Annotated in this window: 208 protein-coding genes, 1 tRNA gene and 1 riboswitch (1 of these 210 only partly in view); of the genes, 92 read left to right on the top strand and 117 right to left on the bottom strand. The window is 68.5% G+C overall.

All coding sequences use genetic code 11. The features are described 5' to 3' along the window. From ACT535_RS18885 to ACT535_RS18875, 3 genes are all read right to left on the bottom strand, one after another. Positions 1-423, bottom strand: the 5' portion of a protein-coding gene (locus tag ACT535_RS18885; RefSeq protein WP_476365607.1) for an ABC transporter ATP-binding protein. The gene continues 372 nt to the left of window position 1, outside the view; 423 of the gene's 795 nt are visible here — the first part of the coding sequence; it begins with the start codon at positions 421-423; the stop codon falls past the left edge of the window. Positions 424-455: 32 nt separating this feature from the next. After that, positions 456-1,349 (bottom strand): nitrate ABC transporter permease, encoded by an 894-nt coding sequence (gene ntrB, locus ACT535_RS18880; RefSeq protein WP_476365606.1) that lies wholly within the window; start codon positions 1,347-1,349, stop codon positions 456-458. Positions 1,350-1,414: 65 nt separating this feature from the next. After that, on the bottom strand, positions 1,415-2,791 hold the full coding sequence (locus tag ACT535_RS18875) for a CmpA/NrtA family ABC transporter substrate-binding protein (RefSeq protein ID WP_476365605.1): 1,377 nt from the start codon (positions 2,789-2,791) through the stop codon (positions 1,415-1,417). A gap of 495 nt (positions 2,792-3,286) precedes the next feature. On the opposite strand from ACT535_RS18875, the gene polA reads away from it, so the two are divergent. The 3 genes from polA (at position 3,287) to cysG (ending at position 8,583) form a co-directional block, all read left to right on the top strand. After that, positions 3,287-6,274: a DNA polymerase I gene (gene polA, locus ACT535_RS18870; RefSeq protein ID WP_476365604.1), complete on the top strand. Its 2,988-nt coding sequence runs from the start codon at positions 3,287-3,289 to the stop codon at positions 6,272-6,274. A gap of 271 nt (positions 6,275-6,545) precedes the next feature. Beyond that, positions 6,546-6,890, top strand: coding sequence for a RidA family protein (locus tag ACT535_RS18865; protein WP_476365603.1), 345 nt, complete (start codon positions 6,546-6,548; stop codon positions 6,888-6,890). Positions 6,891-7,089: 199 nt separating this feature from the next. Next, a complete protein-coding gene (gene cysG / locus ACT535_RS18860) occupies positions 7,090-8,583 on the top strand; it encodes a siroheme synthase CysG (protein ID WP_476365602.1) in 1,494 nt (497 codons plus the stop codon). An 18-nt stretch (positions 8,584-8,601) separates the two neighbouring features. Here the strand turns inward: cysG and ACT535_RS18855 are convergent, their stop codons facing one another. Then, a complete protein-coding gene (locus ACT535_RS18855) occupies positions 8,602-9,918 on the bottom strand; it encodes a sensor histidine kinase (protein ID WP_476365755.1) in 1,317 nt (438 codons plus the stop codon). 25 nt (positions 9,919-9,943) lie between these two features. After that, positions 9,944-10,609 carry a response regulator transcription factor gene (locus ACT535_RS18850; RefSeq protein ID WP_168457495.1) on the bottom strand — a complete coding sequence of 222 codons (666 nt, stop codon included), beginning with the start codon at positions 10,607-10,609 and terminating at the stop codon, positions 9,944-9,946. 124 nt (positions 10,610-10,733) lie between these two features. Between ACT535_RS18850 and ACT535_RS18845 the strand changes: the two genes are divergently transcribed. Genes ACT535_RS18845 through ACT535_RS18835 form a run of 3 tightly spaced genes read left to right on the top strand, consistent with a single transcriptional unit; the run spans position 10,734 to position 13,451 of the window. Next, entirely contained in the window at positions 10,734-11,510 is a 777-nt protein-coding gene (locus tag ACT535_RS18845) for an ABC transporter ATP-binding protein (RefSeq protein ID WP_168457496.1), read from the top strand. Between the two features lie 10 nt (positions 11,511-11,520). Continuing rightward, positions 11,521-12,387 carry an ABC transporter permease gene (locus tag ACT535_RS18840; RefSeq protein WP_168457497.1) on the top strand — a complete coding sequence of 289 codons (867 nt, stop codon included), beginning with the start codon at positions 11,521-11,523 and terminating at the stop codon, positions 12,385-12,387. 50 nt (positions 12,388-12,437) lie between these two features. Next, a complete protein-coding gene (locus tag ACT535_RS18835) occupies positions 12,438-13,451 on the top strand; it encodes an ABC transporter substrate-binding protein (protein ID WP_476365601.1) in 1,014 nt (337 codons plus the stop codon). A gap of 71 nt (positions 13,452-13,522) precedes the next feature. Here ACT535_RS18835 and ACT535_RS18830 read toward each other — a convergent pair whose 3' ends face one another. The 8 genes from ACT535_RS18830 to ACT535_RS18795 form a co-directional block, all read right to left on the bottom strand. Beyond that, entirely contained in the window at positions 13,523-14,878 is a 1,356-nt protein-coding gene (locus tag ACT535_RS18830) for a dicarboxylate/amino acid:cation symporter (protein ID WP_476365600.1), read from the bottom strand. A 72-nt stretch (positions 14,879-14,950) separates the two neighbouring features. Next, positions 14,951-15,328: a cupin domain-containing protein gene (locus ACT535_RS18825; RefSeq protein WP_476365599.1), complete on the bottom strand. Its 378-nt coding sequence runs from the start codon at positions 15,326-15,328 to the stop codon at positions 14,951-14,953. 3 nt (positions 15,329-15,331) lie between these two features. Further along, the gene (locus ACT535_RS18820) at positions 15,332-16,372 is read right to left on the bottom strand and encodes a quinone oxidoreductase family protein (RefSeq protein ID WP_476365598.1); all 1,041 of its coding nucleotides are present in this window, start codon (positions 16,370-16,372) and stop codon (positions 15,332-15,334) included. Between the two features lie 11 nt (positions 16,373-16,383). Beyond that, positions 16,384-17,304 (bottom strand): beta-keto acid cleavage family enzyme, encoded by a 921-nt coding sequence (locus tag ACT535_RS18815; RefSeq protein ID WP_476365597.1) that lies wholly within the window; start codon positions 17,302-17,304, stop codon positions 16,384-16,386. 11 nt (positions 17,305-17,315) lie between these two features. After that, the gene (locus ACT535_RS18810) at positions 17,316-18,143 is read right to left on the bottom strand and encodes an SDR family NAD(P)-dependent oxidoreductase (RefSeq protein WP_476365596.1); all 828 of its coding nucleotides are present in this window, start codon (positions 18,141-18,143) and stop codon (positions 17,316-17,318) included. A gap of 47 nt (positions 18,144-18,190) precedes the next feature. Further along, on the bottom strand, positions 18,191-19,111 hold the full coding sequence (locus ACT535_RS18805; protein ID WP_476330116.1) for a dioxygenase family protein: 921 nt from the start codon (positions 19,109-19,111) through the stop codon (positions 18,191-18,193). A 138-nt stretch (positions 19,112-19,249) separates the two neighbouring features. Beyond that, complete coding sequence (locus ACT535_RS18800) at positions 19,250-20,353, bottom strand: LacI family DNA-binding transcriptional regulator (protein WP_476365595.1); 1,104 nt, start codon at positions 20,351-20,353, stop codon at positions 19,250-19,252. A 93-nt stretch (positions 20,354-20,446) separates the two neighbouring features. Continuing rightward, a complete protein-coding gene (locus ACT535_RS18795) occupies positions 20,447-21,049 on the bottom strand; it encodes a TetR/AcrR family transcriptional regulator (protein ID WP_476365594.1) in 603 nt (200 codons plus the stop codon). A gap of 127 nt (positions 21,050-21,176) precedes the next feature. On the opposite strand from ACT535_RS18795, the gene ACT535_RS18790 reads away from it, so the two are divergent. Next, positions 21,177-21,596 (top strand): 4-oxalocrotonate tautomerase, encoded by a 420-nt coding sequence (locus ACT535_RS18790; RefSeq protein WP_476365593.1) that lies wholly within the window; start codon positions 21,177-21,179, stop codon positions 21,594-21,596. Positions 21,597-21,614: 18 nt separating this feature from the next. On the opposite strand, the gene ACT535_RS18785 is transcribed toward ACT535_RS18790, so the two are convergent. The 4 genes from ACT535_RS18785 to ACT535_RS18770 all read right to left on the bottom strand — a co-directional run bounded on the left by ACT535_RS18785 (position 21,615) and on the right by ACT535_RS18770 (position 29,621). Then, complete coding sequence (locus tag ACT535_RS18785) at positions 21,615-22,922, bottom strand: HlyD family type I secretion periplasmic adaptor subunit (protein ID WP_476365592.1); 1,308 nt, start codon at positions 22,920-22,922, stop codon at positions 21,615-21,617. Positions 22,923-22,926: 4 nt separating this feature from the next. After that, entirely contained in the window at positions 22,927-24,720 is a 1,794-nt protein-coding gene (locus ACT535_RS18780; protein ID WP_476365591.1) for a type I secretion system permease/ATPase, read from the bottom strand. A gap of 112 nt (positions 24,721-24,832) precedes the next feature. Then, positions 24,833-27,691 carry a VCBS domain-containing protein gene (locus tag ACT535_RS18775; protein WP_476365590.1) on the bottom strand — a complete coding sequence of 953 codons (2,859 nt, stop codon included), beginning with the start codon at positions 27,689-27,691 and terminating at the stop codon, positions 24,833-24,835. Between the two features lie 256 nt (positions 27,692-27,947). Next, positions 27,948-29,621 (bottom strand): electron transfer flavoprotein-ubiquinone oxidoreductase, encoded by a 1,674-nt coding sequence (locus ACT535_RS18770; protein WP_476365589.1) that lies wholly within the window; start codon positions 29,619-29,621, stop codon positions 27,948-27,950. 235 nt (positions 29,622-29,856) lie between these two features. Here ACT535_RS18770 and ACT535_RS18765 point away from each other — a divergent pair, with 235 nt between their 5' ends. From ACT535_RS18765 to ACT535_RS18745, 5 genes are all read left to right on the top strand, one after another. Then, on the top strand, positions 29,857-30,252 hold the full coding sequence (locus tag ACT535_RS18765; RefSeq protein WP_476365588.1) for an ester cyclase: 396 nt from the start codon (positions 29,857-29,859) through the stop codon (positions 30,250-30,252). 40 nt (positions 30,253-30,292) lie between these two features. Then, the gene (locus ACT535_RS18760) at positions 30,293-31,192 is read left to right on the top strand and encodes a uracil-DNA glycosylase (RefSeq protein WP_476365587.1); all 900 of its coding nucleotides are present in this window, start codon (positions 30,293-30,295) and stop codon (positions 31,190-31,192) included. Positions 31,193-31,433: 241 nt separating this feature from the next. After that, entirely contained in the window at positions 31,434-32,147 is a 714-nt protein-coding gene (locus tag ACT535_RS18755; protein ID WP_476365586.1) for an outer membrane protein, read from the top strand. A gap of 250 nt (positions 32,148-32,397) precedes the next feature. After that, positions 32,398-33,315: a rhomboid family intramembrane serine protease gene (locus tag ACT535_RS18750; protein ID WP_476365585.1), complete on the top strand. Its 918-nt coding sequence runs from the start codon at positions 32,398-32,400 to the stop codon at positions 33,313-33,315. A 155-nt stretch (positions 33,316-33,470) separates the two neighbouring features. Further along, positions 33,471-33,902: a CBS domain-containing protein gene (locus ACT535_RS18745; RefSeq protein ID WP_168457513.1), complete on the top strand. Its 432-nt coding sequence runs from the start codon at positions 33,471-33,473 to the stop codon at positions 33,900-33,902. Between the two features lie 75 nt (positions 33,903-33,977). Here ACT535_RS18745 and ACT535_RS18740 read toward each other — a convergent pair whose 3' ends face one another. The 5 genes from ACT535_RS18740 to gcl all read right to left on the bottom strand — a co-directional run bounded on the left by ACT535_RS18740 (position 33,978) and on the right by gcl (position 40,095). Continuing rightward, entirely contained in the window at positions 33,978-34,442 is a 465-nt protein-coding gene (locus ACT535_RS18740; RefSeq protein ID WP_476365584.1) for a CYTH domain-containing protein, read from the bottom strand. A 225-nt stretch (positions 34,443-34,667) separates the two neighbouring features. Next, complete coding sequence (gene pyk, locus ACT535_RS18735; protein WP_476329591.1) at positions 34,668-36,185, bottom strand: pyruvate kinase; 1,518 nt, start codon at positions 36,183-36,185, stop codon at positions 34,668-34,670. 317 nt (positions 36,186-36,502) lie between these two features. Further along, positions 36,503-37,390, bottom strand: coding sequence for a 2-hydroxy-3-oxopropionate reductase (gene glxR / locus ACT535_RS18730; RefSeq protein WP_476365583.1), 888 nt, complete (start codon positions 37,388-37,390; stop codon positions 36,503-36,505). A gap of 47 nt (positions 37,391-37,437) precedes the next feature. Further along, on the bottom strand, positions 37,438-38,217 hold the full coding sequence (gene hyi, locus ACT535_RS18725) for a hydroxypyruvate isomerase (protein ID WP_476365582.1): 780 nt from the start codon (positions 38,215-38,217) through the stop codon (positions 37,438-37,440). Between the two features lie 102 nt (positions 38,218-38,319). Further along, entirely contained in the window at positions 38,320-40,095 is a 1,776-nt protein-coding gene (gene gcl, locus ACT535_RS18720) for a glyoxylate carboligase (protein ID WP_476365581.1), read from the bottom strand. A 230-nt stretch (positions 40,096-40,325) separates the two neighbouring features. Here gcl and ACT535_RS18715 point away from each other — a divergent pair, with 230 nt between their 5' ends. Next, complete coding sequence (locus ACT535_RS18715) at positions 40,326-40,613, top strand: YARHG domain-containing protein (protein ID WP_476365580.1); 288 nt, start codon at positions 40,326-40,328, stop codon at positions 40,611-40,613. Positions 40,614-40,658: 45 nt separating this feature from the next. Here ACT535_RS18715 and ACT535_RS18710 read toward each other — a convergent pair whose 3' ends face one another. Continuing rightward, positions 40,659-41,117 (bottom strand): DUF1801 domain-containing protein, encoded by a 459-nt coding sequence (locus ACT535_RS18710; protein WP_476365579.1) that lies wholly within the window; start codon positions 41,115-41,117, stop codon positions 40,659-40,661. 106 nt (positions 41,118-41,223) lie between these two features. On the opposite strand from ACT535_RS18710, the gene pncB reads away from it, so the two are divergent. After that, positions 41,224-42,516 carry a nicotinate phosphoribosyltransferase gene (gene pncB / locus ACT535_RS18705; RefSeq protein WP_476365578.1) on the top strand — a complete coding sequence of 431 codons (1,293 nt, stop codon included), beginning with the start codon at positions 41,224-41,226 and terminating at the stop codon, positions 42,514-42,516. Positions 42,517-42,562: 46 nt separating this feature from the next. On the opposite strand, the gene ACT535_RS18700 is transcribed toward pncB, so the two are convergent. Continuing rightward, complete coding sequence (locus tag ACT535_RS18700; protein WP_476365577.1) at positions 42,563-43,669, bottom strand: choloylglycine hydrolase family protein; 1,107 nt, start codon at positions 43,667-43,669, stop codon at positions 42,563-42,565. Between the two features lie 217 nt (positions 43,670-43,886). On the opposite strand from ACT535_RS18700, the gene ACT535_RS18695 reads away from it, so the two are divergent. Continuing rightward, positions 43,887-44,525: a peroxiredoxin gene (locus ACT535_RS18695; protein ID WP_168457523.1), complete on the top strand. Its 639-nt coding sequence runs from the start codon at positions 43,887-43,889 to the stop codon at positions 44,523-44,525. 97 nt (positions 44,526-44,622) lie between these two features. Here the strand turns inward: ACT535_RS18695 and glmM are convergent, their stop codons facing one another. After that, positions 44,623-45,966, bottom strand: coding sequence for a phosphoglucosamine mutase (gene glmM / locus ACT535_RS18690; protein WP_168457524.1), 1,344 nt, complete (start codon positions 45,964-45,966; stop codon positions 44,623-44,625). 333 nt (positions 45,967-46,299) lie between these two features. Here glmM and ACT535_RS18685 point away from each other — a divergent pair, with 333 nt between their 5' ends. Together ACT535_RS18685 and ACT535_RS18680 are read left to right on the top strand one after the other, a co-directional pair. Further along, on the top strand, positions 46,300-47,301 hold the full coding sequence (locus ACT535_RS18685; protein WP_476365576.1) for an adenosine kinase: 1,002 nt from the start codon (positions 46,300-46,302) through the stop codon (positions 47,299-47,301). A gap of 13 nt (positions 47,302-47,314) precedes the next feature. Then, entirely contained in the window at positions 47,315-48,613 is a 1,299-nt protein-coding gene (locus tag ACT535_RS18680) for an ATP-dependent DNA helicase (protein ID WP_476365575.1), read from the top strand. Positions 48,614-48,650: 37 nt separating this feature from the next. Here ACT535_RS18680 and ACT535_RS18675 read toward each other — a convergent pair whose 3' ends face one another. Both ACT535_RS18675 and ACT535_RS18670 read right to left on the bottom strand, forming a co-directional pair. Next, positions 48,651-49,289, bottom strand: a complete 639-nt coding sequence (locus ACT535_RS18675) for a DUF2971 domain-containing protein (RefSeq protein WP_476365574.1) — start codon at positions 49,287-49,289, stop codon at positions 48,651-48,653. Positions 49,290-49,501: 212 nt separating this feature from the next. Next, positions 49,502-50,383, bottom strand: a complete 882-nt coding sequence (locus tag ACT535_RS18670) for a LysR substrate-binding domain-containing protein (RefSeq protein ID WP_476365573.1) — start codon at positions 50,381-50,383, stop codon at positions 49,502-49,504. Between the two features lie 129 nt (positions 50,384-50,512). On the opposite strand from ACT535_RS18670, the gene ACT535_RS18665 reads away from it, so the two are divergent. After that, the gene (locus tag ACT535_RS18665; RefSeq protein WP_168457527.1) at positions 50,513-50,944 is read left to right on the top strand and encodes a DoxX family protein; all 432 of its coding nucleotides are present in this window, start codon (positions 50,513-50,515) and stop codon (positions 50,942-50,944) included. 60 nt (positions 50,945-51,004) lie between these two features. Here the strand turns inward: ACT535_RS18665 and ACT535_RS18660 are convergent, their stop codons facing one another. Beyond that, positions 51,005-51,379: a VHL beta domain-containing protein gene (locus ACT535_RS18660; protein ID WP_168457528.1), complete on the bottom strand. Its 375-nt coding sequence runs from the start codon at positions 51,377-51,379 to the stop codon at positions 51,005-51,007. 41 nt (positions 51,380-51,420) lie between these two features. Then, positions 51,421-52,227: a VHL beta domain-containing protein gene (locus ACT535_RS18655; RefSeq protein ID WP_476365572.1), complete on the bottom strand. Its 807-nt coding sequence runs from the start codon at positions 52,225-52,227 to the stop codon at positions 51,421-51,423. Positions 52,228-52,372: 145 nt separating this feature from the next. On the opposite strand from ACT535_RS18655, the gene ACT535_RS18650 reads away from it, so the two are divergent. Next, positions 52,373-52,732 carry a tRNA-binding protein gene (locus ACT535_RS18650; protein ID WP_476365571.1) on the top strand — a complete coding sequence of 120 codons (360 nt, stop codon included), beginning with the start codon at positions 52,373-52,375 and terminating at the stop codon, positions 52,730-52,732. Between the two features lie 3 nt (positions 52,733-52,735). Here ACT535_RS18650 and ACT535_RS18645 read toward each other — a convergent pair whose 3' ends face one another. From ACT535_RS18645 to ACT535_RS18630, 4 genes are all read right to left on the bottom strand, one after another. Continuing rightward, a complete protein-coding gene (locus ACT535_RS18645) occupies positions 52,736-53,596 on the bottom strand; it encodes a tRNA nucleotidyltransferase (RefSeq protein WP_476365570.1) in 861 nt (286 codons plus the stop codon). 67 nt (positions 53,597-53,663) lie between these two features. Further along, positions 53,664-55,010: an ATP-binding protein gene (locus tag ACT535_RS18640; protein ID WP_476330113.1), complete on the bottom strand. Its 1,347-nt coding sequence runs from the start codon at positions 55,008-55,010 to the stop codon at positions 53,664-53,666. Positions 55,011-55,054: 44 nt separating this feature from the next. Then, positions 55,055-55,768 (bottom strand): response regulator, encoded by a 714-nt coding sequence (locus ACT535_RS18635; RefSeq protein ID WP_476365569.1) that lies wholly within the window; start codon positions 55,766-55,768, stop codon positions 55,055-55,057. Between the two features lie 90 nt (positions 55,769-55,858). Beyond that, complete coding sequence (locus ACT535_RS18630; protein ID WP_168457533.1) at positions 55,859-56,419, bottom strand: MarR family transcriptional regulator; 561 nt, start codon at positions 56,417-56,419, stop codon at positions 55,859-55,861. Between the two features lie 208 nt (positions 56,420-56,627). On the opposite strand from ACT535_RS18630, the gene ACT535_RS18625 reads away from it, so the two are divergent. Both ACT535_RS18625 and ACT535_RS18620 read left to right on the top strand, forming a co-directional pair. After that, positions 56,628-57,521, top strand: a complete 894-nt coding sequence (locus ACT535_RS18625; protein ID WP_168457534.1) for a branched-chain amino acid aminotransferase — start codon at positions 56,628-56,630, stop codon at positions 57,519-57,521. A gap of 108 nt (positions 57,522-57,629) precedes the next feature. Continuing rightward, positions 57,630-58,421: a phosphatase PAP2 family protein gene (locus ACT535_RS18620; RefSeq protein ID WP_476365568.1), complete on the top strand. Its 792-nt coding sequence runs from the start codon at positions 57,630-57,632 to the stop codon at positions 58,419-58,421. A gap of 54 nt (positions 58,422-58,475) precedes the next feature. Here ACT535_RS18620 and ACT535_RS18615 read toward each other — a convergent pair whose 3' ends face one another. From ACT535_RS18615 to lgt, 7 genes are all read right to left on the bottom strand, one after another. Beyond that, positions 58,476-58,691, bottom strand: coding sequence for a DUF4287 domain-containing protein (locus tag ACT535_RS18615; RefSeq protein WP_476365567.1), 216 nt, complete (start codon positions 58,689-58,691; stop codon positions 58,476-58,478). A 96-nt stretch (positions 58,692-58,787) separates the two neighbouring features. Continuing rightward, entirely contained in the window at positions 58,788-59,741 is a 954-nt protein-coding gene (locus ACT535_RS18610) for a ribose-phosphate pyrophosphokinase (protein WP_168457536.1), read from the bottom strand. Between the two features lie 165 nt (positions 59,742-59,906). Then, positions 59,907-60,575: a hypothetical protein gene (locus ACT535_RS18605; RefSeq protein WP_168457537.1), complete on the bottom strand. Its 669-nt coding sequence runs from the start codon at positions 60,573-60,575 to the stop codon at positions 59,907-59,909. Between the two features lie 182 nt (positions 60,576-60,757). After that, a complete protein-coding gene (locus ACT535_RS18600) occupies positions 60,758-61,309 on the bottom strand; it encodes an RBBP9/YdeN family alpha/beta hydrolase (RefSeq protein WP_476365566.1) in 552 nt (183 codons plus the stop codon). A 15-nt stretch (positions 61,310-61,324) separates the two neighbouring features. After that, complete coding sequence (gene pgeF / locus ACT535_RS18595; RefSeq protein ID WP_476365565.1) at positions 61,325-62,092, bottom strand: peptidoglycan editing factor PgeF; 768 nt, start codon at positions 62,090-62,092, stop codon at positions 61,325-61,327. Further along, entirely contained in the window at positions 62,089-63,141 is a 1,053-nt protein-coding gene (locus ACT535_RS18590) for a class I SAM-dependent methyltransferase (protein ID WP_476365754.1), read from the bottom strand. Before ACT535_RS18590 ends, pgeF begins: the two co-directional genes overlap by 4 nt. Positions 63,142-63,191: 50 nt before the next feature. Continuing rightward, positions 63,192-64,010, bottom strand: coding sequence for a prolipoprotein diacylglyceryl transferase (gene lgt / locus ACT535_RS18585; RefSeq protein WP_168457540.1), 819 nt, complete (start codon positions 64,008-64,010; stop codon positions 63,192-63,194). Positions 64,011-64,165: 155 nt separating this feature from the next. Between lgt and ACT535_RS18580 the strand changes: the two genes are divergently transcribed. The 6 genes from ACT535_RS18580 (at position 64,166) to ACT535_RS18555 (ending at position 68,199) form a co-directional block, all read left to right on the top strand. Further along, positions 64,166-64,645 (top strand): DUF1579 domain-containing protein, encoded by a 480-nt coding sequence (locus ACT535_RS18580; protein WP_476365564.1) that lies wholly within the window; start codon positions 64,166-64,168, stop codon positions 64,643-64,645. A 143-nt stretch (positions 64,646-64,788) separates the two neighbouring features. Continuing rightward, on the top strand, positions 64,789-65,103 hold the full coding sequence (locus ACT535_RS18575; RefSeq protein WP_168457542.1) for an accessory factor UbiK family protein: 315 nt from the start codon (positions 64,789-64,791) through the stop codon (positions 65,101-65,103). 342 nt (positions 65,104-65,445) lie between these two features. After that, positions 65,446-65,946: a YbjN domain-containing protein gene (locus tag ACT535_RS18570; RefSeq protein ID WP_168457543.1), complete on the top strand. Its 501-nt coding sequence runs from the start codon at positions 65,446-65,448 to the stop codon at positions 65,944-65,946. A 164-nt stretch (positions 65,947-66,110) separates the two neighbouring features. Next, the gene (proC, locus tag ACT535_RS18565) at positions 66,111-66,947 is read left to right on the top strand and encodes a pyrroline-5-carboxylate reductase (RefSeq protein ID WP_476365563.1); all 837 of its coding nucleotides are present in this window, start codon (positions 66,111-66,113) and stop codon (positions 66,945-66,947) included. Between the two features lie 31 nt (positions 66,948-66,978). Then, positions 66,979-67,644: a TetR/AcrR family transcriptional regulator gene (locus tag ACT535_RS18560; protein ID WP_476365562.1), complete on the top strand. Its 666-nt coding sequence runs from the start codon at positions 66,979-66,981 to the stop codon at positions 67,642-67,644. Positions 67,645-67,695: 51 nt separating this feature from the next. Then, positions 67,696-68,199, top strand: coding sequence for a YaiI/YqxD family protein (locus ACT535_RS18555; protein WP_476365561.1), 504 nt, complete (start codon positions 67,696-67,698; stop codon positions 68,197-68,199). A 3-nt stretch (positions 68,200-68,202) separates the two neighbouring features. Here ACT535_RS18555 and cowN read toward each other — a convergent pair whose 3' ends face one another. Both cowN and ACT535_RS18545 read right to left on the bottom strand, forming a co-directional pair. Then, positions 68,203-68,532: a N(2)-fixation sustaining protein CowN gene (cowN, locus tag ACT535_RS18550; protein ID WP_476365560.1), complete on the bottom strand. Its 330-nt coding sequence runs from the start codon at positions 68,530-68,532 to the stop codon at positions 68,203-68,205. A gap of 142 nt (positions 68,533-68,674) precedes the next feature. Next, positions 68,675-69,475 (bottom strand): LytTR family DNA-binding domain-containing protein, encoded by an 801-nt coding sequence (locus tag ACT535_RS18545; RefSeq protein ID WP_476365559.1) that lies wholly within the window; start codon positions 69,473-69,475, stop codon positions 68,675-68,677. Positions 69,476-69,690: 215 nt separating this feature from the next. Here ACT535_RS18545 and ACT535_RS18540 point away from each other — a divergent pair, with 215 nt between their 5' ends. From ACT535_RS18540 to der, 3 genes are read left to right on the top strand one after another with little or no spacing between them, the layout of a single operon-like run. Then, on the top strand, positions 69,691-70,380 hold the full coding sequence (locus ACT535_RS18540) for a tetratricopeptide repeat protein (protein ID WP_476365558.1): 690 nt from the start codon (positions 69,691-69,693) through the stop codon (positions 70,378-70,380). Positions 70,381-70,430: 50 nt separating this feature from the next. Continuing rightward, positions 70,431-70,691 carry a hypothetical protein gene (locus tag ACT535_RS18535; protein ID WP_168457549.1) on the top strand — a complete coding sequence of 87 codons (261 nt, stop codon included), beginning with the start codon at positions 70,431-70,433 and terminating at the stop codon, positions 70,689-70,691. A gap of 42 nt (positions 70,692-70,733) precedes the next feature. Further along, entirely contained in the window at positions 70,734-72,122 is a 1,389-nt protein-coding gene (der, locus tag ACT535_RS18530) for a ribosome biogenesis GTPase Der (RefSeq protein WP_476365557.1), read from the top strand. Between the two features lie 2 nt (positions 72,123-72,124). Here the strand turns inward: der and ACT535_RS18525 are convergent, their stop codons facing one another. After that, entirely contained in the window at positions 72,125-73,252 is a 1,128-nt protein-coding gene (locus ACT535_RS18525) for a CmpA/NrtA family ABC transporter substrate-binding protein (protein WP_168457551.1), read from the bottom strand. Next, complete coding sequence (locus ACT535_RS18520; protein ID WP_024277102.1) at positions 73,249-73,839, bottom strand: ANTAR domain-containing response regulator; 591 nt, start codon at positions 73,837-73,839, stop codon at positions 73,249-73,251. Before ACT535_RS18520 ends, ACT535_RS18525 begins: the two co-directional genes overlap by 4 nt. Positions 73,840-74,086: 247 nt before the next feature. Here ACT535_RS18520 and ACT535_RS18515 point away from each other — a divergent pair, with 247 nt between their 5' ends. Continuing rightward, positions 74,087-75,001, top strand: a complete 915-nt coding sequence (locus tag ACT535_RS18515; RefSeq protein ID WP_476365556.1) for a hypothetical protein — start codon at positions 74,087-74,089, stop codon at positions 74,999-75,001. A gap of 56 nt (positions 75,002-75,057) precedes the next feature. Here ACT535_RS18515 and rplS read toward each other — a convergent pair whose 3' ends face one another. The 3 genes from rplS to rimM all read right to left on the bottom strand — a co-directional run bounded on the left by rplS (position 75,058) and on the right by rimM (position 76,898). Further along, entirely contained in the window at positions 75,058-75,477 is a 420-nt protein-coding gene (rplS, locus tag ACT535_RS18510) for a 50S ribosomal protein L19 (RefSeq protein WP_168457553.1), read from the bottom strand. Positions 75,478-75,581: 104 nt separating this feature from the next. Then, positions 75,582-76,295 (bottom strand): tRNA (guanosine(37)-N1)-methyltransferase TrmD, encoded by a 714-nt coding sequence (gene trmD, locus ACT535_RS18505; protein WP_476365555.1) that lies wholly within the window; start codon positions 76,293-76,295, stop codon positions 75,582-75,584. A gap of 48 nt (positions 76,296-76,343) precedes the next feature. Next, entirely contained in the window at positions 76,344-76,898 is a 555-nt protein-coding gene (rimM, locus tag ACT535_RS18500) for a ribosome maturation factor RimM (RefSeq protein WP_476365554.1), read from the bottom strand. Between the two features lie 171 nt (positions 76,899-77,069). Here rimM and ACT535_RS18495 point away from each other — a divergent pair, with 171 nt between their 5' ends. Further along, positions 77,070-78,518, top strand: a complete 1,449-nt coding sequence (locus tag ACT535_RS18495) for an FAD-binding oxidoreductase (RefSeq protein ID WP_168457556.1) — start codon at positions 77,070-77,072, stop codon at positions 78,516-78,518. A 71-nt stretch (positions 78,519-78,589) separates the two neighbouring features. On the opposite strand, the gene ACT535_RS18490 is transcribed toward ACT535_RS18495, so the two are convergent. The 4 genes from ACT535_RS18490 to ACT535_RS18475 all read right to left on the bottom strand — a co-directional run bounded on the left by ACT535_RS18490 (position 78,590) and on the right by ACT535_RS18475 (position 83,718). After that, positions 78,590-79,798 carry an MFS transporter gene (locus tag ACT535_RS18490; protein ID WP_476329478.1) on the bottom strand — a complete coding sequence of 403 codons (1,209 nt, stop codon included), beginning with the start codon at positions 79,796-79,798 and terminating at the stop codon, positions 78,590-78,592. Between the two features lie 299 nt (positions 79,799-80,097). Then, the gene (locus ACT535_RS18485; protein WP_168457558.1) at positions 80,098-82,149 is read right to left on the bottom strand and encodes a SpoIIE family protein phosphatase; all 2,052 of its coding nucleotides are present in this window, start codon (positions 82,147-82,149) and stop codon (positions 80,098-80,100) included. Continuing rightward, on the bottom strand, positions 82,149-82,982 hold the full coding sequence (locus ACT535_RS18480) for a hypothetical protein (protein WP_168457559.1): 834 nt from the start codon (positions 82,980-82,982) through the stop codon (positions 82,149-82,151). The genes ACT535_RS18485 and ACT535_RS18480 overlap by 1 nt, the downstream gene beginning before the upstream one ends. Then, positions 82,972-83,718: a hypothetical protein gene (locus tag ACT535_RS18475; protein WP_168457560.1), complete on the bottom strand. Its 747-nt coding sequence runs from the start codon at positions 83,716-83,718 to the stop codon at positions 82,972-82,974. Before ACT535_RS18475 ends, ACT535_RS18480 begins: the two co-directional genes overlap by 11 nt. Positions 83,719-83,938: 220 nt before the next feature. Between ACT535_RS18475 and ACT535_RS18470 the strand changes: the two genes are divergently transcribed. The 8 genes from ACT535_RS18470 (at position 83,939) to ACT535_RS18435 (ending at position 91,336) form a co-directional block, all read left to right on the top strand. Next, entirely contained in the window at positions 83,939-84,607 is a 669-nt protein-coding gene (locus tag ACT535_RS18470) for a hypothetical protein (RefSeq protein WP_168457561.1), read from the top strand. Next, on the top strand, positions 84,604-86,589 hold the full coding sequence (locus ACT535_RS18465; RefSeq protein WP_476365553.1) for an MFS transporter: 1,986 nt from the start codon (positions 84,604-84,606) through the stop codon (positions 86,587-86,589). Before ACT535_RS18470 ends, ACT535_RS18465 begins: the two co-directional genes overlap by 4 nt. After that, positions 86,589-87,662, top strand: a complete 1,074-nt coding sequence (locus ACT535_RS18460) for an ABC transporter substrate-binding protein (protein ID WP_168457563.1) — start codon at positions 86,589-86,591, stop codon at positions 87,660-87,662. Before ACT535_RS18465 ends, ACT535_RS18460 begins: the two co-directional genes overlap by 1 nt. Continuing rightward, the gene (locus tag ACT535_RS18455) at positions 87,662-88,336 is read left to right on the top strand and encodes a hypothetical protein (protein ID WP_476329468.1); all 675 of its coding nucleotides are present in this window, start codon (positions 87,662-87,664) and stop codon (positions 88,334-88,336) included. Before ACT535_RS18460 ends, ACT535_RS18455 begins: the two co-directional genes overlap by 1 nt. A gap of 116 nt (positions 88,337-88,452) precedes the next feature. Next, positions 88,453-88,803 (top strand): STAS domain-containing protein, encoded by a 351-nt coding sequence (locus tag ACT535_RS18450; RefSeq protein ID WP_168457565.1) that lies wholly within the window; start codon positions 88,453-88,455, stop codon positions 88,801-88,803. Positions 88,804-88,814: 11 nt separating this feature from the next. Further along, positions 88,815-89,258, top strand: coding sequence for an ATP-binding protein (locus ACT535_RS18445; RefSeq protein ID WP_476365552.1), 444 nt, complete (start codon positions 88,815-88,817; stop codon positions 89,256-89,258). Between the two features lie 142 nt (positions 89,259-89,400). Next, positions 89,401-91,050 carry a Na/Pi cotransporter family protein gene (locus tag ACT535_RS18440; protein ID WP_476365551.1) on the top strand — a complete coding sequence of 550 codons (1,650 nt, stop codon included), beginning with the start codon at positions 89,401-89,403 and terminating at the stop codon, positions 91,048-91,050. After that, entirely contained in the window at positions 91,034-91,336 is a 303-nt protein-coding gene (locus tag ACT535_RS18435) for an STAS domain-containing protein (RefSeq protein WP_168457568.1), read from the top strand. The genes ACT535_RS18440 and ACT535_RS18435 overlap by 17 nt, the downstream gene beginning before the upstream one ends. 72 nt (positions 91,337-91,408) lie before the next feature. Here the strand turns inward: ACT535_RS18435 and epmA are convergent, their stop codons facing one another. Beyond that, positions 91,409-92,482 (bottom strand): EF-P lysine aminoacylase EpmA, encoded by a 1,074-nt coding sequence (gene epmA / locus ACT535_RS18430; RefSeq protein ID WP_476365550.1) that lies wholly within the window; start codon positions 92,480-92,482, stop codon positions 91,409-91,411. A 191-nt stretch (positions 92,483-92,673) separates the two neighbouring features. Here epmA and efp point away from each other — a divergent pair, with 191 nt between their 5' ends. Both efp and ACT535_RS18420 read left to right on the top strand, forming a co-directional pair. Then, positions 92,674-93,243 (top strand): elongation factor P, encoded by a 570-nt coding sequence (efp, locus tag ACT535_RS18425; RefSeq protein WP_168457569.1) that lies wholly within the window; start codon positions 92,674-92,676, stop codon positions 93,241-93,243. A gap of 126 nt (positions 93,244-93,369) precedes the next feature. After that, positions 93,370-93,816 carry a response regulator gene (locus ACT535_RS18420; RefSeq protein WP_476365753.1) on the top strand — a complete coding sequence of 149 codons (447 nt, stop codon included), beginning with the start codon at positions 93,370-93,372 and terminating at the stop codon, positions 93,814-93,816. A 17-nt stretch (positions 93,817-93,833) separates the two neighbouring features. Here ACT535_RS18420 and grpE read toward each other — a convergent pair whose 3' ends face one another. Further along, positions 93,834-94,481, bottom strand: a complete 648-nt coding sequence (grpE, locus tag ACT535_RS18415) for a nucleotide exchange factor GrpE (RefSeq protein ID WP_476365549.1) — start codon at positions 94,479-94,481, stop codon at positions 93,834-93,836. A gap of 119 nt (positions 94,482-94,600) precedes the next feature. Next, a complete protein-coding gene (gene hrcA / locus ACT535_RS18410; RefSeq protein ID WP_168457571.1) occupies positions 94,601-95,701 on the bottom strand; it encodes a heat-inducible transcriptional repressor HrcA in 1,101 nt (366 codons plus the stop codon). A 157-nt stretch (positions 95,702-95,858) separates the two neighbouring features. Between hrcA and rph the strand changes: the two genes are divergently transcribed. From rph to ACT535_RS18380, 6 genes are all read left to right on the top strand, one after another. Next, positions 95,859-96,572, top strand: a complete 714-nt coding sequence (rph, locus tag ACT535_RS18405; protein WP_168457723.1) for a ribonuclease PH — start codon at positions 95,859-95,861, stop codon at positions 96,570-96,572. Further along, positions 96,572-97,204, top strand: a complete 633-nt coding sequence (rdgB, locus tag ACT535_RS18400; protein ID WP_476365548.1) for an RdgB/HAM1 family non-canonical purine NTP pyrophosphatase — start codon at positions 96,572-96,574, stop codon at positions 97,202-97,204. Before rph ends, rdgB begins: the two co-directional genes overlap by 1 nt. An 86-nt stretch (positions 97,205-97,290) precedes the next feature. Further along, positions 97,291-98,406, top strand: coding sequence for a radical SAM family heme chaperone HemW (hemW, locus tag ACT535_RS18395; RefSeq protein WP_476365547.1), 1,116 nt, complete (start codon positions 97,291-97,293; stop codon positions 98,404-98,406). Positions 98,407-98,492: 86 nt separating this feature from the next. Then, positions 98,493-99,458: a signal peptide peptidase SppA gene (gene sppA / locus ACT535_RS18390; protein ID WP_476365546.1), complete on the top strand. Its 966-nt coding sequence runs from the start codon at positions 98,493-98,495 to the stop codon at positions 99,456-99,458. 149 nt (positions 99,459-99,607) lie between these two features. After that, complete coding sequence (ihfB, locus tag ACT535_RS18385) at positions 99,608-99,892, top strand: integration host factor subunit beta (protein WP_024277130.1); 285 nt, start codon at positions 99,608-99,610, stop codon at positions 99,890-99,892. A gap of 5 nt (positions 99,893-99,897) precedes the next feature. Then, complete coding sequence (locus ACT535_RS18380) at positions 99,898-100,218, top strand: lipopolysaccharide assembly protein LapA domain-containing protein (protein ID WP_476365545.1); 321 nt, start codon at positions 99,898-99,900, stop codon at positions 100,216-100,218. A 75-nt stretch (positions 100,219-100,293) separates the two neighbouring features. Here ACT535_RS18380 and ACT535_RS18375 read toward each other — a convergent pair whose 3' ends face one another. Next, on the bottom strand, positions 100,294-100,521 hold the full coding sequence (locus ACT535_RS18375; RefSeq protein ID WP_168457575.1) for a hypothetical protein: 228 nt from the start codon (positions 100,519-100,521) through the stop codon (positions 100,294-100,296). Between the two features lie 120 nt (positions 100,522-100,641). Here ACT535_RS18375 and ACT535_RS18370 point away from each other — a divergent pair, with 120 nt between their 5' ends. Then, positions 100,642-101,241 carry a TetR/AcrR family transcriptional regulator gene (locus ACT535_RS18370; protein ID WP_476365544.1) on the top strand — a complete coding sequence of 200 codons (600 nt, stop codon included), beginning with the start codon at positions 100,642-100,644 and terminating at the stop codon, positions 101,239-101,241. A 25-nt stretch (positions 101,242-101,266) separates the two neighbouring features. Here ACT535_RS18370 and ACT535_RS18365 read toward each other — a convergent pair whose 3' ends face one another. Further along, positions 101,267-102,235 carry a transporter substrate-binding domain-containing protein gene (locus ACT535_RS18365; RefSeq protein WP_476365543.1) on the bottom strand — a complete coding sequence of 323 codons (969 nt, stop codon included), beginning with the start codon at positions 102,233-102,235 and terminating at the stop codon, positions 101,267-101,269. A gap of 39 nt (positions 102,236-102,274) precedes the next feature. Here ACT535_RS18365 and ACT535_RS18360 point away from each other — a divergent pair, with 39 nt between their 5' ends. Next, positions 102,275-104,287: a glycosyltransferase gene (locus ACT535_RS18360; RefSeq protein WP_476365542.1), complete on the top strand. Its 2,013-nt coding sequence runs from the start codon at positions 102,275-102,277 to the stop codon at positions 104,285-104,287. Here the strand turns inward: ACT535_RS18360 and ACT535_RS18355 are convergent. The 8 genes from ACT535_RS18355 to gcvT all read right to left on the bottom strand — a co-directional run bounded on the left by ACT535_RS18355 (position 104,232) and on the right by gcvT (position 110,656). Continuing rightward, positions 104,232-104,825 (bottom strand): SCO family protein, encoded by a 594-nt coding sequence (locus ACT535_RS18355; RefSeq protein WP_168457578.1) that lies wholly within the window; start codon positions 104,823-104,825, stop codon positions 104,232-104,234. The genes ACT535_RS18360 and ACT535_RS18355 overlap by 56 nt on opposite strands. 31 nt (positions 104,826-104,856) lie before the next feature. Further along, a complete protein-coding gene (locus ACT535_RS18350) occupies positions 104,857-105,075 on the bottom strand; it encodes a hypothetical protein (protein ID WP_476365541.1) in 219 nt (72 codons plus the stop codon). Positions 105,076-105,170: 95 nt separating this feature from the next. Further along, positions 105,171-105,611 (bottom strand): NUDIX domain-containing protein, encoded by a 441-nt coding sequence (locus tag ACT535_RS18345; protein ID WP_168457579.1) that lies wholly within the window; start codon positions 105,609-105,611, stop codon positions 105,171-105,173. Positions 105,612-105,684: 73 nt separating this feature from the next. After that, complete coding sequence (gene gcvPB, locus ACT535_RS18340) at positions 105,685-107,259, bottom strand: aminomethyl-transferring glycine dehydrogenase subunit GcvPB (protein WP_476365540.1); 1,575 nt, start codon at positions 107,257-107,259, stop codon at positions 105,685-105,687. Then, the gene (gene gcvPA, locus ACT535_RS18335) at positions 107,259-108,599 is read right to left on the bottom strand and encodes an aminomethyl-transferring glycine dehydrogenase subunit GcvPA (RefSeq protein WP_476365539.1); all 1,341 of its coding nucleotides are present in this window, start codon (positions 108,597-108,599) and stop codon (positions 107,259-107,261) included. Before gcvPA ends, gcvPB begins: the two co-directional genes overlap by 1 nt. Before the next feature lie 18 nt (positions 108,600-108,617). Beyond that, positions 108,618-109,094, bottom strand: a complete 477-nt coding sequence (locus ACT535_RS18330; RefSeq protein WP_476365538.1) for an OsmC family protein — start codon at positions 109,092-109,094, stop codon at positions 108,618-108,620. Between the two features lie 21 nt (positions 109,095-109,115). Continuing rightward, on the bottom strand, positions 109,116-109,487 hold the full coding sequence (gene gcvH, locus ACT535_RS18325) for a glycine cleavage system protein GcvH (RefSeq protein WP_476365537.1): 372 nt from the start codon (positions 109,485-109,487) through the stop codon (positions 109,116-109,118). Between the two features lie 2 nt (positions 109,488-109,489). Next, the gene (gcvT, locus tag ACT535_RS18320) at positions 109,490-110,656 is read right to left on the bottom strand and encodes a glycine cleavage system aminomethyltransferase GcvT (RefSeq protein ID WP_476365536.1); all 1,167 of its coding nucleotides are present in this window, start codon (positions 110,654-110,656) and stop codon (positions 109,490-109,492) included. 197 nt (positions 110,657-110,853) lie between these two features. Then, positions 110,854-110,956: riboswitch (glycine riboswitch) on the bottom strand. Between the two features lie 172 nt (positions 110,957-111,128). On the opposite strand from gcvT, the gene ACT535_RS18315 reads away from it, so the two are divergent. Beyond that, positions 111,129-112,805 (top strand): lysine--tRNA ligase, encoded by a 1,677-nt coding sequence (locus ACT535_RS18315; RefSeq protein ID WP_476365535.1) that lies wholly within the window; start codon positions 111,129-111,131, stop codon positions 112,803-112,805. Between the two features lie 390 nt (positions 112,806-113,195). Here ACT535_RS18315 and ACT535_RS18310 read toward each other — a convergent pair whose 3' ends face one another. From ACT535_RS18310 to radA, 5 genes are all read right to left on the bottom strand, one after another. Next, positions 113,196-113,939, bottom strand: coding sequence for an SDR family NAD(P)-dependent oxidoreductase (locus tag ACT535_RS18310; RefSeq protein ID WP_476329422.1), 744 nt, complete (start codon positions 113,937-113,939; stop codon positions 113,196-113,198). A 37-nt stretch (positions 113,940-113,976) separates the two neighbouring features. Further along, entirely contained in the window at positions 113,977-114,393 is a 417-nt protein-coding gene (locus ACT535_RS18305; protein WP_168457587.1) for a VOC family protein, read from the bottom strand. Positions 114,394-114,465: 72 nt separating this feature from the next. Further along, positions 114,466-116,007: an amidophosphoribosyltransferase gene (gene purF, locus ACT535_RS18300; RefSeq protein ID WP_476365752.1), complete on the bottom strand. Its 1,542-nt coding sequence runs from the start codon at positions 116,005-116,007 to the stop codon at positions 114,466-114,468. Positions 116,008-116,156: 149 nt separating this feature from the next. After that, positions 116,157-116,732, bottom strand: coding sequence for a CvpA family protein (locus ACT535_RS18295; protein ID WP_476365534.1), 576 nt, complete (start codon positions 116,730-116,732; stop codon positions 116,157-116,159). Between the two features lie 108 nt (positions 116,733-116,840). Then, on the bottom strand, positions 116,841-118,331 hold the full coding sequence (gene radA, locus ACT535_RS18290; RefSeq protein ID WP_476365533.1) for a DNA repair protein RadA: 1,491 nt from the start codon (positions 118,329-118,331) through the stop codon (positions 116,841-116,843). Between the two features lie 225 nt (positions 118,332-118,556). Here radA and ACT535_RS18285 point away from each other — a divergent pair, with 225 nt between their 5' ends. Then, positions 118,557-119,768: an aromatic ring-hydroxylating oxygenase subunit alpha gene (locus ACT535_RS18285; protein WP_476365532.1), complete on the top strand. Its 1,212-nt coding sequence runs from the start codon at positions 118,557-118,559 to the stop codon at positions 119,766-119,768. On the opposite strand, the gene alr is transcribed toward ACT535_RS18285, so the two are convergent. Both alr and ACT535_RS18275 read right to left on the bottom strand, forming a co-directional pair. Then, positions 119,753-120,925: an alanine racemase gene (gene alr / locus ACT535_RS18280; protein WP_476365531.1), complete on the bottom strand. Its 1,173-nt coding sequence runs from the start codon at positions 120,923-120,925 to the stop codon at positions 119,753-119,755. The two genes, ACT535_RS18285 and alr, sit on opposite strands and share 16 nt — an antisense overlap. After that, entirely contained in the window at positions 120,922-122,403 is a 1,482-nt protein-coding gene (locus tag ACT535_RS18275) for a replicative DNA helicase (protein WP_476329408.1), read from the bottom strand. Before ACT535_RS18275 ends, alr begins: the two co-directional genes overlap by 4 nt. A gap of 295 nt (positions 122,404-122,698) precedes the next feature. On the opposite strand from ACT535_RS18275, the gene ACT535_RS18270 reads away from it, so the two are divergent. The 3 genes from ACT535_RS18270 to ACT535_RS18260 all read left to right on the top strand — a co-directional run bounded on the left by ACT535_RS18270 (position 122,699) and on the right by ACT535_RS18260 (position 124,915). Then, positions 122,699-123,175, top strand: coding sequence for a hypothetical protein (locus tag ACT535_RS18270; protein ID WP_476365530.1), 477 nt, complete (start codon positions 122,699-122,701; stop codon positions 123,173-123,175). A 31-nt stretch (positions 123,176-123,206) separates the two neighbouring features. After that, the gene (locus ACT535_RS18265) at positions 123,207-124,031 is read left to right on the top strand and encodes an alkaline phosphatase family protein (protein ID WP_476365529.1); all 825 of its coding nucleotides are present in this window, start codon (positions 123,207-123,209) and stop codon (positions 124,029-124,031) included. Positions 124,032-124,138: 107 nt separating this feature from the next. Beyond that, positions 124,139-124,915 carry a hypothetical protein gene (locus ACT535_RS18260; RefSeq protein WP_476365528.1) on the top strand — a complete coding sequence of 259 codons (777 nt, stop codon included), beginning with the start codon at positions 124,139-124,141 and terminating at the stop codon, positions 124,913-124,915. Between the two features lie 39 nt (positions 124,916-124,954). Here the strand turns inward: ACT535_RS18260 and ACT535_RS18255 are convergent, their stop codons facing one another. Further along, positions 124,955-125,881: a diacylglycerol/lipid kinase family protein gene (locus ACT535_RS18255; protein WP_476365527.1), complete on the bottom strand. Its 927-nt coding sequence runs from the start codon at positions 125,879-125,881 to the stop codon at positions 124,955-124,957. Positions 125,882-125,985: 104 nt separating this feature from the next. On the opposite strand from ACT535_RS18255, the gene ACT535_RS18250 reads away from it, so the two are divergent. The 5 genes from ACT535_RS18250 (at position 125,986) to ACT535_RS18230 (ending at position 130,010) form a co-directional block, all read left to right on the top strand. Beyond that, positions 125,986-126,387 (top strand): hypothetical protein, encoded by a 402-nt coding sequence (locus ACT535_RS18250; RefSeq protein WP_476365526.1) that lies wholly within the window; start codon positions 125,986-125,988, stop codon positions 126,385-126,387. 177 nt (positions 126,388-126,564) lie between these two features. Further along, positions 126,565-127,971: a GGDEF domain-containing protein gene (locus tag ACT535_RS18245; RefSeq protein ID WP_476365525.1), complete on the top strand. Its 1,407-nt coding sequence runs from the start codon at positions 126,565-126,567 to the stop codon at positions 127,969-127,971. Positions 127,972-128,242: 271 nt separating this feature from the next. Then, the gene (locus tag ACT535_RS18240; RefSeq protein ID WP_168457598.1) at positions 128,243-128,758 is read left to right on the top strand and encodes a hypothetical protein; all 516 of its coding nucleotides are present in this window, start codon (positions 128,243-128,245) and stop codon (positions 128,756-128,758) included. Beyond that, positions 128,743-129,345 (top strand): hypothetical protein, encoded by a 603-nt coding sequence (locus tag ACT535_RS18235; protein ID WP_168457599.1) that lies wholly within the window; start codon positions 128,743-128,745, stop codon positions 129,343-129,345. The genes ACT535_RS18240 and ACT535_RS18235 overlap by 16 nt, the downstream gene beginning before the upstream one ends. 71 nt (positions 129,346-129,416) lie before the next feature. Beyond that, a complete protein-coding gene (locus ACT535_RS18230) occupies positions 129,417-130,010 on the top strand; it encodes a YcgN family cysteine cluster protein (RefSeq protein WP_476365524.1) in 594 nt (197 codons plus the stop codon). A gap of 6 nt (positions 130,011-130,016) precedes the next feature. Here ACT535_RS18230 and ACT535_RS18225 read toward each other — a convergent pair whose 3' ends face one another. Together ACT535_RS18225 and ACT535_RS18220 are read right to left on the bottom strand one after the other, a co-directional pair. Next, the gene (locus ACT535_RS18225) at positions 130,017-132,893 is read right to left on the bottom strand and encodes an EAL domain-containing protein (RefSeq protein ID WP_476365751.1); all 2,877 of its coding nucleotides are present in this window, start codon (positions 132,891-132,893) and stop codon (positions 130,017-130,019) included. A gap of 414 nt (positions 132,894-133,307) precedes the next feature. Then, entirely contained in the window at positions 133,308-133,874 is a 567-nt protein-coding gene (locus tag ACT535_RS18220) for a hypothetical protein (RefSeq protein WP_168457602.1), read from the bottom strand. Positions 133,875-134,149: 275 nt separating this feature from the next. Between ACT535_RS18220 and ACT535_RS18215 the strand changes: the two genes are divergently transcribed. Beyond that, positions 134,150-135,454 carry an NAD(P)/FAD-dependent oxidoreductase gene (locus tag ACT535_RS18215; RefSeq protein WP_476365523.1) on the top strand — a complete coding sequence of 435 codons (1,305 nt, stop codon included), beginning with the start codon at positions 134,150-134,152 and terminating at the stop codon, positions 135,452-135,454. A gap of 191 nt (positions 135,455-135,645) precedes the next feature. Here ACT535_RS18215 and ACT535_RS18210 read toward each other — a convergent pair whose 3' ends face one another. The 8 genes from ACT535_RS18210 to ACT535_RS18175 form a co-directional block, all read right to left on the bottom strand. Beyond that, the gene (locus ACT535_RS18210) at positions 135,646-137,268 is read right to left on the bottom strand and encodes an ABC-F family ATP-binding cassette domain-containing protein (RefSeq protein ID WP_168457604.1); all 1,623 of its coding nucleotides are present in this window, start codon (positions 137,266-137,268) and stop codon (positions 135,646-135,648) included. Between the two features lie 374 nt (positions 137,269-137,642). Continuing rightward, the gene (gene cysN, locus ACT535_RS18205; RefSeq protein ID WP_476365522.1) at positions 137,643-139,553 is read right to left on the bottom strand and encodes a sulfate adenylyltransferase subunit CysN; all 1,911 of its coding nucleotides are present in this window, start codon (positions 139,551-139,553) and stop codon (positions 137,643-137,645) included. Then, complete coding sequence (gene cysD, locus ACT535_RS18200) at positions 139,553-140,518, bottom strand: sulfate adenylyltransferase subunit CysD (RefSeq protein ID WP_476365521.1); 966 nt, start codon at positions 140,516-140,518, stop codon at positions 139,553-139,555. The genes cysN and cysD overlap by 1 nt, the downstream gene beginning before the upstream one ends. 70 nt (positions 140,519-140,588) lie before the next feature. Further along, positions 140,589-141,509 (bottom strand): hypothetical protein, encoded by a 921-nt coding sequence (locus ACT535_RS18195; RefSeq protein ID WP_476365520.1) that lies wholly within the window; start codon positions 141,507-141,509, stop codon positions 140,589-140,591. Positions 141,510-141,828: 319 nt separating this feature from the next. Beyond that, positions 141,829-142,494, bottom strand: coding sequence for a DUF3313 domain-containing protein (locus ACT535_RS18190; RefSeq protein ID WP_476365519.1), 666 nt, complete (start codon positions 142,492-142,494; stop codon positions 141,829-141,831). Positions 142,495-143,048: 554 nt separating this feature from the next. Beyond that, positions 143,049-143,663: a TetR/AcrR family transcriptional regulator gene (locus ACT535_RS18185; protein WP_476365518.1), complete on the bottom strand. Its 615-nt coding sequence runs from the start codon at positions 143,661-143,663 to the stop codon at positions 143,049-143,051. Between the two features lie 168 nt (positions 143,664-143,831). Then, positions 143,832-144,941, bottom strand: coding sequence for a polyphosphate kinase 2 (gene ppk2 / locus ACT535_RS18180; RefSeq protein ID WP_476365517.1), 1,110 nt, complete (start codon positions 144,939-144,941; stop codon positions 143,832-143,834). Between the two features lie 356 nt (positions 144,942-145,297). Continuing rightward, a complete protein-coding gene (locus ACT535_RS18175) occupies positions 145,298-146,518 on the bottom strand; it encodes a serine hydrolase domain-containing protein (protein WP_476365516.1) in 1,221 nt (406 codons plus the stop codon). A 226-nt stretch (positions 146,519-146,744) separates the two neighbouring features. On the opposite strand from ACT535_RS18175, the gene ACT535_RS18170 reads away from it, so the two are divergent. Further along, positions 146,745-147,659, top strand: a complete 915-nt coding sequence (locus ACT535_RS18170; protein ID WP_476365515.1) for an SMP-30/gluconolactonase/LRE family protein — start codon at positions 146,745-146,747, stop codon at positions 147,657-147,659. A gap of 24 nt (positions 147,660-147,683) precedes the next feature. On the opposite strand, the gene serA is transcribed toward ACT535_RS18170, so the two are convergent. The 3 genes from serA to ACT535_RS18155 form a co-directional block, all read right to left on the bottom strand. Continuing rightward, a complete protein-coding gene (gene serA / locus ACT535_RS18165) occupies positions 147,684-148,943 on the bottom strand; it encodes a phosphoglycerate dehydrogenase (RefSeq protein ID WP_476365514.1) in 1,260 nt (419 codons plus the stop codon). A 283-nt stretch (positions 148,944-149,226) separates the two neighbouring features. After that, a complete protein-coding gene (locus tag ACT535_RS18160; RefSeq protein ID WP_476365513.1) occupies positions 149,227-150,240 on the bottom strand; it encodes an LLM class flavin-dependent oxidoreductase in 1,014 nt (337 codons plus the stop codon). A 140-nt stretch (positions 150,241-150,380) separates the two neighbouring features. Next, positions 150,381-152,552 (bottom strand): histidine kinase dimerization/phosphoacceptor domain -containing protein, encoded by a 2,172-nt coding sequence (locus ACT535_RS18155; RefSeq protein ID WP_476365512.1) that lies wholly within the window; start codon positions 152,550-152,552, stop codon positions 150,381-150,383. Positions 152,553-152,865: 313 nt separating this feature from the next. Here ACT535_RS18155 and ACT535_RS18150 point away from each other — a divergent pair, with 313 nt between their 5' ends. Continuing rightward, a complete protein-coding gene (locus tag ACT535_RS18150; RefSeq protein WP_476365511.1) occupies positions 152,866-153,555 on the top strand; it encodes a gamma-glutamylcyclotransferase in 690 nt (229 codons plus the stop codon). A 43-nt stretch (positions 153,556-153,598) separates the two neighbouring features. On the opposite strand, the gene ACT535_RS18145 is transcribed toward ACT535_RS18150, so the two are convergent. Beyond that, the gene (locus ACT535_RS18145) at positions 153,599-154,378 is read right to left on the bottom strand and encodes a helix-turn-helix transcriptional regulator (RefSeq protein ID WP_476365510.1); all 780 of its coding nucleotides are present in this window, start codon (positions 154,376-154,378) and stop codon (positions 153,599-153,601) included. Between the two features lie 596 nt (positions 154,379-154,974). Here ACT535_RS18145 and ACT535_RS18140 point away from each other — a divergent pair. The 3 genes from ACT535_RS18140 (at position 154,975) to ACT535_RS18130 (ending at position 164,653) form a co-directional block, all read left to right on the top strand. After that, a complete protein-coding gene (locus ACT535_RS18140) occupies positions 154,975-162,111 on the top strand; it encodes a hypothetical protein (protein ID WP_476365509.1) in 7,137 nt (2,378 codons plus the stop codon). A 261-nt stretch (positions 162,112-162,372) separates the two neighbouring features. Beyond that, positions 162,373-163,023 carry an invasion associated locus B family protein gene (locus tag ACT535_RS18135; RefSeq protein ID WP_476365508.1) on the top strand — a complete coding sequence of 217 codons (651 nt, stop codon included), beginning with the start codon at positions 162,373-162,375 and terminating at the stop codon, positions 163,021-163,023. 82 nt (positions 163,024-163,105) lie between these two features. Then, a complete protein-coding gene (locus tag ACT535_RS18130; protein ID WP_476365507.1) occupies positions 163,106-164,653 on the top strand; it encodes an adenosine deaminase family protein in 1,548 nt (515 codons plus the stop codon). Between the two features lie 9 nt (positions 164,654-164,662). On the opposite strand, the gene bchE is transcribed toward ACT535_RS18130, so the two are convergent. Beyond that, positions 164,663-166,201: a magnesium-protoporphyrin IX monomethyl ester anaerobic oxidative cyclase gene (gene bchE, locus ACT535_RS18125; RefSeq protein ID WP_476365506.1), complete on the bottom strand. Its 1,539-nt coding sequence runs from the start codon at positions 166,199-166,201 to the stop codon at positions 164,663-164,665. A 92-nt stretch (positions 166,202-166,293) separates the two neighbouring features. On the opposite strand from bchE, the gene ACT535_RS18120 reads away from it, so the two are divergent. Beyond that, a complete protein-coding gene (locus ACT535_RS18120) occupies positions 166,294-167,370 on the top strand; it encodes a class I SAM-dependent methyltransferase (RefSeq protein ID WP_476365505.1) in 1,077 nt (358 codons plus the stop codon). A gap of 3 nt (positions 167,371-167,373) precedes the next feature. On the opposite strand, the gene ACT535_RS18115 is transcribed toward ACT535_RS18120, so the two are convergent. From ACT535_RS18115 to ACT535_RS18095, 5 genes are all read right to left on the bottom strand, one after another. Then, positions 167,374-170,076: a bifunctional diguanylate cyclase/phosphodiesterase gene (locus tag ACT535_RS18115; protein WP_476365504.1), complete on the bottom strand. Its 2,703-nt coding sequence runs from the start codon at positions 170,074-170,076 to the stop codon at positions 167,374-167,376. A gap of 85 nt (positions 170,077-170,161) precedes the next feature. Further along, the gene (locus ACT535_RS18110) at positions 170,162-171,313 is read right to left on the bottom strand and encodes a TRAP transporter substrate-binding protein (RefSeq protein WP_476365503.1); all 1,152 of its coding nucleotides are present in this window, start codon (positions 171,311-171,313) and stop codon (positions 170,162-170,164) included. Positions 171,314-171,463: 150 nt separating this feature from the next. After that, positions 171,464-171,970 carry a peptide deformylase gene (locus ACT535_RS18105; protein ID WP_476365502.1) on the bottom strand — a complete coding sequence of 169 codons (507 nt, stop codon included), beginning with the start codon at positions 171,968-171,970 and terminating at the stop codon, positions 171,464-171,466. 31 nt (positions 171,971-172,001) lie between these two features. Then, complete coding sequence (gene clcA / locus ACT535_RS18100) at positions 172,002-173,366, bottom strand: H(+)/Cl(-) exchange transporter ClcA (protein WP_168457624.1); 1,365 nt, start codon at positions 173,364-173,366, stop codon at positions 172,002-172,004. A 118-nt stretch (positions 173,367-173,484) separates the two neighbouring features. Continuing rightward, positions 173,485-175,227 (bottom strand): ABC transporter ATP-binding protein/permease, encoded by a 1,743-nt coding sequence (locus ACT535_RS18095; RefSeq protein ID WP_476365501.1) that lies wholly within the window; start codon positions 175,225-175,227, stop codon positions 173,485-173,487. A 195-nt stretch (positions 175,228-175,422) separates the two neighbouring features. Here ACT535_RS18095 and ACT535_RS18090 point away from each other — a divergent pair, with 195 nt between their 5' ends. Continuing rightward, positions 175,423-176,424, top strand: a complete 1,002-nt coding sequence (locus ACT535_RS18090; RefSeq protein WP_476365500.1) for a GSU2403 family nucleotidyltransferase fold protein — start codon at positions 175,423-175,425, stop codon at positions 176,422-176,424. Between the two features lie 27 nt (positions 176,425-176,451). Here ACT535_RS18090 and ACT535_RS18085 read toward each other — a convergent pair whose 3' ends face one another. Both ACT535_RS18085 and ACT535_RS18080 read right to left on the bottom strand, forming a co-directional pair. Next, positions 176,452-176,673 (bottom strand): alkylphosphonate utilization protein, encoded by a 222-nt coding sequence (locus ACT535_RS18085; protein ID WP_168457626.1) that lies wholly within the window; start codon positions 176,671-176,673, stop codon positions 176,452-176,454. A gap of 6 nt (positions 176,674-176,679) precedes the next feature. Continuing rightward, entirely contained in the window at positions 176,680-178,305 is a 1,626-nt protein-coding gene (locus ACT535_RS18080; protein WP_476365499.1) for an acyl-CoA synthetase, read from the bottom strand. 238 nt (positions 178,306-178,543) lie between these two features. On the opposite strand from ACT535_RS18080, the gene ACT535_RS18075 reads away from it, so the two are divergent. After that, positions 178,544-180,460: a propionyl-CoA synthetase gene (locus ACT535_RS18075; protein ID WP_476365498.1), complete on the top strand. Its 1,917-nt coding sequence runs from the start codon at positions 178,544-178,546 to the stop codon at positions 180,458-180,460. Between the two features lie 72 nt (positions 180,461-180,532). Here ACT535_RS18075 and ACT535_RS18070 read toward each other — a convergent pair whose 3' ends face one another. Further along, positions 180,533-180,853, bottom strand: a complete 321-nt coding sequence (locus ACT535_RS18070) for a hypothetical protein (protein ID WP_476365497.1) — start codon at positions 180,851-180,853, stop codon at positions 180,533-180,535. A gap of 41 nt (positions 180,854-180,894) precedes the next feature. Continuing rightward, a complete protein-coding gene (locus ACT535_RS18065) occupies positions 180,895-181,212 on the bottom strand; it encodes a hypothetical protein (RefSeq protein WP_476365496.1) in 318 nt (105 codons plus the stop codon). Between the two features lie 332 nt (positions 181,213-181,544). On the opposite strand from ACT535_RS18065, the gene ACT535_RS18060 reads away from it, so the two are divergent. The 3 genes from ACT535_RS18060 (at position 181,545) to ACT535_RS18050 (ending at position 184,132) form a co-directional block, all read left to right on the top strand. Beyond that, entirely contained in the window at positions 181,545-182,249 is a 705-nt protein-coding gene (locus tag ACT535_RS18060) for an outer membrane protein (RefSeq protein WP_168457629.1), read from the top strand. Between the two features lie 224 nt (positions 182,250-182,473). After that, on the top strand, positions 182,474-183,388 hold the full coding sequence (locus ACT535_RS18055; RefSeq protein ID WP_476365495.1) for an MBL fold metallo-hydrolase: 915 nt from the start codon (positions 182,474-182,476) through the stop codon (positions 183,386-183,388). Positions 183,389-183,409: 21 nt separating this feature from the next. After that, positions 183,410-184,132 carry an SOS response-associated peptidase gene (locus ACT535_RS18050; protein WP_476365494.1) on the top strand — a complete coding sequence of 241 codons (723 nt, stop codon included), beginning with the start codon at positions 183,410-183,412 and terminating at the stop codon, positions 184,130-184,132. A gap of 3 nt (positions 184,133-184,135) precedes the next feature. On the opposite strand, the gene ACT535_RS18045 is transcribed toward ACT535_RS18050, so the two are convergent. Together ACT535_RS18045 and ACT535_RS18040 are read right to left on the bottom strand one after the other, a co-directional pair. Further along, entirely contained in the window at positions 184,136-184,915 is a 780-nt protein-coding gene (locus ACT535_RS18045; protein ID WP_168457632.1) for a DUF1499 domain-containing protein, read from the bottom strand. A gap of 41 nt (positions 184,916-184,956) precedes the next feature. Then, entirely contained in the window at positions 184,957-185,712 is a 756-nt protein-coding gene (locus tag ACT535_RS18040; RefSeq protein WP_476365493.1) for an HAD family hydrolase, read from the bottom strand. 194 nt (positions 185,713-185,906) lie between these two features. Here ACT535_RS18040 and ACT535_RS18035 point away from each other — a divergent pair, with 194 nt between their 5' ends. After that, the gene (locus tag ACT535_RS18035) at positions 185,907-187,211 is read left to right on the top strand and encodes an extensin-like domain-containing protein (protein ID WP_476365492.1); all 1,305 of its coding nucleotides are present in this window, start codon (positions 185,907-185,909) and stop codon (positions 187,209-187,211) included. A gap of 127 nt (positions 187,212-187,338) precedes the next feature. Here ACT535_RS18035 and ACT535_RS18030 read toward each other — a convergent pair whose 3' ends face one another. Then, the gene (locus tag ACT535_RS18030) at positions 187,339-187,941 is read right to left on the bottom strand and encodes a L,D-transpeptidase (RefSeq protein WP_210254336.1); all 603 of its coding nucleotides are present in this window, start codon (positions 187,939-187,941) and stop codon (positions 187,339-187,341) included. A 314-nt stretch (positions 187,942-188,255) separates the two neighbouring features. Here ACT535_RS18030 and ACT535_RS18025 point away from each other — a divergent pair, with 314 nt between their 5' ends. Both ACT535_RS18025 and ACT535_RS18020 read left to right on the top strand, forming a co-directional pair. Further along, positions 188,256-188,462: a hypothetical protein gene (locus ACT535_RS18025; protein ID WP_476365491.1), complete on the top strand. Its 207-nt coding sequence runs from the start codon at positions 188,256-188,258 to the stop codon at positions 188,460-188,462. 294 nt (positions 188,463-188,756) lie between these two features. Further along, positions 188,757-189,731 (top strand): magnesium transporter CorA family protein, encoded by a 975-nt coding sequence (locus tag ACT535_RS18020; RefSeq protein ID WP_476365490.1) that lies wholly within the window; start codon positions 188,757-188,759, stop codon positions 189,729-189,731. A gap of 22 nt (positions 189,732-189,753) precedes the next feature. Here ACT535_RS18020 and ACT535_RS18015 read toward each other — a convergent pair whose 3' ends face one another. Both ACT535_RS18015 and pdxH read right to left on the bottom strand, forming a co-directional pair. Beyond that, positions 189,754-190,470 carry an SDR family oxidoreductase gene (locus ACT535_RS18015; protein WP_168457732.1) on the bottom strand — a complete coding sequence of 239 codons (717 nt, stop codon included), beginning with the start codon at positions 190,468-190,470 and terminating at the stop codon, positions 189,754-189,756. Between the two features lie 112 nt (positions 190,471-190,582). Then, on the bottom strand, positions 190,583-191,224 hold the full coding sequence (gene pdxH, locus ACT535_RS18010; RefSeq protein WP_168457638.1) for a pyridoxamine 5'-phosphate oxidase: 642 nt from the start codon (positions 191,222-191,224) through the stop codon (positions 190,583-190,585). Positions 191,225-191,236: 12 nt separating this feature from the next. On the opposite strand from pdxH, the gene ACT535_RS18005 reads away from it, so the two are divergent. From ACT535_RS18005 to pap, 4 genes are all read left to right on the top strand, one after another. Then, positions 191,237-191,728 (top strand): RT0821/Lpp0805 family surface protein, encoded by a 492-nt coding sequence (locus tag ACT535_RS18005; RefSeq protein ID WP_476365489.1) that lies wholly within the window; start codon positions 191,237-191,239, stop codon positions 191,726-191,728. A 145-nt stretch (positions 191,729-191,873) separates the two neighbouring features. Beyond that, positions 191,874-192,824 carry a J domain-containing protein gene (locus ACT535_RS18000; protein WP_168457640.1) on the top strand — a complete coding sequence of 317 codons (951 nt, stop codon included), beginning with the start codon at positions 191,874-191,876 and terminating at the stop codon, positions 192,822-192,824. A gap of 121 nt (positions 192,825-192,945) precedes the next feature. After that, complete coding sequence (locus ACT535_RS17995; protein WP_029555753.1) at positions 192,946-193,398, top strand: MaoC family dehydratase; 453 nt, start codon at positions 192,946-192,948, stop codon at positions 193,396-193,398. Positions 193,399-193,441: 43 nt separating this feature from the next. Then, positions 193,442-194,929 (top strand): polyphosphate:AMP phosphotransferase, encoded by a 1,488-nt coding sequence (gene pap / locus ACT535_RS17990; RefSeq protein WP_476365488.1) that lies wholly within the window; start codon positions 193,442-193,444, stop codon positions 194,927-194,929. Positions 194,930-195,039: 110 nt separating this feature from the next. Here pap and ACT535_RS17985 read toward each other — a convergent pair whose 3' ends face one another. Both ACT535_RS17985 and ACT535_RS17980 read right to left on the bottom strand, forming a co-directional pair. Then, complete coding sequence (locus ACT535_RS17985) at positions 195,040-196,044, bottom strand: MBL fold metallo-hydrolase (protein WP_476365487.1); 1,005 nt, start codon at positions 196,042-196,044, stop codon at positions 195,040-195,042. A 36-nt stretch (positions 196,045-196,080) separates the two neighbouring features. Continuing rightward, positions 196,081-196,455, bottom strand: a complete 375-nt coding sequence (locus tag ACT535_RS17980; protein ID WP_476365486.1) for a winged helix-turn-helix transcriptional regulator — start codon at positions 196,453-196,455, stop codon at positions 196,081-196,083. A 178-nt stretch (positions 196,456-196,633) separates the two neighbouring features. Between ACT535_RS17980 and ACT535_RS17975 the strand changes: the two genes are divergently transcribed. The 5 genes from ACT535_RS17975 (at position 196,634) to ACT535_RS17955 (ending at position 204,541) form a co-directional block, all read left to right on the top strand. Continuing rightward, a complete protein-coding gene (locus ACT535_RS17975) occupies positions 196,634-197,650 on the top strand; it encodes a zinc-binding alcohol dehydrogenase family protein (RefSeq protein WP_476365485.1) in 1,017 nt (338 codons plus the stop codon). A 183-nt stretch (positions 197,651-197,833) separates the two neighbouring features. Further along, the gene (locus ACT535_RS17970) at positions 197,834-199,276 is read left to right on the top strand and encodes a tyrosine-type recombinase/integrase (protein WP_476365484.1); all 1,443 of its coding nucleotides are present in this window, start codon (positions 197,834-197,836) and stop codon (positions 199,274-199,276) included. A gap of 279 nt (positions 199,277-199,555) precedes the next feature. Beyond that, positions 199,556-202,198, top strand: a complete 2,643-nt coding sequence (locus tag ACT535_RS17965) for an AAA family ATPase (protein ID WP_476365483.1) — start codon at positions 199,556-199,558, stop codon at positions 202,196-202,198. 408 nt (positions 202,199-202,606) lie between these two features. Then, entirely contained in the window at positions 202,607-203,185 is a 579-nt protein-coding gene (locus tag ACT535_RS17960) for a recombinase family protein (protein WP_476365482.1), read from the top strand. A gap of 219 nt (positions 203,186-203,404) precedes the next feature. Next, a complete protein-coding gene (locus ACT535_RS17955; protein WP_476365481.1) occupies positions 203,405-204,541 on the top strand; it encodes an AAA family ATPase in 1,137 nt (378 codons plus the stop codon). A gap of 351 nt (positions 204,542-204,892) precedes the next feature. On the opposite strand, the gene ACT535_RS17950 is transcribed toward ACT535_RS17955, so the two are convergent. Then, a tRNA-Gln gene (locus tag ACT535_RS17950) sits at positions 204,893-204,967 on the bottom strand. A gap of 263 nt (positions 204,968-205,230) precedes the next feature. Between ACT535_RS17950 and ACT535_RS17945 the strand changes: the two genes are divergently transcribed. Beyond that, a complete protein-coding gene (locus ACT535_RS17945; protein ID WP_476365480.1) occupies positions 205,231-205,632 on the top strand; it encodes a hypothetical protein in 402 nt (133 codons plus the stop codon). A 108-nt stretch (positions 205,633-205,740) separates the two neighbouring features. Here the strand turns inward: ACT535_RS17945 and ACT535_RS17940 are convergent, their stop codons facing one another. The 5 genes from ACT535_RS17940 to meaB form a co-directional block, all read right to left on the bottom strand. After that, on the bottom strand, positions 205,741-206,523 hold the full coding sequence (locus ACT535_RS17940) for an enoyl-CoA hydratase-related protein (RefSeq protein ID WP_476365479.1): 783 nt from the start codon (positions 206,521-206,523) through the stop codon (positions 205,741-205,743). 462 nt (positions 206,524-206,985) lie between these two features. Then, complete coding sequence (locus tag ACT535_RS17935) at positions 206,986-207,801, bottom strand: TIGR02186 family protein (protein ID WP_476365478.1); 816 nt, start codon at positions 207,799-207,801, stop codon at positions 206,986-206,988. Further along, complete coding sequence (locus ACT535_RS17930) at positions 207,798-208,724, bottom strand: sulfite exporter TauE/SafE family protein (RefSeq protein WP_476365477.1); 927 nt, start codon at positions 208,722-208,724, stop codon at positions 207,798-207,800. Before ACT535_RS17930 ends, ACT535_RS17935 begins: the two co-directional genes overlap by 4 nt. Before the next feature lie 68 nt (positions 208,725-208,792). After that, positions 208,793-209,437: a pyroglutamyl-peptidase I gene (locus ACT535_RS17925; RefSeq protein ID WP_476365476.1), complete on the bottom strand. Its 645-nt coding sequence runs from the start codon at positions 209,435-209,437 to the stop codon at positions 208,793-208,795. A gap of 3 nt (positions 209,438-209,440) precedes the next feature. Further along, positions 209,441-210,427, bottom strand: a complete 987-nt coding sequence (meaB, locus tag ACT535_RS17920; RefSeq protein ID WP_168457650.1) for a methylmalonyl Co-A mutase-associated GTPase MeaB — start codon at positions 210,425-210,427, stop codon at positions 209,441-209,443. A 92-nt stretch (positions 210,428-210,519) separates the two neighbouring features. Between meaB and ACT535_RS17915 the strand changes: the two genes are divergently transcribed. Continuing rightward, a complete protein-coding gene (locus ACT535_RS17915; protein WP_168457651.1) occupies positions 210,520-210,726 on the top strand; it encodes a CsbD family protein in 207 nt (68 codons plus the stop codon). Positions 210,727-210,790: 64 nt separating this feature from the next. Here the strand turns inward: ACT535_RS17915 and folK are convergent, their stop codons facing one another. From folK to ACT535_RS17895, 4 genes are all read right to left on the bottom strand, one after another. Further along, positions 210,791-211,288 carry a 2-amino-4-hydroxy-6-hydroxymethyldihydropteridine diphosphokinase gene (gene folK / locus ACT535_RS17910; RefSeq protein WP_476365475.1) on the bottom strand — a complete coding sequence of 166 codons (498 nt, stop codon included), beginning with the start codon at positions 211,286-211,288 and terminating at the stop codon, positions 210,791-210,793. After that, positions 211,285-212,121 (bottom strand): dihydropteroate synthase, encoded by an 837-nt coding sequence (folP, locus tag ACT535_RS17905; protein ID WP_476365474.1) that lies wholly within the window; start codon positions 212,119-212,121, stop codon positions 211,285-211,287. The genes folK and folP overlap by 4 nt, the downstream gene beginning before the upstream one ends. A 151-nt stretch (positions 212,122-212,272) precedes the next feature. Next, the gene (gene msrA, locus ACT535_RS17900; protein ID WP_476365473.1) at positions 212,273-212,929 is read right to left on the bottom strand and encodes a peptide-methionine (S)-S-oxide reductase MsrA; all 657 of its coding nucleotides are present in this window, start codon (positions 212,927-212,929) and stop codon (positions 212,273-212,275) included. 139 nt (positions 212,930-213,068) lie between these two features. Next, complete coding sequence (locus ACT535_RS17895; protein WP_476365472.1) at positions 213,069-213,383, bottom strand: hypothetical protein; 315 nt, start codon at positions 213,381-213,383, stop codon at positions 213,069-213,071. A 252-nt stretch (positions 213,384-213,635) separates the two neighbouring features. Here ACT535_RS17895 and ssuD (ACT535_RS17890) point away from each other — a divergent pair, with 252 nt between their 5' ends. Genes ssuD (ACT535_RS17890) through ACT535_RS17875 form a run of 4 tightly spaced genes read left to right on the top strand, consistent with a single transcriptional unit; the run spans position 213,636 to position 217,500 of the window. Further along, the gene (ssuD, locus tag ACT535_RS17890) at positions 213,636-214,808 is read left to right on the top strand and encodes an FMNH2-dependent alkanesulfonate monooxygenase (protein ID WP_476365471.1); all 1,173 of its coding nucleotides are present in this window, start codon (positions 213,636-213,638) and stop codon (positions 214,806-214,808) included. A 20-nt stretch (positions 214,809-214,828) separates the two neighbouring features. Further along, complete coding sequence (locus ACT535_RS17885; RefSeq protein ID WP_476365470.1) at positions 214,829-215,842, top strand: ABC transporter substrate-binding protein; 1,014 nt, start codon at positions 214,829-214,831, stop codon at positions 215,840-215,842. A 10-nt stretch (positions 215,843-215,852) separates the two neighbouring features. Then, positions 215,853-216,674, top strand: coding sequence for an ABC transporter ATP-binding protein (locus ACT535_RS17880; RefSeq protein WP_476365469.1), 822 nt, complete (start codon positions 215,853-215,855; stop codon positions 216,672-216,674). Continuing rightward, positions 216,667-217,500: an ABC transporter permease gene (locus ACT535_RS17875; protein ID WP_476365468.1), complete on the top strand. Its 834-nt coding sequence runs from the start codon at positions 216,667-216,669 to the stop codon at positions 217,498-217,500. Before ACT535_RS17880 ends, ACT535_RS17875 begins: the two co-directional genes overlap by 8 nt. A gap of 64 nt (positions 217,501-217,564) precedes the next feature. Here ACT535_RS17875 and ACT535_RS17870 read toward each other — a convergent pair whose 3' ends face one another. From ACT535_RS17870 to ACT535_RS17855, 4 genes are read right to left on the bottom strand one after another with little or no spacing between them, the layout of a single operon-like run. Further along, positions 217,565-218,380, bottom strand: coding sequence for an ATP-binding cassette domain-containing protein (locus tag ACT535_RS17870; RefSeq protein ID WP_476365467.1), 816 nt, complete (start codon positions 218,378-218,380; stop codon positions 217,565-217,567). Beyond that, complete coding sequence (gene ssuC / locus ACT535_RS17865) at positions 218,380-219,261, bottom strand: aliphatic sulfonate ABC transporter permease SsuC (RefSeq protein ID WP_476365466.1); 882 nt, start codon at positions 219,259-219,261, stop codon at positions 218,380-218,382. Before ssuC ends, ACT535_RS17870 begins: the two co-directional genes overlap by 1 nt. A 21-nt stretch (positions 219,262-219,282) precedes the next feature. Beyond that, positions 219,283-220,242, bottom strand: a complete 960-nt coding sequence (locus ACT535_RS17860) for a sulfonate ABC transporter substrate-binding protein (RefSeq protein WP_476365465.1) — start codon at positions 220,240-220,242, stop codon at positions 219,283-219,285. Positions 220,243-220,268: 26 nt separating this feature from the next. Further along, positions 220,269-220,829, bottom strand: coding sequence for a flavin reductase family protein (locus tag ACT535_RS17855; protein ID WP_476365464.1), 561 nt, complete (start codon positions 220,827-220,829; stop codon positions 220,269-220,271). A gap of 220 nt (positions 220,830-221,049) precedes the next feature. Here ACT535_RS17855 and ssuD (ACT535_RS17850) point away from each other — a divergent pair, with 220 nt between their 5' ends. Together ssuD (ACT535_RS17850) and ACT535_RS17845 are read left to right on the top strand one after the other, a co-directional pair. Further along, on the top strand, positions 221,050-222,273 hold the full coding sequence (gene ssuD / locus ACT535_RS17850; RefSeq protein WP_476365463.1) for an FMNH2-dependent alkanesulfonate monooxygenase: 1,224 nt from the start codon (positions 221,050-221,052) through the stop codon (positions 222,271-222,273). Between the two features lie 27 nt (positions 222,274-222,300). Next, positions 222,301-223,785, top strand: a complete 1,485-nt coding sequence (locus ACT535_RS17845; protein ID WP_476365462.1) for an FAD/NAD(P)-binding protein — start codon at positions 222,301-222,303, stop codon at positions 223,783-223,785. The last annotated feature ends 450 nt before the right edge of the window (positions 223,786-224,235 follow it).

Genomic DNA, 224,235 nt, shown 5'->3' with positions numbered 1-224,235 from the left:
GCCGGAGATCTCGGACGGGCGCTTGTCCTTGGCGTGGCCCATCTGCACGAGGTCGAGATTGTGCAGGGTCCAGTCGTGCCGCTCGGCGCGCGAGCGGGTGCCGGCGAACACCTTGTCCACCGCGAGGCGCACGTTGTCGTAGACGGTGAGCCACGGCAGCAGGGAGTGGTTCTGGAACACGACGGCGCGGTCGGGGCCGGGGGCGTTCACCTCCCGCCCGTCAAGGATCACGCCGCCGGTGGTGGCGCGGGTCAGCCCCGCCACGATGTTGAGCAGGGTGGACTTGCCGCAGCCGGAATGGCCGATGATGGAGATGTATTCCCCCTTGGCGATGTCGAGGGAGACATCGCGCAGCACCTCGGTGGTGGCGGCGCCGCGGGAGAAGGTCTTGCCGATCTGGCTGAGCTCGAGATAGGCGGGCATCGAAGCCTCCTTGAAGATGGGGTGGGACGGGCTCAGGAAGCCTGCGTGCCGCGGGTGACGAAGGCGCCGATGCCGGCCACGAGGCGGTCGAGCACGAAGCCGACGACGCCGATGTAGACGAGGGCCACGATGATGTCGGGCAGGCGGGAGGAGTTCCACGCATCCCAGATGAAGAAGCCGATGCCGACACCGCCGGTGAGCATCTCCGCCGCCACGATGGCGAGCCAGGAGAGGCCGATGCCGATGCGCAGGCCGGTGAAGATGTAGGGCGCCGCGGAGGGCAGCATGATCTTCCAGAAGAATTCGAGCGGGTTCAGCCGCAGAACCTGCGCCACGTTCCGGTAATCCTGCGGGATGTTCCGGATGCCCACGGCCGTGTTGATGATGATCGGCCAGATGGCGGTGATGAAGATCACGAAGATGGCGGAGGGGTTCGAGTCCCGGAACGCGGCGAGCGCGATGGGCAGCCACGCCAGCGGCGGCACCGTGCGCAGCACCTGGAAGATGGGATCGAGTCCGCGCATGGCCCAGACCGACTGGCCCACCACCGCGCCGAGCGCGATGCCGACCACCGCCGCGAGGCCGAAGCCCACCGCCACACGCTGGAGCGAGATCATGACGCGCCAGCCGAGGCCGATATCCTGCGGGCCGGCGACGAAGAACGGGTCGAGGATGAGGTCCTTGGAATCCGCCCAGATGCGGCTCGGCGGCGGCAGGGTGGCGCCCGCGCCGGAGCACAGGATCTCCCACAGGAGGCCGAGCAGCACCACCATCACCAGCGGCGGGATGACGGTGGCGGCGACGGACTTGGCATAGCCCGGCCAGCGGGAGGGGCGGCGGGCGGCGGCGGGTTTCATCTTGACGACTTCTGCTGTCCCGGAGCGTCGGACCTCGCGGGGCGGCTCCTTCAAGGCGGTGACGGACATGGGCACAAGCTCCGGGTCTGGATATCGGGAAGAGGCCCCCTCCGCGCGGGAGGGGGCGTTGGGGCTCAGGCGTCGACGCGCTTGATGCCGAGGCTCTTGAGGTAGGCCTGCGGATCGGCGGGATCGAAGACCTTGCCGTCGAAGAAGGTTTCCTTGCCGCGCGAGGACGTGGCGGGAATGTCGCTCGCGGCGACGCCCAGTTCCTTCGCCGCTTCGCGCCAGATCTCCTCGCGGTTCACCTTGGCGACGAGGGCGTTGATGTCCGTCGTGGGCTCGAACTTGCCCCAGCGGATGTCCTCGGTGATGAACCAGGCATCATGGCTGCGGAAGGGATAGGAGGCGTGGTCCATCCAGAACTTCATGTACTGGTCGGAATTCTTCACCACGCGGCCGTTGCCGTAATTGATGTCGCCGATGGCGCGGCCGTAGATGTCGGAGACCGGCACGTTGAACCACTGCCGCTTTCCGACGATCTCGGACATCTCCTTCTTGTTTTCCATCTTGTCGCACCATTGCTGGGCTTCCATGACGGCTTTCAGGATGGCGCGGGTGGCGTTGGGGTTCTTGTCCACATAGTCGGCACGCATGCCGAGCGCCTTCTCGGGGTGCTGCTTCCAGATCTCGCCCGTGGTGCAGGCGGTGAAGCCGATGCCCTGGTTGACCAGCTGCTCGTTCCACGGCTCGCCCACGCAGAAGGCGTCCATGTTGCCGACCTTCATGTTGGCGACCATCTGCGGCGGGGGCACCACGATGGTGGAGACGTCCTTGTCCGGGTCGATGCCGGCCGAGGCCAGCCAGTAGCGGATCCACAAATCGTGGGTGCCGCCCGGAAAGGTCATGGCGATCTTTACTTCCTTGCCCTCGGCCTTCTTCTTGGCGAAAGCCTCTTTCAGGGCGCTGGCGTCGGCCGTGACCTTGAGGTCCTTGTATTCGTTGGAGACCGAGATGGCCTGCGCGTCGAGGTTGAGGCGCGCGAGGATGTACATGGGGGTCGGCACGTTGTTCTGCGTCACCTTGCCCGTGGAGATGAGGTAGGGCATGGGCGTGAGGATGTGCGCGCCGTCGATGCCGTTCTTCTCGCCGCCGAGCACGAGGTTGTCGCGGGTGGCGCCCCAGGAGGCCTGCTTCACCACCTCCACGTCGGGCACGCCGTGCTTGGCGAAGAAGCCCTTCTCCTTGGCGATGACGAGGGGCGAGGCATCCATGAGCGCGATGTAGCCGAGCGTCGCCTTGGTGGTCTCCGGCGCCGCCGCGTAGGCCGCAGGCACGCCGCCGGGGAACGCCATGCGGATGCTCTCGAACAGCGCGGCGGTGCCGAGGGCCGCGGCCGTGCCCTTCAGCAGCGAGCGGCGCGAGACGCCGGGGGCGGACGCGGCCGGCGTGGTGTTCGATGCGGCGGCGGATTCGGCGGCGTCGGTGTCGGTCTTGGAAGCGTCGCTCATGTTCTTTTCCCCTGGAACGGCAAAGGCGGACGAGGAGACCCGAAACGAAAAAAGCCGCGGACATGCTCACGACCTTCCGGTCATGGCTGTCAGCGGCTCTGCTGCGGGTCCCATCGTTGGGACGAATATGGGGCGCGGTCATCATCGACTGCGCCGCAATGATAAAAGCAAGTGATGGGCCAACTGCGTCCGGATGCTTAGGTCTTTGATTCTGAGATTGAATTTCGACTGATGAAAAATTGGGCGCGCCCAATGTCTGCACGTCCGTTGTTCATCTGGTGATGCAGATGCCTGCGAAGTGTGCGCTGCGGCACGGCTTGGCCATTGGGCTCGCGGGCGTCCCCGCGCCCGTGACGCGCGCGTTCGGCGAGTGCCGCGGCACTTGTTCCTCGCCGCCCCCTCGGGCATCGTGCGCGCCTCGATCGACCCCCGATCTTGCGACCCCCGATCCCAACCCCTGATCGCCGCTGCCGCCGGACCTTTGAAGGACGCGCCATGTCCCCCTCTCCCCGCCCCCTCAAGCCCGGCGACCATGTGTTCCTGGTGGATGGCTCGTCCTTCGTGTTCCGCGCCTATTTCCAGTCCATCAATCAGGACCGGAAGTACAATTTCCGCTCGGACCGGCTGCCCACGGGCGCGGTGCGCCTCTTCTGCACCAAGCTGTTCCAGTTCGTGCGCGACGGGGCCGTGGGCATCCGCCCTACCCATCTCGCCATCGTGTTCGACAAGTCGGAGGATTCGTTCCGCAAGGAGCTTTATCCCGACTACAAGGCCAACCGCTCCGAGCCGCCAGACGAGCTGATTCCCCAATTCCCGCTCATGCGCGAGGCGGTGCGCGCCTTCGGCCTCATCCCGGTGGAGCAGGCGCGCTACGAGGCGGACGACATCATCGCCACCTATGCCGAGCAGGCGGTGAAGGCGGGCGCGGACGTGCTCATCGTCTCCGCCGACAAGGATTTGATGCAGCTCATCGGCCCCAAGGTCGCCATGTATGACCCCGCCTCGGGCGAGAGCGGCGGGCGCGGGGCGCGCCCCGAGCGGCGCATCGGCCTCGGCGAGGTTCAGGAATATTTCGGCGTGCCGCCGGAGAAGGTCACGGACGTGCAGGCGCTGGCCGGTGATTCCACCGACAACGTGCCCGGCGTGCCCGGCATCGGCATCAAGACCGCCGCCCAGCTCATCGCCGAATATGGCGATCTCGAAACGCTGCTCGCCCGCGCCGGCGAGATCAAGCAGCCCAAGCGCCGCGAGTCCCTCCTGAACAATCAGGAGGCCGCGCGCATCTCCAAGCAGCTCGTCACGCTGGTGCGCGACGTGGCGGTGGAAGTGCCGCTGGAGGACTTGGTCCTCGAAGACCCGGACGCGAAGCGCCTCATCTCCTTCCTCAAGGCCATGGAATTCACCACCATCACCCGCCGCGTGGCCGAGGCCTATGGCGTGGAAGCCGGCGAGGTGGAGCCGGACCCGAAGCTGGCGCCCAGCGGCGGCGATCTCTTCGCCCCCGCCGCATCGCCCGCCGCCGAAGGCGAGAAGCCGGCCGCCACCCAGCCGGGCGCTGTCCCGGCCGCCCCCAGCGGCACGCCCACCCCCTCCGATCTCGCCCACCAGCGCGCGCAGGCCGCGCGGGCGACGCCCGTAGACCGCAAGGCCTATCGCACCATCCTCGATCTTTCCGAGCTGAAGGCGTGGTGCGCGAAGGCCATGGACCTCGGCGTCGTCGCCTTCGACACCGAAACCAATTCGCTGGACCCCATGCAGGCGGACCTCGTGGGTGTCTCGCTGGCGCTCTCGCCCAACGAGGCCTGCTACATCCCCCTCCTGCATCAGGGCGCGGGCGACGGCCTGTTCTCCGAGGGCCTGCTGCCGGGGCAGATCTCGCTCGCCGATGCGGTCGCGGCGCTCAAGCCGGTTCTTGAGGACAAGGGCACGCTCAAGGTCGGGCACAATGTGAAGTATGACGAGCTGGTGCTGGCCCGCCACGGCATCCAGGTGGCGCCCATCGACTGCACCATGTGCATGTCCTACGCGCTCGACGCCGGCCGGAACGGCCATGGCATGGACGAGCTCTCCGTCCTCCATCTCGGGCACCAGCCCATCGCCTATTCGGAGGTGACGGGGAAGGGCAAGGCGCAGATCACCTTCGACAAGGTGGCGCTGGAGCCCGCCACCGCCTACGCCGCCGAGGACGCGGACGTGACGCTCCGCCTCTGGCAGGTGCTCAAGCCCCGCCTCGCCGCCGAGGGCCGCACCACCGTCTACGAGACGCTGGAGCGCCCGCTCATTCCCGTGCTGGCGCGCATGGAATCCCGCGGCATCGCCATCGACAAGGCCATGCTGGCCCGCCTCTCCTCCGAATTCGCGCAGGGCGCCGCGCGGGTGGAGGACGAGATCGCGGAACTGGCCGGCGAGCGGCTGAACGTGGGCAGCCCCAAGCAGATGGGCGACATCCTCTTCGGCCGCATGGGCCTGCCCGGCGGCACCAAGACCGCCACCGGCATGTGGTCCACCAAGGCCACCGCGCTGGAGGAGCTGGCCGAGCAGGGCCACAAGCTGCCGCAAAAGATCCTGGAATGGCGCCAGCTCTCGAAGCTCCGCTCGACCTATACGGACGCGCTGCCGAACTTCGTGCACCCTGAGACGAAGCGCGTCCACACCTCCTATGCGCTGGCGGCCACCACCACCGGGCGGCTCTCCTCCTCCGATCCCAACCTGCAGAACATCCCCGTGCGCACCGAGGAAGGCCGGCGCATCCGCCGCGCCTTCGTGGCGGAGGAGGGCAACCTCCTCGTCTCGGCCGACTATTCGCAGATCGAGTTGCGGCTCTTGGCCGAGATCGCCGAGATCCCGGCGCTGCGGCAGGCATTCACGGAGGGGCTGGACATCCACGCGATGACGGCCTCCGAAATGTTCGGCGTGCCCGTGAAGGACATGCCGGGAGAAATCCGGCGGCGGGCGAAGGCGATCAATTTCGGCATCATCTACGGCATCTCCGCCTTCGGCCTCGCCAACCAGCTCTCCATTCCGCGCGAGGAGGCGGGGCAGTACATCAAGCGCTATTTCGAGCGCTTCCCCGGCATCCGCGACTATATGGAGGAGACCAAGACCTTCTGCCGCGAGCACGGCTATGTGGAGACGCTGTTCGGCCGGCGCTGCCACTATCCCGACATCGCGGCGAAGAACCCCTCCATCCGCGCCTTCAACGAGCGCGCCGCCATCAACGCCCGCCTCCAGGGCACGGCGGCAGACATTATCCGCCGCGCCATGATCCGCATGGAGCCGGCGCTGGTCGAAGCGGGGCTCTCCGCCCGCATGCTGTTGCAGGTGCACGACGAACTGGTGTTCGAGGTGCCCGAGGCCGAGGCGGACGCCACCATCCCCGTGGTGCGCCACGCCATGGAGACGGCGGCCGCCCCCGCCGTGCAGCTTGCCGTGCCGCTGAAGGTGGACGCACGGGCGGCGAAGAATTGGGAAGAGGCGCACTGAAGGGCGGAAAGCGATATCGCGTCCCGGCCGACTGCAACGCAGCGTAGCGGAGTGGAAGGAGAGCCGGGACCCAGCGCAACAACTCCGCGCAGCGGGCCATGCCTGCGAGCCCAGGATATGGCAGCGCCTTCGGCGGTCTTTTTGCGCTGGGCCCCGGCTCGCATTGCGCTGGCGCTCCATGCGTCCGGGGCGCGAGGGCTGTGTCAGATGGTTGACGCCTGTGCCCCCGAAGCTGCTAAACACCCGCCATTCCCCAACACGAGGACACATCATGAGCATCGAACGGCTCGACAAGGGCGCCCGCATGAGCGAGGCGGTGATCCACGGCAACACCGTCTATCTCGCCGGCCAGGTGGCCGAAGGGCCGGACGTGGAGAGCCAGACCAAGGCCGTGCTCGCCTCCATCGACAGCCTGCTGGCCCGCACCGGCACCGACAAGTCGCGCATCCTCACCGCCACCATCTGGCTGTCGGACATCAAGAATTTCGCCGGCATGAACAGCGTGTGGGACACCTGGGTGGACAAGGCCAATCCCCCCGCCCGCGCCACCAGCGAAGGCAAGCTCGCCGCGCCGCAGTTCCTGGTCGAGATCATCGTCGTCGCCGCCCGCGGCTGAGGATGTTTTCCCTCCCCCCTTGCGGGAGAGGGTGGATCGCGGCGCAGCCGCGAGACGGGTGAGGGGGTGGCGCCGCGATCACCATTCCCGGCGGCGTTTACCCCTCACCCCCGGCCCCTCTCCCGCAAGGGGAGAGGGGTGGCGCCCGGTGGACTTGAAGCTTACTTTCTTCGCCTGACGATACTCCGGAGCTTTTCCCATGGCCGCCCCCGGCGCCGAGCCCAACGCCCCCCGTGCCCCGCGTGAGACGCGGCAGGCGCGCATGGAGGCGCTTGCGCGCCTGCCGGTGTTCTTCGGGCTCGAAGGCCGGCGCGTGCTGGTGGCGGGCGGTGGCGAGCCGGCGGCCTGGAAGGTGGAGCTTCTCTCCGCCGCCGGGGCGCGGGTGGAGGTGATCGCGCCTTCCGTCTGCGAGGACATCTGGCGCCTTGCCGGCGCACCCGATCACGGCGCCATCGCCGTTCATGTGCGCGATTGGCACGCCGACGACATCGCGGGCGCGGCCCTCGCCATCGGCGATTTCGAGGATGCGGACGCCGCTGCGCGCTTTTCCGCCGCTGCCCGCGCGGCCGGCGTGCCGGTGAACGTCATCGACCGGCCGGCCTTGTGCGACTTCACCTTCGGCGCCATCGTGAACCGCTCGCCCCTCGTGGTGGGCATCTCCACGGACGGCGCCGCGCCCGTGTTCGGCCAGGCGGTGCGGGCCAAGATCGAGGCGCTCTTGCCCTCCGGCTTCCGCGCCTGGGCGCAGGCGGCGAAGGCCTGGCGCGCGTCCGTCACGGAACGCGGCCTCTCCTTCCACGCCCGCCGCGCCTTCTGGGAGCGGTTCGCGGCGAAAGCCCTCGCCGAGCCCCATCGTGCGCCGGAGGAAGCCGACCGCGCCGCTCTGTTCGCCGCGCTCGAGACGCAGGGTTCGACCCCGCACGGTGGATCGGTGGTGCTGGTGGGCGCCGGGCCGGGCGATCCCGAGCTTCTGACGCTGAAAGCGGTGCGCGCGCTGCAATCGGCGGACGTGGTGCTCTATGACGATCTCGTCTCCGGCGCGATCCTCGATTTCGCCCGGCGCGAGGCGAAGAAGATGCTGGTGGGCAAGACCGGCTACGGCCCCTCCTGCAAGCAGGACGACATCAACGCGCTGATGGTGGACCTCGCCCGCGAGGGTCGCCGCGTGGTGCGCCTGAAGGGCGGCGAGCCCATGATCTTCGGTCGTGCCGGCGAGGAAATCGCCCATTGCCGCGCGGCCGGCGTGCCGGTGGAGGTGGTGCCGGGCATCTCCTCCCCGCAGGGCGCGGCGAGCCGGCTCGTCACCTCCCTTACCCATCGCGACCATGCGCGGCGGCTGCAGTTCGTCACCGCCCATGCGCGCGACGGCAAGCTGCCCGCCGATCTCGATTTCAAGGCGCTCTCCGACAAGGCGGCCACCACTGTCGTCTACATGCCGCGCCGGACCCTGCCGGACCTCGTGCGCCATCTCCTCGCCGCCGGCATCGAGCCGGCGACGCCGGCCGTCGCCATCTTCTCGGTCACGCGGCCGGAGGAAAAGGTGGTGCTCGCCACCGTCGCCAGCCTCGTGGAGGCGGTGACGCGCGCGGTGGATGCGGGGGCGGACGGTCCCTGCCTCGTGCTCTACGGCCATGCGCTCTCGGAAGTCGCCACGCAGGACCTGCCGCAGGCGGCCGAGGCGGCGCGGGGCTGACCCACCGGGTCCGCCACCTTACCTCAGCTCGAGGATCACGCTGAAATCCCCGTCGCCACCCGCGAAGCGCAGCGCGCCGCCGTGGGCGCGGGCGACTTCCCCGGCGATGGCGAGGCCGAGGCCGGAGCCGGACGAGGCCGCGCCCTTCTGGAACGGCAGGGCGACGCGCGCCTGATCCGAGGCGGCGATGCCGGGGCCGTCGTCCCACACCCGCAGCGCGATGCCATCGGCCGTGCGTTCCACGGACACCGACAGCCGCTTGCGGGCGCCGTGCATCAGGCCGTTGTGGATCAGGTTGGCCAGCGCTTCGCCGACGCTGATGGCGTCCACGTCGAGCCGCGGCGCCCCGTCCAGCGGCACGAAGCTGATGGAGATCTCCCGGTCGAGGGTGAGCGGGACGGCCCGCGCCAGCACCGCCTTCGCCAGCGCGTTGAGATCGGTGGGCGCAAGGCTCGGCGACCGGGCGCGGTGGAGCACCATGGCGTGGTCCAGCAACTGGCTGGTGAGCCGGCCGAGTTCGGCGATGCGCGACCTCAGCCCCTCCAGCTGCGCGGCCTGTGCGGGATCGTCCGTCTCCAGCAGCTCCACCTGCGCATCGATGGCGGCGAGCGGCGTGCGGATCTGGTGGGCGGCATCGGCGATGAAGCGCTGCATGAGGGAGACGCGCTCCCGAAGCCGCAGCATGAAGCCGTCGATGGCCTCAACCAGCGCCCGCGCCTCGGGCGGCGGCGTGAGGGCGATGGGGCTCAGGTCGTCCGGCTGGCGGCCGGCGATCTCCCGCTCGATGCGGGTCAGCGGCGAGAAGACGAGGCGCAGGCTGAGCGCCGCCGTGGCGAGGGCGAGAAGGCTCATGGCCGCGATCATGGCGAGGGCCTTGAAGGCGAGGTCGGACGTGAGGGCGGCGCGCGCGCCGAGCGTCTGAGCGACGATGATGCGGGTCCAGCCGTCGCCGGGCGCGCCCTCCACCTTGCGCACGAGCCCGGCGATGCGCACCGGCTGCCCCTGATACTGGCCATCCTCCAGCACCACGCCCTTTCGCAGGCGCTCCGGCGAGGCGGAAAGGGCGAGGTCGCCATAGCCCGCCACCACGATGCCGCGCGGGTCGGTGACGCTGTAGAACACGAGATCATAGGCCGAGAGCGTGGCGATGGCGGCGACCGGCGGATCGAGCGTCACCACGCCGCCCTGGAGATAGATGTTCTCCGCGATCTGCACCGCCCCGCCCACCAGCAGCTTGTCATAGGCATCGCGGGCGGCCAGCGCTGCATATTGCCAGGCGGCGAGGCTCAGCGCGGCGGCGCCGAGCAGCAGGATCGCCGCCAGTGCGGCCAGCATGCGGGCGCGGAGGGAGGCCCTAAGGTCACGAAGCGACAAGCTGGTAGCCCAGGCCGCGCTCGGTGCGGATTTCCACGGAGGTGGCGGCGAGTTTGCGGCGCAGCCGGGTGATGAACTGCTCCACCGCATTGGTGCTTGGATCGCGGTCGAAGCCGAACAATTGCTCCAGCAATTCCTCCTTGCCGACGAAGGCGCCGGGGCGCGAGGCAAGGATTTCCAGCACGGTCAGCTCGCGCCGGGTGAGGTCGAGCGGCGCGCCTGAGATCATGGCCGTGCGCCCGGCGCGGTCGATCACCAGCGGCCCCGCCTTGATGGTGTTGTCCGCCATGCCCGCTGCCCGGCGCAGCAGGGCCCGCGCCCGCGCCTCCAGCTCGCGATAGTCGAACGGCTTCACCAGATAGTCGTCGGCGCCGAGGTCGAGGGCGCTGATGCGGTCGTCCACCGCCGAGCGGGCGGTGAGGACCAGCACGGGCGTGCGCAGGCCGCGGCGGCGCAGGTGCTTGAGCACGGTGAAGCCGTCCATGTTGGGGAGCATCACGTCGAGCACCACGAGGTCGTAGGCCTGCACCTCGATCAGCTCGCTCGCGGTGCGCCCGTCCGTCTCCCAGTCCACGGCATAGCCGATGCGCTCGAAGCGCTTCTGCACCGCGAGGCCGATTTCCGGCGTGTCCTCCACCAGCAGAATGCGCACCGCATCCTCCCGCGATCATGGCAGCCCCGCGTCAGGTTCGGGTCAGGATCGCCGGCTATGATCCTAAGCAAGGCCGCCAAAGTGCGCCAAGAACAATTTGCGCCCGAGGGCGCGGGGAGGGACGATGACTTTGCATCCAGACCAGACTGGATTCGCGCCGCTGCTCAGCGTCGAGGGCGTAACGCTTCAATACAAGACTCCGGACAGTCTCGTCACGGCAACCTACCGCGTGGACTTCAAGGTCTACGATTCCGACCGCTTCGTTCTTCTCGGTCCCTCGGGTTGCGGCAAGTCCACGCTGCTGAAGGCCATCGGCGGATACATCACGCCCACCGAGGGCACCATCCGCCTCAAGGACCATGCGGTGAAGGAGCCCGGCCCGGACCGCATGATGGTGTTTCAGGAGTTCGACCAGCTCCTGCCGTGGAAGACCGTGGGCGAGAACGTGATCTTCGCGCTCACCTCCTCCGGCCGCCTCGGCGCCGCAGAGGCGCGGGAGCGGGCGCGCTCCTACATCGACAAGGTGGGCCTCACCAAGTTCATCGACAGCTATCCCCACATGCTGTCCGGCGGCATGAAGCAGCGCGTCGCCATCGCCCGCGGCATGGCCATGGAGCCGGACGTGCTGCTGATGGACGAGCCGTTCGCCGCGCTGGATGCCCTCACCCGCCGCAAGATGCAGGACGAGCTGCTGCAATTGTGGGACGACACGCGCTTCACCGTCCTGTTCGTCACCCACTCCATCGAGGAGGCGATCAAGATCGGCACGCGCATCCTGCTGCTCTCGCCCCATCCGGGTCGCGTGCGGGCGGAGCTGAACAGCGTTCCGGCCGAACAGATGGGCACCTCGGCGCAGGTCGAGCTGGAAGCCCGCATCAACGACATGCTCTTCGGACACTGAGGACACGCCCGTGAACCAGACCCTCGCCTTGCGTCCGGAGATCGTCAATCCGGAAACGCCCCTCGGCAACGTCACCGTCGAGGCCACCCTTTCGCCCTTCGAGCGCATCTACCGCATCGGCGCGGTGCGCAAGGCCGTCATCCTCGTGGCGCTGGCGGCGCTGTGGCAGGCCTATGGCCTGTGGCTCGCCAATCCGCTGCTGTTTCCCACCTTCACCGACACGCTCTCGGCCTTCTTCGAGAACATCGCCAACGGGGTGATCCCGGCGCGCACCCTCTCCTCGCTGGAAACGCTGCTCATCGGCTATGCCATCGGCATCGTGCTCGCCGCCGTGCTCACCACCATCGCCATCGGCTCGCGGCTCGGGGCGGACCTTTTGGAGGCGCTCACCTCCATGTTCAATCCGCTGCCGGCCATCGCCCTGCTGCCGCTGGCGCTCATCTGGTTCGGGCTCGGCAAGGGCAGCGTCATCTTCGTGCTGGTGCATTCGGTGCTGTGGGCCATCGCGCTCAACACCCATTCCGGCTTCCGCGCGGTCTCCAAGACGCTGCGGATGGTGGGCATGAATTACGGTCTGCGCGGGCTGAAGCTGGTGCGGCTCATCCTCATCCCCGCCGCCTTCCCGGCCATCCTCACCGGCCTCAAGGTGGGCTGGGCCTTCGCCTGGCGCACGCTCATCGCCGCCGAGCTGGTGTTCGGCGTCTCCTCCGGTTCCGGCGGCCTCGGCTGGTTCATCTTCGAGAACCGCAACCAGCTGGAGACGGCCAACGTCTTCGCCGGCCTGTTCACCGTCATCCTCATCGGCCTCGCCGTGGAAAACCTGATCTTCGCCACCATCGAGCGCAAGACCGTGCATCGCTGGGGCATGCAGCACTGATCCGGGTTCGCCAGACCCGTCATTCAACGAAAACACAAAGGGAGAGAAACATGGGCTGGATGAAGAGCCTCACGATTGCCGCCGCCGCGGTGGCGACCACCCTCGCCGCTGGCGCCGCGCAGGCGGACGTGAAGGAGGTCCGCATCTCGAAGGGGTACGGCATCCTCTATCTGCCGCTCATCGTGATGGAGGACCAGAAGCTGCTGGAGAAGCAGGCGGAGAAGGCCGGCCTTGGCCCGCTCAAGGTCAACTGGCTGATGCTGGACGGCGGCAACGTCATCAACGACGCCATGATGGCCGGTTCCCTCGACATCGCCGGCACCGGCGCGCCCGGCTTCATCACGCTGTGGTCCAAGGCCAAGGGCATCCCGAACGTGGAAGTGGTGGGCGTCAGCGGCCTGTCCTCCACCGCTTTGTGGATGAACACCAACAACCCGGCGGTGAATTCGCTGAAGGACTTCAAGTCCTCCGACAAGATCGCTTTGCCCGGCATCAAGACCTCGCTTTCGGCCGTCATCCTGCAGATGATGGCGGCGCAGGAATTCGGCCGCGAGAACTACGCGAAGCTCGATCCCATGACGGTGGGCCTGCCCCATCCCGAGGCGCTCGCCGCCCTCACCGCGGGCCGGACCGAGATCACCGCGCACTTCACCTCGCCGCCCTTCTCCTATCTGGAGGTGAAGAACCCCAACGTGCGCCGGGTGGCGAACTCGGTGGACATCCTCGGGCGCCTGACCATGGACGTGACGTTTGCGCCCAAGCGCTTCGTCGATGCCAACCCGAAGGTGGTGCAGGCCTTCCTCGACGCGCTCGACGAGGCGGACGCGTTCATCGCCAAGGACAAGGCGGCCGCCGCCGAGATCTATGTGCGGACCTCCAAGGTGAAGACCACCAAGGAAGAGGTCATGGAGATGCTGGAGGACAAGGACACCTGGTTCTCCACCACGCCCGAGGGCATCATGAAGATCGCCGATTTCATGCACCTCGCGGGCTCCATCAAGGTGAAGCCGGCGAACTGGGGCGACCTCTTCGTGCCGCAGTTGCGCACCCGCAACGGCAGCTGAGGCGCCGTCCTCCCGAATGCCGACGCCGGCGCTGATCGCTCAGCGCCGGCGTCTTTCGTTGCGGCGGGTCGTCAGGCCTGCTGCTCGTTCCGGAGCACGGGGACGGCCAGCGCCTCGGCGGGCTCGGGCATAGCGACGGGCGGGCTCGGCTCGCCGGCCAGAGCGGCGGTGAAGCGGGCGTGGTCCAGCTCGCCTTCCCAGCGCGCCACCACCACCGCGGCGACGCCATTGCCGATCATGTTGATGACCGCCCGCGCCTCGCTCATGAAGCGGTCGATGCCGAGGATCAGCGCCATGCCGGCCACCGGGATGGTCGGCACCACCGAGAGCGTGCCCACGAGGGCGATGAAGGACGCGCCCGTCACCCCCGATGCGCCCTTGGAGGTGAGCATCGCCACCGCGAAGATGGCCATCTGCTGGGTGAAGGAGAGGTCGGTGTTGGTGGCCTGCGCCACGAACAGGGCGGCGAGCGTCATGTAGATGGACGTGCCGTCCGTGTTGAACACGTAGCCGGTGGGCACCACGAGGCCGACCACGGGCTTGGGCACGCCGGCGCGCTCCAGCTTCTCCATCAGGCTCGGCAGCGCCGAATCCGAGGAGGAGGTGCCGAGCACGATGAGGATCTCCTCCTTGATGTAGGCGAGGAACTTCAGCACGCTGAAGCCCGCCCACCAGCACACCGCGCCGAGCACGCCCACGATGAAGATGGCGCCGGTGAGGTAGAAGGTGCCGATCAGCATCATCAGCGGGCCGAGCGAGGCGACGCCGTATTTGCCGATGGTGAAGGCCATGGCGCCGAACGCGCCGATGGGGGCGAGGCGCATGATGACGTTCAGCGCCCCGAACACCAGGTGCGCGCCGGCCTCGATGGTGTCGCGCACCGGCTTGCCGCGATCGCCGAGATGCGAGAGCACGTAGCCGAACAGCACCGAGATGAGCACCACCGGCAGGATGTCGCCGCGGGCGAAGGCATCCACCACGGTGTTGGGCACGATGTTGATGAGGAAGTCCGAGATGGACTGGTCCGCCGCCTTGCCGGCGTAGGCCTTCACCGCCGCGCTGTCGAGGGTGGCGGGATTGGCGTTGAAGCCGGCGCCGGGGCGCACCACGTTGGCGACGATGACGCCGATGGCGAGGGCGATGGTGGACATCACCTCGAAGTAAAGCAGCGCCTTGCCGCCCACGCGGCCCACCTTCTTCAGGTCGCTCATGCCGGCGATGCCGGTGACCACCGTGCAGAAGATGACGAGGGCGACGATCATCTTGATGAGCTTGATGAAGACATCGCCGAGCGGCTTCATGTCCACCGCCACCGCCGGCCACAGATAGCCGACGACGATGGCGAGGGCGATGCCGATGAGCACCTGGATGTAGAGCACCTGATACCAGGGTTTGCGTCGGCGGACGGCGTGGGCTGTGTGGGCCATGGGGGCTTCCTCCGGTGGGGCGTGCGGGGCTGCGCCGCCCTCGTGTTGGTCTTGCGTTGGGGCGGTTGGAGTTCAGGGCGCTCCGGCGGCGGCCGGGGCCAAAGACGCGGGGGCGGGGGCGAGCGGCATCACCAGCAGCACCACGGCGGGCGCGGTGCCGTCGTTGCGCAGCTGGCGGCCCTCGCCGGGGGCGATGCGGCAGGAATCGAGGGCGCCGAGGCGCACCTCCTCCAGCCCGTTGGAGAGGAGGAGTTCGCCCTCCAGCACCAGGTAGATTTTCTCGACGTTCGAGGCGTCGAGGGTGGTGCCGCCGCCCGGCGCGAGGGTGGAGAGGCCGAGCCACACGGTGTCCGCCGGCCCGGCCTCCCGCCCCTGCAGGCGCCGCATCTCCATCAGATGGTGGCCGGGGGCCTCATAGGCGGGCGCGGCGTCGATGCGCACGACGTGCATGGGTCAGGCCTCCGGCAACAGCAGGATGCGGTCCTGCGTGGAGCCCATCACCGCCGCATAGGCGGCGCGGGCCTCGGTGAGGGGGAAGAGCGCACGGTCGTGGATGGGGAAGGGCTTCAGCGCCCCCGCCGCGAAGCCCGGCGCCAGCGCCGCGAGGATGCGACCGGTCTCCACCGAATTCAGGGCGATGGTGTCGATGCCCACATAGGTGTGGCGGCCCTTGTAGAAGGCGAGGATATCGAAGGTGACGAAGCGTTCGATGGCGGCGATGAACACCGCGCGCCCGCCCACCGCCATCGCCTTCTGGCCGATGTCGTAGAAGGGGTCGCCCACCGTGTTGAACACGATGTCGGCGCCCTTGCCCTCGGTGAGGGCGCGCACGCGGGCGGGCACGTCCTCCACGCTGGCGTTGAGCACGAGGGGCGGCACGAGGGCATCGCCGATGAAGGGCTCGTCCCGCCGCACCACGCCGATCACGCGGGCGCCGCGCCAGGCGGCGATCTGCGCCACCGCCTGCCCGACCTTGCCGTTGAGGCCGAGCACCAGCACCGTCTCGCCCGGCTGCGGCAGGCCGGCGCGGCGAAGGCCCTCCCAGGCAGTTACGAAGGGCACGCCGATGCCCGCCGCCTCGCGCAGGGAGACGCCAGCGGGCACCTCCACCACGGCGTCGGCCTCGACGATCATGTGGCTCGCCTGCGCGCCATCCTGCCGGATGCCGAGATCGCCGGAGGAGCCGAACACGTTGCGTCCCAGCAGCGTCTCGGGACCGGCCACCACCGTGCCGGCATAGTCGCGGCCGGGGGTGCGGGGGAAGACGGCGTAGGGCATGAGCCCGGTCGCCGCCTTGGCGTCGGAGGGGTTCACCGCGGCGGCGGCGATCTTCACCACCGCTTCGTCGGGGCGGAGCGCGCGCAGGGGCGCCTCCTCCAGCACGAGGTCGATGGCGGCGTAGCTGTCGGCCTTCGCATTCAGCCTCAGGCCCCGGCGGACGATGGGGGCGATCTGCGGACGTTCGGCAAGGAGGGTCATGGCAGGCAAGGTCATGGGATGATCCGTCATTCGGCGGCGGCCGGAGCGCGCTCCGGGCGGGCGGGGGCGAGGCCGAGCAAAGCGCGGGCCTCGGAGGGGGTGGCGATGCTGCCGCCCAGGGCCTCCACGATGCCGCGCGCCTTGGTCACCAAAGCGGCGTTGGAGGGGGCGAGCACGCCGCGATCGAGATAGACGCTGTCCTCCAGCCCCACCCGTACATGGCCACCGGAGAGATAGGACATGGCCACCATGGGGAACGCCGCGCGGCCGATGCCGATGGCGGTGAAGGCGGTGCCCGCCGGTAGAAGGTTGCGGGCGTAGAGCACGGTTTCCGGCGAGGGCTGGAAGCCGTATCGCACGCCCATGACGAAGGAGGCGAGCACCGGACCCGTGAGCGTGCCGTCGGCCAGCAGATCGTGCAGCAGGGCGATGTCGCCGGAATCGAACAGCTCGATCTCCGGCTTCACACCGGCGTCCGCGATCACCTTGGCCATCCGTCGTACATTGGCCGGCGTGTTGATGACCACCGCGCTGCCCGAATACATGGTGTTGAGGTCGAGGGTGCAGATGTCCGGCCTCAGCGCCGCGATATGGGCGACGCGCTCTTCCGGCGGCAGCAAGGTGGTGCCCGGCGCGGCGACCTTCGGATTGTCGGGGGACGGCACGAAGCGCCCGCCCGGCCCGGTGGTGATGTTGAGGATCACCTCGGAATTCTGCGCGCGGATGAGGCGGATGGTCTCCTCATAGAGCGCCAGCTCCATGGAGGGCGCGCCGGTGGCGGGATCGCGCACATGGATGTGGACCACCGCTGCGCCGGCCTCGGCGGCCTCCAGCGCGGAGGTGGCGATCTGGGCCGGCGTGATCGGCAGATGGGGCGTCTGGTCCGGCCGCGTGAGGTTTCCGGTGATGGCGCAGGTGATGAACACCCGGGGCAGGGGCGCGCGCATGATGGCTGTCCTTAGAGCGCGCGGCCGCCATCGACCTGGATGGTGTGTCCGGTCGAAAAGCCGAGCAGGGTGGCGCAGGCGGTGATGGCGGCGGCGATGTCCTGCGCATTGCCGATGCGCTTGAGCGGGGTGGAGGCGCTGACCTTGTCGTTGAAGTCGGCGCCGCGTCCGGACACGAACTCGGTATCCACCACGCCGGGCGAGACGGCGAGCACCCGCACCTCCGGCGCCAGCGCCCGGCCGAGGGCCTTGGTCATCACGTCGATGCCGGCCTTCGCCGCGCAATAGGCGATGGAGGAGCCCACGGCGGTGAAGGCGGCGATGGAGGAGATGTTCACCACCAGCCCGTCACCGGAGGCCTTCAGCAGCGGCGCGAAGGTGCGGATGGTGGCGAACTGGCCGCGCCAATTCACCTGCAGCATCCGGTCGATCAGCTCGTCGGTGAGGGCATCGAGATCGGCGTGGGGCACCGGCTTGGTGAAGCCGGCGGCATTCACCAGAATGTCGAGCCGGCCATAGCGCGCCGCGATGGCAACCCGCAGGGCGACGAGGGAGGGGGTATCCACCACGTCGGCGACGAAGGCCGCATGGCCTTCGCCCAGCTCGGCGATGAGGGCGGCGGCAGCGGCCGTGTCCTTCTCGGCGGCGAGATGGCTGATGACCACCTTCGCGCCCGCCGCCTTCAGCATGCGGCTGGTCTCGGCGCCGATGGCGCCCGCACCGCCCACCACGAGGGCAACCTTGCCCTCCAGCGAGCGGGGATAGGTGGCGCTCCGGCCGACAGCGGCGGCGGGGGGAGCGGGGGAATGGTCGCGCGGCGACACTGCGTCGGTTCTCACCGGCGTCTCCTTCAAGGTTCGCGAAAAGGGGATGAGGTGCCGCCGCCTCAGCGGATCGGCGGCACCGGCAGCTTGGCTTCGCCCGGCTCCATGACGAATTCGTAGTCGAGCCGGTACCACGGCGCGCCGGCATCGGCGGCGGGGGGCGCGCCGCGGCCTTCGGCGAAGTCGCCCACCAGCGCGCGGGTGACGCCGAACACCACGTCGCTGTCGAGATGGCCGTCGTCATCGACGAAGACCTGCGTGATGAGCGTCTTGTAGCCCGGCCGGTAGGCGAGGAAATGCAGGTGCGCCGGGCGGAAGGGGTGGCGCTTCTGCGCCCTGAGCACATCGCCCGACGGGCCGTGGGTGGGCACGGGATAGCCCGCCGGCTTCACCGAGCGGAACCAGAAGCGCCCTTCGTCATCCGTGCGGAATTTGCCGCGCAAATTCATGTCGGCCTGGTCGGGGTCCTGGTTCTCGTAGAGGCCCACGGGGGAGGCCTGCCACACGTCCACTTCCACGCCGGCGAGCGGACGGCCGTCCGGATCGGTGACGCGGCAATGGGCGAACAGGGCCGGGCCGGGCGTCGGCGAGCGCAGGATGGAGCCGCCGTTGTCCGTCTGCGGCGAGTGCATCCGCCAGAACGGGCCGAGCAAAGCCGCCGCCGTCTCGGTGGCGCCGTTCTGGCCGTTGTTCAGCAGGCACACCAGCGTCGAGAAGCCGATGATGTCGGAGAACAGCACCGCTTCGTTGTGGCAGTCGTTGGTGGCCTGTCCGATGCGGTTGAGAAAGTCGAGGCCGAGTTCGAACTCGGCCTCGGTGAGGCGCACCTCCCGGGCGAAATCGTGCATGTGGCGCACGAAGGAAGCCATGACCTGCCTGAGGCGCAGGTCGGGGGCCTTGGACATGGCGTCGAGCACGACGTCGGTGAGCGTGGACGCATCCTCGATGATGTGGGAGCGCGGCTTCAGCTGCGCCTCCAGCATGTCCAGTCCGGCAACCATTGGCGTTCCTCCGCGCGTTGGGCGTGCGCTTGTTGTGCGATCGATTGCACGATAATGCGCGAACGATTGCACAAGTCAAGCGGCGAATCGCGGCGGGCGGTGCGCGTCGTTGGATCGGGATCAGGCGGGGCGGGGGGAGCGGGGCTTGCGCGGCGCCTTGGCCTTCGCGTCCTCGGCCCCGGCGCGGGGCACGGTGGTGGAGGCGCGCGCGACGAGGCTGGCGGGAACCAAGGCGAGGGTGGGCGGCGTCTCCGGCTGCGCGATCTGGTCGAGCAGGATGGCGGCGGCGCGCGCGCCCATGGCCTCGTGCCCGATACGCACTGTGGTGAGCGGCGGGGCCACCATGTCCACCAGCGGCATGTCGTTGTGGCCGACGATGGAGATGTCTTCGGGAATCCTTAGTCCGCGCCGCCCGGCCTCCTGATAGGCGCCGAGCGCGATGAGGTCGTTGCTGGCGGCGATGGCGGTGATGTCCGGCCAGCGGTCCAGCAATTCGGCGGCGGCGATGCGCCCCGCCTCGCGATTGTAGGCCGAGGCGGTGGCGACCGCATCCGCGGGTAGGCCCGCCGCCGCCATGGCGCTCTCGAAGCCGCGCCGGCGCAGCACGCCGGTGGAGAGCCGCTCCGGCCCCGCCAGATGCCCGATGCGGCGATGGCCGAGCCCGGCGAGATGCGCGACCGCGACCGCGATGCCCCCGGTGTCGTCGCTGACCACCGTGGAGGCGCGCAGGCCATCCTCGCCGCGATTGACCAGCACGGTCGGCACGCCGGCCTTCAGGCAGAGCGAGACGGTGGCGTCGTCCCGCTTGGCGGTGGCGAGCACGAGCCCATCCACCCGCCGGGCAATGAGCTTTTCCACGATGTCCGCCTGCCCGGTCTCGTCCTCGCCGCTGTCGGCGACCATCATGGAATAGCCGCGCGCGGCGAGCGTCGCGCCGATGCCGCCGAGGATGGGCGCGAAGACGGGATTGGCGAGGTCCGGCACCACCACGCCAATGAGGCGGGAGCGGCCGGTGCGCAGGGAGGAGGCGATGGCATCCGGCCGATAGCCCTGCCGCCGCGCCTCCGCCTGCACCTTCTCCACCACATCCGCCGAGATGCGCCGGCTCTGCTCCGGATCGAGCGCCCGCGCGACGGTGGAGCGATGCACGCCCACGGCGTCCGCGACGGACTGGAGCGTCGCGCCCCGGGCGGCGGCAGGTGGCTTGCTGTCTTTCCTGGGCATGACCTTGATACGTGATCCGGCGATTCGCTCTGGCGGCTCACAGGATACAAGCTTCCCCGCCGCGCGCACGCGGCGCGCGCCGCCGCGGCAAGATCACGCGTCTACGCTTGCGGCCCCTCGGCAGGGGCCGGCCGCGACGATGGTCGCCGCCTTGGCGCTCGCCGCGACGGCATCGGCGGCGGCGCGGCTCTTCATGCCCCGGCAGAGGGTGAGGGCGCCGATCAGGAGCGAAAGCGCGGCCCAGGCGCGCGACCGGCGCTCGTCGAGGCTGTCGCCGTCGAGGCCGTCGGCGAAGCGATCCGCGATGGTCGCCATCTTCTTTTCGTACAGCGCGTGGACCGGGGCACCGAAACGCACCACTTCCGGCGAGAGGGTGGTCATCGCACAGCCGCAGGCGAGGTCGGCGCGATGGGGGCGGCCGAGATAGTAATCGGCGAAGGCCGCGACCCAGGTGGCACCGTGCGCCTCCTGGAATTTGGGCAGGTTGGCGATGACTTCGTCGAGGCCCAGTTCCAGTGCGATGACGAACGCCTGGTCCTTCGATCCGAGATGGGCATAGAAGGCGCCCGACGTGACGCCCGCGTCCCGGGCGATGGCATCCACGCCGACCCCCGCAAAGCCGCGGCTGCGGAAGCCCCGGCTGGCCGCCTCGACGATCCGCTGCCGGGTTGTCTGCTTGCGGTCCGCGCTGTCCATTCCATCCCCTCCCGCACGCCGCCTGTATACGTCATCTTGACGATATAACGATCGTTATGTACGCTTCAAATAACGATCGTTATATCACGATCGTGATTGAGGCGGACTGTCCGCCCCGGAGCTAGCCATGCCGATCACGCTGACGCTCACCGAAGGCGTCCTGCCGCAGACCAGGGTGAAGGAGGCGGTCGCCCTCATCACCGCGTCCTTCCTTCGCCACCACGGCCTTTCGGGCCACGGCCTCATGACGCCCAACGTCACGACCCATGTGAACATTCTGCCCCAGGGCGCAACCTTCGCCGGGGGTGAGGAAGTGGAGGGCGCCTGGGTGGAGACCAAGACGCCGTCCTTCGCGCTGGCGGACCGCGCCGTTCAGGCCGCCTTCTTCGGCGAGGCGACGCAGATCCTGCACGATCTGTCCGGCGGCCGGCTGCCGAAGGAGAGGGTGTGGTCCAACGGCGTCCACGCCGTCGATGGCACCTGGAACTTGGGCGGCAAGGCGATGACCAACGCCGAGATCGGCGCCGCGCTCTCCGGCGCCGGCTGAGGCGCCGGGCGCACCCGCTCAATCGTGCCGGAAGGCCCGCATCAGCTGGTCTTCCACCGGCTTCACCAGATAGGCGAGGGCGGTGCGGCTGCCGGTGCGGATGAAGGCCTCCACCGGCATGCCCGGCACCAAAACCTTGCCGAGCTTCGCCCGCTCGCCCGGCTTGAGGGCGATCCGCACCAGATAATAGGGCTGGCCGCCCTGGGGCACGTGGGAGAGATCAGGCGACACGCGCACCACCACGCCGTCCACCTGCGGGGTGGTGGCGCTGTCGAAGGCGGAGAAGCGCAGGGCCACGTCCTGCCCCGCCTTGAGGCGGTCGATCATCTGCGGCTCGACGCGCGCCTCCACCACGAAGGCGTCGTGCTCCGGCACGATCAGCATGATCTGCTCGCCGGCGGCGATCACGCCCCCCACCGTATGCGCCGTGCTCTCGTGAACGATGCCGGCGGCGGGGGCGCGCACGTCCAGCCGCTGGAGCTGGTCGAGGGCGGCGATGCGCCGCTCCACGAGATCGGCGATCTTCGCCTCGGTGTCCCGAAGGTCGGTCGCCACTTCGCGTCGCTGGTCCTGGCCGAGCTGGAGGATCTGCAGTTCCGTCTCCGCGATGCGGCCGCGGGCGCGGGCGACCTCGGCGGTGAACTGGCCCGCCTCGCCCGAAAGCCGCGCCGCCTCGCGCTCCAGGCCCGTCAGGCGCGAGAGCGCGACGAGATTGGCCTGATAGAGCGTGCGGACACCTTCCAGCTCCAGCCGGATGATGCGGCTCTGCTCCTGCTTGGAGGCGATCTGCGCCTCGAGGCCGTCGATTTCCTGCCGGGTCTGGGCGATGCGCTCGCGCAACTGGGAGGTCTGGCCCTCCATGGCGGCGCGGCGGGAGCGGAACAGGGCGGTCTCGCCGGCGAGGTCCGCGGCGATCTCGGCCGCCACCGCCGGATCGTCGGGATGGGCCAGCGCGGCCGGCGGATCGAGCGTGTCGCGGCCGTCGCGCTCGGCCTCGAGCCGCGCCTTGCGGGCGCGCAGCTGGCTGAGCTGGTTGTCCACCATGGCGAGGCTGGCGCGGGCGGTGGTCTCGTCCAGCCGCAGCAGGACGTCGCCCGCCTTCACCGCATCCCCGTCCGTGACGCGGATTTCGGCGACGATGCCGCCGGTGGGGTGCTGGACGCGCCGGACGCTGCTTTCGACGACCACCTGTCCGGGCGCGATGACGGCACCGGACAGCGGCACGGTGGTGGCCCAGACGCCGGCCGTGCCGAGCAGCAGGCCGAGGGTACACAGGCCGGCAAGGCCGGCCTTCCGGATGTCGCGGTGCGGGTCGATGCGCGTCATGGCCTCACCCCCGCTCGGCGACGATGCGCGGCTTGGGCGCGCCGTCGTCGCCACCGGGCGCGCGCGCCGTCAGCGCCTTCTTCAGCACCTCGTCGCGGGGGCCGAACGCCTGCATCCGGCCTTCGGCGAGGACGAGCACCAGATCCACGGTGGCGAGCGCCGCGGGCCGGTGGGCGATGACCACGCAGATGCCGCCGCGCGCCTTCACCCCGCGGATCGCCTCCGCCAGCGCCGCCTCGCCTTCCGTATCCAGGCTGGCATTGGGCTCGTCGAGCACCACGAGGAACGGGTCGCCATACAGCGCGCGGGCGAGGGCGAGGCGCTGGCGCTGCCCGCCGGAGAGGATGCTGCCGCTCTCCCCGATGCGGGTGGCGAAGCCCTGCGGCAGGCGCAGGATCATGTCATAGGCGCCAGCCGCGCGGGCGGCGGCGCGCACCGCCTCCTCGGTGGCGGCCGGATCGAAGCGGGAGATCGTCTCGGCCACGGTGCCGTCGAACAGCTCCACGTCCTGCGGCAGATAGCCGAGCATGGCGCCGCGCGCCTCCTCCGGCCACTGGTCGAGGGTGGCGCCATCCAGCCGCAGCTCGCCCCGTGCCGCCGGCCAAACGCCCACCATCACCCGCGCCAGCGACGACTTGCCGGAGGCGGACGGCCCCACCACGCCGAGCACCTGCCCGGCCTCCAGGGAAAAGCTCACCTGGGACAGGATGGCGGTGGTCGCGCCGGGCGCGGCCACGGTGATCTGGTCCAGCCTCAGGCGCTGGCGCGCGGTGTCGGGCGTGACGGCGAGCGCGGCCGGGTGCGGCGTGCCGAGGGCTGCCCGCAGCCGCTGCCAGGCCTGCCGCGCGGCGAGGAACGGGCGCCAGGAGGAAATGGCCAGCTCCACCGGCGCGAGCGCCCGGCTGGCAATGACGGAGGAGGCGATCATGACGCCGGAGGAGGCCTGCCCCTCGATGACCAGCCATGCGCCCGCTCCAAGCATCCCGGACTGGAGCATGAAGCGCAGCACCTTGGAGATGGCGCCGAGGCCGCCGGAGACATCCGCCGCCCGCTGCTGGGCCGTCACGGCGGCATCGCCGTGCCCGTCGAGGCGGGCGATGAGCCGGCTGGTCAGGCCGAGGGCGGCCACCACCTCGCCGTTGCGCCGCGCCTGTTCCAGCAAGGCGCCGCGGGCGGCGCCGGCGCGCCCCGCCTCGTCCACCCGGCGCCGCGTGCCGGCCTCGGTGAGGAGCGTGAGGCCCACCAGCAGCGAGGCGCCGGCCACGAGGATGACGCCCAGCACGGGGTGCAGCAGGAAGCACGCGCCCACGTAAAGCGGGATCCAGGGCAGGTCGAACAGGGCCATCGGTCCGACGCCGGAGAGGAAGGTGCGCACCGCATCGAGGTCGCGCGCCAGCCGCATGGTGCCCTCGCCGCCGCCGCGCGCGGCCTGGCGCAGGATGACCCGGGCCACCTCGCCCGACAGGGACTGGTCCAGCGCCACCCCGATGCGCCCGAGGATGCGCTGGCGCAGGGCATCGAACAGCCCCTGCACCGCATAGACGATGGCGACGGCAAGGGTCAGCGCCACCAGCGTCGGGATGCTGCGCGACGGCAGCACCCGGTCGTAGACCTGCAGCATGTAGAAGGAGCCGGCGAGCATCAGCACGTTGACCGCCGCCGAGAACAGCGCCACCGCGAGGAAGGCCCTGCGGCAGGAGGCGAGCGCGCGCGACGGCAGGTCCGCCTCGGCGGCGGAGGCCGTGGGCCGCGCGCTGTGCCGGCCGGATGCGCTGCTGGCGGGGCTGGTCGGTTGCAAGATGGCGCCCTGATCGCGCTCCGCCCCCTGACGGGCGGAGCCTGCCTCTTCCTTTAGGCCGCAAGCCCGGCGAAGGCTATTCGCCCGCCGGGGCGGCCGGAGCGGTCACCCCTCAGACGAGGGAATGGCCGCCGTCGTGCGGGGTGTGGAGCGCATCCCACAGATGGGCGGCGATGGCCTGCGCCCCGTCCGTCAACGGGTGCGCGGCCGCCGTGCTGGTCGCGTGGCTGGAAACCTCGCTCCACAGGGTGTGGAGGAGATCAACGACGGCGGGCTCCAGATGGGTCGCGAGCAGCGCCGCATCCCCGCCGCCCGCGTGAGGAGACGTGCCGCCGGCGCTTCCCGTGGACCCGTGCGCGGCCTCCAGCGCCGCGATGCGCTGTTCCAGCACGTCGAACAGCCCGGGCAGCACCTCGCCCGCCCCGGCAAGGCTGGCTGCCACCGTGGCCCACAAGCCGGTGTCCGACGAGGGGGCGGACGCGGTGTCCGGCGCGAGGGCGAAGCTCGCGACCATGGGGGCGACGCCGCCGTCGCCCGTGCCGGTGAGGGTGACGGTGACGTTCTGGGTGACGGTGCCGCCGTGATGGTCGTCCAGCGTCAGCGCGAAGGTCTCCACCTTCGTCTCGCCAGCCGCCAGCGGCTCCACCTTGGTCTCGTCCACCACATAGGACCACACCACGGCGCCGGTGCCGTTCATGTCGCTCACCACCTTGGCGGACAGCGTGCCCAGCGCCCCATCCGGCGCGGCGACGCTCACCGCATGGGTGTCCTTCGCATCCGCATCGGCGAAATAGAAGGTGCCGGCCGCATTCAGCGTCCTGCGCGCCGCGTCCTCGGTGAGGGTGGCGCTGGTGACGGAGGTGGCGGGGATCGACGCCATGAAGACGTCGGAGGAATTGTTCGTGTCGTTGGCGACGAGATTGGTCGCGTCGGAGGTGAAGATGACGTGTGCGCCATCGGGGGTGAAGACGGGGTCGCTGCTGGCGCCATTGGCGTCGGGCGCAATCCGGGTGATCGTCCCCGTCTGAAGGTCGGCCACGAAGATGTTCGACACGCCCCCGGTGTTGCCCGGCAATGTCGATTCAGAAGACGAGAAGACGATCTTGGTGCCATCGGGTGAGAATGAAAAGCTGTCGCCCACGGAACCATCATTCGGGAGAACCCCGCCGGGTGAACTCACGCAGGTGATTTCGCCGGTCTGAACATCCTTCAGATAGAGGTGGGTGCCCCAGTTCTCGCCCCCCGGTACGACGGAGCTTTCATTGGACACGAACGCGATCTTGGTGCCGTCCGGTGAGAAGACGGGGAGCACCTGATGGGCGCTCGCCGCGGTAACGTACGTCACGTCGCCGCTGTTGAGGTCCTTGATATATATGCACTGGCTTCCGCCACCGAACTTTGGGCCGGATTGATCGCCCCAGGCAACGAAAACGAGTTTGGTGCCGTCCGGTGAAAAGTCGGCATTGAAGCCGCGTGTCGCGTTCGAGGGGTTCGCCTCGTTGATTGATATCTGCGTCACGATGCCTGTTGTGAGATCTTTCACATAAAGGCCGCTGCCATCGGTGTCTCCGGGTAGATTTTGGACACCAGAAACGAATACCATCTTGGTGCCGTCGGGTGAAAAGACGGGGTCTCCGCTGCTTCCGGAAATCTGCTTTCCCGTTGAACCTGTCGAGACGCGTGTTACTGCGCCGGTATTAAAGTCTTTGATGAAGACATCGCTTCCCCCGTTCGTGTCGCCGGTCACGACGTTTGATGCGGTCGACACGAACGCAATTTTTTGCCCATCAGGCGCGAATGCGATGTCTGTCGCCCCGGGGATACTCGCATTGGAAGTAAGGTCCGAGGCAAGGATGGTGACTTGGCCGGTCACGAGGTCGGCCAGCGCGATACGTGTGCCGCCCATATCTCCCGTCGACTCAAAAGCCACTTTGGTGCCGTCGGGAGAAACCCCGACGCTCGAAATGTCGTAGCCAAAAGAGCCGCTGGCAATCTGCGAGATGGGGCTCGTCGGGCTGGCTGAGACAATGGTCGGCGCGCGGTCTTCGAATGCGAGCGTAAGATGCGCCGTAGTCGAATTTTTTTCTGTATCAGTGACGGTAATCGCCACATCCCTGGTTTGGGGTTCGGGGCTGAGCGACCGATTGCTGTAGGAAATCTGATCTATAAGACCACTCATTTGAGCGTCAGAGATGGCGACATTGCTCTTGAAGGTCAAGGAAAGGTCATGTCCCACGACCCCTTCGGCCGATACCGTTCCGACAACTTTTCCGTCGAGATACAGTTTTGTTCCAACGATGCTGAAGGCACCTTGAGAAAGATAAATCAAATCATCCGTATTTCCGTCGCTTAAATGTACGGTTAGCTTTCCGCCCTTGAATCCCGTTCCGTCCGGATTGTAAACGTGCGCGTCTCCGTCGATGACAACGCCTTGGGAGGCTGTCGACAGGATGTGCGACGAAACCGGCCCCAGGTTGGAGAACGCCGGCGCATCGTTCTCCGCTTTCACCTTCAGCTGCATGGTCGCGGAGATCGAGCTGTGCTCGGCGTCGACGGCGGTGAAGGTCACCGCGTGGGCGGCGGCGGAGGGGGTGTTGCTGGGGTTGGAATAGGCGATGGCGCGGGCGAGGGCCGTGGCGGCGTCATCGCCCACCGGCTGGTCGAAGCTGACCGTGATGGTGGAGCCGGAGACGGTCTCCGTGCCGATCCGGGCGCCGTTGTAGATGACGGAGGTGGTGCTGGCATCCGTCTTCAGCGTGATGCCGCCCACCTCGGCGATGGAGAGATGGTCATCCACCCCCGCATTCGCCAGCTTCACGGTGAGGCTGCCGCCCTGGAACCCTGTGCCGTCCGGATTCTTGAGCGTGACGTTGGAATCCAGCACCACCGGGCCGGCGTTCACGGTGTTTTCGGCAAGCGTCTTCGACCGGTCGAGCCCGCCAAAAGCGGGCGCCTTCGTCTTCGTGGCCATTTTGTGCAACTTCCCTGACAGTCACACAAGCAGGAGTAGCCCTGGTGGCCGCCGGGGTCTACCTCCCACCGCAGGAGGCCGGGGCAATTATTGTATTGCGCCGCCGAAAGTTCTGCGCGTGACCTTGCGTAATATGACGCAGGGGAATGTTGTGAGCCTGAAGGACTTCCGAGGCTGCTGCGGCGCAGAAGCGGCCGTCCGCCTTCATGCCCGGGGCGCGCGCCCCAGGGCATGATCCAGCGAACGGCCGGTCGCCTCACATGTTGGGATAATTCGGCCCGCCGCCGCCTTCCGGCGCCGTCCAGGTGATGTTCTGGTTCGGGTCCTTGATGTCGCACGTCTTGCAGTGGACGCAGTTCTGCGCGTTGATCTGGAAGCGCGGCGCGTCCGCCCCCTCCTCGATCCACTCATAGACGCCGGCGGGGCAATAGCGGTTGGAGGGGCCGGCATAGACGTCGTGCTCCGACGCCTTCTGCAGGGCCATGTCCTTCACCACCAGATGGACCTGCTGGTTCTCCTCGTGGTTGGTGTTCGAGAGGAACACCGAGGAGAGCTTGTCGAAGGTCAGCACGCCGTCGGGGCGCGGATAGGTGATCTTCTTGCAGTCCTTCGCCGGCTTCAGCGAGGCGGCGTCGGTCTTGCCGTGCTTCAGCGTGCCGAACAGCGAGAAGCCGAAGGTGTTGGTCCACATGTCCAGCGCGCCCAGCGGGATGCCGAGGAAGGTGCCGAACTTCGACCACAGCGGCTTCATGTTGCGCACCTTCTTCAGGTCCGCGCCAATGGCCGAAGACCGCCAGGTCGCCTCGTAGCTCACAAGCTCGTCGTGGCTGCGATCGGCGGCGAGCGCGTCGAGCAGGTGGTCGGCGGCGAGCATGCCGGAGAGCACCGCATTGTGGCTGCCCTTGATGCGCGGCACGTTCACGAAGCCGGCCGCGCAGCCCACCAGCACGCCGCCGGGGAAGGAGAGCTTGGGCACGCTCTGGTAGCCGCCCTCGGTGATGGCGCGCGCGCCGTAGGAGATGCGCTTGGCGCCCTCGAACGTGTCGCGGAACATGGGGTGGGTCTTGAAGCGCTGGAACTCGTCGAAGGGCGAGAGCCAGGGGTTCTGGTAGTTGAGGTGGACCACGAAGCCCACCACCACCTGCTCGTCGTCGATGTGATAGAGGAAGGCGCCGCCGCCGGTCTTGCTGTCGAGCGGCCAGCCGAACGCATGCTGCACGAGGCCGGGCTTGTGCTTCTCCGGCTTCACCTTCCACAGTTCCTTCAGGCCGATGCCGAACTTCGGCACGTCGCGGCCGGCGCCGAGGTCGTACTTGGCGATGATCTGCTTGGTGAGGTGCCCGCGCGCGCCTTCCGCGAACACGGTGTAGCGGCCGCGCAATTCCATGCCGCGGGTGAATTCGGCCTTCTGAGCGCCGGTCTTGTCCACGCCCATGTCGCCGGTGGCGATGCCGATGACGGCGCCCTTGTCGTCATAGAGGATCTCGTCGGCGGCAAAGCCCGGATAGATCTCCACGCCCAGCGCCTCGGCCTTCTGGGCGAGGAAGCGGCAGACGTTGCCCAGCGAGCCGACATAGTTGCCGTGGTTGTTCATCAGCGGCGGCATGGCGAAATTGGGCAGCTTCACGCCGCCCGCCGGGCCGAGCAGGTAGAAATGGTCGTCGGTGACCTGCACCGTGAGGGGCGCATCCGCCTCCTCCCGCCAGCCGGGGATGAGGGCATCGAGGCCCACCGGATCGACGACGGCGCCGGACAGGATGTGGGCGCCGACCTCGGAGCCTTTCTCCACCACCACGACGGACACGTCGGACCCGCGCTCGGCCGCCTGCTGCTTCAGGCGGATGGCGGTGGCAAGCCCCGCAGGACCGGCGCCGACCACCACCACGTCATAATCCATGCCCTCGCGCTCAGGCAGTTCCGCCGCGCTCATCCTTCGGCTCCCGTCTGTCAATCCCGTTGATTGGACTTTTTCCACGACACGTCGGCAAAGACAACCGCACACTCTCGTCTAGGGCAACATCTTTCCCTATGCGGGAATTTAATTCCGCGGGACTGAAAATGGTGAACCCATCCGTCCGGCGCCGGAGCGCGGGATTGCGCATGCACCCTTACCGGCGCGTCCATTCGGGCCTAACCTCCGGCCGCACCCTTCGAGGAGGCCGCCCGTGAGCCTTGCCGACATGAGCCCTGACGATGTCCGCGCCTTCGCCAACCGCCTCATGGACGAGGTGTGGCGGCCGTTCGACCACACGGCGCTGGAGCGCTTCTACCATCCGGATGTGGTGGGCCATCACCGTTCGCAGACGCTGTCGCTGTCCGACATCTCCAATCGCCTGCAGTGGGATGTGCAGAACTTCGACAATCCGATCTACGACATCCGCGACATCGTTGCGGCGGCCGACCGCTTCGCGATCCGCTTCCTCTATTCCTGCACCCTGGTCGCGACCGGTGAGGCGTTCAGGACCGAGGTGATCTATTTCTACCATCTGCGCGGGGGGCGGATTGCGGAGTTCTGGCTGCTCTCCGACGCCGAATTCGACTACAAGCAGCGGCCGGACTGAGCGCGTGTCGCCCAGGCGCCCGCGAGCCTAGAGTGAACGGATGGACGTGACCGCCGACAGGGACTTCGACGACTGGGCCGACATTCTCGCCTTCCATTGGGAGGCGGGCGTGGACGTGGCCATCGGCGAGATGCCGGTGGACCGCTTCGCGGAGAGCGCCGCCGAGGCGAGCCGCCCCCGGCCGCCCGCCGCGCCGGGGCGCGAGGCCGTCGCATCCGCGCCGTCGGCAGGCTTTGCCCCGAACCGCCCGGCGCCCTCCCGCAACCAGCCGGCGCGGCCCACGCCATCCCCGGTGACCGGCACGCCGGCCCTTGTCACCCAGCCGCCGGACGAGGCAGTGATGGGCGCGCGCGAGGCCGCCCGCGGCGCCGCCAGCCTCGACGAACTGAAGGCCATCCTCGACGGCTTCGAGGGCTGCGCCCTGAAGCGCACCGCCAGCCGGCTCGTGTTCGCCGATGGCAATCCCGCCGCCAAGGTCATGTTCGTGGGCGAGGCGCCGGGCCGCGACGAGGACCAGCAGGGCCTGCCCTTCGTCGGCCGCTCCGGCAAGCTCTTGGACCTGATGCTGGCCTCCATCGGCCTCGACCGCACCAGCGCGTACATCGCCAATGTCATTCCCTGGCGCCCGCCGGGCAACCGCACGCCCACGCCGCAGGAGACGGCGGTGTGTCTGCCCTTCATCGCCCGGCAGATCGAGCTGGCCGACCCGGACATTCTCGTGTGCCTCGGCGGGCCTTCGGCGCAGGCGCTGCTTGGCACCACCGAGGGCATCACCAAGCTGCGCGGCCGCTTCATGGATTACGACACCGGCACGCGCACCATCCGCGCCATCGCCACCTTCCACCCGGCCTATCTGCTGCGCACGCCGCTGGGCAAGCGCTTCGCCTGGCGCGACATGCTGGCGGTGGAGGCGCTGCTGGCCGGGCGCGGGGCGTCCTGAACCGATGGCGGCGGGACGCGGAGAAATCCTTTGCCGCGTCAGAGTGCGATCCGATGAAGTTGAATCAACTTGATCGGTGAACCGTCCTCTTAACGCCAAGAAAGAAAACGCGTTATGCGTTCTGATCGCGAGGCAATCAGAACGGCGCCTGCTCTGGAGCTTAACCCTTCATCAGGGTTAATCCGGCCTTAAGCCTCCCCGTGGCACACATCCCTCCAGAGCTTTTCTCGGGCGGGACGTCATGATGGGTGTGTTTGGTCGGGCCGGGCGTCTTCTTCTGGCCTCTCTCGCGCTGGCGGCGCTGGCGACCGCGGCGCACGCGGCCGACAAGGCGGATGCGGAGATGGAGGCCATGATGGCCGCCCTCGGCAAGCCGGGCGACTTTTCCCTCGCCGCGCCCGTGGTGAGCGAGGATGCCGCCTCCGGCTGGTACTTCCGCGCGGACGTGGGCTATCTCCCCGCCAGCAGCGCCAGCCTGTCCTATCTCGGGCTTCCCACCGGGCTCGATGTGTCAGGGGCCGGCTGGTCGCTGGGCGGCGGCATCGGCTATCGCTTCCTGCCCTTCCTGCGCGGCGAGGTGAGCCTCGACTATCTCTCCCTCGGCTCGGCCAGCCTTTCGCCGTTCGGGCCGAGCGTCGGCGCCAGCGCCACGGTGGGGCTCGCCAGCGTCTATTGGGACATCATCACGCTGGCCGGCTTCACGCCGTATCTCAGCGCCGGCGTGGGCTTCGCCATCAATTCGCTCAGTGCCCCGGCGGCGTTGCAGCCGGCCGGCAACAGCTGGGATTTCGCCTGGTCGGCGGGCGCGGGCGTCTCCTTCGCGGTGAGCAGCAGCTTCAGCCTCGATCTCGGTTACCGCTATCTCGACCTCGGCAGCCCCGCCTATGCCGGCGGCCTGTCCCTCGGCAATTCCACCGCCCAGGAAGTGCGCTTCGGCCTGCGCTACGCGCTGTAGGGGGCGAGCGGCGCGCCTGGGTGCGGCTCTCGCGCCCCGGACGCATGCAGCGAAAGCGGAATGCGAGCCGGGGCCCAGCGCAACAATCCGCCGTAGGCGCTTCCTGTTTCACCTGCCCCAAGATTTTGCCTCGCTGCGCGATGTTTTCCCCTGGCCCCCGGATCGGCGCTCCGGCTGCGCCGTCGCTTGTCCGGGGAACAAGACTTTCCGCCCCAAACCGCCGTCCTCCTCCGACGTGATCGGAGGACCCATGTCGCCATTCGCTCCGGTCATCGGACGCTGGTGCGGGCGGCAGGGTGGGCCCTCCGGTCAGGCCGGAGGGCGACGGCTGTGCAAGGAACCGCCGTCTCTTGTCCGGGAAGCCCCCGGCTCCGCCACGTTTTCCCTTGCCGGGCCGGGCGGCGGCACCTATGTGCAGGGCGTGCTCGACCGCCCCACCACTCCCGGCACATCGCATCGGGAACCCGTTTTCAACGTGCCCGGCGCGGTGGCGGTGATGGCGCTTGGGCTGGTGGCGATCCATGCCATCCGCACGCTCCTCCTCTCCGAGGACGCGGATATCGAGCTGCTCACCTATTTCGCCTTCATTCCGGCGCGCTACACGCTGCCGGACACCATGTTCTATCTGCCGGGCGGCATCGGCCCGAAGCTGTGGACCGTGGTGAGCTATGCGCTGCTCCACGCCAACTGGATGCACCTCATCGTCAACCTCGTCTGGCTGCTCGCCTTCGGCACGCCGGTGGCGCGGCGGTTCGGCTCGGGGCGATTCTGGCTGTTCTGCGCGGTGACGGCGGCGGCCGGCGCGGGGGCGCATTATCTCGCCAATCGCGATGCCATCGCGCCGCTCATCGGCGCCTCGGCCGCCATTTCCGGCACCATGGCGGCGGCGGTGCGCTTCGCCTTCGCGCCGGGCGGCGCGCTCTCGGGCTATCGCTCCATCTTCGCCGACCACCAGCCGGCCGGCACGCTGAAGGAGAATTTCTCCGACGGGCGGGTGCTGATCTTCGTCGGCGCTTGGTTCGCCTTCAACCTGTTGTTCGCGCTGGGTGTTTCCCTGCCCGGCACGGAGGGGGCCGAAGTGGCGTGGCAGGCCCATATCGGCGGCTTCGTCGCCGGCCTGCTGCTGTTCCCGCTGTTCGATCCGGTGCCCCGCCGGCGCGTGGCCTGAGCCGGCCCTCATACTGCCAAGGTCGAGGTGGAGCGCGTGCGCTGCGCGCTTGCGTCGCACGGCGATGCGAGGGATCATCCCTGTCCGGATCGTTTCCAGAGAAGGCCCGCCGGCGGAGCGGGCCCCTGGAGCCACCAGTTAGGGAGAAAGCGCCAATGTCCGTGACCGTCATCCTGAGCCGCAAGGGCAACGACATCGTCACCTTGTCCCCCGACGCCAGCCTCGGCGATGCCGTGGCGAGCCTCGCGCGCAACCGCATCGGTGCCATCGTGGTCACCAATGCGGATCAGGGCGTGGAGGGCATCATCTCCGAGCGCGACGTGGTGCGCCTCATCGGCGAGCGTGGCGTGGACGTGCTCGCCGAGCCGATCACCGGGCTGATGACCAAGGCCGTCGTCACCTGCGCGCCCGACGAAACCGTGCCCCAGATCATGGAGCGCATGACCCGCGGCCGCTTCCGCCACGTGCCCGTGGTGTCGAACGGCAAGCTCGTGGGCATCATCTCCATCGGCGACGTGGTGAAGTATCGCGTGGAGGAAATGGAGCGCGAAAGCGCCCAGCTGCGCGACTACATCATGTCGGCCTGAGGGGCCGGTGCGGCGCGCGGCAGGCGCGCCAAATCCGGCGCGCGAGGTCCGGCGCGGAGGCGACTCCGCGCCCGCCTACTTGCCGTAGCCGAGCGGGGCGTTCACCAGCGAGGAATTGCGGTAGCGGGGATCGGCGGTGACTTCCTCGCCCACCCAGTCCGGCAGCTCGACCTGCTGGTCGATGCCGTCGAGCTCCACCTCGGCCATGACCAGCCCGTCGTTCTCGCCCTCGAACACATCCACCGTCCACAGTCGGCCCGCGTGCTCCACGGCATAGCGGGTCTTTTCGATCAGCGGCCGGGCGCAGAGCGTCTCCAGCATGACCCGGGCGTCCTCGACGGGGATGGGATATTCGAATTCTGCGCGGGACAGGCCCTGCGTCTTGCCCTTCACGGTGATGAAGGCATCGCCATCGGCGATGCGGATGCGCACGGTCGCGCCCTCCTGCGACAGGTAGCCCTGCCGGATGGGGGTGGCGCGCGCGCCCACTCTCCATGCGTTGGAGGTCACGAGGAACTTGCGCTCGATCTCGACGGGCATAATTCGGCCGGCTGGGCTGTGAATGGCCACACCATAGACCGAAGGGGGCGCCCCTCGTCCAGCCCACAGTCGCGCCCACAGCCCTCGGGCACCGTCGAAAACGATTTCATGGTGCCGCATGCGTCAACAGGCAGCACATTGCGGCGCACCGCTTAAGGTCAGGCTCAAGTTTCGCCGCGGCAGGATGCGCGCGTCAGGCGCGCATCCCCATCAGGCATGCACGTTTCAGGCGTGCACCTTGCCCTTGGCCCCTTTCGCCGCCCCGGTGTCGAGGTCGTCGCGGGAGGGCGGGTTGGTGGCGCCGATGGTGGTGATGCGCATGATGTTGGTGGTGCCGGGCTTGGCGAAGGGCACGCCGGCGGTGATGGCGAGGCGGTCGCCCGGCTTGCCGAGGGTGTGCTCCACGGCGGTGCGCACGGCGGTGTCCACCATCTCGCCGAAGGAGTGGATGTCCTCCTTCATGTGGACGGCGTGCACGGCGTAGGAGAGCGCAAGGCGCCGGGCGGTCTCGACCTTCGGCGTGAGGCCGAGGATCGGGATGGCGGGCCGCTCGCGCGCGGCGCGCAGGCCGGTGGTGCCCGACAGGGTGAAGGCCACGAAGGCGGAGGCATCCACCGCCATGGCCGCCTGGTAGGTGGCCTTGGTCACGGCGTCGCCGATGGTCTTGCCCCATTCCGACTGGGTGGCGTCGAGCACCTGCCGGTAGCCGGGATCGCACTCCACATGGCGGATGATGTCATCCATGAAGGTCACGGCCTCCACCGGGAACTGGCCGGCGGCGGTCTCGGCGGAGAGCATCACGCAGTCCGCGCCCTCATAGACGGCGGTGGCCACGTCCGACACCTCGGCGCGGGTGGGCACGGGGGCGGTGATCATGGATTCCAGCATCTGCGTCGCCACGATCACCGGGCGGCCGTATTTGCGGGATTCCGCGATCATGCGCTTCTGCAGCGCCGGCACCTCGGCCAGCGACATTTCCACGCCGAGATCGCCGCGCGCCACCATGATGGCGTCGGAGAGCTCCACCAGCTCGGTGAGATGCTCCACCGCGGCGGGCTTCTCCATCTTCAGCATGATGGCGGCGCGGTCCTTGATGAGGCCGCGCGCCTCGTGGATGTCCTCCGGCCGCTGCACGAAGGAGAGGGCGATCCACTCCACCCCCGCCTCGCAGGCGAATTCGAGGTCGTGGCGGTCCTTCTCCGTGAGCGGGGAGAGCGGCAGCACCACGTCCGGGATGTTGAAGCCCTTGTTGTTGGAGAGCTTGGTGCCCGCCACCACCTGGGCCTCCAGGAAGCCGGCGCCCTTCTTCACCACCTTCAGGCGCACCTTGCCGTCGTCGCACAGCACGGTGGAGCCGACGGTGAGGGCTTCGAGGATGTCCGGATGGGGGATCGGCACGCGCGTCTCGTCGCCGGGGCGGTCCACGTCGGCGTCGAAGTGGAGCACGTCGCCCGCCTTGAGCGCGATGGAGCCGTCCTTGAAGCGGCCGATGCGGAGCTTGGGGCCCTGCATGTCGGCGATGACGCCGATGGGCCGGTTCATCTCCTTCTCCAGCCGCCGGATGCGGGCCAGCACCTCGCCGTGATCGGCCTGGGTGCCGTGGGAGAAGTTGAGCCGGAACACGTCCACGCCGGCGAGGAACAGCGCCTTCAGCTTCTCCTCGCTGTTGGAGGCCGGGCCGACCGTGGCGACGATCTTGGTGGCGCGTTGGCGCTTGAGGATGGGGTGGCGCTTGTTGGGCATGAGTCGTCCTCCGGCTGGCGCGTTCGCGCTCGGTTCAATGCGTTTTAGGCGGCATCATGCGCGCCTTTGATGTACGCATAAAGTCGCATAAACGGCAGCAAAGCTGACCGTTGCAGGCAGGTCTGGCTGCGCGTCGCCCCCCGTTCGGCGCCGGAGGTGGGGGGCGCAAGGTGAAGTGGCGGAGGCGCGCCGGGAACGCTGTCGGCGCGCCTCTTCCGAAGGGGCCGCGCGGACCCGTCCGGGGTGCCGGCGACGCAGGGCAGGGAACGTGCCGCGCGTCGCCAAGGCTGTCGTGGCTCTGTGTGTTGTGGACGCCCTCAGGCGTCCGGGGCCACGGTGTGGTTGGCCATCAGCTCGAGGGCCTTCACCATGGCGGAGTGGTCCCACTTGGAGCCGCCATGGGCGGCGCAGGCGTTGAACAGCTCCTGGCAGGTGGCGGTGTTGGGCAGGCTCACGCCCAGCATCTTCGCGCTCTGCAGCGCGAGGTTCAGGTCCTTCTGGTGCAGCTCGATGCGGAAGCCCGGATCGAAGGTGCGCTTCACCATGCGGTCGCCGTGGATCTCGAGGATCTTGGACGACGCGAAGCCGCCCATCAGCGCCTCGCGCACCTTGGCGGGGTTGGCGCCCGCCTTGGAGGCGAACAGCAGGGCCTCGCCCACCGCCTCGATGGTCAGCGCGACGATGATCTGGTTGGCCACCTTGGTGGTCTGGCCGTCACCGTTGCCGCCGACGAGGGTGATGTTCTTGCCCATCTTCTCGAACAGCGGCTTCACCTTGTCGAACGCGCCGTCCGGCCCGCCCACCATGATGGTGAGGGAGGCGGCCTTGGCGCCCACCTCGCCGCCGGAGACCGGGGCATCGAGATAGTCGCAGCCGAGCGCGTTGATCTTCTGCGCGAAGCCCTTGGTGGCGACGGGCGAGATGGAGCTCATGTCCACCACGATCTTGCCGGCCGACAGGCCTTCGGCGACGCCGCCCTTGCCGAATAGCGCCTCTTCCACGTGCGGGGTATCCGGCACCATGGTGATGATGATGTCGGCGTTCTTCGCCACCTCGGCGGAGGAGGCGCAGGCGGTCGCGCCCTTGGCGGTCAGCGCCTCGGGCACCTTCACCACGTCATAGACGAACAGCGTGTGCCCGGCGTCGATGAGGTGGCCGGCCATGGGGCCGCCCATGATGCCGAGGCCGATGAATCCCACGTTCATGTGCGTTTCTCCTGAAGAGTGCTTGTTGTCCTGAAGCGGGCGGAAGCTCAGCCCTTGTAGGGGGCGAACCAGCCGATGCCTTCGTCGGTGGTGGTCTTCGGCTTGTATTCGCAGCCGATCCAGCCGTCGTAGCCGGTGTCGTCGATGGCCTTGAACAGGAAGGGATAGTTGATCTCGCCCGTGCCCGGCTCGCCGCGGCCGGGATTGTCCGCGAGCTGGATGTGCTTGATGCGGGCGATGTTGTTGCGGATCGTGGGGGTGAGATCCCCTTCCATGATCTGCATGTGGTAGATGTCGTACTGGAAGAAGATGTCGTCCGCGCCGACCTCATCCAGCACCTTGAGCGTCTGCTTGGTGTTGTGGAGGTGGAAGCCGGGAATGTCGCGGGTGTTGATGGCCTCGACGACGAACGGGATGCCCGCCTTCTTCAGCTCCGCCGCGGCGAACTTCAGGTTCTTGATGAGGGTCTCGTGGACCTTCTCCGCCGGCACGTCCTTGGGGGTGAGGCCGGCGAGGCAGTTGATGGCCTTGGTGTTCAGGGCCTTCGCATACTCGATGCCCTTGCCCACGCTGTCCTGGAACTCACCTTCGCGGCCGGGGATGCAGGCGATGCCGCGCTCGCCCGCCGCCCAGTCGCCGGCCGGCAGATTGTGCAGGGCCTGGGTGAGATTGTACTTCGCCAGCTTCTCGGCCAGCACGTCCTTCTCGAAGGGGTAGGGGAAGAGATATTCGACGCCCGTGAAGCCGGCATTGGCCGCCTTCTCGAAGCGGTCGAGGAAATCGATCTCGTTCCACAGCATGGTGAGATTGGCGGCGAACTTGGGCATGCGTCTCTCCGCGGGCTGAGCCGTTGTGGCGCACTGTCATGCCCCGGCGCGGCCGGGGCATCCAGGCTTTTTTAAATCGATAAGAGTGTTTGTGCGCCGGCCTTACTCGGCCGGCTCCAGGGAACGCACCTCGCTGAGCGGGATGTCGAGGACTTCCTCGAACTCGTTCACGGCGTTGATCTCCACGCCCATGGCGATGTTGGTCACGCGCTCCAGGATGAATTCCAGCACCACCGGCACCTGATGCTCGTCCATGAGCTTCTGGGCGTTGGCGAAGGCATCCTTGAACTCGTTCGGGGTGCGCACGCGGATGGCCTTGCAGCCGAGGCCCTCGGCCACCGCCACATGGTCCACGCCGTAGGCCCCGATTTCCTCCGAATTGATGTTGTCGAAGGAGAGGCTGACCTCGAAGTCCATGTTGAAGCCGCGCTGCGCCTGACGGATCAGGCCGAGGTAGGAGTTGTTCACCACCACGTGCAGGTAGGGCAGCTTGTGCTGGGCGCCCACCGCCAGCTCCTCGATGAGGAACTGGAAGTCGTAGTCGCCCGAGAGCGCGACGATCTTGGCATCGGGCCGCGCGGCGCGCACGCCGAGGGCCGCCGGCAGGGTCCAGCCGAGGGGGCCGGCCTGACCGCAATTGATCCAGTGGCGCGGATGGTAGACGTGCAGGAACTGCGCGCCGGCGATCTGCGAGAGGCCGATGGTGGAGACGTAGGTGACGTCCTTGCCCAGCGCCTCGTTCATCTCCTCATAGACCCGCTGGGGCTTCAGCGGCACGGCGTCGAAATGGCTCTTGCGCAGCATGGTCTGCTTGCGGCCGAGGCATTCGTCGGCCCAGGCGGTCCAGTCCGGCAGCTTGCCGGCGGCCTTCAGCTCCTTGGCGGCGGTCACGAACAGCTCCAGCGCCGCCTTGGCGTCGGAGACGATGCCGAAGTCGGGGCCGAACACGCGGCCGATCTGGGTGGGCTCGATGTCCACGTGGATGAACTTGCGGCCTTGGGTGTAGACCTCCACCGAGCCGGTGTGGCGGTTGGCCCAGCGGTTGCCGATGCCGACCACGAAGTCGGACGCCAGCATGTTCGCATTGCCGTAGCGGTGCGAGGTCTGAAGGCCGCACATGCCGGCCATCAGCGGATGGTCGTCGGGAATGGTGCCCCAGCCCATGAGGGTCGGGATGACCGGGATGCCGGTCAGCTCGGCGAACTCCACCAGCAGATCGGAGGCATCGGCATTGATGATGCCGCCGCCGGCGACGATGAGCGGCTTGTTGGCGTCGAGGATCATCCCCATCGCCTTGTCGATCTGCGCCCGGGTGGCGGACGGCTTGTAGACCGGCAGCGGCGCGTAGGTCTCCTCGTCGAACTCGATCTCCGCCATCTGCACGTCGATGGGCAGGTCGATGAGCACCGGGCCGGGGCGGCCCGAGCGCATGACGTGGAACGCCTGCTGGAACACCATGGGGACCAGCGCCGGCTCGCGCACGGTCACCGCCCACTTGGTGACGGGCTTGGCGATGGATTCGATGTCCACCGCCTGGAAGTCTTCCTTGTAGAGGCGGGCGCGCGGCGCCTGGCCGGTGATGCACAGGATCGGGATCGAGTCCGCCGAGGCCGAGTAGAGGCCGGTGATCATGTCCGTGCCGGCGGGGCCGGAGGTGCCGATGCACACGCCGATATTGCCGGCCACCGCGCGGGTGTAGCCCTCGGCCATGTGGGAGGCGCCCTCCACATGGCGCGCCAGCACGTGGCGGATGGAGCCGCGCGCCTTCATGGCGGAATAGAGGGGGTTGATGGCCGCGCCCGGAACACCGAAGGCGCAGGAGATGCCTTCCTTCTCGAGAACACGGACGGCGGCGTCGACGGCGCGCATGCGGGCCATGGCAGTCCTCCCTTGTATTGTTGCTTCGAAGCTCGTTGCTTCGTCCTGGCGGGCCACGATCCGGGTCGGATCGTTACGGCTTTGGACTTTCGTATTGGATACGCCCGCGCCGTTTTCGCTTCTATGGGAAGAAACGGAATGACATTCGTGCCATCTGAGCAATAATGCTGCGGGCCGCACCCGCCGCCCGCCTCAGGCGGTGACAGGGTGTGGCAAATGGGGAGGCTGGGATGGCAAACGGGAAGGGGAGGGGGCGGACGGCGCTCGTCCTCGGGGCCGTTGCGGCAACGGTTTTCGTGTCGGCCGCCAACGCGCAGGCGCTGAGCGAACTGTCCTGCAAGGCGCTGTGGTACCAGCGCAACGCGGTTTATGCCGAGCAGGGCTATTGCTTCAAGACCAAGGACGCCATCGCCACCTTCGGCGCCCGCTGCTACGCCCCCTTCGGCAAACTGACGCCGGACCAGCAGCGCTATGTGAACGAGGTGCAGGCCTGGGAAGCCCGCAAGGGCTGCCGCTGAGGGGGCTGCCCGCCCGGGCTGCTGGCGGCAACGGCGAAGCGAGGCCTAGGGCGTCCAGCCCGGCAATGCGGCGGCCTGCTTCACCCAGGCTGCCAATCGGGCTTCATCCAGCGTGTCGGCTTCGTAGATGTCCAGCCAGCGCGCGTCCTTGCTCTTGGGGGTGCCGCCGGGCGGGACGGGATCGAGCGCAAGGCCATTGAAGAAGGTCACCTTCACGTAGCGCGTCAGCACGTGAAACGACAGGAACCAGCCCTTCCCCTCGATGCCGTAGAAGGGCGAGTTCCACTTCACCGCCTTTCGGACGTCCGGCACCGTCGCGACGATCAGCGCATCAAGGCGCGCGCCGAGGTCGCGCTTCCATCCCGGCATCGCCGCGATGTAGGCCTGCACGGGGGCGTCGCCTTCGCCCTTGGCGATCTGGGGATTGCCGCCCGAGAGCAGAACCACGCCGCGCTCCTCCGCATGATCCGGCCCGTTCGTTTTGCTCTTCTTCCCTTGCGTCATGTGGCCTCCCTGGTTCGGCCTGCCCCATTCGCGGTCTCGCGCGCGCGGGAGCCTCCCATTCCTGTCCGACGATGGTATAGGTGCAGTCCCGCCCCTGGGGTCACCCATGACCGACATCGCCACGCGCGTCTACAACCACACCTGGAAGATCGACCCCATCGTGCGGTCCGTGCTCGACACGGACTTCTACAAGCTGCTGATGGGGCAGACGATCTTCAACCGGCACCGGGCGACCCGCGTCACCTTCGGCATCCACAATCGCTCCACTTCGGTGCGGCTGGCCGACATCATCGACATCGGCGCCCTGCGCGAGCAGCTCGACCATGTGCGCTCGCTCTCGCTCACCCGCGGCGAGAGCACCTGGCTGCGCGGCAACATGTTCTACGGCAAGCGTCAGATGTTCTCGCCGGACTATGTGGCCTGGCTCGAGGGCTTCCGCTTCCCCGCCTATCATCTGGAGAAGGTGGACGGCCAGTATGAGCTGACCTTCGAGGGCCCGTGGGTCGAGACCACCATGTGGGAAATCCCCGCCCTCTCCATCATCAATGAGCTGCGCTCGCGCGCGGTGCTGAAGGGCATGGGCAAGTTCGAGCTGCAAATCCTCTATGCCCGGGCCATGGCGCGGGTGTGGGAGAAGGTGCAGTTCCTGAAGTCCCTCGGCCGCATCAACATAGCCGATTTCGGCACCCGCCGCCGCCACGGCTATCTCTGGCAGGACTGGTGCGTGCAGGCGCTGATGGAGGGGCTGGGGGAGGGCTTCCTCGGCACCTCCAACTGCCTCATCGCCCTGCGCCACGAGGTGGAGGCCACCGGCACCAACGCCCACGAGTTGCCCATGGTCTATGCGGCCCTCGCCCGCAACGAGGACGAATTGCGCTGGGCGCCCTACCAGGTGCTCGCCGACTGGCAGGACGACTATGACGGCAATTTGCGTGTCATCCTGCCGGACACCTACGGCACCACCGGATTTCTGGAACGCGCGCCGGACTGGGTGACGCACTGGACCGGCATCCGCATCGACAGCAAGGACCCCATCGCCGGCGGCGAGGAGGCCATCGCCTGGTGGAAGTCCCGCGGGCAGGACCCGCGGGAGAAGCTCGCCATCTTCTCCGACGCCCTCGACGCGGAGGAGGTGGCGCGCATCCAGCACACCTTCACCGGCCGCATCCGCCTCGGTTTCGGCTGGGGCACGCTGCTCACCAACGATTTCCGGGGCTTGGCGCCCCACGGCGCGCTCGATCCCATCTCCATCGTCTGCAAGGTGATCGCCGCCAACGGCCACCCGGCCGTGAAGCTTTCCGACAACCCCACCAAGGCCATGGGCCCCGCCAGCGAAATCGAGCGCTACAAGCGGGTGTTCGAGGTGGGTGAGCAAGTGGCACGCAGCGCCATGGTGTGAGGGCTGGCGCGCGCCCTCCATGATGGGGCGCGCACCTCCCACCGTCTCAGTTCCTCAGCGCCGCCGTCCCGTCCACCGCCGCCGGGAACGGCAGGTCCGTCACCAGCCGCGCGCTGGGCTTGTCCTGGGCGAAGATGGCGTCGAGTTCGAGGGTGATGAAGGTCGCCCGGTGCGCGTAATCGGCGATCATCAGTCTGTTGTGGGTGAGGTCCTTGATGGCCACCCACTGGGTGTAGTCCGAGACCACCGCATCGCCCTCCTTGCTCTGGGCGACGCCGAGCGGGATGTCCACGGTGTTGAGGATGTGCCCCATGGCGGCGGTGGCGTCGCCGGCATCCTTCGGCTGGGCCATGTAATGCCGCATGAACGCGGCCCGTACGAAGCGCGACGGCGGCGTGAAGTCGCCCGGCAATCCGGTGGCGCCGCCGCCCTGGCCGATCGCCGTGACGTTGGCCGTGCCGAACTGGCGCGCGGTGACGCCCATGGTGGACACATTGAGGTAGTTGCGCAGGTTCAGGAGGTGCCAGCCGTAGGTCGGCGCGTTGGTGAGCACGCTCGCCACATTGTCGTGGATCTGCACGTCGCCGCCCACATATTCCACGACGATGCTGGCGCCCGAGCGATCGGTGAAGACCATGTGGATGGTGGGCGGGGTCGGCCCGCTGGGCAGCGAGGCGTCGGCCCAGACCTTGGTCTTTTCAAGCGCGGCGCGCACCTCGGCCACGGTGCCGTGCATGCCGAGCGCCCAGGCGCCGAAGCCGAGGATGGAGACGTAGGACGTGTCCGCCTTGGTCACCGTCTGGTAGGTGGTGAAGCCGGGCAGGAAATTGCCGCTCATGCCGAGACCGGCCGCGTTCTGGCCCTCGATGATGGCGCCGCCGGGAATGACCTCGGCGCTGATGCCCACGGCAGAATAGAGCGTCGCCACCTTCTTCTCGGGCAGGCCGAGGTCCGCCGGGGCGGTCAAGGTGAGGGTGGTGCCCTTGGGGATGCTCTTGAGAGTCCATTTCATGTCGAACGCCCATTCCATGGTGCGCCCGGCGATCACGGTCTTGTCCGCCGCGACCACGTTCACTGCCGTGCAGGCCACGGCGAGCCCGGCATTCTGGAGGGGAAGGACGGCTGCGAGGGCCGCCGCCAGGATGCGTTTCATGGATGCTTCCTCCGTCTTGGACCGCTGGTCGCGGCGCGTATCGGCTTCGTCCGGCCAAGCTGCGACAAGAGCATACAAAGGCTGATGTGTGATGAACGGCGCGGTCCATGCGGATACGGACCGCGCGCCCGAACCGGGCGTGAATCCGCTTTAAATGCATCGAACTTGTAGTATAATCTAAAGATATACAGTTTTTCGATGTTTATTGGAGATCACCATGGCGACGCTGCGACTGGGCGATGTGGTTCCGGATTTCGAGGCCGTGACCACCGAAGGTCCCATCAAGTTTCATGAATGGCTCGGCGACAGCTGGGGCATCCTGTTTTCGCACCCCAAGAACTTCACCCCGGTCTGCACCACGGAGCTGGGCCAGGCGTCCCACCTGAAGCCGGAGTTCGACAAGCGCGGCGTCAAGCTGCTCGGCCTGTCGGTGGATGCCATCGATAATCATCCAGCCTGGGTGGGCGACATCAAGGACGCCACCGGCGCCACCCTCAACTTCCCGCTGATCGCGGATTCCGACCGCAAGGTCTCCGACCTCTACGATCTCATCCACCCCAATGCGAACGACACGCTCACCGTGCGCTCGGTGTTCATCATCGGCCCGGACAAGAAGCTGAAGCTGTCGCTCACCTACCCGGCTTCCACCGGCCGCAACTTCGCGGAAATCCTGCGCGTGGTGGACAGCCTGCAGCTCACCGCCAAGCACTCGGTGGCCACCCCGGTGGACTGGAAGCAGGGCGACGACGTCATCATCGTCCCTTCGCTCTCGGACGACGCCGCCAAGGAGAAGTTCCCGGACGGCTGGAAGACCGTGAAGCCCTACCTGCGCGTGGTGCGCCAGCCCGGCGCCTGAGGGGCGCCGCCTTCGCCCTCCGGTGAGGCCGGGGGGCGGGGGGCTTAAAACGACAACGTAGCCAGGGAGAAGGGCGCCGCGTGGCGCCCTTCGACGTTCAGGCGGCGGCGCGCTGGAGGGCGTCGATCACCTCGTCCACGACGGTTTCCACCAGGTCGCGGTCGTCGCCCTCGCCCATCACCCGGATGACCGGCTCGGTGCCCGAGGGGCGGATGAGCAGGCGGCCGTGGTTGGAAAGGCGGCGCTCGGCATCGGCGATCGCCACCTTCACCTTCTCGTTCTCCAGCGGCGCACCGTCGCGATAGCGCACGTTCTTGAGGATCTGCGGCAGCGGATCGAACCGGTGGCAGACCTCGGAGACGGGCTTCTCCTGCCGCGCCACTACCGCCAGCACCTGCAGCGCCGCGACGAGGCCGTCGCCGGTGGTGGAATAGTCGGACAGGATGATGTGGCCGGACTGCTCGCCGCCCACGTTGTAGCCATCGGCGCGCATGCGCTCCAGCACGTAGCGGTCGCCCACCCCGGTGCGAGCCAGGGTGATGCCCTCGCCGGCGAGGTGCCGCTCCAGCCCGAGGTTGGACATGACGGTCGCCACCAGCCCGTCGCGGGCGAGGCGGCCGTCCTCCTTGAAGCTCTCGGCGATCACGGCCATGAGCTGGTCGCCGTCCACCGTGTGGCCCTTCTCGTCCACGATCATCACCCGGTCGGCGTCACCGTCGAGGGCGATGCCGATGTCCGCGCGCACTTCGCGCACCTTGGCGGCGAGGGCGGCGGGGGAGGTGGAGCCCACGTCCCGGTTGATGTTCATGCCGTCCGGCTCGACGCCGATGGAGATCACCTCCGCGCCCAGCTCCCACAGGGCCTCCGGGGCCACGCGGTAGCCGGCGCCGTGGGCGCAGTCCACCACCACGCGGATGCCCTCGAACGACTGGTTCCGCGGCAGGGTGCGCTTGGCATATTCGATGTAGCGGGCGTGCACGCCCTCCAGCCGCCGGGCACGGCCGATCTCGGCGGGCTTGGCGAGGCGCTTGGCGAGATCCTCGTCGATCAGTTCCTCGATCTCGCGCTCCACCTCGTCGGAGAGCTTGAAGCCGTCCGGGCCGAACAGCTTGATGCCGTTGTCGTCGAACGGATTGTGCGAGGCCGAGATCATCACGCCGAGGTCGGCGCGCATGGAGCGCGTGAGCATGCCCACCGCCGGCGTCGGCATGGGGCCGAGCAGCAGCACGTCCATGCCCACCGAGGTGAAGCCGGCCACCAGCGCGTTCTCGATCATGTAGCCGGACAGCCGCGTGTCCTTGCCGATGACCACCCGGTGGCGATAGTCGCCGCGCTGGAACACCAGCCCCGCCGCCATGCCCACCCGCAGCGCCAGATCCGCCGTGAGCGAGGCATTGGCGCGCCCGCGCACGCCGTCCGTTCCGAAATACCTGCGCGACATGGTCCCTCTCGTCGCCGTTTATCCCGACGCACCGTGCCCCAGCGGTACGTCGTCGAGCCTGCCTTTAGCACCGGGGCGCCGCCGCGCCGCATCACGTCTCGTGACGCTTCGCAACGTGCGCTCCCGCCCCTGCTGCGGGCAGGCTCCTTCTGTGAGCAATCAGGTGGAATTGTTCAGAACGCCGCCCGCGTTGCAAGTGCGAAGCCGCCGCGCCGGGCGGCGGCGGCGGCATTCCTTGCGAAAAGGTTAAGGGGTAGGCCATCGCCCGGGGCGGCGCGATTGCACCGCACTGGGTCGGGTGCTACCCCTCGCCGAATCTTCCGGAGACTTCCAGTGACCGCCTCTGCCCTCGACGTCCTCGCCATCGGCAACGCCATCGTCGATGTCCTCTCCCGCGCCGAGGAGGATTTCCTCGCGCAGAACGGCATGGCCAAGGGCGGCATGGCCCTCATCGACGAGGCGCGGGCGGAAGCCGTCTACGCCGCCATGGGGCCGGGCACCGAGGCCTCCGGCGGCTCGGCGGCGAACACCGCGGCGGGCGTCGCCTCGCTGGGCGGCACGGCCGGCTTCATCGGCAAGGTGAAGGACGATACGCTGGGCACCGTGTTCGGCCACGACATCCGCGCCGCCGGCGTCGCCTATGGCACCCCGGCCGCCGCCGACGGCCCGGCCACCGCGCGCTGCCTCATCCTGGTGACGCCGGATGGCGAGCGCACCATGAACACCTATCTCGGCGCCGCGCAGCACCTTAAGGCCACCGACATCGACCCGGCCATGGTGGAGAGCGCGGCCGTCACCTATCTCGAAGGCTATCTGTGGGACCCGCCGGAGGCGAAGGGCGCCTTCCTGCACGCCGCCCGCATCGCCCATGATGCCGGCCGCAAGGTGGCGCTCTCCCTCTCCGACACCTTCTGCGTGGATCGCTACCGGGCCGAGTTCAAGACCCTCATCATCTCAGGCACCGTGGACCTCGTGTTCTGCAACGAGGGCGAGCTGAAGTCGCTCTACGAGACCGCCGATTTCGACGCCGCCCTTGTCGCCCTGCGCAAGGATGCGAAGGAGGCGGTGGTGACGCGCTCGGAGAAGGGCGCCTCCTTCGTCACCCGCGAGGCGGTGGTGAGCGTGCCGGCCCATCCGGTGGAGCGGGTGCTGGACACCACCGGCGCGGGCGACCTCTTCGCCGCCGGCTTCCTCACCGGCTATACCCGCGGCCTCGACCCGGCCACGAGCCTGCGCCTCGGCGCGCTGGCGGCGGGGGAGATCATCGGCCAGATGGGCGCGCGGCCCCAGCGCCCCCTCATCGACCTCGCCCGCGAGGCGGGCCTTATCTCGTGAGCGACCGCACCTCGTGAGCGATCTGCCCGTACCAGCCGACACCCCCGGCGCGGATGCCGCCGGGCGGGCCCTCGCCGCCATCGAGGCGAAGGCGCCGCTCATCATGGTGCTGGGCGGCGCGGGCACGGGCAAGACCACCTTCCTGCACGAACTGCGCAAGGCCCCACGGGGCCGGCAGGTAGTGCTCGCGCCCACCGGCGTCGCGGCGCTGCAGGCGGGCGGGCAGACCATCCATTCCTTCTTCGGCATTCCGCCCCGGCTTCAGAACCCGGACGAGGTGAAGCCCCGCGCCCAGGTGCGGCGCCTGCTCAAGAAGCTCGACCGGGTGGTGATCGACGAGATCTCCATGGTGCGGGCGGACCTGCTCGACGCGGTGGACATCTCGCTCCGCATCGCCCGCGACAATTCCGAGCCGTTCGGCGGCGTGCAGATGGTGCTGGTGGGCGATTTCCTCCAGCTTCCCCCCGTGGTGCCCTATGCCGAGCAGGAGATGCTCGGCCGCATGGGCTACGAGGGGCCGTTCGCCTTCCATGCCAAGGCGCTGGACGGGCGGGAGGTGACGGGCGTGCCCTTCACCTTCGTCCACCGCCAGACCGACCGCGCCTTCATCGCCATGCTCGACGCCTTGCGCCGGGGCCGGGGCGCCCGCGAGGCGGCGGAGGCGCTGAACGCCGCCTGCGTGCGCCCCCATCGCGACGGCGCGCAGCCCGTGCTCCTCACCCCCACCAACGCCCGCGCCGATGCCTACAATGCGCGCGGCCTCGCCGCCCTCTCCGACGAGGGGCGCGAATTCTCCGGCCTGCTCAAGGGCGAGTTCGGGCTGGAGGGCGACCGCCTGCCGGTGGCGGAAAAGCTGGTGCTGAAGCGCGGCGCCCGCGTGATGGCCCTGCGCAACGATCCCGCCCGGCGCTGGGTCAACGGCTCGGTGGGCACGGTGACGGGCCTTGGCCCCCATTCGGCGCTGGTGAAGCTTGATGCCGGCCCGAGCGTGGAGATCGAGGCCTTCACCTGGGAACGCATCCGCTACGGCTGGGACGAGCCCGGCGGCCGGCTGGAGGCGCAGGTGGTGGGCACCTACACCCAGCTCCCCCTGGCCCCCGCCTGGGCCCTCACCATGCACAAGGCGCAGGGCCTCACCCTGACCGACGTCCGCATCGACTTCGCCGACGGCGCCTTCGCCCCCGGACAGGCCTATGTGGCCCTCTCCCGCGCGCGGACGCTGGAGGGGCTCTCGCTGGTACGGGCGATCACCGGGCGGGATGTGCGGGTGGATCGACGGGTGGCGGAGTTTGTGGAGCGGTTTGAGGGGTGAGGGATTGGCGTCGTTCGCTGAGCGCCGTCTGCGCGAATTACCGGATAGATCTCAGGTCTCGGACTACCGAAAAATCCTTGAATGCCGGCCGAGAGCGGAATATATTTACGTTTCTGAGGCTAGGATGAATTGCTTCTTTGATTTCTTTAGGCGAAATCGGGCAATTATAACCCAAGATTATCTCGGTTAATTTCAATTTGTGCGAAAATGGCTCAAAATATAGGTCATTTTCAAATATAGAATCATGCAATAGGCAAAAACAACGATACTCGTCCTCGTATTTCCATGCTTCAAATTTTGTGAGGATAAGCTCATTAATCCGGTCGGGTGATTGACCTATGGCAATGGGCGCGGTCGGACGTTTGCTGACATATCTTACGGGATTGTAGGTGGTATCGTCTGGAACCGAAAATCCAAGGGCGATGCCTCGATGATTATCAGCATAATGCGCCCATAGAAGCGGGTTGTGCCATTTCCTGCTGAAACACAAAATTCCCGTACGAAGATTCTCGAAATCCTTCCATTTTTTAAGCTTTATCCTGAACTCTCTATCTGTTGATGCCCATGTCATGAACTCGAACGGGTCGTTCAGTTCGTTGAGCCTGGCAATTTTAAGCCGCCGTTTCATTGCCGCTTCGAGTGCAAAATTTGCCTTGGTAAAATGGTAAATACGCATAGGTATTCCCCTTAAGCTCACATAGCCGATAGCGTTCTTCGAGTATTTCTTAACGATCAATCATAATTTGATGAATGCGCGTTGTGTTCAACAATTCTTCTGTCTGTCGCCTGAACGCCGAGCATGTTTTCCCGGCCGTCATGCCCGGCACGAGGCCGGGCATGACGGAGGGGGCAGAGGCGAAGGCCTCCCGGGAGGCGCCGCCTCCCCCCTCACCACCCTTCCTCCACCAGAAAATCCAGGAACGTACGCACCTTGGCGGGCAGGTGGGTGCGGTTGGGGTAGATGGCGTAGAGGGGGATGGAGGGGGTGAGGGCGGCGGGCAGGAGGTGGTCCAGCGTGCCGGCGGCGAGGTCGTCCTCCACGATGGCGCGGGGCATGAAGGCGAAGCCCATGCCCTCCCGCGCCGCCATCAGCAGCAGGGTCTCGTTGCCGCTCAGCACCACCGGATCGAAGCGGATCTCCTCGCCCGTCCCCGGCAGCGCGATGCGTCCGCTCGCCATCAAAGGCGCGTAGGCGAGGAAGGGCAGGCCGTCGAGATCGGCGAGGCGCTCCGGCCGTCCGGTGCGGGCGAGAAGGGCCGGGGCGGCCACCAGCACGAAGGGGATGGGGGCGAGCGCACGGGCGATCACCCCCTCGTCCAGCGTCCGGGTGATGCGCAGGGCAAGGTCGAAGCCCTCCTCCACCAAATTCACCGCCCGCCCGTCCAGATGCAGGTCGAGCCGCACCTGCGGGTAGCGCGCCCGGTAGGCGGCGAAGAGGCGGACGAAGCGCGGATGCGCCATCCACACCGGCAGGCTCATGCGCAGCGTGCCGCGCGGCTCCAGCGTCGCCGCCCCGATGCGCGCCTCCGCCTCGTCCAGCCCCTCCAGCAGGGGGCGCACCTCGGCGAGATAGAGCGCCCCCGCCTCGGTGAGGCTGACCTTCCGGCTGGTGCGCTGGAACAGCCGCGCCCCCACCCGCGCCTCCAGATGCTGGACATGCTTGGTGGTCATGGCCGGGGAGAGCCGCAGGCGCGCGGCGGCGGCGGCGAAGCTCTTCAGCTCGGCGACGGCGACGAAGATGCGGAGGCTGGCGAGCGTGTCCATCATCATTCGCTATCAGGAAATCGTGCGTCAAATTATGGCGGCATGATTGCCTCATGGGAAAGCGCTAGCGTCGAGGCATCTGACAGTCAGGCGAACCGTTCCTGAACGACGCCGATACCCCCGGTGAAACACCCCATGGCACCCACCGACATCGCCACCGGCATCGCCCCGAATCGAGGCTGGACCCTCGCTCTGTGGGCCGCCCAGATCCTCCTCGCCCTCATGTTCGCCATGGCCGGCGGCATGCACGCATTCATGGCCCCGCCGGCCCTCGCCCAGATGGGCGCGACCTGGGCCGCCGATGCCCCGATCTGGCTCGTGCGCTTCGTCGGGCTTGCCGAGCTGGCCGGCGCGATTGGCATTATCTTTCCGGCACTTACGCGCATCCAGCCGGGCCTGACGCCGCTCGCGGCAGCGGGCTTCGCCACCATCCAGGCGGCCGCCATGGTGCTGCATGTCACCCGTGGCGAGGCCCAGGTGCTGCCGATGAATCTGGTCCTGCTCGCCCTCGCACTTTTCGTCGCGTGGGGCCGCACCAGCAAGGCTCCGATCACACCTCGGAGCTGAGCACCGCGCCTCCGGCCAGCCGCCCGGTCGGAGGCGCAACTCTTTGTGGTCTAAGCGAAATCAGTCGTAGATCTCGAACCGGTTGTCGCCGCCGTCGCGCGAATTGGGGTTGGGATACATCACCCGCCCGTGGCAATTGCCCCTGTCGTCCACGGCGATCCAGGGGTGGGTGCCGAAGGTGCGCTGGGTGGCGGCGGCATTGGGGGCAAGCGTGTGGTACTTGCGCCACTGCCCGTCGAAGTCGATCCACATGATGGTGAGCGGAATCTTCGTGAAATTCAGGAAGATAACCTCCGCCGGCGCCTTGCTGTTGATGGATCGGACGCTGCCATAGGGCGGACAATTGCGCCCCGCGCTCTGCGCCGCCGCCGGGACCGCCGCGGCGACTGCCGCTGCGGCCACCAACGCCCCGAAAACATAAGTCCTGCAAGACATTGCCATCGCTCCCCGAAGCTGTCGCCGGCCTGCGTGCCGTCTCAGTCCCAGATCTGGAACATGTTGTCGCCCTCGGTGCGCGAGGCCGGATTGCCGTACATCACGCCGCCATGGCAGGTGCCGCGGGAATCCACGGCAATCCACGGGTGCGTGCCATAGGTCGGCTGCTCCACATTCGAGTGCGGCCTGAGTGTATGGTACTTCTTCCACTCGCCGTTGAAGTCGATCCACATGATATTGAGGGGAATGTCCGTTTCATTGACGAACATCACCTTCACCGCCGCATTGCTGTTCTGCGAGCGGACGCTGCCGAAGGGCGGGCAATTCTTGCCGTTGGTCACATTCTGCTGCGGAGGAGGGGGCGGCGGGGAGGGCTTCTGGCCGCGGTTGCGCGCGCACGCCAGGGTCTTGTCGAGCGCCTGGATGGCGCCGGCGAGCTTGAAGGTCTGCTCGCCCCGGTCGAGATTCACGGAGAATTCCGGCAACGTCCTGAAGGCGTTAAGCTGGTCGTTGTTGATCATCATGGAGGCCCAGCCGTCCCCCTCGGCATGGAAGGTGCCCATCTCCGCGGCGCCGCCGAAGCCGTAATAGACGTCGAGGGGGCCCGAGACGTTGCCATAGTAAGGCACGCCGATCTGCCAAGACTTTCCATCCGTGCCGATGCGGAGCTGCACCTGGCCGTTGTCGGTGTCGGCGGCGCAATAGCCGAACTGGTTGTTGTCGAAAACGGCGGTAATGGTCCAGCGGCCGGAGCGATCGTAGGCCGTTTCCTGCGCCGTGGCAGGAAGCGATGCGCCGAAGGTCGAGAGGGCGAGGAAGCCGGCAAAAATCCGTGGTTTGAAAGTCACTTGTCCGTTCCCCCGCCCGGGCATGGTTACCGCTGGGTTAATATTTTCTGCCCCCTTTACTGTCAAGCTGACGACGATCCGTTGGGGGCTCGCGGAGAAGGCCGGCGTTGGCCTATAAGCAGGCCTTCCGCAGCAGCAGGCCGCCATGTCCGACGAGAGCGCTCCTTCCCCCGTCATCACCTTCGACGACTTCCTGAAGGTGGATATCCGCGTCGGCACCATCGTGGCCGCCGAGCCCTTCCCGCAGGCGCGCAAGCCTGCCTTCAAGCTCACCATCGACTTCGGGCCGGAGATCGGGGTGAAAAGGTCGTCGGCGCAGATCACCGTGCATTACACGCCGGAGGATCTGGTGGGGCGGCAGGTGGCGGCGGTGGTGAATTTCCCGCCCCGGCAGATCGGCCCCTTCATGTCGCAGGTGCTGACCCTTGGCTTTCCCGACGAGAACGGCGCGGTGGTGCTCATCTCGCCGAGCCTCAAGGTGCCGGACGGCGGCCGCCTGTTCTGATCCTCACGCCTCTTCCCACCGCTCGGATTTGAACGCGGTGGCAATGGCTTGCGCGCGGGCGAGGGCGATGTCGTCGCGCTCGCCTTCATCTATGCTGGCACAGGCGTCTCGGGCGGCCCGCAGCAGCTCCACCTTGGGGTGGGTCTCGCCGATGCGGTCGCCGTGGCCGAAATAGTCGCAGGTGGCGACCAGCAGCAGCTCCTCGAACAGGTCGGGATCGCGGAAGGCGCCGGTGCGCTCCAGCATGGCCGCGAGCGGCCCGGCGCGGACCGGTGAGGCGCGCTGCACCCGCTCGCATTCGTGGAGGGACAGGAGCGCGAGGTCGCGGCAGCGCTCGGGCACGTCAAAGCGGTCGCAGGCGGCCGCGATGCGCGGAACGGCGCGTTCCATGTGGCGATAGTGGACGGGCAGATGCTCGCGCGGGGAGTCCGACTTGCCGGCGTGCATCATCAGCAGCGCGAAACGCACCTCCAGCGGCGCGCCCCGCCGACCGGCCTCGTTTAGGGCGGCGACGAGCAGGACGCCGAGGTCGATCTCGTCCGCCGTGTCGGTGATCTGCGGAACCCCGAAGACGGCGGAGACCTCGGGCAGGATCTCTTCCAGCACCCCGCATTCCCTCAGCGCCTTGACCATGGCGCCGGGCCGGTTACCCATCAGCCCCCGGCAGACTTCCGACCAGATGTCGGCGGGCGCGAGGCCGTCCAGTGCGCCCACCTCCATCTGCTCGAACATCATGTCGAGCGCCTCCTCGTCCGCCTCGCTGCCCTCGGCCAGAAGCGCGGCAAGGCGAAGCAAGGCAAGGCCGGGATGGGTCTGGGCGAAATCTGCGGGCTGGAAGGGCGGAGGCGGGGGCAGCTTGTCCATGTCGCCAGTGGATCATCAGCCGGCGAAGAGGGGCAAGCCCAAGGTTCGGGCATGCCCAAGGAATAGGCTAGACGGGGATGCGGACCGTAGCCCTCAATCCCCCCATGGGGCTGTCGGAAAGCTGGATGTCGCCGCCGTGGGCGCGGGCGATGTCGCGGGCGATGGAGAGGCCGAGGCCGGAGCCTCCAGCGTCCTGGTTGCGCGCATCATCGAGGCGCAGGAAGGGGCGGAACACCTCCTCGCGCTTCTCCTCGGGAATGCCCGGCCCGTCGTCGTCCACGGTCACGATCAGGTAGCGCGCGTCGCGGGTGCCGGAGACGGCGATCGCGCGGGCATGGCGCACGGCATTGTTCACGAGGTTGCCGATGCAGCGCTTGAGCTGGTCGGCCTTCACCTCCACCAGAGGCGGGCCCATGAAGCTCGCCGTGGCGGTGGCGCCGTCGCGCTCGGCATTGAGCCGCAGGTCTTCGATCAGCTCGCCCATGTCGGTCAGGGCCGCCTGCTCGCCGGGGTCGCCGCGGGCGAAGGCGAGGTAGGCCTCCAGCATGCCCTGAAGCTCGTCCACGTCCTTCTTTAGCGCCTCGCTCTCGCCCTCTGGCAGGAAGGCCAGCTCCAGCTTGAAGCGGGTGAGGATGGTGCGCATGTCGTGGGAGACGCCGGCGAGCATGGTCGTGCGCTGCTCGATCTGCCGCTCGATGCGCCGCTTCATCTCCAGGAAGGCGACGGCGGCCCGCCGCACCTCGCGGGCGCCGCGGGGCCGGAAATTCTCCACGTCGCGCCCCTTGCCGAAGGCCTCGGCGGCGTCGGCAAGGTTCTCGATGGGGCGGATCTGGTTGCGCAGGAACAGGATGGCGACGGCCAGCAGCACCAGCGAGGTGCCCACCATCCACAAGAGGAAGATGTGCGAGTTGGAGGCGTAGGCGGCGTTGCGCGGGGCGAAGATGCGCAGCACCGCATCGTCCATCTTCACCCGGACCTCGATGAGCATGGAGCGGCCCACGGTGTCGAGCCAGAAAGGCTGCTTCAGCCTGAGGCCGATCTCGCGGGACAGCGCGGCATCGAGCACCGAGAAGAAAGGCTTCGGCCCGGGCGGCGGCAGGTCGGTGGGCGGCAGCACCGCCACGTTGAGCGAGAGGTTGCGCGACGCGAAGGTGCGCAGGGCGATGTGGTCGTTGGTCTTCGGCAAGAGATCGTAGAGCGAGACGACGGCCGAGATGTCCTGGCTGACGGCGGCGGAGAGGCGGCGCGTCACCACGTTGTAATGGCGCTCCATGAAGACGAAGGCCAGCACGGACTGCAGGATCACCATCGGCGTGACGATGATGAGCAGCGAGCGCGGATAGAGCCCCTTGGGCGTCACCCGGTTGAACCAGGCGGCGAAGCCGTTGGTCGTGTCCCTCAGCCAGACGAGCACCAGCCTCGCCCAGTGGCGGACACCCGTAGGGCTCTCCGCCACGCTCAAGGCGTCACCACCAGCCGATAGCCGATGCCGCGCACGGTCTGGAGATAGACGGGGTTGGCGGGATCGCGCTCCAGCTTGCGGCGCAGGCGGTTCACCTGCACGTCCACGGCGCGCTCGCTCGCCGCCCCGCCGCCGGCGAGGGCCAGGCGCGGCACCGTATCGCCGGGGGCCTCGGCGAGCGCCCGCAGCATGTCGCGTTCGCGCTCGGTGATGCGCACGATCTCGCCGCTGCGGGTCAGTTCACCGCGCTCCAGATGGAAGGCGAACTCGCCGAAGCGCACGCTTTCGATGGCCTTCTGCGGCGGCGGCAGCGCGCGCTTGAGGATGGAGCCGATGCGCAGCAGCAGCTCGCGCGGCTCGAACGGTTTGGCGAGATAGTCGTCCACGCCGGCCTCCAAGCCGGTGATGCGGTCGGCGGTGTCCGAGCGGGCGGTGAGCATGAGAATGGGCACCGCCGAACCGCGCCGCAGGTCGCGGGCAAGGTCGAGGCCGCTCTCGCCGGGCATCATCACGTCGAGCACCAGAAGGTCGAAGGCAAGGCCCTCCAGCCGCGCCCGCGCCTCGGCGGCGGAGGCGGCGGTGCTGACGCGATAGCCGTTCTCGGTGAGGAAGCGCGACAGAAGCGTGCGGATGCGGTTGTCGTCGTCGACCACGAGCAGATGGGGGGCATCGTCGGCGAGGGCGACGGAGGACGTCGCGGCCTCAGCCATGGCGGGGGGCCTCCCGAAAAGCGCGAAGGATCATCTGGGTCTCGTTTTCTGGTCGCCGCACAGCGGGGCGGGATCGGAGGCAGTCGGCGCTCACGCGCGGCGCGCCCGGGCCGCGCGGTCCGCCCGCTCGATCAGCCGCTCCACGGGCACGCGATCCTCCGGGTCGATCATGGCGAGAAGAAAGCGACGCACCGTGTCCTGGCTTTCCGCACCGCTGGCCGCGAGCGCGGCCTCGATGCGCCGGCTCTGCAGCGCCACGAACTGGCGCGCGAGGGCTTCGCCCTTGATGGTGGGAAACAGCAGCCGCTGGCGCCGGTCGGAGGCGCCGGCCCGGCTTTCCACGAAGCCCTCGTCCACCAGTTCCCGCAGCACCCGGCCGAGGCTCTGCTTGGTGATGCGCAGGATGTCGAGCAGGTCCGTGACGCGCATTCCCGGATGCCGGTTGACGAAATGGACCACGCGATGGTGCGCGCGCCCGAAGCCGATGGGCGCGAGAATCTCGTCCGGGTCGGCCACGAAATCACGATAGGCGAAGAACAGCAGCTCGACGAAATCCACGAGCGGCGCAGCCTCGGCCGCGGCCGGAGCAGGTGCGTCGGCGGCGGTCTTGGGTGCGCCGGCGAGGGCGAGTGCGGAATTTATGTCAGTCATGTTGACTTTTTTCGTTTTGATCGTTACCCAAAGAGCGTGTTCCACGAAATGATCGGTCGCGGGCATCGCCCGGCCGGTTCGATCGTTTCGCGGCTTTGCCGGCTTGGTAAGCAGGCGTAAAGATATCCCCATGCGGGACCGCTGGAAAGCTGCGGTGACGTAGGGGGGAAGCCGCGCGCACGACGCGGTCTGAACAGGAGTTGAGAAGATGAGCGCTCAGGGTGTCCCCTTCGACCAACGCGACGGCTGGATCTGGTACGACGGCGTTTTCGTGCCGTGGGCCGATGCCAAGCTGCACGTGCTCTCGCATGGCCTTCACTATGGCAGCACGGTGTTCGAGGGCGAGCGCGCCTACGGCGGCGAGATCTTCAAAAGCTCCGAGCATTCCGAGCGGCTGCGCCTTTCGGGCGAGATGCTCGACTTCACCATCCCCTACACCATCGGGGAGATCGACGCCGCCAAGAAGGCGACGCTCGAGAAGAACGGTCTTGTCGACGCCTATGTCCGTCCGGTGGCCTGGCGCGGCAGCGAGATGATGGGCGTCGCGGCCCAGAAGAACACCATCCACCTCGCCATCGGCGTGTGGGAATGGCCGAGCTATTTCGATCCCGAGCAGCGCATCAAGGGCCTGCGCCTCGATCTGTCCGAGTGGCGCCGCCCCGATCCGGCGACCATCCCCTGCCGGGCGAAGGCCGCCGGCCTCTACATGATCTGCACCATCTCCAAGCACCGGGCCGAGCGTCGCGGCTTCGCCGATGCGCTGATGCTGGACTATCGCGGTTACGTGGCCGAGTGCACCGGCGCCAACGTGTTCTTCGTCAAGGACGGCGTGATCCACACGCCGACCCCGGACTGCTTCCTCGACGGCATCACCCGCCGCACCGTGATCGATATCGCCCGCCGCCATGGGATCGAGGTGATCGAGCGCCACATCAAGCCGGAAGAGCTGTCCGATTTCTCGGAATGCTTCATCACCGGCACCGCCGCGGAAGTGACCCCGGTCGGCTCCATCGCGGACTGGACCTTCGCCCCCTCGGGCATCACCCACCAGCTGATGGATTCCTATTCCGCCGAGGTGCGCCCGAAGCAGCAGGCCGCCTGACCGGCCTCACCGGAATTTCGATCTCAGGAGGGGGCGGCGCTGGCACCGGCGTCGCCCCTTTCCGTTAGGGAGTTGACGCACGCACCCACTCCGGCCAAACCTCTCCGCGTGAGCGACAAGCCCCCCCTTTCCTTGCTGAAGCGCGGCCTTCACCGTCTCGAAGGCCTTCCCCTCGTCGGTCCGCTGCTCGCCTCGGTGAGCACCATGGAACGGGCGACGCTGGCCGTTCTCGGCTTCATCGCCTTCGCCTTCTATCTCTTCCTCGTCGTTGCCGACGAGGTGACGGAAGGCGCGCCCGGCAGCCTCGACCGGGACATCCTGCTCGCCCTGCGCAATCCCGCCGATCCGTCCGATCCCCTCGGCCCGCCCTGGGTGGAGGAGATGATGCGCGACCTCACCGCCTTGGGCGGCACCAGCGTGCTCACCCTGCTGACGCTTGCGGTGATCTTCTTCCTCATGCTCACCCGCAAGCGCCACGCTGCCCTGCTCGTCGCGGTGTCGGTGGCGGGCGGCACCATCTTGTCGCAGGGGCTGAAATGGGGTTTCGACCGGCCCCGGCCGGACCTCGTGCCCCACGGCATGTCGGTCTATTCCCAGAGCTTCCCATCAGGCCACGCCATGCTCGCGGCGGTGGTCTACCTGACCCTCGCGGCGCTGCTCGCCCGCACCCAGAAGCGCACGCGGGTGAAGCTGTTCCTGCTGGGCGGGGCGGCGGTCATCACCGTCATCGTCGGCATCAGCCGCATCTATCTCGGCGTCCACTGGCCGACCGACGTGGTGGGCGGATGGGCGCTCGGCGCCGCCTGGGCCTCCTCCTGCTGGCTCGCGATGCTCTGGTTGCAGCGCAAGGGCGAGGTGGAAGGAGAGACGAACGGCGGCGGTGAGGTGCCGCGCAGCTAGAGCGCGATCCGGCCCATCGGAAGCAGGTCCTTCAGCGGTCTGGCGGTCCGTCGCCTATTTCAGGCCATCCTGAGCGAGCGTGTAGGCGACGATCGCGTTGGCGTGTCCGTGCCCCAGCCCATGATCGTTCTTCAGAATCGCCACCAGGTCCATGTGCTTCGCTGGATAGGCGTCCCGCACATACTTCTGCCAGTCCGCGATCGGCCGCCCGTACTTCTTCTCGATGGAGGGAAAGTAGGAAGCTGGTCCCTGAACCTTGTCCTCAGCCATGGCGGGGCTCCGTGAGGCTCACGGCGCTATTGATGCTCCGGGATCCCGTCGCGGGCAATGGTTCGGCGCGCCCGCCGGATGCCTCGTGCGGCCCGTTCAGTCGAACAGGCTGGAGACCGATTCCTCGTGCGCCGTGCGGGCGATGGCCTCGCCGATGAGGGTGGCGATGGAGACGACGCGGATATTGCGCGCCACCCGCACCGCCTCGGTCGGCAGGATGGAATCGGTGATCACCAGTTCCTTGAGCTTGGAGGCGGTGACGCGCGCAACGGCACCGCCTGAGAGCACGCCGTGGGTGATGTAGGCGGTGACTTCCTTGGCGCCGCGGGCAAGGAGCGCATCGGCCGCGTTCACCAGCGTGCCGCCCGAATCGACGATGTCGTCGACGAGGATGCAGGAGCGGCCTTCCACATTGCCGATGACGTTCATCACCTCGCTCTCGCCCGGCCGCTCGCGGCGCTTGTCGACGATGGCGAGCTGGGCGTCGATGCGCTTGGCGAGCGCGCGGGCGCGGACCACGCCGCCCACGTCCGGCGAGACCACCATGACGTTGGAGGTGTCGAACCGCTCCTTGATGTCACGCACCATCACCGGCGCGGAATAGAGGTTGTCGGTGGGGATGTCGAAGAAGCCCTGGATCTGACCGGCGTGGAGATCCAGCGTCATCACGCGGTCGGCACCGGCGTGGGTGATGAGGTTGGCGACGAGCTTCGCGGAGATGGGAGTGCGCGGGCCGGGTTTGCGATCCTGGCGGGCGTAACCGAAATAAGGCAGCACCGCCGTGATGCGCTTGGCCGAGGCACGGCGCAGCGCATCGATGATGATGAGCAGCTCCATCAGGTGATCGTTGGTCGGGAACGAGGTGGACTGCAGCACGAACACGTCCTGCCCGCGCACGTTCTCCTGGATCTCGACGAAGATCTCCATGTCCGCGAAGCGGCGCACCACGGCCTTGGTGAGCGGCGTCGCAAGATAAGCGGCAATGGCTTCCGCGAGCGCGCGGTTGGAATTGCCCGCGACGAGCTTCATGGGACCGTTCTCCGCTGACATTGGGACGCTCCGCCCGGCAACGGGCCTGATCGAAGGGTCGGAAACGAGACTTGTTCCGGCTCTGATAGGCGGGCCGTCACAATGTTGTAAAGGGCCACGGCGCGGCAGAAGTCGGTGCCACGCGATCGTCGGCCCCGGCTGTTGCTGGAATGTCGTGTCGTCCGGTCAGTTGGCGGCGTAGCTGAGGGCCGGCCCCGAGGATGCGAGCGCGGCCACCGGAACACCGGCGGGATCGGGCCGGGCGGCGGGCTCGGCGGCAGCAGGCTTCTCCTCCTGCGCCGCTGTCGCGGCGGGGGCGGCCGCAGCGGCGGCCGGCGCGGGCGCCGTTCCGCCGACGCCGAGCGTCTCGGCCAGGCTCGCCATGGACTTGTCGGCGATGCGGGCGAGAACCTTGTCGTCACAGGCGGCCCAGCCGTCCGAGACCTTGCCCTTCACCCGTCCGGCCGGCTCCTCACCGGAGAGGCGGGCGACGCGGTTCTGGTTGCGGTCGTAGACGTCCCAGGCGTAGGCGACCGTGGCGGTGCCTTTCTGGACGTGCATGGCGAGGTAGCCCTTGACCCGGTAGGCGGCGCCGCCGCTGCGCGAGGCAACCGCCACGCGCCGGGTCTCCGCTTCGGAATTGAGCTGGCCCACCAGCTTCTCGAAGGTGGCCTGCGGCGGCCCGTCGATGCTGTCGAAGGCAACGGCGCCGCCGCCACCCGAGCTGGCCATGCCGGAGCCGTCTGTCTGGCAGGCGCCGAGGGCGAGGCACAGGGCCAGGCCGGCAAGCCGCAGGGGAGAGATGAAGCGGCGCGCGGCGCGGGAAAAGCCCGCGCGTTCGGCTGCTGCGTCCACGACACCTGCCTCTGATACCCGCATGACGGTTCCCGGCGTTGAGCTTGTCGCCGAAAGGGGTAGCGGGAATTGGCGGGCGGGTCCAGAAAAACGGTTAAGGTGCGGTTAACGACGGCAGGAAATCCCGCAGGGTCAGGGCCGGCCGTGCGGCGTGGTTGATGGCTTCTTAAGCCTTCTGCCGCTTAGTCGAGCGACTGCAGCAGGCCGAGCAGGCGCACCGAGCCCTCCGGCCACGGCCCATAGCCCGCCTCGGCATTGATATGCCCGGCATCGCCCGCGTCGACGATGGCCGCACCCCAGTCGAGGGCGAAGCCTTCGGCCCGTCGGTAGTCGCAATAGGGATCGGTCCGGCTCGCCACCAGCACGGAGGGGAAGGGCAGGGGCGCCGTCGGCACCGGGGCGAAGCCGGCGATGGCGGGGTCGATATCGGCCCGATCAAGGTCGGGCGGGGCCACGAGGAAGGCCGCCCGCACCTTGCCGGGCGGCAGCAGCGGCACCGCATGCACCAGCGTCGGCACGCCGAGGGAATGGGCGATCACCACCACCGGCTTTTCCGCCGCCGCTACCGCCTCGGCGAGACGCTGCGGCCATTCGGCCGCGTCGGGGCGGTCCCAGTCGGCCTGCATCACCCGTCGTGCGGCGGAAAGGCTGCGCTCCCAGCGGCTCTGCCAGTGGTCGGGACCCGAGCCCTGCCAGCCGGGCACGATGAGGAGGACGGCATCGGAAGATTTCATCGGCATGTCCGCGACTCAGGCGAGGGTGATGGCGGCCATCAGCCGCCCGTAGTCCGGTTCCTTGCGGTGCGTCGTGCGGCGATAGGAGAAGAACCGTTCCTCGTCGGTGTAGGTGTCGAGGCCGAGGTCATGCACCTGCCCGACCCCCGCCTGCTCCAGCCTGAGGCGGATGAAGCCCGGCAGGTCGAACAGGGAATGATGCGCCCGGTCGGCGGGGGCGAAGAAGCGGGCGAAGCCCTTGTCCTCGGCGAGGAAGCGGCCGACGAACTCCTCCCCGACCTCATAGCTCGGCTGGCGGATCAGCGGCCCGATGACGGCGCGGATGCTGGCACGGTGCGCACCCAGTTCCTCCATGCGCGCGACCGTCGCGGCGACGATGCCGCCCACGGCGCCCTTCCAGCCTGAATGGGCGGCAGCAACCACCCTTGCGCCGGGATCGGCGAACAGGATCGGTCCACAGTCGGCGATGGAGATGGCTGCGGCGATGCCGGGCGTCGCCGTCACCACCGCGTCGGCCTTGGGCGCGGTCTCGCGGGTCCAAGGCTCGGTCGCGACCACCGCATCGGCCGAATGGACCTGCCAGCAGGCAAGGAGATGCGTGGGCGCCACCCCCAGCGCCTCGGCCATCCGCGCCCGGTTTTCCGCGACGGCAGCGGGATCGTCATTGGAGCCGGTGCCGCCGTTGAGGCTGGCATAGATGCCCTGGGAGACGCCGCCCCTCCGGGTGAAGAAGGCGTGACGGATGCCGGGCAGGGCGCTGAGCAGGGGCGCCTCGATCTTCATCGGCTGAACTCCTCGGACGGGTCGAACGCGGGCGGCGTGCCAAGGTCAGGATGGGCGAGCGCGAGCACCTTGAACAGCCGCCCCATCTCTCCATCCCCGGTTCCGGCGAGGCGGCGCGCGGCGGTGGCGATGGCGTCCGCGGCCTTGGGCGGTGCGTCGCGCATCAGCCGGTCGGCGCGGGCGGCAAGGCCGAGGCGGACGAGAAAGTCGCCCTGCTCCAACGGCCCGAATGCCTTCAGCCCAGCCTCCCGCCCCAGCAGGGCGAGGCGCGTGAAATCCACATGGGCGGTCAGGTCCGCCTCACCGGGATCGGCGAGAGGATCTGCAAAACGATGAGCGCGCAGCGCCTGGAGGGTGTCCCCGTGGCCGCCGGCATGGCCATAGTCGATGGCGAGGGCCATGCCCCCCTGCCTCGCAAGGCGGGCGGAAAGGGCGCGGGCGGGACCGCTCTCCATCACTTCCAGCACGGCGCCCGGTGCCGGCGGTGGCAGATGGGTGGCGCGGGCCGGGGCCACGCGGGAGGGGGCCGGGTCAAGACCGAAGACGAGTTGGCCCTCGGCGCCCAGGCCGACCCGACGCTCGTGCCAGCCGGCGCCGGTCCACACATATTGGTCCACCGGCAAGGCATCGAAGAATTCGTTCGCCAGCACGATGGCCGGGCCGGCAGGCACGTCCTCGATCTGGTCGTGCCAGGAAACGCGATCCCCCTGCGCGGCCAGCGCGCCCGCCTGCGCCTTGCGCAGGACCGGGCTGGTCTCCACCAGGTGAATGCGTGCCGCCGCGCCGAACGCCGCAACGAGCCGCGCCGCGCGCAGGGCATCGGCCATGAGCGTGCCACGGCCGGGGCCGAGTTCCACCAGCCGGAACGGGTCCGGCCCGCCCATCTGCTGCCAGGCGGCCACGGCCCACAGGCCGACCAGCTCGCCGAACATCTGGCTGATCTCGGGAGCGGTGGTGAAGTCCCCCCGCGCGCCGAGGGGGTCGCGCGTCACATAATAGCCGTGGCGGGGATGGCCGAGGCACAGCGCCATGTAGCGGCTGACCGGCATGGGGCCTTCCGCGGCGATCAGCAGCCGGATCTCCTCTGCGAGCGGCGAACTCACGGCACCCGCTTGGGCTTCAGCGCGTAAAGGAGCAGGCCGAGCCCCGCCAGCACCAGTGGCACCGAGAGCCACATGCCCATGGTGGTGCCAAAGGCGAGATAGCCGAGCTGAACATCCGGCTCGCGGAAGAACTCGCCGATGATGCGGCCGATGCCGTAGCCTATGCCGAAGATGCCCGCGGCGACGCCGGGGCGCTTCAGCTCGCCGCTGCGCACCACCAGCAGCATGACGCAGAACAGAACGATGCCCTCCAGCCCCGCCTCGTAGAGCTGGCTGGGATGGCGCGGCAGCGGCCCGCCATGGGGGAAGACGATGGCCCATGGCACATCCGCCGGCCGTCCCCACAACTCGCCGTTGATGAAGTTGGCGAGGCGGCCGAAGAACAGACCGATGGGCGCCACCACGGCGGCGACATCGAGCATGGAGAAGACCGGGATGCCGCGGGAGCGGGCGAACAGCACGAGCGCGAGCAGCGTTCCGGCGAGCCCGCCGTGGAACGACATGCCGCCCTTCCAGACGGCGAAGATGTCCGCCGGATTCTGAGCGAAGAAGGCCGGATTGTAGAAAAGGACATAACCCAGGCGCCCGCCGAGGATCACGCCCAGCGTCGCCCAGAACAAGGCGTCGTCGAGGTCCTGCGGGGTCATGGGCGAGGTGCCGCCCCACAGCGCGGGGCGCGAAACCAGACGCCGCGCCAGCAGCCAGCCGATGACGAGGCCGGCGATGTAGGCGAGCGCGTACCAGCGGATCGCCAGCGGGCCCACCTGGATCAGCACCGGATCGATGGCGGGGAATGGCAAAGCGAGGGTGGGCATCGGTTCCCCGTATGTCGGCACCGGCGCCGCCGGATGACGGGCCATGTGCCGCGACGGGCGAGTCCGCGTCAAGCCGCGGGCCGGGCGTGATTCGGTCGCGCCATATTTTACCTAAGGTGAGGTGGTAATTCAGGAGGAAACGGGAGGAGCAAGCCATGGAAACGCAGACAGAGCGGCAGCAGGCGCCGGAAGAGGCATGGCTGAGGCGGCTTGTCGGCGAATGGAGCGTGGAATCCCCGGCACCGGACGGCGAGGGCACCATCAAGGGCCGCGAAACAGCGCGGCTGTTCGGCGCCTGGGTGCTGCTGGACGGCGCCTCGCAGATGCCGGACGCCAGCATCCACGCGAGCCTCATGACGCTGGGATATGATGAGGCGCGCAGCAAAGTCGTGGGGAGCTGGATCGGCTCCACGATGAGCCATCTGTGGGTCTACGAGGGCGGGCTCGATGCGGCGGGGACGACCCTGACCCTCGCCACCCGCGGTCCCGCGATGGACGGCAGTGGCGATAGCGCCGACTATGAGGACATCATCGCCTTCGACGGCGAGGATGCGCGTCTTCTCACCTCGCGCCAGCGCCAGCCGGACGGCACATGGCGCGAACTCTTCCGCGTGCGCTACAGCCGGGAGGGCTGACGGCGCGGCCGGGGGCGCAGGAACAGCGATGTTGCGCTGCACCCTTGCGTCCCGCCCGCTCTGTCGCCATGTTCGCCGAACCGGCTTCCGCCGGACCGATTTCGCCGCGGCAGAACGCGGCTGCCTGGCCCCAGGAGGCTTCCATGACCCAGACCACCGGTCGCCTTTTCGACGAGATGGCGCGTCTCGTGAACGATGCCGCTGGCGTGGCCCAGGGAGTCCGGCGCGAGGCCGAGACGGTCATGCGGTCGCAGGTCGAGCGCCTTCTGCGCGACATGGACGTGGTGAAGCGCGAGGAGTTCGAGGCGGTGAAGGACATGGCCGCCGAGGCTCGCATGGAGAATGAGCGCCTCGCCGCCCGTATCGCCGTGCTGGAAGCGAACCTGCGCATCCACACCCATCCCACCGCCACCGGCTCCACCGGCCCGGAGACCGAAGTGCCCGGCGGGCCGGCCTGACGTCTTCCGCAAGGGAAGTTGCGACGGCATCCGGCCCCTGCGACAAAAGGGCACCGGGCGGATGGCGTACCCACAATCTGTCGTAGCGGGGTCAACTTTACCCGCGATATACTGATTTTCGTGGCGATTCGGAGCCGGTTCGTCGTAGCGCTCGAATACGACGGGGCGCAGCCTCGCCAGGATGCTCTCTTGAAGGACACGCTCTTTCGGGACATGTCCTGACGGCGAGCCTCCGAACGGCACGCCGCCTGCGCCTGCCCTGGCTCCTGTCTGCCCGTGGCCTGTCGCACGGAGTGTCGCTTTCGACCCTCTCCGCGTTCCTCACACCGCGAGGTCGAGGCCATGTCTCTCATCGACATCGAAGCCGATGCGCCGGCGAACCCCGTTGATCTCGTGGAGCAGCTCGCTGCTCTGCGTGACTGGTCGTTCGAGCGCTCCGACGAGGACGAGATCACCCTCTCGCTCGCCAGCCGCTGGACGGACTGCCATGTCTCCTTCCAGTGGATGGACGAGCTCGAGGCGCTCCACGTGGCCTGCGCCTTCGACTTCAAGGTGCCGGAGGGGCGCCGCCCCGAGGTGCTGAAGCTCCTCGCCCTCGTCAATGAGCAGATGTGGCTGGGCCATTTCGACATGTGGTCCCAGGAAGGCGTCATCATGTTCCGCCATGCGCTGGTGCTGGCGGGCGGCGCCACCGCCTCCGACCGCCAGTGCGAGGCCATCCTCGATGCCGCCCTCGATGCGGTCGAGCGCTACTATCCCGCGTTCCAGTTCGTGGTCTGGGCCGGCAAGACCGCCCGCGAGGCCATGGACACGGCCCTGTTCGAGACCGTCGGCGAGGCCTGAGCCTCGCCACCGGGGCCGGCGGCAGCCGGCCCTCTGGCGTCCGTGCTGTGGGTGCGATCCCCGCCGCCGATGTGGCGCGGGGCGCGAGCCTCCTCTATGTGATGTCCTCTGCGGGACCCGCGGGCGCGAACGTGCCCGCAGCAGGTCCGGTTCAAGAGGCGGTCATGAGCGAGAGCGTGCTGAAATCCCTGTCTGGTCCGGTGGTGCTGCTCGGCTGCGGCAAGATGGGCTCGGCCATGCTGGAGGGCTGGCTCAAGCTTGGCCTCCCGGCGGACAAGGCCGTGGTGCTCGATCCCAACCTGACGGCCGAATCGGCGTCGGCGCTCGCCGCCAAAGGTGTCTCGGTCAATCCCCCGCACGAGGCCATCGCCGCTCCGTCCGTCCTGCTCCTCGCGGTCAAGCCGCAGGTGGCGCCCGAGGCGCTGCCGGCGGTCGCCGGGCTCGTGAAGCCGGGCACCCTTGTCGTCTCCGTAATGGCGGGGCGCACCATGGCGTTCATGGGCAACATTTTCGGCGCGGATGCCGCGATCGTCCGCTCCATTCCCAACACGCCCGCCGCCATCGGGCGCGGCGTGAGCGTCGCGGTGCCCTCGCCGGCCGTGACGCCGGCGCACAAGAATCTCACCGCAGCGCTGCTCGGCGCCATCGGTATCGTCGAATGGGTCGATGACGAGGCTCTGATGGACGCCGCGACCGCAGTCTCCGGCTCCGGTCCCGCTTATGCCTTCCTCCTCGCCGAAGTGATGGCGCAGGCCGGCGCGGCCGCCGGCCTTCCGGCGGACCTCTCCGCCCGCATCGCCCGCGCGACCGTGGCCGGTGCGGGGGCACTGATGGACCAGTCCGACCTTTCCGCCGCGACGCTTCGCCAGAACGTGACCTCCCCGGGCGGCACCACGGCGGCGGCGCTGGCCGTTCTCATGGATGAAGGCCGCGGCTTTCCGCCCCTGATGGTGGAGGCCGTCGCCGCCGCCACCCGGCGCGGCAAGGAACTCGCCGGCTGACGACGTCGTCTCTTGATCGAGGAGAAGGGCCATGACCGCCGAGACCACGCGCGAGGCCTGCCTGCGCAGCTTCCTCGACCTTTTGGCCGAGACGCCGTTCCGCGCCATCTCGCTGTCCGGGGTCGCCGCGCATTGTGGCGTGCCGCTGGCGCAGATGCGCGCCTCCTTCGCCACCACCGACGACCTCCTCGCTGCCTTTTTCCGCGCCACTGACCGGCAGGTGCTCGCTGAAGGCGGCCCGGACAGCGACGATCTGGCGGGGGAGGGGCCGCGCGAGCGGCTGTTCGAAGTGCTCATGCGCCGTCTTGATGCGCTGGAGCCCCACAAGGAGGCCGTACGTGGTCTCACCCGCTCCGCCCGCCGCGATCCAGCCCTCGCTCTGACACTGCTGCGCCTGTCCGAAGCGTCGCAGCGCTGGATGCTGGCCGCGGCGGGCATCGATTGCGCGGGCCTGTCCGGAAGCGTCCGGGCCAAGGGGCTGGCTCTTCTGTTCGCCCGCGTGCTCGACACCTGGCTGAAAGATGAGGATCCGGGTCTCGCGCCCACCATGGCGGCGCTGGACCGCGAGCTGCAGCAGGGCGGCAAGCTCCTCGGAATGCTGGATGATCTTGCCTATATCGCCATCCCCTGGCGCAAACGTCGCGCCTCGGCTCAGGCTGCTGATGCCCCGGCGGAGGAGCCGGCGTCCGCCGCCTGAGGCTGGCCGCCCCACCTTGCTCCCGCGACGACGGCCTGCCATGGGACAGGCATGAGCGCTCCCCGCGAAGAACCCATCGCCCTCTATATCGACGCCGACGCGTGCCCGGTGAAGGAGGAGGCGTACAAGGTCGCCTTCCGCCACCATATCCGCGTGCTGGTGGTGGCCAACGCGCCGCTCATGGTGCCCCGCCATCCTCTGGTGGAGCGGGTCATCGTGCCGGCCGGTCCGGATGTGGCGGACGACTTCATTGCCGCCCGTGTTTCGCGCGGGGACGTGGTGGTGACCGCCGATGTGCCGCTTGCCTCCCGCTGCGTCGCTGCCGGGGCGAGCGTGATTGCGCCGGACGGGCGACCCTTCACCGCCAATTCCATCGGCATGCAGCTCGCCACCCGCAACTTGATGGAAGAACTGCGCTCGGCTGGCGCCGTCACCGGCGGTCCGAAGCCGTTCTCGCCGCGCGCCCGCTCGGAATTCCTCTCCGCCCTCGATCTCGCAATCGTGCGGCTGAAGCGCGTCGGATTCCGTCCCGCCCCTCCGCCCGAGGCCGGGTGACGGTCAGAAGCACTCTTCCTCCAGCCTCTTCAGGTCGGTCAGCGCGGCCTCGTCCTCGTGCTCCTCGAACAGCTCGACCATGTAATAAACGTGGGAGTGGAGCAGCAGCAGCTTGTCGCAGATGGTGCCGCCGCCCGTCTCCGCAGCCGCCAGCCGGGCCTTGAAGCGGTCCCAGAAGGCGTTGCCGTGGGCCGGGTCGTCGATGTAGCGGAACAGGTGCGTGAGCACCACTTTCATGTTCCCCTCGAAATCGATGCCCTGGAACGTCAGGTAGCGGTCCGGCGCTTCGAGCGCGAAGGGCAAAGCGGGAAAGCCGGCGGCAGCTTCGGTCATCCATCGTCCTCCATCGGGCGCCGAAGCGCGTCGAGGAGACCATGGGCGGCGAAGGGAGCCGGCTTCAAAGCAGAAGGCGCGATCCACGGGCGTCCTGCACCAATGGCATCAGGGCTGCACGAATGGCGGCGGGGCTGGGGCCTCAGACACCCAGCCGCCGTCGGATGTCCTCCACCTTGCCCCGGCTGACGGGGACTCGCGTCTCGCCCGCATCGGCCATCACGAGGTGCCAGCCGCCGTCCTCACGTGCGGCGGCGCGGACATGGCGCATGTTGACCAGATAGCGCCGATGCACGCGCACGAACTGGCTCGGGTCGAGCCGGCGCTCCAGATCGGCGAGCGGCCTCGGGCAGAAGGCGGAGAAGGTGGCGGTGCGCGCCTCCGCGTAGTGCCCCTGCGCCACCAGGAAGGCGACTTCGGTGACATCGATGAGGCTGATGAGATCGCCCTTGCCCCGCACCAGCGGGAGTTTCATGAGAGGGCACAAGGCCGCCACGGCCTCCGCGCCGGCCACCTCCAGCCCGTCGACCTCCAGATCGGCCCCGGCGGCGCGACCCATCACGGGCGCCTCGACCAAGGCGTGGATCATCATCAGAAAGCCATCCGGCGGGCTGTCCGGTTCCGCCTCGAGCCGGCTGACCTTCGCGACCAGCGTGCCCATGGCGGTGGTCACCACCAGGGAGGAGGTTCCATCCGGCGAGGTGCGGGCACGCTCGATGAGAAAAGCCACCTTGTCCCGCGCCTCGCCGGGATGAAGCGAGAGGATATCCACACCCGCGAGCCGCTGCCCCGGCGGTGCGAGGAGCCGCATCGCCACGGGATTGACCGAACGGATGCGCAGATCCGCGTCGAGCAGCACCACACCGACCGGCGTGCGCTGGAGGCGGTATTCAAATGACTGTGCGGCGGCGAGAGACGATCTCGCGGGGGATGTGACGGCCATAACTCCCAATCGGGCTCCCGGTCCGGTGCCCCATCGGGCGGGGGTATCCTACGCCGGACGGGCCCGGTGCCAAGGCGAAGCCGCCTCAAAATCGCCCGTTTGCCACGATGAGGCCGCATGGATACTTTACGCGCCCTCGTCCCGGTGCGGCGTCGCCGGCAAGGTCCTGCCTCGGCAGGCCATCCCCAAGTCCTGGATCCCGAAGCTCTCAGCTCATGACCGACATTTTCCACGAGATCGAGGAAGACCTCCGGCGCGATCGCCTGCGCAAGCTCTGGGACCGTTTCGGCGGCGTCATCATCGCCGCCTGCGTGCTGGTGATTTTGGCCGCAGCCGGCTGGAGCGGCTACCAGTACTGGCGCCACGAGCAGGCGGTGAAGGCCAGCGAGGCCTATGAGAGCGCCGTCGCCCTTTTTGATGCCGGCAAGATGCAGGAGGCGGAGACCGCCTTCACTGCCATCGCCAAGAGCGGGCCGGCCGGCTATCGCACCCTTGCCCTGTTCCGCGCTGCTGCTGCCGCCACCGCCCGCGACAAGGCGGCCGGCATCGCCGCCTTCGATACCATCGCGGCCGACAATTCCGTGCCGCCGCTCGCCCGCGACCTCGCTTTGGTGCGCGCCGCTTTGCTGGTGGTCGATACGGCTGGCCTGCCGGAGGTGAAGCAGCGCATCGGAGGCATCGCCAATGGCACCGGGCCGCTGCGCCATTCCGCGCGCGAGACCCTGGCGCTGGCGGAGCTGAAGGCCGGCGACCTTGCCGCGGCCAACAAGACCGCCACCGACATCACCACCGACAGCGACACGCCACCGGGCGTCCGCTCCCGGGCCGAACTCATCCGGCGGCTCACCGCCTCGGCCACCGCCCCTGCGGGCGAGGCGGCCGCGGGCACTGCGCCGACTCAGTGAACCCCGAGAGGATCTGCATGACCGCGCCGCGCATGAGGAGGACAAGCTTGATGATGGCACGCCCTGTCGCCCGCAGCCTGCGCCTCGCGCTCGCGCTCGGCCTCGCTTTGACCGCGGCCGGCTGCGAGACGCTGGAGAATCTCAACCCGTTCGACCAGAAGAAGCCGCCGGTGCCGGGCACCCGCACACCGGTGTTCCCCAACGGCGTGCCGGGCGTGGACTATTCATCCGGCCTCGGCCAGCCGAGCAATGCCAACGCCCCCATCGATAATCTGCCGGCCACGCCCCCGAAGGGCCAGCCGCAGCAATGATCCCTCAGACCTGAAGCCGACCGCCGGCCGCGAGCCCATTTCATGACCTTTTCCCTGGCCATCGTCGGGCGCCCGAACGTCGGCAAGTCCACCCTGTTCAACCGCCTGGTGGGCAAGAAGCTCGCGCTGGTGGACGACCGTCCCGGCGTGACCCGCGACCGACGGGAAGGCGAGGGCCGCCTCGGCGATCTCACCTTCCGCATCGTCGACACCGCTGGCCTCGAGGAGGCGACTCCATCGAGCCTGGAAGGGCGCATGCGCGCCCAGACCGAGGCGGCGATCGGCGATTGCGACGCCATCCTGTTCATGATCGACGCCCGCATCGGCCTCACCCCGACCGATCGCGCCTTCGCCGACCTCGTGCGCAAGTCCGGCAAGCCGGTGATCCTCCTCGCCAACAAGAGCGAGGGCCGCGGCGGCGAGGCGGGTGCGCTCGAATCCTTCGGCCTCGGCCTCGGCGATCCCGTGCCGCTCTCGGCGGAACACGGCGAGGGCCTTTCCGACCTCTACGACGCCATCTGCGACGCTCTGCCCGAGCAGACCCGGCTTGAGGAGAATGAAGACGAAGAGGACGACGAGGAGGAGGCTCCCGCCGTCGAGGGCGAGGCCGCGCCGGAAAAGCCGCGCCGGCCCATCAAGGTGGCGGTGCTCGGCCGGCCGAATGCCGGCAAGTCCACGCTCATCAACAAGTTGCTCGGCGAGGATCGCCTCCTGACCGGCCCCGAGGCCGGCATCACGCGTGATTCGATCTCGGTGAACGTCACCTATGCCGGCATCCCGCTGGAGGTGTTCGACACCGCCGGCCTCAGGAAGCGCTCGCGCATCGACGACAAGCTGGAGAAGCTCTCCGCGGCCGACGCGCTGCGCGCCATGAAGTTCGCCGAGGTCGTGGTGATCCTCATCGACGCCACCCGCCCGTTCGAGGAGCAGGACCTGCGCATCGCCGACCTCGTGGCGCGCGAGGGTAGGGCGCTGGTCATCGGCTACAACAAGGCGGACCTGGTAGCCCGCGGCGGGCTCGCGACTCGGTTGCGCGAGGAGATCGACCACCTCCTGCCTCAGGTGAAGGGCGTGCCCATCGTGCCCGTCTCCGGTCTCATGGGTCACGGGCTCGACAAGCTGGTCGCGGCGATCGCGGCCGCCCACAAGGTGTGGAACAAGCGGGTCGCCACCAACCCGCTCAACCGCTTCCTGCAGCAGGTGACCGAAAACCACCCGCCGCCGGCGGTGTCCGGCCGGCGCATCAAGCTGCGCTACATGACCCAGCCCAAGGCGCGCCCGCCGTCCTTCGTGCTGTTCTGCTCGCGCACCGATGCGGTGCCGGAGAGCTACATCCGCTATCTGGTGAACGGCATCCGCGAGACCTTCGATCTGCCCGGTGTGCCGATCCGGTTGACGCTGCGCGAGAAGGACAACCCTTACGCCGATTAAGGTCAGCCTTTCAGAAAGGCGGCCTGATCGAAGATCTCGCCGAACTGGGTGCCCACGCAGTCGGGTTCCGGATGTTTCACCGGAACCGGGCCGACCGCCGCATCGAAGATGTCCGGCCGGTAAACGCCCATGGCCTCGCGCGCGGCGTCGGGCGCGAATTCGCCCTGACCGGCGGCGACGATCTGGGCGTACATCCACAGGGCATGGTCCGGAGAGGGCCGGTTCGCGCCGTCGCGGTTCAGGATCAGATAGTCCGGGTGGACCCGCAGCGCCCCGCCCGGAGCCGTGTGAAGCCGCCCGTCCAGCGTGCGCCGCAGGATGTCGGCGGGCAGGTTGAGGTGGCGCGGCTCGCCGAGCAGCTTGGCGAGATCCTCGTGGTTGGCCGGGTCCTCACACCAGCGGGCGGCGGCGTAGAGGGCGCGGACGAGCCGGTGCAGCACCTCCGGCTCGGCATTGGCGAAGCGGGCGTGGACGCCCAGCACCTTCTCCGGCACCCAGCCGAACAGCTCCGCCCCCAGGACCGCGATGCGCCCCACGTCTGCATCCACCGCCACCGAATTCCAGGGTGAGCCCACCGAGAAGCCGTGGATGAGCCCGCCGCGCAGGCTTTCCGCCATGAAGGGCGGTGGCACCACCACGAGCCGCACGTCGCGGTCTGGGTCTACCCCACCGGCCTTCAGGAAATGGCGGATGAGATAGGTGTGGGTGGAGAAGGAATAGACCGCGGCGAACACCAGCGGATCGCGCCCCTCCGCCTTCCTCTGCCGCACCACCTTGCCCAATGCCAGCGCCGCGCCGGGGGCGGTGGAGAGGTCCTCGCCCACCTCGCCCATGGCCGCGTAGACGTGCTTGTCGATGGTAATGGCGCTGCCGTTGAGGTTGAGCGCGAAGGGCACCACCAGCGGCACCCGCACATGGCCGAGGCCGAGCGACGAGGCGATGGCGAGGGGCCCGAGCATATGGGCGCCATCCAGGAGCCCGATGTTCACCTTGTCACGGATGTTGGCCCAGGAGACCTCCTTGTGCAGGTCGATCTCGATGCCCTCGGCCATGGCGAAGCCGCGCTCCGCCGCGGCGATCAGCACGGCGGCGTCGGTCAAAGGGATGAAGCCGATGGCGAGGCGTCTCATCGCAGAAGCTCCGCGGCGGTGATGATGGACTGGGCGATGTCGACGATTCGCTTCTTCTCGTTCATGGCGGTGCGGCGCAGGAGGTGGTAGGCGGCCTCCTCGTCGATGCCCTTCATCTTCATGAGCAGCATCTTGGCCCGGTCGATGGCCTTGCGCTCCTCCAGCTGGGTCTTCGCCTCCTCCAGCTCCGCCTTGAGGCGGGCGAAGGCGCGGAAGCGGGAAATGGTGGTCTCGAGGATCGGCTTCACCCGCTCCTTCCTCAGCCCGTCCACCACATAGGAAGCGACACCCGCCTCGATGGCATCCTCGATGGTCTTCGAGTCGGTCTGGTCCACGAACATGGCGACCGGCCGCTTCACCTCACGGCTCACCTGGAACATCTGCTCGATGGTGTCGCGCGAGGGGTCTTCGAGGTCGATCAGGATCACGTCCGGATCGATGGCGTATATGCGCTCCAAAAGGTTGTTGCGGCCGGTGATGCGCAGCACCGTCTCGAAGCCCGCCTCCTTGAGGCCCTCCTCCAGGATTGCGGCGCGGACGTCGCTCTCGTCCACGATCACGATCCTGAGGGTGAGGTCGTTGGCCATGGGGATCCGGGCTGGGGCTGTCCGCAGGGGCTGGCGGATTCCTGCGACACCTCACCTTCCGGAGCCGGTGCGGTCAAGTCTCCTGGCGCGCCACGGCGCAGGCAAGTGGTCTGCCCGCGCCATGGACCTGATCCCGAAGTCCTTCTAGAACGCCCGTGTTGGAGCGTGGCCGCAGGCCGGCCTGCGGCGATCCGCTCCAGTTCGTCCCGTCCCGGCCGACGTCCTGCCGGGCCCTTTGAAGGCGTCCATGCGCGAGCTTTCCGACTACGCTGCCGCCGAATGGCTCGCGCTGACCCCGCTCGCCCACCGGCTGCGGCGCGTCCGCAACGTGCTGGTGGATCGCATCTACGCCCGCCGACACGCGCCGGGACAGGCGGAGGTGGTGGCACGCATCGCCGCCGAACGGGCACCGGTCGTCGCCTTCACGGTCGCCTTCAACCTTCCGCACGCAGTGGACTTCCTGACCGATGCCATGGCGCGCTTCCTGCCGGGGACGCCGCTGGTGGTGTGCGACAACTCCACCGACCCCGCTGCCCGCACGGCCATCGCGGACCTGTGCGTGCGGCGCGGGCTCGCCTACTGCGCCTTGCCGCCGACGCCCTATCGTGGCGCGCGCAACGGCTCGCGCTCCCATGGGGTGGCGCTGAACTGGATCTACGCCAATCTCATCCGGCCGGCCGTTCCGCGCGCCTTCGCCTTGCTGGATCACGACCTGATCCCGCTGGAGCCGACCGACCTTTCCGCCCGCCTCGCGGGACAGTCCTGTTACGGCATGGTGCGGGAGGGGGAGGGCAACGGCGCCTGGTATCTGTGGCCGGGATATTCGGTGTTCGATTTTGCGGCGGTGAAGGCCCTCCCGGTGGATTTCGGCACCGACACGCCGCTCACCCTCGACACCGGCGGGCAGAACTGGGGGGTGCTCTATCGCCACCTGGATCTCGCCCGCCTGCGGATGTCGAGCCGCCGGCGGGTGCATCTCGCCGACCCGGAAACGGGCGAGATGGAGCCATTCCTGCTGGCTGACGGCTGGCTTCATGTGGGCGGCGCCGGCCATCGCGGCGGCGGAGCGGGGGCGCTCGATCGGGTGCGGCAGGCCTATGAGTCCGATCCCGAGGGGCTGATCGCGCGCCTCAGGGCGAGCCCGGAGCGGCTCAGCCCATAAAAAAGCGCCGCCGGCTGGGCCGACGGCGCGTGTCACTCAGAAGAAGGATCCGCGCCTCACTCGGCGGCGGCAGGAGCCTTGGCGCCCTTGGCCTTCTTGCCCTTGGCGTCGGCCGTGCGGTCCTGACGCTCGGCGATACGGGCGGACTTGCCGCGACGGTCGCGCAGGTAATAGAGCTTGGCGCGACGCACCTTGCCGCGACGGACCACCTTGATGGAGTCGATCAGCGGCGAATAGACCGGGAACACGCGCTCCACGCCTTCGCCGTAGGAAATCTTGCGGACGGTGAAGCTCTCGTTCAGGCCACCGCCGGAACGGGCGATCACCACGCCCTCGTAGGCCTGCACGCGGGTGCGCTCGCCTTCGACCACTTTCACGTTCACAGTCACGGTATCGCCGGGCTGGAACTCGGGAATGGCCCGCTTCTCGGCGAGCTTCGTCGCCTGTTCGGCTTCGAGCGTCTGGATAATGTTCATTGTCGCCAACCTCTTGGTGCCGCTTCGGAGCATGTCGCCCCGGCGCCACGTCGTGTCGTTTTAAGTTAAGGGACGCGGCTCCATACAGGAGAAAAGGGGCGCTGTCATTCCCTTTCCGTCGTGGATCCGTCATGCGCCGGGGCGAGAAGGTCTGGCCGGCGCGCGCGCGTGACGGCCTCTGCCTCGGCCTGCCGCCAGCGGGCGATGCGGGCGTGATCGCCGGAGGTGAGCACCTCGGGGATGCCCTGTCCCTCGAACAGCTGTGGCCGCGTGTATTGCGGATATTCGAGCAGACCGTGGGAGAAGCTCTCGTCCGTGCCGCTCTCCGCCTTGCCCATGACGCCGGGAATGAGCCGCACGCAGGCATCGAGCAGCAGCAGCGCCGCCGCCTCGCCGCCGGAGAGCACCACGTCGCCGACGCAGATCTCCTCGAGGCCGCGCCCCGCGACGATACGCTCGTCCACCCCCTCGAACCGCCCGCACAGGATGACCGCGCCTGGCCCCGCCGCCAATTCCCGCACGCGGGCCTGCGTCAGCGGGCGGCCGCGCGGGGTCATCAGCAGGCGGGGGCGGGGATCGTCGGGCGGGGAAACAGCGTCGATGGCACGGGCGAGCACATCGGCCCGCATCACCATGCCCGGTCCGCCGCCGGCCGGCGTGTCATCCACCGAGCGATGGCGGTCAAGGGCATGGTCGCGGATCTGCACCGCCTCTAGTCCCCACAGGCCATTCGCCAGCGCGCGGCCGGCGAGCGCGTGGCCAAGGGGGCCGGGAAACATCTCCGGATAGAGGGTGAGGACGCTGGCGCGGAAGGTCATGAGGAGAAATGGGCGCGGGGCAGGGCGGGAGTCAAATCCGCGATCGCCTCAGCCCTCCTTGTCCTCGCCCGCCTCGGGCTCGGGGTCGCGACGCTCGACGAAGGCTTCGGCAATGACCACCCGGCCGGCCTTCACGTCCACCACCGGCACGGCATCGCGGGTGAAGGGCACCATGAGCGTCTTCGCCCGGATGCCGGGGAGGGCAGGAGCATATTCAAGGATGTCGCCGGCGCCGAAATCGTGCAGGGCGGTGACGGTGCCGATGCGCGCGCCGGCCTCGTCCTCGACCGCGAGGCCGATCAGGTCGGCATGATAGAAGGTGTCCTCATCCTCCGGCGCGGGCAGGGCCTCGCGCGGGACATAGAGTTCCACGTTGGTCAGCACCTCGGCGGCGGTGCGGTCGGCGACGTTGGCGAGGCGCGCTACGAAATGGTCCTTGGCCGCGCGCAGCGCCGTGATGCGATAGCGGGTGCGGCCGGTGACGTCGGTGAGCGGGTCGTAGTCGAGGATCGCCGCCGGGTCCTCGGTGAAGACGAACAGCCGCACCTCGCCCTTCACGCCATGGGGGGCGCCGATGCGGGCGACGAGGACGCGGTCGGTCATCTCAACTCCAGTGCTGGGCGCCTTCAAGGGGGCGCGGCGGCGGCTCTAGACCTTATGTCCGTCTTTGCCAAGCGGAAGGCCGCGCCTTCCTCCCCGCGCGGCGCTTTCGCGCTGCCTTGAGGTCCATCGGATGCTTGCCCGGCGGCGGCGGCTGATGCACCTTGCGCCCCCATGTCGAGCCATGCCCCCCAACCCATCCTTCTCGATGCCGTCCGCCTCTCGGGCCTCCTGGACCGTATCGCCGCCCGCATTGGTGCGTCCTACGTGCGCACCGACGCCCACGACCTCGCCCCCCATCTGGTGGAGGGGCGGGGCCTCTACCAGGGAACGACCCCGGCGCTGGTCGAGCCCGCCAATACGGAGGAAGTCGCCTTCGTGGTCGCTGCCTGCGCCGAGGCCGGCGTGCCGGTGGTGCCGCAGGGCGGCAATACGGGCCTCGTCGGCGGACAGGTGCCGTTCGGCGCGCTGCTGCTCTCGCTGCGCCGGCTGAACCGCATCCGCGACCTCGATCCGGTGGACCTCACCGTCATCGCCGAGGCCGGCTGTACGCTGCACCAGGTGCAGCAGGCGGCCGAGGGAGCGGGCTGCCTGTTCCCGCTCTCCATCGGTTCGGAAGGCTCCTGCCAGATCGGCGGCAACCTCTCCACCAACGCCGGCGGCACGGCTGTTCTTCGCTACGGCAACATGCGCGAACTTGCCTTCGGCCTTGAGGTGGTGCTGCCGGACGGGCGCATCTGGAACGGCCTCTCGCGCCTGCGCAAGGACAATACCGGCTACGCGCTGAAGGACCTCTTCATCGGCGCGGAAGGCACGCTTGGCATCATCACCGCCGCCGTGCTGCGCCTGTTCCCGGCGCCCCGTGCCCGGGCGACGGCGCTGCTGGGCATTGCCGATCCCGAGACTGCGCTGTCCCTGTTCCGCCGCCTGCGCAATGCGGCCGGCGACAGCCTGACCGGCTTCGAGATCATGCCGGACTTCGGCATGGAGATCGTGCTCAAGCACATGCCCGGCTCAGTGCGCGCGCTTTCTGAGCGGCACCCCTGGTACGTGCTGGCCGAACTCACCTCAACCCGCCCCAACGACGACCTCTCCCAGCTTGCCCTCGACACGTTCGAGGCGGCGTTCGAGGCCGGCGAGATCGAGGATGCGGTGGTGGGCTCATCCGAGGCCCAGTGCGACGCGCTGTGGAAGCTGCGCGAGGACATGTCCGACGCGCAGAAGTTCGAGGGCGGGTCCATCAAGCACGACGTGTCCGTGCCGGTGTCCAAGGTGCCGTATTTCATCGCCGAGGCGAACCGGCTGTGCGAGGCGCATATGCCCGGCATCCGCATCTGCGCCTTTGGCCACATGGGCGATGGCAACATCCACTACAACCTCAGCCAGCCCGAGGGCATGGACAAGGCGGCCTACCTCGCCACCTGGGAGGAGTTCAACCGCATTGTCCACGATCTCGTGGCCTCGCTCGGCGGCTCCATCTCGGCCGAGCACGGCATCGGCATCCTCAAGCGGGAGGAACTGCCCATGTACAAGGACAAGGTGGCGCTGGAGCTGATGGCCGCCATCAAGCGCGCCGTGGACCCGCGCGGTCTCGCCAACCCCGGCAAGGTGCTGCTGGATTGAGATGATGGAAACGGCGCGGCCTTCTTGAAGCCGCGCCGTTTTATCGTTCGCCCAAGCTCTTCCGATGGCCCCTAGTCCTGCCGGCGGCGCACCGCGAAGGCGGTGCCGACGGCAAGGGCCAGGGCGGCGGCAGCGCCTGCAATGACCATGCGTGGATGGTGGTGGTCGAGCATCAGGCCGAACATCAGCGGGCCCACCAGGGAGCCGATGTCGAAGCCCGAATAGACGATGCCGAACACCTTCCCCGTGGCCCCGGCGGGGGCTGCGCCGCGCACCAGCACGTCGCGCGAGGGGGTGGTGAGCCCCATGAAGAGGCCCACCACGGCGATCAGCCCGACCGTCACCTCAGGCGCCGCTTGAAGCCAGGCGGCGAGGAAGCCGAAGGCGGCGGCGGCGGCAAGGCCGCCCATGGCGATCTGATGGTGCTGGGCGGAGCGGTCCGCCACATGCCCGCCGATGGCGACGCCCGCCGTGTTGCCCACCTGGAACAGCGCCACCGCCAGCGTCGCCAGCGCCACCGCCGCGCCGAAGCCTTCCTGCAGCGCGACGATGGAGAAGCTCTGGAGACCGGAGAGGGCCACGGAGGTGAAGGTGAAATAGAGGAAGGCCATCAGCACCACGGGCATGGCCAGCACCTGAAGGAAAGACAGCGGCGCCCCTCCCGCCGCCGCATGGACGGCGCGTCCCGCCGGCGCGCGCAGCGGCCCGCGGAAGACGGCGAGCAGAAGGCCCACCAGCAGCACCAGCAGACCCATCGCGATAAGCGCCGTGCGCCAACCGAAATGGGCGCCGATGGCGGCGGACACGATGGGCGAAAGGCCGAAGCCAATGCTGCCGGCGATCACATGGGCGGCGAAGGCGCGCCCAAGCCGCGGCGCTGCCACCTTGTGGCTGAGGATCGAAAGGTCGGCCGGGTGGTAGACGGAGTTTCCAAGGCCGGCGAGCGCGGCGAGCGGCAGCAGAAGGAGATAGGTGGGGGCAAAGCCCATGGCCGCCGTCGCTGCGCCCTGGGTGAGGATCCCCGCCAGAAGCAGCCGGTCGGCGCCGAAGCGATCCACAAGCACGCCAGCAGCCACCTGCCCAGCGCCCGAAAACAGATAGAAGACGGAGAGCACCAGCCCCAGCTCGATGAAGGAAACCTGGAGATCTGCCCGCATCATGATGAACAGCGGGGCGAGCGCGAGCTGGAGGAAATGGCTGCAGAAATGGGCGCTGCAGACGGCGCCGATGGAGGAAACCTCGGCCGCGGGCCAGCCGGCCGCGCGCGCGTCGATGGACATGACATGCCTCTCCGTCCCCGGCGGGGCGCCGGGATCAGGCCGGCACGGCTGCGCCGTCCCGGATGCTGCGTTTCCCCCTCTCTGGTCGGCTGGAAGCCGTTGCGCTGGCGCTTTCACGCGTCAGCGGTCGACCTCCGGTGAGGGTTGGCTCCCTCGATGCTTCAGGCACGTGTTTCCAAGACCCTGCCGGGTTTCGAAGACCCTGCCGGGCACGCTTACCGCCTCGGCGATCCGCACGCACGCATATTCTGCCGTGCGCCCGCACTGGCCGCCGCATCAGGCGTCACACGGGGGAACGATCAGCGCGTCCGGCGCGGGCCGTGGCCGCCGAAATAACGCAAGGTCAGGCAGGTGATATCGTCGGCCTGCGGTGCGCCGCGCTCGAACACATGCACCGCCGCCAGCACCCGTTCGTTCAGCTCGGCCACCGACCAGTCGGCGGCGCCGCTGCGCAGCAGGTCCTCGACCCGCTCCTCGCCGTAGGGCTGCTCGTCGATGTCGAAGGCCTCGGTCACGCCGTCCGTATAGAGGAAAAGGGTATCGCCAGGGGCGAGGTGCAACTCGTGCTGCTGGTAGACGAAGCCCTCCAGCACCGCCACCGCCATGCCACCGGTCGAGGGCACGGTGGTGACCTCGCCGGAGCGGGCGATGCGATAGGGCAGATTGTGCCCAGCGTTCACATAGGTGACCTTCCCCGAGGAGAGGTCGACCACGCCATAGAGCACGGTGACGAACAGCATCTGCTCGTTTTCCACCGCGAGCAGGTCGTTGAGGCGGCGGATGCAGCCCGCGGGCGAACGCTCGAACAGCGCCGTGGACCGCAGCAGGGTGCGCGAGATGGCCATGAACAGGGCCGCCGGCACGCCCTTGCCGGAAACGTCCGCCACCACGAAGCCGAGCGTGGTGTCGTCGATCATGAAGTAATCGTAGAAGTCGCCGCCCACTTCGCGCGCGGGGGTCATCTGTCCGTGAACGGCGACCCGCGCGTCCGGCGGGAATTCCTTGGGCAGGATGGCGAGCTGAACCTGTCGGGCGATCTCCAGCTCCTGCTGGAGGCCGGCCAGCTTGGTCTTGGTGATGAGGGCCTCGCGCAGTTCCACCACCATGGACGAGAGGCGGGTGTGCTGCTCGACGATGCGCCGCGACAGGTCGTGGAGCACGCGGGCGACACGCTTCAGCTCATCGTCGTTCTCGCTCTCCTCGCCCTTCGCAAGCAGGGCCAGCACTTCCTCGCGATCCGTCGGGTCGATGGCGTCGGCCAGGGCCTGAAGCTCGCCGGAGATCACCACCTCCTGGCGCCGCCGCACTCGGTCGCGCTGGCGCCGGCTTTCGGCCAGGGCCTGCACATTGCCGCGCAGCGCGACCACCGCCGAGGCGATGCGGCCGATCTCGTCGTTGCCGGTGTGGCCGACCGTCACGGAGGTGTCGCCGCGCGACAGGGCCTGCAGCACGTCGATGGCCGATTCGAGCGGCCGGAAGCTGTACCAGAGGAAAACGTTGAGGCCGATGACGCCGAGCAGCACGAGGCCGATGGCACCGGCCACGGCGGACTGGCGGATGAAGGCCGTGGCCTGCACCGTCTGCGTGGTGTCCTCAAGGCTCACCAGCGCGCCCACGGCGCTGCCGCTGACGTCTGCGACGGGTATGGAGGTGACGTTATAATTGCGCCCGTCCAAAACGAGCTGCTCGGCGGTGGGGCGGCGCGGGGTGATGGAGACCTTGGCCCGCTCCCACAGGCGGAAATCGGTGCTGGCGACCACCCGGCCGCGCAGGGTGATGAGCGTGGTGGCGGCGCTGATGCCGCGGGCGAAGCGCTCCATGCCGAGGGAGGCGTCGCGCCCAAGCACCAGGACGGCCCGGCCGCGGCCCGGCAGTTCCACGGTGCGTGTGGTGATGACGATCACCTGCGAGCCGCTGATCTGGCGCAGACCGGATAGCACCTCGCCCTTGAGGGCACGATCGAGGCTGCCAGCGTCCAGGATGTAGCGGGCATTTGTGGTGCCGTCGCTGAACACCACCTCGCGGTCGGCGGCCACCACCTCGAAATAGGTGGCGGGGTCGTCAATGTCGATGCCGACCTCCCGGATCGCCGCGGCGATGCCCGGCCGGTCGGAGAAGCTGAGCGCGATGCGGAAGGGCGAGGAGGTGTCGATGCGCTCCAGGATGCGCGCCAGGTTGGCGGTCTGGAAGGCGACGATCTCGCGCCAGAGGACGGTCTGGCCCTCGATGGACAGCTCGCCCTCGCGGGCCTGGGCCACGCGGTCGCGGAGCACCGTGGCGCCCCAGATGCCCAGCATGAGCACGGTGAAGCCCGTGGCGACGATGAGAGTGATGCGGGTGCGCAGCAGCATCACGATCCCCGTACCTTGTCGGCACGGCCGGGCGGCGCCAGCACCTCGCGCCGGACCCGCTCCACGTCCGGCCTGAGACCGCCGTCGAAATCCACCGCCAGAAGCTCCTCCGCATAGGCCTCGAACACGGATCTGCGCTCGGCGACCCTCCGGTTGCCGTGCTCAAGCTCGCGGAAGGCCCGGCCCACCGCACCGCGCGCGCCGAGGCGGCGGCCGTGATGGATCATCACGTCGCGCTCGCCATACTGGCCATTCACCGCCTCGGCGAGGCCGGTGGCGAGACGCGCCCGGGCGCGCTCCAGCGCATTGCCCACCAGCAGGCCGGCGGCCAGCGCCGCGAGCGCCGCGCAGACCGTGACCACCACCGCCGCCTTCAGGCCGATGTCGGCGAAGGAGGTGGCGAGGGCGGCAGGATTCGTGGTGACTTCCACCGCCGCCACCGTGTTGCCGTCCACCACCACCGGTGCGCTCACCGAATCAGTGCCGGAATGCTCGCCGATGGCGCTGCGGATCTCGCGCCCGTCCGATCCGCGCAGCACGATCTGGGTGAGGCCGGGGGTGCGCGTCAGCGTCTCGGACAGATGCTGCTCCACGCCGGGCAGGAGTTTGAGCGGAATGCCGAAGCGCGCCGCCTTCTCGAACTGCTGAGCGAGGGTGCGGGCGACCGACGTGCCGATCACGAGCGCATCCCGGCGGGCGCTCTCCTCGACGCGGGCGCGGTAGCCGTTGACAAGCACCGCCGCGGCGATACCGCCGAGAATGAGGGTGAGGATGAGGGCGAACAGCCCGGTCACGAGGCGCGCGCGGCCGCTCTCGGCGATCTCAGGCCGCATCGTCGAGCGCTCCAAGCTGGCCGAGGCCGCGATCGACCCGTGCCTCGGCGTCGCGCCAGCTTTTCACGGTGGCTTCGGCGAGCGGGGCGAGGCCGCCGTCGTCGCCCGTGGAGCCGCCTTCCCCGCGCAGGGCCTTGGCGACGCGGTCGAACGGACGGGTCAGCATGTGGACGAACACCACGGCAGCGATGATGGCGGCGATGGAGGCGGCGAGCGAAAGCACGCCGGTGCGCATCAGGAGGTCGAGTCCGAGCCGGTCCGAGCGGGCGCTGCGCGCCTCGTCTGAGACGGTGACCGAAATGCCGCCGGCGACGCCGAGGTCGTTCTCGAAGCGGGTGCCGAACACGGTGTCTCCCCGCTCGGCCGTCGCCCACTGGCTGTCGTCGCCGAGCCGCTTCACCCAGTCCGGACTCACCTCCTCGCCGATCACGCTGCGGTCGGTGGAATAGATGGCGCGGCCGGCGGAATTGAAGATGTCGATGGCGAGGATCGAAGGGTCGCCCGCCTTCTCGCGCTCGATACGCGGCTGCAGAAGGGAAATCTGGTCCAGAAGCAGCCCGATGGAGAGATTCGCCTCGGTGGAGGCCCGCAGCGTGCCGAGCAGGTTGGCGACGCGGGCGCGCTCGATCTCTTCGCCCACCCGGTCGCTGGCCGAGAACGCGATCACCGCGACCGCCACCACCGCAGCGGTCACGGAAACGACGGCGACCAGGATGAGCCGGCTTACGAAAGTCATGCGGGGAACTTCGGTGGGGTGGACGGCCGGACGTTAACCGCGCGCTCGCGGCCAAACCAGACAAAAAACTCCCCTGCGACCAAAAAAACCTGCATTGTCAGCTTGCTTTTCGTGGCATGAAGGTCAGGCGGCCGGGGCCGGGCCCCAAGGTCAGGCGCGCCGGTTTCGAGCGCGGGTTTGGATGGCGCGCCGGGAGCGCGGTTTTCGAGCGCGAAGGGTCATGAGGCGGACCACACTGGGGCTCATCATCGTGTTCGCGCTCATCGCGGCCGCGTGCGTCGCCTTCGGCGCCTATTTCTCCTATGTCACTCTCATCAACGCCCATCGCGGCGTGATCGAGGCCCGTTGCGGCATCGCCGCGCAACGTGTGGTTGACGTGGCCGAAAAGGCCGCCTCCCTCGGCATAGCGCTTCCCGCCCAACAGGCGCTGACGGCGGTGCTCGAGCGCGAATCGCGCGTGGAGGACGCGATTCGCTCCATGGACCTCACGGACGAGCATGGCATCGTGCTGTTCTCCAGCGAGCCCGGCCGCGTCGGCATCGATACCAACCGGGACACGGAGCGCGGGCTGACGCGTCCGGTCCGCAACGATATCGGCCAGAACCTCGGCCGCGTCGTTGTGCGCTATGACACCAGGATCCTGACCAACGGCTCGGCGGCGCTCGCGTCCGACCTGAGGCGCATCGCGCTTCCCACGCTCCTTTGGGCCGGCGTGGCGACGTTGGTCATCGGCCTCCTGCTCGCCGCGCTGCTGCAGCGGGCCGTGCGGCGCGCCGCCGAGCCGCGCCTGTGGCCGCCGGCCGCCCGCGCCGCGCTCGCCTCCGTGGAGGAGGCGCACAGGACAACCCAGCCGCCGGCCGCCGGCGTCACCGGTGGGGGCGCCGCATGATCGGCCTGCGCGGCGGAATCTCCATCGCCATCGTCATCATCCTCTGCTCGGCGCTGGCGGTGATCGGATGGGGCGCGGAACAGGCGGCCCAGCGCACCATCGCGCCGGAAATCGTCGCCAAGGCCAATTCGGTGGGCCGCGCCGCCGCAGATCTCGTTCAGCGTGCGGCCGACGTGGGCGTCCCGTTCGACCGGATGGTGGGCGTGAACCGCTATTTTGATGATCTGCGTGCCGCCAACGTCGAGTTCACGCAGATCAGCCTCAACACCGCCGGCGGACAGGAACTCGCGCGGTCGGGTGATGCGCCGGCCGGCGGAGATGCGCCGCGGGTTTTCGTGCCGGTGGAGAATGCCGCGGGCAATCGCCTCGGCGAGGTGATGATCGTGGTCGATCCCTCGGTCGTCTCCCAACAGGTCGGGGCGGTGCTGGTGGACGTCGCCTTCATCGGCGTGGTCGCGCTGCTGGTGGCCCTGGAACTCGTGGCGCTGGTCGTCGGCACCCGCGGCCTCGAATCGCTGGTGGCGGTGGAGCGGCGGCTGAAGGCGCTGAAGCGTGGCGTGCTCTCGCGCCAGGAAGGCGGCGGCGGGGCCGCCGGCGATCTGATCCTGCCCATCGACCGGCATGTGGAAACCCTTGCCGAGCGCCATCTCGCCCTGCGTGCGGAGGCGGAGCGCAGGGGTGATGCCGAGGCCCTGGCCCGGCTCGACCAGATCGAAGCCCGCACGGGCCTCGGCCGGGTGCAGGCGGCCGAGAGCGAGGCCGCCATCGCCGTGCGCCCCGCTCTGTTCCTGTTCATGCTGGCCGAGGAACTCACCCGTCCGTTCTTGCCGCGCGCCGCCCAGGCGCTGGGCGTGCCGGCGGGCTTCGGTCCGGATGTGTCGGCCAGCCTGCCCATCGTCGCCTTCATGGCCGTCGTGGCCCTCTGCCAGGTGCCGTTCGCCTCGCTGTCCGAGCGGCTCGGCCGGCGCCCCGGCTTCATCGCGGGCGCGGCGCTGGCGGCGGCGGGCTATGTCGTCTCGGCGGTGAGCCCGCATTATGACGTCTTCCTGGCCGCCCGCGTCGCGACCGCGGTCGGCTACGCGCTGGTGTTCGTTTCGGCGCAGGGCCATGTGGTGGACCTCTCCTCCGGAGCCGCCCGCAGCGCGGCACTGGCGGTATTCGTGCGCGCCATCATGGTGGCGAGCCTATGCGGGCCGCCCATCGGCGGCGTCATCGCCGACCGCCTGGGGCCGGGCGTCGCCTTCGCGACCTCCGCCGGTCTCGCCCTCGTGGCACTCTTGGTGGCGCGGCTGACGCTTCCGGCCGCGGAACGGCATCGCACTGTCGCCAGCGTGGGTCTGTCCGACCTCAAGGCCGCGGCGCGCGCGCCCGGCCTGATGTCGCTGCTCCTCGGCTGCGCCTTCCCTGCCAAATTCTTGTTTGCTGCCTTGTGCTTCCTGCTGGTGCCGCTGGAACTGCAGCGCGAGGGATTCTCCTCCGCGGCGATCGGCCGCTTCCAGATGATCTATCCGGTCCTCATGGTGATCGGCGTGCCGTTCTTCGCCGCCCTTGCCGACCGCTTCAGCGCCCGCGCCGGATTCGTGGTGGCGGGGGGGCTCGTCTCCGGCATCGGCGCCATGGCGGTGCTTATCCACCCCTCGGTGGCGCTGATCGTGGTCGCGCTGGTGGCCCTGGGCTGGGGACAGGCCATGTCCATCGCGTCCCAATCGGCGCTGGTGGCGGATACCGCGACCACCCTGGGCGCCGGCCGGGCGGCCGGTGTGCTCGGCCTGTTCCGGTTGGTGGAGCGGTCCGGCAACGCCGCGGGTCCCGCCAGCGCCGGCTTCCTGCTTTCGACCCTGGGCTTTGCGTCGGCTACGGGTTTTCTCGGCGCTGTGGCGGTAGCCGGAGCTATGTTATTTGCGCTATCCGGACGGAAAGTCTTCGTCCATCATTCGCGCCGCGCCTCCTCCGCGGCCGCCTCGGAAGGGAGTTCCGCCTGATGGATCGCCGTTCCCTCCTCGCACTCGGCCTCGGCGCGGGTGCTGCGGGGCTGGTGGGCACTGTCCCCGGCGCCTTCGCCCAGACCAACGGCGCCAATGGTCAGCCACGCCCGGCCGGAGCGCCCGCTCCCGCGCCTGCCGCCCATGGCGAGGCGTTTCGCGTCCTGATGCTCACCTTCCGCGGTGATACCGACGTGGAGCGCGGCTTCCGCGACTACTTTGCGGCCAATGACATCAAGGTCGAGTTCATGACCCGCGACGTGGAGCGGGACGCGAGCAAGGTGAAGCCGATCCTCGCGGAAGTGCTGCCGACCTTCCGGCCGAACCTCATTTATACCTATGGCACGCCGCTGACGCTCGGCGTTGCAGGCCCCTATGACGCGCCGCCCACCGCCGGCTTCGTGCGCGACATCCCGGTGGTGTTTGCGCTGGTGGCGGCGCCGGTGCAGGTGAAGATCGCCCCTTCGCTCGCTTCGTCGGGGCGCAACGTCACGGGCGCGGTCCATGTGGTGCCCACCGACGTGCAGATGCGCGCCATGCAGAGCTACAAGGCGTTCAAGAAGGTCGGCGTGATTTATTCGCCGAACGAGAGCAATTCGGTCGCCATCATCGACGAAATGAAGGCCTTCTCCGCGACCATCGGCGCCGAGGTGCTGGCGCAGCCCCTGACCATGGTGGGCAGCAAACCGACCGGTGACGGGGTGGAGGATTTCGTGAGGAACCTGAAGGCGCAGGGCGCCGAATGGCTCTATCTTCCCGCCGATACCTTCCTTGCCACCATCTTCGACCGGGTGGGGCCGGCGGCGCTGGCGGCGGGGCTGCCCACCTTCGGTGCGACGGAGTTCTTCCTGCGTGAGGGGCTGGGGCTTGTCGGGCTGGTCAGCCGCTATTATTCGGTGGGCCAGCTCGCTGCCTCCAAGGCGGCGGAAATCCTGGTCCAGCACGTGCCGCCCCAGGACATCCCGATCGAGACGCTCAAGCGCTTCGCCCTCATCATCAACATGAACGTGGCCAAGCAGCTCGGCGTCTATCCGCCCATCGCCATGCTCAATTATGCGGAAGTAATCACGTGATGAACGCCCTGCGCGAGGCCGCGCCGCCCTCTACGCTGACTCAGCGCACGCTCGGGCCGGACGATCTCGACGCGATCGACACCCTTCATCATCTGGCCATCGGCCCGCTGGTTCGCCCCGAAGTGGTGAAGCCGGAGAACCGGTCCTATTTCGAAAGCATCCTCGGCGGACGCGGCCTCATCATCGGGCTCTATGACGGCGGGCTGCTGGTCGCCTACGGCATCCTCCAGCACGACCATTCGCCCAAGGATGGCCCGCATCGGCTGCTCGGGCTCGATCCCGCCCTGTCGGTGGGCCGGCTGGCCGGCGCCTCGGTTCATCCGGCCTATCGGGGCCGGGGATTGCAGCGGGTGCTGATCGCTGCGCGGGTCGAGGCGGCGCCGCCCGACATGGTGCTGTTCTCCACCGCCGCGCCGGTGAATACGCCGAGCTGGGCGAGCCTGCTCGCCGAGGGTTTTCCGATCTACGACATCCAGCTCTTCTTCGGCGGCTATGCGCGCTACGTGATGGTGCGCGACTTCACCACCTTCGATCCGCAGGAGACCCTTCTGGTCGATCCCCTCGACACGGCGCGCCAGAAGGAGCTGTTTGCCGAGGGCTGGCATGGCTACGCCCGCTGCCGCACCGATTCCGGTGCCGCTGGCGTGCTCTACGCGCGCCCCCGAAAGGCCTGAGTCCCCCGGGCAGGGGCCCCTCAGGGCCTCTCCTGCGCGTCACGAAACTGTCGTATGGTTCACTGAATCTGTGCCCGCGCGATGCGGGCTTCCCGATCCAGAGAGAAACTGGCCCCATGAAGATCGAGAGGACGCCCCTCGGCCCCGACATCATCCTCGTACGCCTTGAGGGCCGGCTGGATATTGCCGGCGCGGCGGCGGTGGAGCCGGAGTTCAAGTCGTCCTGCGAGGCCGCGCGGGTGCTTGTGGTGGACCTCTCCAGCACGCCGTTCATGGCCTCCATCGGCATCCGCCTGCTGCTCGCGGGTGCCAAGGGGCTGCATCGCAAGGGGGGAACGATGGGGCTGTTCGCCTGCGACCCCCAGGTGGAGAAGGTGCTGCGCGCCACCGGCGTCGACCAACTCGTCGGCATCCACGCCACGCGGGACGAGGCGCTCGCGGCCGCCGGCGTCTCTCCGGCAACCTGACGGCGGCTCCCATGGCGACGCCCGCGGCCGGAACCCTCGTCTCGACCCTCGATGTGGGCGCGCGCATCGACGACATCACCGATGCCACGGGCTGGCTCGGCACGCTGGCCGATGAGCAGGGCTGGCCCGACGCCACCCGCTTCGCGCTGGAACTCAGCCTCGAGGAGGCGCTGACCAACGTCGTCTCCTACGGCTTCGCCGGCACCGACCGGCCGCCGCACATCCGCATCGAGTGCTGGCGCCTGCCGGAAGGCCGGGTTGCGGTGCGGCTGATCGACAATGGCGTGCCCTTCGATCCCACCAGCATTGCCGAGCCGGTGGTGCCGGACAGCATCGAGGACGCCAAGATCGGCGGCCACGGCGTGCAGCTGATGCGCCATTTCCTCGAGACGCTCGACTACAGCCGCGAGGGCGAGGAAAACCAGCTGACCCTGGTGGCCAACGCAGCCGGCTGAGCCTGATCGAGGCCGCATCCGCTCACGAGAGTGTCGCACTTCGCGATCTATGATGGCTGGTCGGGGGACTGCACGGTCCCGGCCGCGGAACATCGGCCGCGTTCGCGTCGTTCCCATGATACCGCGAGGGAATGCCTGATCTATGCTCGTTATTGCCGAGCTTGTGGCCGGCCTCGGCCTTCTGTTCGTCGGCCTCAAGGCGATGGCGACGCATCTCCAGCAGGCGACGGGCCGGAAGCTGCGCACGCTTTTGCGCCGGGCCACGCGCTCACCGGTGGCCGGGCTGCTGTGCGGCACGCTGGCAGGCGCGGCGACGCAATCGTCCAACGCTGTTGCGGTCATCAGCGGCAATCTCGTGCGCGGCGGCGCCTTCACCACGCGCGACGCCATTCCCGTGGTCGCGGGGGGCAATGTGGGCACCGCGGCGCTGGTCTTCGTGGCGGCGATCGATTTCCGGCTTCTCGTCTTCTATCTCGTGGGCCTCGTGGGAATCGCCTTCCACTTCCGGCTCGACCGCCGCCGCGGCATGGCGCAATGGATGGGGGTGGCATTCGGCCTCGCCCTGGCGCTGCTCGGTCTCGATTTCATCAAGGAGGCGCCGCGGGCGCTCGACATCTCGGTCGTGGCGGGGAGCCTTGCCGACCATCTGACGCCCTTGCTCGGCTTCTTTCTCGGGTTTGCCATCTCGGTCGTCAGCCAGTCGTCTTCCACCCCCACCATTCTGGTGCTGGCGCTGATGCAGGCCGGCCTCCTCGGCCTTCATGATGCGGTCTTCATCGTGCTCGGCGCGAACCTCGGCTCGGGCCTCGCGGCCGTCATCTCCGCCGGAGGGCTGGAAGGGACGGGTCGCCAGCTCTGCTACGTCCATGTGCTCGTGAAGGCGGTCGGCTGCCTTCTGGTCGGGGCCTTCTTCGGCCTCGGCGGTCTCGTCGGCTTCGACGGGGTCGCGACCCTCGCGGCGGTGGGCAAAGGCACGGCCTCCATGTCCCTGTCGATCCTGTTCCTGTCCCTGCAGCTTGCAGGTGCCATTCCGGTCGCCTTCGCCCGCGGCATCTCCGAAAAATTCGCCGCCGCCTTGAGCCCGCCGACGATCGAGGACGGCGCCTCGCGCCCGCGCTTCATCCATGACGACGCACTGGCCGACCCCTCCACCGCGCTCGACCTCGCGGTCAGCGAAACGCTGCGATTGATCAAGCTACTGCCGACCCTGCTGCCGGACCTCGACCAGAAAGACAGCGGCGATGCCGGCGAGCGGCTCGCCCTGTGGCGGGGCGCCGCCTCGGTGGGCCTTGCCGTAGACCAGTTCATCTCGGAATTGATCGTCGTCGGCCTCGCCCGCGACAGCCTCGAAGTGGCGCTGCATCACCAGGCATTGGTGGAGAACGTGCGCACCCTGCAGGACACCCTGCACGACTTCACCGAGGTGGTGGAGGGCTTCGAGGATGTTCCGCCGCTGGCCTTCGCCCTCTCGGAATCGCTGCGCACCATCACCCTGTCCCTCGCCGACGCCACGGACGGGCCGGTGGAGGACCTCGATCTCATCATCGCGCTCTCCGGTGATCGCTCGGAGATGCTGAACCGCATCCGTCGCCAGCTTGCCGCATCGGCACTTGGCGCGGGGTCGGACGCGCGGCAGCTGTTGCTGGCGACCAGCCTGTTCGAGCGGGCGATCTGGCTGGTGCGCCGCAGCGCGATTGCGTTGCGTACGCCCGAGAATGAGGATAATCCGGATCAGCCGGCCGCCCCGGAGGCGGACATCAAGCGAGTAGAGGCTGATGCACATCGAGCGTGAGCAGGTCGGAAGCGACGTGGTGCTGAAGGTGGCGGGGCGCCTCGACACGCCCAACGCCAAGCCGTTCGAGGCGAGCCTTATGGAAGTCGTGTCGATGACCGACGGGGGGATCACCGTGAACCTCGCCGGCGTGGACTACGTGTCGTCGTCTGGCCTGCGCGCGCTGCTGGTCGCCGGCAAGGCCATGCGCGGGGCCAAGCGCAAGCTCGCGCTATCCTCGCTCCAGCCTCAGATCCGCGAGGTGTTCGACATCTCCGGCTTCTCGACCCTGTTCGAGATCAACTGACCAGAAGCCCGCGCGGCGCCTGAGCGAAGCAACGCCTCAAGCCAGCGCGGCGCCTGAACAAAGTGGCGTGTTTCAAGTTCCGGCCACCGGAGCCCAGAGCACATCCTCGATCCGACGCGCCCCGCTGGCGAGCATGGCGAGCCGGTCGAAGCCGAGGGCGCAGCCGCTGGCCGGCGGCATGAGGGCCAGCGCGGCAAGAAAGTCGTCGTCGAGCGGATAGCGCTCGCCATAGAGCCGCTCTTTCTCGTCCATGTCCTTCTCGAAGCGCCGGCGCTGCTCCCGGGCGTCGGTCAGCTCGCCGAAGGCGTTGGCAAGCTCCAGCCCGCAGCAATACAGCTCGAACCGTTCGGCGAGGCGCGGGTCGTCCGGCTTGGGCAGGGCGAGAGCCGCCTCGCTCACGGGATAGTCGGTCAGGATGGTGGGGCGGCCGACCCCGAGATGCGGCTCGATCTTCTCCACCAGCACGCGCGAGAACATGTCGGCCCAGGTGTCGTCGGGCGCGGTGCGGATGCCGGCCTCAGCCGCCGCACGGGCGAAGCGGGCAGCATCCGGTGTTTCACCGGCGGCCGGCAGAAGGGCTTCGAGATCGATCCCCGCATGGCGGTTAAAGGCCGCCACGAGCGTCAGGCGCTCCGGCGCGGCGAAGGGGTCGCACGGCTTGTCGCGATAGAAGAAGGACGTCACCCCGCCAGCCGCGGCGGCGCGGACCAGGAGCCGGGCGCAATCTTCCATCATCGCGGTATAGGGCGCGCCAGCGCGATACCACTCCAGCATAGTGAATTCCGGATGGTGGGCCATGCCGCGCTCGCGATTGCGGAACACGCGGGCGAACTCGAATATCCTGGGCTCTCCGGCCGCCAGCAGTTTCTTGGCTGCGAACTCGGGAGAGGTGCGCAGATAGAGGCGTCGCGTCGCGCCGTCCGGGCCGATGAGGTCCGTGCCGAAGGCGTGCAGATGGGTCTCGTTGCCGGGAGAGACCTGCAGCGCCGGTGTCTCCACCTCTATGAAGCCGTCCTCTGCGAAGGCGGCACGCAGGGCGGCGGCAATTCGACTGCGGGCGAGCAGGAAGGGGCGGCGATCGGCGTGGACATCCGGCTGCCACCATGCGGAGGAGGGGGGTACGGGCGGGGAACTCGATACCGCCATGATATGGATTCCTCCTTGCGGCCGGTCGGAGCGGCCGGCCACTGCCGCTGCGCGGTTTCGGAAAGACGGGTGCAAGACTGGCGTTGCGCGCCATTATCGCTATGGTGCGCGCCGAACCAGCCAGACGGTGCCGCCGTCCCCCGGTTTTCAATCGGCGCGGCCGCCGCGCATCAGGTCAAGGAAGAGACGACGTGGTCAAGGTTATCGCCAGCACCCTGCGCAAGGGCAACGTGGTCGACATCGACGACAAGCTGTACGTGGTGCTCACCGCCGAGAACATCCACCCCGGCAAGGGCACGCCGGTGACGCAGCTCGACATGCGCCGCATCTCCGACGGCGTGAAGATCTCCGAGCGCTATCGCACCACCGAGCAGGTGGAGCGCGCCTTCGTGGAAGATCGCCCGCACACCTTCCTTTACGAGGATTCCGACGGCTACACCTTCATGAACCCGGAAACCTACGATCAGGTGACCGTGCCGAAGGATGTGATGGGCGACCAGTCGGTCTATCTGCAGGAAGGCATGGAATGCATGCTCTCCACCCATAATGGCGTGCCGATCGCTATCGAGCTTCCGGCCCGCGTGGTGCTGGAGATCGTGGACACCGAGCCGACCGTGAAGGGCCAGACGGCCTCCTCCTCTTACAAGCCCGCCAAGCTCTCCAACGGCGTGCGCACCATGGTGCCGCCGCACATCTCGGCCGGTACCCGCGTCGTCATCATGACCGCCGACGCCTCCTACGTGGAACGCGCGAAGGACTGATCGGGGGGCTTCGCGACGAACCGGAAGGGCGGATTCGACCTTCCGGCGTTCGTTCAACGCCTTGCTGCGGCGCGTGGAACTTTTCCCGCGGCCACTGGTTGAACCCGGACATGCCCCTGAGTGGACATGCAGTCAGCCAAGGCGTTGAAGATGATCTTGTCGGGAAGGCGGGTGCTCGTCGTTGAGGATGAGTACCTCGTGGCACTGGGGCTCGACGACAATCTGAGGTCGCTGGGCTACACCGTGGTCGGGCCGGTCGCGAGCCTCGCCGCCGCGGTCGCGGCCGCGACCTCCGAGCGCATCGACGCTGCCATCCTCGACGTGAATCTGGCCGGCGAGCCGGTCTATCCGGCCGCAGCGGTCCTCGCGGAACGTGGCATTCCCTTCATTTTCTGCTCGGGCTACACGGGCAGCGTGCGCATGCCGGCAGAATTCGCCGATGCGCCGCGCGTGGCCAAGCCCTACACCAGCCGTGTCATCGCCGATGCCCTCGCCGACCTGATCGGAGCGAGCGGTGGTCCGGGCGGCGGAGAGCCCGGGAGGCGGCACGTGTCCGCCTCCAACGACATGTAACTTTCAGAAATCGAGCCTCATGCCGCGCCTGCGGCCTTGCTGGGCTCGGCTTTCGGGCCGCCGCGGGCGACACCGACCATCGCCGGGCGCAGAACGCGTTCGCCGATGACGTAGCCCGCTTGGACGACCTGCACCACGGTGCCGGTGGGGACGCTCGGGTCCGGCACCTCGAACATGGCCTGGTGCAGATTGGGGTCGAACTTCTCGCCCTTCGGCTCGATCTTGCGGATGCCGTGCTTTTCCAGTGCCTTCACGAGGCCGCGCTCGGTCAGCTCCAGTCCGTCCAGCAGCGCCTTGAACCCGCCTTCGGCGGTCGCCTTGGCCTCTGCCTCCACCGAACCCAGGGCACGGGCCAGATCGTCCGCCACGTTCAGGACGTCGCGGGCGAATGAGGCGATGCCGTAGGTCTTGGCGTCCTGGATTTCCTTCTCGGCGCGGCGGCGCACATTCTCCGCCTCCGCGAACGCGCGCAGGAACTTGTCCTTGAGGCTGGCGATTTCCGCTTCCAGGCGCGCCTTGTCGCCCGCGGGGTCGCCGAGGGCGGCATCCGCCATGGCACTCGCTTCCGCCTCGGCGGTTGCCTCGTTCACCTGTGGAGTACCCCGCGCGGCGCCGTTTTCGCTTGCGTCGCCGCCGGTCTCGGGCGTGCGCTTCTGCTCGCTCATCCGGTCACTTCCCCTGCCTTGAGATTCGCCCGAGGTCACATGCCGCCGGGCAAAGGCCAATCGTCCCGGCGCATATCGGGGCGATGGGGCGAAAAATCAAGTCGGGGTGATGCCTCCCCTCACGCCGCGTCCGCCCCCGGCGCGCCCAGCACCCGGCTGACGAGGCGGGCGGTAAAGTCCACCATGGGCACGATGCGCCCGTAATTGAGCCGCGTCGGGCCGATGACACCGAGCACTCCCAGCACGCGCCCCTGCCCGTCGCGGTAGGGCGCGACGATGGTGGAGGAGCCGGAAAGCGAGAACAGCCGGTTTTCCGAGCCGATGAAGATGCGCAGCGCCTGCGCCTCCTCCGCTCGGCCGAGCAGCTCGGAGACCTCGCGCTTGGTCTCGAGGTCGTCGAACAGCAGGCGGATGCGCTCCAGATCTTCCAGCGCGCGCAGGTCTTCCAGGAGCTTCGCCTGCCCCCGCACGATGAGGGTGCGTCCACCCGGCTCGTCGCCCGACCAGGAGGCGAGCCCGGCCTCCACCACGCGGGCGGTCAGGGTGTCAAGGTCGCGGTTCAGCTCGGCGAGGAGGCTGTCCATCTCCTGCCGGGCATCGGAGAGGGTGCGGCCGCGGATGCGTGCGTTGAGAAAATTGGTCGCCTCGGTGAGGGCGGAGACGGGCAGGCCGGCCGGCAGGGTCAGCGCCCGGTTTTCCACCTGCCCGTCCTCGGATACGAGGATGACGAGGGCGCGGCCCGGCTCCAGCGGCACGAACTCCACATGCTTCAGGCGGGGGTCGGTCTTGGTGGCGGTGACGACGCCGGCGCCGCGGGCAAGTCCCGAGAGCAAAGCGGACGCCTCCTGCAGCACGCCTTCCACCGTGGTGGTGCGGGCGGCGGCGAGCACCTGCGTCTCGATATTGGCGCGATCGCGCTCGTTGACGTCGCCCACCTCCATCAGCGCATCCACGAAGAAGCGCAGGCCGCGCTCGGTGGGTAGGCGCCCGGCGCTGGTGTGGGGGGCGTAGATGAGCCCGGCCGCTTCCAGGTCCGCCATCACGTTGCGCACAGAGGCGGGGGAGAGCGTCATGGGGATGAGGCGGGCGATGTTGCGCGAGCCCACCGGTTCGCCGGTGGCGAGGTAACTCTCCACGATCTGCCGGAAAATCTCGCGCGAACGCTGGTCGATCTGCGCGAGGCCGCCGGTCGAGAGGGGCAGGAACGGATCGAGCGCCACGGGTTCAGCCTTCGGACATAAGGATTTCGCTGGCTCTAATGTGTCCCTCGCCGGGGCCGGGTTCAAGCGCTCCGCGGGCTCTGTCGCGTCCCTTGCTTTCCTCCCGGCGCGCGGCGCTCTAAAAGGAGCGCCCATGACGCACAAAGAGGTATCCATCATGCGCCCCAGCAAGCGCGCCCCCGACGAGATGCGCGCGGTGTCCTTTGAACGGGGCGTGATGCGCCACGCGGAAGGCTCCTGCCTCGTGAAGTTCGGCGACACCCACGTCCTCGTCTCCGCGACGCTGGAAGAGCGCCTGCCGCCGTGGCTGAAGGGCCAGGGACGCGGCTGGGTGACGGCGGAATATTCCATGCTGCCCCGCGCCACCCATGACCGCACCCGGCGCGAATCCACCACCGGCAAGCAGTCCGGCCGCACCCAGGAAATCCAGCGCCTGATCGGGCGTTCGCTGCGCTCCGTCACCGATCTCGTGGCGATGGGCGAGAAGCAGATCACCATCGATTGCGACGTGCTCCAGGCCGACGGGGGCACCCGCACCGCCTCCATCACCGGCGCCTGGATCGCGCTTTACGACTGCCTGAGCTGGATGAAGTCCCGCTCCATGATCAAGGAGATGCCGCTCAAGCAGCATCTGGCGGCGGTCTCCTGCGGCATCTATGAGGGCACGCCCGTGCTCGACCTCGACTATGCCGAGGATTCGGTCGCCGAGACCGACGCCAATTTCGTCATGACCGGCACCGGCGGCATCGTGGAGATCCAGGGCACGGCGGAAAAGACGCCGTTCACCCAGGACGAACTGCTCTCGTTGCTCTCGCTCGCGCGTTCGGGCGTGGATCAGCTCGTGTCGCTCCAGAAGCTGGCGATCGGCTGATGGCACGCCAGCTCACCGGGCGGCTCGTGGTGGCCACCCACAATCCCGGCAAGCTCATCGAGATGAAGATGCTGCTGGAGCCCCACGGGGTGGAGGCGGTCTCCGCCGGCGAACTCGGCCTGCCCGAGCCGGAGGAGACCGAGACCACCTTCGAGGGCAACGCCCGCCTCAAGGCGGTCGCGGCGGCCAATGCGGCCCAGCTTCCGGCCTTCGCGGACGATTCAGGCCTCGTGATCGACGCGCTCGGCGGCGCGCCGGGCATCCATACCGCCCGCTGGGCCGGTCCGGATCGCGATTTCGAGATGGCCATGGAGAAGGTGGAGGCCGAACTGCAGAAGGTCGGCGCCACCGATCCCGCGCAGCGCCATGCCCGCTTCGTCTCCGCGCTCTGCATCGCCTGGCCGGATGGACATCTGGAAGAGTTCGAGGGCACCGTCGACGGCACCCTCGTGTGGCCGCCGCGCGGCGCCAAGGGCTTCGGCTATGATCCCATGTTCCTCCCCGAGGGCCATGTGAAGACCTTCGCGGAGATGACGGCGGACGAGAAGCACGGCATGCCGCCCAAGGGCTTCGGCCTCTCCCACCGCGCCCGCGCCTTCCTGAAGCTCTCGCAGGCGTGCCTGAAGGGGTGAGCGCGATTTCAAATCAGGCTCCCTCCGCGAACGCTCCCGCGCATTCTCTTCCGGGGGCGGACACGGGCGGTGGCTTCGGCGTCTACGTGCATTGGCCCTTCTGCAAGGCCAAATGCCCCTATTGCGACTTCAACAGCCACGTCCGCCTCGTGCCGCCGGACGAGGCCCGCTACATCGCGGCCTTTCGGCGCGAGATCGCCCACATGCGGGCCCTGTCGGGGCCGCGACGGGCGGAGACGGTCTTCTTCGGCGGCGGGACACCCTCCCTCATGGCCCCCGCCACCGTCGCTGCGATCCTGGAAGCCATCGACGAAGCCTGGCCGCTCACGGCCGATGCCGAGGTGACGCTGGAGGCGAACCCCACCTCCGTGGAGGCGGAGCGGTTTCACGGCTACCGGGCCGCGGGCGTGAACCGGGTCTCGCTCGGCGTGCAGGCGCTTGACGATGCGGACCTTCAGGGCCTTGGGCGAATGCACTCGGTGGCGGAAGCGCTGGCGGCCGTCGCCATCGCGCGGCGCGCCTTCGATCGCGTGTCCTTCGACCTCATCTATGCCCGCCCGCGCCAGACGCCCGAAGCCTGGGCTGCGGAACTGCGGCGCGCGCTCGATGAGGGTTGCGAGCACCTGTCCCTCTACCAGCTCATCATCGAGCCGGGCACGCCGTTCGAACGGCTATACGGTGCCGGCAAGCTCATTCTGCCCGACGATGACCTCTCACGCGCCCTTTGGGACGTGACTCAGGAGGTGACGGCGCAGGCCGGCCTTCCGGCCTACGAGGTCTCCAACCACGCCCGGCCCGGTGCCGAGGCACGGCACAATCTCGTCTACTGGCGCTATGGCACCTATGCGGGCGTCGGCGCCGGCGCCCACGGCCGGCTGGCGTCGGGCGCCGCCCGCCGCGCCACCTTCACCGAGCGGGCGCCGGAGGAGTGGCTGAAGCGTGTGGAGGCTGCCGGGCACGGCATCGTCTCGGACGAGACGCTTTCCGGCTCCGAGCAGGCGGATGAGATGCTACTCATGGGGCTCCGACTTCGGGAAGGCGTCGATCTCGCCCGGCACGCCCGCCTGGGCGGACGCATCGACCGCGATCGTCTCGGGATGCTGGAAGCCGAGGGGCTGGTGTCGCGCGAGGCGGACCGTCTGTGCGTCACCCCCGCTGGCTTTCCGGTTCTCAACGCCGTCATCGCCGCCCTGGCAGACTAAGCTCCCGCGCGGGAGCGCTTGCCAACGCCGCGCCGCCTGCTTAAGTCCGCGTGGGGCTTGGGACTGCCTGCCGAGGAACGCGCGCCATGTCGCTGGATGCCGACCAGATCGTCGAACGTCGCCGCCTCCGGCGAAAGGTCACCTTCTGGCGCGTGCTCGGGGTGCTGGGCGTCGTCGCCGCGGTGGCTGTGGGCGTGTCGGCCCTCGTCGGCCGCGATATTCCCGCCTCCTCGCCTCACGTGGCGCGGATCATGATCGGCGGCATCATCCGCAACGATCGCGAACGGGTCGAGCTTCTGGAGGAGATTGGCCGCTCTCGCGCCAGCGCCGTCATTCTCTCCATCGACAGCCCCGGCGGCACCGTGACCGGCTCCGAGCAATTGTTCGACGCGCTGCGACGCCTCGCCGAGAAGAAGCCGGTGGTCGCTGTCGTGGAGGGTGTCGCTGCCTCGGGCGCCTATATCGCGGCGCTGGGCGCGGACCACATTGTCGCCCGCCGCAATGCGTTGGTCGGCTCGGTGGGCGTCATCTACCAGTTTCCCAACTTCACCGAGCTTCTGAAGACCGTGGGCGTGACCATGGAGGATATCAAATCCTCCCCGCTCAAGGCCTCGCCCAATCCCTATGAGCCGGTGACGCCGGAGGCGCGCGCCGCCGTGGATTCACTGGTGAAGGACAGCTACGCCTGGTTCAAGAATCTCGTGGGCGACCGCCGCAAGCTTTCTGATGCCAAGCTCGCCAACGTCTCCGACGGCCGCGTGTTCACCGGCCATCAGGGCCTCGAGCTCCAGCTCGTGGACGAACTCGGCGACGAGCGCACCGCCCGCGCGTGGCTTGCCCGCGAAAAGGGCGTCAGCGAGGCCCTCAAGGTCCGCACCTGGCGCACCAAGGAGGTCGGCGACGAGTTCGGCTGGCTGCTGGGCGCTGCGCGCGGGGTCGTGAGCGCCCTCGGCTTCCCGCAGGCGGCGGCGCTTCTGACGGATGCGGCGAAAGGCGCGCTGGAGCGCAGTCAACTTGACGGTCTGTTGGCCCTCTGGCACCCTCGGACTTAGGGTTAAGATTGCATTCACAAGCGCTTGGCGGCCTTCCGGCAACATCGAAAACAACACCTGACAACCCTGCCGGACATCCGGCCGCCCACTCCGCCGCAAAGGGCCTTGGCTCACTTTTGGCAGATGCTTTCGAGGGAACTGGGGCCACCATGATCAAGTCCGAGCTTGTCCAGAAGATCGCCGAGGCCAATCCGCATCTCTACCAGAGGGACGTGGAAAACATCGTCAACGCCATCCTGGAGCAGATCGCCTCTGCGCTTGAGCGCGGTGATCGCGTGGAGTTGCGCGGCTTCGGCGCCTTCTCGGTGAAGAAGCGCGATGCGCGCGTCGGCCGCAATCCGCGCACCGGCAAACAGGTGGACGTGAGCGAAAAGACCGTTCCCTATTTCAAGACCGGCAAGGAGATGCGCGAGCGTCTCAACACTGGAAAGTAGGCCCCGTGAGCCGCTTCCTCTCCATCCTCATCGGCCTGCCCCTCGCTATCCTCGCGGTGGCGCTGGCGGTTGCCAACCGCAAGCCGGTCACGCTCTCCCTCGATCCCTTCTCGCCGGACCATCCGGCCGTGTCAGTGACGCTGCCGCTGTTCGCGATCATTTTCGCTGCGGTGATCGTCGGCGTCATTGCCGGCGGGGTGGTCACCTGGGCGCGGCAGGGCCGCTATCGCCGCGAAGCGCGCGCCGCCCGCCGCGAGCACAAGCGGGCCGAGGCCGCCCGCCCGGCGCCGTCGTCTCAGCTCGGACTTCCCGCGCCCCGCCACTGAGCAGCTGTGTTTTTCTGGTCGCCTTGATCGGGTGTCGGAGCCGTCCTGTCATCAGGGCGGCTCTTTCGTTTTGGCTCACGCCTGCGTCCGGTCCGGGCGTGTCAGATGCCGCCGCGCGATCGGGAGCACGAAATGGACCATCCCCAGCACCATCGGTGGCACGGCGAGCAGCGTGGATTCCCATATCGGCCATCCAGCGGTGAGGGGGGAAAGGAGCGTCAGGATGGCATTGATGAGCGCATAGGCGCCGATCATCATCAGGGCCAGGAAGCGCAGGTGGGCCAGGATTGCAGGATTGCTCATGGCAGCAACTCCGGAAGCGGCAGGATCTGAAAGATAGGAACGAAACGGATCGTTCCTATTGATATTGATATATACGACCCGTTTCGTTATGCAAGGGGAAATCTCGGAAGGCGACGCCGCATGCCCGATACCAGTCCCGCCGACCGTCGGCGCTCTTCCATCGGAGCGCGGCGCAATCCCGAAGCGGAGGCCGCCATCCTGACGGCGGCGCGGGCGCTGCTGGCGGAGCGCGGCTATGCCGGCTTTTCCATCGATGAGGTGGCGCGGCGGGCAGGAGCGGGCAAGCCGACGATCTATCGCTGGTGGCCCACCAAGGCTGATCTGCTGGTTGATGTCTATGCGGCGGAAAAGGCGAGCCACATGGCGCTGCCGGACACCGGCGCCCTCTGGAGCGATCTTCTCGCCTACACCCGCGCCCTGTGGGGCTTCTGGCGGGAGACGCCGTCCGGCAGCACCTTCCGCGCGCTCATCGCCGAAGCCCAGACGACCGATGCCGCCCTATCCGCATTGCGCGACAAGTTCTTGCCGGATCGGTTGCGCGACTTGCGCCACATGTTCGAACGCGCAGCGGACCGCGGGGAGATCGCCGCGCAGGAGGTCGATGACCTCCTCGCCCTCTATATCGGCTTCAACTGGCTGCATCTGCTAACCGACCGCCTTGCCGACGATCCGGCGGCCATCGAGCGCACCGCCCGCCTCATCGCCGGCGGTCCGCGATAGGCGGCCTGAACGCCGCGGACGCGGCTCAGTAGAAGCCCACCGGGAACCAGCGCAGGTAGAGGTCCGTATAGACGCCTTTCTCCCAGATGCGCTGCAGGGCGAAGTCCATGGCGTGGCGCAGGGTGTCGTTGCCCTCCTTCACCGCCACGGAGAAGCCGTCGCCGAAGAAGCGGCTTTCGGTGAAGGGGCCGCCCACGAAGCGGCAGCAGGCGGCGCTGTCGGTGCCATTCAGCCAGAGTGCGAGGGTGATGCCATCGCCGAACAGAAGGTCCACCTGCCCGGCCTTCAGCGCCTCCTGCGCCGCCTTGAGGTCGGGATAGGGGCGGATGGCGGCCTCATTGAAGAATGAGCGCAGATAGGCCTCGTGCGCCGTGCGGCTGACCACGGCGACCTTCTTGGAAGCCACCTCCTCGGGCGTTGCCTGCGCCAACGTTTCCTGCTTGCGCCCCACGAAGCGCGCCGGCGTGCCGAGATAGCGTTCGGAGAAGTCCAGCGTCGCCCGGGATGCCGGGGTGGCGACGAGGCCGGCGATCGCCGCTTCCGCGCGGCCCTGATCCACCACGTCCGCCACGTCGGCGAACGCCGCGGTCTGGAAAGAGCAGGTGACGCTGAGTTCCGCGCAGATCGCCCGCGCCAGATCGATGTTGAAGCCGGTCAGGGCGCCGGTGGAATTGATGAAGTTGAAGGGCGGGTAATCGTCCGTCGTGACGAACCGCAATTCCTTCGGGAGCTTGGCGGCGTCCGGCCGCTCCAGCCGCCGTTCGACGTTCCAGAAATTCGGCACCACCACCGGCGTGATGGCGATCTTGTCCGCACGCTCCACCAGCGGCGGAGGGCCACCCTGCGCCGGCCTCGCCTGACCCGCCGGCGGCTGCTGTGCCGCTGCTCCTCCTGCCGTCAGCATGCCAGCAGTCAGCACCAGAGCCCTGAGGCCGGTCCAGCGCGCGCGCGGATGGGCCGCGCGGATGCTCAGGAAAGAGGCTGGTGGAAGCATTGTGGCGAGCTTACCCTAGGGTTGCATGAGGGTTGGGGCATGGTGGGGGATGCCGGTGCCGCCCGCAAGGGGCGGAGCCATGTAAGCCATGATGTGGATGAGGGCCATCGCGACCTTGGGCGCGGGCTGGCCCACGCCCGGGAGGGGGCTGCTGCTGCCGCCCCTTGGTCGTCGGCCGTCCCGCATACCTTGGCTGCCCCCGAGCTTCGTCCCTATCGCGATCACGTGGATGCCGACACATTGCGTGCAGCCCATGCGCGGGCACGGGAAATCGGCGTCGGCGTCGATGAGGTGCTGGTCGCCTCGGGCGCCCTCGATGAGGACGCCGCCACCCATCTCCTCGCCCGCGACCTCGGCCTTTCCGTAGCCGCGCCAAACCTGCCGGACCTCCCGCATGACCCCGCAATGGCGGAGGCCGTGCTGCGCACGGGAACCCTCGTGTGCGGGAGTGGGCGCCCGCATTTCGTGATGGCGGCGCGCGGGCGCATCGTCTGGCGCCTGCGACGGGCGCTGAAGCGGGATGCGGGTCTTGCGTCGCGGGTGGAACTGATCCCGCCCCTGGCGCTCGCCCGGCGCATCGGCGCCGTCTGCGGCCCCCGGTTGGCCGCCGCGGCGACAGAGCGTCTGGTCCGGTCCGATCCGCTCAAATCTGCATCGACGCTGCGGCCCGGCCGCATCGTTGGGCTCGGAACCGCCGCTGTCGGCTTGCCGCTCGCACCCCTTTTGGCGCTGGCGCCGGAGATGACCATTCTCGGCGTTCAGGCGGCTCTTTCGCTCGTCTTCCTGGCCTGGATCGCCCTGCGACTCGCCGGCTGCCTCTATACGCCGCCGGAGGAGCCGCTGCCGGTGCTCGATCCGCGTTCCCTGCCGGTCTATTCGCTGCTGGTGCCGCTCTACGACGAGGCGGCGAGCGTGCCGCGGCTGGTCGCCGCCCTTGAAGCCCTCGACTATCCGCCAGAGAAGCTGGACATCAAGCTCGTGGTGGAAGCTGGTGACCATGCCACCCGCGCCGCTATCGCGGGCATGACCCTGCCGCCGCATATCATGGAGGTGGCGGTCGCGCCGGTCGGTCCGCGCACCAAGCCGAAGGCGCTGGAAGCGGCGCTGCCCTTTGCCCGCGGCAGCATCGTCGCGATCTATGACGCCGAGGACCTGCCGGAGCCGGACCAGTTGCTCCGGGTGGTCGCCGCGTTCCGTACGGGCGGGCGGAAGGTGGGCTGCGTGCAGGCGCGGCTGTGCATCGACAACGGCGGCAACAGCTGGATATCGGCCCAGTTCGCGGCCGAATATGCGGGCCAGTTCGACGTGTTGCTGCCGGTGCTCAGCGCGCTCGGCCTGCCCATTCCGCTCGGTGGCACCTCGAACCATTTCCGCCGCCGCGTGCTCGATCAGGTGGGAGGCTGGGACCCCTACAACGTCACCGAGGACGCCGACCTCGGCATCCGCCTCGCCCGCGCCGGCTGGCAGACATGCGTCATTTCCTCCACCACCTTCGAGGAGGCGCCGGTGACGCGGCGTGCCTGGATCGGCCAGCGCACCCGCTGGCTGAAGGGCTGGGCGCAGACGCTGCTGGTGCATGGCCGCCGGCCACGGGCGCTGGCGCGGGATCTCGGTCTGGGCGGCACGGTCGCGCTGGTGCTGCTCACGGCGGGCCCCTATGCGGCGGCGCTGGTGCATCCGCTGTGCCTCGCCTTGTTCATCGCCGACCTCGTCGGCGGCGTCGTCGGTCTGCCCTGCACCTACATGGCGGAGGTGATGACGAGCGCGCTCACCTACACCACTCTCGTGGCCGGTTATGCCGGTGCGGCCGTGACCATGATGGTCGGGCTCGGCCGGCGGGGCATGAGGCCCGGCTGGGGCACGATCGCGATGATTCCGATCTACTGGCTGCTGCTGTCGCTGGCGGCGTGGCGGGCGGTGGTCGAGCTGATCCGCCGGCCCTACCACTGGCAGAAGACCGAGCACGGCGCCGCGCGACGGGGCGCCGTGGGAGGGCTCAGAAGTAGCGCTTCAGCTCCGCCGCAGCCTCGGCCGGAGGCCGCTTGGAGTTGAATGGCGCGACGAAATTGCCGTCCTTGTCCATGAGATAGACCACGGCGGTGTGGTCCATGGTGTAGTCGCCGTCCTTCAGCGGAACCTTGCGCGAATAGACGCGGAACTCGCGCTTGATCTGCTCGGTCGCCTCCGGCGTTCCGGACAGGCCGACGATCTGCGGCGAGAAGCTGGAAACATAGGATTTGAGCACGTCCGGCGTGTCCCGCTCGGGGTCCACGGAGACGAAGAAGGCCTGTGCCTTGCCCGCATCAGGACCCAAGGCGTTGAAGATTTCCGACATCTCGAACAGCGCGGTCGGGCACACGTCCGGGCAATGGGTGAACCCGAAAAAGATGAGCGTGGGCTTGCCCTTGAGGGCGGCTTCGGTGATCGGCCGGCCGTTCTGGTCAGTCAGGCTGAAGGGCCCTCCCACCGCCGCCTGGCCCGTCACCTTCGGCGGCGGCTCCGGCAGGAACAGGGTGACGGCTGTGACGAGGATGAGGGCGCCCGCGGCGAAGGCCGAGAAAAGGGCAAGGATCTTCGTGCGTGGCGACATGATTTCAAGGCCTTGGGGGCAATCGCGGGGCTCAGAGGCAGCCGGAGAAGCCGGCGCTCAGCAGATCGAAGAACACGGCCGCGCCGTAGCGCGCCCACAGCAGCAGTCCCCCCGCGCAGAGCGCCGCCAGGACCACCGCAAGGCCGAGGACACCAGCGCGCCCGAGCCCCCGCCGCGCCGCAGCGGTGTCGTCGGCATGCGCTGCAAGCCGTTGCGAAACCTCGGTTTCCTGGGACAGGGTGACGGACATGGCGCGCCGGCTGGGATGAAACTTCAGGCGCCACGATAGCGCGGGCGGCGGTATTTATCCAATCCGCGCCGGTCAATCGCCCGTGACAGGGCGCCTCACCAGCGGTCGGACGGGGGAGCGCCCCGCCATTCGGCGATCCGACGCAGGGTGGCGGGGGTGGTATCGTCGGGCAAGGCGTCGGGCGGGAAGAAGTCGGCGGCGACGATTTCGAGGTTCCGCTCCGGCCGGGGACCGATGGTCAACCGGGCCGCGCGGTAGAGGACGACGTGATCCCGCCCCCCGACCAAAGGATTGAAATAACAGCCGGAAACCGTCAGGGGTCCCTCGGCCTCCACGTTCGCCTCCTCGCGCAATTCGCGCCGCGCGGCCTGTTCCGCGGTCTCGCCCAGATCCACCCCGCCGCCGGGAAAATGCCAGCCGGACACATAGGTGTGTCGGACCAAAAGGAGCCGGCCGGCCTCGTCGGTGGCCAGTACCCGGACACCGAGGGTCATGCCGTGGCGCATCCGGCGCAGGAAAGAGAGGGCGGACAACATCGGTCGAGCATAGCCCCTCCTGACAGGGGGGAAAGGGTGGTTCACACCACCCTGTCAGGCGCGTTCACACCCCCTATTCGGCGGCGTTCGGGAGCGGTTCAGGCCGAACCCACCGCAAAACCGGCGCGCGGGCGGCGCGGGTCTCGTCCAGACGGCGACGGGGGGCATAATGGGGGGCGCCGAGGAAGCGCTCCTTCTCCCCCGCCTTGGCGGCCATGGCGAGGTCGCGCAGGGCACCGAGGAAGAGGTCGAGGGAGGCCTTCGATTCGCTCTCCGTCGGCTCGATCAGCATCGCCCCGTGGACCACCAGCGGGAAGTAGACCGTCATGGGATGGTAGCCCTCGTCGATCAGTGCCTTGGCGACGTCCAGGGTGGAGAGGCCGGTGCCCGCCAGCCACGCATCGTCGAACAGGGCCTCGTGCATGGCCGGGCGCTCGGCGAAGGGGGCGCTCATCACGTCCATCAGGCAGGCGCGGACATAGTTGGCGGAGAGGACGGCATCCTCGGAGGCCTGCCGCATGCCGTCCGCCCCATGGGAGAGCATCCACGACAACGCGCGGACGAACATGCCCATCTGGCCGTGGAAGGCGCTCATGCGGCCGAGAGCCTGCTCGGCGCCCGCCGACCCTTCATCCTCCACCAGCACCAGCCCATCGGCGGTGGCGACCAGCGCCGGCACCGGGGCGAAGGGGGCGAGGGCCTGAGAGAGCACTACCGGGCCGGCGCCGGGGCCGCCGCCGCCGTGGGGGGTGGAGAAGGTCTTGTGGAGGTTGATGTGCATGGCATCGACCCCGAGGTCGGCGATGCGCACCTTGCCGAGGATGGCGTTGAAATTGGCGCCGTCCGAATAGAAATAGGCGCCAGCCTCATGCACCGCCGCCGCAATCGCCACCACGTCCCGCTCGAACAGGCCGCAGGTGTTGGGATTGGTGAGCATGAGGGCCGCCACCTCCGGCCCCAGCGCGGCCTTCACCGCCTCCGGGTCCACCGTGCCGTCCGGCCGGGCGGGGATGGAGCGCACCTCATAGCCGATGAGGGCGGCCGTGGCGGGGTTGGTGCCGTGGGCGCTCTCCGGCACCAGCACCACATGGCGATCGCCATTGCCGTGGGCTTCGTGGGCGGCCTTGATGGCCATCATGCCGCACAGCTCGCCATGGGCGCCCGCCTTGGGCGTGAGCGCCACGGCTTTCATGCCGGTAAGCTCCAGCAGGTAGCGCGACAGCTCCGCCATCAGCTCCAGCGCGCCGGGCACGGTGGAGAGGGGCTGGAGCGGGTGGATGTCGGCAAAGCCCGCCAGCCGCGCCATCTTCTCGTTGAGGCGCGGGTTGTGCTTCATGGTGCAGGAGCCGAGCGGAAACAGCCCGCTGTCGATGCCATAGTTCATGCGCGAGAGGCGCACGTAATGGCGCATGGCCTCGGGCTCGGAGAGGCCCGGCAGTTCCAGCGGCGCATTGCGCGCGTGGGTGCCGAGCCGGTCCTTGAAGGGGGCGAGCTCGGGAATGTCCACGCCCGTCACTTCGGTGCGGCCGATCTCGAAGATCAGGCCTTCCTCAAGGTCGAGCCCCCGGTTGCCGGTGAAGGTGACGGGACCCGCGCTGGTGCCCCCGACGATGTGCGGCGTCGTCGCGCCACGGCCTTCGCGGTTCATCACAGCACCTCCTTGAGGGCCGCGGCATAGGCGGCGCGATCGTCTTCTGTCGTCGTCTCGGTGGCGGCGACGAGGATGAGGTCGTCGAGGCCTGATTTCGGGGCGAGGCGGGAATAGGGGACGCCGCCGAGGATGCCCTTTGCAGCCAGCTTCTCCACCACGTCCGAAGCGTTGCCCGGCACGCGCAGGGTGAATTCGTTGAAGAAGGTGTCGTTGAGCACGCTCACCCCCGGCACGGCGGCGAGCCGGTCCGCGAGGTCGCAGGCGGCGGCGTGGTTGGCCCGCGCCAGCCGCACGAGCCCGGTCTGCCCGAGTAGGCTCATATGGATGGTGAAGGCCAGCGCGCAGAGGCCCGAATTGGTGCAGATGTTGGAGGTCGCCTTCTCGCGGCGGATGTGCTGCTCGCGGGTGGAGAGGGTGAGCACGAAGCCGCGCCGGCCTTCCGCATCCACCGTCTCGCCGGCGAGGCGCCCCGGCATCTGCCGCACATACTTCTGCCGCGTGGCGAAGAGGCCCACATAGGGGCCGCCGAAGTTGAGCGCATTGCCGATGGACTGGCCTTCGCCCGCCACGATGTCGGCGCCCTGGGCGCCGGGCGGCTCGATGAGGCCGAGGCTGACCGCCTCGGTGAACACGGCGATGAGCAGGGCGCCGGCCTTGTGGGCGGCCTCGGCGATGGGCTTCAGATCCAAGATGTTGCCGAACACGTCCGGCGACTGGACGACGACGCAGGAGCAGCCGGCATCGATGGCGGCGATGATGTCTTCCCCGCCCGTTGGCACGGGGGCCAGCGCCACCACCTCGTCGGCGGCATAGTGCGAGACCGTCTCGATGGTCGCGCGATAGTGCGGGTGCAGGTTGCCGGCCAGCAGCGCCTTGCGGCGCTTGGTGACGCGGTGGGCCATCAGCACCGCCTCGGCGGCGGCGGTGGAGCCGTCATACATGGAGGCGTTGGCCACCTCCATGCCGGTCAGCTCGGCCACCTGCGTCTGGAACTCGAAGAGATATTGCAGGGTGCCCTGCGCGATCTCCGGCTGGTAGGGCGTGTAGGAGGTGAGGAATTCCGAGCGTTGGATCAGGTGGTCCACGCTCGCCGGCACGTGGTGGCGATAGGCCCCGGCGCCAACGAAGAAGGGCACCGACCCGGCCGGCACGTTCTTCGCCGCAAGGCGGGAGAGCGCGCGCTCCACCTCCAGCTCGCTCTTGTGGAGCGCAAGGCGCGGCAGCTCATGCTCGCGCTGGGCGGCGGGAATGTCGGCGAACAGGTCGTCAACGGACGAAACGCCGATGCGCGCGAGCATCTCGGCGCGGTCGTCGGCGGTGAGGGGAAGATAGCGCATGATGCCGCCGGTCCCGTTTCAGGCGATGGTGAAGCTCGGGGTGATGACCACCTCCGAGCGCAGGGAATTGGCCACGAAGCATTCGTCGTGGGCCTTGTCGTGCAAGGCCGCCACGTCTTCGGTGGTGGGCGTTTTGTCACCCGAGAAGACGATGGCGGGGTTGAGCGCGATGCGGGAAATCCAGGTCTTGCCCCGCTCGGTCTTGCCGAACGCGGCCATCACCTTGTCCTCGTAGACGTCGATGCAGAAGCCGCCCCGGCGGGCGAAATCCAGCACGAACAGCATGTGGCAGGCGGAGAGGGAGGCGGCCAGCGCCTCCTCCGGGTCCACCGCATCGGCCTTCGACAAGGGCAGGCGGACCACCGCAGGCGAAGACGAGCCGGGCACGGTCAGCCCGTCGAACATCCATTGGTGCGCGCGGGGATAGCGCCCGTCGGTGAAGACGGCGTCGCCGCGCTCCCAGCGGACGGTGGCAATGGGGGTGTCGTCGCTCATGGTGTCCGCCTCCCGGCGCGCTCAGAGGGTGTCGAGGAAGGCCTTGTAGGCGGCCTCGTCCATCAGCTCGGACACTTCGGCGGGGTTGGAGAGCTTCAGCTTCAGGAACCAGCCCTTGCCCTCGGCATCCTCGTTCACGAGGCCGGGGGCGCCTTCCAGCTCGGAATTCACCTCCACCACCTCGCCGGAGATGGGGGCATAGACCTCGCTCGCGGCCTTCACGCTCTCGACGACGGCGGCTTCCTTGCCCTTCTCCACCGCCTTGCCGATCTCGGGAAGCTCCACGAACACCACGTCGCCGAGCTGGCCCTGGGCGTAGTCGGAGATGCCGACCACCGCCACGTCGCCGTCGATGCGGACGTATTCGTGGTCCTTGGTGTAGCGCACACTCATGGTCAGCCCCCGGTTTTCTGCTTGCGCGCGTAGCGCGTGGGTACGAAGGGAAGGGCGGTGACGACGGCGGGCAGGGCCTTGCCGCGCACCAGAATGTCGAGGCGCGTGCCGGGCGCGGCGAGCGCGGGCGGCACATAGCCCATGGCGATGGGCGCCTGCAGCGTCGGGGCGAAGCCGCCCGAGGTGACGCGGCCGACGACTTCTCCATTGGAGGCGATCTCCGCGCCCTCGCGGGCGGGGGCGCGGCCCTCCAGCCTCAGGCCCACGCGCACGCGGGCGGGGCCTTCCGCCAACTCGCGCTGCACGCGCTCGGCGCCGGGAAAGCCGCCCTCAAGCCGCCGCCGCTTCTGGATGGACCAGTTGAGCGCCGCCTCAATGGGGGAGGTGGAGAGATCGATGTCGTGGCCATAGAGGCAGAGGCCGGCTTCCAGCCTGAGACTGTCCCGGGCACCGAGGCCGATGGCCTTCACCTCCGGCTCGGCCAGCAGCGCCGCCCAGAGGGCGGGGGCATCTTCCGCCGCGACGGAAATCTCGTAGCCGTCCTCACCGGTATAGCCGGAGCGGGAGACCTCCACCGGAACGCCGTCGAAGGCGAGGGGGAGGGCGGTCATGAAGTCGAGGTCCGCCGCCTCGGGGCAATGGCGGGCCATCACCGTCGCGGCTTCTGGCCCTTGCAGGGCGAGGAGGGCCCGCTCGGGGCGCTGCACCAGCTTCACGGTGTCGGGCAGGTGGGCTTCGATGTGGGCGAAGTCGTCACCCTTGCAGGCGGCATTGACCACGAGGATCAGCGTGCCGTCAGCGGCGGGGTCCGCCGGGCGGGTGGCCATGAAGTCGTCGCGGATGCCGCCGTCTTCGGCGGTCAATTGCGAATAGCGCTGCTTGCCGGGCGCAAGGTTCACGAAATCCGCCGGGGCGAGGGCTTCCAGCGCCTGCGCGGTGGTCTCGTGGTCCGGGCCGACGAGGAGCGCCTGTCCCATGTGGGAGACGTCGAACAGGCCGGCGTGGGTGCGGGTCCAATTGTGCTCCGCGAGGATGCCCTCGGGATACTGGACCGGCATGAGATAGCCCGCGAACGGCACCATGCGGGCACCGAGGGCGCCATGGGCGGCGCAGAGCGGGGTTTCGAGCAGAGGCTCGGTGTCGGAATGCGAATCAGGGGATGAGGCCAAGAGGGACTCCCGGACGAACAGCGCCAATTTCCGGGCCTGCCGAACCCCCGTTCCCGGTGGTCCTGCGCGGCCCGCGCGGCGCCCCCTCTGTCTGCCGACCTGAGAGATTTCACCGCGCCTCGTGGAAGGGCACGGCTTACTCCTTCGGTGAGCCCCGCCGCGCCTTAAAGGCTTGGCCGGACTGCTTTCCAGAGTTTCGTCCCCCTGCGGCCCTTTTTGCCTGAGCGGTTCCGGGGCGGTTGCGCCTTCGGCGCCGGCACGCCTCCCCATGAGGCCGCCGGTCTCTCCCGCAGGGATCGTCCGATGTCTTGCGCTCCTTTTGCCCTTTTCGCCGGGGCATCCGGAACGCGGCTGCAGCATAGGCGTTTGCCGCCCGGCGTCAACGCAAGAGCCGGCGAGGGTAGGGAAGGCGCCCCGCGTTGACGCCGGGCGGCTGCATTCCTAAGTTCGCGCTCCTTTTCCGGAGCCTGTCATGTCCTCGTCCGAAGCCTCGCCTGCGCCCGTCGATCCCACCCAGCTCGCCGCCGAGCTGAAGGCGGTCGCGGAAACGGCCAACGCCTGGCCGTTCGAGGAAGCGCGCAAGCTGGTGGAGCGGCTGAAGAAGCGGCCCAAGGACGAGGTGCTGTTCGAGACCGGCTACGGCCCCTCGGGCCTGCCGCACATCGGCACCTTCGGCGAGGTGGCGCGCACCACCATGGTGCGCCACGCGTTCCGCATCCTCACCGAAGACAAGGTGAAGACGCGCCTCCTGTGCTTCTCCGACGACATGGACGGGATGCGCAAGATCCCCGAGAACGTGCCGGACCCGGTGGCGCTGCGCCCCTATCTCCAGATGCCGCTCACCAAGGTGCCGAACCCCTTCGGCGGCGACTATCCGAGCTTTGGCGCGCACAACAACGCCATGCTCCGGCGCTTCCTCGACACCTTCGGCTTCGACTACGAATTCGCCAGCGCCACCGAATACTATTTTTCCGGCAAGCTCGACGCGGTGCTGCTGAAGGCCGCCGAGAAGTATGACGAGATCATGGCCGTCATGCTGCCCACGCTGGGCGAGGAGCGGCAGGCGACCTATTCGCCCTTCCTTCCCATTTCGCCCACTTCGGGCCGCGTGCTCTACGTGCCGCTGAAGAATGTGGACGCCAAGGCCGGCACCATCACCTTCGACGATGAGGACGGCACGGAGACCACGCTGCCCGTCACCGGCGGCAAGGTGAAGCTGCAGTGGAAGCCGGATTTCGGCGCCCGCTGGGCCGCGCTCGACGTCGATTTCGAGATGTTCGGCAAGGATCACCAGACCAACGCGCCGATCTACGACAAGATCTGCCAGATCCTCGGCGGCACCGCGCCGGAGCATTTCGTCTATGAGCTGTTCCTGGACGAGAAGGGCCAGAAGATCTCCAAGTCGAAGGGCAATGGTCTCACCATCGACGAGTGGCTGACCTATGCGAGCCCGGAGAGCCTGGCGCTCTACATGTTCCAGTCGCCCCGCTCGGCGAAGAAGCTGCACTTCGACGTGATCCCGAAGGCGGTTGACGAGTATTTCAACTTCCTCGCCCGCTATTCCCAGCAGGACTGGAAGCTCCGCTTCGGCAACCCGGTCTATCACATCCATGCCGGCAACCCGCCGGACGTGGACATGCCGGTGTCGTTCACCATGCTCCTCAACCTCGCCTCGGCCTCCAACACGGAGGACGAGAGCGTTCTGTGGGGCTTCCTGAAGCGCCATGTGCCCGGCGTGTCGGACCAGACGCACCCCAAGCTGCACGAGCTGGTGGGCTATGCGGTGCGCTACTTCCATGATTTCGTGAAGCCCAACAAGGTCTTCCGCACCCCCGACGAGGTGGAGCGCGACTCCCTCGCCAAGCTCGACGCGGCGCTGGCCGCGCTGCCGGCCGGCGCGAGCGCGGACGACATCCAGACCGTGCTCTACGACGTGGCGCGCCCCATCCCTCGCTACCAGGACCTCAAGGCCAAGGGCGCCACGCCCGAGCGGCCGGGCGTCTCGGTGGAGTGGTTCAACACGCTCTATCAGGTGCTCCTCGGCCTCGAACGCGGCCCCCGCTTCGGCTCCTTCGTCGCCATCTACGGGGTGGCGGAGACGCGGGAATTGATCCGCAAGGCGCTGGCGGGAGAGCTGGCGGCGGCGTGAGGGGGGAGCGCTTCGACCGCTGGCGGTTTTCCTCCCGCCGTCGCCCTCCGGCTTGACCGGAGGGCCCATGGCGCGGCCGGGCGGGCGCCGCCGGATTCCGCTCCCGTCACGCTGCCATCTGCGCTTTCGGCGGGATGGGTGCTCCGGTCAAGCCGGAGCACGACGGCATTTTTCGGCCGGCATCGCTCGCGCCATCGTCATGGCCGGTCTTGTCCCAACACCGCCGTCGCCCTCCGGCTCGACCGGAGGGCCCATGGCGCGGCTGGGCGCACGCCGCCGGATTTCGCTCCCGTCACGCTGTCATCTGCGCTTTCGGCGCGATGGATGCTCCGGTCAAGCCGGAGCACGACGGCAGTTTGGGCGCGACGACAGCCGCCCCTCCAAGCCCCCCTACGCCGGCATCTGGAAGCTGAGCAGCTTCTTCTGCGGGAAGTCGTAGAGCTTGCCGGTTTCCATGAAGGTGGGCAGGCACAAAGGCAGGATGGCCTCGGCCGCCTCTTCGGGGGCGGGGAGGGTGGATGGGTCTTCGCCGGGGAAGGCCTTGGCGCGCATCAGGGTGCGGATGGGGCCGGGGTTGAAGAGGTTGACCTTCAGATTGCCCGAGACGCTTTCGTCCGCCCAGGTGCGGGCCATCACTTCGAGGCCCGCCTTGGTGATGGCATAGGGCCCCCAATAGGCGCGCGCCTTGCTGGCCGCGCCGGAGGTGACCACCACCGCCCGGCCCGCCGGGGAGAGCTTCAGCAGTGGGTCGAAGGAGCGCACGCAGCGCCAGTTGGCGGTGAGGTTCACCGCGATCGTGTCCTCCCAGTCCTTCGGGAAGACGTGGCCGAGCGGCGAGAGCGGGCCGAGCACGCCGGCATTGGCCACATAGATGTCGAGCCGGCCATAGCGCTCGTAGAGCGCGCCGCCGAGGCGGTCGATGCCCTCGGAATCCTTGAGGTTCAGCGGCACCAGCGTGGCGCTGCCGCCCACGGCGCGGATGGCGTCGTCCACCTCCTGCAGCCCGCCTTCCGAGCGGCCGACGCACACCACATGCGCCCCGGCTTTCGCCAGCGCCACCGCGGTGGCGGCGCCGATGCCGCGGGTGGCGCCGGTGACGAGGGCGATCTTTTCGGCAAGCGGCCGGTCGGTCACGGTCGGATGTCCTTTTCCTTGGGGGCGCGGCGCTGGCTCAGCCCGCGGCCCGGATCTCCACCGAGGGCGCGGAGCGCTCGGCCGGCCCGTGATACACCGCCTCGATGTTGTTGCCATCGGGGTCGAGCACGAAGGCGGCGTAATAATCCGCGTGATAGGGGCGCAGCCCCGGCCCGCCATTGTCCGTGCCGCCGGCGGCGAGTGCCGCCTCATAGAAGCGCTGCACGGTGTCCCGGTCCGGCGCCTGGAAGGCGATGTGGGCGCGGCCGGTGAGGGGCTCACCCACGCTCACGCACAGCTCGTCCGCGAAGAAGAAGCCCTCGGCATCGAGGATCTCCACGCCGAGCACCTCCATCACCGCGCCGTAGAAGCGGCGCGCGGGGGCGATGTCGCGGACGACGAGCTGGATGTGATCGATGAGCCGGCCGCGCTGCCAGCTGTTCATTTCAACCATGCGGCGTCTCCTTCCGTTACGGCAGCTTTATGCTGCCGCTCCGGAGACGCCGCAAGGTGAAGAGGAGTTCCCTCAGCTCGCTTCGGCGAGCAGGGAGAGCTGCTGCTGGCCCACGGCACCGGCCTTGTCCGTGAGGGGGGTGGGATAGTCGCCGGTGAAGCAGTGGTCGGTGAACTGCGGCTTCACCGGGTCGCGCCCCTCGAAGCCCATGGCGCGGTAGACGCCGTCCACCGACAGGAAGGCCAAGGAATCCGCGCCGATGTAGCGGCGCATGCCTTCCAGATCATGGGTGGCGGCGAGCAGCTTGTCCCGGTCTGGCGTGTCGATGCCGTAATAGTCCGGGTGGGTGATGGGCGGGGAGGCGATGCGGAAATGCACCTCCTTGGCGCCGGCATCGCGCATCATCTGCACGATCTTCACCGAGGTGGTGCCGCGCACGAGGCTGTCGTCCACGAGGACGATGCTCTTGCCCTCCACCACCGAACGGTTGGCGGAATGCTTCATGCGCACGCCCTGGTCGCGGATGGATTGGGTGGGCTGGATGAAGGTGCGGCCGACGTAGTGGTTGCGGATGATGCCCAGCTCGTAGGGGATGCCCGAGGTCTGGGAGAAGCCGATGGCGGCCGGCACGCCGGAATCCGGCACGGGGACGATCACGTCCGCATGGGCCGGGCTTTCGGTGGCCAGCACGCGGCCCATGTTCTTGCGCACCTGGTAGACGGAGCGCCCGCCCACCACGGAATCCGGCCGGGCGAAATAGATGTACTCGAAGATGCAGGGGCGCGGCGCCATCTCCGGGAACGGCTTGAAGGACTGCACGCCCTCCTCGTCGATCACGATGACCTCGCCGTTCTCGATGTCGCGCACATAGCGCGCGCCGATGATGTCGAGGGCGCAGGTCTCGGAGGCGAGGATGGGGGAGCCGTCCAGCGAGCCCAGCACCAGCGGGCGGATGCCGAGGGGGTCGCGGGCGCCGATGAGCTTCTTGTTGGTGAGCGCCACCAGCGAATAGGCGCCTTCCAGCGTGCGGATGGCGTCGATGAAGCGGTCCACGAAGCGCGGCTTGCGCGAGCGCGCCACGAGATGGAGGATCACCTCGGTGTCCGTGGTGGACTGGGTGATGGCGCCCTCGCGCACCAGTTGGCGGCGCAGGGTGAGGCCGTTGGTGAGGTTGCCGTTGTGGCCCACGGCGAAGCCGCCCGCGTCCAGCTCGGCGAACAAAGGCTGCACGTTGCGCAGCAGGGTCTCGCCGGTGGTGGAGTAGCGCACATGGCCCACCGCGCTGTCGCCGGGCAGGCGGGCGATGACGGCGGCGTCGGAGAACGCGTCGCCCACAAGGCCGAGGCGGCGCTCGGAGTGGAAGCGGCGGCCGTCATAGGAGACGATGCCGGCGGCTTCCTGTCCGCGATGCTGGAGGGCGTGGAGGCCGATGGCGGTGATGGCCGCGGCCTCGGGGTGGTCGTAGATGCCGAAGACGCCGCATTCCTCGCGGAGGCGGTCGCCGTTCAGGTCGAGATCGAGAGCGGTGCGACCGCCTGCGTGGTCTTCACCGTCTGCGCGGGAAGCGCTTTCACCGCCGGCCACTGAGATCGGCCCGTCACATCCCAAGTCCATCATGCACCCTCCGCGCGGGCCGGTCAGGCAGCGCCGTGCGAGCTTGCGCCGGGCAATCGGAACCGGGAGCACCCATAGCGCGGAAGGCGAATGCCCCCGCGTGAATGCCCCGGCCGACAGGCCGGTCTGTTGCTGCCCCCAAAAAGAACCTAACGCTGTCCCCCCGTCGGGGCGGCCGGGGCGGCAGGCGTGTCACCCTCCTCAGCGGCGGGCGGCTTCTTCAACTTGTTCAAAATGGTGTTTTCAGGGTCATCCGGCAACTGCGCCTTCAGCCACTCCCCCGCTTTCGTGATGGCGGGAAGCGATTTTGCGTTGGCGACCCACGGCGGCTGCTTCTCGGGCGGCACGAGCCAGTTGAAGAACAGGATGGCGATCACCATCAGCAGCAGCCCGCGGGCGAGGCCGAAGGCGAAGCCCAACGTGCGGTCCAGGGCGCCGATTCGGCTGTCGAGCACCAGATCCGAGATGCGCGCGGTGATGATGGAGGCAATGAGCAGCGTGCCGAGGAACAGCAATGCCACCGTCACCGCAAGAGCCGCGGAGTCCTGCGAGATGTATTGCTTCACCACAGGCAGAGCGGACTTGTAGAAATAGACGGTGACGCCGGCTGCGACTGCCCAGGACAGGATGGAGAAGACTTCCCGCAGAAAGCCGCGAACCATCGCCAGGATGCCGGAAATCAGCATCACCGAGAGAACGATAATGTCGAGCAAGGTTATGGGCATCGGCGCATCGATCCGTGATGGGCGCACCGCCGGACGCGCATGCGCGCGACCCGCCCACCCCCGGAGAGCCCAGCCGCGGGGGTGATATAGCTTGCGCGCCCGCCCGCGTCACCTTTCCTCGTCGTCGCCCCAGTCCGCGTGCTGGATGACCCTTTGCGGGGGATTGCGGTCACTGGAGACCCGCGTTTCGCGCATGGCAGTGTCGCGCGTCTCGCGCGGAGCCCGGCGAGGCGCGCTGGCCGCGATGCCGGCCACCAGCTCCGCCAGCGAGGACACGGGCCGCACCGAGACCGGCGGGTCGAGCCCGTCGAGGCCGCCGGAGGGGATAACGGCGCTGCCGAAGCCGAGCTTCGCCGCCTCCTTCAGCCGCGCCTGCGCCTGCGAGACGGGGCGCACCGCCCCCGTGAGGCTCGCCTCGCCGAAATGCACCGCATCCGCCGGCAAGGGCGCGCCGGTGAGGGAGGAGACGAGCGCGGCCGCCACCGCGAGGTCCGCCGCCGGCTCGCCGATCTTCAGCCCGCCCGCCACGTTCAGATAGACGTCGTGCCCGCCGAGCCGCACGCCGCAGCGGGCATCCAGCACCGCCAGCACCATGGAAAGGCGGTTGGGGTCCCACCCCACCACCGCCCGACGGGGGGTGCCCAGCGAGGAGGGGGCGACCAGCGCCTGGATCTCCACCAGCACGGGGCGCGTGCCCTCCATGCCCGCGAACACCGCGGTGCCCGGCGCCCCGGCGTCGCGGTTGGAGAGGAACAGCTCGGAGGGGTTCGCCACCTCGGAGAGGCCGCGCCCGGTCATCTCGAACACGCCGATCTCGTCGGTGGGGCCGAAGCGGTTCTTCTGGGCGCGCAGGATGCGGAACTGGTGGCCGCCGTCGCCCTCGAAGGAGAACACGGCATCCACCATGTGCTCCACCACGCGGGGGCCGGCGATCTGCCCGTCCTTGGTGACGTGGCCGACGAGGATCACGCAGGCCCCCGTCTGCTTGGCGTAGCGCACGAGAAGCTGGGCCGAGGTGCGCACCTGCGTCACCGTTCCCGGCGCACTCTCCACGCTGTCCGACCACATGGTCTGGATGGAATCGATCACGACCATGTGAACGGGCGGCCCGCCGGAGAGCGTGGCGATGATGTTCTCCGCATTGGTCTCGGCCGCGAGCCCCACCTCGGCCTTCTCCAATCCGAGGCGTTGCGCGCGCAGGCGCACTTGATCCACCGCCTCCTCGCCGGAGACGTAGACGACGCGCTGCCCGCGCTGGGCGAGCGCCGCCGACGCCTGCACCAGCAAAGTGGACTTGCCGATGCCGGGATCGCCGCCGATGAGCAGGATGGAGCCGGGCACGAAGCCGCCGCCCGCCACCCGGTCCAGCTCCCCGATGCCGGAGACGAGGCGCGGGGCGGGCTTGGCCGTGCCCTCCAGCTTTTCCAGCACCACCGCGCGGCCCTTGCGGCCGGAGCGCTGGGCGGCCGGGACGCTGGCGGCCACCGCCACCTCTTCCGAAATGGTGTTCCAGCCCCCGCACGCTTCGCACTTGCCCTGCCATCGCGCATAGACCGCGCCGCAGGACTGGCAGATGAAGGACGTGTCGCGGCGGGCCATGAGCATCACCCTCGGCGCGGGACGGCCCGGCCGGGTCTGGAGGCCCGAATCTCGGGCGATGTTCTCCTTATACCCCATTGGCCCCGCGTCATGGGGAGTGGAGCGAATGACCGGCTTGGCCTTCAGGGTTGCGCGTCCCCTGCGGCGCATCTCCAGATGGCGGGAGCGGGACACCTCTGCTAATCACCCTGCGCTGCCCTTTTCCGTGACGTCAGGGGATCGCCCGTGTTCCAAGACCCGTCGGTTCCTTCCCCTGCCGCCCCCGCCTCCGGCCAGCCCGCCGAATGGGTGCGCGCGGCCACCGATCCCGCCGCCTTCGCGGCGGAGCAGCAGGCGCTGGGGCGGGTGTGGACCTTTCTGTGCCTTGATGGCGAGGTGGGTGAGGACGGCCAGTGGTTCCGCACCGATCTTGGCGGGCGTTCCGTCTTCATCCAGCGTTTCGGCGACCGGCTGCGCGGCTTCGAGAATGTCTGCGCCCACCGCTTCCACCCCATCCGCCGCGAGCGGAGCGGGAAGGGCGCCATGGTCTGCGCCTTCCACCACTGGCGCTACAATGCCGAGGGGCAGGCGCTGGGCATCCCCGTCTGCGACGAGGCCTATGGCTGCCTGCCCAAGCAGCTTGGCGCGCATCTGAAGCCCATCGAGGTGGAGGCGTTCGCCGGCCTCGTGTTCGGGCGGTTTCCCGATCCGGACGGCGAGACCCTCGCGGACTTTCTCGGCGAGGCCGCGCCCATCCTCGCCGCGCTTTGCCCGCCCGGGCGCACCTTCACCCGCTTCGGCGGCGAGGTGCCGGCCAACTGGAAGTTCCTCACCCACGTGACGCTGGACGACTACCATATCGTCGCCGTCCACCCCTCCACCTTCGGTGCCAATGGCTATCTGAAGGCGAAGGAGGTCACCTATGCCCGCTTCGGCCGGCACAGCCTCTACACCACCGAGCCGGGGGACGACCCGGTGGCGGGCGTGCTCGCCGATTGCCGGGCGGGCACCTATCGCGCCCGCGACTATCTCATCGTGAACCTGTTCCCCACCTTCGGGGCGTCCCAGTTCCACACCATCGACCTGTTCGGCCGCTCCTATTATTCGGTCATGGTGCTGCGCTACGCGCCGCTGGCCCATGACCGGTCGCGGCTGGAGGGCTGGCTCATCCAGGGCCCCATCGCGCCGCCGCGGCCGGGGCTTCTGGGCGTCTTCGACCGTTTCGCGCAGAAAATGATCGCCCGCATCGTGCCCTTCTACGCGCGCCGCGTGCTCGCCGAGGACAATGCGGTGTGCGAGGGCCAGCAGAGCGTCGCCCGCCAGATCACCGAGGACCAGCGCCTGAGCCCCGCTTTCGAGAAGCGCATCGGCTGGTTCGAGGAGACCTATGCGGCGGAGCTGGCCGCCGCACGGGCACCGGTCGCCCCCAAGCGCGCCGCCCCTCAGCCGCCGATGTAGCGGCGGGCGTAGCGGGCGCCGAGGGAGGTCAGCACCTCGTAGCCGATGGTGCCGGAGCGGGCGGCGAGGTCGTCCACGCTGATGCCGTCGCCGAGGAACACGGCCACGTCGCCCCGCTGCACCGCGCCTTCGGGCAGGTCGGTGATGTCGAGGGTGGCGAGGTCCATGGAGACGCGGCCCACCAGATGGCAGCGCCGGCCGGCCACAATGGCCTCCACCCCCTTGGCGAGGTCGGAGGAGCCGGCGGCGCGGAACAGCCCGTCCGCATAGCCGATGGAGACGGTGGCGAGGCGGCTCGGCCGCTTCAGCCGCTCGGCGGCGCCGTAGCCCACCGTTTCGCCGGCCGCGACGGTGGAGATCTGGATGATCTTCACCTCCAGCCGCACCGCGGGACGCAGCGGCGGCACGCCGGTGATGGCGACGCCGCCATAGAGGAAGATGCCCGGACGGACCAGCTCGAAGCGGAAATCCCGCCCGAGCAGGGTGCCGGCGGAATTGGCCAGCGAGCCCGGCACGCCCCGGAAGCGGCGGATCACGTCGGCGAACACCGCGCGCTGGCGGGCGGTCAGCGCATGGCCGGGGGTGTCGGCGCAGGCGAGGTGGCTCATGACGAGGCTCGGCGTAAAGCCCAGCATCTTGCGCGTGCCGGCGAGCTGCACCGCCTCGTCCACCGAGAGGCCGAGCCGGTTCATGCCGGTATCCACATGAATGGCGGCGGGCAGGTCGGCGCCCCGCTCGCGGCAGAAGTCGCTCCATTCGGTGATCTCGGGCACCGAGCCGAGCACCGGCCGCAGGTTCGCCGCCACATGGTCGGCGGCGGTCCCCGGCAAGAGGCCGTTGAGCACGTGGATCACCGCCTCGGGCAGCAGCGCGCGCAGCTCCAGCGCCTCCTTGAAATGGGCGACGAAGAAGGTGCGGGCGCCGGCCTTCCACAGGGCCGGGGCGACGCGGTCGATGCCGAGGCCGTAGGCGTTGGCCTTCACCACCGCCGCGCATTCGGCGGGGGCGGCAAGCGCCGCAAGGGTGCGCCAGTTGTCGGCGATGGCGGAGAGATCGATGGTGAGAACAGCGCCCGCCTCGCGCTCCTCGCGCGCGGCCTGTTCTGCGGCAGCCTCGCTCGTGGCGGAGTCCTCCGGTGCCTGCGGTTCGCCGGTCAATGGCGATCCGGCAGGTGGTCCTCCCGCGCCAGGTTGGAGAAGCGGGTGAATTGCGGCTCGAAATGCACCTTCACCGTCCCGGTCGGACCGTGGCGCTGCTTTCCGATGATGATTTCGGCCGTGTTCTCGGCCGCCTTCATCTCGATCTCCCACTTGAACCACTCCTCTGTGCCGGGCTTCGGCTCCTTGCTCTTAAGATAGTACTCCTCCCGGTAAACGAACATGACCACGTCGGCGTCCTGCTCGATGGAGCCGGATTCACGCAGGTCCGACAGTTGGGGCCGCTTGTCGTCGCGGGCTTCCACCTGACGCGAGAGCTGGGACAGCGCCATGACCGGCACCTGCAGCTCCTTGGCGAGGGCCTTGAGGCCCGTGGTGATCTCGGTGATCTCCTGCACGCGGTTCTGCGACGACGCCTTGGACGAGCCGGACAGCAGCTGGAGATAGTCGATGACCATGAAGTCCAGCCCGCGCTGGCGCTTCAGCCGCCGCGCCCGCGCCACCAATTGGGCGATGGAGATGCCGCCGGTGTCGTCGATATAGAGCGGGATGGTCTGCATGGTCTGGGCGGCGGCGGCGAGCTTGGAGAACTCGCTCTCCGAGATGTCGCCGCGGCGGATCTTGTAGGAGGCGATCTCCGCCTGCTCGGCGAGGATACGGGTGGCGAGCTGCTCGGCCGACATTTCCAGCGAGAAGAAGCCCACCACGCCGCCGGAGACGGTTTCCGTCGAGCCGTCCGGCCGGGTCTCGCCGCGATAGGCGGCGGCGATGTTGAAGGCGATGTTGGTGGCAAGCGAGGTCTTGCCCATGGCCGGTCGGCCGGCGAGGATCACGAGGTCCGAGGGCTGAAGGCCGCCCATCTGGTGGTCGAGGTCGTCGAGGGCGGTGGCGATGCCGGAGAGGTGGCCGTCGCGCTGGAAGGCCTTGGAGGCCATGTCCACCGATTCGCGCAGCGCCTCGCCGAAGCGCTGGAAGCCGCCGTCGTAGCGGCCGGTCTCGGCGATCTCGTAGAGGCGCTTTTCCGCTTCCTCGATCTGGTCCTGCGGGGTGGCGTCCACCGGGGCGTCATAGGCCTCGTTGACGATCTCCTCGCCGATGCGGATCAGGTCGCGCCGCACCGAGAGGTCGTAGATGGTGCGGCCGTAATCTTCGGAATTGATGACGGTGGTCGCCTCCGCCGCCAGCCGCGCGAGGTATTGCGGGCCGGTGAGGCCGGCCACGTCCAGGTCGGCGGGCAGGAAGGTCTTGATGGTGACCGGGGTCGCGAGCTTTCCGGCCCGGATCAGCGCCGACGCCAGCTCGAAGATGCGGGCGTGGATGGGCTCGTAGAAATGGCGCGGCTCGAGGAAGTCGGAGACCCGGTAGAACGCCTCGTTGTTCACGAGGATGGCGCCCAGCAGGGCCTGCTCGGCCTCCACATTGTGGGGCGCCTGGCGATAGGCGGGTTCGAGGTCGCCCTTGTCCGACAGGTCGAGCATGAAGTCGGCAGTCCCCTGAGTGGGCAATTCTTGGGTTTGGGAAGGTGGTGTAGCAAGATCGAATGCCCCTGCGCCAGCAGCGCGCGGGCGGATTTTTCCCCCGTGGATGACAGTGGGGATAACGGGCAAAGAGCCGCCGGCTAATGGTGGAGGGCCGGCGCCGTGGCGGACACCGGCGCGACGCAGCTTGAACGAGGCCGAAACCGAGCCCCTGCGCGGATTTCGCGCGGTTCTCTTTGCCAGCGGACGCAAGGTGCGCTACAGGCTTGCCCCGGCGGCACTGAGGGGAAAAGTGATGCGTTCTGTCCAGTCCGGAACGTCGCGGTCCGCCGCGCGTGCGGTGCGCGTGCTGTGCGCGCGGGTGTTGATGGCGGCCGTTGTCGTGCCGACTGTTCTGGCACCGTCCCTTCTCGCGCCGTCCGTGGCCGTTGCCCAGGGAGATCCGCTGGCGCCGCCGTCCGACCTCGGCGCGGGGCCGCTGCCGGTGCCTGTCGACGGCACCGCCATCTACGGCCAGAACCAGCCGCCGCCGGAAGGCTACATGGCTGTTCCCGTGCCGCCCTCCACCTGCTCGGGCGTCCGCCAGGTGGTGAACTCGCAGGGCTTCATCCTCATCCCCACCGGCGGAGGCAACGCGCAGCGCTATGTGCGCGACCAGCGCTTCTGCCAGGACGACCAGACCACCAAGCCGGCCTGGATGCCCACCTCCGACAATCCCCGTTGCTTCGTCGGCTATACGTGCGGCGAGGCCAATAATGATGGCGGCAACTGAAGCCACCCCTTTCTGAGAGCGTCGGCCGCCCATGCGTGTCACCCCTGACAGCGTTCTCTTCGTCACGATCGATTCCTGCCGTTACGACACCTTCGTGGCGGCGGCCGCGCCTGCCATGAAGAAGGTCTCCGCCCTCTACCGGGCGCAGGCGCCGGCGCATTTCACCTATGCCTCCCACGCCGCCATGTTCGCGGGCTTCACCCCCGGCGTGGCGGAGCTGGCGACGCCGTTCCTGAACCCGAAGTTCGCGCGGCTGTTCCGGCTCGACCGGGCCGGGGCGGCGGGCCACGCGCGGCCGGGCTTCTCGGTGAGCGGCACCGACATCGTGGATGGCTTCCGCAATGCCCGCTACGCCACCATCGGCGCGGCGGCCATGGGCTGGTTCGATCCGAAGACGCCGGTTTCCAAGAAGCTCACCGGCAGTTTCGAGCAGTTCCTGTTCACCGGCGACAAGGGCATCGCCACGCAGATCGCCTTCATCGAGAAGCAGGCGGCGCGGGAGACGCGGCGCGACCTGTTCGTCTTCCTCAATGTGGGCGAGACCCACGTGCCCTATTATTTCGAGGGCGCGCCCTGGGACCGCACCGACAATCCCTGCCTGCCGTTCCAGAAGGTGGACCGCTCGGCCGAGTGCCGTGAGCGCCAGCGCCTGTGCTGCGAATATGTGGACCGCAAGCTCGCCCCGCTGCTGGAGCGTTTCGCCGACGCCACCATCGTCCTGTGCGGCGACCACGGCGATTGCTGGGGCGAGGACGGATTGTGGGAGCACGGCATCGCCCACCCCATGACGCTCACCGTGCCCCTCCTCATCCGCTACCGCGGCCGGCCGGTGGAGAATCTGCCGGCCCTGTGGTGATGCTGCATCCAAAGATTGCAGTGTTGTAGATGTGAAATTCTTGATTGTAGGCGCCCGCGTTCGCTGCGCATGATGCCCGCAGGGGATCATCACGCGAGGGGGCGCGCATGACGACGAGAGCCATCTACATCTGGAAGCTCGGTCCGGTGGTGGCGGCCGAGGGGTCGGTGACGAAGCTCGTTGAGAAGGCGCGGCGGGCGCGCATCTCGGCCCTGTGGGTCAAGATCGCCGACGGGGCATCCGAATATGCCAACGTCACGACCGATGGCCGGGCCTTTGCCGATCTCATCGCCCGCTGCGCTGAAAAGGGCATCGATGTCCATGGCTGGCACGTGCCCCATTGCGCGGACCGGGCCGCCGTGGGGCGGGAGGTGACCGCGGTCGCCGGCGTGCTGGGGCGGCTGCCGCTGGCCGGGCTCATCATGGATGCGGAGGGCGGCGACGCCTTCTTCCAGGGTGGCAAGGAGGAGGCGGACGCCTATGGCGCTGCCATGCGCGCCCTCGCCGACCAGCACGGCATCGGGCTCGCCATCTCCAGCAACGACATGCCCGGCAAGCTCGACGGCTGGCTGCCGAAGTTCAACAAGATCGCCAGCCACGCCACCATCAACTCTCCCCAAGTCTATTACGGCAGCAGCCCGAGCGTGCTCAACCGGCTGGAGCGGGCGGAGGCCGCCAATGCCCATGTCACCCTGCCGTTCGCGCCGGTGGGCGCGGCGTGGATCGGCGACGACGGCGGCTGCGCCTCCGGCTCCGCCTGTGCCGAGCGGGCGGCCGCGTTCATCGCGCTGGTCCACAAGCGCGGCTACCCGCTCTACAGCTTCTGGCACTGGGGCGGGGCGCCGCTGGCCTTCTGGGAAGTGCTCAACACCACGCCGCCATGAGGCCGGGCGCCGGGGTCACGTCATCCCGTCTTTGACCTTTCAGGTCACGTCGTCGCGCTGTTGCACCTCCCGCTCATGCGCCTGCCATTGCAGCGCGGAGGGCGGCACCAGCAGGCTCAGGGCGGCGGGGGCGAGGGCGTAGCGCAGCGGCAGACTTTCGCGCGTCACCTCGCCATCGGTCGCCACCCACGCGCGGCGGCGCCGGCCATGGATGGTCACGCGCCGCGCCGAGAAGGAATGGATGCCCGGCGCCCCGCGCCAGGCGTCCACCAGCACCTCGGCCCCGGTGCGCAGCCGGGCGAGGGTGCCGCGATCCTCCGCCACCAGCACCTCCAACTGCCCGCCATCGAGCCGCGAGCGGTGCCAGCCCGAGGCGTCGAAGGCGTTCACCGTGACGAGGGCGGCATAGGCGTCGATGGATTCGCGCGCGCCCGCCACCTCCACCTCCAGCGACATCCGCCCGGAGCGGAACACCGCCCGCCCCAGCGCCATGAACCAGCCGAAGGCGCGGCCGCGGTCGCGCAACTGTTCCCGCGCCATGGCCATCTGGCTGAAGAAGCCGACCCCCGACACCCCATGGAAGGGGCGGCCATTGAGGGTGCCGAGATCGACCCGCATGGGCTTGGCGTCATGCAGCGCCTCCAGCGCGCCCATCAGGTCGCGCGGCAGGCCGATGTCGTAGGCGAGGAGGTTCATTGTGCCGAGCGGCAGCACGCCGAGGGTCACATCGGTGTTGGCGAACACCGACGCGGCATAGGAGACGGTGCCGTCGCCGGCACCCACCACCACCGTGTCGTAGCCCTCGCGCGGGGCCGAGGCGATGGCCGCGGCCATGGCGTCGCCCTCCGCCACCACCACGTCCACGTCGAGGTCGGGCCGTGTCAGGGCATCGTCCACGATGGCGCGCACCTTGTCGGGGCCCATGTCGTGGACGGTTCCCGCTTTGGCATTGAGTACGACCCGCATTCGCCGCATCGTGCATCCTCCAGACCGGCACAAGCGTTGGCGCAGCCGGGTGGTTCCCTTTCGCCTGCCGCTCCGGTGTCGCGGGCGCCGATCCGAGGTGCATCATGTCCACCGCCCCCACCGGAGCAAAGGGCTCCTATATCTTCCGGCTGCGCGCGGGCCTCCTGGTGCTCGCCGTCTCGGTGCTGCTGTGCTGGGTGGGCGGTCACTTCGTCGCCCGCCAGTTCGGCCTCGGCCTCGGCTGGGCGATCCTGATCGCCCTCGCCATCTGGGTGGGCGTCGGCATCGTCATCGCCCGGCTGGACAGCCGCATCTATTACGGTGTGGCCCTGGCGGTGACGTTGCTCCTCGGCTACCTCGTCTACGACTTCACCCGCTCGGCGCTGGACTGGTCGAACGCGGTGGCCCTCACCCTCGCGGTTCTGGCGACGGCGCTGCTCGCCTTCACCTTCCACGATTTCCGCCGGCTGAAGCACGAGCTGCGCCTGTGGGCCTACCGTCGGTAGCGCTATCTTGTTTTGCATTGCAGCGGGTTGCGCACCGCACAGTGCCTGGCTCAGGCTTGACTTTCGGTGAGGGGCGCCATCCAAGTAGGCGCAGGGCGGGGCATGCGACCTAGGGTGGCGGGCGGCTGTGTCGCCTCCTGATGGCTCGCCCGGTGTCCGGGCGACTGTGGACTGAGCATGTCGGACGGGCGCCTCTACATCTTTGCCGGACCCATCGTCTCGCTGCTGATCGCGATGGTGTTCCTGCTGGTCTGGCTGCATGACCGCGGGCGCCGCTGCGGGCTCTATTTTGCGTCCGCCTTCTGCGCCTATGCCCTCGCGGCGCTCATCCAGATCACCGGCTTTCCCCGTGGCGTCGGCCCCAATACCGTGGTCTCGGTCATCATCTACACCTTCGCCGTGCTCACCATGGTCGAGGGCGTGCTGGTGCGGTTCGGCCGCGCCGGATCGGGCACGCTGCTGCTGGTGCTTGCCTGCGCCATCGTCGCGCTGGTGTTCTACTTCTTCTATTTCGACCGCGATCTCGTCGCCCGCATCTATGTGCAGAATTTCGGCTACGGCCTCATGTTCGTGGTCGCGGCGGTGCAGATGTTCGCCATCGAGCGGCGGCGGCCCATCGACCGGCTGCTGTTCTGGACCTTCCTGGTGTTCGGCCTGCACTTCTTCATCCGCACCGGCCTGACCATGCAGATGTCCGGCGACCTCTACGAGATCGACCGGATGCGGGAGGCCGGGGCCGACCCCTCCGACCTGTCCGCATTGTTCCGCGCGACGCCGTTCTGGCAGGTGCTGAATTTCTCCCTGCTCATCAGCGGCCTGCTGCTCGCCCTCGCCCTGCTCGGCTCCATCGCCGCGGACGCCATCGACGAGATCCGCCGGGAGGGCCGCACCGATGCCCTCACCGGGCTCGGCACCCATCGCGATTTCATGGAGCGGGCGGCCGACATCCTGGCCGATCCCGGTGCGCAGCCCGTGACCCTCATTTCCTGCGACGTGGACCGTTTCGAGGAGATCAACGACGGCTTCGGCCATGGCTCCGGCGACCGGCTGCTCGCCGTCCTCGGCGGCCTGATCCTGCAGGAGACCACCCCGCGCGATGCGGCGGCGCGCATGGGCGGGGACGAGTTCATGGTGCTGCTGGCGCGGACCAATCGCGTCGGCGCCTCCCGCGTCGCCGAGCGGCTGCGCTCGGAAATCGAGTTCGCCCGCCTCTCGGTGCTGCCGCCCCACGCCACGGTCACGGCCAGTTTCGGCGTGGCCGAGCGGCGGCCCGGCGACAACCTGGACAGCCTGATCCGCCGCGCCGGCGGCCTTCTGGCGGCGGCCAAGCGCGAGGGACGCGGCGGCCTCGTCACCGATGCGCCCCTCGGCGACAGCCGGGACGAAGAGACCCAACACGACGAGGTCCAACACGACGAGGTCCAACAAGGCGAGGTCCAAGTGGCCGAAAACTGGCAGGACGAGACCCGCCAGGAGCCGTCGGACACGGACGCTGCCCCTCCGCCCGCGGTGGATGCGCAGGCGGATGCCGCGGCCCCTGCCGACCGGCCCCTTCCGATGGAAAACAGGCGGCGCGCCCCCTGAACGGCTCCGCTTGATCTGGATCAACGTCCGCCTGCGGCCCGCTGCCTAGCTTTCCCCCATAACCATCGGGGGAAACCATGCCTGCACAGACCGCCATCTGGCTCACCGTCATCGTCACCGCCTTCGGTGGCTTCGCGCTGGCCCTCGCCTGGGCCGATCGCTACACGGCCGGCGGCAAGCGCTGATCCTGCGCGGTCCGGCTCCGCTCGCGTTGCAGGCCGCTCGGCCCATGGCTTAGTCTGCCCCTGCGGCACATGCCCGGGGGCGCGCCATGATGGGATGTTCAAGGGACACGTCGTGCGCACCGCGCGGGCGGGGCGGTCGTCGCGCGCTGGCGGTGCTGGCGCAGGCGCAAATACTGGTGCTCGTGCTCGGCTCCGCTGCGGCCCATGCCACTGGCACGCTGGATTGCAGCATCGACGATGCGGCGGTGGCCTTCGATGCGCAGACGGCCTTCTCCCACGGCATGGGCGGCAGCTTCAACAATTTCCGCGCCGTGCTGGAGCTGAAGCCGGCCGCCAAGGCCGGACCCGCATCCAAGCTGGAGCTGGATGGCGAGGCGCTGGTCCACCACTGGTTCCACGCCAGCGAGGTGCGCCTTCACCTCTATCGCGAGCTTCCCGACCCCAAGGCCGGCGCCGCCGAGTTGGTGATCGAGACCCGGGCGAAGGACAAGGACGCCGAGAGTTTCGCCGGCCGCTATGTGCTCACCCTCACCACGGTGGATGCGGACGGCAAGGAAAAGACCCGCACGCTGAAGGGACGCGCCACATGCTCCGCCGGCTGATCGCCGTTGTTCCGTTCGCCATCGCCTTGCTGCCGTCGCTCGCCCCGGCTGCGGACCCGCTGCCGCCCTTCGCCTGCACCGGGCCGTTCGCTCCTGACACCGACGAGGCGGCGCTGATCCGCACGTTCGGGCGCGCCAACGTGGTGTTCCGCAGCGTGCCCGCCGCCGAGGGCGAGATGGTGAAGGCCACCGTCCTGTTTCCCGAGGACAAGTCGCGCCGGGTGGAGATCATCTGGCTCGACGACAAGAAGCGGCGGCGGCCGGGCGACGTGATCGTCCACGACCCCGGCCCCTGGCGCACGGCCGAGGGCATCGGCGTCGGCGCGACGCTGGCCGAGGTGGAGGCGGCGAACGGCAAGCCCTTCACCCTCTCCGGCTTCGGCTGGGACTATGGCGGCTCGGTGCTGGACTGGGACGGAGGCCGTCTCGCCAAGACCGCTGGCTGCCGGCTGCAACTGCGGTTCGAGCCGCCCGGCTCCTATGAGGGCGATGTGGACGGCGACCGGGAGTTCCGCTCCGACAACAAGGACATGCGGGCGGCGAAGCCCGTCGTCTACCAGATGGTGCTGTCCTACGGCGGCGAGTGAGCGCCCCTTCGCGAGTGAGCGCTCCTTCGCGAGTGAGGGACTTGCCGCCGTCCCTGTGCTAAAGGGGCGGCATGTCGCCCCCCGCCAGATCCCGGCCCGAGCAGCCCGCCGCCGACGCCGCGCCCGCGCCGTTCTGGCGGACCAAGACCCTCGCCACCATGACGGTGGAGGAGTGGGAGAGCCTCTGCGACGGCTGCGGCCGCTGCTGCCTCGTGAAGCTCGAGGACGAGGACACGGGCGCGATCGCCTATACCGACGTCGCCTGCCGCCTGTTCGACGCCGGCTCCTGCCGCTGCAGCGATTATCCCAACCGCTCGGACATCGTGGCTGACTGTGTGCGCCTCACCCCCGAAGCGGTGGAGAGCATCGGCTGGCTGCCGCCCACCTGCGCCTACCGGCTGGTGCGCGAGGGCAAGGATCTGCCGTTCTGGCATCCTTTGGTCTCGGGCACGCCGGAAACGGTGGTCAGCGCCGGCATCTCGGTGAAGGGCCGGGTGGCGGGGCTGGAGAGCGCGTTCGGCCTGTTCGAGCTGGTGGACCACATCGTCAACTGGCCGGCCCGCTGGCCGCGCGGCGCCAAGGGGGCACAGGCGCCCGCGAAACGGGACCGCCTGCGGGCGAAACCGGGCACGACAAAGCCGGACCTGTCCGATACGGGGGCCTGAGCGGGCCTATTCGGCCGCCGCGCCGGTCTTCTTCTTGCGGGTCTCCACCGGCGCCGGCTCGATGAGGTGGCGGCATTCCTCGGCGGTGAGCGGCTCGCCGAACACCACGCCCTGACCGTATTCGCAGCCGAAGCGGGTCATCTCGGAGGCTTCCGCCTCCTTCTCCAGCCCCTCGGCCATCACGTCCATGCCAAGGTCGTGGGCAAGGTCGATCATGGCGCCGACGATCACCGGGCGGGCGGCACGGGACGGCCCCTTGGCCACCGAGCGCACGAAGCGCGGGTCGATCTTCACGCTGTCGAAGGGGAAGCGCTGGAGATAGGCGAGGGAGGAGTAGCCGGTGCCGAAATCGTCGAGGCACAGGCCCGCGCCCAGCTCGCGCATGCGGCCCAGCACCACGGCGGCATATTCCGGGTTTTCCATCACCAGACCCTCGGTGACTTCCAGCTTCAGCGAGCCGGGCGCCACCGTGTTGCGGGCGAGCACGGATTTCAGGTCCTGGATCAGGTCGTGCCGCAGCAACTGGCGGGACGAGACGTTGACGTGCATGAACAGCGGCGGGTCCACGCGCAGCAGGCGCTGCCACTGGCCAAGCTGGCGCGCCGCGCGGTCGAGCACGAACAGCCCGAGGTCGAGGATGAGCCCTGTCTCCTCGGCCAGCAGGATGAATTCGGAGGCGGCCAGCTCGCCGAGGCGCGGGTGGTTCCAGCGCATATAGGCCTCGAAGCCGCCGATGGCCCGGTCGCCGAGGCGCACGATGGGCTGGTAGCGGACCGAGATCTGCTCCTTCTCCAGCGCCTCGCGCAGCTCCTGCTCCAGCACCACGCGGTCGATCTTCTGCTGGCGCATGGCCGGGCGGAACACCTCGATGCGGTCGCCGCCGATGCGCTTGGCGTAATACATCGCCAGCTCGGCGTCTTTGAGCACCTCGTCGCGCTTCACCTGGTCCGGGCCGGACAGGACGAGGCCGATGGAGGCGGTGACGAACACCTCCCGGTCGGCGAAGGCGATGGGCGCGCGCAGCGAGCGGCGGAGCGTGTCGGCGAAGGTGGTGATGCGCTCGGCGTCGCGCTCGGACATGAGGATGATGCCGAACTGGTCGCCGGAGATGCGGGCGAGCGTATCCTGCGGCTTCAGAAGCCGCGTCATGCGGCGGGCGACGGTGAGGAGGATCGAATCCGCCACCGCCATGCCGACCTGCACGTTGAGCTGCTTGAAGCGGTCGAGGTCGATGACCATCACCGTCGGCTTCACCTTGTCGTCGAGGCGGGCAGCGACAAGGGCCTGGTGCAGGCGGTCGAGGAACAGTTCGCGGTTGGGCAGGCCGGTGAGGTTGTCGCGCACCGCGTCGTGCAGCAGGCGCTCGGCGGCGATGCGCTCGCCGGTCACGTCGGTGAGGGTGCCGATGCAGCGCACCACTTCGCCGTCCGCGCCCACCACCGGGCGGGCCTTGAGGTTGAAGGTGAGATAGTGGCCGTCGATGGCGCGCAGGCGGAAATCCTGGTCGATGCGGCCGCGGCGCTGGTCGATGATGCCGTCGAGCGTGGCGCGGAAGCGGTCGCGGTCGGCGGGGTGCAGCACCTCCAGCCAGCCGGCGGCCTCGGTCTCCAGCGAATGGCGCTTCAGGCCCAGCGCCTCCTCGGCCTCGGGGGAGGTGTAGATGCGGTCGGTGTCCACATCCCAGTCCCACACGATCAGGCCGGAGCCTGCCAGCGCCAGCGCGCGGCGCTCCAGCTCGGAGGTCGAGCCCTGAATGCCGCCGATTCCGGCGAAGGCGTGCTGCATCACCGTGAAGCCGATGAGCATGACGATGAGCACGAGGCCGCCCGACAGCGCCGGGGCGGCGAGATCGTTGGTGACGAAGCCGGCCACGGTGAGGCCCGCCATCATCACCCACACCACCAGCAGCGACCAGGTGGGGATGATGAGCACCGCGCGGTCGAAGCCGTGCTGCGACAGCCAGATCACCACGCCGAAGCCGGCCACCGCAACGGCGAGCAGCGAGAGGCGGGCGATGCCCGCCGCCACCGGCGCATCGAGCAGCGCCACCACCACCAGGGCGGCGAGGAAGACCAGCCAGCCGGCGGCGACGTGGACATAGCGCACATGCCAGCGGTTGAGGTTGAGATAGGCGAACAGGAAGACGAGGAGCGTCGCGGTCAGGATCGCCTCGCCCGCCGCCCGCCAGAACTGCTCGGCGATGGGGGAGAGGCCGAACACCTTGGACCAGAAGGCGAAGTCGAGGCCGATATAGCCGAGCACCGCCCAGGCCAGCGCCGCGGCGGCCGGGAACATCACCGAGCCCTTCACCACGAACAGGATGGTGAGGAACAGGGCGAGCAGGCCGGCGATGCCGATGACGATGCCGTGGTAGAGGGTGAAGGCGTTCACCCGGTCCTTGTAGGCGTCCGGCTCCCACAGATAGAGCTGCGGCAGCGTGGGGGAGCCGAGTTCGGCCACGAACGTGACCGTGGAGCCGGGGTCGAGGGTGATGAGGAAGACGTCCGCATCCGGCGCCGACTGCCGTTCCGGCTTGAAGCCCTGGCTCGGCGTCAGCGAGAGGATGCGTCGGTTGCCGAGGTCGGGCCAGAACAGGCCGGAGCCCGACATGCGGTAGTGCGGCGCGACGATGAGGCGGTCCACCTGCTCGTCGGTGTTGTTGGTGAGGGCGAAGGCGATCCACTCGCCATGGCTGCGCCCGTCGGAGGTCGGCACCTCGATGCGGCGCACGACGCCCTCGGCATCGGGCGCGGTGGAAATCTGGAAGCGGCCGTCCTCGGTGGTCTGGCGCTCGACGGCGGGCAGCAGGTCCACCACCTTGGCATCGAGCCGCAGCGCAATCGCCTCCATCGCCCGCGCGCTGCCGGTGAGCGCACTGAGCATGAGGAGGAGCGCCACGGGCAGAGCGAGGACGCCGGCGAGAAACGACCGCAAATTCAGGTCTCCGCATCCGGCATGGAACCGGACCGATCAGCCTTGGAACATGCCCGACGCCGGATGCGCCGCGCATCGATCTGGCGCGGCCCTGCGACGGACGCTGGTTTCACCTTGGGGCAATCAGGATGGGAAACGCCACCACGATACGCACGCACCACGAAACACGTCACTTTAGGTCAACCGCGCCGGCCCAGGTCGAACAGGCCGCGCCGCGGTCCACACCGTGATTCATCTATCCAAGCGTTGCGGCCGGAGCAAGGCGCACGCGCTCCCTGGCATCGTTCCAGACTGGATGAGGGGCCCCGGAACGACGATGCGCGCCCTTGGGGGGCGCGCATCGCGGATCGGGGGCGTGTTCGCTCAGAAAAAGCGGCGGGCGGCGTCGCGATCCTCGGCGAGGGGCGCGGGCTCGCGCGAGAGGCGGGCGGCCTCCTCGCGGCGCACATATTCGGAGAACGGGTCGAGGGCGGCTTCCACCGCTTCCTCGGCCTGGGCCGAGACCACTTCCAGCGGCTGCGCCTGCGCCGGGCGGGCGACGGGGGCGGCGGACGCCTCCACCGGAACGGCGCGGTCGGAATCGGTGGTGCGGGACGCCTTGGCGTCGAGCCACGGCAGCGGATAGGGCGAGGCGATGAAGGCCACGCCGTCTTCCTGCTCCCAGGCGATCATGTGGACGGCCTCTTCGGCCGGCATGCCGGGCAGGGAGAACATCTGCGGGATCTCCCGCGCGGTGCCGCTCCAGCCGATGGTGTAGGCCAGCTGGAAGGCTTCGTCGAGGAAGGCGGTCACGGCCGCGAGGCGGTCGGCGCGAAGCGACTGGGTGAAGTCCACATCCAGAAGACGGCGCAGGTACGCCTCCACGCTGTCACCGGCCGCCCACTGGGAGCCGGAGGCGAACTGGTAAACATAGACGCGCGGATTAGCCATCACGCAGCTCCGAATAACCTCAACTGGGCGCCCCTCATATCAAAGGAGCCCAGGAAACACAAAAGTGCGTCCAAAGACCATGCGCCATGCCGGTTGAATGGCAACTAGGCCGGCGCCGTGTTCTCCTTGCGGGAGGGAGGTACGCACTGGCGGCGGAGGTCCGATCCATCTGAAGGAACCCCGATCCATCGTGACGCTGCGATGGTTAATTCTTCGTTGCCGTCCGCCGGACGCAAGGTCATGCCTGCGGCCGGGCGATATTGTAGAAAGAGGACATGCAGCTGCCTCCCGCCCCCGGCATCGATCCGAAAAGCCATGGCCTGTGGGCGATGACCGCCCCGCCGCCGCCCGAAACCGCGCCGCTCGCCGGTACCGCGCGCACCGATGTCGCCGTGGTGGGCGCCGGCTATACCGGCCTTTCCGCCGCCCTCCGGCTGGCCGAGGCAGGGGCGCGGGTGACGGTGCTGGAGGCGGCCGGCATCGGCTCCGGCGGGGCGGGGCGCAACGTGGGCCTCGTCAATGCCGGGCTCTGGGTGATGCCCGACGACATCGTGGCCACCCTCGGCACCGAGAAGGGGGAGGGTCTGCTCGCGCTCCTCGGCGGGGCGCCGGCGGAGGTGTTCGCCCTCGTCGCCCGCCACGCCATCGCCTGCGAGGCGACGCCGAACGGCACGCTCCATTGCGCCGTGGGTCGCGCCGGGCAGGCCGAGATCGCGGCCCGCGCCGCCCAGTGGCAGGCGCGCGGCGCCCCGGTGCGCCTGCTCGATGCGGACGCGGCCCGCGCGGCCATCGGCGGCGGCACCTATCGCGGCGCGCTGCTGGACGAACGCGCCGGCACCATCCAGCCCCTCGCCTATGCCCGCGGCCTCGCCCGCGCGGCGCTGGCCGCCGGAGCGGTCATCCACACGGCAAGCCCCGTGCGGGCGGCGGAGGAGACGGCCGGCGGCTGGGTGCTGCGGACGGACGGCGGCACGCTGGCGGCGGACTGGATCATCGTCGCGACCGACGCCTACAGCTTCGGGCCGTGGGAGCGCCTCGCCCGCGAGCAGGTGCCGCTGCCCTATTTCAACTTCGCCACCCCGCCGGTGCCGGACGCCCTGCGCGGGCGCATCCTCCCCGACCGGCAGGGCATCTGGGACACACGGCAGGTGCTCACGTCCTTGCGCTATGACGCGGCCGGGCGGCTGGTGTTCGGCAGCATCGGTGCGCTCACCGTGGAGGCGGGCGTGCATGAAGCCTATGCCCGGCGCGCGCTGGCGCGGCTGTTCCCGGAGCTGCCGCCGGCGCCGTTCGAGGCCGGCTGGTTCGGCACCATCGGCATGACGGACGACGCCCTGCCCCGCTTCCGACGCCTCGCCCGCAACGTCGTCTCCCTCAGCGGCTACAACGGCCGCGGCATCGGCCCGGGCACGGTGTTCGGCCGGCTGCTGGCGGATGTGGTGCTGGGGCGGACGCGCGCGGAAGACGTGCCGCTGCCGGAGCGGGAGGTTGCCGTCCCCCGCTGGCGCGCCGCGCAGGCGGCGTTCTATGCGGCCGGCTCGGCGGCGGCGCATCTGGTGGGGGAGCGGCTGCCGGGCTGAGGGACAGTTCCCTTCTGCCCTTGATGGAGAAGATGGATCGCGGCGGAGACGCGAGACGGATGAGGGGTGTGGTGCCTTTTGGTCGGTCGTGGCGAGGGGGTCAGGACCGACCCCTCACCCCCGGCCCCTCTCCCGGTCGAACTCGGTTGTTGCCGAGCTCGGCTCGTGAGGGAAGAGGGGAGTGGTACCCCTCAGTTCCGCAGGCCCGGCGCTTCCTGCCCCGTGCGGGCGACGTATTCCGTGTAGCCGCCGTTGTACTGGTGGATTCCGTCCTGCGTCAGCTCGAGCACGCGGTTGGAGAGCGCGGCCAGAAAATGCCGGTCATGGGAGACGAACAGCATCGTCCCCTCGTAATCGGCGAGCGCGGCCACCAGCATCTCCTTGGTGGCCATGTCGAGATGGTTGGTGGGCTCGTCCAGCACGAGGAAGTTCGGCGGATCGAACAGCATCTTGGCCATCACGAGCCGCGCCTTCTCGCCGCCCGAGAGCACGCGGCAGCGCTTTTCCGCGTCGTCGCCGGAGAAGCCGAAGCAGCCGGCGAGCGTCCTGAGCGCGCCCTGTCCGGCCTGCGGGAAGGCGTCTTCCAGCGTCTCGAACACGGTGCGCTCGCCTTCCAGCAGGTCCATCGCGTGCTGGGCGAAATAGCCCATCTTCACGCTGGCGCCGACATTCACCGTGCCGTCGTCCGGCGCCGTGGAGCCGGCGATGAGCTTGAGCAGCGTGGACTTGCCGGCGCCGTTGACGCCCATCACGCACCAGCGCTCGCGGCGGCGGATGTGGAAGTCCAGCCCCTCATAGATGACCTTGCTGCCATAGCTTTTGTGGACGCCCTTGAGGCTCGCCACGTCCTCGCCGGAGCGGGGCGCGGGAGCGAACTCGAAGGCCACCGCCTCGCGCCGGCGGGGCGGCTCCACACGGTCGATCTTCTCCAGCTTCTTCACCCGGCTCTGCACCTGCGCGGCGTGGGAGGCGCGGGCCTTGAAGCGCTCGATGAAGGCGATTTCCTTGGCCAGCATGGCCTGCTGGCGCTCGTATTGCGCCTGCTGCTGCTTCTCGTTCATCGCCCGCTGGCCGGCGTAGAACTCGTAGTCGCCGGAATAGGTGTTGAGGCTGCCGGCGTCGATCTCGACGATCTTGTTGACGATGCGGTTCATGAAGGCGCGGTCGTGCGACGTCATCATCAGCGCGCCGTCGAAGCCCTTGAGGAAGCTCTCCAGCCAGATCAGGCTCTCGATGTCGAGATGGTTGGAGGGCTCGTCCAGCAGCATCACGTCCGGGCGCATGAGGAGGATGCGGGCGAGGGCCACGCGCATCTTCCAGCCGCCGGAGAGCTTGCCGACATCGCCGTCCATCATCTCCTGCGAGAAGCCGAGGCCGGCGAGGACCTCCGCCGCGCGGCCTTCCAGCGCATAGCCGCCCAATTCCTCGAAGCGCCCCTGCACCTCGCCGTAGCGCTCGACCAGGGCGTCCATCTCGTCCATGCGGTCGGGATCGCCGAGGGCCGCCTCGATCTCCTTCAGTTCCGCCGCGACGGTGCTGACCGGGCCTGCGCCGTCCATCACCTCGGCGAGGGCCGAGCGGCCGGACATCTCGCCCACGTCCTGGCTGAAATAGCCGATGGTGATGCCGCGATCGGCGGACACCTGCCCCTCGTCCGGCGTCTCCTGCCCGGTCATCATGCGGAACAGGGTGGTCTTGCCGGCGCCATTCGGGCCGACAAGGCCCACCTTCTCCCCCTTCAGCAGCGCGGCGGAGGCCTCGATGAAGACGAGCTGCCGGCCGTTCTGCTTGCTGATGTTGTCGAGGCGGATCATGGGACAGGGGCACCCGGGGCTTGGGGAGAGTTGCGCTTTCCCGGGGGGGCTTAATGCATCCTGCTGCGGTGCGAAAGGGGCGGGGGGCTGCTGGGTGGATATGCGGCCGCGCGGACAGGCGCGTCGGTCGCCCCTTCTCCCCTTGCGGGAGAAAGTGGATCGCGGCGCAGACGCGAGACGGATGAGGGGTCTCGTGCCTCGGCCGACTGGAACGGAGCGCAGCGCAGTGGAAGGAGAGCCGTGGCCCAGCGCAATACCTCGCCGAAGGCGGCTCTATTCCAGGGTCTGCGAAGCTGTCGCCGGCTTCGCCGACCTTTCCCCTGGACCCCGGATCGGCGCTCCACCTGCGGTGTCGCTTGTCCGGGGAACAGGTCTTACGGCACCAGCATCCGCACGATGGCCTCGGCGGCCTGCTCGGCATCCATGGCGGTGGTGTCCACGCGCAGCTCGGGGGCGGCGGGGGCTTCATATGGGCTGTCGATGCCGGTGAAGTTCTTCAACTGGCCCGCGCGGGCCTTCTTGTAGAGGCCCTTCACGTCGCGCCGCTCGGCTTCGGCCAGAGGCGTGTCGATGAACACCTCGAAGAACTCGCCCGGCTGCATCATGCCGCGCACCATGTCGCGCTCGGCACGGAACGGGCTGATGAAGGCGGTGATGACGATGAGGCCGGCATCGGTCATCAGCTTCGCCACCTCGCCCACGCGGCGGATGTTCTCCACCCGGTCGGCGGCGGTGAAGCCGAGGTCCTTGTTGAGGCCGTGGCGCACATTGTCACCGTCGAGCAGGAAGGTGTGCCGGTTCATCCGGGCGAGCTTCTTCTCCACCAGATTGGCGATGGTGGACTTGCCCGCCCCCGAAAGACCCGTGAGCCAGACCACTGCCGGCTTCTGGTTCTTCAGGGCCGCATGGTGCTCGCGGGAGATGTCGGTGGCCTGCCAGTGGACGTTCTCCGCCCGGCGCAGGGCGAAGTGGATCATGCCCGCGCCGACGGTGGCGTTCGTCATCTTGTCGATGAGGATGAAGCCGCCCAGCTCCCGGTTCTCCCCATAGGGCTCGAACGGGATGCGCCGGTCGGTGGCGATGTTGCAGGAGCCGATGGCGTTCAGCTCCAGCGTCTTCGCCGCCAGATGGTCCATGTTGTTGACGTTCACCTGGTACTTCGGCTCGGTCACGGTGGCGGAGACCGTCTGGGTGCCGAGCTTCAGCCAGTAGGGGCGGCCCGGCAGCATGGGCTGCTCGTCCATCCACACGATGATCGCCTCGAACTGGTCGGCCGCCTGCACCGGGGCCTCCGCCGCCGCGATCACGTCGCCGCGGGAGCAATCGATCTCGTCGGCAAGGCACAAGGTGACGGACTGGCCCGCCACGGCGTCCTTCAGGTCGCCGTCCAGCGTCACGATGCGCGACACCGTGCTGGTCTTGCCCGAGGGCAGCACGCGGATGGCATCGCCCGGCTTCACCGTGCCGGAGGAGATGAGGCCGGAGAAGCCGCGGAAATCGAGATTGGGCCGGTTCACCCACTGCACCGCCATGCGGAACGGCTTGGCGGCGTCGTGGGCGGTGTCGATCTCCACGCTCTCCAGATGCGCCATCAGCGTCGGGCCGGCATGCCACGGCGTGTTGGGCGAGGGGGTGGTGATGTTGTCGCCCTTGAAGCCGGAGATGGGCAGGGCCACGAAATCGGCGATGCCGATGGAGCTGGCGAAGGCGCGGTAGTCCGCGACGATCTTGTCGAACACCTCGCGGTTGTAGCCCACGAGATCCATCTTGTTCACGGCCAGCACGATGTTGCGGATGCCGATGAGGTGGGCGAGGTAGGAATGGCGCCGCGTCTGGGTGAGCACGCCCTTGCGCGCATCCACGAGGATCACCGCGAGGTCGGCGGTGGAGGCGCCGGTCACCATGTTGCGGGTGTATTGCTCGTGGCCGGGGGTGTCGGCCACGATGAACTTGCGCTTCTCGGTGGCGAAGAAGCGGTAGGCGACGTCGATGGTGATGCCCTGCTCGCGCTCGGCGGCGAGGCCGTCCACGAGGAGCGCGAAATCCAGCTCCTGCCCCTGCGTTCCGACCTTCTTCGAGTCCGCCTCGAGCGCGGCGAGCTGATCCTCGAAGATCATCTTGGAATCGTAGAGCAGCCGCCCGATGAGGGTGGACTTGCCGTCGTCCACGCTGCCGCAGGTGATGAAGCGCAGCATGGTCTTGTGCTGGTGGACATCGAGATATCTGTCGATGTCCTCGGCGATGAGGGCGTCGGTCTTGTAGACGGGATCGAGGGGCGCGCTCATCAGAAATACCCCTCCTGCTTCTTCTTCTCCATGCCGGCGCCGCCGGCGTCCTTGTCGATGGCGCGGCCCTGGCGCTCGGACGTGGTGGTGAGCAGCATTTCCTGGATCACCTGCGGCAGGGTGTCCGCCGTGCTCTCCACCGCGCCGGTGAGCGGATAGCAGCCGAGCGTGCGGAAGCGCACCGAGCGCATCTGCGGCTCCTCGCCGGGGCGCAGGGGGAAGCGGTCGTCATCCACCATCAGGATCAGGCCGTCGCGCTCCACCGTGGGGCGCGGGGCGGCGAAATAGAGCGGCACGATGCGGATGCCCTCCAAGTGGATGTATTGCCAGATGTCCAGCTCGGTCCAGTTGGAGATGGGGAAGACGCGCATGCTCTCCCCCTTGTTCTTGCGGGCGTTGTAGAGGTGCCAGAGTTCCGGCCGCTGGTTCTTCGGGTCCCAGCGGTGGTTCTGCGAGCGGAAGGAGAAGACGCGCTCCTTGGCGCGGCTCTTCTCCTCGTCGCGGCGGGCGCCGCCGAAGGCCGCGTCGAAGCCCCATTTGTCCAGCGCCTGCTTCAGGCCCTCCGTCTTCCACATGTCGGTGTGGAGCGGGCCGTGGTCGAAGGGGTTGATGCCCTTTTCCAGCGCTTCCGGATTCTGGTGGACGAGGAGGTCCATGCCGGCCTCGCGCGCGGCCTCATCGCGCAGCTCGTACATGGCGCGGAACTTCCAGGTGGTGTCCACGTGGAGCAGCGGGAAGGGCGGCGGGGAGGGGAAGAAGGCCTTCTTGGCGAGATGCAGCATCACCGCTGAATCCTTGCCCACCGAATAGAGCATCACCGGGCGCTCGGCCTCGGCGACGACCTCGCGCATGATGTGGATGCTCTCCGCCTCGAGGCGCTGGAGATGGGTCAGGCTCATCTTGTCTTCGCTCTTCGGTCCCAACGCGACGCACGGGCGGCACCGGCGTGCCGCCCTATTCCGCATCCGTTAGATGTGGATATCTTATTTCTACTCCACATTCCGACAAAACGCGAGCCGTCTGCGTGGAGGCCGCTCAGCGCAGGACGCGGGCGAGGGTTTCCACGGCGCCGCGTCCCACGTCCACGGCGGCACCGACGCTGGCTTGGGCGTTGCCCACCAGCGCGGCGCTGGCCGTGACGGGGAACAGGGCGACATCCACCACGGTCGGACCTTGGGCTGTCGGACCTTCCAGGGCCGGGCCATCCACGGGGGGCGGCGGAACATAAGGCGCGGGACGGGCGGCGACCGGGGTGACCGCGGGGGCGTGCACCTCGGCGAGGCGGGGCGACGGAGGCGCGCAACCCGCGGCGCAGCGATCCGCGCGGGCGACCTTGGGCGGCATCGGGGCCGGACGGGGATGCGCTGCGGACGTCGCGGCCGGCGTCGCGTCCTTCGGACCCGATGCGGTCCTGGGCGCGGCGGCGTCCGGGGCAGGGGGGCGGGCCGCGTTCAACGGCGGCGCGGGGGAGGGGGACGGCGTGCCGGCCGTCCCCGCCGGCAGGTCGGCGACCGCCGCGGCCGCTGCGGGTCGCGTCGGGACCGGGCCGCCGCTGGTGTCTGCCGGAGCAGGCTGGGGCGCGGCGGGCTGGACCTCGACGGAAAGAGGCGCATCCGGGGCGGCCTCCGCCGTGGGTGTGCCTGCGGCCTGTCCTTCGGGCGTGGTCGCCGCGCCGGCGGGGGTCAAGGCTTCCGCCACCATCAGCGGCCGGGGCAGGGAGCTGCTGCCGGTGGAGATCAGACCGGCCACAATGAGGCAGAGCAGGAAGGCGAGGGTCCGCCGGCTCCGCACCTGCGCCGCCGCGTCCTGCGCGGCCTCCGACAGGGCGAGCGCGTCGTTGATCGCGGTGGGCGAGACGCCGGCGAGGCGCAGGCGCCGCGTGGCGGCCGAGGCGCCGGCGCGGGGCGGCAGGATGTCTGTTGGCTGCAGGGCAGGCAGGTTGGCGGAAGAGTTCATCGGAAAACCTCGCGGTTCGGGCATCGCGTGGAAAGGGGGAGGCTGCGGGCGGCGCAAGGGGCGGCAATGGCCGCCCGCAGCCTTGTCCCCGCCGGCTTCGGTTGCGGTGGGAGCACGGCGGAGAAGGGGACCGCGCCCTACGAAGGGGCGGGTCGGACGACGGCGACAGACGGCTGTCGCGAAAGGGCGGCTGCGGGCGGCGCAAGGGGGCGGCCAAGCCGCCCGCAGCCTTGTCCCCACCGGCCCAGGTTGCGGCGTGGGGGCGGTGGAGAAGGATGGCGGCGCACCGGTGTGCGCGCCGCCGGTTCACGTCAGGAGATCACTTCAGCTGGGCGACCAATTCGTCCGCGCCGCGATCGATGCCGGCCTTGGCGGCGTCGAGCGGGCCGATGCCGGCGGGGATGTCGTAGGGCTTGGGATATTGCTTGGAGACGAAGGCCGACAGCAGGCGGCCGGTCTTCGCGTCATGGATCTCGACCACATAGCGCACCGAGCCGGTGAAGGTGCCTTCGCCATCCCGCAGCGTCTGCACGCTGTTGACCACGGCGCCGGCCACGTCGAAGCGCGAGAGGGTGGCAAGGCCTGGGGTGTTGGCGGTGGCGCCGGTGAGGGTGAGCTTCACCCGGAGCGTCTTCGGCCCGGCCTGCTGGACCACGGTGAAGCGCTTGGCGAGGCGCTGGGCGAATTGCTGCTGCATCTGGCGGGCGAGCGCCTCGCGATCGGCCTGGGGCATCTCGCCGAACTGCTGGTCGCGGCCGGAATAGACGGTGACGGGGTCGAGGATGACCTTGTCGTAGTCGCGCCAATTGACCTCGGTGGAATAGCGGTAGGGGGTCCGGCCGGTGGGGTCGACATTGGGCGCGAGTTGGCCCGAGGAGGCCACGTCGGCATAGGCGAGGGGCTCGTCGGAGGAGCAGCCGCCGAGGAAGGCGGCGAGGAGGGGCGTGAGGGCGGGAACAAGTCGCAGGGCTGTTCGGGGTGGCATCGGAGGACCTTGCTGAGGCTGCGCCCCCTCGCGGGATGGCGTGTTCGACCTGAGGAAAGCCTAGATCAGCTCCGCTTAAAAAACAAACCGTCTAGACGGTTTTTTTGGGGTCATTTTGCGGCATCCCGCCTCATTCCTTCACCAGGCAACGCGCAGGCATCGGCCACCCCGCAAACGGGCGGGGGTCGAGGAAAGGCGGGCGACTGATTGCGCCTCAATGCAGGGGAAGGGGGAGAGCTGCGGGCGGCGCAAGGGGGCGGCAATGCCGCCCGCAGTTCTGGTCCCCGCCGGCCATGGTTGCGGCCATGCCGGCGGAGGGGTGGCAGCTTTGACGCTCAGGAGGCGCCCGCATCGGTCCAAGGTCCGATCCCGGTCAGCGGCTCCAGCGACAAGCTGCGATCACCCGTGCAGCCTAGCTCAGATTGGGCTGAGAACAAACCGTCTGGACGGTTTCAGTCCGGAAAAATTTTCAGGCCGGTATCGTGGTGTATTTCGCCGGTGTTCTGGGATGGCATCGCGGCTTGACGACGATGCCGGAGGCGCGTCCGCGCGGGTCAGGAAGGGCTGCGACGCGAGCGCCGGGACTTCTCGGCGACCGCCGGCGAGGCCGCCTCCGAGATCCAGTTGCGATCGTCCAGAAGGTACTCGAACATCTGGTCGCGTTCGGCGTCGCTCAGCGGGCAGGTGCCCAGCATGGCCGACAGTGCAAGGCCGCGGGCGGAGAACAGGCGGGCGAGGGAGCGCTGCGGGTCCTTCGCCTCCTTGAGGACGGTGGCGACGGTCGCCTCGTCGCGCTCGCGCACCGGGCTCATGAAGGCCGGTTCCTGCGCGGCCACCCCGAGGATGGCGAAGGCGATGGAGTTCGAGCCCTTCACGATCTCCCGGAACACGGCGATCTGCGCGGCGAGGGTCGGCTCGGCGAAGGAGGCGCCGTGCTCCGCCAGGAAGGTCTGCGCGAACGCCCCGTAATAGTCCGCCTGATACTCCAGCAGGGCCACCAGCACCGCGCGCTTGTTGGGAAACTGGTGCAGCAGGCCGCCCTTGCTGACGCCGCTTTCCTTGGCGATGGCATCGAGCGTGAGGCGGCCGGCGCCGTCGCGGGCGATGATGGCAAGCGCGGCCTCGATGACGGCGGCCTTCGTGCGTTCGGAACGCGTGGTGTTATCCATGCCTCAGGCTGCCCGCCTTTGTGGTGGCGCGAACAAATACATCGCCACAACAGGACATAGCGTCGTTGGCGCGGGCGAGACAAGTCATTCCGCCACCGCCCAAAGCAGGCCGGGACGCGCCCGGCGCGGCCGCGCGTTCCCTCGCCCGGGGGTGACGCTGCGGCGGGCCTACCGCCCGCCCATCACATATTCACCGCGCTCGTGAACCGTGTTGGCGCGGCCCACCAGCAGCGTCTCCAGCGGGCCGATGCGCTTCTGGTCCTTGTCCTTGTAGGGCAGGGAATGCAGCACGTAGCGCATGGCGTTGATGCGGGCGCGCTTCTTGTCGTCGGACTTGATGACCGTCCAGGGGGAATCCGCCGTATCCGTGTGGAAGAACATGGCTTCCTTGGCGCGGGTGTAATCGTCCCACTTGTCGAGCGAGGCAAGGTCCACGGGCGAGAGCTTCCACTGCTTCAGCGGATGCACCTTGCGCTCCTTGAAGCGGCGGCGCTGCTCCTCCCGGCTCACCGAGAACCAGAACTTGATGAGGTGGATGCCGCTGCGCACGAGGTTGCGCTCGAACTCCGGCGCCTGGCGCAGGAACTCGCGGTATTCGTCATCGGTACAGAAGCCCATCACCCGCTCGACGCCGGCGCGGTTGTACCAGCTGCGGTCGAACATCACGATCTCGCCTGTGGTGGGCAGGTGCTCCACATAGCGCTGGAAATACCACTGCCCGCGCTCCACCTCGCTGGGCTTCTCCAGCGCCACCACCCGTGCGCCGCGGGGATTGAGGTGCTCCATGAAGCGTTTGATGGCGCCGCCCTTGCCGGCCGCGTCGCGCCCCTCGAACAGGATGATGACGCGCTGGCGGGAGTCCTTCACCCACGACTGGAGCTTGAGAAGCTCGGTCTGGAGGATGAACTTCTGCTGCTCGTAGTCCCGACGCAGCATCTTGTATTTGAAGGGGTAGCCGCCGGTGCGCCAGTCGTCGGAAAGCTCGTCGCTGGTGACGCGCGGCTGGCCGGCGGGCTTGGGCAGACCCAGCGACTTGCGCAGCCGCACAGCATCGTCGGGAGAAGCACCGGCGAGGATGGCGGCGATGCCGGCCTTCACCTCGTCCACGCCCGCCGCTGCGGCGGGCCGGGTCTCATCGAGGGTCGCGGCCAGCGCGGTGACCGCTGACAGTTCCGCCTCCTGCGCCGCCAGCTGGCGCTCCTCGGCCAGCGAGCGCTCCATCTCGGCGGGAATGGCCTCGGTGCCGGCCACGGGCGTAAGGTCGTCGGTGCTGGCCATTCTGTGCTCCTTCGGCGCCGAGGCGCGCGCCATCCGCGGCTGAAAAGCCACGCGAAAACATGGGCCTTAGCCGGCTGAAGAGCGTTGATGGAGATCAAGGGGCGGGGGAGGTAGGGGGCGGCGTCCGAGTGTCCCGGACGCATGCAGCGCCCTCTTATCCAATTGTCATCGCCCGGCTTGTCCGGGCGATCCACCGGGCCGCTGGAGCACTGTCCGGAGGATTGACCCGGCCCCGCCGTGGATCGCCCGGACAAGCCGGGCGATGACGGCTGCGCGGGAGCCTTGCGCCGGGCCTTCGATCGACATTGCTCCGCGCGCCACCTTCTCCCGCAAGGGGAGAAGGCAACCCCTTCCCCTTACTTGGGCGCGAACTGCCCGTAGAGATGCTTCAGCACTTCGGTGGTGGCCGCCTCGGCGACCTGGCCGGGATAGTTGGTGACCGCCTCGACCGACATGTCGGTCGCCGGCTCCACCAGGATCTTGGCGAAGTTCATGCTGTTGGAGCCGTTGTGGGTGAGCACCGGCGTCTTGGTCCAGTCCAGCTTCACCACGCCCCAGCCGAAGGCGTAGTCGCCCGAGGACGGCGTGCCGGGGGGCGGGTCCTTGAAGGGCGGGGTGGTGACGTGGGGCTTGTGGATCACGGCCAGCGTCTCCGGCGAGACGATGTGCGGGCCTCGCTTGCCCTGGCCCGCGTTCCAGTCGCCCCAGCGGGCGAAATCCAGCACCGACATGTGGGCGATGCCGGCCGGGCCGATCACGGGCGGAATGTCGGCCGAGGGACCCCAGGCCATGGGCGTGGGCTTGCCCTTGTCGTCCAGCATGTGGCCGATGGGGGCGTCATACTTGCCGAAGGTGGCCTGCGGGCCGAAGCCGGCGCTCTTCAGGCCGAGTGGCGCATAGATGCGCTCCTCAACGAGGCGTTCCCACGGCTTGCCGGAGACCTCCTCCAGCATGGCGCCGGCGAAGGTGTATCCGAGGTTGGAATACTGGAACGGCGAGCCGGTCTTCGGCACCTCCGGCGCGTTCTTTTTCCAGCGCTCCAGCGCGTCGAGGCGCAGGGCTGTGGTGGTTTTCTCGAAGCCCACCGGATTGAAATAGATGCCGATGATCTCCTCGTTGTCGGAGGGGATGCCGCTGGTGTGGGACAGAAGCTGCTCCAGCGTCACCGCCGCGAGCTTCGGGTTCATGTCCTTCACCTTGCCGCCCAGCACCTCGCCGAGGGTGCTGGTCCACTTGATCTTGCCCTCTTCCACCAGCGTCCCGGCCACGGTGGCGGTGAAGGCCTTGGTGTCGGAGCCGAGGTGGAAGCGGTCTTCCACCGTTACCGGGATGTCGAGGCCGATGGCGCGCTTGCCCACCGCCCCCGAGGCGACGATCTCGCCCGAGCGGGTGACGGCGGCCGCCAGCGCCGGCAGGCCGTATTTGGCGCGGACGCCTTCGAGATAAGTGTCGAGGTTTTCAGCGGCGTGGACGGGGGCCGAGACGGCGAGCGCGGCGGCGAGGCCCAGCGCCATCCGCCCGAGGCTGCGCCGCCCGAGGGGGTGAGAGAAGCCCGATCCCGAGTGCCTGACGTCCATGCGTGCTCCCCCGAATGATGCTGCGCCGTTGATCCGGCCAAGCGTGGCCGCATGAACGCAGGCAAACCCGTCCGCTGGCAAGGGGCCTTTGGCCGGGCTTGACAGCCCTTCCGGCCCGTCGGCGCACGCGGCTACCCCCAGACGCGCCGGGCGTGTAGAAAAAGGTAAAGCTCAAGCGTGCGGCCGCCCGCCGGGAGCGCGAGGAGGAAGCCCGAGGAGGAAGCCCATGTATGCCGCCCCCCCCGCCGTCATCGCCCGCCCGTTCGTGGTCATGCCCGACGCCCTCAGGGTCGAGGGCCGCCGCTCCGAGTGGAACGAGGTGCAGTTCGGCGGGGTGCCGCTGACCACCTTCCTCGAAGGCCCCTCCTTTGATCGCGAAGGCAATCTGTGGGTCGTGGACATCCCGTGGGGCCGCCTCATCAAGGTGACGCCGCAGGGCGCGATCAGCGTCGAGGCGGAGTATGACGGCGAGCCCAACGGGCTGAAGTTCCACAAGGACGGCCGCGGCTTCATCACCGACCACCGGCACGGCATCATGGTGTTCGATCCCGCCACCGGGCGGGTGGAGCCCTATCTGGAGCGGGCCATGCTCCAGCGCTTCAAGGGCGTGAACGATCTGGTCTTCGCGTCGAACGGCGACCTCTATTTCACCGACCAGGGCCAGACCGGCTGGCACGATCCCTCCGGCTGCCTCTATCGCCTCACCGCCGACGGGCGGCTGGACTGCGTGCTGAAGGGCATCCCGAGCCCCAACGGCCTCGTGCTCAACAAGGCCGAGACGGTGCTCTTCCTCGCCGTGACGCGGGCCAATGCCATCTGGCGCGTGCCGCTGATGCGCGACGGCACGGCGAGCAAGGTGGGCACCTTCATCCAGCTTTCAGGCGGCGGCGGGCCGGACGGCCTCGCCATCGACGAGGAGGACAACCTCGTCGTCTGCCACATGGGCCTTGGCTCGGTATGGCTGTTCAGCGCCCTCGGCGAGCCGATGCTGCGCATCAAGTCGCCGGAGGGACATCTGACCACCAATTGCGCCTTCGGCGGCCCGGACAACCGCACGCTCTTCATCACCGAATCGAAGACCGGCACCATCCTTTGCGCCGATCTGCCGGTGCCGGGCCGGCGCATGTATTCGCACGCGTGAGGCGAGCGCTCCTCTTCGGAGCGCTCAGGCCTTGTATTCGTAGAGCAGGCGGGCGCGGATGGTGCCTTCCAGCGCGCGGATGTCGGCGAGGATGGCCTGGCTGTCCACGGCCGAGGCGTCCGCGTCGAGCACCACATAGCCGATGTCGGCGTTGGTCTCGTAATACTGCGCGGCGATGTTAACCGCGTGGCGGGCCAGCACCTCGTTGAGGCGGCCGAGCATGCCCGGCAGGTTGCGCTGAACCTGGATGAAGCGCGTGCCGGTGGGGCGCGCCGGCAGCTGCACCTGCGGGAAGTTCACCGCGCCCATGGTGGAGCCGGTGTCCGAATAGTCGAGCAGCTTGCGCGCCACCTCGGCGCCAATGCGCTCCTGCGCCTCCTCGGTGGAGCCGCCGATGTGCGGGGTCAGGATGACGTTGGGCAGGCCCTGCAGCGGGGAGACGAACTTCTGGCCGTTGGCGCTGGGCTCCACCGGGAACACGTCCACCGCCGCGCCGCGCAGGCGGCCTTCCTTCAGCGCGTCGGCGAGGGCGTCGAGGTCCACCACCGTGCCGCGGCTGTTGTTGATGAGATAGGCGCCCTTCTTCATGGCGGCGATCTCGGCGCGGCCGATCATCCCGGCGGTGGCGGGCGTCTCGGGCACGTGCAGGCTCACCACGTCGCTCTGGGAGAGCACCTCGGTCATGGTCGCCACCGGCTCGGTGTTGCCGTGACGGAGCTTGTCAGTGTGGTCGTAATAGATCACCCGCATGCCCATCGCCTCGGCGAGGTTGGAGAGCTGCGAGCCGATGTTGCCGTAGCCGATGATGCCGAGCGTCTTGCCGCGCACCTCGTGGCTGTCGGTGGCCGACTTGTCCCAAAGGCCCTCATGGGCGGCGGCGGAGCGGTTGGGGATGCGGCGCAGCAGCATCACGATCTCGCCGATCACCAGCTCCGCCACGCTGCGCGTGTTGGAGAAGGGGGCGTTGAACACCGGGATGCCGGCGATGCGGGTGGCGTCGATGTCCACCTGGTTGGTGCCGACGCTGAAGCAGCCGATGGCGATGAGGCGGTCGGCCGCCTCCAGCACGTCGGCGGTGATCTGGGTGCGCGAGCGGATGCCGAGCAGATAGACGCCCTTCAGCGCCTCCTTCAGCGCCTCCCCGTCCAGCGCCTTGGGCAGGCGGGTCAGGTTGGTGTAGCCGGCATTGGTCATCATCTCGACGGCGCTGTCGTTGACGCCTTCGAGGAGCAGCACCTTGATCTTGTCGCGGGACAGGGAAAGCTGGGGGGCGTTTTGGGTCACGGGGCGCGACGTCCTTCGGCGATCAACGGGCGAACCGCGCGGAAAGCGCTGCCGCGGAGAGAGGTCGCTTGCCGGCCTCTCGCGGGGTTCGGTTCGGAATGGTGGTTGCCGGGTAGCGGATGCCGGCCCGGCGGCGGCGCGAAGGTAGCGATTTTGCCGCCCCAGTCCAGAGATCGCGCGCCTTTGCCGCGGCTGGAGCTTTACTTTACGGCAGGGGTGGAGCACGGACCGTCGCCGCCCCGCCCAGCGGGACGATGACGGCTCTGGCTGCGCGGTGCGGGGCTCACACCGCCGCCACCGCCTCCGGCGCGGCCGCTTCCCCCGCCACCTCCGCGATCATGCGGTAGGAGGCGAGGCGCTTGTCGTGGTCGAACACGTCAGAGACGATCATCACCTCGTCCACCCCCGTCTCGCGCACGAAGGCGGCGATGCCGTCGCGCACGCGCTCGGGCCCGCCGATGACCGAGCGGGCGAGGAAGCGCTGCGCTTGCGCCTTCTCCATGGGGGTCCAGTAGTCCTCGATGTCGTCGATGGGCGGTTTCGAGAGGCCCCGCGCGCCGCGGAAGATGTCGGCCACCGACATCTGCTGGGTGGTGGCGAGGCGGCGGGCCTCGGCGTCCGTCTCCGCGGCGATCACGTTGAGCGCGGCCATGGCATAGGGCTTCGCGAGCACGTCCGAGGGCTTGAAGCGCGCGCGGTAGATTTCCAGCGCCGGCAGCAGGTCGGCCGGGGCGAAGTGGGAGGCGAAGGCGTAGGGCAGGCCGAGCGCCGCCGCGAGCTGCGCCCCATAGGTGCTCGATCCGAGAATCCAGAGCGGCACCTCAGTGCCCGTCGCCGGCACGGCAAACAGCGTCTGGCCCGGCTGGGCGGGGCCGAGATAGGCCTCCAGCTCCTGAACGTCCTGGGGGAAATTGTCGGAATTGGTCAGCGAGCGGCGCAGCGCCCGCATGGTCATCTGGTCGGTGCCGGGCGCGCGGCCGAGGCCGAGGTCGATGCGCCCGGGGAAGAGATGGGCCAGCGTGCCGAACTGCTCGGCGATGACGAGGGGCGCATGGTTGGGCAGCATGATGCCCCCCGCGCCCACCCGGATGCGCTCGGTCCCCGCCGCGATATGGGCGATGACCACCGCCGTAGCGGCGCTGGCGATGCCCTGCATGTTGTGATGCTCGGCCACCCAGAAGCGGCGATAGCCCCAGTCTTCCGCATGGGCGGCGAGGTCGCGGGCATTGTCCAGGGCCTGGCGGGGGCCGAACCCCTCCCGCACCCGGACGAGATCGAGAATGGAAAGCTGGGCCATCAACTGCCTCGTCCGCCCCCGAACGAAAGATGGTGGTGAGATAGGGACGGCGGCCGGAAAGCGGAAGGGGCGGCACAAGGGGCGCCGGGGAAGGGGCTCCGGTCAAGCCCGCGCAGGGCTTGAGCGTCCGTCCGCCCGTCTTACGTCCCGGCCGGGCAGATGGGGGCGGTGACGATGGTGCGCAGGCCGGGGGCGTTCTCCTCGTCGGAGAGGATGCCGTCGAGGCCCTGCACCATGGCCTTGATCATGATGGTGCCGAAGCCCTGCCGCTCGCCCACCTTGCCGCTGCCGCTGTCCGCGACGACCAGGCGGAAGCGGTCGCGGTGCTGCTCCAGCGCCACCCTGAGCGGGCCGGGGGCGCCGCCATAGGCATATTTGGCGGTGTTGAGCACCAGTTCGGTGAGGATCAGCCCCAGCCGCACAGCGCGGTCCGCCGCCATCAGCACCGGCGCCACGTCGAGGCTGATGTGCGCCTCCCACTCCTTGCCGAGGGCGCTCGTTACCTCGCGGGTGAGGTCGATGAGGTAGCGCGAGAGGTCCACCGCCTCCACCTGCTCGCCGGCATAGAGCTGGCGATGCACGAGGCCCACCGCCGCCACCCGGCGCTCCGCCTCTGCCAGCGCCGAGGCCGCCTCGCTCTCGCCGAGCCGGCGCGATTGCAGGCGCAGGAAGGAGGAGACCAGCTGCAGGCTGTTCTGCACGCGGTGGTTCACCTCGCGCATGAGGAAATCCTTGTGCTGCAGCAGCCGCTCGTTCTCCACCACGGTCAAGGAGAGCCGGCGGTTGAGGTCGCGGACCCGCCGGTTCTGGCGGGCCTGCAGCACCGCGTGGCCGAGCCGGCTGATGGTCTCCACCTCCGCCAGCGACCAGGTACGCGACTTGCCGCGCACGGTCTCGCTCCACGCCTCGAACGAGGCGCGGGGGTTGAGGTGAGCGGCGGGATTGGCCGGGTCGTCGCGATGCGGGTTGCCGGCCCAGTTGACCACCTCCACCTGTTCGGCGCGCAGCCACATCAGCACCAGCGGCGCGTCGCCGGGGATGCTTACCGCCGCGAGCCCGCTGGCCAGCGCCGCGAACTCGGCGGCGGCGGGCAGAAGGGCGGAGAGGGACGGGGTGCTGAAAGCGCGCGCCTGGGCCTTTCCTTCCACCCAGCGGGCGATGCGCCGGAGCGCCGCCTCGTCCGGGCAGCGGCCGCTGGCGCGGATGCGGTCGGCCTCCACCACGGCGAAGCCGTCGGCGCCCAGCGCCCGGCGCAGGTCGTCGCCGTGACGGGCGAGCACGTCCTCCACCGGCGCGTCGGCGGAGAGATAGTCGGCGAGGGCATCCTCGGCGCCGCGCAGCCGGATGCGGTCGCGATACTGCATCGCCTCCTCGCGGGTGCGGATCTGGCGGGCGAGGTTGAAGGCCAGCGACTGGCAGGCCATGCGCAGTTCATAAGGCAGGCGGCGGGGCGTGCGGTTGTGGCAGGCGACGAGGCCCCACAGCACTCCGTCCTTGACGATGGAGACCGATGCCGAGGCGCCCACCCCCATGTTGCGCAGATACTGGACGTGGACGGGCGACACGGAGCGCAGCATCACGTCCGACAGGTCGAGCTGCGCCAGCCCCGCCTCGGCCGGACGCAGCGGGGCCGGCTCATAGGCCACGTCCGGGATCACCCGCACCCGGTTGCGCACATAGAGCGCGCGCGCCTGCCGGGGGATGTCGCTGCCGGGGAAATGGTGGTTGAGGAAGGAGCCCATCTCCTTCGCCTTCGCCTCGCCGAGCACCGTCCCCGCCTCGTCGTCGAGGAACTGGTAGATCATCACCCGGTCGAAGCCGGTGATGCGGCGGAAGACGGCGGCAGCCTCCGCACACAGATTGCGCAGGTCCGGGGCACGCTCGAAGCTGACCGACGCTGCGTCGAGCCCGGCCAGCACTTCGGCCGCGCCGAGCCGCACCTCGGGGGCAGGCTCCAGTTCCACCAGAAGACCCTGGGAGGCGCGGTGCAGAAGGGCCTCGAAGGTCTCGCCCCGCCCGGCGACGAGGCCGAGGCGGGTGACGCCGTTCTGCGGCGCCTGCTGGATGGCGGCCTGGAGCGGTGCCGCCATGTCCGGGCCGAGCAGGGTGTCGAGGGTCGCGCCCAGCCACGCTTCGGCGAGCCGGCCCTCGATGTCGCCGGCGCCGCCCATGACGGTGCGTGTGCGCGGGTCCGCCACCAGCAGCAGGCCGTGCGGCTGGATCGAGCCGGGAATGTGGATCGGCTCGCGGTCACACGCGCCGAGATCCGGCGCGGCCTGGGGCGCGGTGCTGCTGACGGAGGCGTCGTTCATGGGGCAGTTCGCGCTCGTGATCTCGCGGCGCGGCCGATGCTGCGCCGATGGTGAACCGAGGCCGGCCGCGCCCCCCGGCGAGCCTCCGATGTCCGCGCCCGCCACCGGTAGACGAAGCGATGAGCGCGGTTTGTTCTCCCTTCATGGCACGGCTTCTGCGGCCAAGCCAAATGCCAAGTCGGTTCCGGAGCCGTTTCAGGCCGGATGCCGGGTGCCATGCCCTACCAGGGGAGGGCTCGCGCGGCATGTGGCACGCGGGCAAGTGGCCGGCGGGATGGGAATTGGCGCGGTTCCTGCTTAAATAGGGGCAGCCATGAAGATGAATGCCCTTACCCGCGAACTCATCGAGGCCGGCGGCATCGACGCGCTGGTGGCGCGCGACGCGCCCGACCTTGCCGTGCTCACGGAGGCCGAGCGCGCCGCCTCCCTCGACGCCACGCTGGCGGCGCGTCCGGAGGGGCCGGCCTGGCTCTTCGCCTACGGCTCGCTGATCTGGAACCCGACCGTGCGGGTGGAGGAGTGCCGCGTCGGCCGCATCGACGGCTGGCATCGCGCCTTCTGCCTCGAGACCGTGGTGGGGCGCGGCTCGCCGGCCCGGCCCGGCCTCACCCTCGCCCTCGACGCGGGCGGCGACTGCACCGGCGTTGCCCTGCGCCTGCCCGAGGAAGGGCTGGAGCACGAACTCTCTCTGCTCTGGCGGCGCGAGATGCTGGCCGGGGCCTATGTGCCGCGCTGGCTGGAGGTGAACGACCCCGCCGGTGGGCGCATCGGCAGCGCCATCGCCTTCACCATGGATCGCACCAATCCCCATTATGCCGGCGGCCTGAGCGAGGCGGAGGTCGTGGACCGCCTCGCCACCGCCCGGGGCGCCATCGGCTCGGCTGCGGACTACCTGTTCGCCACCTGCGAGGGGCTGGCCGGGCACGGAGTGAGCGATCCCGCCCTCGACGCGCTGGCGGATGCGGTGCGCAGGCGCCGCAAGGCGCTCGACAGCCAGGAGTGACGCCGCGAGGCGCTCGACAGCGAAGGGTGACGCCGCAAGGCGCTCACTCCGCGGGGCTGATATCCGCCTGCTCGGCCCGGGCGGCGCCGGCCGCGGCCCGGCTCGCCTCGGTGCGGAAGGCCGAGGGGGCGCGCCCGAAGGTGCGGCGGAACAGCCGGTTGAAGGTGGCGATGTCGTTGAACCCGGCCTCGAACGCGATGTCCGACACCTTCTTTCCGGCATTGGCGGGATCGAGCAGGGCCGCGCCCGCATATTTCAGGCGCGCGGCCGTGATGTGTTCCCGCAGCGTGGTGCCGTGCTTCTGGAACATCTTCTGGAGCGTGCGCACGTTCAGCTTGTAGCGCTGCGCCACCTGGGCGACCCCGTAATCCTGCTGGCGGGAATTGGCGGCGATGTCGGCGAGGATGTCGCGGAACAGGTGGTCGCCGGTGGGCGGTCCGCCCTCCTCCCGCTCGCGCGCAACCGAGAGAAGCGCGAGCAGCCCGGCCTCGCAGGCCCGCGCCAGGGCCGGCGGCAGGTCGCGCCCGACGATCGCCTGTGCCTGCGTGATAAGCAGCTCGACCGATCCGTCCGGATCGGTGGTCAGCGCGCCCGTGCCCGCGGCCGTCTCGCCGGCGCCCGGCGTGCGGTCGGGGGCCGCCACCAGAATCACCGACCCGGCGGGAAAGCGGATGTCCGCGCGACGCCGCACCGTTGCTAGGAACGGGACGTTGGCCGGAATCGGTTGTGTCGGCCCCTGATCGAGCGCGATGGTGGAGGATTCGCTGGCGCGTCCTGCCAGAGTAAGGGGCAGCTCCAGCACCGTCAGGCGCAGGGCGCCCAATTGTGGCGCTTCCGCACAAATAATGGCCACATTTGGTAACAGCGTCTGGCGTAGCGTTAACCGATCGTTAACCCTCTTTACCTTGTGCGCTACGGGGCCGCCACCTTGCAGTCGCGCCCGATGAGTCTGTGAATTTGACGCAGAGCAATCATGAATACTCAAATATTGCGTCTGCGAAATCTTCTCAAAGTCCTCCATGATTGGCCGCCCTGCCTCCCTTGACGTGTCTACAACACGGCAAACAGAGTCTAAACGCAATCTGCGCTACTAAATTACCGTCAATTATTCTGTCTTGGGCTCGACCGTTGGGCGGTTGCCGGCAACCGTTCTGCGTTGAATCCAGATCTAATTATCTGATTTAAAACACTAAAATAGATCATGGCAGAAGTGCAACACCTCACGTGAATATGAAGAAGTTCGCATTTTGAGCAGCGATGATTCGCGTCCTGCGGAGAGGTGATTGCAGACGCTGGGTAAGTTCGCCTCAGTTCGAGGAGTGCGAAAATCGCTCCACAACCAAAGGTCGCAGATTGTGGCGGCCGAAAACGGATCCAGTCCGGCGGAGGGCATCCTCCGGCCGCATGTTGGGGGTGAAGATGGTCAATTCGGGCGGCACCATCCTGTCTGGCGTTGAGGCGCATCCTTCGGTGAACCGGGGTCGTATGCGCGCGCTGCTTCTCAGCTCCGCTCTGGCGACGGTGCTTGCGGGCGTGGTCCAGCCGGGGACGGCCAACGCGGCCTGCAGTGCGGGTGGTTTTGTCACGGTCACCTGCACCGGAACCGACAACGACGGCTACTCGCTCCCCGCCATCCCATATGGCGTCGCACCGGCTACGGTGGTCGCCGGCTCGGGTGCGGTCGTCAACAATACGGGCGCAGGCCTCACCGCCTTCAACATCTCGACGACGAGTGGCATCACCAGCAACAATGTCGGGGCGTCCTTCAACGGCGGCGCGACGGGCATCAGCTACAGCACGCTGCTGTCGATCTCCATGACCGGCTTTTCCGGCAGTGCGGTGGGCGGCACGGCTGACGGCATCAACCTGAACGGCGGCACCGGCGTCAACTTCTCGTCGCTTCCTCTCGCCTACGTCTCCGGCGGCGCCAACGGCCTCGTCATCAACGCCGGCTCCACCGCCACCGTATCGACCACCAACGGTACCTTCCTCGGTGGCACGGGCGACGGCATCAAGGTCAACACGGTCGGGGCCAACCTGATCGGTGCCGGCACCGGCACCACGACCATCACGACCGCGGGCACGACCGTCACCGGCGGCACCAACGGCATCTCCGCCCTCACGAGCGTGACCGGCGCCACCGGCGCCACCGCCACCACCACCGTCACCGCCAACGGCGGCGGCATCACGGGCGGGACGGGTGCCGGCATCACCGCCACCTCCCTCGCCGCGCCGCTGAGCGGCCCCGCCTCGGCCACCACCACGGTGCAGGGCAATGCCGATGTCACCGGCGGCTCGAACGGCATCTTCGCCCTCTCGGGGAGCCTCAACGGGACGTCCAACACCACGGTGAACGTCTCCGGCGACATCGAGGGCACCAGCGGCAACGGCATCACCGCCATCGGTGCCAGCGTCGGCGATCTCGCCGGCTTCGACCCCAACGATCCCTCGACCTGGAACTCCGCGGTCGGCACCGGCAAGGCCACCGTCAACGTCACCACGGCGGACAACGTGACGGCCGGCAACGGCACCGGCATCCTCGCGGTCGGCATCGGCACCGGCAACGACGTGAAGGTCAACGCCAAGGACAACGTGGATGCCACCGGCGGCTTCGGCGTGATCGCCGGCTCCATCGGCACCGGCGGCACGGTGGACGTGAAGACAAAGGACGTCTCCGGCACCCAGGGCGGCGTGCTCGGCTTCAACACCAGCGGCAATGTGAACGTCCACACCACCGGCACCGTGGAGGTCGCCTCGGGCGGCCTCATCGGCGTCGGCGCCATCGCCGGCGGCGACGGCAATGCGACCGTGAACTTCTCCGGCGTGATCGACCCGCCGCTGATCGGCGCCGGCACGCTCACCATCGGCAGCGGCACCGCCACCACCAACACCGCCGGCACCATCGATGCCGACCTCATCGGCGTCGTCGCCCTCAATGTCGGCAATGGCCGCGCGGTGGTGGACAACAACGCCTCGGTTCAGTCCTCCTCCGGCGCCACGCCGCTCCTCGGCGTCGCCGGCATCAAGGTCGGCAACAACAATGCCGGTCCCGGCGTTGACGTGGACGTGCAGAACAACGGCGTGGTCACCGACTATGCCGTGGGCGTGCTCGGCCTCGCAGTCGGCAACGGCAACGACGTCTCGGTGAACAACAAGGGCGTTGTCGATGCCGGCTTCCTCGGCGTCGGCGGCATCGTTGTGGGCGAGGGCACCGGCACCGAGACGGTGAAGGTGCGCAACTCCGGCGCCATCGAGACCGGCGGCATCGGCGTGCTGGGCGCGGCCCTCGACCTCGGCGGCGCGGGTGCCGGCACCAATGTGGACGTGAAGAATTCAGGCACCGTCACGGGCGGCTTCCTCGGCGTCGCGGGCATCGCGGTGGGCGAGGGCTCCGGCACCACGGTGAAGGTGGTGAACTCCGGCGCCATCTCCGACAACAGCGGCGTGGGCGTGCTGGCCGGCGCGTTCGGCGACAACCACACCGTGACGCTGAATAACCAGGGCGCGGTCAATGCCGACGTCGCCGGCGTGCTCGGCATCGTCGCCGGCGACAACGCCGTCATGACCGTGACCAATTCGGGCGCCATCGGCACCCAGGGCGCGGGCGTCGCAGGCCTCATCGCTGGCGACAACGCCCAGCTGAAGGTCACCAACACCGGCGCCATCACCGGCGGCCTGCTGGGTGTCGGCGGCGTGGTGATCGGCGACAACGGCAACGTCGGCGTCAAGAACTCCGCCGCCATCACCAATGACGGCATCGGCGTGCTGGGCGGCGGCATCGGCGACAACGCGGTGGTGAAGGTCTCCACCTCGGGCGCCATCGACTCCGGCCTGCTCGGCGTGGGCGGCTTCTCCATCGGCGCCAACGGCAACGTGGACGTCTCCACCACCGCCGCGGTCACCTCCGGCGGCGCGGGCGTCATCGGCGCCGGCCTCGGCGACGGCTCGGTGGTGAAGGTCACCACCGGCGAGCAGGTGGATGGCACCTTCCTCGGCGTCGGCGGCCTCATCGGCGGCGCGGGCTCGCAGCTCACCATCGTCACCGAGGACAAGGTGACCTCCTCCGACGGCTTCGGCGTCGCGGCCCTCGGCCTCGGCACCGGCCAGACCATCAAGGTGACCACCCAGCAGGAAGTGTCCGGCGACCTGCTCGGCGTCGGCGCCCTGAACCTCGGCGGCGGCGGCACCACGGTGAATGTGGAGACCCAGGCCAAGGTCACTTCGGCCTCGGGCTTCGGCGTGCTCGGCGGCTCCATCGGCACCGGCGCCAACACGGTGAACGTCACCACCCAGAAGGCCGTCTCCGGCGACCTGCTGGGCGTGGGCGGCATCATCGGCGGCACGGGCGGCAGCCTCACCATCGAGACCAAGGACACCGTGGACAGCGCCAACGGCTTCGGCGTGGCGGCCCTCGGCCTCGGCTCCAACACCATCGACGTGACCACCGACAAGGCGGTGACCGGCCGCTACCTCGGCGTCGGCGCCCTGGCGCTGGGCGACCAGAACACCGTCACCGTCCTGACCAAGGACACTGTGACCTCCTCCGACGGCTTCGGCGTGCTCGGCGGTGCCATCGGCGCCGGCCCGAACACCGTCTCCGTGACCACCGAGAAGGCGGTCGCGGGCGACCTGCTGGGCGTCGGCGGCGTCATCGGCGGCACGGGCGGCAGCCTCACCATCGAGACCAAGGACACCGTGGACAGCGCCAACGGCTTCGGCGTGGCGGCCCTCGGCTTCGGCTCCAACACCATCGACGTGACCACCGACAAGGCGGTGACCGGCCGCTACCTCGGCGTCGGCGCCCTGGCGCTGGGTGACACCAACCAGGTCACCGTCCACACCAAGGACACCGTGACTTCGGCGGACGGCTTCGGCGTGTTCGGCGGCGCCATCGGCGGCGGCGCCAACACCGTGAAGGTCACCACCGACCAGACGGTGGACGGCCGGCTCCTCGGCGTCGGCGGCATCCTCGGCGCCACCGGCGGCTCGCTGGACATCAACACGAAGGCGGCCGTGACCTCGGCAGACGGCTTCGGCGTCGCCGGCCTCGCCTTCGGCAACAACAACACCGTGAAGGTGCTCACCGAGAGCACCGTGAGCGGCGACCTGCTCGGCGTCGGCGCCCTCTCCATCGGCGACGGCGGCACGGTCGACGTCCACACCCTGGCGGCCGTGACCTCGGCCAACGGCATCGGCGTCCTCGGCGGCAACATCGGCGCGGGCCAGCAGGTGACCGTGGTCACCGACGGCACGGTCAACGCCGCCATCGCGGGCGTCGTCGGCTTCAACACCGGCGGCAACACCGACGTGACGGTGAACGACAAGGTGACGGTGGCGCCCGGCGGCTTCATCGGCGCGGCCGCCATCTCCGGCGGCTCCGGCAACGCCACGCTGAACATCAACGGCGTGATCGATCCGCCCGCGGTGGGCGGCGGCGCGCTGACCCTCGGCTCGGGCACCGCCACGGTGAACGTCAACGCCGAGGTCCAGGCGACCGCCATCGGCATCGTCGGCGCCAACATCGGCACCGGCGCCATCGACGTGAACGTCAATGCCAACGCGCCCATCAAGTCCGACGGCATCGGCATCCTGACCTTCAAGCTCGGCGACGGCCCGACCACCATCGACGTGGACTCGGCGGTCGGCGGCCTGAGCGGCGCGGCCACCGGCCTCGACGGCATCCATGCCTTCGCCATCGGCGGCAACAGCCCCGTCACCATCGTCACGTCCGCCAATGGCACCATCAATGCGGGTGACGACGGCATCGCGGTGAGCCAGCTCGGCGGCGGCAACATCATCGTCACCACCAACGGCACCATCACCGCCGGCGACGAGGGCATCCAGGTGCGCTCGCTGGCGCTGACCGCCGGCGACGTGAGGGTGACCAACAACGCGGCCATCACGGCCACCGACAACGGCATCTTCATCCTGAAGGGCGGCGATGGCGCGGTGGTGGTGAACGCCAATGCCAACGTCACCTCCGCCACCGCCAACGGCGTCGAGGCCAACAGCCTCTTCGGCACCGGCGACGTGACGGTGAACCAGGCCGGCCTGACCACGATCGCGGCCCAGGACTTCGGCGTCATCGCATCGAAGACCTTCGGCACCGGCAACGTGACCGTCACCACGGGGTCGCTCTCGGTTATCAACGCCACCGCGGGCGGCATCTTCGCCGGCCGGTTCGGCGGCACGGGTGACGTGGTGGTCACCACCGGCCCCCTCAGCAACATCACCACCTCCGGCAACGGCATCGACGCCCAGTCCATCGGGTCCACCGGCAACGTCACGGTCACCACCGGCACCACCAGCGCCATCACCGCGGGCAACGACGGCATCGTGGCCAACAAGTTCGCCGGCTCGGGCGATGTCTTCCTCACCACCGGCGCCTTCAGCTCGGTGGCCGCGGGAGATGACGGCCTGACCGCCACGAACTTCGCCTTCGGTCCCGGCAACGACATCTTCGTCGCCACCGGCAACAACACCTCGGTCGTCGCCAACGACAAGGGCATCCGCGCCGGCGGCTGGGACAACGTCACCATCACCACCACCGACGGCACCCTGATCCGCGGCGACGCGGACAAGAGCGGCGTCGGCAACGCCATCCGCATCTTCTCGGCCGACTTCGCCACGGTGAACATCGGCACCAACAATGCGGTCATCGGCTCCGGCAAGAGCTGGGGCGAGGCGGTGATCTCGGTCAACAGCGACGACGGCACCATCATCAACGTGGGTGCCGGCACGCTGGTCAGTTCCTGGAGCTACCTGGGCGGCAACAACCTGCCCGGCCTGATCGTGGCGGCGAGCGACATCGTCATCGACACTGACGGCGGTGCCACCACCATCACCAACGACGGCACCATCGTCGGCCGCATCGGCCTCACCAACAACGACGACACCTTCAACAACCTGTCGTCGAACACCTGGATCACGGTCGGCAACAACTACTTCGGGGCCGGCAACGACACCCTGAACAATACCGGCCGCATCGTGACCGCGCTGCAGGGGGCGGTGGCCGAGACCACCAACTTCAACAGCCTTGAGACCTTCAACAACGGCGATCCGCTCTTCGTCCAGAGCGGCCTGCTGACCATGATCGACGAGGTTCCCGGCCAGATCGCCGGCAACGGCACCCGCGACGTGACCTATGTCAGCGGCAAGTGGAACGGCGTGGGCAACAGCACGGTAGGCCTCGACAGCTACCTCGGCGCCGCGGGCTCCACCTCGGACCAGCTCGCGGTCGGCGGCCTCGACGTGAACGGCGTGGAAATCGCCGGCCTCGTCACCACCGGCTCCACCGGCCTGCTCATCCACGACGTCAACGCTGGACCCGGTGCCTTCAACCTCGCCGGCATCAAGGTGGTGGACGTGCAGAGCGTCGCCGGCACCACGGACCCGACGAGCTTCTACATCTCGCCCGGCTCCACCAACTACTCGGCGAAGTTCGGCGGCGTGATCGACAAGGGCCTGTTCTTCTATGACCTCACGGTCAAGGGCAACGACACCTACCTGATCGGCCTGCCCGACCAGGAAGTGTTCGAGCTGCCGAAGCTGGTCACCGGCGCCCAGGCCATCTGGCACGAGACCACCGGCGTGTGGCTCGACCGCCAGGCCGACCTGCGCACCTACCTGCAGGGCACGCCCACCCAGCTGGTCACCAAGGAAGGCGTGAAGACCGTCAATGGCGATCCGGCCTCCGTCACCCCCGGCATCTGGGGCAAGGTGGTCGGCAGCTGGGGCTCGCGTGATGCCTCCAACACCTTCGCGGCCGGCGGCGGCATCTACGGGTTCGACACCAGCTACAGCCAGAACATCTATGGTTTCATCGCCGGTGCCGACTTCGGCAAGGAGAGCGTGTTCACCACCAACGACGCGGTGGTGTTCGGTGTCCTCGGCGGCTATGTCGGATCGAACCTGAACTTCGACAATTCGCCCACCTCGGCGGATTACTCGGGCGGGACGGTCGGTGCCTATGCCACCTACATCACCGGCAACTGGTACTTCGACGCCCTCATCAAGGCCGACTTCCTCTCCATGGACTACAACGCGCCGACGCTCGCGGGCATCGGCTACTTCGGCCAGTCCACGGACGCCCGGAACGTCGGCTTCGCCCTCGACACCGGCTACCGGCTCTTCACCTGGGCCAACGGCGGGTTCTTCGACGGCCTCGCCACCCTGTCCTACGTGAACACCAACATCTCCAACCTCGCCATTGCCGGAAACACCTTCGTGGACTTCGGCAACAACGACAGCCTGCGCGGCAGCCTCGGCGCCCGCGTCGGTGGCCAGATCTACGACGCCGCCACCTACCGGGTGCAGGCGAGCGTGACCGGCCGCCTCTGGTACGAGTTCCTCGGCGACAACGCGGTGACCGTGTTCAATCCGGGCGTGCCCTTCGGCACCGTCGACAATTTCGACGGCCTGTTCGGCGAGCTCGGTGTCGGGCTCAACGTCTTCGCCAAGGACACCGGTTGGAACGGCTTCGTGAGTGCCGATGTGAAGTTCGGCGACAACTTCACGGCCGGCAGCGCCAAGGGCGGTGTCCGCTACCAGTGGTGAGCGGCGCCTGATCCTCGATCAGTCCGGCGGGCGGCGTGCCGTGAGGGTGCGCCGCCCGTTTCTTCTCCGGGGACAAGATCGCGACGGAGCTTGGCTTTCGCGCCGCGCCGCCCCATCCTCGCCCGCCGGGTGCGGGCACCCGCGAGGGCTGCCGTATTCCGCCCGTCCGGGACCGCGCCGCGGCGGAACCGGCGGTGCCGGTCCGGTGCCTCTGGTCCCTGCCCCTTCTGTCCCCCGAGTCCTCGTCCACGGAGGCGTCTCGTGTTCCTTCCCCGTCCGTTCCGCGCCAGCTCCTTCCGCACCGCTCCGTTCCTGGCCCTTGCCGCGCTCCTCGCGGCGACGCCGTTCGCCGTGCTGTTCTCCGAGGATACGGGCGCCGTCACCGTGGCGCAGTCCCAGCAGACGGCGCAGGCCCAGAACCGCACCGCCCAGAACCAGCCGGCCGCCCCCGCCGCGCCCACCGGCCCGGTGAAGACCGAGACCCAGTCGTTCGACAATTGGGTGCTCACCTGCCAGGAGCTGCCCCCCGCCGCCGGCGCCAAGACCGGCAAGAAGACCTGCTTCGGCGCCCTGCGCATCACCGACAACCAGTCCAAGCGCGTCGTGGTGGTGTGGAAGATCGGCAAGGACGGCAAGGACGTGCCCACCATCGCCATCACCACCCCCACCGGCGTGCTGGTGCGCGAAGGCGTGGACCTGGTGCTCGGCCAGAACACCCGCAAGCTCGCCTATCAGTGGTGCAGCACCAGCGAGTGCGAGGCGAGCATCGCCTACGACGCCGCCCTCGCCAGGGAGCTGTCCGGCGCCAAGGAGGCCACCATCGCCTTCCGCCTGCAGGACGGCCGGCAGGTGAACGTGAAGGTGGGCGTGACCGGCGTCGACAAGGTGCTCGCCGGACTGGCCAAGAGCTGAGGGGAAACCCTCCCGCGTTGCCAGCCGCGCGGCGGCTCTCTAGGGTCACGCCCGAGTTGAGATCCGCGCCCCGGAGGCCCTGTTGCGTCGCCGCATCCTGATCGCCGCGTTCGTCCTGATCGCGGCGCTTGTCGCCATCCGGGCCGCCGTCGTCGCCAGCCGCCTGCCGGAGGCGATCACCGCCGCCGCGTTCGAGCGGATGCGGCCGGAGCCGAACCGCCAGCGCGCCTTCCTGCACCGCATGCCCAAGGGCGGCGACCTGCACACCCATCTGTCCGGCGCCGTCTATGCCGAGCGGCTGATCGCCTGGGCCATCAAGGATGGCCTGTGCCTCGACCCCGCCGCCATGAACATCCTGTCCCCGCCCGCCGACGCGAGCGCGGAAAAGCCCTGCGGCGCCGATCCCAAGATCGTCCCCATCGCCGACGCGGTGGCCGGCTGGCGCGGCCAGACCACCTTCGACCTTCTGGTGGATGCGCTCTCCCTGCGCTGGTTCGTGCCCACCCCTCAAGTGCCCTCCGGCCACGACCAGTTCTTCGCCTCCTTCTCCAAGTTCAATCCCGCCGCCGGCGGCCCGGACTGGACGCGCACCCTGGAGCGCACCGCCGAGATGACGGTGGACCAGCTGCGCCAGTACCGCGCCGAGAACGTGCAATATGCCGAGCTGATGGTGACGCTGATCGAGGGCGAGGACCGCCGCCGCCTCGGCCAGGCCATCGGCGCCGAGCGCGATCCGAAAGCCATGCTGGCGGCGCTGGATCAGGCCGGCATGGCCGAGGTGGTGCGCCGTCGGGTGGAGGACATCAAGGCTCTCGTCGCCCGCGTGGAGGCGCTACGGGGCTGTTCGGCGGACGCGAACCGCCCCGGCTGCGGCGTCGATTTCCGCTATATCGCCCAAGTGAACCGCAACGGCGCGCCCGCCGAGGTGTTCGCCCAGACGGCGGTCTCGGCCGCCCTCGTGCGGGCCGTGCCGGACATCGTGGCCGGCTTCAACTATGTCGGCCCGGAGGACTACCGCACGGCGCGGCAGGACTACCGCACCCACATGCAGTGGATCGGTTTCCTCGCCGGCAAGGACGTGCCGGTGGCGCTCCATGCGGGCGAGTTGTGGATCGGGCTAGTGCCGCCCCCGGACCTCGATTTCCATATCCGCGAGGCGGTGGAGACGGCGGGGGCACGGCGCATCGGCCATGGCACCGCCATCGGCTTCGAGCGCGACATGGACGGGCTGCTCGCGGAGCTGAAGGCGCGCGGCGTCGCCATCGAGATCGCGCTCACCTCGTCCGACGTGATCCTCGGCGTGCGCGACCGCCGCCACCCCATCCGCACCTATCTCTCCGCCGGCGTGCCGGTGACGCTTGCCACCGACGACGCGGGCGTCTCGCGCATCGACCTCACCAACGAATATCTGCGCGCGTCACAGGACCACGGCCTCGGCTATCGCCGGCTGAAGGGCTTCGCGCATACCGCCATCGACAAGGCCTTCCTGCCGCCGCCGGAAAAGGCGCGCCAGCGCTCCCGCCTCGATGCCGCCTTCGCCGCCTTCGAGCAGGAGGTGACGGACGCGCTGCCCTTCAAGGCGCGCATCGCCGCCTTCTTCCGCGCGCTGGTGGGCGTGGGAGGGCGTTGAAGGCGGGCCTCACGCGTTCTCCTTCTTCGAGTGAGAGGGCGCTTCCGCCGGCCTGCGGGGCGGGGGCGCCATGGCATATTCCTCAAGCTCCTGGGAGGGACCCCACAGGTCCGCGACCGTCGGCCCCGTGTCGCGGGGTGGCCGGCGCAGGAAGCCGAGGATCTCGTGCGGCCACACCCGCCGGCCGATCTTCGTGTACCAGCGCATGGCGTGGCGCAGGCGCGGGTCGCGCTCGAGAAACGTGCGCCGGAGCGTCTTCGGCCGCAATTGCAGCACCGCTTCGGTGAGCTTCACCCAGGCGAGCGTCCGCCACGCCGGCATGTGGCGGGTCGCGAGCACCTGGTGCTTGTAGTCCCAGCGGCGGCGATCGGGCTCGATCACTTGGCGGCCGGCGGCGAGCCGGTAATAGGGCGTCCAGCGATGCGGCGTCACATACAGCATCTGGATCTGGTCGGGATCATGGGCGAGGAGGCGCCTCAGGCCGCGCCAGTGGTCGCGGTCGGTCTCCTCCTCGAAGCCCACCACCCAGGTGGCCATGGAGAGGATGGAATGGCGGCGCAGCAGGCGGATCGCCTCCCGGTCGGTATCGATGCCGCCGCCTTTGCGGATCAAGGCGAGGGTGGCCGCATCGGTGTTCTCCAGCCCGAGCAGGAAGCGCACCCAGCCGGCCTTGCGGTAGAGGTGCAGGATGTCGGCATCGCGCACGATGTCGTCGGCGCGGGTGGAGCCGACGAGCACGAGGTCCACCTCCTCGGCGATGAGCGCCTCCAGAAAGGCACGCCAGGCCTTCTTCGACGAGGTGGGATTCTCGTCGGCGAAGTTGATGACCTTCACGCCCTGCTCCCGGTGGAGCCGTGCCAGTTCCTTGGCGAACAGGACGGGGTCGCGGTGGCGCCAGCGGCTCCAGAAGCCGCGCTGGCCGCAATAGGTGCAGGGATGCGGGCAGCCGCGCGAGAACTGCACCACCACCGCGCGCAGGCCGCCCCAATAGGAATAATGGGCGTGATCGATCAGCTCCCAGCCGATGCGGTAGGCATCGAGATTCTGGATGACAGACGCGGGCGGGGTGGCGCGCGGGCCGTCGGCGTCGCGGAAGGCGAGGCCGGGGATGTCGCCGAGCGGCGTGCCGGTGTGAAGCGCAGCCATGAGGCGGCGGGCCGTCTCCTCGCCTTCGCCCCGGACGATGGCCGCCACGTGAGGTTCCGCGGCGAGGATGTCGCGCCAGTGGTAGGTGGGGAACACCCCGCCATAGACGATGAAGACCCCGGGCAGCGCTTGGGCGATGCCTGCGGCCACGGCCGCGATCACCGGGTGGGCGGAGGTGGAGCCCGAATGGCCGAACAGCACCGCGTCCGGCCGGAAGGCCACGACGGCGGCGACCAATGCGGCAACCGTCATCGGCTTCAGCTCGCCGTCCACGAGGCGCACCTCATGCCCGTCATCGATCAGCGGGCCGCCGATGGCGAGGAGGCCCAGCGGGGGCAGGTGATCGTCCGGGATGCGGCTGCCGATGGCGGGATGCGGCACGTTGATGAGCAGGATGCGCACGCGCTTCCTCTGCGCCGATGGGGCTTCCGATACGTCACTGCTTAACCCGTCCCCGGCAGATGTGCCATCCTCCGAGCAACCGGGAGGGGATGATGGCCGAGGGTCACGAGCGGGCGGACGGCCCGGCGCCCATGGAGGGGGGCGGGTTCTACAACGACCATGCCCAGCATCAGGCCAAGGGTGGCGCCCATGGGTTGCCGCTGATCGCGCGGGCGTTCGAGGGGATGGCGCTCCAGGGCCCCGTCACGCTGGCCGATTATGGCAGCGCCACCGGCCGCAACTCGCTCGCGCCCATGGGGCTGGCGCTCGGCGAGGTGCGCCGCCGGCTGGGGCCGGAGGTGCCGGTGTCGATCGTCCACACCGACCAGCCGGGGAATGACTTCACCGGCCTGTTCCAGCTGCTGCGGGACGATCCCGACAGTTATCTCAGGCGCGATGGGCGCGCCTTCGCGTCGGCGGTGGGGCGCACCTTCCACGAGCAGGTGCTGCCCGATGCCTGCGTGGATTTCGGCTGGTGCTCGTTTGCCGCCCATTGGATGAGCCACGCGCCGGTGATGCCGGCCGGCCATGTGTGGCCGCGGCAGACGGCGCCGGAAGTGCGCGCCGCCTTCGCCGCGCAGGCGGCGGCGGACTGGCGGGCTTTCCTCGCAGCCCGCGCGCAGGAGCTGAAGCCGGGCGGCGCCCTGGTGGTGGTGCAGCCGAGCCTGCCGGAGGCCGAGCCCACCACCTTTCCGGTGCTGATGCCCTGGGTGGATGCGGAGCTGGACGCCATGGTTCTCGGGGGCGCCCTGACGCCGGACGAGCGCGGGCGCATGACCATCCTCGTGTTCGAGCGCACCGCCGCCGAGGCGCGGCTGCCCTTCGCCGATGGCGCCTTCGCGGGGCTGACCCTCGTCGCCGAGGAGGCGCGGGAGATGCCGGACCCGTTCTGGCCGGCCTACGCGGCGGACGGGGATGCGGCGGCGCTGGCGGACAAGCATCTCGGCTTTTTCCGCGCGCCCTTCCTGCCCTCGCTGCTCGCGGCGCTCGACGCCGGCCGCGATGCCGCTTTCCGCGCGGCGTTCACGGATCGGCTGATGGCCGGGCTCGAAAGGCGCATGCGCGCGGCGCCGCAGCCGCTGCTGTCGCCTATGGTGATCCTCACCGGGCTCTATCGGAAGGCGGGGTAGGCCTCACGGCGGCGGGGAAATGCCCCGCGCCAGCGCCACCGGCACGCCGTAGCCATCGCGGGCGAGCGCCGCCGCCTCGGCGATGGGCAGGGGGCGGCCGAGCAGGAAGCCCTGCGCCTCGGCGCAGGAGGTGCGGGCGAGCAGCGCCCACTGCTCCTCTGTCTCGATGCCCTCGGCGACGGTGGCGATGCCGAGCCGGCTGGTGAGCACGGTGATGGCCTCGACGATGGCCGCGCTCGCCGAGCCCTCGGTGGCGTCCTGCACGAAGGAGCGGTCGATCTTGATCTTGTCCAGGGGCAGAAGGCGCAGCCGGCTGAGGCTGGAATAGCCGGTGCCGAAATCGTCGAGCACGATCTTCACCCCGATCGCGCGCAGCCGCTGGAGCACGGCGAGGCTGGTCTGCTCGCTCTCGAACAGCGCGCTCTCGGTGATCTCGCATTCGAGGCGCTCGGGGGGCAGGCCGCTGTCGCGCAGGGCCGCCTCCAGCGTGCCGACGATGTCGCCGAAGGCGAGCTGCACCGGCGAGAGGTTCACCGCCACCTTCAGCGTGCCGGGCAGGCCGGCGATGTCGGCCGCCGCCCGCCGCAGCACGAAGGCGCCGATCTCGACGATGCTGCGGGAATCCTCGGTCAGTGGCACGAAGGTGGAGGGATCAACGGCGCCGCGGCGCGGGTGGTTCCAGCGCAGCAGCGCCTCGAAGCCGGTGAGCGCGCCTGTGGCCACCGAGAAGATGGGCTGGTAGGCGAGATCGAACTGCTCCTGCGCCAGCGCCTCCCGCAGATCCTGTTCCATCTCCAGCCGGGCGCGCAGGTGGGTGTCCATCTCCGGCTCGAACACGCACAGCGTGCCGCGGCCCCACGCCTTGGCGCGGTAGAGGGCGAGGTCGGCCTGCTTGAGCAGGGTGTCGGCGTCGGTCCACGCCACCTCCGCCACCGCGATGCCGACGCTGACGCTGATGGAGATGGTGTGGCCGAGGGCGGAATAGGGCGCGCCGAGCAGAGCGATGATGCGCTCCGCCAGTTGCGCCGCCGCCTCCGGCTGCTGCTGGCCGACGCTGATGACGGCGAATTCGTCGCCGCTGAGGCGGGCGACCCGGTCGGTCGCGGGCACGCAGCTCGTGAGGCGCGACGCCACGGTGCGCAGCAGGGCGTCGCCCACCGGGTGGCCGAGGGTATCGTTGACGTCCTTGAAGCGGTCGAGGTCGAGATAGAGCAGGGCCATCTTCTCGCCCAGCTCGGCGGCCTGGTAGAGCGCCTTGCCCATGCGCTCGCGGAACACCACCCGGTTGGGCAGGCCGGTGAGGTCGTCGTGGTGGGCGAGGAAGCGGATGCGCCCCTCGCGCTCGATCAGCGCCATGTTCTGCCGCTGCGCCTCGTCCGCCGCCGCGGTGGCGCGCCAGTTGGCCTCGGCCAGTTCCGCCTGCACCGCCTTGAGCGCGGTGATGTCGGTGCGCAGCGCCACGACGCCGCCGTCCGCGGTGTGCCGGTCGGTCATCAGCACCCAGCGCCCGTCCAAGAGCCGCCGCTCCACCGGGCTGTGGTCGGGGCGATGCCATCTGGCCCGCTCGGCGACTTCCTCTTCGCTCGCCGGACCGGGCAAGGGCGCCCGGGCGGCGGCCGCGCCCGCCCGCATGACGTCCTCGAAGCGGGCGCCCGGCACCAGATAGGGGGCGGTGATGGAGAACAGCTCGCGATAGCGCTGGTTGCAGGCGACGAGGCGGTCTTCGCCGTCCCACAGGGCGAAGCCGTCGGACATGGCTTCCACCGCATTGGCGAGCACCGCGGTGGCGCGGGCGCGCTCGGCGTCCACCGTCTCGCGCTGGCGCAGCGCGATGAGCAGGGCACCCGCGAAGGCCGTCACCAGCGCGGCGCCGATGGCCGCCGCCCCGACCATGCGGTCGCGGTCCCGCCGCCAGGGCGCGAGCACGTCGGCAAGGTCCGTGACGAGCACCACGCGCAGGTCGCCTGGCAGGGAGGCGCGCACCACGGCGAGTTCCGGCTGGCCCGCGTCGCTGGTGGCCACGAAGGCCTTGCCATCCGGCGGGCGCGTGCCCAGCGCCCCGTGCCGCCACTCCCCGATCGCGAGTTCGTCATGGGGCAGGGAAGCGACGAGCTGGCCGCTCGGCCGTTCGATGCGGATGCGGGTGCCGGGCGCAAGGCCGGTCTCCGCCAGGATCTTCATGAGCGAGAGGATGGGAACGTCGGCGACGGCCACCACGCCGCCCCAGCCCGGAACGGCCCGGGCGGCATAGAGCGCCCAGTCCCCGGTCACCGGGTTCTGCAGCGGGCCGAGCATGGCGGCGGGCTCAAGGCCGCTGACCTGCGTGGCAAGGGGCAGCGTGCGCAGCACGCCCCGCGGGCGGGCGGAGGCGAGGATGGCGCCATCGGGCGCCACCAGCATCAGGTCGCGGAAGGCGATGGTCTGGAGGTTCAGGCCGCGCAGCAGCTCGTTGGCGGCCGGCGAGGTGGGCGTGAGCCCGACGGCGGCGAACATCGGGCGCATGGTGGCGAGCGCGCCGTGGATCTGGAGGAGCTGGCGGTTGAGCGCATTCTCAACGCCCTGGGCGGAACGCTCGATGTCGGTTTCGGCGGCGAGCAACGCCGCGTCGAGGCTGCGATGGGCGAGCATCGCCGTCCCGATACCCAGCAGGGCCAAGATCACGACGGTTCCGGCAATGACGGACAGCTTGAGGCGGTGCCAGATCATGGAACGGCGTCATTGGCCAGGCTTGAGGGCGCCGCGGGGACGCCGGAGGAATCCTCGTCCGTCCGGATGATCCGGCCGGTTGCAATCACTCGGTTTTGGCGGTCGTCGCGTGCAGTTCCGCAAGATAGGCATTCCAGGCGTTGGCGCAAGCCGCGCCGCAGCGCTCGATCCAGCGCGGCAGAATGGTTCCGGACAGCAGGCGGAGGCGGCGGGCGGTGTCGGCCTCGGACTGCGGGACCACCGTCAGCCGCCGTGCCTGCGGCCGGCCGCAGGCGGCCGCGCCGGTGTTGCAGTCGAGCCCGCGCGCGGTGTCGGCTTCGGCCTGCTGCCAGATGCGATCTTCCAGCCCGGCGAGGCCGGTGCGGATCTGCTCCCGCACGTCCTCCGGCAGCGCCTGCCAGGCGTTGACGTTGGCGCCGAAGAAGGAGAGCCCCCAGCTGATGGCCATGCCGTGGACATGGGTGGTCACGTCGCCGAGGCCGATCTCGTAGCCGCTGAGCGTGCCGGTGATGGCACAGTCCACCACCCCCTGCCGCACCGCGTCCACCACATCCGCGAACGGCACCACCACGGGAATGGCCCCGAGCGCCTTCATCAGGTCGGACTGGGCCACCGACGAGGTGCGGACCCGGCGTCCGGCGATGTCGTCGAGGCCGTGGAAGGCGCTGCGGCAGAACAGGACCTGCGCCGGATAGGCATAGATGGCGAGCATCTCGATGTCCCACCGGTCCCGCAGCAGGGTGGCGAGATGCGCGCGGAAGGCGGCGACCGTCTTCTTCAGGGTCGCCATGTCCGGGTTGAGGATGGGCAGGTCTACGGCGTTGAGCTCCGGCTCCTCCGCCGAAACCACCGAAAGAAGGCCGGTGCCGAACGGCACCACGCCCAGTTGCATGAGCTGCAGCATCTCCTGCCCGCGCAGGCCACCGCCGTTGTTGGGCGTGATGGTGGCCACCAGCCGCCCGCCGGTGCGCTCGGTGATCTCGCGTTCCCAGAACGGCTGCTCCAGCCGGGTGAACTGGGTGACACCGCCGAGCCCGCCGACCACCTGAAGCTTGATGGGCTCGTCCCTGGTGCCGGCCGGGGCGGCCTGAGCCGGGGGAGCGAGGAAGAGGGTGGCGAGGATAAAGGTGGTGAGGGAAAGCGCGGCGAGGAAAAAGGCGGCAAGGTGAAGGGCTGCCGGCAGCGCCGGCCGCTGCAGGCGCGCCTGCTCTCCCCCGATTCGTCCGCGAAACGCCATCCGCCCCCACTGCGCCCGCATCTTCCGGCCCGACTTCCGGCCTTTATCCGCCCCGGGCCGCAACGCCCGGGACGTCCTTGCCGGCAAGAGTGAGCGCATGGGTGGGTGATGCGCAAGCACAAGCTTTGCGCGGGCTGCCCGCATTCCGCTTCAGGGGGCGGGTGCGCGTTGCGCCTTCTCGTATTTGCGGACCACCCGGTCGCGTTTCAGGCGGGACAGGCGCTGCAGCCAGAAGATGCCGTCGAGCTGGTCGCACTCGTGCTGATGGCAGACGGCCCGCAGGCCCTCGGCCTCCTCCTCGGCGATGGCGCCGGAGAGATCCTGATAACGCACCCGCACCCGCGCCTGACGCTCCACCTCCTCCACGGCGCCCGGCATGGAGACGCTGCCTTCCGCGTGGCGGATGGTTTCGGGGGACGACCAGACGATCTCGGGATTGATGTAGGTGCGCGGGCCTTCCTCTGGGGAAAGCTCCAGGACCACCACCCGCGCGAGCACGCCCACATGGGGGGCGGTGATGCCGATGCCCGGTGCGGCACGCATCGTATCGAGGAGGTCGGCGGCGAGGGTCGCCAGCGTCGCGTCGAACACCGTCACGGGCGCTGCCGGCTGCCGCAGCCGCGGGTCCGGAAACTTCACGATCTGCCGCAGCGCCATGGGCGTCCCCTGGACCTGTCGATTCCAATGCCTATTGCGGCCGCCGCTCGCGCTCGTCCCAGCCGCCGATGGCCTCCTGTTCCGGCTCGGGCGGGCGGGGCATTCCGGCGAGGCGGAGGGTGCGGTCGAGCAGCACCTCGTAGATCGGTTTGCCGCCAAGTCCTTCTGCCACAAGGTTTGCGGTGACGCAGGTGAGGATGGTCGGCACCAGGAGGTCATAGGCTCCGGTCAGCTCCGCCACCAGCACCATGCCCACCAGCGGCGCCCGCACCGTGGCCGAGAACAGGCCGCCCATGGCGGCGATCCCGCAGGCCGCAAGCATCTGGGGTGGAAGGGAAAAGACGCTTCCGAGCAAGGTCGCGAACAACACGCCCACCGCCGTCGCCAAGGCCAGGATGGGCGCGAAGATGCCGCCGGGAATGCCGGTGGAATAGCTCGCCATGGTCATGGCGAACCGGATCACCACGATCCCCGCCAGGGTCAGCGCCGGCAGCCCCATGCCCGGCAAGGACACCGCCAGCAGCTCCCCGCCAAACGTCGCCTCCGGCCGCAGCACCAGGAGCGGCCCCACCGCCGCGCCCACCACCACCGGCAGGACATAGGGCGAGACCTTCAAAGCCAGTCCCCGTGCGGCATCCAGCGAAAAGACGAGTGCTGCGTTGAAAGCGATGCCCACCACCCCGAGCACCGCGCCAAGCCCGACGAATGCCGGCAGAAGGTGCAGGGGAACAGCGGACACGTCCATCTGCATGTCCGGCTCGGTGCCGCCGACGACCTGGGCGACGATGGCGCTCGCCACCGAGCAGATGATGACCGCGCTATAGGTGCGCAACCCATAGGGAAACTGCCGCCGCGTCTCCTCGATGACGAACAGGATGGCGGCCAGTGGCGCGTTGAACGCCGCGGCCAGACCCGCCGCCGCGCCCGCCGCCAGAAGGCCCCGGCTGTCGCGGGTGCTCAGGCCGGCGGCATCCGAGATGGCCTTGGCGATGGACGCGCCCATGTGGATCGTCGGGCCTTCCCGGCCCGCCACCAGCCCCGATCCGAGGGCCAGCACGCCGCCGACGAATTTTACCGGCAGCACCCGCTTCCAGCGCACCTCGCGCAGGCCCTCAAGCGCGCCCTCGATCTCCTGCACGCCGGAGCCCGCTGCCTCCGGTGCGAAGCGCCGGACGAGGAAAACCGCCAGCGCCACCATCAGCGCGGCGCCGACCGAGAGGGCGGCATAGAGTTCCGGCCCCTGGAAATGCGCGCGCAGCAGCAGCGGCCATTCGCCGGCCTTCACCGTCGCCCAATGGAATCCCGCGCCGACGCCGCCCCCGATGAATCCCACCAGCGCGGCGAGGGCGTAATAGACGATGTCACGGGGCTTCTGGGCGGGTTCGGCGGATGTCACGCGGGACCTCGGGGCGGGGCAGCTGGGCAGCCTGATGCGCTGCAACAACAGACTTAGCTGAGGCGCGCGGTGGGGAGCAAGGACCGATCGGCCTGACCCCGCCCCGCCGCACCCGCTCTCAGACCGCCCTGAGGGTCGGCGCCGCCGCCGGTCCCAGCATCCGCGGCGTCTCTTCGCCGTGAAGGTGCAGCACCCGATCGTGCAGGTCGACGAGGGTGTTGCGGTGGCCGATGGAGATGAAGGTCGCCTCCGGCAGACGCTCCCGCAGCAGTCGGTAGAGCGCGGCTTCGCTCGCCTCGTCGAGGGCGGACGTGGCTTCGTCCAGCAGCAGCACCTCGGGCGCCTCCAGCAGGGCGCGGGCGATGGAAATGCGCTGCTGCTCGCCGAGCGAGAGCTCATGCGGCCACAGGGCTTCTGCGTCGAGCCGGCCGGCGAGGTCGGCGAGGCCGACGGCGGTCAAGGCCTCGGTGAGCTGGTCGCGCGGCACTTCGGCGACGGGCCGGGGATAGGCGAGCGCGACGTCCAGCCGCCCGGCCGGCACATAGGGCTTCTGCGGCAGCACCATGAGGCGGTGTTCCGCGTGGCGATGCACGGAGCCCGTCGCATAGGGCCAGATGCCGGCGATGGCGCGCAGCAGCGTGGTCTTGCCGGCGCCGGACGGGCCGGTGATGAGCACGCACTCGCCGTGCGCGATGTGCAGTTCGTCCGTGGCGAGGAGCGGCGCACCGCCGGGCAGGCGGACATCCAGCCCCCGCAGGGCCAGCGCCTTGCCGGCGGGCAGGGAGGCCAGGCTCTCAGTGGGACGGGTCGCCTGCGCCGCCGCGATGGCCTTCTCGAAGCCGGTAAGCCGCTGCACCACGGAGGTCCATTCCGCCAGCGTCACGTAGCTGGAAATGAAGAAGGAGAACGAGCCCTGCACGGAGGAGAAGGCGCTTGCCGTCTGCATCAATTGGCCGAGCTGGATCTGGCCGGAGAAATAGGCCGGAGCCACCACCACGTAGGGGAAGATGGTGGAGATCTGGTTGTAGCCGGCAGTGAACCAGGTGAGGCGCTTCTGGGCCTTCATCAGCTCCACGAAATTGCCGAAGATGTTGGCGAACCGCCCTTCCAGCTTGCGCTCTTCCGCCTGCGCGCCCTCCAGCAGGGCGATCTGCTCGCCATTCTCGCGCACCCGAACGAGATCGACGCGGAAGTTCGCCTCATAGCGCTGCTGCTCGAAATTGAGCTTCACCAGCGGACGGCCGATGAAATGGGCGATCAGGGTGCCGGCCGCGGCATAGATCAGCGCTGCCCAGAACAGATAGCCCGGCACGTTCAGCTCGCGCCCGAACAGGTGCAGCGGCAGCGAGCCGGAGAGGTTCCACAGAATGACGGAGAAGGAGACGAGGGACACCACGGTGCCCAGCAGGCCGACGCCCACCGAGATGGTCCGGTTGATGAAGGATTGCACATCCTCGGCGATGCGCTGGTCGGGATTGTCCGCCGCGTCGCCGCCGAGCCGCAGGCGATAATGCACATCGTCGCCCAGCCACGCGCCGAGATAGCGCCGGGTGAGCCAGCGGCGCCAGCGGACTTCCAGCCACTGCTTCAGGTAGATCTGGTAGACCGCCACGATGATGGCGCCGGCGGCGATGGCGCAGAAGATCAGGATCTGCTGCTGGAAGGCGGCGAAGTCCTTCTCCTGGATGGCGTTGTAGAAGGCGACGTTCCACTCGTTGAGCATCACCGTCGCGAACACCCAGGCGAGTTCCAGGGCGATCACCGCGGCGAGGAGGCCGATGGCGATCCAGCGCTCCTCGCTCTGGAAATAGGGCACGGCGAGGCGGCGGATGTCGCCGAGAAGGGATAGAAGGGCACGCAAGGCCGGGCTCTCCGGAAGGGGCTTCGCGGCGAGCATTGAACCCCCGCGCATGGCTGAACCATGGCCGCAGGATGAAGGATTGGAAAGGTGCCGGTGGGGCAGGGGGCGACGGCGAAGGGGAGGAGGACGGGCGTTACAGACAGGATTGCGAAAACTGTCTGTAAAAGATAAAAGTTACAGACAGGAGCTAAAACCGTGTCTGTAACCCTTAAGCCCATCCCGCTGCCCCTACAGACGCTCTACGCGGAGCTGGTGCAGCAGGTGCATGGGGTGATGGAGCGGCCGGCGTCGCTCTATCGGCGCGACATAAAGGGCGTCGAATATGTCTACGCCAAGCGCCCCGTTGGCTCCACCCGGCGGGACCTCTTCATCGGACGGGCCGACGATCCGCAGGTGGTGGAGCGCATCGGCCTGATCGAAGAAGAGAACAGGGCAGCGAAGGTGCGCTCCACCCTCGTCTCCACCCTGCGGCGCGCTGGCATTCCATCCCCGCCGACAGCCCTGTCCCAGGTGCTCGATGCTCTGGAAGAGGCGGGATTGCTGCATCAGGCGGTAGTGGTGGGAACGGCCGCCTACCAGTGCTATTCCGCGCCGGTCGGCCACGCGCTTCCGGCCTCTGCCATGATGACGCAGGATGCCGACCGCGCCACGGCCAGCCTCGCCATCAGCGCTGTCGATGCGGAAGAGACGCTGGAAACCATTCTGAAACGGGCCGATCCGAGCTTTCGCCCGTTGCCCGGCCTGCATCGGGCTGCGCCGCCCTCCCATTTCCGCTCTGCAGCGGGTTTCGTGGTGGACCTTCTCACGCCTCAACACCGACGCACGGATCCCAATCCCATGCCGCTGCCGGCGCTGGCGGCTGGGGCGGCGCCTCTCCAGCACCTGTCATGGCTCATTGCCGCGCCCATGGATGCGGCGGTGCTCCATCGCTCCGGCATCGCCGTGCGTATTCCCCAGCCGGCGCGCTTTGCTGTCCACAAGCTCGTCATCGCCCAGAAGCGGGGAGGCGACACGGCCAAACGCGCCAAGGATCTGGTGCAGGCCGGGGCCTTGATCCATGCCCTCAAGGCCGCGGACCCGTTCGCCCTGTCCGACGCGTGCGAGGATGCCTGCGCACAGGGTGTCACCGGCTGGAAGCGCCCTATCGAGCGCTCCCTTCAAGAACTCGGCCTGACACCGGAAGACCTATCCGCGTGAGGGGCCTGGCGCGGTGCCGGTCCGAACTCACGCCTTCTTCACGAACTCCGTGCGCAGCACGAGGCCCTTCACCTTCTCGACCTTGCAGTCGATCTCTTCCGGGTCGCCGGTGAGGCGGATGCCCTTGACCAGGGTTCCGCGCTTCAGGGTCACGGAGGTGCCCTTCACCTTCAGGTCCTTGATGAGGGTGACGTTGTCGCCGTCCTTGAGGACGGCGCCGTTGGCGTCGCGCGTTTCGGTATCGGACATCTTGCCTCAAACCTCCTTGGCCAGCTCGCGCAGGCGGAACTTCTGGATCTTGCCGGTGGAGGTCTTGGGGATTTCCTCGAAAACCACGTGGCGGGGGCACTTGTACGCCGCGAGATGGGTGCGGCAATGGGCGATGATCTCTTCGGCCGTCGCGGTCATGCCGTCGCGCAGCTCGACGAAGGCGACGGGAGTCTCGCCCCACTTCTCGTCGGGCTTCGCCACCACGGCGGCGGCGGCGATCGCCGGATGCTTGTAGAGGGCATCTTCCACCTCGATGGAGGAGATGTTCTCGCCGCCCGAGATGATGATGTCCTTGGAGCGGTCCTTGAGCTGGATGTAGCCGTCGGGATGCTTCACCCCGAGATCGCCCGAGTGGAACCAGCCGCCGTCGAACGCCTTCTCGGTGGCGGAGGGGTTCTTGAGGTAGCCCTTCATCACCACGTTGCCGCGGAACATGACCTCGCCCAGCGTCTCGCCGTCGGCGGGAACGGGAACCATGGTCTCGGGGTCCATCACGTCGAGGGATTCCAGCGCGCTGTAGCGCACGCCCTGCCGCGACTTGAGGAAGGCCCGCTGCTTCGCGTCGAGCGCGTCCCACTCGGAATGCCAGTCGTTGACGACCGCCGGACCGTAGACCTCGGTGAGCCCGTAGACGTGGACCACGTTGAAGCCGGCATCCTGCATGGCGGCCAGCACGGCCTCCGGCGGCGGCGCGGCGGCGGTGATGAATTCCACCCGGCCGGGCAGGGGGCGCTTGTCCGCCTCCGGCGCGTTGAGCAGGGTCGACATGACGATGGGCGCGCCGCACATGTGCGTGACCTTGTGGTCGGCGATGGCGTCGAACATGGCCTTCGCCCGCACCTGCCGCAGGCACACATGGGTGCCGGCAACGAGCGTGATCGACCAGGGGAAGCACCAGCCGTTGCAGTGGAACATGGGCAGCGTCCACAGATAGACCGGATGCTTGCCCAGGGCGCACGTCACCACATTGCCGACCGCCAGCAGGTGGGCGCCGCGATGGTGATAGACGACGCCCTTGGGGTCGCCCGTGGTGCCGGACGTATAGTTCAGCGCGATGGCGTCCCATTCGTCCGCCGGCGGCTTCCATGCGAAGTCTTCGTCGCCGGTGGCAAGGAAATCCTCGTATTCCATCGTGCCGATGCGCTCGCCCGGGCCGGTGAACTCGGGATCGTCATAGTCGATCACCAGCGGCTTGCGGACGGCGAGGGCGAGGGCCGCCTTGATGACGGGCGAGAATTCGCGGTCGGTGATGAGCACCTTTGCCTCGCCGTGGTCGAGGGTGAAGGCGAGGATGGCGGCGTCGAGCCGGGTGTTGAGCGAGTTGAGCACGGCGCCCGTCATGGGCACGCCGTAGTGCGCTTCCAGCATCGCCGGGGCATTGGGCAGCATGACGGCCACCGTGTCGCCGACGCCGACCCCCACCTTCGACAGCGCCGAGGCCAGGCGGCGGCTGCGGGCGTAGAAATCCCGGTAATTGCGCTTGAGGCCGCCGTGCAGGATGGCGGTGCGGTCGGGAAACACGCTCGCCGCCCGCTCCAGGAAGCCGAGGGGCGTCAGCGGCTGGAAGTTTGCCGCGTTCCGATCGAGATCCTGGTCGTAGATGCCGGCCATCGTGTCCCCCCACTCGTGCGAATGCTTGTGTTCGCGCCGGGATTCCGGTCGAATTGGAGCGCGAACCTAGCCGAGGGCGGCAGGGCGGTGCAATCGGTGGGCCCCGATACCAAAGTACCAGTCTGCCGCAGGTGGTCGCGGACCCGAGCGACAAACGTCTTACGCATTTGTGCGAGCTTGCGCCGTAAAAAAGCACCCGGCACTACCGGGCTAAAGAAGACCCTTGAGGGAGACGTCCATGTCCATTGATGGCGCGAGCCGCTACGCGCAGGCCTATGCCGGCTGGAAGACCGATCCGTCCACCTTCTGGGCCGAGGCCGCCCGGGGCGTCGACTGGACCCGCCCGCCGGAAACCATCTTCGATGCCGACGCCGGCGTCTATGGCCGCTGGTTTCCCGATGCGGTGGGCAACGTCTGCCACAATGCGCTCGATCGCCACGTCGCCGCCGGCCGTGGCGATCAGGCGGCCCTGATCTGCGACAGCCCCGTCACCGGTACCAAGCGCACGCTGACCTATGGCGAAATGCTGAAGGAGACGGCGACGCTGGCGGCCGTGCTTCAGGACATGGGCGTCGGCAAGGGCGACCGGGTGCTCGTCTACATGCCCATGGTGCCGGAAGCGATCTGCGCCATGCTGGCCTGCGCCCGCATCGGCGCCATCCATTCGGTGGTGTTCGGCGGGTTTGCGGCCAAGGAGCTGGCCACCCGCATCGAGGATGCCGAGCCGAAGGTGATCCTGGCGGCGTCGTGCGGCATCGAGCCGAACCGCGTCGTGCCCTACAAGCCGCTCCTGGACCTTGCCATCTCCATGTCGGCGGTGAAGCCCGAAAGCTGCCTCGTGCTCCAGCGCGCTGAGGGGCCGGGTGCGCTTGTCGAAGGCCGCGATCTCGACTGGCAGGCCGCGGTCGATGCCGCCGCCGCCGCGGGCAAGGCTGCCCCCTGCGCCGACATGCTGGCCACCGATCCGCTCTACATCCTCTATACCTCCGGCACGACCGGCAAGCCCAAGGGCGTCGTGCGCGACACCGGCGGCTACATGGTGGCGCTCGACTGGAGCATGAAGAACCTTTACGGCATCAAGCCCGGCGAGGTGTTCTGGACCGCCTCCGACATCGGCTGGGTGGTGGGCCATTCCTACATCGTCTACGCCCCGCTGATCCTCGGCGCGACCACCCTCGTCTATGAGGGCAAGCCCGTGGGCACGCCCGATGCCGGGGCCTTCTGGCGGGTGATCGAGGAGCACGGCGTCGTCGCCCTGTTCACCGCGCCGACCGCGCTCCGCGCCATCAAGAAGGAGGACCCGGACTGCCTCCTGAAGCAGGGCCGCGACCTCTCGCGCTTCCGCACCCTGTTCCTCGCCGGCGAGCGGGCGGATCCCGATACGGTGGTGTGGGCGCAGGAGCAGCTGAAGGTGCCGGTGGTGGACCATTGGTGGCAAACGGAAACCGGCTGGGCCATCGCCGCCAATCCGGTGGGCCTGGGTCTCCTGCCCATCAAGCTCGGCTCGCCGACGGTGCCCATGCCCGGCTACGACGTGCAGATCGTGGACGAGGCGTCGAAGCCGGTGCCGGCCGGCACTATGGGCTCCATCGTGGTGAAGCTGCCCTTGCCTCCCGGCTGCCTGCCCACCCTCTGGCAGCAGGACGACCGGTTCGCCGAAAGCTACCTCGCCGAGTTCCCCGGCTACTACAAGACCGCCGACGCCGGCTTCCTGGATGACGACGGCTATGTCTTCGTCATGGGCCGCACCGACGACATCATCAACGTCGCGGGCCATCGCCTCTCCACCGGTGGCATGGAGGAGGTGCTCGCCTCCCATCCGGACGTCGCCGAATGCGCTGTCATCGGCGTGAAGGACGAACTGAAGGGAGAGGTGCCCTGCGGCTTCGTGGTGCTCAAGGCGGGCGAACGGCGCGCGCCGGATGTGATCGAGCGGGAGCTTGTGGGACTGGTGCGCGACCGCATCGGCCCGGTGGCCGCCTTCAAGCTGGCCGTTACAGTGAACCGCCTGCCCAAGACCCGTTCGGGCAAGATCCTGCGCGGCACCATGAAGAAGATCGCCGACCACGATCCCTGGACCGTGCCCGCCACCATCGACGATGCCGGCGTGCTGGAGGAGATCGAGGGCGTGCTCAAGGAGCGCGGCATCGCCTGAGCGTTGCCGCCCCCACTGTGACCGAGGCCGGGCCAATGCCCGGCCTTTTTCATGTTCGGGCGCCGGGGGCGTCTACTGCCGCCCGCCGCCGCGCAGGGGGACGTAGCAGCTGTAGCCGATGAAGCACTGCGGATTGTCCCGCGTGGGCACCCATTCCGGCCGGGTCTCCTGGTCGTAGACGCAAAAGCTCTGGTCCCGCACGTAGCGGTCGTAAAGGGTGGGCGACGTGGCGAGCACCACCGCGCCTTTCGATTGAATGAGGGCGGCAGCCTGGGTGCAGGTGAAGGAGCGGCTCTGCGTCTGGGCCGCAGCCGGCCCCGTCAGGCCGGCAAGCGCAGCCACGATCACAAGGCCGAGAGCGCGGCCGGGCCGGCGGGCCGTGCAAGACATCATGGCAACCTCCTGTGTGACGCCCCTCGCGGGCCGGTCGCTTCCTACCGGAAGAAATTGTCCCGGGTTGGCACGTAGCAGGTATAGCCCACGAAGCATTGGGGATTGTCCTTCGTCTTGATCCATTCCGGCTTCAGCTGCTCGGAGCCCGCGCAGTAGCGCAGGGAGATCACGTAACGGTCGAAGATGTTGGGTCCCGTGCCCATCACCACAGCCCCTTGGGACGAGACCATTCCGGCCGCCGCCGCGCATGTCATGGTGAGGCTGTCGGGCCGCGCCAGGGCAGGGCCGGAGGCGATTGCGGCGAGTGCAGCCCCGGCCGCGGCACAGCGCACGAAACCGGGGAATCGGTAAAGTTGCATGGGGCCCTCCTTTTGGAGACCAACGAATCCAGGCTAAGCCCGGCTCCGTGAACGTGCCTTGAACGCCGTTGTTTTTACGAACAATTTACCTTTCGGACCCGGCGGTGGAGCTGATAGCCGGCGAAGGTGGGCCAGAGCGCCTATGTGGCGGTAGCATACTAGGAATTTGGCTTTCGGTTGTGCTGATTTGGGGTAACTGTGGCAAGAATGTTACGGCATTCCGGCGAGACCCCTGCTAGATAGATGTCACTGGACGAAACGACTCGTGGCCCATCCGGCCGCCGGTGATTTCGCCCTAAAGTGCAAGTTACCCAAGCAAGGGGGTTTTGGTCATGAAGCGGTTCCTTCTCGCCACTGTCGCGCTGGCGGCGCTCTCGGCTCCGGCCGCGGCTGCTGACCTGGCGACGAAGTATCCCGTCAAGGCAGTTCCGGTTCCGGTGTTCTCCTGGACCGGTTTCTACATCGGTGGCAACGTTGGCTACGGCGGTGACTCCTTCACCTACGACGTCAATGTCCTGGGCGCCCCGGTGGCCTCGGCCAGCCTGAACTCCTCCGGCTTCTACGCCGGTGGCCAGATCGGCTACAACTACCAGTTCGCCAACAACGTCGTGCTCGGCATCGAGACCGACCTGCAGTGGTCCAACATCGAGGGCTCCGTGAGCGCCTCGATCCTCGGCCTGCCGGTCGTGAACGCCGGCACCACCATCGACTACTTCGGCACGATCCGCGCCCGCCTCGGCTACGCGATCGACCGGTTCCTGCCCTACATCACCGGTGGTGTGGCCTACGGCAAGACCGCGACCACGGCTTCGATCCTGGGCGTGCAGGTGTTCGACAAGTCCAGCACCAACTGGGGTTGGACCATCGGTGCCGGCGGCGAGTTCGCCATCACCAACAACTGGACGTTCAAGGCCGAATACCTCTACGTCGACCTCGGCTCCGCGAGCGTGGACGCCGTTGCGATCGCGCCCGGCCTGAGCGCCAGCACGGACTCCAAGTTCAACTCGTTCCGCGCGGGTGTGAACTACAAGTTCTGATCGAAGCTCTGCTTCATCAGGAAGCCCGCTGCCTCGGCAGCGGGCTTTTCTTTTGTCTGATCGCCGGGCGGCTTCAGCCTGGGCTCATTGCTCAAGGCGATCCCAATCGAGGGGCCTGATCCGCCGCCTCCCCTTCGCCATCCCCTGGCCCCGCTTCCCCATTCCCCCGGAGCCCGACACCGCCGCGGTTGTCGCCGGTGTCCCTGCAGGCTACCGTCACGTTCATGAGCGACGATATCGCCTTCGACCGCAGCTTCGATGTCCCGGCCGGCCGCCTCGATCAGGTGACGCCGCTTGTCCGGCGCATCGTGGCGCCCAATCCCTCGCCCTTCACCTTCACCGGCACCTGCTCCTACATCGTAGGCCGGGGCACGGTGGCCATCATCGATCCTGGCCCGGACGATCCCCGCCACATCGCCGCCATACTCGATGCCGTGAGGGGCGAGACCGTCAGCCACATCGTCATCACCCATACCCACCGCGACCATTCCCCCGCGGCGCAGGCGATCCAGGCCGCGACCGGGGCCCCCACTGTTGCGGAGGGGCAACATCGCGCTGCGCGGCCTCTGGCCATCGGCGAGGTCAATCCCCTCGACGCCAGCGCCGACATGGACTTCCGGCCAGATATCGTCCTGCCCGACGGCGAGGCGGTGAGCGGACCCGGCTGGACCCTGACCGGGATCGCCACCCCGGGCCATTGTGCCAACCACATGGCCTTTGTCCTGCCCGAGGAAGACCTCATCTTCTCCGGCGACCATGTGATGGCCTGGGCAACCTCCATCGTGGCGCCGCCAGATGGATCCATGGGCGATTACATCCGCTCCCTCGAACGCTTCGCCACGCGCACGGAGGCGGTCTACCTGCCGGGCCACGGCGGCCCCGTGCGGAACGCTCCGGACTTCGTGCGGGATTACCTCTCCCATCGCATTGCGCGGGAGACGGCGATTCTTCGCGCTCTCGACCGCGATGTGGAGACCATTCCCGATCTGGTGCGGGGGATTTACATCGGCCTCGATCCCCGGCTCGTCGGTGCCGCCTCGCTGACGGTGCTGGCGCACCTCGAGCATCTGGTCGCCAGCGGGCGGGTCGTCACCGACGGGACGGCGGCCATCACCGGCCGATTCCGCCGCGCGGCCTGACGCGACGGGGCGGAGGCTGGCATGTGCGGACGTTTCGTCCAGCTCACGCCCCCGGCGGCCCTTGCCGCGCTGTTCGGCGTCGACCCGGCGCTGGCGCCGCTGCCCAACGTTCCGCCCCGCTATAATGCCGCCCCGACCCAGGACCTCATGGTGGTGCGCCGCAATCCCGAAACGGGCCGGCGCCATCTCGATCTCCTGCGCTGGGGTCTGGTGCCGTCCTTCGCCATGGACGCCTCCGGCGGCGGGCGACTCATCAATGCGCGTTCGGAAACTGTTGCCGAAAAGCCCACCTTCCGCGCGGCCTGGCGTGCGCCGCGCCGCTGCATCATCCCGGCAGATGCCTTCTATGAATGGAAGGCCGTGGACAAGCGGCGCCAGCCCTTCCTCATCTCGCGCGCCGATGGCGCTCCCCTGGCGTTCGCCGGGTTGTGGGACGGCTGGAAGGATCCCGCCACCGGCCAGTGGCTGCGCACCTTCACGATCCTGACCTGTCCTGCGACGGAGCGCCTGCGCCCGTTGCACGAGCGGATGCCGGTGATCCTGTCCCACCAGGATGTAGCGGCATGGCTGGATGGTGCCGACGGCACGGCGCTGATGCGGTCCTTCCCCGGCGAGGCGCTTCAGCTTTCCCCCGTCTCGGCGGAGGTCAATTCGGTGCGCAATGAGGGAGCCGAGCTGATCGCGCCCCTGCCGCCCGCGGAGGCCGCTGCGGCGACCGCGCTTCTGGCGACACCTTCGGCCTGAGACTCAGCGCCGCCGCCGCTCGGCCGCGAGATCCGCCATCAGCCCCTCGATGCGCTGGGCGTTGGTGCCGAGATCATGGATGCCGTAGCGCGCCGAGGACCGCACATCCACCCGCGCCCCCTTGGAGGTCGGCCGAATCCGGATCGACACGTCGCTCCGGAAACCCATGATGGGTGAGACCGCCACAGCCTCGATCTGACCGTCGCGCCGCGTTCCGCGCGGAGGAATCGCATCGAGGATGTGCCAGCGCCGCTTCTGCACCAAAGCGAGGACGGTATTGAACGCTTCCTCCGGCGTCGCAGTCAGGTCCACGGGCTTGATGCCGGGATAGGCCATGCGCTGGGCTTCCGCCGCCGCCGTGCCGCCGAAGACGAGGCTGTTGGCCTCGCGGGGGTGAGCAAGTGTCAGGGCGCGGAAGCGGGGCGGGTCGGTGGGGTCGGTCGCGATGTCCGTCAGCTGCGGCAGCATCATGCCGCGCGCAAGGACGGCTGCCGGGCCGGCGAGCACGAGGCCGCCGATGGCCACCGCGGCGATGGCGCGGCCGATGCCCAGCCAGCCCGTCTCCCAGGTGATGAAGAAGGCCACGATGCCCATCGCCGCGGCGACGAGGGCCAGCGCGAGCCCGGCCCCGAGCGTGGCGATCGCCGGCTGGAAATCCAGCATGCCGGCGCGATAGAGCAGCGCCGCGAGCGCCACGACCGGCACCGAGAACAGGGCCAGCCGGAAGCTCCAGCGGGCCAGCGGCGAATAGCGCTCCTCGGTATAAAGCCGGCGTCTGATCATCCTGCCGCCCGTGACGCGCACCTGCGCGAGGTTCCCGTCGGTTAGACCGCGTTTTCGCCGGCGAGGGAAGGGGCTTTGCTGCGTGAAGCAGGAGGGACGGCAGGCAAGACAGTGGGCAGGTCGTCCACGCTGTCCACCACGAGGTCCGCATCCCCCACGAGGTCGTCGACCGGCGCCGGGCCGCTGCGCACCAGGATGAAGCGCGCGCCCGCGCCGCGCGCGGCGGCGAGGTCGTGGGCACTGTCGCCCACCACCGCCATGGCGCGGGGCGGATGACCGAACCGCTCGGCGAATGCCGACACCATGCCGGGGCCGGGCTTGGACCCGAAACCGGAATCGTAGCCATGGATGGCGTCGAGGAGCGGCAGCAGGCCCAGGGCGCCCGCCTGTTGCCGGGCATTCTCCTCAGCATCGTTGGTGACGATGGCGAGGGCGAATCCCGCGCCCTTCAGCTGCCCCAGCGTTCGCGCCGGGTGGCCGATGGGCGTGAGGTTGGCGAGCCCTTCGGCGGCGAACAGCCGGTCGATCTCGGCGAGGAAGTCGGCGTCGGCGGGGCGACCCAAGGCGTGGGCCCACAGCGGGCCGTAATGGGCGGACGAACCGGAGACCAGCGGAGAGGTGGGCAGAAACCGCTCCTCGTCGGGGAGATAGTGGCTCACCGCCTCCAGCCGGGCGACGGCATGGGCGTCATCGCGCGCCATCTGCCGCATCACCGCTCCGGCTGCGCGTCCCCAGGTGCGATCGAAATGCACCAGGGTGCCATCCTTGTCGAAAAGCAGCGCGGTCAGGTCTTGCATGGGCGGTCCGCTGGGGGAGGGGGCGCCGGCCGGCCGGCTCGACCACGGCGAAGGACGTCTTTAGTATCACGCGCATGTCATTGAGACGACCCGCCGCACCGCGCCGCTGCCCGACCGCGCCCGACGCCCTGCTGCGGGCCACGGCGCCCCGGCCTGCAGGATTTCCGCTCGCCCTCTGCCTCGGGTTCCTTGCCTTGACGGCGGCGAGCCCGACGCGCGCGGCCGCGCCCCTGCCACCCGCCAAGCCGAAGGATCTCAAGGCGCCGACGGCCCCGGTGGTGGCGCGCCTGCCGTCGCTGCGCGCGGCACCGCTGCCGCCGAGACGCCCGCCGGAACTGGCCGAGGAGGAGGGCGAGGCGGAGCCCGGCGGACAGGAGGTACGGGGCGAAGAGGCCGGGCAACGGGAGGGGCCGGTGGACGTGGGGACGGCCGAGCGCTTCGTGCGCGAGCCGACCACTCCGGGCGGACGACCTCGGGTGGCGTCACGCGAGACATCTCCGGACGCGGTGCCTTCCCCCGGCGGACCAGGAAGCCTGGCGCCATCCGCACCGTCTCCGGGGCCGGCCGCTCCCCTGGTGATGCCCTCCGCCTGTGCGGATCTCGTCGCGGCCGGGGAGATCGAGGCCGATCTCGACGCCTCCCTTTCCATCAATCCCGCATGCGGCCTGTTCGTCCCGGTGCGGCTGACCGCGGTGCGGCTCGGCGACGGGCGGATGATCCCGTTGAGACCGGCGGCGGTGTCCCGCTGCGAGATGACGGTGGCGGCTGCGGCCTGGATGCGCGAGTCCCTGGCGCCCGCGGTCGCGGCGGCCGGCGGGGCGCTGGCGGCGATCCGGATCGCCGATTCCTACAATTGCCGTCCGCGCAATCGGGTGGCGGGCGCCAAGATGAGCGAGCACGGGCGCGGCAATGCGGTCGACGTCGGGGGCTTCGAACTCGGCGACGGGCGGGTGTGGACCGTGGCGAAGGGCGGCCTGCCCATGGCGCTGCGCGGGTCCATGAAGGACAGTGCCTGCACGCGCTTCGCGACGGTCCTCGGCCCCGGATCCGATGGCTATCACGAGGATCATATCCACGTGGACCTCGCCCAGCGCCGCAACGATTTCAAGCTCTGTCACTGGAATCTTGACGCGGGCACCGCAGTGGCGTCGCGCAAGGACAAGCCCGCGCCCAGCGCCCCGGCGGCGTCGGCGCAGGGCGAGGGCGGTGATGGGCACGACGGGGAGGCGGCCGGTCCGGACAAGGATGCCGCCGACAAGAATGCCGCTGCCACTTCGGCCGGCAACGCCGCGGGCGAGACGTCCAGGTCCGGCAAGGCCAGCCCGCCCAAGGATGGATCGTCAAAGGATGGATCGTCCAAGACTGGATCGTCCAAGACTGGATCGTCGAAGAGCGGTCAGGCGAAGAGCGGTCAGGCCGGCAGCGCGCAGCCTAAGAATGCGCAGAACAAGGACGGGGGCACCAAGCCCACCCCGTCGAAGCAGAGTCAGCCCGACTGAACGTCTCGCGACCGCGGCGCTTCAGGGCGTGCGGGGCCACGGCATCGGCCTGAAAGCGCCTGAGCATATGCCCAAACAAAAAGGGCGCGGCCGAGCCGCGCCCTTTTAACGTCCGATGGACGAAAGCTCAGAGAACCACGACCTCGGCGCCCACCGGAACGCGGCTGTACAGGTCGATCACGTCCTCGTTGAGCATGCGGATGCAGCCCGAGGAGATCGCCTGGCCGATGTATTCCGGCTGGTTGGTGCCGTGGATGCGGAACAGGGTGTCCTGATTGCCCTGGTAGAGGTACAGGGCGCGGGCACCCATGGGGTTGTGCGGGCCGGGCGCCACGTAGGACGGAAGACCAGCGATGCGCTGGTGGATTTCCGGGGTGGGGGTCCAGCTCGGCCATTCGGTCTTGCGACCGACCTTGGCCTGACCGCGGAAGGCGAGGCTTTCCTCGCCGACGGTCACGCCGTAGCGGATCGCCTTACCGTTGCCTTCCACGTAGTAAAGGAACTTGTTCGGAGTATCGACGACCACCGTGCCCGGCTTCTTATTGGTCGGATACTCAACGATATGCCGCTCGAACTCGCCCGAAGGCTTCACATTCGGGTACGGCTTGTTGGCAAGAAGCTGCTTGTCTCGCGCCGTCATTGCCGTATCCGGCGCCGGCGCAACCGTTCCGGAGATGCAGCCGCTGAGCATCAAACCCGTCAGCAGTGCCCCGACCGCTCGCCACATCATATCTCGCCTCTTCAACTCTTTCCTTGACGCGCAAGGAGGATTCGACCCGCGAAAATGAATTAACCCAATGTCCGCCTCGCTAGAAGGGTGTTCGGATGGGGAGCTGTTGCTTGTGCGAAGGCGTTGCAGAAATGCCTCACAGATTGCCCTTTCGGCACCCTCTTTGGAGTTTCGCAAGGTTTGGGGCGCCTACTCTTCGTATGACCGCGGAGAAGTCGCATCGGCTGCACAGTTTTGACGCAGTTGATCGCCATCTCTGGAGGGGTCACGCGAAGGTGCCGCTGCGTAACGGCGCACCACACAGGAGTTGGGACATGTCTACCGGACACCAAGGGCTCAGCCCCCGGGAGGAATCGGATCTGAAGCGTACGGCGCAGAGCCAGCAGTGGCGCGACATCGGCATTTCCGCCGTCGCCGCAGCCGCCCAGCAGGCGAGCGACAAGAAGGCGGCCGAGGCCAAGGCGGCTGCCCAGGCCAACAAGGTGGTCACCCTCAAGGACATCGACTTCCTCGCCGCCTGAGCGAGAGCGATGGTTCTCCCGGACCCGGCGCGGGGGCCGGCCGGGGTGGTGACGAGCGACGTGCTGGCCGCAGGGTGTCACGTGTCGCCCGGCGAGGATGCCCGAGCCGGCCAAATCATTCGTGTCGGCCAAGTCATTCGAGCCGGCCGCAGCACGTTCGGACTGGCGGCGACATCGGATTGCCGCCGGGTGACGGGGCGGTATCTCGGGAGCGGAAACGGAGAACGGGCGGCAGCCGCAGTTCCCACGCGTCCCGCGGCGGGCTAGAAGGTCCGGCCGATCGGGGACCGCCGCATGATCTTCGCCTATATGCCCAGCCAGGGAAGTCTCGTGGCCGCCCCCGTAACGGACGGGCCCATACCCGAGGCCGCCGTCTGGCTCGATCTGATCTCACCCACCGAAGCGGACGACGCGCGCGCGGAAGCGTTCGCTGGCATTTCCGTGCCGACCCGCGAGGAGATGGGCGAGATCGAGCAGTCGAGCCGCCTCTATGTGGAGGGCGGCGCGCGCTACATGACCGCCACCATTCTCTGCGGCGCCGATACCGAGACGCCGGTGATGCTGGCCGTCACCTTCATCCTTACACGCGGCCGCCTCATCACCGTGCGCTACGGCGAGCCGCGCGCCTTCCCGTCCGTCGCCAACCGGCTCGGCAAGTCCTGTCCGGACACCATCAAGGGCGAGGATGTCCTGATCGAGCTGCTGGAGGCCGTGGTGGACCGGTCCGCCGACGTGCTGGAGCAGATCGGCGCGGACGTGGAGCGGATTTCGCGGCGCATCTTCGAGCGGTCGAGCGGCCGGGAGAATGCCAACCAGCGCTACCGCGCCATTCTCTCCCACATCGGCCGCAAGGAAGGGCTGGTGTCGTATGCCCGGGAAAGCCTCGCCTCTCTGCAGCGGCTCATTTCCTTCCTCGGGGCCGACACCGACGGATCGACCATCGCCAAGGATGGGAAGGCCAACATCAAGTCCATGAGCCGCGACGTGGCCGGCCTCTCCGACTACGCGAACTTCCTCGGCGACAAGCTTCAGTTCCTGCTGGATGCCACCATCGGCATGGTGGGCCTGGAGCAGAACAACATCATCAAGATCTTCGCCGTGCTCTCGGTGGTGCTGATGCCGCCGACGCTGATCGCCTCGATCTATGGCATGAACTTCCAGCACATGCCGGAGCTGAGCTGGACCTATGCCTATCCGTCCGCGCTCGTTGCCATGGTGATTTCAGGCATCCTGCCCTACGTCTTCTTCAAGTGGCGCGGCTGGCTCTAACTCCAAAAATCAGCCCGCCCCGTCAGACGTGCTGGCCGCCGTTGATGTGGATCTCGGCGCCATTGAGGTAGGAGGAGGTCTCCGTGCAGAGCACGTAGATGATCTTCGCCACCTCGTCCGGCGTGCCGAGGCGCTGCATGGGGATCTGCGCCACGATCTTGTCCGTGCCCGGCGAGAGGATGGCGGTGTCGATCTCGCCCGGCGCGATGGCGTTCACCCTTATGCCGCGGCGGCCGAAGTCGGAGGCCATCTCCCGCGTCAGGGAAGCCAGCGCCGCCTTGGAGGTGGCATAGGCGGCGCCCGCGAAGGGATGCACCCGCGAGCCGGCGATGGAGGTGACGTTCACCACCGAGCCCTGGGCCTTCTCCAGCTCCGCCGAAAGGCCGCGGGCGAGGATGATGGGGGCGAAGAAATTCACCTGGAACACGTCGACCCAGGTCTCGAGGTCGGTGTCCAGCGTGCCGAGCCGCGCGCCGCCCTCGCCCTTGGGCGAGATGGCGGCATTGTTGACGAGGGCGTCGAGCTTGCCTTCCGGCAGGCGGCGCTTCACCTCGGCGATGGCCGCTTTGGTGCTGGCGGGGCTGGAAAGGTCCACCTGCAGATGGTCCTCCGGCCCGGCGCCCCACGGGCACTTCTCCGGGAAGGCATGGCGCGAGCAGGAGATGACGCGCCAGCCGGCGGCCGAAAACCGCTTCACCGTGGCATGGCCGATGCCGCGCGAGGCCCCGGTGAGGAGCATGATGCGCGGGCGGTCCTGAGTATCGGATGTCATGGTGTGAGCCTCGGCCACAGCGGGCGAACGTGATGCACCATCCGCCCGCGTCCGGGTCAAGCCCGGTCGGCTTTTTCGATCAGGGATAAAGCCGCGTCTTCGTCCAGGCGTCGCCCTCGCCGGCGCGGCGGAACACCACACGGTCGTGCAGGCGGAACGGCCGGTCATGCCAGAATTCGATGGCCACGGGCAGGATGCGGAAGCCGGTCCAGTGGGGCGGGCGCGGCACGCTGCCGAGGGCATATTTCGCGGTGGTTGTCGCGACCGCCGCCTCCAGCGCGAAGCGGCCTTCCAGCGGCCGAGACTGGGTCGAGGCCCAGGCGCCGATCTGTGAGAGGCGGGGGCGGGTGGCGAAATAGGCATCGGCCTCCGCGTCGCTCACCTGCTCCACCGGCCCGCGCACCCGTACCTGACGGCGCAGCGACTTCCAGTGGAACACAAGCGCCGCCTTGGGATGTGCTGCCAGTTCCCGGCCCTTGGCGCTCCCGGTGTTGGTGAAGAAGACGAAGCCGCGCTCGTCCAGCCCCTTCAGCAGCACCATGCGGGCATCGGGAAGCCCATCCTCGTCCACGGTCGCCAGCGTCATGGCGTTCGGATCGTTGGGCTCGGACTTGCCAGCCTCCTCCAGCCACTCGGCGAAAAGACGGAATGGTTCGGAAGATTCGGTGAAATCACCGGATGTTAAGGGATCACGGGGTTCCATGGTGTCGCTCGCCGTCATGTGGAGCCCCTCGTGCCTGATCGTTCGCGCGCCTCTCTGGGCGGCTTCATGGTTCTATATAGAAGCGTCGTGCGCCGGCGCGAAGGGCTCGGTGCCGTCGCGGGCACGTGTCTTCTGGCCGCGTCTCTGGCCGGTTGCGCCAGTTCGCCCTTTCACGACGACGATTCGCTCGTCACCGGCTCGATCAAGGCGACGCCGGCGTCCCTGCCGGTGCCGGAAGGCCCGGCGCCCAAGGGAATCACCGCCGGCGACTGGACGCAGGCCAAGCTCGCCCTCGACCAGGCGCTTGCCGCCCGAGACGGCGATGTGTCGGTGCCGTGGGACAATCCGGAGACCGGCGCCCGAGGCACGGCGACTCCGGTCGGCCCGACCCAGGCCGGCTGCCGCGCCTTCATGATCTCGCTGGTGGACGGCAAGTCCGCCGATCGCTGGGTGCAGGGCGAGGCGTGCAAGAGCCGCAGCGGCACCGTGCTCAACCAGGTCCGCCTGCTCGGACGAGCCTGAGCCGCATTCCGGTGCAAGGCACGCAAAAGCGGCATGGCGCACAAAAGCGCAGGCCGTTTGAGCGGTGCCGTTGCATTTTTTGCACCGCGAACCACATGTTCCGTGCGGCTGGCCGCCTGAGTGCCGGCCGCAGAGGTGACTATTCATGCGTGATCCCTACGACGTCCTCGGTGTTTCCAAGACCGCCGACGAGGCAGAGATCAAGCGCGCCTATCGCAAGCTCGCGAAGAAGCTCCACCCGGATGCCAATGCGTCCGATCCCAAGGCCCAGGACCGCTTCGCCGAGCTGAACACGGCGCACGAGATTCTCTCCGACAAGGAGAAGCGGGGCCAGTTCGACCGCGGCGAGATCGACGCGGAGGGCAAGCCGCGCGCGCCGGAATTTTCCGGCTTCGGCGGCGGTGGGCCCCGGCGCGGGCCGGGCGGCTTTTCCGGCTTCGACGGCGACACGATTTTCGAAAGTTTCTCCTTCGGTCCCGAGGGGGCGCGGCGCACGTCTCGTGGTGGGGGCGGCGGGTTCGAGGATATCGGCGACATCTTCGGCTTCGGTCGCCAGCGGCGATCGGCGGGCGGCGGCTTCGCGCCCCAGCCGGGTGCCGACATGGAGATCACGCTCCCCGTCTCCTTCGAGGAGGCGACGCAGGGGGCGTCGAAGCGTGTCGGCCTGCCCAACGGCAAGCAGATCGACATCAAGATCGCGCCCGGCACCCGCGAGGGGCATCGCATGCGCCTCAAGGGGCAGGGAGAGCCGAGCCCAATGGGCGGGCCGGCGGGCGATGCCTATGTGACCATCTCCTATGCCACGCATCCGGTGTTCGAGCGCGATGGCGACGACCTGCGGCAGGCGATCGACGTGCCGCTCGCCGATGCGGTGCTCGGGGCCAAGGTGCGGGTGCCGACGCTGACCGGCGCGGTGGAACTCGCCATTCCGGCCTGGACCTCCGGCGGGCGTACGTTCCGCCTGCGTGGCAAGGGGCTGCCCAACGCCACCGGCGGTCACGGCGACCTCTTGGCGCGGGTGAATGTGGTGCTGCCGGCGGACAAGAACGCGGAGCTGGAAGAGCTGATGCGCAAGCTCAAGGGGGAGGCGGCCTGACGCCGCCTCTGCCCTGATCCGCCGCCCCTGCGACGTTCCGGCTTACCATTTCGGCCGACTTTCCAGCCGTGCGGCTGGCTTCTAGAGTGCGCGCCCCGACAAGCATAACGGAAGCGCGCCCATGTTCCTCGAATTGCAGAACCTCTTTTTTGAAGACCTGACGGTCGGGCGCATCGAGCGCATGTCGAAGACGGTCTCCTCCTCCGACATCGTTGGCTTCGCCGAACTCACCGGCGATCGCAATCCCATCCATCTGTCCCAGCATTTCGCCGCGCGCACGCCCTTCGGCGGCCGTATCGCCCATGGCCTCTACACGGCGAGCCTGATCTCCGCCGTGCTCGGCACGCGCCTTCCGGGTCCGGGCGCGGTCTACATCTCCCAGACGCTGAACTTCCGGGCTCCCGTGCGCATCGACGACACGGTGGAGGTGGAGGTGCGCGTGGTGGAGTTGATCCCCGAGCGCTTCCGCGCCCGCCTCTCCTGCATCTGCACGGTGAAGGGCGAGGTGGTGCTGGATGGCGAGGCGTGGGTGAAGGTGCCGTCCGCCGCCACCCAGAAAGTTGCATCCGCCTGACGGCTCGTACAGGCTGCCGCCCCCCGGCAGGAGGAGAGGCGGCATGTTCGAATCCGCGACGTTCGCGCACCATCTCGACAAGGCCGCCTTCAAGGCGATGGAGCCCAGCCTGCGCGAGGATTTGCTCACCGCGCAGTTCCAGCTGATCGAGCAGAAGCGCCGCAGCCTCATCGTCCTGATCCATGGCCCGGACGGCGCCGGCAAGGGCGCGGTGCTGAACCGCCTCTACGGCTGGCTCGACGTGCGCAAGCTGCAGACGCTCACCTTCGACATGCCTTGCGCGCCGGAAGATCGTCCGGCCATGTGGAAATACTGGCGCGAGCTGCCGCCCTTCGGCCAGATCGGCATCATGCTCGGCTCCTGGTACCACGCGCCCCTGTGCAAGCGGGCGCTGGACGAGATGAAGCGCGGCGACTTCATGGCGGCGCTGGAGGAGATCCAGCGCTTCGAGGGCATGCTCCATGCCGAGGGCGTGAGCCTGCTCAAGATCTGGCTCTATCTGGACGAGGAGGAGGCGCGCACCCGCCTCAAGGGCGTCACCAAGGGCGACTGGCAGCGCCCCGTGGTGCGGGAGTGGGCGGAGCTGAAAGGCTCCGGCCCGCGCAAGCGGCTGCTCGCCATCTCCGAGGATGCCGCCCGCGCCACCTCCACCGAGACATCGCCCTGGCACGTGGTGCCGGCCGCCGACGAGGAGTATCGCGACGCCATGGCCGGCAGCCTGCTGCTGGAGAAGCTCAGGTCCATGGTCTCCGAGCCCGAGCCGGCGCCCCAGCCGCTCGCACCCAACCCGACACGGCTGCCGTCGGCACTGCCGACCTTCTCCATCCTTTCCACCCTCGACCTCTCGAAATCCCTCAACGAAGACGATTACGACCGCCAGCTCGCGCAGGAGCAGAGCCGCATCACCCGCCTCACCAATTCCCCGCGCTTCGCCGATGCGGGGCTGGTGGTGGCGTTCGAGGGTTCGGATGCGGCGGGCAAGAGTTCAACCATCATGCGGCTGCGGCGGGCGCTCGATCCGCGGCGCTTCCGCGTGCATCCGATCGCGGCGCCCACCGACGAGGAGCGGGCGCGGCCCTATCTCTGGCGCTTCTGGCGGCACATCCCGGCCCACGGGCGCACCGTGATCTTCGACCGGTCGTGGTACGGCCGCGTGCTGGTGGAGCGGGTGGAGGGTCTGTGCGGTCCCGACGACTGGGGCCGGGCCTATGGCGAGATCAACGATTTCGAGGCCCAGCTCTCGGCCGCCAACTATGTGGTGGTGAAGTTCTGGCTGGCCATCAGCCAGGAGGAGCAGGCCCGTCGCTTCGAGGAGCGCGAGACGGTCGCCTACAAGCGCTTCAAGCTGACCCCGGAAGACTGGCGCAACCGGGAGAAATGGCCCCTCTACGAGGCGGCGGTGACCGAAATGGTGGATCGCACCTCCACCCGCTTCGCCCCCTGGACCCTCGTGGAGTCGGAGGACAAGCGCTACGGCCGGGTGAAGGTGCTGAAGACCGTCGCCGACCGGCTGGAAGAAGCCATCGGCTAGAGCGCGATCCGATCAAATTGAATCAATTTGATCGGTGAATCGCCCTCTAACTTGAAGAGAGAGAACGCGTTGTCCGATCAGCTTGCGATACAAGCTGATCGGCGCGTGCTCTAGGCCGGCGCTTCCCACACCTGCCCCGGATGAAGCGGCAGGAAACGGTGTCGCGCGATGCCGGCGGCGTCGAGCGCCTCGCCGAGTGCCCGCTTCGGCGCATCCTGCCCCTCGTCGGTGAGGCGGAACGTGCCCCAATGGATGCCGAGGCCCTGGGTGGCGCCGGTGTCCTCCAGGATGCGCACGGCCTCCTCGGGATTGGTGTGCTGCGGGGCCATGAACCAGCGCGGCTCATAGGCGCCGATGGGGATCAGCGCCACACGCGGCGCGCCGAAGTCGCGGGCGACCGCCCGGAAGATGGCGCCGGTGCCGTATCCCGTATCGCCGGCGAAATAGATCAGCCCCTCCGACGTCGCCAGCACGAAGCCCGCCCACAAGGCAAACCGCCGGTCCCTTATGCCGCGCGCTGACCAGTGGTTGGCGGGATGCAGGATCGCCTCCACGCCCGCGCCGAGATCGAAGCGCGCACCCCAGTCGCCGGTGGTGATGTCGAGGGCCTTGAGCTGCGGGCGCAGGATCTTGTCATTGCCGAGCGGCGTCAGCACCCGCGGACGATGTGCGCGCTGAAGGCGACGGAGCGTCGCAAGGTCCATGTGGTCGTAATGGTTGTGGCTGAGCAGAACCCAGTCGATCGGCGGCAGGTCCGCGAAGGCGATGCCGGGCGGATTGTGCCGCTTCGGCCCGAGAAACCGGAGCGGACCGGCCCGCTCCGACCAGACCGGATCGGTGAGGATGTTCAGCCCCGCCACCTGGATCAGCACGCTGGCGTGCCCAACCATGGTGATGCGGATGCCGGCCGCCACGCGCGCCGGCGGCGTCTCTTCCCGTGCGGGGAGCGGCGGCGCGGCCGGCCAGCCGATGGGTGCGGGCTCCTGTCCCTGCTTTGCGCGGCGCCAGGCGAGCAGGTCCTTCAGGCTCTTGTCGGTGGAGGGATGATCGGGATTGAAGAAGCGCGTGCCGTCGAAATGATCGGAGGCAGGGCCATGATGATACGGACGGGGCATGGCCCGACACTAGCTGAAATTGCCGATGCTCGCGCGCTATTCGGCGGCCATGGCGTGCTCGGCGTGGGGGAACGGGCAGGCCGCGCCCTGGAGGTGGCCGCGCCCGAAATCGGCCAGCGCTTCCACCGCGTTCCGCAAGGCCGCGCCCTTCTGCGTGAGGCGGTAGCCGACTTGCGGCGGGACGGTGGGATAGACCCGGCGCAACACCAGCCCGTCCGCCTCCAGCTCGCGCAGCGCCTTTGAGAGGATGCGCTGGGTGACCTTGGGCATGCGCCGGCGCAGCTCGGAAAAGCGCTGCTCTCCCTCCATGAGGTGATGGAGTGTCGCGCCCTTCCACTTGGCGCCGATCAGCGCCAGCGCCGCTTCGACGGGGCATCCCGTGCCCGGATAAGTCACATGGCGCCGTGCCAATGCTCTGTCCTCCACCCGCTGTCGCGGCGGGGAAGTATGGCGGACGCCGCGCACGCGCGCCACTCGGCGTATCAATCCTGATACCACCCCACGCGATTGTGCCGTCTTGCGCAGGGCGCGGGACGATCGAGATTAGGCAGCGACGGCGCGCTCCGCGCCTGCTTCGAGAGAGATCGTCATGAAGGCCATCGGTTACGTCGCCTCCCGCCCCGCCGACAGCGCGGACGCCCTGTTCGCCTTCGAGGCGCCGGACCCCGTGCCGGGTCCGCGCGACCTGCTGGTGCGGGTGAAGGCCATTTCGGTCAATCCGGTGGACACCAAGGTGCGCATGCGCCGCCAGGGCACCGCCGAGGCGCCAGTGATCCTCGGCTGGGATGCGGCCGGCGTGGTCGAGGCGGTGGGCACCGACGCCGGGGCGTTCTGCGTCGGGGATGAGGTCTATTATGCCGGCGCCATCACCCGGCCGGGCACCAATGCCGAGCTTCATCTGGTGGATGCCCGCATCGCGGCGCGCAAGCCCAGGACGCTGTCCTTCGCAGAGGCCGCGGCCCTGCCGCTCACGGCGCTTACGGCCTATGAGAGCCTGTTCGACCGCCTCCGCCTGCCGCGTGGCATCGCCGACGACAAGACGGTGCTGCTGATCGTCGGGGCGGCGGGCGGCGTCGGCTCCATGGCGGTGCAACTGGCGCATCGGCTCGCCTCCGCCACCATTGTCGGCACCGCCTCCCGGCCGGAGAGCATCGCCTGGGTGAAGGAACTGGGCGCCGACCATGTGATCGACCATACCAAGCCCCTCGCGGGTGAATTGAAGGCGCTCGGCCTTGGCGGCGCGCATCGCATCTTCAGCATCACCGGCACGCACCAGCATTGGCCGCAGCTGGTCGAGGCGCTGGTGCCGCAGGGCGCCATCTGCGTCATCGACGATCCCGCCGCGCTCGACGCCACCCTGCTGAAGCCCAAGAGCGGCGCACTGGCGTGGGAATCCATGTTCACCCGCTCCATGTTCGAGACCCCGGATATGGACGCCCAGCACCGCATCCTGTCTGAAGTCGCGGGACTGGTGGACGAAGGTCTCCTGCGCACCACCCTCGGCGCCCATTTCGGGCCCATCACCCCGGACAACCTCCGGCGCGCTCACCTCGCGCTGGAGAGCGGGCGGTCCATCGGCAAGATCGTGCTGGAAGGCTGGGAGTAGGGGATAGCCCCGGGGGGCATGGCGTGGCTGGGGCGCCTGGATCCCCAGCCGTCGCGCTCCCTTGTCGTTTCAGATCAATGATATCAGTTGGTTATGACCCGCCGATGTACTAGAACGATGTACTAGAACGAAGGGCTGTGGTGGTACGAAATGGCGCCAAGGGCGGGTTGGCTGAAGCGTAGGGTGAACGTCTGGTGGTTTCAGATCGCGGTCCCCGTGGCGGTGCAGCCCGCTGTCGGGAAGAAGATGGTTACCGAGAACCTGAAGACGGCCGACAGGCGTCTGGCTCAGCATCTGGCGCTTGAGAGGGCGGCTCATTGGAAGCGGCAGTTCGACCTGCTCCGGGCGTCGGAGGTGGAGACACAGCCTCCCCATGTCGTCTTCGAGGAGGTGGTCCAGCGCATCAACTGGCTGAAGCAGAAATTCCGCGATCCCGACGATCTGGACGAACAGCTCGACCTCCTATGGGATGGCTATGCCGATCCCGAGGCGCGCCGTCTCGGTGTGGGCGAACTGAGCGAGACCGATCCGGACGAGGTCCATCCCGAGGTGGCGGCTGCGCTGGAAGCGATCAAGGCTGCACGGGCAGGCAAGGTGGACACGCCTGACGAATTCCAAGCGCCGTTCTCGGCCCTGTCCGCCCGCTACATCGCCGACATACAGCGGGACTCGTCAAACCGACGCACCCTGCAAACCATCTCCCAGATGGAAGCCGTCTTTCGCCTGTTTCGGTACCACATAGACGACAAGCCCCTCGCCACCGTGAAGGGCAAGGTGGTCGCGGCCTTCTTCGACAAGGTGAAGCGACTCGACCCGAACTGGGGCCGGTCGCCGGATACGAAAGGGCGCACCCTCGATCAGTTGCTCGCCTTTTACGCGAAGGCCGGTGGCAAGGTGCTCAGCAGCCGGACCCTGAACCGCTACGTCTCTTCGTTGAACGGGTTGTGGGAGTGGGCGGACAGCAGGGGGGAGGTGTCGGGCAGGAACCCCTTCTCCGGCCACTGGACCAAGGTGAAAACGCGGAGAAACGCCCACGCCCCGTGGACAGACGAGGCGCTGAGGGTGGTGCTGAGCTTGCAGTCGAACCCTGGGAGCGAGGGGAAGCCAGACCCTCTGTATTGGCTCCCCCGCATCGCCCTGCTGTCAGGAATGCGCCTGAACGAGATTTGCTCGCTGGAATGGGCGGACGTGCAAACGGCGGAGGGCGTGACCTATTTCGACATTCCCGAGGGCAAGACGGAAAGCAGCGTTCGTGTCGTGCCAGTCCATAGCGCGTTGGCCCGCTTCCTCGACCTGTGCCCCCGGTCCGGCTTTCTGTTCCCCAACTTGGTGCCGGGCGGCCCCGATAAAAAGCGCGGTTGGAACATCGGCAAGAAGTTCGGGCGGGTCACGCTCGCTGCGGTCAAGGCCGGTTCACTGACGCCCGAGCAGCGCTCTACCTTCCACGGCTTCCGCAAGAACGTCGCCCAGGCATTCGAACGCCACCGCATCGCCGAGACGGAGGCGGCCCAGATCATCGGTCACAAGAAGCCCGGCATGACCTATGGGGTGTATTCGCCGAACGGGCTCAGGATCGAGCAGAAGCAGGGGTTGGTGGAGTTGCTGGGGTTGCCGGGGGTGGGTTGAACCGTCTCCTCAACCACAGGTGTTGTTTCAAACGGCGCAGCCAGCGGACCTGCGTTCTCACGCAATCATCGCTGTCGTTCGAGCGGCCACGAGACGAGCTTGGCTGATGTTCAGTGCCTGACCATTAGGTGCTCAACTCCCGATGGCGAAAGCCTCCTAATAAACTCTACACGCGACCGCGAACACCCGGTAAGCTGGGACGTGGCGGTCGAGATGGGTCGTGTCTAAGCGACTGATCCCCATCGCAGAACCGACTACCTTTCTCTGTTGGGGGACGAAATGGCTGGGGAGCCGATCGACGACATCGTAGAGTGGTCGAAGAAGCTTTCGTCTTGGAAGCAGGACGCTCTGAGACGTTTGGCAATCAGTAACGAACTTACCGAAGCCGACATCAGCGAACTGCTTGCTCAGGTTAAAGCCGCTGCCGGATTTCAGCTCCCAGCCGAGCCTCCCAAGCCCGTCCCGTTCACCAAGTCTCATTTTGGGGGTGGGTCACATGAACCCATCATTCTCAAGGCGATTGTCAACGTCAAAAACGTGAATCGGTTGGTATCCCAAGCGTCTCTAGGGTTCTGTCCAAAAGCACTAACCATTGTTTATGGCCGGAATGGAAGCGGTAAGAGCGGATTCGTTCGTATATTGCGGACAGCTTGTAGAACACGCGTCGAGAATCCGAGTAAATTAAAGGTTCTCGCGGACGTCTATGGAGGAACTACTGGCCCGCAGTCGGCTGACATCGTAATCGACGCAGGCAAGGGCGACACAGCTATCCCATGGACGCCCGGTACGATCGCGTCGCCGCAGCTCATGCAAGTTTCAGTCTTCGACACGGCATCCGCCCAGCTCTACGTTGATGGTGGAAACCAGATCCGGTTTCTTCCATTCGGCCTAGCCCTACCTCACCGCCTCAATGCCGTTTGCATCCGTTTGAAAGACATATTGGATGCTGAACGCGCGACGGCAGTCGGCAACAAGATCAGCCTCACGGAGATCGCATTCGCGCCTCAACGAGAAACGGCAGCGCAGCATTTCAATAAGGCTTTGAGCGGGTCGACGACCGATGCCCAGATCGAAGCGGCGACCGTGTTCGGCGTGGCAGACAAAGAGCGCCTCGACCACATTTCTACTTCCTTGTCTGCAGGTGTTGCGGCTGCGGCCGATGTCAATGTACTCTGCAAATGGATTGATTCCCTTGCTCTTGAATGCGAGAGCGTAACCTCGACGCTATCCGACGTCGCGTTAGAGCATCTCTTGATGCTTCGTGCTGCTTCGGTCGCAGCGCGCCAAGCAGCTACGATTGCTGCTGGAGAATTGTTCACGGACGAACCGCTGGCAGGTGTCGGCAGCGAGACGTGGCGGACGCTCTGGGCTGCTGCGCGCGACTACTCCATTGCGGAAGCCTACCCCGACCAGGTGTTTCCGGTGTTGGAGGCGGACGATGGTGCAGCTGCATGCGTGTTGTGCCAGCAGCCACTTCTGCCGGATGGCACCAGCCGCATGAAGCGTTTTCAGAGGTTCATGGACGACACGCTCGACGCGGCAGCGAGAACAGCAGAGCGGGCGGTGGCCGATGCATCTGCTGGGGTTTGCAAACTTGCACTCCTAGGGGCCGACGATTTCTCTGACCGACTCCAACAGGTGCGAAAGCGTGACGAGAACTTGGCTGACGCGCTCTTGGCTCTTCAAGTCTCTGCTGCGAGGCGGAGAGCAGCAGCGTTGGCGCGGTTGAGCGGCGATGGGATCGATCCGGTTCCCGCAATCATTGTGCCGAGCGCGGAGCTGAAGGCTTTCGCCCTCAAGCTGAAGGCAGAGAGGGATGGACTTGAGCAGGTGGGTCATTCCGAGGAGAGAGCCAGGCTGTCTGCGGAAAAGGCGGAGCTCGAAGACCGCAAGACGCTCGCCGCAAACAAATCGAAGCTTTTTACTCGTCGTGATTTGATCGTGACTGACGCAGCTTATTTGAAAGCGCTATCTGACGTTCAAACTACAGGTATCACGAGGCAGGCCAACGAGCTGTTAGATAAACATCTGACGACTGCGGTCGTCACGCGCTTTGATGTCGAGCGAGCTCACTTTGATATTATGCACCTCAATGTAGGCTTGGCACGCAAGAGCGGTCAGACCAAGGCGGAATTCGAGATCGATCCTAAGACGAAACTGACGAAAGTGACGTCAGAGATCCTGAGCGAGGGTGAACAGCGAGCCTTAGCTCTCGCCGGATTCTTAACCGAAGTCGCTCTGACCGAGGGTTCGGGACCAATCGTAATCGACGATCCTGTTTCCTCCCTCGACCGCGAACGAAGCGCCAAAGTGGCCGAACGGATCGCCGAGGAGGCGAAGAAGCGACAGGTCATCGTGTTCACCCACGACATCATCTTCTTCAATGAACTTTGCCGGACAGCCGACGCCGCTGGCATCGAGCCGGTCACTGTTGCCTTGTTCAGTGACAAAGCGGCTGCCGGCAAAATCGATGCCGCCGGGATGGTGTGGAAGGGGTTGACCGTCGCCAAGCGCATCGCGCGGATAAGGAACGATGCCGCGCCTTTGGCGAAGCTTCAGGCGACGAGCCCAGCCGATTATGAGTACGCCGTCAAAAACCTCTATGGGCGATTGCGGGACACCTACGAACGAGTCGTTGAGGAAGTGATATTCAAGGACGTCGTGCGGCGTGGAACCGACGTGATACAGACTCAGCTGTTACGCTATGTTCGTCTTTCGGATCCCCTTGCCATCCGCTTCCATGAGGGAATGACCCGCGCGAACACATATAGTCACGATAATCCGGCGGCTGATACCGTCGCTGTGCCTGCACCACACGAGTTCGCAGCACATATCTCCGAGCTAGAGTTGCTGATTTCCGACCTCAGGTCGGAGAGTGAAGCTGCAGAGGCTGCTCGTCCTCAGATGAAGCCGAAGAAATGAGAGGGGCTTTCGCCGTGTTGTTGCCGGGCATAATGATTTGCGCCGTAGGGCAGTAAGTCTTGCTAACAGGGGCTGGTGGCATTGAATGCCTGCGATGTTTCTACTGACTAGCGTGTTCGATTGAGGTTAAGATTGAAAATCTCATTCGGTTTTGCGGACGGATAGTCTTTCGCAGCAGATCCACCATGTCCCCCTTGGCCTCCCCCAATGCTAGCCAGATTATTAGGGCAGGAAACCTGCGGTACCGCGCAGCATGGCAAAGGCCGTGCTCCGTCCATTAGACCCTGCCCATGCGGACGCGTCCGGTGACGGTCGCGATTGCGTCCGATAGAGTGGGGTTGACATTTTGGACGGTTCTGACTCTCATCTCTAGACCTTTTAGACACTTGGGGTCGGGAGACAGGGCACATGGGGATGTTGGTCGGTTACGCGCGGACCTCCACCACCGAACAGGAGGCCGGGCTTGAGGCCCAGCGACGCGACCTCGATGCGGCGGGTTGCGGCAAGGTGTTTGCCGAGCATGTGTCTTCAGTCGGGGACCGGGAGAGGCTGAAGCAGGCGCTGGAGTTCGTGCGCGAGGGTGACACCCTCGTCATCACCAAGATCGACAGGCTTGCGCGCTCCACCATCCACCTGTGGGAGATCGTCCGCGACCTCGACGCGAAGGGGGTGGGTCTGCGGGTGCTGAACCTCGGTGGCGAGGTGGTGGACACCAAGAGCGCGACGGGGCGCCTGATCCTCACCATCTTTGCGGGCTTCGCGCAGTTCGAGCGTGAGATGATGCTGGAGCGGCAGAGGGAAGGCATCGCCAAGGCGAAGGCCGAGGGGAAGTATCTCGGTCGCAAGCCCACCGCGCGGGCGAAGTCGGAAGAGGTGCTGCGGCTCCACCGCGAAGGGAAGACGCCCACGGAGATCGCTGCGGCTGTCGGGATCGGCCGGGGGAGTGTCTACCGGATTGTTCAGGGACAGGGCGCCGCCATGGGTTGAGCGACGGCATGGGCGGGCTGCGCGGGCGGACGGGTTTTTTGCCTCCTACTGCCAGACGTGCGCATCGCGTGTGCTGCTGGCTGGGCACAATCGGAGATTTTGTCGACCCTACTGCCCAGCATCGCGCGCGATCGCTCGCGGCCCCCGTCAACCCAAACGGCGCACGTAGCGGATTTGCCAGCACATGGGCAGCCCGACACCGTGCGCAGGTGAACCCCCATGCTCGATAACCAAACTGCTCCAATCCCCATCAACGTCTCTTGCACTGCTCTCGTACCTTGGTGTCTGCCGTCCCCGCCGCCACCCTTGCACTTGGGAAAGATTGCCGGTCTGGAGGCAATCACGGCGGGCGCCCTTCTGCTCAAGTCGTTCCCGCCGCGTCGGTTCGTCGTCGACCCTTGGCTTCGGGAAGGAGAGACGGCCCTGATCTGGGCAGCTTCCGGTGTTGGGAAGACCATGTTGAGCCTGAGCATGGCGATGGCCATGGCGACGGGCGGCAGCGTCGGCGGATGGAGTGCCGAGAAGCCGAGCAAGGTGGTCTATATCGATGGGGAGATGCACCTTCAGGATGTCCGCGACCGAGTCGACATGCTGAAGACCACCGGCGCCGTGACGCTTGGTGCGCCGGACCTCTTGGACACCAACCTCGTCTTCTTCAGCCGTCAAGCCCAACTACGCGATGCGGTCTTCTTCGACCTCACAACCGAGGAGGGCCGCAACAGCATCCTTCGTGCTTGCGATACGCTTGGCGCCGAGGTGCTGATCCTCGACAACTTCACCACGCTCAGCGAGCAGTTGGAGGATGAGAACGCTGCGCACGCGTTCAAGAAAATCCAGCGGTTCCTGTTGCAGACGAAGCAGGCGGGGCTCACCACAATCCTCATCCACCACGCGCGGAAGGATGGGAACGCTCTGCGTGGTAGCGCCTCCATCGAAGTCACCTTCGAGGTCGTGCTGGAGTTGCGGAAGCCGAAGATCGAGCGGATGGGCGCTGCCTGCTTCTCCCCGCACTTCGGGAAGTTCAGGCAGAAGAAGGGTGAGCAGCTGCTTCCTCGTCTGTGGTCGCTGACGGAGGCCGGATGGGAGATCGACGAAGAGGTCGATCTGGATGCCGACAACGCGGCCCTGCACTGCGTGAGGTCGCTGCGGTTCGTCAGTCAGTCGGAGGTCGCCGTGCATCTCGGATTGGCGAAGGGCACCGTGAGCAAGCATCTCGCCACCGCCGTGGAGCGGAAGCTCATCAGCCGCGAGGATCTGAAGGACTGCTTTGCCAAGGCGCGGCGTCTCAGGGAGGAGGGCGTCGGGGACGATCTGGATACGATCGAGGAGGAGCAGGCCAGCACCGACGACTATTGAGGGGCCATTGGGGTGCTGAGGGAGAGCGTAGCTCCCTTCAGCAGGGGAATTTGGGGGGCGCGCCTCCGTTTCCCTGTTTCCTCGTCTAGGTGAAACGAAACTCGAAACCGGGGCGTGGACCCCTCGCGTGGCGCGTTTGCGCTGGGCGGGGCGATCCGCGCCCCTGTTTTTTGGTCCGATTGATAGTCGCGCGCACGATGGCTCCGACTCAATGGCAGACGCGCGTGTGCTCAGAGACGCAAGGCGCCCCACCTATTGCCCGTAAACCTGCGTGAATTGTACTAGAATGATGTACTAGAACGAGGGGCGCAGCCCTTTATAAGTCATTGAGATATAAAAGAAACTGGAAAGTGGCTGGGGCGCCTGGATTCGAACCAGGGAATGGGGGAATCAAAATCCCCTGCCTTACCACTTGGCTACGCCCCAACGCGGCGGCGGACCATATAGGCGTGGGGCGCGCATGTCCACGGATCGGCGTGTGAATGCCGGCCACGGGCGACGGGTCGGATCGCAGGATGGATCCGCCCGGCGCACGGGTCCGCCGAAAGCTGTGCGGAGCGCCTAAATTCCGTTGCGTCATCAATCGTTTGCGCCGCGATTTCGCCGTGGTCGCGTGGCGTGCTGACCATGCGTCCGGAACCGGACCGTGTGCCGCGCCGCTTCGCGCGGCCCCTTTGGAGGCCTGCACCATGCGTGCACGTACTGCCATCCTCGCCTTGACGTTCGTTGCCGCCTTCGCCGTGCCTGCCTTTGCGCAGAGCACCACGGCCCCCACCACGACCAAGCCCGCCGCGCCCGCGGCGACCACCACACCCGCCACGACGGCGCCCGCCACCGCACCTGCGACCACTGCGCCAGCGGCCGCAACGCCGGCCAAGCCGGCGGCGACCGCTCCCGCTGCGACAGGAGCGGGGACGGCAGCCAAGCCGGGCGCGCAGCCCTCGCCCGCGAAGACGGCGCAGCATCAGCGTCAGGAAGCCTGCGGCGCCGAATGGCGCGCGGCGAAGGCTGCGGGGAAGATTCCCGCCGGCCAGACCTGGCCGAAATACTGGAGCGCCTGCAATACGCGCCTCAAGGCCCAGGGAAAGTGACCCGACCGGCCTTCTGGGCGCGTCCCGCTTGAGCGGTTTAGGTCAGCGCCGCTCCATGTACCACACCGACCGGCTCTCGCGCGCCGGCCGGTGTGCTCGCTTGTTAGGTCAGCTGCCGCTGAACCGCGGCGCCCGCTTCTCGGCGAAGGCCAGGCGACCCTCGCGATAATCGGCGCTGGCGTTGGCGAGGGCGGTGGCGCGCTTCGCCTCGCCGGTCAGGGGCTGGCTGCCGCTCTCCGCCGCCCGGATGGCGAGCTTCGCGGCCTTGAGAGTCAGCGGCGCGTTCTCGGCAATGCGGTGGAGCGTGCGCTCGGCCAGCGCCTCCACCTCGGCCGGCGGAGCGATGAGGTCGACCGCGCCGATCCCGTACGCCCGCTCGGCGGGAAGGCGATCAGCGGTGAAGAACAATTGCCGCGCCCCCTGGCTGCCGAAGGCGCGCAGCACCCGTCCGAGGCCGCGCGGATCGTAGCCGAGGCCGAGGCGCGCGGCGGGAATGGCGAAGAAGGCATCATCGGCGGCGATGCGCATGTCGCAGCTCGCCGCCAGCGCCGCCCCTGCGCCCACGCAGGCCCCGCGGATGAGGGCGACGGACGGGAAGGCAAGGTTTTCGATGGCGGAGCAGGCCTGCTCAACCAGATCGTCGTAGCTCTGCGCGCCGGAGGCGTCCGAACGGGCGCTGTCGAAATCGGAGATGTCCGCACCACCGGAGAAGGCGAGATCGCCGGCCCCCTTGAGCACGGCGACGCGGATATCGGTGCGTCGGCCGGCCTCCTGGGCGAAGGCGGAGAGTGCACGCCACATGGTGCTGGAGATGGCGTTGCGGCGCTCCGGATTGGTCAGCGCGAGGCGTGCGATGCCGCCCTCGACGGTGATGGCGATGCTACCGGCCAAGGTCGTCTCCCTGCTCCCGCCGAGCTCCTTCCGGGGCGCGGCTCCTCACCGTCCGGCGATCGCCGGTGGATGAGACGTTCCTAGAGCACGGGTCGATCCGATTGCAACGTCGTCGGGCGGGGCGCGATCCGGGGGAGGGGACCGCCGCAGCGTTGGCGGGACGCGCTCAACGGTAAGGGGTTCCGGGGCGGCGCGCTGGGCGCCACCCCGTCCCCTACGGGCGCCGGTCAGGGCTTGGCACCCGAAGGAGGCCCTCCGGGCTGCGCTTAGGAACCGCAAATGCCCTTTGGAAGGTAATATATTAATTCAATCGACCGTTGCCCCTGTGTGGACGCGGATCAAAGCAGATTCAAGGAAAAAATGTCCGAATAGTCGTGATTTTTGACGTTGGTACTCGCATCCGTCTGTTGATCTTGATGCGGGTTGCATCCCGAAGCGCATCGGATGCCCTCTCTGCTCATCTCATTCCTTGCGGAACAATATGTTGGCGATGAAGCCGACAATCAGACTGCCTAGCGCAACGGCCAGTCCATATAGCAACGCATCGTTGAGGGCGAACTCTGCTACGCGTTGCTCGAAGCCGATCTTCCGCACGTCGAAGCTGGCCTGTTCCGTAGCGGTAATAAGCCCGTTGCGGACGAGCTTGACCTCGATCTGGTACTGCCCGATGGGCGCTGCGCCCGGAATGCGGACCTCGGCGCGGAACACGCGCGGGGCGAGGAAGGTGACGCCTGCGGGCTTCTCCTCATAAAGCCCCTGCGCCGATTGCAGCCGGAGGAAGGCGGCGCGGAACGGGTCGGTGGGCACCACGTCGGCAAAATCGCCGCCCACGCGCTGGACGAAGATGTTGCGGGCAAGGCCGATCTGTTCTCGCCGGAGGGTGGCGAGGCTCGCCATCTCATCGGTCGGCCGGTTGGACAGGACGGTGAGGAAGGCCGGCACGCCGATGAAGGTCCGGCTGTCCGTATTGATCCACAGGCCGAGCACCTGGGCCTTTCTCCAGGTGGTGAAATCCTCCCGCGGACCGCGCACGGTCACGACCACGTCCGGCGCGTCGTCGATCGGGGCGCCATCGGTGGCCTCGGCCACGCCGAACACCACAAGTTCGGCGCCGGTGAAGCTGGAGGAGATGCTCACCTCCTGCTGCGAGACCGACAACACCAGCCGGTCGGCGCGGGCCGGAGCGGCGGCGAGGCTCGCCAGCAGCGCAAGCGTGAGGAGGATAGGCCGAGAGAGCGGAGAAGGTCGCGCGCAGGCGCGGGGGCGGACGGTGCTCATCGCACCGTCTCCACCATGGTGACGGCGAATGTATCGCCCGGCGCCGTCACCAGCTCGGCACCGACGCGCAATGCCACCGACAGCACCAGCAGGCCGAGGAGGAGCCGCAGGTTTTCCGCCTTCAGCGTCTGCCCCGTCCGGGCGCCGAACTGGGCGCCGACGGTGCCGCCGATCATCATCACCAGCGCCAGCACGGCATCCACGGTGCCGTTGGCGACGGCGTGCAGCACGGTTGCGGCCGCCATGGTGACGAGGGTGAGCACAAGAGAGGTGCCGACCGAGGTCTGGGTCGGCACCCTGAGCAGATAGATCAGCGCCGGCACGAGGATGAAGCCGCCGCCGACGCCCAGCACCGCGCCGAGCAGGCCGATGACATAGCCGATGGCGATGACCGGCAGGGCCGAGATGTAGATGCGCGAGCGGCGGAAGCGCATCTTCAGCGGCAGCCGCATGAAGAGGGGCCGGGTGCCGGGACGGCGCACCGGGCGGGGGGCGCCGGAGCGTTCCCGCAGGATGGCACGCACGCTCTCCACCAGCATCAGGGAGCCGATGGCGCCGAGCAGAAGCATGTAGGAGAGGCGGATGGCGAGGTCCACCTGCCCGATTGAGCGCAGCCAGAGGAAGAGCAGAACGCCGGAGAGAGTGCCGACCAAGCCGCCGGAGAGCAGCACCCACGCGAGCGTCCCATCCACCATGCCCTTGCGCCAATAGGACAGGGCACCGGACAGGGACGAGGCCGCCATGTAGGGCGAGACGCTGGCCACGGCGACCGCCGGAGGGACGCCGGTGAAGATGAGCAGCGGCGTCATCAGGAAGCCGCCGCCCACGCCGAACATGCCGGAGATGAAGCCCACCGCAAGGCCCATCGCGAGGATCGTGAAGACGGCGACGGGCAGCTCGGCGATGGGCAGGTAGATCGTCACGGGCCGGCTTTCGGTACGTGGGGATGGGCGAGCCTATAGCGGTTCGTATCCAAAGGCGAAAGCTGTAGCTATCCCATCGACTTAGAGGCATCGGCCGGACGACGCGCGTCGGCGGCGAGGGCAAGGAGGATGTGAGACATGCCTTGCCCCATCCGCAGGCGCGAGACTCCTGCCGGCCGGCCATCGCGCCGCGGCAGGTGGACGAACAGCACTGGCCGCGGGCGTCCGCTCTGCCGCGTCGCCCAGACGAGGGCATGGAAATAGCTGGCATTGCACAGATATCGCCCGGCATCGCGGGAGGGCACGGCGGCGATGCCCGCCCGGCGCAGGGCGTGGGCCAGCGGACCGGCCGGGACGTGCGATCGCAGCAAAGACGGTCCGTCAGCCGCAAGCCGGCGTGCCGGGGGATGGCGCCGGGCGGCATCGGGGGCGGCGCGCGCGGCGTTGACGGCCAGCATCTCGATGGACACGCGGCGGCGGCGCGCCGCGACGCCGAAGAGCAGCACGGCGTCCGGATCGAACGCAGCGAGGCGGGCATCGAGCCGCGCCAGCGCATCCCATCGGGTGGGCAGGATGTCCAGCGCGATCTCGATGCCGCTGAGGGCCGGACGGCGCAGGCGCAGGAGATCCGCCGCGAGCTGTTGCGAGGGGTTCACCGGTACACCCGGAAACGGGCCGAAAGCGCAGATGAGGATGCGCAGCGGCCGGTCCATCGCCTAAAGCCCGATGAGCCCGGCGATCTCGGCCGCCGCGAGGGCGGGGGAGAGAGCGCCCTCGGCGACTTCCCGCTCCAGCGCCGGCAGCCGGGCCTTGACGCCGGGATCGTGGGCGACCTTCTCGGCGAGGCGCTCGTTCAGCAGCGTCCACATCCAGCGCACCTGCTGGGCGCGGCGGGTGGCGGCGAAGGTGCCGGCCGCCTCGCACTTCTGCCGGTGCAGGATGACCTGTTCCCACACGCCCGGAATGCCGTCGCCGGTCAGCGCGGAATAGGTGAGCACGGGCGGCGACCAGTGGGCCTCCCGTGCGCCGAGGAGGTGCAGCGCGGCCCGGTATTCACCGGCGGCCGCCCGGGCGCGGTTGATGTTGTCGCCGTCGGCCTTGTTCACGGCGACGATGTCGGCCAGTTCCAGGACGCCCTTCTTGATGCCTTGCAACTCGTCGCCCGCGCCGGGCAGCATGAGCACGAGGAAGGTGTCGGTGAGATCGGCCACCGCCGTCTCCGACTGGCCGACGCCCACCGTTTCCACCAGCACCACGTCGAAGCCGGCGGCCTCGCACAGAAGCATGGTTTCGCGCGTCTTGGCGGCGATGCCGCCCAGTGTGCCGCCGGACGGGGAGGGGCGGATGAAGGCGGCGGGATCCACCGACAGGCGGGCCATGCGCGTCTTGTCGCCGAGGATGGAACCGCCGGTGCGGGTGGAGGAGGGGTCCACCGCCAGCACCGCCACCTTGTGGCCGAGCCCCGTCAGGTAGGTGCCCAGCGCGTCGATGGTGGTGGACTTGCCCACCCCCGGCACGCCGGTGATGCCGATGCGATAGGCGTTGCCGGTTCTCGGCAGCAGCGACTGGAGCAGCGTCTGGGCGCGGCGGCGATGATCCGAGCGGCGGGATTCCACAAGGGTGATGGCCCGGGCCAGCGCTGCCCTCTCCCCCTTCGCGACGCCTGCGGCCAGCTTCTCGTCGTCATGTACCGCGGCCGTCATCAATCCTCCCCCGTTACGCAAAACTTAGCGGAACTCCCGCTCAAGCGTGAACGTTCTTGTCGCATCTTTCCACTCATACGGAGGACGAGCCGATGAATTGGGATCGCATCGAAGGCAACTGGAAGCAGTTCACGGGCAATCTGAAGGCCCAGTGGGGCAAGCTGACCGACGACGACCTCACCGAGATCAACGGGAACCGCGAGGTTCTCGAAGGCAAGCTGCAGGAACGCTACGGCTATGCGAAGGACGAGGTGAAGCGCCAGGTCGATACCTGGTCCACCAACATCCGGACCATGTGAGCCGAACGCTCCTGCAAGGACGGGCCTCGCGCCCCGGCCCCGCGTCTCACGGCGCGGGGCATTTTCATGCGTGGGGCACGTTTTCTGGGTGGCGGGTAATGCCGCTCTGGTCCAGCTTCGCCAGCGCCTCCGCTGCACGCACGCCGCCGACCACGATGTCGGGCGCGATCTCGGTGAGCGGCACGAGCGCGAAGGCGCGTTCCATGAGGCGGGGATGGGGGATTTCCAGATCCTCCTCCCGCACGGTCTCATCGCCGAACAGCAGAATGTCGATGTCGATGCGGCGCGGTCCGAAGCGGACCTCGTTGGGGCGGTCGCGCCCCAGCATGCGCTCCACCTCCAGCCCCAGCGCGAGCAGGCTTCTCGCCCCGATGGGGCTGTCCACCTCCACCACCTGGTTCAGATAAGGCCCCTGCGGCACCGGCCCCCAGGGCGGTGTCTCGTAATAGGAGGAACTGCGGCGCAGGGTGAGACCGGCGCGGCACAGGGTGGCGAGCGCCTGCGCCATGGTCTGTTCGCGATCACCGACATTGGAGCCGAGGCAGAGATAGGCAATCGTCATGATGCGTCCCGGATCGCCTCGGCGACGCGCGCGGCCTGCACGTGGGCCGCCACGTCGTGGACCCGGATGATCTCAACCCCATCCATGATGGCGATGACGTTGGAGGCGATGGTGCCCGGCACCCGCTCCTGCGGCGTCGTCTGGATCACCTTGCCGATCAGAGACTTGCGCGACGTGCCGAGGAGGATCGGCAGGCCGAGCACGCGCAGCTCCGGCAGGCGCCGGATCGCGGCGAGGTTCTGCGGGAAGCTCTTGCCGAAGCCGATGCCGGGATCGAGCACGAGCTTCTCGCGCTTCACGCCCGCGCGGTCGGCGATCTCCAGCACCCGCTCGAAGAAGCCCAGCATCTCCGAGACGATATCGAGGGTCTCATCCACCTCGTCGCGATTGTGCATCACCACCGCCGCGGCGTCGTGATCGGCCACCACCTTGGCCATGTCGGGATCGCGGGTGAAGCCCCACACGTCGTTGACGATGCTCGCCCCTGCCTCCAGGGCGCGGCGGGCCACCTCAGCCTTGTAGGTATCCACCGAGACCGGCACCCCCATCTCCGCCACGAGGGCGGGAATGACCGGGGCGATGCGGGCCCATTCGTCTTCTGCCGCCACCGGCGTATGGCCCGGGCGCGTCGATTCGCCGCCCACGTCGAGAATTTCGGCGCCTTCGGCGACGAGGCGCCGGGCATTTGAGAGCGCATCCTCCGGCGCGGCGCTGCGGCCGCCGTCCGAAAAGGAATCGGGCGTCACATTGAGGATGCCCATGATGAGGGTGCGCGGCCCCAGGTGGAGGGTGTGGTCGCGCGCGAGGAGGGTACGGGGCGGAGCAGCGGGCATGATGGGGACCAGATGAGAGGCGCCCACTCAAGCCCGCCGCGTGTCGATTTGGCAAGGCGGCGCATCAGCGCCGCCAATTTGTCGAAGGCCGGCGCATCAGCGCCGTCAAACGGGACGATGCCCGGCGCATCCGCGCCGCTTCGCGTTTGTCCTACTGCGCGGCGACGCCGGTGCCGATGGGACAGGAGACGCCAGTGCCGCCGAGGCCGCAATAGCCGTCGGGGTTCTTCGCGAGATACTGCTGGTGATAGCCCTCGGCGAAATAAAACGGCCCGAGTTCGGCGATCTCGGTGGTGATGGCGGGGAAGCCCCGCGCCTTCAGCGCCGGCCCATAGGCCGCCTTCGCCGCCTCCGCCTCCGCCCGCTGCTCGGGGCTCGTGACATAGATGCCGGAACGGTATTGCGTTCCCACATCATTGCCCTGCCGCATGCCCTGGGTCGGGTCGTGGCTCTCGAAGAACAGCTTGAGCAGGTCGCCATAGGAGACGACGGCCGGGTCGTACACCACCAGCACCCCTTCGGTGTGGCCGGTGCTGCCGGAGCACACCTCCTCATAGGTCGGGTTCGGCGTATGGCCGGCGACATAGCCGACCGCCGTCGCCCACACGCCGTCCTGCTGCCAGAACTTGCGCTCGGCGCCCCAGAAGCAGCCGAGAGCGAACACGGCGGTCTCGAAGCCCTCCGGATACGGGCCCTTCAAGGCATGGCCGTTGACGTAGTGAACTTCGGCGGTGGGAATGGTGGTGGCACGGCCGGGCAGGGCCTCGGCGGCGGTGGGCAGGTCGAGGGACTTCTTCAGCCAGAACATGGCAGGCTCCTCGTCTCGCGGCCGGAGGGCATCGGACCCTGGGGCCACGGCATGGTGTTGGGTGGGGCAGGGGAAAACCCGCTGGATCCCCAATATGGGGACGCGGCCGCGCTTGTGCGAGGGGGGCGGGCCAGGCCGCTCAGCCGATCTCGAAGCGCGAGCGCTCCCGCACCCGGCCAAGGCCCATCAGGATCAGCCCGACAAGCAGGAGCAGCGCGAAGGCCGGCATGGAGAGGAGGGGCAGCAGAACGGTGTTCCACACCGCCGGAATCCCGGTCTTGGCCGAAGTCTCTGCCCGCTCCAGGCTGCCCGGCGCCAAGGCGAACCAGGCATCCCCGGCCGAGGTGAAGGTGAGGCCGGAGGCCGCAATGGAGCGTGTGCCGTCCACGATGAGCGCGACGAAGCCGCCCGCGAGCAGCCAGAATCCGGTGAAGCGAAGCAGGAAGCGGATCATGGGGCGGCGCGCGGCTCCTTGGGGCGAAGGCTCAACGGCCCCCATTTAGGCAGGATCGCACGCAAATGCACGTCGGCACGTCGCGCATCAAGCATCGCGACCAAGAGCCCTTCGGTTCGCATTCGAGGCGCCACGACGCATGCGCACGCTGGAATTCACATCCGAAAATTGAGTTTGTCCATATATACAATAAAATCCGTTGACATTATCGAATAATGTACGCAACCTTAATGGGGAATAACGGAGTCCCCGATGAGCGCGTCCCAGTCATCTGCCACCCCTCCGGACCTGTTCTGGTTCATCCCCACCCATGGGGATGGCTCCTATCTCGGCTCGGAGACGCAGCAGCGGCCGCCGGAATTCGCCTATTTCCGCGAGGTCGCGCAGGCGGTGGACCGACTCGGCTTCAAGGGCGTGCTGCTTCCCACCGGGCAGAGTTGCGAGGACAGCTGGATCACCGCCGCGGGCCTCGCCACGGCCACCGAGCGCCTGAAATTCCTCGTGGCGCTACGGCCGGGCGTCACCTCGCCGGCTTTTGCCGCGCGGCAAGCGGCGGCCCTCGACCGCCTCAGCGACGGACGGCTGCTGCTCAACGTGGTGGTGGGCGGACATCCCGCCGAGCTGGGCGCCGACGGCATCTTCCTTGAGCATGACGAGCGCTACGCCCAGGCGCATGAGTTCCTGACCATCTGGCGCGATCTCGTCGCCGGAAGGACGGTGGATTTCGAGGGCAAGTACTATCGTGTCGCCCACGGCCGGCTCGATTTCCCGGTGGTGCAGAAGCCGCACCCGCCCTTGTGGTTCGGCGGCTCTTCCGAGGCCGGCCACGAGGTCGCGGCCGAGCATGTCACCACCTATCTCTCCTGGGGCGAGCCACCCCACATCCTGAAGGACAAGCTCGCCGACGTTCAGACCCGCGCCGCGAAGCGCGGCCGCAAGCTGAAGTTCGGCCTGCGCATCCACTTCATCGTGCGCGAGACCGAGGCGGAAGCCTGGGCCGCCGCCGACCGGCTGATCTCCCGCATCTCCGACGAGCAGATCGAGAACGCGCAGAAGCGCTTCAAGGTGGAGATGGATTCCGTCGGCCAGGCGCGCATGGCCGCGCTCCAGCCGGGCGATCGCAACAAGCTCGAGATCGCGCCGAACCTGTGGGCCGGCATCGGCCTCGTGCGCCGCGGCGCCGGCACCGCGCTGGTGGGCGACCCGAAGAGCGTCGCCGCGCGCATTCGCGAGTATCAGGAGATCGGCATCGAGACCTTCATCGGCTCGGGCTATCCGCACCTGGAAGAAGCCTACCGGGTGGCCGAGCTGCTGTTCCCCGAACTCGGCATCGACGGGCGCCGCCGCAAGGTGTCCGACAACATCGTCAACGAATTCGCCGTGGGCTCCCACAGCGCGGAGCGGCGCCTCGCCGCCGTTTCCTGAGCATTCGAGAGGTCTTCGAGATGAAAACCCGTCGCGCCGTCCTCGGCCTTGCCGCCGCTCTCGCCCTTGCGCCCGTTTTGGCCACCGCTCCCGCCCACGCGGAGGGCGTGCTGCGCATCGCCCAGCAGTTCGGCACGCTCTACACGCCCTTCCATGTGATGAAGGAGCAGGGGCTGGTCGAGAAGCACGGCAAGGCGCTCGGCATCGACATCAAGGTGGACTGGATCCAGCTCTCCGGCGGCTCGGCGGTGAACGATGCGCTGCTCGCCGGCAACATCGATATCGCCTCCGCCGGCATCGGGCCCTTCCTGACCCTGTGGGACAAGACCCGTGGCACCTCCAACGAGGTGAAGATCGTCGGCGCCTTCGGCGCGCAGCCTAACTACCTGCTCACCAACAATCCCAACGTGAAGTCCATCAAGGACTTCACCGAGAAGGACAAGATCGCCATGCCGGTGGCTGGCGTGTCGGTGCAGGCGCGCATCCTCCAACTCGCGGCCGAGCAGACCTTCGGGCCGGGCAATGCCAAGAAGCTCGACGCGCTGATGGTGACGCTGCCGCACCCGGACGCCACCGCGGCCCTTCTCTCCGGCTCCACCGAGATCACCGGCTATCTCTCCAACGCTCCCTTCCAGAATCACGCCCTGAAGGATCCGAAGATCCACAAGGTCTTCTCCTCCTACGAGATCTTCGGCGGCCCGGTGACGCCCACGGTGGCCTATGCCACCGTCAAGTTCCGGCAGGACAATCCGAAGACCTACAAGGCCTTCCTCGAAGCCTTCGAGGAAGCAACCAAATGGGTTGAGCAGCACAAGAAAGAGGCGGCGGACATCTATGTGAAGGTCGAGAAGTCGAAGCTCGATCCCGCCTTCGTCGCCGAGGTGCTGAGCGATCCGGACACGCAATATACGCTGGTGCCGCTGGGCACGCTGAAGTTCGCGGATTTCATGAACCGCATCGGCGCCATCAAGGCGAAGCCGACCAGCTTCAAGGACTTCACCTTCGAGGATCTGCATTCCGCGTCGGGCAGCTGAGGGGGATGCGATGACCATTCACGCCCTCGCTTCCGCTGCCATGGCGCCCCTCACCCACACCGCGCCGCCCGTGCTGGAGGCGCGTGGCCTGACGCTCGACTATGTCGGGCAGGCCGGTCGCCATCGGGCGGTGGAGGATGTGAGCTTCACCGTCCACGCGCGCGAGCGCCTCGTGCTGCTCGGCCCCTCCGGCTGTGGCAAGTCTTCGATCCTCAAGGCGCTGGCCGGCTTCCTGAAGCCCGCGGCCGGCACGGTGAGCCTGCGCGGCAATAAAGTGACCGGTCCCGGACCGGACCGCCTCGTGGTGTTCCAGGAATTCGACCAGTTGCTGCCGTGGAAGAGCATCACGGACAACGTGGCCTTCCCGCTGCGCGTCGCCCGCAAGGTGCCGCTGAAGGAAGCCCGCGAGCGGGCACGGGCGGCCCTTGCAAAGGTGGGCCTTGCGCGCGCCTTCGATGCCTATCCGCATACGCTCTCCGGCGGCATGAAGCAGCGCGCCGCCATCGCCCGCGCGCTCGCCGCCGAGCCGGACGTCTTGCTCATGGACGAGCCGTTCGCCGCCCTCGATGCCCTCACCCGCCGGACCCTTCAGGAGGACCTGCTGCGCCTCGCCGAGGAGCAGGGCTTCACGCTGGTCTTCGTCACCCACGCCATCGACGAAGCCGTGCTGATCGGCACGCGGCTGCATCTTCTGGCGGCCCATCCCGGCCGGACCATCGCCAGCTTCGACACCTCCGGCCTCGGGCTCGCCGAGCGCGGCTCCTCGGCCTTCGAGGGCGTGGTGCGGGAGGTGAGCGATCTTCTCTTCGCCGATGGAGCGCGCCATGACTGATGTTTCCTTGTCGGGCGCGCCGGGCTCCACCCTCCGCCAGACCTTCTCGCCTGCGGGGCTGTGGCGCTTCACCCTGGTGCGCCGGCTGGTGGTGCTCGCGGGCCTCGCGATCCTGTGGCAGGTGGCGGCGACGTGGCAGAACAGCCCGCTGCTCTTTCCCACCTTCACCGACACCATGTCGGCGCTGGTTGAGGCGCTGCGCCATGAAGACCTGTTCCCGGCCTCCGTTGCCTCGCTCACAGTGCTGGTGAAGGGCTATGTACTGGCGCTGGCGCTCGCCCTCGTCTTCGTCTCGGTGGCCATCGCGGTGCCTTTCGTGAAGGAGGTGCTGCTCACCCTCACGGCCATGTTCAATCCACTGCCGGCCATCGCCCTCCTGCCCCTCGCCATGCTGTGGCTGGGCCTCGGCGAGGCGAGCCTCCTGCTGGTGATGGTGCATGCGGTGCTCTGGCCCTTCGCGCTGGCGGCTCTGACGGGGTTCGAGCAGGTGCCGGAGACGCAGCGCCTCGTCGGTCGCAATTACGGGCTGAAGGGGCCGGCCTACGTGGCGCTCATCCTCATTCCCGCAGCACTCCCCTCGCTTTTGTCGGGCCTGAAGATCGCGTGGGCGTTTGCGTGGCGCACGCTGATCGCGGCCGAGCTGGTGTTCGGTGTTTCCTCCCGCTCGGGCGGCCTCGGCTGGTTCATCTATCGTAACCGCAATGAGCTGCTGACCGACCGGGTGTTCGCGGGCCTCGTCACGGTGATCCTGATTGGCCTTCTGGTGGAGGTGCTGTTCCGCCTCGTCGAGCAGCGCACGGTGCGGGCCTGGGGCCTCCAGCGCTGAAGCGATCGCCGACAACACAAAAGGGCGCCCGGCTCATCACCGGGCGCCCTTTTTGTTTGGGGGATCAGACCGCGGCGAGGATGCGCCGCTGGAGGTCGAGCGCCTCGGGTGAGGCGATGCCGCTGCGCGGGCGGGGCAGGTCCACCGGCACGTCAAGGGCGATCTCGCCCTGCCGCAGCACGACGACCCGATCCGCCAGCGCCACCGCCTCGGCCACATCATGGGTTATGAGCACTACGGTGAAGCCGTGCTCGGTCCAGATGCGCTCGGTGAGGCGGTGCATCTCAGTGCGGGTCAAGGCATCGAGGGCGCCGAACGGCTCGTCCAGCAAAAGCACGCCGGGGCGTGAGACAAGGGCGCGGGCCAGCGACACGCGCTGCTTCTGCCCGCCGGAGAGAACCGACGGCCAGTCGCGGCCGCGATCGGCGAGGCCCACATCGCGCAAGGCCGCATGGGCCTCCTCGCGCCAGTGGGGACCGCGCGCGATGCCCACGTTGGCAAGCACCCGCTGCCACGGGGCGAGGCGCGCATCCTGAAACAGCAGGCGCACCTGCGGCATCAGCCCGGTGACCGGGCTATCGCCCACCCGCACGGTGCCTGAGGTGGCGAGATCGAGCCCGCAGATGAGGCGCATCAAAGTGGTCTTGCCCCCGCCGGAGCGGCCGACCACGGCGAGGAACTGCCCGGCCGGAACGTCGAGATCCAGCCGGCGCAGCACAGGGCGGGCGCCGAAGCTCTTGGTGACGGCGGAGAGATGGATGGGCTCGCCCTTCCAGCGCGGGGTGCTCTGGCGCGGCTCGGGCGGCGTGAAGGTCGCGCGGATTTCTTCGGCGCGGACCTTCGCGGCGATGTCGGCGTCTGTCGCGGCGAAGATTTCCATCAGGCCGCTCCTTCCGCGCCGTGCTGATAGGCGGGATGCCAGGCCAGTGCCCGACGCTCGATGGCGCGGGTGAAGCTGTCGGCGAGCTTGCCGAGGAGCGCGTAGGCGAGCACGCCCAGCACCACCACGTCGGTCTGTAGGAATTCGCGGGCGTTCATGGTCATGTAGCCGATGCCCTCGGTGGAGGAGATGGTCTCGGCGACGATCAGCGTCAGCCACATGATGCCCAGCGCATAGCGCAGCCCCACCAGCACGGAAGGCAGCGCCCCCGGCAGCACGATGCGCCAGAACAAGGCGGTGCTGGAGAGGCCATACACCCGCGCCATCTCCACCAGCCCGCGATCCACCGTGCGGATGCCGTGGAAGGTGTTGAGGTAGATCGGGAAGGCGACGCCGATGGCGACGAGGAAGATCTTCGCCTCCTCATCGATGCCGAACCACAGGATCACCAGCGGGATGATGGCGAGATGCGGCACGTTGCGCAGCATCTGCATGGTGGAATCGAATGCCGTCTCGGCCGGCCGCACGATGCCGTTCAGCACCCCCAGCGCAAAGCCGATCGAGCCGCCGATGGCGAGGCCGATCAGCGCCCGGCGGGTCGAGACCGCCACATTGGCGAGGAGCGAGCCATCGCCGAGGGTCCGCCAGAAGGCGACCGCCACGTCGCTCGGCGCCGGCAGCACCCGCGAGGAGAGGAAGCCGAGGCTCGCCGCCGCCTGCCACAAAGCGAGGACGGTGAGGGGCAGTGCCCACGGCAGGAGAGCACGGCCGACCGCGGCTGCACGGACGCCGGCGAGGCGACGGACTTCCGCGGGCTCTGCGGCGACGGACGCGGCCGCCGCCGGAAGGACGGCGGCCTCACTCTGGGCGGGCGGGCTCATGTCAGGCTCCTTAGGTCCGCATCACGACTTCGGCGCGCGCAAGGCGTCGGCGATGCGGATGGGCTTGGGGATCAGGCCGAGGGCAAGAAAGGCATCCGCCACCTGCTGCTGCGCCGCCGCTACCTCGGGGGTGATCGGCTTCACGTCATACTGCTGGCGGGCGAGGGCGACCTCCAGGATGGGGGCGGGAATGCCGATGAGCGGCGAGAACTCGGCGGCGGCCGCCTTGGGGTTCGCCTTCACCCACGCGCCCACCTCGGCAACGCCCTTGAGCAGCGCGTCCACCACCTGCGGCGCCTGATCCACGAAGGATCGGGTCGAGAGATAGAACTGATAATTGGAGACGATGCCGGTGCCGTCGGCGAGCTGGCGGGCGTCGATGGTCTTTTCCGCCGCCGCCTGGAAGGGGTCCCAGATGGCCCAGGCATCCACCGACCCGCGCTCGAAGGCGGCGCGGGCGTCGGCCGGGGTGAGATAGGCGGTCTTGATGTCGGAATAGGGCACGCCCGCCTTCTCCAGCGCCTTCACGAGGAGATAATGGACGTTGGAGCCCTTGTTCAGCGCCACCGTCTTGCCCTTGAGGTCGGCGACGGTCTTGAGCGGGCTGTCCTTGGGCACGAGGATGGCTTCGCCCTGGGGGGCGGCGGGCTCGTAGCCCACATAGACGAGGGGCGCGCCGGCCGCCTGCGCGAAGATGGGCGGGGCCTCGCCGGTGTTGCCGAAGTCCACTGCGCCGGCGTTGAGCGCTTCCAGCAGCTGCGGGCCGGCCGGGAACTCGGCCCATTTCACGCTGTAGCCCAGCGGCTTCAGCAGGGGCTCCAGCAGGCCCTTGTTCTTCAGCAGGATGAGGGTGCCGTATTTCTGGTAGCCGATGCGCACCACCTTCTCCTGCGCCCGGGCCGGAGCCGCCCCCAAGGCGATGGCGCCCGCAAGGCCGGAGGCAAGGGCAGCAAAATGGCGGCGCGTGATGCCGGTGCTCATGTCTTAAGTTCCTTGGAATTGGGGGATCAGAAGGACAGGCCGCGATAGCTGCCGGCCCAGTAGAGCAGCGGCTCGGCGCTCTCGGTGATGCGGGAGGCCACCACCCGGCCGATGACGATGAGGTGGGAGTGCCGCTCGATGGCGTCTTCCAGCTCGCAGTCGAACGCGGCGAGGGCATCGGCGAGCACCGGCGCGCCGGTGGAGAGGCGGGTCCAGTCGGCGCCGTCATAGCGGGCCGGGCCCTTGAGGCCGCCCTTGCCGGCGAAGCGGTCGGCCACCGGCTCGTGATGCGGCCGCAGCACATTGATGGCGAAGGCGCGCTCCTTCAGCAGAGGCGCGACGGACGAGGTGGCGCGATTGACGCATATGAGCAGCGTCGGCGGCTCGACCGAAAGGGAGGTGACGGACGTTGCGGTGAGGCCGGTGCGCTCGTCGCCCTGGCCCACAGTGAGCACGCTCACGGCGCCGGCCAGCTTGCGCATGGCGCTCCGGAAGGCGAGGGAGGCGGCCGAAATTTCGGGGGAAGGGGCGGGAGCCGGGGCGATCTGGGCCGGCTGGCCCGGTGCGGCGGAGACGTGCGCGTTCATCGATCTGCCTTTTTCGAACGTGCGGGCGAACAGGGTCGGGCCCGCGGGTTCTGCCCCTCGGGGCATCACGTTCCGTCCCCTCCGGATCAATCCGGATGGGGTGGATCGGAGAAAACAATAGACAGGCGGATCAAAGCGGGTCAATAAATTCTATCAAGTTTATTGAATTAAAGCCGGAGGGCGTGGGCCCGACGCTCCCGGCCCCATCCGGAGCCTGTCCATGACCCTCGCCGCGTCGTCCTCTGCCGCGATTCCTGCCGCCGACCCGAGCCTGCCCGCCGCGACTGAACCCAACGTCCTGTGGTTCCTGCCCACCCATGGGGACGGCCACTATCTCGGCACGTCGCACAAGGCGCGCGAGGTCAGCCTCGGCTATCTCCGGCAGATCGCCCAGGCGGCGGACCAGCTCGGCTATTTCGGCGTGCTCATCCCGACCGGCCGCAGCTGCGAGGACAGCTGGATTGTGGCCTCCGCCCTTGCCGGCCTCACGGAGCGCCTGCGCTTTCTGGTGGCGGTGCGCCCCGGCCTGCTCTCGCCGGCGGTGGCCGCGCGCATGACGGCGACGCTCGATCGCATCTCCGGCGGCCGCGCCCTCATCAATGTCGTCACCGGCGGCGACCCGGTGGAGAACAAGGGCGACGGCTTCTTCGCCGACCATGCAGAGCGCTACGAGATCACGGCCGAGTTCCTCGACATCTACACCCGCCTTCTCAAGGGCGAGGACGTGAATTTCGAGGGCAAGCACTTCAAGGTGGAGGGTGGCAAGCTGCTCTATCCGCCGGTGCAGCAGCCCCATCCGCCGCTGTTCTTCGGCGGCTCCTCCGCGCCCGCTCATGATGTGGCGGCCCGGCAGGTGCAGAAGTATCTCACCTGGGGCGAACCCCCCGCGCAGGTGGCGGAGAAGATCAGGGACATCCGAGCCCGCGCTGCCGCGCTGGGCCGCGAGGTGACATTCGGCGTGCGCCTCCATGTGATCGTCCGCGATACGGAGGCTCAGGCCTGGGCGGCGGCGGACGACCTGATCCGCTATGTCGACGACGCGACCATCGCCGAGGCGCAGAAGGTCTTCTCCCGCATGGATTCCGAAGGCCAGCGGCGGATGAGCGCGCTGCATGGCGGCCGGCGCGACAAGCTGGAAGTCGCGCCCAACCTCTGGGCGGGCGTCGGCCTTGTGCGCGGCGGTGCCGGTACCGCCCTCGTGGGGGATCCCGAAACCGTGGCCGAGCGGCTCAAGGAATACATGGCGGTGGGCGTCGATACCTTCGTGCTCTCGGGTTATCCTCACCTGGAGGAGGCCTATCGCTTCGGTGAAAGCGTGCTGCCGCTGCTGCCGCGTGCATCCGGAACCGGTGCGCCAGGCGTTGTCACCAATCATCGCGGCCCGTTCGGCGAGATCATCGGCAATGCCATTGTGCCCGAGGCGCGCCGCGTCTCTGCCTCCTGATCGGACCGCCTCGCGAGGAGCAACGCCGTGCTGAATGCCTGGGAAGCGCAAGGCGCAGAGCCGAGCCGAGATGCGCGTGGCACCGTGGTGGTCGTTGGCGGGGGCTTCAGCGGCACCCTGTTCGCGCTGGCCGCCGCTGCCGCCCGGCTCGACGTGGTGCTGGTGGAACGGGAGGCGAAGGCGGGCCCGGGCCTTGCCTACGGCGCGTGCGATCCGTTCCACCTGCTCAATGTCCCGGTGGCGCGCATGGAGGTGGGGCTCAAGCCGAGCTTTGCCCAGTGGCTGAAGGGGAGTGGCGCCGATCTTTCCGCCGCCATCGAGGAGGCCGGGGGCGATCTTGCCCGCGCCTTCGTGCCGCGCGCCTTGTTCGGCGCCTATCTCGCCGAACGGCTGGAAACGGCGCTGGCGGCCCGAAGCGGTCGTCTGCGCCGGGTTCGCGGCGAGGTGGTGCGCGTCTCCGATCGCCCGGTGCCCAGCGTCACCCTGGCCGACGGGCGACGCATCGACGGGACCCATGTGGTGCTCGCCACGGGAAACATGCCGCCCCGTCCGCCGCGGACCCGCGACGGTGGCGTCTATGACAGCCCGCTGTTCGTGCCGGACCCTTGGCGATGGCAGGACATCGACAGCCTCTCACCGGATGCACCCGTGCTTCTCATCGGCTCGGGCCTCACCATGGTGGACGTGGCGCTGATGCTTGCGGCGCGCGGTCATCGCGGGCCGATCTGGAGCGTGTCGCGTCATGGTCTGGTCCCCCATGTCCATGCGGACGTGCCCGGCAGGCTTGGCGGCGTGGAGCCGTTCCTCGATCCGGGTGAGGCAGGCGACCCGGTAAAGGCGCTCCGCCTGATCCGCACGGCTGTCCGGCAGGCGGCAACGCGCGGCGTGCCGTGGCAGCGGGTGATGGACGCCGCACGCCCGGCCTTGGCTGCGGTCTGGGCTGGCTGGTCGCTCAAGGCGCGGGAGCGCTTCCTGCGCCATGGGCGAACCTATTGGGACATCCACCGGCACCGCATGGCGCCGCGCATTGCCGAGGCCTTCGGCGGGCTGACGCAATCCGGCCAGCTCACGGTCGTTGCCGGCCGGATCGCCAGCCTCGACCTCGTGCCGGGCGGGGTCGCGGCGACCCTGCGCCGGCGCCATTCCGGCCGCGCGCTCTCGCTCGAGGTGGCACGGGTGGTGAATTGCACGGGCCCGCGCTCCGATTTCGCAGCCCTTGCCGTGCCGCCGTTCGACGGGCTGCGGGAGGCGGGACGTATCCGGCCCGATCCGCTCGGGCTGGGGCTGGAGACCCGCGGAACAGCGCTGCTCGACCGCTACGGGCATGCCTCGACCTGGCTGCACGCCCTCGGCCCCTTGTCGCGCCCAGCCTTCTGGGAGGTGACCGCGGTGCCGGAGATCGCTGTCCAGGTGCACCAGCTGGTGCAGGAACTGACGCGTCCTGCAGCCCGCCGCCAGCGCCCCGATGCCCGGCTGATCGCGGAATTTGTCGATCTCGGCGAAGGAATTTGAGGCGGACCTGGTGGCTTCAAAGCGGGGTCGCTGGTAGAACGACGGGGTGTCGGAACCCCTGTGGGCGGCCATAACAAGCTGATTTAATTCGATTTCTCCGTCGCTAGCGGCGTCGCGGCATCCGAGTTTTCCACAGCCGGCAACAGATCGTATCGGGCTCAAAAACAAGGGTGTTGACAGGTCTGAGGGGCCCCCTTATAAGCCACATCACTGACGGGGCGCCGCCGCATGGCGGGACGGCGCTTCCCCGGAGCTCTCCTCTCCACTGTCCGTAGTGGCAGCCGGTCAAAAGCCGGGCGGAAAGGTGTTCTCTGGACCCTCCCAAGGGTGTGAGGCTCTCGCTTCGGCGAGGCAGAATTTGCCCGACAGGGCGCGCTGTTTGACATGTATGACAGAAGAAAGAGAAACGTGGACGGCGGAGTCCTTGCGGGGTCTCTTCTGGCAGCGATG

The organism is Xanthobacter sp. DMC12 (assembly GCF_056314105.1).
The sequence above is the reverse complement of the archived record's forward strand: the minus strand, read 5'-3'. Positions and strand labels throughout refer to the sequence as shown.

What these genes read in the sequence shown, in the direction of transcription:
- ACT535_RS18540 (WP_476365558.1), top strand. Translation starts at nt 69,691, where the DNA reads ATGACCGACATTTTCCACGAGATCGAGGAAGACCTCCGGCGCGATCGC.
- ACT535_RS17995 (WP_029555753.1), top strand. Translation starts at nt 192,946, where the DNA reads ATGTTCCTCGAATTGCAGAACCTCTTTTTTGAAGACCTGACGGTCGGG.
- ACT535_RS18445 (WP_476365552.1), top strand. Translation starts at nt 88,815, where the DNA reads ATGGCGACGCCCGCGGCCGGAACCCTCGTCTCGACCCTCGATGTGGGC.
- folK (WP_476365475.1), bottom strand. Translation starts at nt 211,288, where the DNA reads ATGACGATTGCCTATCTCTGCCTCGGCTCCAATGTCGGTGATCGCGAA.
- ACT535_RS18255 (WP_476365527.1), bottom strand. Translation starts at nt 125,881, where the DNA reads ATGCGGGTCGTACTCAATGCCAAAGCGGGAACCGTCCACGACATGGGC.
- pyk (WP_476329591.1), bottom strand. Translation starts at nt 36,185, where the DNA reads ATGCCCAACAAGCGCCACCCCATCCTCAAGCGCCAACGCGCCACCAAG.
- ACT535_RS18790 (WP_476365593.1), top strand. Translation starts at nt 21,177, where the DNA reads ATGCCGATCACGCTGACGCTCACCGAAGGCGTCCTGCCGCAGACCAGG.
- ACT535_RS18745 (WP_168457513.1), top strand. Translation starts at nt 33,471, where the DNA reads ATGTCCGTGACCGTCATCCTGAGCCGCAAGGGCAACGACATCGTCACC.
- ACT535_RS18040 (WP_476365493.1), bottom strand. Translation starts at nt 185,712, where the DNA reads ATGCAAGACCTGACCGCGCTGCTTTTCGACAAGGATGGCACCCTGGTG.
- ACT535_RS18240 (WP_168457598.1), top strand. Translation starts at nt 128,243, where the DNA reads ATGATGGGATGTTCAAGGGACACGTCGTGCGCACCGCGCGGGCGGGGC.
- ssuD (WP_476365471.1), top strand. Translation starts at nt 213,636, where the DNA reads ATGAGCGCGTCCCAGTCATCTGCCACCCCTCCGGACCTGTTCTGGTTC.
- pgeF (WP_476365565.1), bottom strand. Translation starts at nt 62,092, where the DNA reads ATGAAGATCGAGGCGCCCCTGCTCAGCGCCCTGCCCGGCATCCGTCAC.
- ACT535_RS18170 (WP_476365515.1), top strand. Translation starts at nt 146,745, where the DNA reads ATGTATGCCGCCCCCCCCGCCGTCATCGCCCGCCCGTTCGTGGTCATG.
- ACT535_RS18555 (WP_476365561.1), top strand. Translation starts at nt 67,696, where the DNA reads ATGAGCGCTCCCCGCGAAGAACCCATCGCCCTCTATATCGACGCCGAC.
- ACT535_RS18230 (WP_476365524.1), top strand. Translation starts at nt 129,417, where the DNA reads ATGTCGCCCCCCGCCAGATCCCGGCCCGAGCAGCCCGCCGCCGACGCC.
- ACT535_RS18855 (WP_476365755.1), bottom strand. Translation starts at nt 9,918, where the DNA reads ATGCTGGCCGCACTGGCGGCGATCCTGCTGCTCGGCGCCGCCGCGCTG.
- ACT535_RS18610 (WP_168457536.1), bottom strand. Translation starts at nt 59,741, where the DNA reads ATGTCAGCGGAGAACGGTCCCATGAAGCTCGTCGCGGGCAATTCCAAC.
- ACT535_RS18195 (WP_476365520.1), bottom strand. Translation starts at nt 141,509, where the DNA reads ATGAACTCTTCCGCCAACCTGCCTGCCCTGCAGCCAACAGACATCCTG.
- ACT535_RS18025 (WP_476365491.1), top strand. Translation starts at nt 188,256, where the DNA reads ATGTCTACCGGACACCAAGGGCTCAGCCCCCGGGAGGAATCGGATCTG.
- ACT535_RS18060 (WP_168457629.1), top strand. Translation starts at nt 181,545, where the DNA reads ATGAAGCGGTTCCTTCTCGCCACTGTCGCGCTGGCGGCGCTCTCGGCT.
- ACT535_RS18865 (WP_476365603.1), top strand. Translation starts at nt 6,546, where the DNA reads ATGAGCATCGAACGGCTCGACAAGGGCGCCCGCATGAGCGAGGCGGTG.
- ACT535_RS18155 (WP_476365512.1), bottom strand. Translation starts at nt 152,552, where the DNA reads ATGAACGACGCCTCCGTCAGCAGCACCGCGCCCCAGGCCGCGCCGGAT.
- folP (WP_476365474.1), bottom strand. Translation starts at nt 212,121, where the DNA reads ATGCCCGCTGCTCCGCCCCGTACCCTCCTCGCGCGCGACCACACCCTC.
- ACT535_RS18250 (WP_476365526.1), top strand. Translation starts at nt 125,986, where the DNA reads ATGTCCACCGCCCCCACCGGAGCAAAGGGCTCCTATATCTTCCGGCTG.
- ACT535_RS18480 (WP_168457559.1), bottom strand. Translation starts at nt 82,982, where the DNA reads ATGCGGCCTGAGATCGCCGAGAGCGGCCGCGCGCGCCTCGTGACCGGG.
- ACT535_RS18635 (WP_476365569.1), bottom strand. Translation starts at nt 55,768, where the DNA reads ATGGCTGAGGCCGCGACGTCCTCCGTCGCCCTCGCCGACGATGCCCCC.
- ACT535_RS18360 (WP_476365542.1), top strand. Translation starts at nt 102,275, where the DNA reads ATGGTGGGGGATGCCGGTGCCGCCCGCAAGGGGCGGAGCCATGTAAGC.
- ACT535_RS18490 (WP_476329478.1), bottom strand. Translation starts at nt 79,798, where the DNA reads ATGTCCATCGACGCGCGCGCGGCCGGCTGGCCCGCGGCCGAGGTTTCC.
- ACT535_RS18515 (WP_476365556.1), top strand. Translation starts at nt 74,087, where the DNA reads ATGCGCGAGCTTTCCGACTACGCTGCCGCCGAATGGCTCGCGCTGACC.
- ACT535_RS18115 (WP_476365504.1), bottom strand. Translation starts at nt 170,076, where the DNA reads ATGATCTGGCACCGCCTCAAGCTGTCCGTCATTGCCGGAACCGTCGTG.
- ACT535_RS18330 (WP_476365538.1), bottom strand. Translation starts at nt 109,094, where the DNA reads ATGAGCGACGACACCCCCATTGCCACCGTCCGCTGGGAGCGCGGCGAC.
- rplS (WP_168457553.1), bottom strand. Translation starts at nt 75,477, where the DNA reads ATGAACATTATCCAGACGCTCGAAGCCGAACAGGCGACGAAGCTCGCC.
- ACT535_RS17925 (WP_476365476.1), bottom strand. Translation starts at nt 209,437, where the DNA reads ATGGACCGGCCGCTGCGCATCCTCATCTGCGCTTTCGGCCCGTTTCCG.
- ACT535_RS18030 (WP_210254336.1), bottom strand. Translation starts at nt 187,941, where the DNA reads ATGATGTGGCGAGCGGTCGGGGCACTGCTGACGGGTTTGATGCTCAGC.
- ACT535_RS17985 (WP_476365487.1), bottom strand. Translation starts at nt 196,044, where the DNA reads ATGCCCCGTCCGTATCATCATGGCCCTGCCTCCGATCATTTCGACGGC.
- ACT535_RS18110 (WP_476365503.1), bottom strand. Translation starts at nt 171,313, where the DNA reads ATGGCGTTTCGCGGACGAATCGGGGGAGAGCAGGCGCGCCTGCAGCGG.
- radA (WP_476365533.1), bottom strand. Translation starts at nt 118,331, where the DNA reads ATGGCCCGCCGCGACACGTCCTTCATCTGCCAGTCCTGCGGCGCGGTC.
- ACT535_RS17915 (WP_168457651.1), top strand. Translation starts at nt 210,520, where the DNA reads ATGAATTGGGATCGCATCGAAGGCAACTGGAAGCAGTTCACGGGCAAT.
- ACT535_RS18470 (WP_168457561.1), top strand. Translation starts at nt 83,939, where the DNA reads ATGAGGCGGACCACACTGGGGCTCATCATCGTGTTCGCGCTCATCGCG.
- rph (WP_168457723.1), top strand. Translation starts at nt 95,859, where the DNA reads ATGCGCCCCAGCAAGCGCGCCCCCGACGAGATGCGCGCGGTGTCCTTT.
- glxR (WP_476365583.1), bottom strand. Translation starts at nt 37,390, where the DNA reads ATGAACGTGGGATTCATCGGCCTCGGCATCATGGGCGGCCCCATGGCC.
- ACT535_RS18715 (WP_476365580.1), top strand. Translation starts at nt 40,326, where the DNA reads ATGGCAAACGGGAAGGGGAGGGGGCGGACGGCGCTCGTCCTCGGGGCC.
- ACT535_RS18120 (WP_476365505.1), top strand. Translation starts at nt 166,294, where the DNA reads ATGGCCGAGGGTCACGAGCGGGCGGACGGCCCGGCGCCCATGGAGGGG.
- ACT535_RS18825 (WP_476365599.1), bottom strand. Translation starts at nt 15,328, where the DNA reads ATGCACGTCGTGCGCATCGACGCCGCGCCCGCCTATGAGGCCCCCGGC.
- ACT535_RS18770 (WP_476365589.1), bottom strand. Translation starts at nt 29,621, where the DNA reads ATGAGCGCGGCGGAACTGCCTGAGCGCGAGGGCATGGATTATGACGTG.
- ACT535_RS17870 (WP_476365467.1), bottom strand. Translation starts at nt 218,380, where the DNA reads ATGGAAATCTTCGCCGCGACAGACGCCGACATCGCCGCGAAGGTCCGC.
- ACT535_RS18660 (WP_168457528.1), bottom strand. Translation starts at nt 51,379, where the DNA reads ATGTCTTGCAGGACTTATGTTTTCGGGGCGTTGGTGGCCGCAGCGGCA.
- ACT535_RS17880 (WP_476365469.1), top strand. Translation starts at nt 215,853, where the DNA reads ATGACCATTCACGCCCTCGCTTCCGCTGCCATGGCGCCCCTCACCCAC.
- ACT535_RS18785 (WP_476365592.1), bottom strand. Translation starts at nt 22,922, where the DNA reads ATGACGCGCATCGACCCGCACCGCGACATCCGGAAGGCCGGCCTTGCC.
- ACT535_RS18800 (WP_476365595.1), bottom strand. Translation starts at nt 20,353, where the DNA reads ATGCCCAGGAAAGACAGCAAGCCACCTGCCGCCGCCCGGGGCGCGACG.
- ACT535_RS18370 (WP_476365544.1), top strand. Translation starts at nt 100,642, where the DNA reads ATGCCCGATACCAGTCCCGCCGACCGTCGGCGCTCTTCCATCGGAGCG.
- gcvPB (WP_476365540.1), bottom strand. Translation starts at nt 107,259, where the DNA reads ATGAACCGCGAAGGCCGTGGCGCGACGACGCCGCACATCGTCGGGGGC.
- ACT535_RS18650 (WP_476365571.1), top strand. Translation starts at nt 52,373, where the DNA reads ATGTCCGACGAGAGCGCTCCTTCCCCCGTCATCACCTTCGACGACTTC.
- ACT535_RS18700 (WP_476365577.1), bottom strand. Translation starts at nt 43,669, where the DNA reads ATGAAACGCATCCTGGCGGCGGCCCTCGCAGCCGTCCTTCCCCTCCAG.
- ACT535_RS18210 (WP_168457604.1), bottom strand. Translation starts at nt 137,268, where the DNA reads ATGATCCGCCTCGACAACATCAGCAAGCAGAACGGCCGGCAGCTCGTC.
- ACT535_RS18695 (WP_168457523.1), top strand. Translation starts at nt 43,887, where the DNA reads ATGGCGACGCTGCGACTGGGCGATGTGGTTCCGGATTTCGAGGCCGTG.
- glmM (WP_168457524.1), bottom strand. Translation starts at nt 45,966, where the DNA reads ATGTCGCGCAGGTATTTCGGAACGGACGGCGTGCGCGGGCGCGCCAAT.
- ACT535_RS18420 (WP_476365753.1), top strand. Translation starts at nt 93,370, where the DNA reads ATGCAGTCAGCCAAGGCGTTGAAGATGATCTTGTCGGGAAGGCGGGTG.
- ACT535_RS18675 (WP_476365574.1), bottom strand. Translation starts at nt 49,289, where the DNA reads ATGCGTATTTACCATTTTACCAAGGCAAATTTTGCACTCGAAGCGGCA.
- ACT535_RS18295 (WP_476365534.1), bottom strand. Translation starts at nt 116,732, where the DNA reads ATGCCCATAACCTTGCTCGACATTATCGTTCTCTCGGTGATGCTGATT.
- rimM (WP_476365554.1), bottom strand. Translation starts at nt 76,898, where the DNA reads ATGACCGACCGCGTCCTCGTCGCCCGCATCGGCGCCCCCCATGGCGTG.
- ACT535_RS18075 (WP_476365498.1), top strand. Translation starts at nt 178,544, where the DNA reads ATGTCCATTGATGGCGCGAGCCGCTACGCGCAGGCCTATGCCGGCTGG.
- ACT535_RS18875 (WP_476365605.1), bottom strand. Translation starts at nt 2,791, where the DNA reads ATGAGCGACGCTTCCAAGACCGACACCGACGCCGCCGAATCCGCCGCC.
- ACT535_RS17875 (WP_476365468.1), top strand. Translation starts at nt 216,667, where the DNA reads ATGACTGATGTTTCCTTGTCGGGCGCGCCGGGCTCCACCCTCCGCCAG.
- ACT535_RS18235 (WP_168457599.1), top strand. Translation starts at nt 128,743, where the DNA reads ATGCTCCGCCGGCTGATCGCCGTTGTTCCGTTCGCCATCGCCTTGCTG.
- ihfB (WP_024277130.1), top strand. Translation starts at nt 99,608, where the DNA reads ATGATCAAGTCCGAGCTTGTCCAGAAGATCGCCGAGGCCAATCCGCAT.
- ACT535_RS18710 (WP_476365579.1), bottom strand. Translation starts at nt 41,117, where the DNA reads ATGACGCAAGGGAAGAAGAGCAAAACGAACGGGCCGGATCATGCGGAG.
- gcvH (WP_476365537.1), bottom strand. Translation starts at nt 109,487, where the DNA reads ATGAGTGTGCGCTACACCAAGGACCACGAATACGTCCGCATCGACGGC.
- ACT535_RS18815 (WP_476365597.1), bottom strand. Translation starts at nt 17,304, where the DNA reads ATGCGCGCGCCCCTGCCCCGGGTGTTCATCACCTGCGCCATCACCGGA.
- ACT535_RS18485 (WP_168457558.1), bottom strand. Translation starts at nt 82,149, where the DNA reads ATGCTGCTGCGCACCCGCATCACTCTCATCGTCGCCACGGGCTTCACC.
- ACT535_RS18455 (WP_476329468.1), top strand. Translation starts at nt 87,662, where the DNA reads ATGAACGCCCTGCGCGAGGCCGCGCCGCCCTCTACGCTGACTCAGCGC.
- ACT535_RS17860 (WP_476365465.1), bottom strand. Translation starts at nt 220,242, where the DNA reads ATGAGCACCGGCATCACGCGCCGCCATTTTGCTGCCCTTGCCTCCGGC.
- ppk2 (WP_476365517.1), bottom strand. Translation starts at nt 144,941, where the DNA reads ATGGCCAGCACCGACGACCTTACGCCCGTGGCCGGCACCGAGGCCATT.
- ACT535_RS18015 (WP_168457732.1), bottom strand. Translation starts at nt 190,470, where the DNA reads ATGCTCCTCACCGGGGCCTCGCGCGGCATCGGCCATGCCACGGTGAAG.
- ACT535_RS18225 (WP_476365751.1), bottom strand. Translation starts at nt 132,893, where the DNA reads ATGCTCAGTGCGCTCACCGGCAGCGCGCGGGCGATGGAGGCGATTGCG.
- ACT535_RS18495 (WP_168457556.1), top strand. Translation starts at nt 77,070, where the DNA reads ATGTCGAGCCATGCCCCCCAACCCATCCTTCTCGATGCCGTCCGCCTC.
- ACT535_RS18465 (WP_476365553.1), top strand. Translation starts at nt 84,604, where the DNA reads ATGATCGGCCTGCGCGGCGGAATCTCCATCGCCATCGTCATCATCCTC.
- ACT535_RS18190 (WP_476365519.1), bottom strand. Translation starts at nt 142,494, where the DNA reads ATGCCACCCCGAACAGCCCTGCGACTTGTTCCCGCCCTCACGCCCCTC.
- cysG (WP_476365602.1), top strand. Translation starts at nt 7,090, where the DNA reads ATGGCCGCCCCCGGCGCCGAGCCCAACGCCCCCCGTGCCCCGCGTGAG.
- ACT535_RS18625 (WP_168457534.1), top strand. Translation starts at nt 56,628, where the DNA reads ATGAGCGCTCAGGGTGTCCCCTTCGACCAACGCGACGGCTGGATCTGG.
- ACT535_RS18670 (WP_476365573.1), bottom strand. Translation starts at nt 50,383, where the DNA reads ATGATGATGGACACGCTCGCCAGCCTCCGCATCTTCGTCGCCGTCGCC.
- ACT535_RS18600 (WP_476365566.1), bottom strand. Translation starts at nt 61,309, where the DNA reads ATGAAATCTTCCGATGCCGTCCTCCTCATCGTGCCCGGCTGGCAGGGC.
- ACT535_RS17855 (WP_476365464.1), bottom strand. Translation starts at nt 220,829, where the DNA reads ATGAACGCGCACGTCTCCGCCGCACCGGGCCAGCCGGCCCAGATCGCC.
- ACT535_RS18020 (WP_476365490.1), top strand. Translation starts at nt 188,757, where the DNA reads ATGATCTTCGCCTATATGCCCAGCCAGGGAAGTCTCGTGGCCGCCCCC.
- ACT535_RS18775 (WP_476365590.1), bottom strand. Translation starts at nt 27,691, where the DNA reads ATGGCCACGAAGACGAAGGCGCCCGCTTTTGGCGGGCTCGACCGGTCG.
- ssuC (WP_476365466.1), bottom strand. Translation starts at nt 219,261, where the DNA reads ATGAGCCCGCCCGCCCAGAGTGAGGCCGCCGTCCTTCCGGCGGCGGCC.
- ACT535_RS18345 (WP_168457579.1), bottom strand. Translation starts at nt 105,611, where the DNA reads ATGTTGTCCGCCCTCTCTTTCCTGCGCCGGATGCGCCACGGCATGACC.
- ACT535_RS18265 (WP_476365529.1), top strand. Translation starts at nt 123,207, where the DNA reads ATGCGTGTCACCCCTGACAGCGTTCTCTTCGTCACGATCGATTCCTGC.
- ACT535_RS18105 (WP_476365502.1), bottom strand. Translation starts at nt 171,970, where the DNA reads ATGGCGCTGCGGCAGATCGTGAAGTTTCCGGACCCGCGGCTGCGGCAG.
- ACT535_RS17955 (WP_476365481.1), top strand. Translation starts at nt 203,405, where the DNA reads ATGCTCGATAACCAAACTGCTCCAATCCCCATCAACGTCTCTTGCACT.
- ACT535_RS18305 (WP_168457587.1), bottom strand. Translation starts at nt 114,393, where the DNA reads ATGGTTGAAATGAACAGCTGGCAGCGCGGCCGGCTCATCGATCACATC.
- ACT535_RS18645 (WP_476365570.1), bottom strand. Translation starts at nt 53,596, where the DNA reads ATGGACAAGCTGCCCCCGCCTCCGCCCTTCCAGCCCGCAGATTTCGCC.
- ACT535_RS18830 (WP_476365600.1), bottom strand. Translation starts at nt 14,878, where the DNA reads ATGGCCCACACAGCCCACGCCGTCCGCCGACGCAAACCCTGGTATCAG.
- trmD (WP_476365555.1), bottom strand. Translation starts at nt 76,295, where the DNA reads ATGACCTTCCGCGCCAGCGTCCTCACCCTCTATCCGGAGATGTTTCCC.
- ACT535_RS18055 (WP_476365495.1), top strand. Translation starts at nt 182,474, where the DNA reads ATGAGCGACGATATCGCCTTCGACCGCAGCTTCGATGTCCCGGCCGGC.
- ACT535_RS18665 (WP_168457527.1), top strand. Translation starts at nt 50,513, where the DNA reads ATGGCACCCACCGACATCGCCACCGGCATCGCCCCGAATCGAGGCTGG.
- ssuD (WP_476365463.1), top strand. Translation starts at nt 221,050, where the DNA reads ATGACCCTCGCCGCGTCGTCCTCTGCCGCGATTCCTGCCGCCGACCCG.
- ACT535_RS18375 (WP_168457575.1), bottom strand. Translation starts at nt 100,521, where the DNA reads ATGAGCAATCCTGCAATCCTGGCCCACCTGCGCTTCCTGGCCCTGATG.
- ACT535_RS18755 (WP_476365586.1), top strand. Translation starts at nt 31,434, where the DNA reads ATGATGGGTGTGTTTGGTCGGGCCGGGCGTCTTCTTCTGGCCTCTCTC.
- der (WP_476365557.1), top strand. Translation starts at nt 70,734, where the DNA reads ATGACCTTTTCCCTGGCCATCGTCGGGCGCCCGAACGTCGGCAAGTCC.
- ACT535_RS18440 (WP_476365551.1), top strand. Translation starts at nt 89,401, where the DNA reads ATGCTCGTTATTGCCGAGCTTGTGGCCGGCCTCGGCCTTCTGTTCGTC.
- polA (WP_476365604.1), top strand. Translation starts at nt 3,287, where the DNA reads ATGTCCCCCTCTCCCCGCCCCCTCAAGCCCGGCGACCATGTGTTCCTG.
- ACT535_RS18175 (WP_476365516.1), bottom strand. Translation starts at nt 146,518, where the DNA reads ATGGACGTCAGGCACTCGGGATCGGGCTTCTCTCACCCCCTCGGGCGG.
- ACT535_RS18350 (WP_476365541.1), bottom strand. Translation starts at nt 105,075, where the DNA reads ATGTCCGTCACCCTGTCCCAGGAAACCGAGGTTTCGCAACGGCTTGCA.
- ACT535_RS18450 (WP_168457565.1), top strand. Translation starts at nt 88,453, where the DNA reads ATGAAGATCGAGAGGACGCCCCTCGGCCCCGACATCATCCTCGTACGC.
- ACT535_RS18050 (WP_476365494.1), top strand. Translation starts at nt 183,410, where the DNA reads ATGTGCGGACGTTTCGTCCAGCTCACGCCCCCGGCGGCCCTTGCCGCG.
- epmA (WP_476365550.1), bottom strand. Translation starts at nt 92,482, where the DNA reads ATGGCGGTATCGAGTTCCCCGCCCGTACCCCCCTCCTCCGCATGGTGG.
- gcl (WP_476365581.1), bottom strand. Translation starts at nt 40,095, where the DNA reads ATGGCCCGCATGCGCGCCGTCGACGCCGCCGTCCGTGTTCTCGAGAAG.
- ACT535_RS18185 (WP_476365518.1), bottom strand. Translation starts at nt 143,663, where the DNA reads ATGGATAACACCACGCGTTCCGAACGCACGAAGGCCGCCGTCATCGAG.
- sppA (WP_476365546.1), top strand. Translation starts at nt 98,493, where the DNA reads ATGTCGCTGGATGCCGACCAGATCGTCGAACGTCGCCGCCTCCGGCGA.
- ACT535_RS18760 (WP_476365587.1), top strand. Translation starts at nt 30,293, where the DNA reads ATGGACGTGACCGCCGACAGGGACTTCGACGACTGGGCCGACATTCTC.
- meaB (WP_168457650.1), bottom strand. Translation starts at nt 210,427, where the DNA reads ATGACGGCCGCGGTACATGACGACGAGAAGCTGGCCGCAGGCGTCGCG.
- rdgB (WP_476365548.1), top strand. Translation starts at nt 96,572, where the DNA reads ATGGCACGCCAGCTCACCGGGCGGCTCGTGGTGGCCACCCACAATCCC.
- ACT535_RS18435 (WP_168457568.1), top strand. Translation starts at nt 91,034, where the DNA reads ATGCACATCGAGCGTGAGCAGGTCGGAAGCGACGTGGTGCTGAAGGTG.
- ACT535_RS18630 (WP_168457533.1), bottom strand. Translation starts at nt 56,419, where the DNA reads ATGACTGACATAAATTCCGCACTCGCCCTCGCCGGCGCACCCAAGACC.
- ACT535_RS18215 (WP_476365523.1), top strand. Translation starts at nt 134,150, where the DNA reads ATGCAGCTGCCTCCCGCCCCCGGCATCGATCCGAAAAGCCATGGCCTG.
- ACT535_RS17885 (WP_476365470.1), top strand. Translation starts at nt 214,829, where the DNA reads ATGAAAACCCGTCGCGCCGTCCTCGGCCTTGCCGCCGCTCTCGCCCTT.
- ACT535_RS18000 (WP_168457640.1), top strand. Translation starts at nt 191,874, where the DNA reads ATGCGTGATCCCTACGACGTCCTCGGTGTTTCCAAGACCGCCGACGAG.
- ACT535_RS18045 (WP_168457632.1), bottom strand. Translation starts at nt 184,915, where the DNA reads ATGATCAGACGCCGGCTTTATACCGAGGAGCGCTATTCGCCGCTGGCC.
- ACT535_RS18085 (WP_168457626.1), bottom strand. Translation starts at nt 176,673, where the DNA reads ATGTCCGATACCGAAACGCGCGACGCCAACGGCGCCGTCCTCAAGGAC.
- ACT535_RS18845 (WP_168457496.1), top strand. Translation starts at nt 10,734, where the DNA reads ATGACTTTGCATCCAGACCAGACTGGATTCGCGCCGCTGCTCAGCGTC.
- ACT535_RS18525 (WP_168457551.1), bottom strand. Translation starts at nt 73,252, where the DNA reads ATGAGACGCCTCGCCATCGGCTTCATCCCTTTGACCGACGCCGCCGTG.
- ACT535_RS18580 (WP_476365564.1), top strand. Translation starts at nt 64,166, where the DNA reads ATGGAAACGCAGACAGAGCGGCAGCAGGCGCCGGAAGAGGCATGGCTG.
- ACT535_RS18535 (WP_168457549.1), top strand. Translation starts at nt 70,431, where the DNA reads ATGATGGCACGCCCTGTCGCCCGCAGCCTGCGCCTCGCGCTCGCGCTC.
- ACT535_RS18275 (WP_476329408.1), bottom strand. Translation starts at nt 122,403, where the DNA reads ATGCTCGACCTGTCGGACAAGGGCGACCTCGAACCCGCCTATCGCCAG.
- ACT535_RS18570 (WP_168457543.1), top strand. Translation starts at nt 65,446, where the DNA reads ATGTCTCTCATCGACATCGAAGCCGATGCGCCGGCGAACCCCGTTGAT.
- ACT535_RS18590 (WP_476365754.1), bottom strand. Translation starts at nt 63,141, where the DNA reads ATGCCGGTCAGCCGCTACATGGCGCTGTGCCTCGGCCATCCCCGCCAC.
- pap (WP_476365488.1), top strand. Translation starts at nt 193,442, where the DNA reads ATGTTCGAATCCGCGACGTTCGCGCACCATCTCGACAAGGCCGCCTTC.
- gcvPA (WP_476365539.1), bottom strand. Translation starts at nt 108,599, where the DNA reads ATGCGCTATCTTCCCCTCACCGCCGACGACCGCGCCGAGATGCTCGCG.
- pdxH (WP_168457638.1), bottom strand. Translation starts at nt 191,224, where the DNA reads ATGACGGCGAGCGACACCATGGAACCCCGTGATCCCTTAACATCCGGT.
- hyi (WP_476365582.1), bottom strand. Translation starts at nt 38,217, where the DNA reads ATGCCCAAGTTCGCCGCCAATCTCACCATGCTGTGGAACGAGATCGAT.
- ACT535_RS18520 (WP_024277102.1), bottom strand. Translation starts at nt 73,839, where the DNA reads ATGGCCAACGACCTCACCCTCAGGATCGTGATCGTGGACGAGAGCGAC.
- lgt (WP_168457540.1), bottom strand. Translation starts at nt 64,010, where the DNA reads ATGCCCACCCTCGCTTTGCCATTCCCCGCCATCGATCCGGTGCTGATC.
- ACT535_RS18615 (WP_476365567.1), bottom strand. Translation starts at nt 58,691, where the DNA reads ATGGCTGAGGACAAGGTTCAGGGACCAGCTTCCTACTTTCCCTCCATC.
- ACT535_RS18065 (WP_476365496.1), bottom strand. Translation starts at nt 181,212, where the DNA reads ATGCAACTTTACCGATTCCCCGGTTTCGTGCGCTGTGCCGCGGCCGGG.
- ACT535_RS18150 (WP_476365511.1), top strand. Translation starts at nt 152,866, where the DNA reads ATGAAGATGAATGCCCTTACCCGCGAACTCATCGAGGCCGGCGGCATC.
- ACT535_RS18315 (WP_476365535.1), top strand. Translation starts at nt 111,129, where the DNA reads ATGTCCTCGTCCGAAGCCTCGCCTGCGCCCGTCGATCCCACCCAGCTC.
- grpE (WP_476365549.1), bottom strand. Translation starts at nt 94,481, where the DNA reads ATGAGCGAGCAGAAGCGCACGCCCGAGACCGGCGGCGACGCAAGCGAA.
- ACT535_RS18575 (WP_168457542.1), top strand. Translation starts at nt 64,789, where the DNA reads ATGACCCAGACCACCGGTCGCCTTTTCGACGAGATGGCGCGTCTCGTG.
- ACT535_RS18070 (WP_476365497.1), bottom strand. Translation starts at nt 180,853, where the DNA reads ATGATGTCTTGCACGGCCCGCCGGCCCGGCCGCGCTCTCGGCCTTGTG.
- ACT535_RS18560 (WP_476365562.1), top strand. Translation starts at nt 66,979, where the DNA reads ATGACCGCCGAGACCACGCGCGAGGCCTGCCTGCGCAGCTTCCTCGAC.
- ACT535_RS18260 (WP_476365528.1), top strand. Translation starts at nt 124,139, where the DNA reads ATGACGACGAGAGCCATCTACATCTGGAAGCTCGGTCCGGTGGTGGCG.
- ACT535_RS18270 (WP_476365530.1), top strand. Translation starts at nt 122,699, where the DNA reads ATGCGTTCTGTCCAGTCCGGAACGTCGCGGTCCGCCGCGCGTGCGGTG.
- ntrB (WP_476365606.1), bottom strand. Translation starts at nt 1,349, where the DNA reads ATGTCCGTCACCGCCTTGAAGGAGCCGCCCCGCGAGGTCCGACGCTCC.
- ACT535_RS18460 (WP_168457563.1), top strand. Translation starts at nt 86,589, where the DNA reads ATGGATCGCCGTTCCCTCCTCGCACTCGGCCTCGGCGCGGGTGCTGCG.
- ACT535_RS18835 (WP_476365601.1), top strand. Translation starts at nt 12,438, where the DNA reads ATGGGCTGGATGAAGAGCCTCACGATTGCCGCCGCCGCGGTGGCGACC.
- cysN (WP_476365522.1), bottom strand. Translation starts at nt 139,553, where the DNA reads ATGAGCGCGCCCCTCGATCCCGTCTACAAGACCGACGCCCTCATCGCC.
- ACT535_RS18795 (WP_476365594.1), bottom strand. Translation starts at nt 21,049, where the DNA reads ATGGACAGCGCGGACCGCAAGCAGACAACCCGGCAGCGGATCGTCGAG.
- ACT535_RS18140 (WP_476365509.1), top strand. Translation starts at nt 154,975, where the DNA reads ATGGTCAATTCGGGCGGCACCATCCTGTCTGGCGTTGAGGCGCATCCT.
- ACT535_RS18220 (WP_168457602.1), bottom strand. Translation starts at nt 133,874, where the DNA reads ATGGCTAATCCGCGCGTCTATGTTTACCAGTTCGCCTCCGGCTCCCAG.
- ACT535_RS18245 (WP_476365525.1), top strand. Translation starts at nt 126,565, where the DNA reads ATGTCGGACGGGCGCCTCTACATCTTTGCCGGACCCATCGTCTCGCTG.
- ACT535_RS18545 (WP_476365559.1), bottom strand. Translation starts at nt 69,475, where the DNA reads ATGGCCGTCACATCCCCCGCGAGATCGTCTCTCGCCGCCGCACAGTCA.
- ACT535_RS18750 (WP_476365585.1), top strand. Translation starts at nt 32,398, where the DNA reads ATGTCGCCATTCGCTCCGGTCATCGGACGCTGGTGCGGGCGGCAGGGT.
- ACT535_RS17960 (WP_476365482.1), top strand. Translation starts at nt 202,607, where the DNA reads ATGGGGATGTTGGTCGGTTACGCGCGGACCTCCACCACCGAACAGGAG.
- ACT535_RS18080 (WP_476365499.1), bottom strand. Translation starts at nt 178,305, where the DNA reads ATGGCCGGCATCTACGACCAGGATCTCGATCGGAACGCGGCAAACTTC.
- ACT535_RS18355 (WP_168457578.1), bottom strand. Translation starts at nt 104,825, where the DNA reads ATGTCGCCACGCACGAAGATCCTTGCCCTTTTCTCGGCCTTCGCCGCG.
- ACT535_RS17975 (WP_476365485.1), top strand. Translation starts at nt 196,634, where the DNA reads ATGAAGGCCATCGGTTACGTCGCCTCCCGCCCCGCCGACAGCGCGGAC.
- ACT535_RS17935 (WP_476365478.1), bottom strand. Translation starts at nt 207,801, where the DNA reads ATGAGCACCGTCCGCCCCCGCGCCTGCGCGCGACCTTCTCCGCTCTCT.
- ACT535_RS17895 (WP_476365472.1), bottom strand. Translation starts at nt 213,383, where the DNA reads ATGATCCGCTTCCTGCTTCGCTTCACCGGATTCTGGCTGCTCGCGGGC.
- pncB (WP_476365578.1), top strand. Translation starts at nt 41,224, where the DNA reads ATGACCGACATCGCCACGCGCGTCTACAACCACACCTGGAAGATCGAC.
- ACT535_RS18805 (WP_476330116.1), bottom strand. Translation starts at nt 19,111, where the DNA reads ATGCTGGAGGCGCAGCTGAAGCCGCGCTCCCACATCATCGAGGATGCG.
- ACT535_RS18740 (WP_476365584.1), bottom strand. Translation starts at nt 34,442, where the DNA reads ATGCCCGTCGAGATCGAGCGCAAGTTCCTCGTGACCTCCAACGCATGG.
- cowN (WP_476365560.1), bottom strand. Translation starts at nt 68,532, where the DNA reads ATGACCGAAGCTGCCGCCGGCTTTCCCGCTTTGCCCTTCGCGCTCGAA.
- ACT535_RS17965 (WP_476365483.1), top strand. Translation starts at nt 199,556, where the DNA reads ATGGCTGGGGAGCCGATCGACGACATCGTAGAGTGGTCGAAGAAGCTT.
- ACT535_RS18160 (WP_476365513.1), bottom strand. Translation starts at nt 150,240, where the DNA reads ATGGCCCAGCTTTCCATTCTCGATCTCGTCCGGGTGCGGGAGGGGTTC.
- ACT535_RS18820 (WP_476365598.1), bottom strand. Translation starts at nt 16,372, where the DNA reads ATGACCTTGCCTGCCATGACCCTCCTTGCCGAACGTCCGCAGATCGCC.
- ACT535_RS18475 (WP_168457560.1), bottom strand. Translation starts at nt 83,718, where the DNA reads ATGACTTTCGTAAGCCGGCTCATCCTGGTCGCCGTCGTTTCCGTGACC.
- proC (WP_476365563.1), top strand. Translation starts at nt 66,111, where the DNA reads ATGAGCGAGAGCGTGCTGAAATCCCTGTCTGGTCCGGTGGTGCTGCTC.
- purF (WP_476365752.1), bottom strand. Translation starts at nt 116,007, where the DNA reads ATGGACTTGGGATGTGACGGGCCGATCTCAGTGGCCGGCGGTGAAAGC.
- ACT535_RS18365 (WP_476365543.1), bottom strand. Translation starts at nt 102,235, where the DNA reads ATGCTTCCACCAGCCTCTTTCCTGAGCATCCGCGCGGCCCATCCGCGC.
- msrA (WP_476365473.1), bottom strand. Translation starts at nt 212,929, where the DNA reads ATGTTCTGGCTGAAGAAGTCCCTCGACCTGCCCACCGCCGCCGAGGCC.
- ACT535_RS17945 (WP_476365480.1), top strand. Translation starts at nt 205,231, where the DNA reads ATGCGTGCACGTACTGCCATCCTCGCCTTGACGTTCGTTGCCGCCTTC.
- cysD (WP_476365521.1), bottom strand. Translation starts at nt 140,518, where the DNA reads ATGCGGAATAGGGCGGCACGCCGGTGCCGCCCGTGCGTCGCGTTGGGA.